The organism is Streptomyces sp. NPDC030165 (assembly GCF_055573595.1).
Map to the genome: position 1 here is coordinate 1 of NZ_JBVIBD010000021.1, position 171566 is coordinate 171566.

Consider the following 171566-nt stretch of genomic DNA (forward strand, 5'->3'; position numbering starts at 1 on the left):
CCTCCCCCCCCCATGCGCAACCCCTCTTCCCCTTACCTTTTCTCTCACCTTCCCCGCCCCGTCCCCCCCCCCCCCCCCCCCCCCCCAAACCCCCCCCCCCCCCCCCCCCGGGACGGCGCGGAAGGCCGGGTCCTTCCGGGACCCGGCCTTCCGCGGAGCGGTACGCCGTGCTACTTGCTTCCGCGCTTCTTGGCGGGCATCAGCGGCTTGGGCTCCGCGCGCGGCCCGCAGAACGTGTCCCTGGCCGGGGTCCGCCCGGTCAGCAGGTACCGCTCCACATGCTGGTTCGCGCAGGTGTTCGTCCCGAACGAGACGCCGTGCGTCCCCGCGCCGCGCTCGGTCACCAGCGCCGAGCCGGGCAGCCGGCGCCGCAGCTCTACCGCGCCGGAGTGCGGCGTCGCGCCGTCCCGCTCCGCGGCCAGCAGCAGCACCGGCGGCAGCGCGCCCGGCGCGGTCCGCACGTCGACCGGTCGGTGCGGCGCGCCCGCCTGCGGAAGGGCCGCGTCGGTCACGTCCTGCGAGTAGCGCATCGGGTCCTGGACGGCGCCCCGCGGCGTGTAGCGGGGCCAGAATGCGCACGGCAGGTTCATCCAGGCGTTGTCCCACGTCTCGAAGGGCGCGATGCGTGCGCTCGCGGTGTTGTCCCGGTCCCAGACCCGCAGGTCACGCGGCCACAGCCCGTCGTTGCACTCCACGGCCGTGTAGACCGCGTTGCCGTTCTCGTCCGCCTTCTCGCCGCCCGGCTGCGGCGTCGCCTGCTTGAGCAGCAGCCTGGGATCGCCCTTGACGTACGTGGCGAGCGCCGCGGCCCGTCCCGGCCAGTACGCGTCGTTGTAGCCCGTTTTGAGGAAGGCCGCCTGCAGCTGGGCCGATCCGACCTTGCCGCCCAGGGGCCGGTGGCTGAGCCGTTCCCGCACGGTGTCGTACGTGCGCAGCACCGTCTGCGGTGTCGTCCCCAGGCGGTACACCTTGTGGTGCTTGGCCACCCAGCGGCCCCAGTCCTGCCAGCGGCGCTCGAAGCCGATGTTCTGGTCGAGGTTGTTGCGGTACCAGATCTGCCGGGGGTCGGGGTTGACGACGCTGTCGAAGACCATCCGGCGCACGTGACCGGGGAAGAGCGTCGCGTACACGGCCCCGAAGTAGGTGCCGTACGAGGCGCCCATGTACGTGAGCTTCTTCTCGCCCAGTGCGGCGCGCAGCATGTCCAGGTCACGGGCGTTGTTGGCGGACGTGTAGTGGCGCAGCGCGGGCCCGGCGTTGCGTGCGCAGCCCTGCGCGTACGCCTTCGCCTCGGCGAACTTCTTGCGCTTGAACGCCTCCGAGGGGTGCCGCGGGCTCGCACTCGGGATCTTCGCGAACTCGGCCGGGTCCTGGCAGGTCAGCGGCGCCGAGCGCCCGACACCGCGCGGCGCGTAGCCGACGAAGTCGTACGCCCGCGCCGTCTTCCGCCAGCGCTCCACCTTCGCGTACAGCGGGAAGTTCATGCTGGACGCCCCGGGGCCGCCCGGGTTGAAGACGAGCGCGCCCTGCCGCTCCTTGGGGGAGCCGGTGGCGCGGGCCCGGCTCACCGTGAGGTTGATCTTCTTGTCGCCGGGGCGGGCGTAGTCCAGCGGGACGGCGAGCCGGCCGCACTCCACACCGGCCGGCAGGTGCTCCTCGGGGGCGCAGCGGCCGAAGGCGATACGGGGCGGCGCGGGCGCCGGGGCCTCGGCCGTGTCCGGCTGGGCCCCGCCTGCGGGGACGGCGACGAGTGCGGTCAGGACCAGCGACCCGAGGGTGCCGTACAGCGCTACTGCTTTCACAAGCCGTCCCTTCGTATGGAGGCGCCCGGTGCGCGGACAACCGGTGCGCATACAAAAGGGATAGTTGAGACGAGGGTTGGGCTTGTAAAGCACCGCGCTCCGGTGTCGGGAGCTATGCCCCCAACGAGTGGAGCGCGGTGCGGGCGTCACGGCCGTTCGGCTCGTACAGCCTTGCGTGGATGCGGTCCCGTGTTCCTCACCGGCAGCGGCGGCCGGAGTTGATGCACTGCACCGCACGCTCCATCAGGCCGCGCGGCATGAAGTTGGCGAAGTCGGCGTGGTCGGTCACCGGCTTGCGCAGCTGTTCGGGGAAGCTGTCGAGGGCGAAGGCGCGCGCCCGGGGCGGCACGGCGTAGGTCAGCCGCATCTGGAGCTGCGGCACGGCCTTGGTGCCGGTGGGGCAGCGGCCGGAGGCCCGGTCGGGGAAGACGAGGTGGGTGCGGTGGTCGGCGCTGTCCTTGTTCGCCCCGTCCCAGCAGCTCGGGAAGTCCAGGAGCCGTACGGCCTGGCTGCCCCCGGGGCACAGCGGGTACTTGTCGGTCAGGCGCCGGTTCTCGAAGCCGGTGCAGGTCCACTGCGCCCGCGCGTTGGCGGTGCCGTTGGTGAACGCCTTGGCGTCGCCGGTGATGGCGCGCAGGCCCTCGGGCATGGCGGCGACCTTGCCCGCCGGGCTGCCGCGGAAGGTCAGCGAGACCGAGCGGGGCGTCAGGACCTGGCCGACGTTCCCGTCCGCCGGATCCTGCCCGTTGCCGCTGCTCGGGCCGTCCTGCCCGCTCAGGCGGCGCAGTACGGGCCAGAAGTACGTCGACTTGTCGCCACGGTCGCAGGTGGTGCCGGCTGCACGGAGCGAGTCGTCGGTGGAGAAGGCGTCGGTGGAGCGGTTGCCCACGTAGTCGTGGAGGTGGTGGGCGCCGTTGGCGACACCCGGAGTGACGATGAAGTTGTCCGGGTTGTGGTGCCGCTCTTCGTTGCGGCCGCAGTTGCTGGTGAAGGTGCCGGTGGACGCGTCGCGTCCGTTGCTCGGGGGCTGCGGGCCGGGGCGTACGGAGCGGATGTCGGCGAAGTCACCGGCCGCCGGGACGCTTTGGCCGGTGCCGGAGGGGTCGCCGGAGCCGGCGGACGTGCCGGTGTCGGTGGGGCCTGCGGGTCCGTCGGGAGCGTCGGCGGGGGCGTTCGACGGCCCGGCGGAGCCCGTGGCGGGGGCGCTCGCGGAGGCGTTGTCAGTGGGCTGTGTCACGCTGGGTGACGACGGTGAAGATGACGAACCAGCGGGCGCGGACCCGGACGGGGGAGTGGCGTTGTGAGCCGAGGCATTTCCGGTCACGGAGACGAAGGTGCCGGCCGAGCCGAGCACGGCGAGCAGGGCGATCAGCACGAGGTGCTTGGTGCCGAGCCGGCGCCGGTGCCGCGGGGGCTGCGGGGAGGGCGGCGACGGCCGCGGCGGCGGAGAAGGGCGGGGTGGCTTCGGGGGCTCGGGCTGTCCGGAGCGACGGTGGTCGGGCATGGGCGATCACTTCTTCCCGTTCTCTCAGGGGTGTTGACGCCGGTCGCCGGAGGACTCGGAGGGATCCGGGGCCCTGGTGGCGCCGCCGGTGGCGGTGGCGGGTGGCGTCGCGGGCGGAGGCAGCGAATACGTCGCTGACGGTGTGACCGGCGCCGGCGAGGTGGCGGGCGCCGCGTCGAGGGACGGTGGCGGGGCCGAGGGGCTCGGCGGTGGAGAGGAGGTGGCCGCGTCCTCGGCGATCGCGTCGAAGTCGACGAAGCCGGTGCGCTCCAGCATGGAGATGTGGTCCAGGACCGTGCGGTTGGCGTCGTCGGCCAGAGCGCGCACGAGCGAGTTGCGGGTGGTCGCGCGGACCTGCGCGACGACGGTGAAGACCTTGCCGTGCGCCAGCCGCAGGATGTTCGCGAACCTGCGGTCGTACGCGGCCCCGCGCGCGGCGCTCAGTTCCGACAGCCACTGCCGTTGCTGGGCGTTGGGCCGGTCGGGCAGCGCCAGACCGAGCTGCGCGGCCACCTCGCGCACGTGCCGGTCGAGTGAGGCGTGGCCGTCGACGAGGTGGTCACCCGCCTCCCGTACGGCAGGCACGGTCCCGCGCTGCTGGGCCTGCTGGCCCGCGGGCAGCTCCCACAGGCCCGCCAGCCGTACGCGGTTGACGAAGTCCCGGTCGAGTGCGGACAGCGGGCCGAACGAGGTGGCGACGGTCTGGGTGTTGACGTCCCCGCCCGCGCCCGGTCTGTCGGCGAACGACCAGATCGGGAAGAGCAGCGCCGCGAGCGTCGCGGCGAGCGCGGCGACGACGAGGCCGGTGCCGGTTACGGATCGCATGGTGCCTCCTGGTGCGGCACCGCACGCTAGTGCGCCCTGCGCTGATCCCGTCCCCCGTTCGGGGAAGCCCCGTCAACGGCCCCTGGCCGCTGGTACGTTGACCGGTTGCCCAGGGGCGCCAGGCGTATCAGGCGCCCCTGGGGCGAGGGGCGGCGGGCGGGGCGGGGACGCCGGCCTTGTCAGGGGCTCCGGGCGTCGCGGCGGTGTCGGGCACCGCCGGCGCTCCGCGGCTCAGCTGCCGCCGCAGCCGCCACCACCGCCGCAGGAAGAGGAGGAACTGCTGCCGCAGCTCGACCCGGAGCTGCTGCCGCACGACGAGCCCCCGCCGCAGGACGACCCTCCGCCGCCGGACGACGAACTGCCGCAGCCCGCCCCCGGCCCGCCGCCGCACGACGACCCGCACCAGGATGTGTGCGAGCTGTCGTCCGGCACGTTCCAGCCGCAGGCCGCGTTCGACGAAGCGGTCGACGAGGTGCCGAAGGAGCCGGAGCCGGAGTACGCCCCGGCGGAGGCGCCCGCCATCGAGCGCTGCGCCTCGAAGAGGTGGTCGCGCAGCGCGTCGTCCACCAGCAGCGCGGTGCTGCCGAGCGCCACGATCAGAGCGGCGGACTGGGTCGGGTCGCTCACCAGGCGCGCCGCGTTCGCCCTGCGGAACGTCCGCAGTGACGAGACACCGGCCCGGGTGACCCGCCGTCCCAGTACCTTCCGGCAGACCACGCCGGCCACGGTGCCGAGGAGGGCCGCGGGCAGGATCCGGATGACGAACGGGACGTCCGGCGCCGCGCCGGTGATGGCTCCCGTGAGGGTGAAGAGGAGGACGAGCAGGAAGCCCGCCGCACAGATGCCGGCCTGCCAGCCGGCGAAGAGGCGCCAGGGGCGGCCGGTGCGCGGATGCCGCATCAGACCGCGCTTCGCGAGCCGGTCGCCGATGGCCTGGACCACGGGGGCCCGCATGACATGGCGGCGCAGGGTGTCCAGCGCCCCGTCCGGGGTCCGCGCCAGCGAGTCCAGTACGGCGGTCTCGACCGGGTCGTACGCCACCGCCTGCCGTACGGACACCACACCGGGCCCGCCCACGGCTAGCCGGCCGTCCTGGTGCATCCCGGCTATCGCCGCGTCCGCGACCCGCGCCGGGCCGCCGGAGAGGAAGGCGGCCTCCCAGAGGTCGGGGTCGGGCGGACCGAAGACCTTGAGCCGGGGCGTCGCCAGGACGACGCGGACGGTACGGACGACGAGCAGCAGTGAGGAGGCGACGACCGCCAGCGTCACGAGAACAGCGGACATGTCCTTCACCTCCGGGGCAGAGAGCGTCGTACGGCACGGGCGAGGCGGTGCAGCGGACCGCCCGGCGGCCTGGGCCCGGCCCGGTCCCGCCACCACTGCGTCAGCCGGCGGCGGGCGTCCGGGCCGGCGGGCCGGCCCTCGGCCAGCAGGTGGACGGCGAAGTCCATGGCGTCCTGGCGGTAGCCGCCGCGCAGGGGCCGGTGATGCGCGTAAGCGAGGAAGCCGGGCCGGTAGTCCGCACCGAGGATCTCCGGCAGCTCCGGCGCGATCTTGGCGACGACGGAGGCCCGCTTGGCGGCCAGGGCCCGGCTCTGGACGAGCAGCCGCCGCCGGTCGAAGCCCTCCGGCGCCGGTGTCCCGGCGACCAGCGCGGAGAGCAGCGCGGTCTGCGCGACGGCCAGCCGCTGACGGGCGGCGTCGGTGGAGGCGGCGGTGGCCGTGGCGGATGCGGCGGTGGTGGCCGTGGCCGTGGTGGCGGTCGCGGCCGCGCCGCGCGGCACGGCCGCTCCGGGCACCCGGAGCGGTGCCGGGGGCGGGGCCTCCTTCAGGACGGTGCGGATCGCGTCGAGTTCGGCGGCGAGTTCGCCGGTCTCCGGGAAGTTCTCGTCGCGCTCCAGCAGGACGCCCGGCGGGGTGACGCGGGCGCAGAGTTCGGCCAGCACGTCCAGGACGGGCTGGGTCACCGGGTGGGCGTGGGTGTCGTGCCAGACCCCGTCCCGCTCGGTCCCGCCCGCCACGTGCACGTACGCGATGGCCTCGACCGGCAGCTCGTCCAGTGCCGTGGCCGGGTCCTCGTTCCGGTTCACATGATTGGTGTGGAGGTTGGCGACGTCGATGAGCAGCCGTACGCCGGTGCGCTCGACCAGTTCGGCGAGGAACTGGCCCTCGGTCATCTCCTCGCCGGGCCAGTTGACCAGCGCCGCGATGTTCTCCACGGCGAGCGGCACGGGCAGCGCGTCCTGCGCGATCCGGACGTTCTCGCAGAGCACGTCCAGGGCGTCGCGGGTACGCGGCACGGGCAGCAGGTGGCCCGCCTCCATCGCGGGGGAGGCGGTCAGCGGGCCCCCGGCCCGTACGAACGCGATGTGTTCGGTGACCAGCGGCGCGCCCAGCGCCTCGGCGCGTTCGGCGAGTGCGGCCAGCCGGCCGGGGTCCGGGCGCTCGGCGCCGCCGAGCCCCAGGGACACCCCGTGGGGCACCACGGTCGTGCCCCGTTCGCGCAGCGCGTGCAAGGCGGGTGGGAGATGACCGGGACAGATGTTCTCGGCGACGACCTCCACCCAGTCCACGCCGGGCAGGTCCGCGATCCCGCCGGCGATCTCGGGCCGCCAGCCAATGCCCGTTCCGAGCTGTTCCATGGTGGTTCCCCCTCCCACTCGTGCACCCCCGTGGTGTCGGGTACTCATCGCCGTCCAGGGGCCGGGCCAACCCCGGAGGGCGCGGGTTCAGAGCATGATTTGAGCTTGCGACGTGCCGCGCCCGGCGCCGGCCCGCGCCGGCCCGGCGATGACCCGCCCGGTCCCGACGGCGGCCTGCCGAGGCCCGGCGGCTCAGCGGGCGGTCTCGACGCCGACCGCGGCGCCCAGCGCTAGCAGGACTCCGCCGGTGGCCTGGTCCATGCGCCGGCGGACGCGGGGGCGCTGGAAGAAGGCGCGAGCCCGGTGCACCGCCAGGGCGATCCCGCCCAGCCAGACGACGCCCAGCGCGACGTGCACGGCGACCAGCAGCAGCGTCGTGGCCACGACCGGCGCGCCGTGCGGGACGAACTGCGGCAGCAAGGACATGTAGACGACCCCGACCTTGGGGTTCAGGACATTCGTCAGCAGCCCGGTACGGAACGCCTGGAGGGGCGACTGCCGGTCGGCCGGGCCGGCCGGACCGTCACCGGCGACGAAGCCGTGACCTCGGTCCTGGCTGGAGACACCCGCCGTGGCCGGATCCGAGGTTTCACGTGCCGCCTTCGCGGAGCGGTGGGCGCTGCGCAGTGCCTGGAAGCCCAGCCACATCAGGTACAGCGCGCCGGCGATGCGCAGCGCGTCGTACGCCGTCTGGGACGCCGAGAGCATGGCGGTCAGCCCGGCCGCCCCGGCCAGCCCCCACACGAAGCAGCCCGCCGAGATGCCGAGCGCGGCGCACAGTGCCGGGCGCCGCCCCGAACCGAGGGACGTGCGCAGGACCACGGCGAAGTCGGGCCCCGGCGAGACGGTCAGCAGGACGGCCACCGCGGTGAAACCAAGAAGGGAGGAGAACACAGGACGTAACCGTACGTCGTCCTCCGGCCAACGTTTCCCCGGCACCCCTTCGTACGCCCGCGCACTGCTGCGTACCTCTTGCCCGGGGGCCGGGCGCCTGCTCCCATGGCCATCGGGGGGTGATGGGTATGAGCGACATCCGTCCCGGGCCCGGAGCGGACGAGGGGAAGCAGGAGACGCGGTACGCGAGCGACCCGGACCGGCTGTTCCTGCCGCCGGACGACGACCTCGCCCCGAACCGTCCGGGGGAGGACCTGCGGGTCCGCCTCGCCGAGCGGCCGCGCGCCAGGGCGGCCCTGTGGTGCGCCCGCCTGCTCGGCCGGCGCCCGCCCCAGGACGCCTGGCACCGGCAGCTCCTCGGCGAACAGGCCGTCGGCACGGCCCTGGACCAGCTGACGGCGGGCGGCTGGTACGTGATCCACTCCGTTCCCCTGCCGCCCGCGACGGTCATCGGGCACCTGCTCATCGGGCCCGGCGGTGTGCTGTGCGTCGGCACCCACTACGTACGCGGGGACCGGGTGCGGGTGGGGGAGGACGCCGTGCACATCGGCCGCGGGCACGAGGCGCGGCCGTACGTCCGCGAGTGCCGGCAGGACGCCCGGCGCGCCGCGTACGTGCTGACCCGCGGCTGCCGGTTCCGCGTCGAGACGCGGCCGGTGCTGGCGTTCGTCGGCGCGGTGGACGTGGAGCTGGATCCGGCCCTGCGGGACGTACGGGTGATACGCGACGAACGGGACGTACCGCTGCTCGGGCGGCTCGGCGGGGTGCTCGCCCCGGACCGGGTCGAACGCGTCTACACGGTCGCCCGCAACCGCCGTACCTGGCTACGGGCCTGACGGAAGACCCGCGGCCTCCGCGGCTTCCGCAGCCTCCGCGGCCGCCCCCGCCGCATCAGCCGGTCGAGCCCCCGGCGCCCGAACGGCCCGGCGCACGGCGTCCCGGAGCCAGTGGTGGGCGCCGTCCGCGGCGTGGCGGGGGTGCCAGGCCATGCCGATGGTCACCGGCGGCAGGGGCAGGGGAATGTCGAGGAGGCGCAGGCCGAGCGCGGTGGCGGCGTCGGTGAAGGGCGAGGGGGCGGCGCCGGGCGGCGCGGTGGGGACGAGGCAGACGACGTCGCTGCGGGCGGTGAGGGACATCGCGGCCACATGACTGGGCAGGACGGCGGCGACCCGCCGGTGCAGGTTCCGCTCGGCCAGGGCGGTGTCCAGGGGGCCGGTGAACCGGCCGCGGCGGCTGACCGTGACGTGTTCGGCGGCCGCGAGCCGCGCCGGGGTCAGCTCCCCTTCGGTGAGGGGGTGGCCGGGCCGGACGGCCGCCGTCATCCGGAGGGTGACCAGATCCTCGACCCGGGTCTCGGGGTCGATGTGGTCGATGGCCCCGATCTCCAGGTCGATCCGGCCGTCGCGGAGGGCCGGTCCGGCTTCCAGCTCTTCGGCCCGGAAGCGCAGCGAGACCTCCGGCGCCTCCTGCCGGGCCAGCCGCAGCAGCCCGGGGGCCAGGGCCGCGGCGACCAGGTCGGCGGTCTGGAGGGTGAAGGTGGTGCGCAGGGTGGCGGGGTCGACGCCGGTGCCGGGGGTGAGCAGCGCTCCGAGGCGGCGCACCACGGTGGCGGCTTCGTCGCGCAGGGCCTGGGCGCGGGGGGTGGGGACCATGGTCTGTCCGGCCCGGACCAGCAGCGGGTCCTGGAGGACGCGGCGCAGCCGGGCGAGGGTGCGGCTCATGGCGGCGGGGGAGGTGTGCAGGCGCGCGGCGGCGCGGGTGACGCTCTGCTCGGTCAGCAGGGCGTTCAGCGCGACGGCGAGGTGGGCGTCGACGACCGGGTCCGGACTGTTCACCAGCGTAATTCCATTTCAGGCAATGATCCCTTGCTGACATTCCCATTGTGGCAACGCCTGGGCGTTCGCAGGATGGAGACGTACCGATCCGGTACGGCCCACGACGTCGTCACGACCGTCGTCATCCGGCCTTCACGACCGTCCTCAGCTGCCCTTTCGGAGGGACCCATCATGTCCGCACAGGAAACCGCCCCGGTGGTCACCGCCTTCATGCTCATCAAGACCACACCCGAGTGGCTGGCCATGACCCCGCACGAGCGGGTGGACGCCCTGAGCACCGAGGTGATGTCCGTGGTCAAGGCCAGGACCACCGGCGTCCGGTCGCGCTTCTACGACACGGAGTTCTACTCCACCCGCGTCACCGACGTCTGGGTCTGGGAGGCCGACGACCACGACGCGTACCAGCTCCTGATCGACGCGCTGCGGGAAACCCCGTTCTGGGACCGCTACTTCGAGATCGTCGATATCCTCGTCGGAACCGAGAACGGCTATGCCCGCACCTACGGCGTCGACCCCGTGGCGACCATAACCACCTGATACACCGCCCGCTCCGGGCGACCACCGGCGCCTCGCGGCCCCGAGCGGCCGGGGGCGCCGGCCCGTTCCCGGGCCGTGTCACCGCCCCGGCAGCGTTCTGCTCTCACCTGCACCACGTCAAGGCGACAGCTCTGCGGCCAGCGCCTCGATCCTCGTCCTGATCTCGTCGCGGACGGGGCGTACGGCCTCGACGCCCTGTCCGGCGGGGTCGGGCAACCGCCAGTCGAGGTACCGCTTACCGGGGAAGACGGGGCAGGCGTCACCGCAGCCCATCGTGATCACGACGTCGGATGCCTGCACGGCCTCGACGGTGAGCACCTTGGGCACCTCGGCAGAGACATCGACGCCCGCCTCGGCCATCGCCGCGACGACGGACGGATGCACCGCGTCGGCAGGGGCGGACCCGGCGGACCTCACCTGTACGCGGTCGCCCGCAAGGTGCGTGAGGAACGCGGCGGCCATCTGGGAGCGGCCGGCGTTGTGCACGCAGACGAACAGTACGGAGGGGAGGGCGGCGTCAGACATGGGCGGGGGCTTCCTCGGTCACGGGCGCGGAGGCGGGAAAGAAGCGGCGGGCGTACAGCGCGACGTGGACGAGGCCGATCAGCACCGGCACCTCGATGAGCGGCCCGACCACGCCGGCCAGCGCTTGCCCGGAAGCCGCGCCGAACGTGGCGATGGCCACCGCGATGGCCAGCTCGAAGTTGTTGCCCGCGGCGGTGAACGCGAGCGTCGTCGCGCGCGGGTGGCCGAGGCCGACGGCCCGGCCGGCCGCCATCGAGCCGGCCCACATGACAGCGAAGTACACGAGCAGCGGCAGCGCGATACGGGCGACGTCGAGCGGCTGCGAGGTGATCGCGTCACCTTGCAGCGCGAACAGGACGACGATGGTGAAGAGCAGCCCGTACAGGGCGAACGGCCCGATCCGCGGAATCAGCTTCGCCTCGTACCAGGCGCGGCCCTTGGCCTTCTCGCCGATCCGGCGCGTCAGGTAGCCGGCGACCAGCGGAATTCCCAGGAAGATCAGCACACTTCGGGCGATCTCCCACACGGACACGTCGAGGCCCGCCTGCTCCAGACCGAGCCACCCGGGCAGTACGGACAGGTAGAACCAGCCGAGGGCCGAGAACGCGATCACCTGGAACACCGAGTTCAGCGCGACCAGGACGGCGGCGGCCTCGCGGTCGCCGCAGGCCAGGTCGTTCCAGATGATCACCATGGCGATACAGCGCGCCAGCCCCACGATGATCAGGCCCGTACGGTACTCGGGCAGGTCGGGCAGGAACAGCCACGCCAGCGCGAACATGAGCGCCGGCCCGACGAGCCAGTTCAGCAGCAGCGAGGGCAGCAGCAGGCGGCGGTCGCGGGTGACGGTGTCGAGCCGGTCGTAACGCACCTTGGCGAGGACCGGGTACATCATCACGAGCAGGCCGAGCGCGATCGGCAGTGATACTCCGGTCACGGTGATCTTGGCGAGCGCGTCCCCGAGTCCGGGCGCGACGCGGCCGAGGCCGAGGCCGAGCGCCATCGCGGCGAGAATCCACACGGCGAGGTAGCGGTCGAGGAACGTCAGGCGGCCGGCGACCGCCTGCTCGGGTGCGGCGCTCACGAGGCCGCCCCGGCGGGCGCGGGCAGGGGCTCGCCGGCGGGGCGCGTCAGGATGCCCGCGAGGCGGTCGGTCATCTCGGGCAGCAGCCAGTAGTAGACCCACGTGCCGCGCCGCTCGCAGTCGATGAGGCCGGCCTGCCGAAGCAGTTTGAGGTGGTGCGAGATCGTCGGCTGGGACAGGTCGAAGGCGGGGGTCAGGTCGCAGACGCAGACCTCGCCGCCGGCGCGCGAGGCGATCATCGAGAGCAGGCGCAGCCGCACCGGGTCGCCCAGCGCCTTGAACACCTTCGCCAGCTCCACGGCCTGTCCCTCGTCGAGGGGTGCGGTCAGCAGCCCGGAGCAGCAGGCGTCGGCCCCGCTGCTCCGGTCGAGCACCACGAACTCTTGATTCGACATGCTTCTATGTTGACGCCCTTCGATCCAGGAAGCAACCTTGAATCGACAGACATCAATGCAAGCCGATCGGAGACGCACCATGTCCCGTGCACAGCTCGCCCTGCGCGTCAGTGACCTCGAAGCGTCGATCACCTTCTACGCGAAGCTGTTCGGCACCGAACCGGCCAAGCGCCGCGAGGGATACGCCAACTTCGCCATCGCCGAACCGCCGCTCAAGCTCGTGCTGATCGAGGGCGAGCCCGGACAGGAAACCCGCCTCGACCACCTCGGCGTAGAGGTCGGGTCCACGGACCAGGTGACGGCCGCGACCGACCGCCTCAAGGACGCCGGCCTCGCCACCTTCGAGGAGAACGACACCTCCTGCTGCTACGCCCTGCAGGACAAGGTGTGGGTGCACGGCCCCGGCAAGGAGCCGTGGGAGGTCTACGTCGTCAAGGCCGACGCCGACACCCTCGGCAAGAGCGCCGGCCCCGACGCTGCCGGTGACACCTGCTGCGCCGGCGAGCCGGCCGGCACCGCCCCCGCCGCGGTCTGCGCCTGCGGGAGCTGATGCGCCGGTCACGGCATGGGCCCCGCGCGTCGTCGCGAGCCCGCGGCGACGCGCGGAACGGCAGTCGGGTGCCGGCGCCCTACGGTCGTCGTTCGCTAGGGAGAGGGCACAAGCGACTGCCACCCTCGACCGCGACCGTTTTCCCGGGTGCGATCTCCGTGAACCCCGCGTCCCGCACCACGGGCAGGCCGCTCCGCGTCAGCTCGGGCCACCGGTGGGCCGGGGCAGGGCGCACCGACAGGGGGAAGCCGGCCTCGCGCCAGGCCGCGCGGGCGGCTTCGGGCAGGTCCCACCAGGCGAGCTGCGCGCCGTGACCCGCCTGGGCCATCGCCTTGCCCGCCGACATGTCCAGGTCCGGGTTGAGCCACAGCACCGGGGCATCGGTGGCGGGGGCGGCGGGCTCGTACGGGTCGTCGAGGTGGGTGCCGGAGACCTGGAGGCGGGCCAGGTCCTTGGGCCAGCCGTCCAGCGGCACCGGCGGGAAGACGCGGACCTCCGCGCTCCCGCCGCGCACCGTGATGCCCGGCAGCGCCTCCGCGCGCCGCCATTCCGCGCCGCGCGCCCGGCGCACGACCTTGCGGATACGGGCGTCCTCCCAGCCGCGTACGGCCGCGGCCCATGCGCCGTCGCCCGTCGCCCGCTCGTCCGAGAGCAGGACCAGCACGGCCCGTGCCGCGGTCTCCAACGCGTCCGTGAGGGCGGGCGGTCCGTCCCGCTCGATCCGTACGACGAGGGGGAGGGCGTACTCCGGGGCGGCGTCGCGGCCGGTCCCCGAGGGGCGGGGCGCGTCGGTCGCGGCGTCGGTCGGATCGCCGGGTCCGGCGAGATCGGTGCTGGTCACACGGACCAGTGTGCCAGCAGCCCGGAACGCCGCGGCGCGGGCCACCGCCTTGGCGGAGCGAAACGTTCCGGGTGATGATCCTCCCTATGCACAGTGACCTCTTCGCCTCCGAGAACGTGGTCACGCCGGCCTCCGCGCCCGGCATGACCCTGCAGAACGCCAAGTCGATCAAGTACGCCGTGGACGGTGAGTGCTTCGCACGCCAGGGCTCGATGGTCGCCTACCGCGGCGACCTGCAGTTCGAGAAGCAGGGGCAGGGCGTCGGCAAGTTCCTCAAGCGGGCCGTGACCGGCGAGGGCCTGGCGCTGATGGCCGTGCGCGGCCGTGGCGAGGTCTGGTTCGCGCACGAGGCCGCCAACTGCTTCGTCGTCGACCTCGCCCCCGGCGACGGCATCACGATCAACGGCCGCAACGTGCTGTGCTTCGACCCGTCCCTGTCCTACGAGATCTCCACCGTCAAGGGTGCGGGGATGACCGGCGGCGGCCTGTTCAACTCCGTCTTCACCGGTCACGGACGACTGGGCGTGGTCTGTGAGGGCAACCCCATCGTCATTCCCGTGTCGCCGCAGGCGCCGGTGTTCGTCGACACCGACGCGGTGGTCGGGTGGACCGCGTCGCTGAAGACCTCACTGCACCGTTCGCAGAGCCTCGGCTCGATGCTGCGCGGCGGATCCGGCGAGGCCGTGCAACTGCGGCTGGACGGCGAGGGCTTCGTGATCGTACGGCCCAGCGAGCTGCGCCCCGAGCGGACCGCCGGGAACTGACGGCGACGACCGCGGGCAGGGTGACGACCGTGGGCAGGACGGCGAGGACGAAGGCGACGGCGGGGAGCCGATGAGACTGGAAGGGGTCGGGCGGCGCTACGGGGCGCGGGGGCCGTGGGTGCTGCGCGACATCGACCTCCGTCTGCCGCGGCGGTCGCTGGTACGGATCGAAGGCCACAACGGCAGCGGCAAGTCGACGCTGCTGCGGATCGTGGCCGGTATCGACGTGCCCAGCGAGGGCCGCGTCACCGGGCGCCCGCGCAGCGCGTACGTACCCGAACGTTTCCCCGCCGTCCTCCCGTTCACCGCCGTCGGCTACCTCACCCACCTCGGGCGGGTGCACGGCCTGCGCGGCCCCGAGGCGGCCCGCCGCGCCACCGGCTGGCTCGAACGTTTCGGCGCCGGTGGTCAGGCCCGTACGCCGCTCGCCGAGCTGTCCAAGGGCACCAGCCAGAAGGTCGCGCTGACCCAGGCCCTGCTCGCCGAGCCGGAACTGCTCGTCCTCGACGAAGCCTGGACGGGCCTCGACCCGGCCGCCCGCGACGTCCTCGACCGGGCCGTGGCCGAGCGCGTCGCGGCGGGCGGCACGGTCGTCTTCGTCGACCACGACCCGCGCCGGCTGGAGGGCGCGGCCGACGCGCGGTACCGCGTCACGGCCGACGGCCTGGACCGGCTCCCGGCCGGGGCGGGGACGGACGCGGGCCCGTCGGGGGTCCACAAGGTGCGGCCGCCAGGCCCTCAGGTGGTCATCGAGGCCGGGGTCCCCGGCAGGGCCGGACGTCTCGCCGCACCTGACCTCGCCGTGCCCGACCCCACGACGCCCGTCCTCGCCGGCCTTCCGGGCAGTCCCCGCATCACCCTCGGCCCGGACGGTACGACGGCCCGTTTGACCGTCCCCGCCGCCCACTCCGACGCGCTGCTGCGCGCCCTGCTCACGGCGCACCCGCCCTGGCACATCGGCACGGTCACCCCGGCACCGCCGTCACCGGCAGCACCGCCATCACCCACGGCGCCGCCCCCGCCCGCCCCCGGCCCGAACGCACACGAAAACCGGTACCCGTGATCCCGCTCGTGCGCTACCAGTTCGCCCTGCTCCTGCGGTCGCACCGCTGGCTGCCGCCGGTCCTCCTGTACGCCGCCCTCCTCGCCGTGGGCGTGCAGGCCGGCGGGCCGATCCTCGACTCGTACGGCGTCGCCGCGTTCGGGCTGCTGCCCCTCGCCGCGTGGCTGTGCCGGATCTGCGTCACGAACGAGCCGCCGGCCGCCCGTACCTGCACGGCGGCGGCTGCCGGCCCCGGGAGGGCGCACCTCGCCGCCGTACTGACCGGGAGCCTGTCGGCGGTGTTCCTGGCCTGCGCGGGTACGGCGTACATCTCGCTCGTCGCCGACCCGCACGCCTCCGACCACCGGACCGCCGTCCCCGTGCTCGCCGCCGCCTGCGCCGGGCTGCCGGCCGGGCTGGTCTGCGTCCTGCTCGGCACCGCCGTCGGGGCGCTCTGCAACTGGCCGGTGCTGCGCAGCACCGGCTGGTCGGTCCTGTCCGGGCTGCTCGCCGCGTTCCTGCTGCTGATCACGGGTGCCTCGCCCGCGAACGCCGCCGTCACCGGCCTGGTCACCGGCTCCGCCCACGGAACGATCACCCTGCCCTGGCTCCCCCTGCTCTCCAGCGCGCTGATCGCGGCCGCCGCCACGGCCGTGGCCTGCCGCCTCAGTTCCCGCCGCGGCTGACGAGCCCGCCTGCGGCACGTCTGTCCGGACGCCCGCACACTCCGTACGCCCGTGTGTCCGCACACCTGCGCGTCCGTACGCCCGCGCCCCCGCCCGTAAAATCGGCTGTATGCCGGGCACCGAAGAAGAGCAGAGCAGCAGGACGGACGACGGGGCGGGCCGCACGGCCGACAAGACCGGCGGCCCGCCCTTCGCGGACTGTGTGCACTGCGGCGAGCCCACCGAACACCCCGCCGACCGGCCCGGTGCGCTGCTGTGTCCGCACTGCGAGTGGCTGGAGGCCCAGCGTTCGGCCTGCTCCGGCTAGGAGCGGGCCCGGTTCAGTCCTCCCAGGGCCCGGTGACCGCGAATGTCGTCCCCGGCGTGTAGCAGTTGACGTACATCGTGCGGTGGTCGGGGGAGAAGGCGACGCCCGCGAACTCGCCCCACTCGGGCTTCTCCGGTGTGCCGATGTTCTGCCGGCCGCGTGCCACCGGGTACACCGCGCCGTGCCGGGTCAGGCCGAAGACGTGCTGCGCCCCGTCGCCGTCCTCGCACACCATCAGCCTGCCGCCGGGGGCCAGGCAGATGTTGTCGGGGGACTCGCCGGGCAGCTGTACGTCGGTGTCCGGGCCGAAGACGACCACCAGCGTGAGGCGGCGCGCGGCCGGGTCGTACCGCCACACCTGGCCGTAGTGGTCGGCGGCCGAACCGTCGGCGCTCCGCGCGAAGCTGGAGACGAAGTAGACGCTGGAGCCGCCCCAGTAGCAGCCCTCCAGCTTCTGCGCATGGGTGATGCCGCGCGGCCCGAAGTCCTGGAAACGGATGGGGGTCTGCCGCGCGAGCGGGTCGGGGACGTCCACCCACTCCACGCGGTCGAAGCTGGTGCCGGTCTCCTGGACGGTGGAGAGGTCCTTCATGTCCGGTACGCGCAGCGCCTGGAGCCGTCCGCCGGCCCGCAGGGAGCCCCGGCCGCCCAGCGGCTTGGCGGGCCGGAACCGGTAGAAGAGACCGAACGGCTTGTCGAAGGCGTCCTCGGTCTCGTAGACCGTGCCGTTCCTCGGGTCGACGGCGACGGCCTCGTGCTGGAAGCGGCCCATCGCGGTCAGCGGTACGGCGCCGGTGCGGCGCGGATCGTACGGGTCGACCTCGAAGATGAAGCCGTGGTCCTTGGTGTGCCCGTCCTCGCCCGCCCGCACTTCGGTCTCCTCGCAGGTGAGCCAGGTGTGCCACGGGGTGGGCCCGCCCGCGCAGTTGGTGGAGGTACCGGCGATGGCGACGCGCTCGGACAGGACGCGGTGGTGCCGGTCCACCTCCAGCGCCGTACAGCCGCCTTCGCCCGCCGGGTCGTAGGTCAGGCCGTCGACGGCGGGGACGGGGACCCGCGACCTGGTGCGGTTCTCGTGGTTGCGTACGAGGTGGACGCGGCCGTGGCGGCCGGGGAAGGCCGCCATACCGTCGTGGTTGCCCGGTATTCGGCCCTCGCCGGAGGGCAGCGGGGCGCCCTCACGGGACAGCACCCGGTACCGGAATCCTTTCGGCAGGTCGAGCAGACCCGCCGGGTCGGGTATCAGAGGGCCGTAGCCGTGCCGGCCCGCGCTCTGTGCGGTGGCGGTGCCGGCGAACATCTCGGGAACGCTGCCGGCGAAGGCGATCGATACGCCCAGCGCACCGGTTCTTGCCAGGACCTGACGACGTGTCGCGGACATGGGCAACTCCCTGCTGGCGGACAGGTGATGTGACCCGCATGTGTGTACCACGCACGTCGGCCGCCGGGAACCGGCCGCGCGCGGCTACGGAATCCGCCGCACCGGCGGGGAGCCGCCGCTGTGTCCCGCCCCTCCGCCCGCACCACGGCCGCGGCGGGCCGCCCCCGCGTTCCCCCTCCGCCCGCTACCCCTTCACCAGCGGTTTGGCGTCGCGGGCCAGTGCCGTGAGCCGGGAGATGGCGCGGAAGTACTTCTTCCGGTAGCCGCCCTTGAGCATGTCCTCGCTGAACAGCGCGTCGAACGGCTTGCCCGCCGCCACCACCGGCACCTCGCGGTCGTACAGCCGGTCCGCGAGGACGACCAGCCGCAGTGCGGTGGACTGGTCCGGCACCGCCTGCACATCGGTCAGGCAGACGGCGTTGATGCCGTCGCACATCGCCCCGTACCGGCTGGGATGCACCCTCGAGAGGTGCTCCAGCAGGGCCGGGAAGTCGTCGAGCGAGGCGCCGGGGGTGCGGTGCGCGACGCGGGTGACGGTCGCGGCGTCGAACGGGGGCGGGGCCTCGGGCAGTCCGCGGTGGCGGTAGTCCTCGCCGTCGATGCGCAGCGGCCGGAAGTGGGCGCTCAGCCCCTGGATCTCGCGCAGGAAGTCCGCTGCCGCGAAGCGGCCCTCGCCCAGCTTGCCGGGCAGCGTGTTGGAGGTGGCGGCGAGCGCGACGCCCGCCTCGACCAGCCGGCTCAGCAGGCTGGAGACGAGCACGGTGTCACCGGGGTCGTCCAGTTCGAACTCGTCGATGCACAGCAGGCGGTGCCCGCCGAGCGTCTGCACGGTCTGCTGGAAACCGAGTGCGCCGACCAGGTTCGTCAGCTCCACGAAGGTGCCGAACGCCTTCAGCGCGGGCTCGGCGGGGGTGGCGTGCCAGAGGGAGGCCAGCAGGTGCGTCTTGCCGACGCCGTATCCGCCGTCGAGGTAGACGCCGCGCGGGCCCGAGGGGGCCGCCGCCTTCTTGGCGCTCCGGCCGAACCAGCGCCGCTTGCCGCCGCCGGACGGGCCCGTGCCGCCGATGCCCGCCGCGAAGCCGCTCAGGACCTCCACGGCCGCCGCCTGGCTGGGCTGGTTCGGGTCCGGGATGTACGTCTCGAAGCGCGCGCTCTGGAACCGCGGCGGCGGGACCATCTCCGCCACCAGGCGGTCGGCAGGGACGTGCGGCTCGCGCGCGGTGAGCGCGGCGGGGGCCGCTCCGGCCCCGCCGGCCGGCGGCCCGGCTATGGGGGAGGACTGGGATGACGAGGGCTGGGAAGGCGACACAGCCGTCCAGCCTAGTCGCTGTGCGGGAGGACTCCGCCGGGTGAGCGAGGCATGTCACACTGCCGCCTATGCGACGCCTGTTTCCCCTTCCCGCCCCGCCCGTTCCGTCCGGCGATTTCCCGGGCACCGCGGATGACGAGAATTCCGCCGCGGTCGCGTCCGCCCTCGCGGCGGAACCGGGGGCCATTGCCGGAACCGCGACGGGAACCGACGCCGGAGCCGATTCCGGTGCCGCTGATTCCGGAACTGCGGGTCCCGGTGATTCCCGCGCCGCCGGTGTTGTCGATTCCGCAACGGTGGGCCCGGTCGATTCCCGTACGGCCGGTGCCGCTGATCCCCGTACGGCCGGCTCCGCCGATTTCACCGGCCGCCGGTGGAGCGCGGACTTCACCGACCGCCGGTGGAGCCTGGACGAACTGGCCGACGCCTACGCGTATCCCCGCGTCGACGAGGGCGCGGGCTGGCTCCGCGCGAACATGGTCTCCTCGCTGGACGGCGCGGCCCACCACGAAGGCCGCTCGCAGCCGCTGTCCAGCGACGCGGACATGCGGATCTTCGGTGTGCTGCGCGGCCTCGCGGACGCGGTGGTCGTCGGCGCCGAGACCGTACGCAAGGAGGGTTACCGCCCGGCCCGCGCCCGCGAGGCGTTCGCAGCGCGCCGGGCCGCCGCCGGGCAGGCGCCCGCCCCTGTCATCGCGGTGGTCACCGCCAGCCTGGACCTGGACTTCGCGCAGCCGCTGTTCACCGAGCCGCTGGTGCCGACGGTCGTGGTGACCGGCTCCGGGGCGGACGAGGACCGGGTGCGGACCGCGCGCAAGGCCGGTGCCGAGGTCGTCTTCGCCGGTGAGGGGGCTGCCGTCGACCCGTCGCGGGTGGTCGGGGCGCTCGCCGGGCACGGTCTGACCAGGCTGCTGACGGAGGGCGGGCCCCGGCTCCTGGGTCAGTTCGTCACAAGCGGGGCACTCGACGAGTTGTGCCTCTCGCTGGCACCGCTGGTGGTCGCCGGCGACGCGTCGCGCATCACGAACGCGCCGGTGACGACCGTTCCGGAAACATTCGTACTCGCGTCCGTACTGGAGGAGGCCGGCTTCCTGTTCACCCGTTACCGTCGGTCCTGAACAAAAGGCGGAATTATTCGTTCCGCTTAGCCTCCGCTGGGCACACTAAAGGCCAACAGGTCCCGTGTGGCGACGGGGCAGGATGGTTTCTGTCGGTCCGCTCCCCGGACGGGCCGCGAGAGATGAGAAGAAGGGCGCCCGCCGTGTTCACGAGCGTATTGATGATCGAGAAGCCCCTGACGCCCGCCGACGTGGAGTTCGTCACCACGCTGCACGGCGACGACCAGGTCTCCTTCGTCGTCCTCATGCAGCCGCGCGGCAATCAGGACCGCCTGCTCAGGGCCATCGACGACGTCGCGCTGGGCGAGTTCGAGGAGGCCGTACGGGAAGGCGACGAGCCGGAGGGCGCACAGGCGGAGCCGCCCGCCGAGCGCGCCCTGTCCTACACCCTGCACGCCCTGCGGACCGCGGGCGCCGAGGCCATCGGGCAGGTCGTCGAGGACCACCCGCTGGAGCTGCTGCGGTCGGTCGTCGACGAGACCGGCGCCGACGAGGTGATCGTGCTGACCGCCCCGCACTTCGTCGAGGAGTTCTTCCACCGCGACTGGGCCTCCCGCGCCCGGCACAAGGTCGGCGTACCGGTGCTCAAGCTCTTCTCGCACGCGGCCGACGACCCGGCCCAGGACGTGGCGCACAACCCGGCCAAGGGCCCGGCTAACGGCTCCGGAGGGGATCCGGCCGGCGGCTGAGCCGCCCGTCCAGCATCTCCGCGACCGCGTCCACCGCGTCCAGGTGGGCGCGGTCGTGCGTGACCAGGACCGTCGCGGTGGCGCGCTGGTGGGTGAGCGTGGTGAGCAGGTCCAGGACCGCGGCGCCGCGCTCGTGGTCCAGCGCGCTGGTCGGCTCGTCGACCAGCAGGACGGCCGGCTCGTTCATCAGCGCCCTGGCGATGTTGACCCGCTGCCGCTGGCCGCCCGAGAGCTGGTGCGGACGGCGTGCCGCCTGGTCGGCCAGACCGACCGCGTCGAGCAGTTCCAGGGCCCGGGGCCGGGCCGCGCGCGGCGCACGGCCGTCCAGGTGCGCCATCACCTGCACCTGCTCCGCCGCCGTCAGGGAAGGCAGCAGGTTGGGCTGCTGGAAGACCATGCCGACCCTGGTGCGGCGCAGCGCGGTCAGCTCGGCCCGGCTCATCCCGCTGGTGTCCGTACCGTCGATCACCACCCGTCCGCCGTCCGGGCCGATCAGCGTCGCGGCCACCGCCAGCAGGCTGGACTTGCCGGAGCCCGAGGGCCCGACCACGGCGGCCACGGACCCCGGCGGCACGGTCAGGCTCACGTCGTCGAGGGCGGTGAGGCGGCCGGTGCCGTCCGGGTAGGTGAGGGTGACACCGCTCAGGGCGAGACCGGCGGGCGGTGGGGTTCCGGTGCCGGGGCTGGTGCGGGTCCGGATATCGGAGGAGTTCGCATTCATGGGGTCCGTCGCTGAGTAGAGGGATCGGGTGGTGTGCGGGGCACGTGAGCGCTGTACGGCCCGGGCTTTCGGACCCGCGAAATGCGCACGGAGTCGTACGGGACCGGAACCGAAGCCGGTCGGAACCGGAACGGAAACCGGAATTCCAGGGGCCGGGCCGGAATGGTGCGGGCTGCGCGCTCGACTGCTCGGGAATTTGCTCACGGAATAGTCCGCGGGAGGCGGACCGGAATGGTCCGCAAGGGGACCGGGACAGGAGCGCCTTCACGGATACCGTTCGGGCGGAGAACCTTCCGGGCGCTCACCGTGCGCTCCCCAGCGCCGTCAGCGGATCGACAGCGGTGATACGGCGGATGGACAGCGCCGCGCCCACGGCCCCCAGCGCGATCATGACCAGGGCCGGGACCAGGACCGTGGCCGGATCCAGGACGAACGGCACGGTGCCCGAGACGGCCGCGCCGGCCGCCGCCGCGAGCGCGGTGCCCACGCCCGTACCGGTCACCAGCAGGACGACCGCCTGGCCGAGCGCGTCCCGCAGCAGGTAGCGGGTGGGCGCGCCGAGCGCCTTGAGCACGGCGACGTCGCCGCTGCGCTGGATCGTCCAGACCGTGAAGAACGCGCCGATGACCAGCGCCGATATGGCGAAGAGGAAGCCGCGCATCAGTTGCAGCGAGCCGTTCTCGGCGGTGTACGAGCCGATGGCGCGCAGGGCGTCGCCGGTCGTGACGGTACGGGTGCCCAGCTGGCGGTCGGCGGCGGCCAGACCGGCGTCCGAGGAGGTGGTGAGGGCGACGACGGTGGCCGTCCGTGCCCGGGCAGTACCGGAATCACCGTCCCCGGCCCCGGCCCCTCCGGCCCGCGCTCCGCCCGACACCGCCGCCCAGTCGTCCAGTGACGTCCAGACCACCGGCGTGTGGCTGTACATCGCCTCGCCCGCCACCGCCGCGGCCGTCAGCGTCCGCCCGTTCAGCGTGAACCGGCCGCCGGCCCGTACGCCCAGTTCGTCGGCGGCCTTCGCGGAGAGCACCGCCGAGCCGTCCGCGATCCGCCCGGCCTCGGGCGCCAGGTGCGAGCCGGGCCGTACCCCGAAGGCGGACAGCGCGGCCGTCCGCTCGCCCGCGTCGTCGCCCGCGCTCTCGCCCGCCGTGGCCCTGGCCGTACCGATCCCCAGCGGCTCCGCCGACCGGACGCCCGGCACCCGGGCCAAGGCGTCCCAGGTCCGCTGCGTGACGTGCGAGTCGGTGAACGAGACGTTGTCACCGCCGCCGCCGTCGGCGGGAGCGGTGAAGGCGAGGCGGTCGGCGGGCAGCGAGGTGATCGCCGAGGTGTTCTCCCGGCCCAGGCCCGCCGTCAGCCCGGACAGCAGCCCCACCAGCACAGTGATCAGCACGACGACGGTGCCCATCAGGGCGAACCGGCCCTTGGCGAATCTCAGGTCTCTCCAGGCGACGAACACGGGGTCTGGGCCGTCCTTCCGGCGGATGCCGGGCCCGGTGCCCGGCGGCTGCCCCCACCGTCGCCGGGGGAGGGTGCGCCGGGCATCGCGCCCGGGAGTGGTTCGCCGGTATCGAAAGGACAGGTCCGCGATCCACCTTTTGATTGATGCCGGTACGGGTCCGGGCGCCTAGCCTGGGAGGGCTGTGACTCCCCACTCCCTGACCCCCGCCCTGCGGGTGCTGCGCGTCTGCCTGCACCTGATGGTGGCCGCTCTGCTGGCGCTCGCCGCCGTACGGGCCGTGGCCGACCACAGTCCGGACGCCCCGGCCGTCGCAGGCGCCGCCGTCCTGCTGCTCGCCGTGTACGCCGTCGGCCCCACGCTGCCGCCGGTCCGCACCTCGACGGCGGCCGCGGCGCTCTGGCTCGCCGCCGTCATGGCGGTGTGGGCCGTCCTGCTCGCCCTCACGCCCCTCGGGGTGTGGCTCGCGTTCCCGCTCTTCTTCGTCCAGCTCCACCTGCTGCCGCTGCGCTGGGCGCTGCCCGCGGTCCTGGTCACCACCGCCGTCGCGGTCGGCGGGTTCGGCTGGCACACCCGTACGCTCACTGTCGGTACGGTCGTCGGCCCCGCGCTGGGCGCGGCGGTCGCGGTCGCCGTCGTCCTCGGCTACCAGGCCCTGTACCGGGAGAGCGAACAGCGCCGCCGCCTCATCGAGCAGCTGACCGCCGCCCGCAGCGACCTGGCGGCCGCCGAGCACGCCGCCGGGATGCTCGCCGAGCGGGAACGGCTCGCCCGCGAGATCCACGACACCCTCGCGCAGGGGCTCTCCAGCATCCAGCTGCTGCTCCGGGCCGCGGAACGGGGGATTCCGCTGCGGTCGGACACCGCCGCCGCCCTCGGCCACGTCCAGCAGGCCCGGCAGGCCGCCGTCGAGAACCTCGCCGAGGCCCGCCGTTTCGTACGGGCCCTGAGCCCGCCCGACCTGGAGGCCGGGTCGCTGCCCGCCGCCCTGGAACGGCTGTGCGCCACCACCGCCCGCTCCGCCGGCCTGGCCGTGCACTGCCAGGTCTCCGGGGCGCCCGTCGAGCTGCCCACCCCGCACGAGGTCGCGCTGCTGCGCATCGCACAGTCCGCACTGGCCAACACCGTCCGGCACGCACACGCCGGCCGGGCCGAGCTGACCCTCTCCTACATGGACACCGAGGTCGCCCTCGACATCGTCGACGACGGCACCGGCTTCGCGCCCGACGCGGTGCCGTCCCCGGGCTCCGGCGCCGCCGCGGGCACCGGCTTCGGGCTGGCCGCGATGCGCGCCCGCGCCCGCGCGCTGCACGGCACGCTGGCCGTGGAGTCCGCGCCCGGCGAGGGCACGGCGGTCGCCGTCACCCTCCCGTACCCGGAACCGGCCGCTCCGCAGCCCACCTCCCTCACGCCCACCTCCGACCCGCCTCCCGAACAGGCCACCGCGTGATGCACCGCCCCGAGACCGCCACCGACCCCGGCCCCGACCCCGGCCGCGCCGCCATCGGCCTCCTCCTGGCCGACGACCACCCCGTCGTACGGGCCGGGCTGCGCGCCGTCCTGGAGACCGAGCCGGACTTCGAGGTCGTCGCGGACGTCCCCACGGCCGAGGAGGCCGTCGAACGGGCCGCCCGGCCGGACGTCGACGTCGTCCTGATGGACCTCCAGTTCGGCGGCCGGATGCTCGGCTCGCAGGCCACCGCCGCCATCACCGCACGCGACGGCGGGCCCCGCGTCCTCGTGCTGACCACGTACGACACCGACGCGGACATCCTCGCCGCCATCGAGGCCGGCGCCACCGGCTACCTCCTCAAGGACGCGCCGCCCGAGGAACTGGCCGCCGCTGTCCGTACCGCGGCGGCCGGCAAATCCGCCCTCGCGCCGACCATCGCCCTGCGCCTGATGGACCGGATGCGGGCGCCCGCCACAGCCCTCTCCCGGCGCGAGACCGAGGTCCTCCAGCTCGTCGCCGACGGCCTGTCCAACGCCTCGATCAGCAAGCGGCTCTTCCTCAGCCAGGCCACGGTCAAGTCCCACCTGGTGCACATCTACGCGAAGCTGGGCGTCGACTCCCGTACGTCGGCGGTCGCCGCGGCCACCGCACGCGGACTGATCCGCCGCTGACCGGGCACCGCGGGCCCGCCCGGCACGGACTGCCGGTGCCGGGTGCGAGAATCGTGCGCGTACGGACGTAGAGATCGACGAGCAGGAGACTGACGCATGGCACCGTCCCCGGGCATCCCCGACGCGATGGACCGACCGCACTTCATCGGCATCGGCGGCGCCGGGATGTCCGGCATTGCGAAGATCCTCGCCCGGCGCGGCGCCCGGGTCGCGGGCAGCGACGCCAAGGAGTCGGCGACCGTCCGCGCCCTGCGCGACTCCGGCGCCACGGTCCACCTCGGCCACGCCGCCGCCCACCTGGCCGAGGACGCCACCAGCGTCGTCGTCTCCTCCGCGATCCGCGACGACAACCCCGAGCTGGCCGCGGCCCGCGAGCGCGGCATCCCCGTCGTGCACCGCTCCGACGCGCTCGCCGCCCTCATGGACGGCCTGCGCCCGATCGCCGTGGCCGGCACGCACGGCAAGACGACCACCACCTCGATGCTGGCCGTCTCCCTCGCCTCCCTGGGCCTGTCCCCGTCGTACGCGATCGGCGGCGACCTGGACGCCCCCGGCTCCAACGCCGAGCACGGCAGCGGCGAGATCTTCGTGGCGGAGGCGGACGAGAGCGACCGCAGCTTCCACAAGTACGCGCCCGAGGTCGCCATCGTCCTCAACGTCGAGCTGGACCACCACGCCAACTACGCGTCGATGGACGAGATCTACGAGTCCTTCGAGACCTTCGCCGCCCGCATCCGCCCCGGCGGCACCCTCGTCGTCTCCGCCGACCACCCCGGCGCCCGCGAGCTGACCCCGCGCCTGTCCGGCCGCCTGGACATCGAGATCGTCACGTACGGCGAGGCCGAGGACGCCGACGTACGGGTCCTCAAGATCAACCAGCGCGGGCTGACCAGCGAGGTCACCGTCACCCTCGCGACCGGCAAGATCCTCACCTTCACCGTCTCCGTGCCCGGCCGGCACTACGCCCTCAACGCCGTCGCGGCCCTCGCCGCCGGCACCGCGATGGGCCTCCCGCCGCACAACCTGGCCTCCGCGCTCGGCACGTACACCGGCGTCAAGCGCCGCCTCCAGCTCCAGGGCGAGGCGGCCGGCGTCCAGGTCATCGACTCCTACGCGCACCACCCCACCGAGATGACCGCCGACCTGGAGGCCATCCGCGGCGCCGCCACCGGCTCCCGCGTCCTGGTCGTCTTCCAGCCGCACCTCTTCTCCCGCACCCAGGAGCTGGGCAAGGAGATGGGCGAGGCACTCACCCTCGCCGACGCCTCCGTCGTGCTGGACATCTACCCGGCCCGTGAGGACCCGATCCCCGGCATCACCAGCGAACTGATCATCGACGCCGCCCAGGCCAAGGGCGCCCGGGTGACCGCCGAGCACGACAAGACCGCGGTCCCCGAGCTGATCGCCGGAATGACGGAGCCCGGCGACCTTGTTCTCACCATGGGCGCGGGCGACGTGACCGAACTCGGCCCGCAGATCCTCGCGCGCCTGCAGAGCCGATAGGAAGCAGAGGTACTCATGCCGTACGAGATCGACAAGCCGGAAGAGCAGTGGCGCGCCGAGCTGACCCCGCAGGAGTACCAGGTCCTGCGCCAGGGCGGCACCGAACCCGCCTTCGTCGGTGAGTACACCGACACGAAGACGGCGGGCGTCTACTCCTGCCGCGCCTGCGGCGCCGAACTGTTCCGCTCGGAGACGAAGTTCGAGAGCCACTGCGGCTGGCCGTCCTTCTACGACCCCAAGGACACCGACGCCGTCGAACTCCTCCGGGACACCTCCCTCGGCATGGTCCGCACAGAGGTCCGCTGCGCCCGCTGCGGCTCCCACCTCGGCCACGTCTTCGAGGGTGAGGGCTACCCGACCCCGACCGACCAGCGCTACTGCATCAACTCCATCTCGGTGCGGCTGACGCCGGACGAGGGCTGACGGCGGGGCCGCCGGGCCCGGCGCGGAGCCGGCCCGGCGGCCGCACGGCTCGTGGCCCCGTCGGAACCGCCCGTCAGAACTGCGGCGCCCGAGCCACCGCTGGCAGGATCTGCACCAGCTGCCCCGGTGCCGCCTTGCGGCGCCGCCACTCCCGCGGATAGCCGAGGGACACCTCCTGGTGCGGGATGCCGTCCACCTCGATGGTGCGCGGGATGTGCAGGTGGCCGTAGACGACGGCGGCGGCGCGGAAGCGGCGGGGCCAGTCGGCGGTGGCCTCGGTGCCGCACCACAGGGCGAATTCGGGGTGCCACAGCGGCTCGGTGGGCTTGCGGACGATCGGCCAGTGGTTGACCAGCACCGTGGGCAGGTGCCCGGGAATCCCGGCGAGCCGCGCCTCGGTGGCCGCCACGCGGGCCCGGCACCATTCCTCCCTGGTCGGGTACGGGTCCGGGTGCAGGAAGAACTCGTCCGTGCAGACCACCCCGGCCTCCTCGGCGACCGCCAGCGCCGCCTCCTTGGTGTGGGTGCCGGGCGGGCGGAAGGTGTAGTCGTACAGGGCGAAGAGCGGGGCGATCACGGCCGGGCCGCCCTCGCCCTCCCAGACCGGGTAGGGGTCCTCGGGCGTCAGGACGCCCAACTCCCGGCAGATCTCCACCAGGTGCTCGTAGCGCCGGACGCCGCGGAGCTGGACGGGGTCGTTGGACGGGGTCCACAGCTCGTGGTTGCCGGGCACCCAGATCACCTTGGCGAAGCGGCGGCTGAGCACGGTCAGCGCCCAGCGGATGTCCGCGACGTACTCACCGATGTCCCCGGCCACCAGCAGCCAGTCGGCGTCCGAGGCGGGCCGCAGCCGGTCGACGATCGCGCGGTTCTCCTCGTAACGGATGTGCAGGTCGCTGATGGCCATCAGCCTGCCGGGCGCGACCCCTTCCCGGTCGGCCTCGGTGGTGCGGTCTCCTTCGGAGCATGGGATCTGCATGCCCTGACGGTAGGACAGGGGACGGGCGCGAGGACATGCCGGGGGTGAGGCGTTGGACACGTCGGGAGGTCACGACCCGCCCGTACCGCCCGGCGGGACGGCGCCGCCGCGCCGGATGCGGGTGGCCAGCCACAGGTCGAACCGGTCGTCGGGATCGTCGAGCCGGCGCCCGGTCAGGTCCATCGCCTTGTCGAGCCGGTTGCGTACGGTGTGCCGGTGCACGCCGAGACGGCGGCTGGTCGCGTCCCACGCGCCGCCGGTCTCCAGCCAGGCGGCGAGCGTGGTCAGCAACTCCTCGCCGTGGTCGGCCAGGTCGAGCGGGCCGAGTACGGCGTCGGCGTACCCGTGCAGCGTACGGCGGTCGCCGAGGTCCAGAAGCAGCCGGCTGGCCGCGCTCTGCCGGGCCTCCTCGGGCACCCCGCTCGCCCGGCTGACGCCCAGCAGCCCCGCCGCCTGCCGCAGCGAGACCCGTACGGCGTCCGGCGGGGCGAGCGGGCCGATCCCGGCGGGGCAGCGCGGCGCGAACCGGCCGAGCACGTCCCGTACGTCCAGGCCCGCGCCCACCACCGCTTCGACGAGCCCGCTCTGCGCGACCCGGACCAGGCCGCCGGGCACGGCCAGCGCCAGGTCGGCGGCGATGTCCTGCGGGCCGCTGTCCGCCGGGCCGGCGGCCGGGGGCTCGACCACGACGCCGCGTACCCGGTCGTCGTGCAGCCCGGCGGCGGCCAGGATGTCGTGGGCCCGGCCCGCCGGCCCCTCCTCGTCGGACAGCAGTTCCGCGAGCAGTGCCGACCGGCGGCGCCGCTCCGGCTCGTCCATCAGGTGGCGGCGCTCCAGCTCCAGCGAGAGCAGTGAGACCAGGCCGGGGACGACGGCGCGGGCCGCCGCGTCCGGGCTGCCGGTGAGCAGCAGCAGGCCGCGCAGCCGCCGGGCGCCGAGCGGCTGCACCTCCAGCTGACGGCCGCCGGCCGTGCTGGTCGCGCTGCCGCGCAGACCGCGTGCGGCGACCCGTTCGACGAGGTCATGTGCCGCGGCCGGTGGCACGGTCCGCTGCCCGCCGCCGGTGGCGAGCAGCCGCCCGAGCGGGTCGAGCACTGCCGCGCCGACGCCGGTGGCGGCGGTCCATTCCTCCAGCATCGGCTGCAGGCCGCTGTCCGTCGCTGCCGCGGTCAGCCGCCGTTGCGTCGCGAACGCCCGGTGCAGTACGGCGCGCTGTTCGTCGGCGCGTGCGTCGAACACGGCCTTGGTGACCGCGATGAACGGCACTTCGTCGGGCACCGTGAGCAGCGGCAGGCCCGCTTCGCGCGCCGCGTCGACCAGCGGTGCGGGGGCCGCCTGGTAGGGGAGCCCGGTGCCGAGTCCCAGCGCCAGGCAGGCCGCCCGGCCCTCGGTCACGTCGCGGACGTACGCGCGGCAGGCCGCCGGCTCCATCGGCAGCACCAGGCCGATCGTCATCAGCAGCTCGCCGCCTTGGAGCCACTTTCCCGGGTGCAGCAGGTCGGAGACGGTCGCGGCCTCGACGGTACGGTCCAGCAGCCCGGCCGGGACGTCGTAGGTCACCGACAGGTTCAGCTCGGGCCGGGCGAGGAGGTCGGCGATACGCAGGGGCATGGACACAGTGTCCGACAGGTGAAGCCGCGGTATACGGCCGGGCCGGAGAGGCGGCCTGCTCCGTTTGCGGGAGGACACATCCCGGTACCCGCTCTCCGAGGGGGGATCACCTCCCATTTGGCACGTTTTTGCCCGGTTGCGACCGGGGATGCGAAAAGAAGACCGCAGAGGGAACACCTCTTCGTACGCAAGACGAGCGCAAAGGATGAACGGCCATGCAGGTGGCGTTTCTCGTAGCACCCGAAGGCATCGAGCAGGTCGAGCTGACCGAACCGTGGCAGGCGGTGATCGACGCCGGCGGCACCCCGAAGCTCGTCTCCACCGAATCCGGCCGGGTCCAGGCGTTCCACCACCTGGACAAGGCGGACACCTTCCCTGTCGACCAGACCGTGGACCAGGCCCAGGTCGGCGACTTCGACGGCCTCGTGCTGCCCGGCGGTGTCGCCAACCCGGACGCGCTGCGGCTGAACGAGAAGGCCGTGGCGTTCGCCCGCGGCTTCTTCGACGCGGGCAAGCCGGTGGCGGCGATCTGCCACGCGCCCTGGACGCTGATCGAGGCGGACGTGGTGCGCGACCGCACGCTGACGTCCTGGCCGAGCCTGCGCACGGACGTCGAGAACGCCGGCGGCACCTGGGTGGACGAACAGGTCAAGGTCTGCACCGGCGGCCCCAACAAGCTCATCACCAGCCGCAAGCCGGACGACCTCAAGGCGTTCTGCGAGACGTTCGTCGCGGAGTTCAAGCGCTGATCCCCGTCCGGGGCACGGATTACTCCTGCTCCGTGAGCACCACGGCCGACTCGGGCGGCAGTCTCAGAACGCCGTCCGGGCCGGCCGCCGCCGCGTCCGCGTCCGGCCACGCCGCGAGCACCCGCGCCCGTACGCTCCCGCCTGGTACCTCCGCCGTACCGTCCCCGCCCAGATGCACCACCACCCGCACCGGGCCGCGCCGCAGGGACAGCCAGCGGGCCTCCTCGTCGTACGTGACCTCGGTACGTGTCAGGTCCGGATCGGTGAGCGACGGGTGGGCGGCACGCACCGCGAGCAGGGCGCGGTACCAGGCCAGCAGCGCGGCGTGCGGTTCGCGCTCCGGCTCCGACCAGTCCAGACAGGAGCGGTCCCGCGTCGCCGGGTCCTGCGGGTCGGGAATGTCCGACGCCCGCCAGCCGTGCTCGGCGAACTCGCGGCGGCGTCCGTCACGTACCGCCTCGGCCAGCTCCGGGTCGGTGTGGTCGGTGAAGAACTGCCAGGGCGTACGCGCCGCCCACTCCTCGCCCATGAACAGCATCGGCGTGAACGGGGAGCACAGCACCAGCGCGGCCCCGCAGGCGACGAGGCCGGGGGAGAGGCCGGCGGCCAGCCGGTCACCGAGCGCGCGGTTGCCGATCTGGTCGTGCGTCTGGGCGTAGGCCAGCAGGCGGTGGGCGCCGGTGGCGCGCCGGTCCAGCGGGCTGCCGTGCCGGCGGCCGCGGAAGCTGGAGTACGTACCGTCGTGGAAGAAGCCGCCGGTCAGCGTCTTGGCGAGGGCGGCGAGCGGCGCGCGGGCGAAGTCCGCGTAGTACCCCTGGGACTCGCCGGTGAGCGCGGTGTGCAGGCTGTGGTGGAAGTCGTCGTTCCACTGGGCGTGCAGGCCGTGGCCGCCGTCCGCGCGCGGCGCGGTGGTGCGCGGGTCGTTGAGGTCCGACTCGGCGATGAGGAACAGCGGACGGCGCAGGTGTGTGGCGAGCGCATCGACGGCGGCGGACAGGTCGGCCAGGAAATGGCGGGCGCGGGTGTCGATCAGAGCGTGTACGGCATCGAGGCGCAGGCCGTCGATCCGGTAGTCCCGCAGCCAGGCGAGCGCGCTGTCGGTGAGGTACGCGCGGACGTCGTCCGACCCGGGCGCGTCGAGGTTGACCGCGGCGCCCCACGGCGTCTGGTGGGTCTCTGTGAAGTACGGCCCGAAGGCGGGCAGATGGTTGCCGGACGGGCCGAGATGGTTGTGCACGACGTCGAGGACGACGCCCAGCCCGTACCCGTGAGCGGCGTCGACCAGGCGCTTGAGCCCGTCCGGGCCCCCGTACGGCTCGTGTACGGCCCAGGGGGCGACCCCCTCGTACCCCCAGCCGTGCCTCCCGGGGAACGGGCAGACCGGCATCAGCGCGAGATGGGTGATGCCCAGCCCGGCGAGGTGCGGCAGGCGCTCGACAGCGGCGTCGAAGGTGCCGGCGCCGGTGAACGTCCCCGTGTGCAGCTCGTAGAGGACCGCACCCGGCAGGGGACGGCCGGGCCAGTCGTGCCGCCAGCCGAACCGGTCGTGCTCGACGACCGCGCTCGGCCCGTCCGGCCCTTCGGGCTGCCGGGCCGAGCGCGGATCGGGCAGGAGCGGACCGTCGTCGAGGCGGAAGCCGTAGCGGTCACCGTGGCGGGCCGGGGCATCGGCCCGCCACCAGCCCGCACGGCCGGGGTCGCGCTCCATGGGGACGTGCTCGGCAGGCACCCGCCCCGAGGGCGCCTGCCGTGTCGCCGCGGCATGGCCCGTCGTCAGGGCGTACCCCTCATCCCCTTCCCGGTCCGCGGCGCGGCCCCGCGGCGAGACGAACTGGAGCGCGACCTGTCCGGCGTTCGGCGCCCACACCTCGAAGAGCACGGCAGTCCTCCTTCGTCCGGCGGGCGGACGGAGAAGGTGCTCCGCCCGCTCTCAGACGAAGAATGCACGCTCCTGCGTCATCGGGTAGCCCGCCTTGGCGAAAGCCGCCGCCATCGGGACGTTCGGCTGGTCCGTTTCGCCGATGATCCTTTCCGCGCCGTGTGCGGCGAGGTGCCGGGTGCAGTCGACGAGCAGGTCGTAGCCGTACCCCCGGCCACGGTGCTCCGGCACGATCCCGACGAACCCGATGACCGGCGCCTGGAGGTTACGGGCGGGCACGTGCACCCCCACGGCCTCGCCGCCCCGCCCGGGGTCGGCCGTCCAGGCGACCCGCCACCAGTCACGCGGTGACGGGCACCAGTTGAAGAAGTCCAGCTCTTCCTGGGCGGCCCGCTCGACACCGCCCTCGGCGATCGCCTGCCGCGCATGGGCGTCCAGCGAGCCGGTCTCGACGCGCCGCAGGATGTCCAGGAACACCCCGTCGTCGGGCTCGGGACGGAACACCAGCCGCCCCGGCGCCTCCGGGAGCCCGCACTCGGGCGTCCAGGTGTAGCGGAACCGTTCGACCAGCGGTACGAGACCGGCCGCGGCCGCCGCGTCCATCCGGGCGCGGGCGGCGTCCCGTACGGCCTCCTGGTCCCGCCAGCCGGGCGGCAGTTGCAGGACGTACTCGGCGTGCAGGGGCGCGGTGCGCAGCAGCCGGACGGCGGCGTCCGACGCGCCCGGCGCGAAGTCGAACCAGTCCAGGGCGACCGGCCGGGCGTCGTCCGGCCCGGCCCACCAGGCGGCGCGGGACACCACCACACCGTCGCGCAGCGCGACCCACGTCCACTCGGGGCGGTACCGGCCGCCCTGGGCGGACGTCGCGTAGCGGCGCCCGAAGGGCAGATGGCCGACGAGACCGGCGGTGGGGTCGTCCAGGGTGTCGAACAGATACGCGTCGCTCTCGGTGAGCGCGCGGATGACCAACTCGGTCATGGGGTCCTCTCGGAAGGCGGTCGAGCGCTCCCGATGGGCCGGAATCAGCCCAGGACGGCCCGGCGGGCGGGGCGGGAGCGCGGGAACGGGTGCTTCGGCACGGCTCTCGCCTCCTCTCCTCTTGCGGGGCCGGCGCAGAGCCTAGCCCGCACCACGGGCCCGGCGCCACGGATTTCCGGGCGGGTCCGCCTCGCCGTCCGCCGGGCTTCTCGCCGTCCGCCGGGCCCATCCCGGCATCCGCCGGGTCCGCCTCGCCGTCCGCCGGCACGGTCCGTCCGGCTGGACACCGGCGCGCGGGCACCGGACAATCTCCGCATGACATCGCTGGAGTTCCCGGCTCGACCGGCGCGCCCGTCGGAAGCCGACCGGGAGCGCGCCTTGGAACTGCTGCGCGAAGGCGCGGCGCAAGGCAGGCTGTCCCAGGACACCTTCCTGCGGCGGCTGGAGCTGGTGCTCAGCGCCCGCCGGCACGCCGAACTCGCCGCGGCCACCGCCGACCTGGCCTCCCGGGGCCGGGTCGAGGGCGCCGTGCTGCGCGCGGTGGGCAAGGTGTCGTCGTTCAACATCATGGTCCGCCGGGCCTGGCGCCGGGAGCGCCTGCCGAAGCTCCTCCTCCCCGTCCCGGGCCCGTTCCCCCTCCTCATAGGGCGCGCCCCCGGCTCCGGCCTGCGCCTGAACCACGACACCGTCTCCCGCGCCCACGCCGAACTGCGCAGCGCGGGCGGCGGCTGGCTCCTGCGCGACCTCGGCTCCACGAACGGCACGTGCGTCAACGGCCGCCGGGTGGTGGGAGAGGTACTGGTGCAGCCGGGCGACCATGTGGCGTTCGGCAGCGTGGGGTACGTCCTCACGGACGGGTAGCGCCCTCACGGGCAGGCGCCGACGTCCCGCACCCGCACGGGACACCGGACCAGCCGGCCAAGCCGAAGGGGGACCGCGCCTGAGGGCCGGCCCCCGGGCGGAGCGCCGATTCGGCGCCCCGCCCCTGAACCACCGCGTATCCCGGTACCCCGGCCGCTCACGACGGCGCCGCGGCGTACGGAGCCCCCTCCGGCACCGGCCGGTCGCTCGCCGGTCCCGACGGCTGGGACCACCAGGTGCCCTCGCCGTGCGTGAGCCCCGGCAGCCGCCGCTCGGCGTCGGGGGCCCGGCGGGCCGGGAGGGTACCGGTGAGGAGCCAGGTGCCGCCGGTGGCCGAGGTGTCGTCGAACTCCGCGCCCAGGGCCGCCAGATGTGCGGTCACCGGGGCGATCGTGTCGAGCGGCACCTCCGCCTCGAAGGAGTGGCACGGTTCGTACACCCGCGTCCCGGCCCGGCGCAGGGCACGTGCCAGGACGACCGGCGTGACCCCGCGGAAGTCACCGGCCGTACTGACCGGGCCCACGAAACCGGAACGGGTCAGTACGACGCGGCAGTCGGTGACCGCCCAGCCCCGCGGGCCGGTGCGCAGCGACGCGTACACCGTGTCCTCGACGGCCTGGTGGAAGCCGTGCGGCAGCGCGCCGAGTTCGGTCTCGTACGTGAAGCGCGGGCCGGAGCCCCGGGGGCCGGGCTCGACGCGCAGGCCGACCGTCGCCCACCAGCCGACGTGGTCGCGCCCGGTGATCTCCTCGTACGCCTCGCCGGTGCCCAGCGGCCGTTCCACGCACACCACCCGGCTCGGTTCGAAGTCCGCGGCGAGGCCGTGGTCCTGGAGGAGCGTCGCCGCGAGGATCTCCTTCTGGACCTCCCCGTAGAGGAGCACCGAGGTGGCGCCCGCGGGGGCGGGCCGGGCGTGGATGAGCGGGTCCTGTTCCGCCAGGCCCAGCAGCGCGGCGCGCAGGCGGGCGGCTTCCGCCGGGCGCCGGGCGCGCACCACGGTCTCCAGGGTCGGGCGGGCGAACAGCGCGCCGTCCCGCTCCTGTTGCGTGCCGGGTACTTCGCCGCCGAGCCGGTCGCCGACGCGGACGCCGGGCAGGCCGCGCAGCACCGCGATGTTGCCCGCCGTCAACGGCTCCCGGTCGCCCGGCGGCCGCCCCACGACCTCCAGTGCGGTGATCCGCCCCTCGACGCGGGCAGCTGTGCCGTCCGGCTCCCGGCGGTGCAGGGTGACCGTCCGGCGCGGCCGCAGCTCGCCCTCGTAGAGCCGCAGGTAGGCGCTCTTGCCGCCGCCGGGCTCACGCTGGACGGCGAAGACCGTGCCGCGCGGCGGGGCGCCGGCGGTGCCGGGCGCGGACGGCGGGATCAGCCGGGTCATGCCGTCGACGAGCGCGCCGGTGCCTTGCCCGCCGACCGCCGACCCGAAGTACAGCGGGTGCACCGAGCCGTCCGCGGTACGGGCGGTCAGCGCGGCCCGCAGCTCCTCCGGGGTGGGCGGCGGGCCGTCCACCGCGCGGGCGAGAATCCCCTCGTCGGCGTCGGCGAGCAGCTCGGTCAGCCGGGCCCGTACCGCGGGCTCTTCTGCGCGCAGCGGCGTCGTACGCGCGTCCGGGGTCCCCGCGTCGTGCACGGCGGCCATCGGGACGACGTGCGGCGCCAGGGTACGGCGGATGTCCGCCACGAGCGCGTCGGTCCGCGCGCCCGCCCGGTCGATCTTGTTGACGAACAGCAGGGTGGGCAGCCGCAGCCGCCGCAGCGTCTTCATCAGGACGCGCGTACGCGCCTGTACGCCTTCCACGGCGGACAGGAGCAGCACGGCACCGTCCAGTACGCCCAGGGCACGTTCGACCTCGGCGATGAAGTCGGAGTGCCCCGGCGTGTCGATCAGGTTGACCTGGACGTCCCCCGCCGTGAAGGAGGCGACCGCGGACCGGATCGTGATACCGCGCTCACGTTCGATGGCGCCGGTGTCGGTCCGGGTGTCCCCGGCGTCCACACTGCCGAGACGGCCGATGGCGCCGGTCGCGTACAGAAGCCGCTCGGTCAGGCTGGTCTTACCCGCGTCGACGTGGGCCAGGATGCCGATGTTCAGGGTGTGCATGGGTGGTCGAGACCTCGAGAACTGTCGTCCGGTCAGGGCGCTGAGTAGTTCCGAGGTTTCGGCGCATTTCCGTTGCTCCTGCTTGCGGCTCGGGGCGTATGGGGGAGGACGTACGCGGGGGTGCGTACGGGCCCGTACGCGAGGGGTGCGAGTCGTACGCGCCGATGGTGAACGTGCGGCGGGGGTGGCGCAACCCATTTTCGGCGGGCCGGCGCGCCCCCACGCCGCAGGCGCCTCAGTGCTGGTGCAGCCCCCGTCCCGCCAGCGTCAGGAACGTTTCGCCGATCGCTTCCGACAACGTGGGGTGTGCGTGGATGTGCTGGGCGACGTCGGACGGTTCGGCGTCCCAGGCGATCAGGAGCTGACTTTCGGCGATCATCTCCGAAACGTGCGGACCGACCAGATGGACACCGAGTACCGGCCCGGCGGCCGTGCCCTCCGCCGCTGCGACGACCTTCACCATGCCGCCCTGCCCGTGCACCATGCCCTTCGCGACCGCCGTCAGCGGCAGGGTGTTGACCCGGACGGCCAGGCCGCGGGCGCGTGCCTCGGCCTCGGTCAGCCCGACGGAGGCGGTCTGCGGCGAGGAGTACGTGACACGGGGCACGGTCGTGATGTCCAGCGGCCGGGACGGCACGCCGGCCAGAGTCTCGGCGACCAGCAGCCCTTCGGCGAAGGAGGCGTGCGCCAGGCCGGGGTACGGGGGCGGCAGCAGGTCGCCCACGACGTGGATGCCGGGCACGGCGGTCTCCAGCCGGGACGGGTCGGCGGGCGGTACGAAGCCGCGCGCGTCGGTGGCCAGTCCGGCTGCCGCGAGGTCCAGGCCGTCGGTCACCGGCACCCGGCCGACCGCGACCAGCAGCCGCTCGGCCTCGACGGTCTCCTCGCCCCGGGGCGTACGGACGGTGGCGCGTACCCCGTGGTCCGTCACCTCGGTCCCGGTCAGCGTCGAGTCCGTACGGACCGTGATGCCGCGCTTCTTCAGCCCGCGCGCCAGGTGGCGGCTCACCTCCTCGTCCTCCAGCGGCAGCAGCCGGCCGGCGGCCTCGACGAGCGTCACCCGGGCGCCCATCGACCGGTGGAAGGACGCGTACTCGACGCCGATCGCGCCACCGCCCAGCACCAGGACGGAGTCCGGCAGGCCGGGTGCGAACAGGGCGTCGTCGCTGGTGACGACGGTACGGCCGTCGGGTACGAGGCCGGGCAGCAGGCGCGGGCGTGACCCGGTGGCCAGGACGATGCCGCGCCGGGCGGTGAACTCCCCGCCGTCCGGGGCGTCGACGAAGACGGAGCGCGTGCCGGTCAGCCGCGCGCTGCCGCGCACCACACGCACCCCCGAGCGCTCCAAGTGCCCCTCGACGCCCCGGTGGTTGCGCGTCACGATGCCGTCGCGGGTGGCGGTCAGCGCGTCCCAGTCCACGGTGTCCAGCGTGGCCTTCACACCCCAGCGCTCCCGCGCCTCCGCGATGCCGTCCACCAGTTCCGCCGCGTGCAGCATGGCCTTGCTGGGGATGCAGCCGCGGTGCAGGCAGGTGCCGCCGACGAGGTCCCGTTCGGCGAGCACCACCCGCAGGCCGAGGGCGGCGGCCCGCAGGGCCGTGCTGTAACCGCCGGTACCGCCACCGATGACGATCACGTCGGCCTCGCCGCCGCTGCCGTGCTCCGTGTCTCTCATGTCTCCCATGCGGCCAGCCTCCGCCCGCCGTTCGCCATGAGTCCAAGGCATTATTTCCATGGAGGTCATGAGCAACGTTCATGGCCGGGGCGATGGCGGGGCATGGAGGAGCAGGGGAGAGCCATGAGTCTGCGACAGATGGAATACCTGGTCACGGTCGTCGAGGAACGGTCCTTCACGCGCGCGGCGGAGCTGCTGCACGTCACCCAGTCCGCGCTGTCCCACCAGATCAAGGCCCTGGAACGGGAGGTCGGCGGCCCGCTGCTGGAGCGGATGCCGCGCGGCGTCCGGCTGACGCCCATGGGCCGCGCCTACTTCCCGCACGCCGAACTCGCCGTACGCAGCGCCGGACAGGCCCGCCGGGCCGCGCTGGCGACGGCCGGGGCGCTGAGCGGCGAGCTGCATATCGCGACGGTGCACGCGCACGCCATCGGCGTGCTCCCGGAGGTCTGCGCGCGCTGGGGGCGCGAGTACGGCGGCGTGCGCCTCGTCCTGCACGAATACGCCACCACCGAGGACCTGTTCGCGCACATGGAACGCGGTGTCGCCGACCTGGCGGTCGGCCCGCGGCCCGAGGTCTGGCCGGGACCGGTCACGGTCGTGGGCGAGGAGCGGATGGTGATGGTGCTGCCGCCCGGCGACCCGCTCGCCGGACGTGCCGCCGTACGGATCGAGGAGGTCGCCGACCGGCCGTGGGTGCGCTGCGCGCTGGAGCCGGTCGTGGCGGGCCGGCGCTGGCTGGACGTGGAGTGCGAACGGGCCGGCTTCACACCCCGTACGGCCGTCCGTACGCAGCACACGTCGACGGCGGTACGGATGGCCGCGGCCGGCGTGGGCATCCTGATCACCGCCGCCCACGAGCTGACCGGCCTGGAGTGCACCGCCGTCCCCACCGACCCGCCGTGGAGCCGCGAGATCACCGCCTTCTCCCGCCTACCACCCACCGGCGCGGCCGCGCACTTCGTCACGCTCCTCCGCGAAACCCACCTGCCGCCCGACGGACGGTGAGCGCTTCCGGGGGACCGTACGCCTCGCCCTCTCCTCCGCCGCCTTCTCCCGCTGTCCCCCGCTGTCCCCCCGCTATCCCTCCGCGACCAGCAGCGCCACCGGATTCCGCCGCAGCAGCTCCCGCAGGCACACCACCGGCCCCGGCACCTCCCGCCCCGTGAGCAGCTCGCGCCAGCCTGTGCCCGTGCCCGTACTCGGAAGGGTCAGTTCCGTATCGCGCCAGCCGCCGTCCTCGGCCAGCCGGAGGGAGAGCCGGGTGGCCACCGTCACCGCGCGCCCGGCCCGGGCGAAGGCCAGGCAGTGACCGGCCGCCGTGCCGTCCGCGTGCAGCGGTGTGTACGTGCCCCGGGTGCCGAACCACTCGGGGCGGGTCCGCCGCAGGCGCAGGGCCGTCGCGGTCAGCAGTAGCTTCTCCGCGGCCAGGTCCTGCGGTTCGGTGCCGCCGTCGAGTTCGGCGAGCAGGTCGGCGCGCAGCCGGGGCGGGCGGCGGTTGTCCGGGTCGACCAGGGCGTAGTACTCGGTCTCGGTGCCCTGGTACAGGTCGGGCACGCCGGGCATGGTCAGGTGCAGCAGCGCCGCGCTGAGCACGTTGGCGCGGACGTACGGTGCGAGCCCGGCGGCCAGTTCGGTCAGCGAGGACGCCGCCGGTCCGCACGGCCCGGCGCGCAGGAAGTCGCCGACCGCCTCCTCGTACGCGGCGTCCTGGTCCGTCCAGGAGGTGCGCAGCCCGGCCTCGCGTACGGCCTTCAGCACCGACGGGATCAGCCGTTCGGCGGAGGGTTTGCCGAGGCCGAAGGCGGTCTGCCAGGCCACCCACGCCAGGTGCTGGTCCGGCGGCTGCGGCCCCTCGCGCCCGGCCGGCCCGGTGGACACCCGGTGCAGCAGCTCCCGCCACCGGTCCGGGCATTCGGTCAGGACGGCGATCCGCGCCCGGACGTCGGCGCTGCGCTTGGTGTCGTGGGTGGAGAGCACCGTCGAGGTCAGCGGCCAGTCGCGCTGGATGCGGGCGCAGTAGGCGTGGAAGGTGTCCACGCCCACCGTGGGCGCGCCCGGGTCGGCGCCGACCTCGCAGGCCGACAGCAGCGGTACGTACCGGTAGAAGGCGGTGTCCTCGACGGACTTGGCGCGCAGCGCGGACGACGTCTGGGCGAAGCGCGCGCAGAAGTCCGCGCAGTCCGCGCCGTCTCCGAGCAGGCCGAGCGCGAGGTCGCGCACCAGGTCGACCGCCAGCGCCTCCTCCGGCGCGCGGAAGGCCGTGCGCGCCCGGGCGGCGGCCTCGGCCAGCATTGCCGCGTCCAGCTCGTCGCGCTGTGCTGTGCGCGCCGCGGTGCCGTCGGTGGCGTACGGGCGGTAGACGGGCAGCCGGACCAGCAGTTCCCGTACGGCGGTGCGCAGCGCCCAGGGCGCGTGGTCGCCCTGGTGGGAGGCGCGGTCGCTGATCCGTCCGGCGGCGCGCACCAGCCGTTCGACCTCGGCCGCGAGGTCGTGGGTGACCACTTCGTAGGCGGCGCGGCGTACCGTTTCCTCCCAGTCGCCGCCCGCGTCCGCGAGCGGGGCGACGAAGTCGCGGTAGACGCTGAACAGGCGCCCGGAGCCGAGCGGGCAGACGAACAGGCCGTCGAGGTGCCGCAGCGCGTCGTAGCCGGTGGTGCCCGCGCACTTCCAGCCGCGTGGCAGGTGCTCCCGGCCGGTCAGGATCTTCTCGGCCACCGTCCAGCGGCCTCCGGTGGCGGTGTGCAGCCGGGCGAGGTAGTCGCCGGGGGCGGCCAGGCCGTCCGGGTGGTCGACGCGCAGCCCGTCGACGACCCCTTCGCGCAGCAGCCGCAGGACCGTGGCATGTGTCGCGTCGAAGACCTCCGGTTCCTCGACCCGTACTCCGATCAGCTCCGAAATGGTGAAGAACCGCCGGTAGTTGATTTCGCTGCGGGCCAGCCGCCACCAGGCGAGGCGGTACCACTGCGCGTCCAGGAGGCGGGGCAGCGGCAGGTGCTCCGTACCGGGCCGGACGGGGAAGGCGTGGTCGTGGTAGCGCAGTACGCCGCCGTCGACCCGGATGTCGCCCAGTTCGTCGCCCAGCCGCCCGCCCAGCACCGGCAGCAGTACCCGACCGCCGTGCCCGCCGCCCCAGTCGATGTCGAACCAGCGCGCGTACGGGGACGCGGGGCCGTCCCGCAGCACCGCCCACAGCGGGGCGTTGAGCGACTCCGGCGCCGGGACGGCCATGTGGTTGGGCACGGTGTCCACCACCAGCCGCAACCCGTGCGCCGCGGCCGTCGCCGCCAGCGCCCGCAGCCCCTCCTCGCCGCCCAGCTCGGCCCGTACGGCCGAGTGGTCCACCACGTCGTAGCCGTGCTGGGACCCGGGAGCCGCCTCCAGCACGGGGGAGAGGTGGAGGTGCGAGACGCCCAGCGCGGCGAGGTACGGCACGGCCTTCTCGGCCGCGGCGAAGGGCAGGTCCGGCTGGAGCTGGAGCCGGTACGTGGCGGTGGGGGGCGCAGTGGCGGTGGGTGGCGCACTGGATTCGGCCGTCATGGGAACACCTGTACCCGGCGGACGGCTTGTTGTTTCACCGAGGCGGCCTCGGACAGCACACCGGGCCGGACGCCGTCCGTGCCCGGCCCGGCCCTGACGGGTCCGGTCGCCGCCGTACGGACGCATGGCCCGGCCGGCCACCGCACGGCACGAGCGCACGGACTACGCCGTACGGCAGCCGGAGCCAGGCCGTACGTGACCGGCGGGATCCACCGCAATGGCGGAGCCGGGCGTACGGCCGGTGGCGTACCCGGACCGGACACGGAGGCCGCGCGCAGGCGATCCTCCGGCCCGGACGCCCGGCCGGGTACGCCCGGTCCCGGGTGAGCGGCCCCGCGGCTCCCGGTCTCGTACGCCCGGCCTGGGCCGCCCGGTCCTGTACATGTGACCCGTACGCCCGGCCCGTACCCGGCCCCGGGGCGCCTCAGGCGGGCCGCTGGAGCACCAGCATGCTGCGCCCGGGCAGGGTGATCTGATCGCCGGCCTGGGCCTTGAGGCCCCCGCCGCCGGCGACGGCCTCCGGGTGGGCGGTGTCCACCACCGCCTGCCACTGGCGGCCGTGGTCGATCGGCACGGTGAACTCGCGGTCGCCCTCGTGCGCGTTGAACATCAGCAGGAAGGAGTCGTCGGTGATCCGTTCGCCGCGCGGGCCCGGCTCGGTGATAGCGCTGCCGTTGAGGAAGACCGTCAGCGACTTGGCGTGCGCCGCCTGCCAGTCGCGCTGCCGCATCTCCTCGCCCTCCGCGGTGAACCAGGCGATGTCGGACAGCTCGTCGTGGGTGCCCTCCATGGGCCGGCCGTGGAAGAAGCGCCGCCGCCGGAAGACCGGGTGGTCGCGCCGCAGCCACACCGTCTGCCGGACGAAGGCGAGCATCTCCCGGTCCTCCTCGCGGATGGCCGCCTGCTCCTGGGCGGCCGTGCCGGAGCTGTCCGTGCCGGAGCCGTCGTCCGTGTCGGGGCCGTCCGCGAGGTCGGTGACGGTCTGCCCGGCGGTCTCGCCGGCGGCCTCCAGGCCGGACTCGGCCGTGGCACCGGACCCGCCCGGTCCGGATCCGGCCGTCGCGTCGGAGCCCGCTGTGCCGTGAGACACCTCTGGATCGCCCGCCCCCGGCCACCGCACCCAAGCCAGCTCGTTGTCCTGGCAGTACGCGTTGTTGTTGCCGTGCTGGGTGCGTCCGAACTCGTCGCCGTGGCTGAGCATCGGCACGCCCTGGGACAGCAGCAGCGTGGCGATGAAGTTGCGCATCTGGCGGGCGCGCAGTTCCTGTACGGCGGGGTCGTCCGTCGGCCCTTCGACCCCGCAGTTCCAGGACCGGTTGAAGCTCTCGCCGTCCTGGTTGTCCTCGCCGTTGGCCTCGTTGTGCTTGTTGTCGTAACTGACCAGGTCGCGCAGGGTGAAGCCGTCGTGGCAGGTGACGAAGTTGACGGAGGCCAGCGGGCGCCGCCCGTCGCCCTGGTAGAGATCGGAGGAGCCGGTCAGCCGGGACCCGAACTCGGCGAGGGTGCGCGGTTCGCCGCGCCACAGGTCCCGTACGGTGTCGCGGAACTTGCCGTTCCACTCGGTCCACAGCGGCGGGAAGTTTCCCACCTGGTAGCCGCCCTCGCCCACGTCCCACGGCTCGGCGATCAGTTTGACCTGGCTGACCACCGGGTCCTGCTGCACCAGGTCGAAGAACGAGGACAACCGGTCCACCTCGTGGAACTGGCGGGCCAGCGTCGCCGCCAGGTCGAAGCGGAACCCGTCCACCCGCATCTCCTGTACCCAGTAGCGCAGCGAGTCCATGATGAGCTGGAGGACGTGCGGGCTGCGCATCAGCAGCGAGTTGCCGGTGCCGGTGGTGTCCGTGTAGTAGCGGGGGTCGTCGGCCAGCCGGTAGTACGAGGCGTTGTCCAGGCCGCGGAAGGACAGCGTCGGGCCGAGGTGGTTGCCCTCCGCCGTGTGGTTGTAGACCACGTCGAGGATGACCTCGATGCCGGCCTCGTGCAGGGCCCGCACCGCCGACTTGAACTCCAGCACCTGCTGTCCGCGGTCGCCCCAGGACGCGTACGCGTTGTGCGGGGCGAAGAATCCGATGGTGTTGTAGCCCCAGTAGTTCGCCAGCCCCGCGTCCACCAGCCGGTGGTCGTGCACGAACTGGTGGACCGGCATCAGCTCCAGGGCCGTGACCCCCAGCTCGGTCAGGTGATCGATGACCGCGGGGTGCGCCAGCGCCGCGTACGTGCCGCGCAGGTCCTCCGGCAGGTCGGGGTGGAGCATGGTCAGGCCCTTGACGTGTGCCTCGTAGAGCACCGTCTCGTGGTAGTCGGTGCGGGGCGGGCGGTCGTCGCCCCAGTCGAAGTACGGATTGATCACCACCGACGCCATCGTGTGCGGCGCCGAGTCGAGGTCGTTGCGGCTGTCCGGCCTGCCGAAGTGGTAGCCGTACACCGCCTCGTCCCAGTCGATGGTGCCGCTGACCGCCTTCGCGTACGGGTCCAGCAGCAGCTTGGCGGAGTTGTGCCGGTCACCGCGCTCCGGCTTGTACGGGCCGTGCACGCGGAAGCCGTACCGCTGCCCCGGCATGATCCCGGGGAGGTAGGCGTGCCGTACGAACGCGTCGGTCTCCCGCAGTTCGACGGCGGTCTCCGAGCCGTCGTCGTGCAGCAGTGACAGCTCGATGCGTTCCGCCGTCTCGGAGTACACCGCGAAGTTGGTGCCCGCACCGTCGTACGTGGCACCCAGGGGATACATCTGTCCCGGCCAGACCTGCATACGTCGACTCTTCCACTTCCTCGATGGGCGGCGCGAAGCCTTCGGGCCTCACGTCGGTCATGCGTCGCCGTGTTCGTTTGCTGCCTACGGTGCTGCGCTCGGCTTGTGTTTCAACCTGCCCAATTCGGCTGGTTTTTCGCGCGATCTGCGCCGAAAGGCGGGCAACCCGCGGCGAAGTCGGATCGTCGTACAGGGCGACCGATATGTGCTGAGCACCATGAGGCAGCAGGGGGGAACAGTGCGCAACATGATGCACCGCCACCTGGGCAAGCTGGTGGCGGGCGCGGCCGTGGCGCTGGCGGGTACCGCCGCGCTGGCCGCAGTGACCCTGCCAGGGGACGCGGGGGCGGCCGGCGGGGGGAGCCGGGCCGCCGCGGCCGCGGGACCGGAGTCGCAAACGGGCCAGGCGCAGCAGGTACGGCCGGGAGCCGTGGAACGCGCCCCCGAGGAGAGGAGCGAAGGAGTCGGCCGGGACCCGCTCACGGACGACGAGAGCGCGCGAGCCCAGGAACTGGCCGCGCCCCGTACGTTCCGCGACGCGACCGAGAACGTCCGGGGCAGGCCCGGGCCGGAGCGGCTGACCACCGATCTGGCCGAGCTGGGGCCGGACGAGACCGGCCGCGCCGATCCGCCACGCCGGGCGAACGTGTCCTTCTACGACTACCGGTCCGACACGTACGTGACCAAGACCGTCAACCTCACCACCGGAAAGGTCGAGAAGAGCGACAGCCGGCACGGCGTGCAGCCGCCGCCCGACCGGGCCGAGAGCGAGACCGCGGCCGCGCTGCTGATCGCCGCGCCCGAGGGGGCAGGGTTGCGGGAGGACTACCGGCACGCCACCGGCAAGGATTTGACCGGGCCCGGTCAGCTGGCCGTGCGGGGCTTCGTCTACCGGGGGGAGGCGGAGGGTCCGGCTCCGGAACGGCTGCGCGCCTGCGGGGAGCACCGCTGCGTCCGGCTCTTCACCAAGGTGCGCGACGGCCAGTGGATCGACACCCGGCGCTATGTGGTCGACCTGAGCGCCCGCACGGTCGGCCGGCTGCCCTGAGCCGCCCGCGAGCGTACCCGTATGGCGGCCCGTCCTCGTACGGAGTCCCGTTCCCGTACGGAGACCCGTTCCCGTACGGAGACCCGTTCCCGTACGGAGACCCGTTTCCGTACGGAATCCCGTCCCGCCGAGGACCGGCAGCCGCCGGCCGGCAGGCACCGTGCGGCACCCCGCACCCGCGTACTCCGAAGCTTCCGTATCACTGTCGTACAGGAGCGTTTCCATGCACGAAAGACCCTTCCGCCGCGCCCGCGTCGGCCACGGCCGTGCCCGTGTCCCTGTCCGTACCCACGTCCGTACCCACCGTGCACGGGTCCGGCGCGCCGCACTGCTCGCCGCGCCGTTGCTGCTCGGTACGGCCGCGCTGACGACCGGACCGGCCGCCGCCCAGGCCGCGCCCCCGCCCGCACCCACCGCCGCAGGGTGCAGTACCCCGTACAGCATCACGCAGACCCTCGAAGGCGGCACCACTTGGCGCATGTGCTGGCACTACGAGGCGAACGCCGGGCTCGTCCTGGACAACGTCTCGTACCAGCCGAAGGGCGAGCCCCGCCCGATCCGGGTGCTGACCAGCGCGGGACTGGCGCAGATCCACGTGCCGTACGACGACGGCGGCCACGAGTACGACGACCTCACGGGACAGTCCTTCGCCCAGGGGCTGCAGACGCTGGACCCGGGCGAGTGTCCCGGCGGCACCATCAAATCGGTCAAGGTGCCGGACGCCTGGGACCCGGAACACCCGGACGTCAACGGACTGTGCGTCACCACGCGCGCCCGCGGCCACGCCTACCGGCTGGGCCGCTATCCCGGCGAGACCAGCAGGACCCAGCAGGTCCAGGGCAAGGACCTGCTCGTCTACACGGTCAACAAGACCGGCTGGTACGAATACATCGTCGAATGGCGCTTCTCCGCGGACGGCACGATGAACATGCAGGTCGGAGCGACCGGCACGCTCTCGCCCGCCGATTACGACGCGGGTGACGGCCGCGGCTGGCCGATCGGCAAGGGTGCCAAGGACTACGCCACCAGCCACAGCCACAACGTCTTCTGGCGGCTGAACTTCGGCCTGGACGGCTCGACGGCCAACCGGGTCGAGCAGTTCGACTCGACGACCACCCCGCAGAGCGGCGGGCTGACGCCGAAGACGAAGACGGTCCGCACGCCGGTGGCCAAGGAGCTGGCGGGGGATGCCGGGCCGACCCGCTGGTGGCGGGTGGTCAGCACCATCGGCAAAAACAAGGACGGTCATCCCCGGTCGTACGAGATCGTTCCCGGTCGTTCCAGCAAGTACACCGGACGGGCCTTCACCCGGCACGACGTGTACTTCACCGAGTACAACAAGTGCGAGCAGTTCGCCAGCAACAACCTCGCGAACTGCGGAGCCGGTGCGGGCACCAGCGTGGACACCTGGGTCAACGGACAGCCGCTCCGTCACCCCGTCGCCTGGGTCAACATCGGATACCACCACATCGCCCGGGACGAGGACCAGGAGCCCATGCCGGTCCACTGGCAGGGCTTCCAGCTCGCCCCGCGGGACGTCACCGCTATGAATCCGCTCACTCCGCCCGAGCTTTCCGGACACAACGGTCACGCCGGGTAAGGGGAGTTGACCGGGGACTCGATCCATCCTGCTGCACCGCCTCCCGGACCCGCAGTAGTCTGCCTTGATCGTTGGCACGGGGGTTCGGAAGGCGGTGTGCAGGTGAGCTCGGGCGGGCTGGAGTTGCCCCCTGGTGACGACGGCCATGACGGCCAGGACAGTCATGAGGGACACGAGGGCGGCTCCGTCGACGCCCCGCCCGGGGCGGTGTCCCTGGCCCGGCCGATGGAGATCGGCGCGGAGCTGGACTGGGGCGCCGAGGCCTGGAGCGAGGTACGCACCCGCGCCCGGCGGGCCGGGCGCGCCTACATCTGGCTGAACCTCGTCGAACAGCGGCTGCGCGCCGTCGTGGCGGCCGTGCTGTGCCCCGTCTACGAACCGGTGCACGGCGACGAATGGGTCATCGCCGCCGCCGGGCCCACCGGCCAGGAATGGGTACAGCGGGCGGTCGCGGTCCGCGAGGTCAGCCGCCGCAAGGGCTACCTGCTCGACCCCGCCGACGACAACATCCTCAGCTTCCTGACCCTGCCGCAGCTGCGCGAGCTGATGGTGCAGCACTGGCCCTGCTTCGAGCCGTACTTCGACGACCGGCGGGAGGTGGAGCTGGCCCTGGACGAACTGGAGGTGGCCCGCAACATCGTCTCCCGCAACCGCGCCCTGACCGGCACCGTCCTCGCCCAGGCGGAACGGGCCTCCGCCCGGCTGCTGGACATACTCGGCTCCGGCATCGGCACCCGCACCGCGGGACGGCTGCCCATCGACGCCGTCGAGGACCTCGTCGGAGACCGGTACGCGGACGTCGTCGGTGTCCACACCGACCGGGTACGCCTCCAGAGGCAACTGCCCGCCGAGGACCTCTTCGGCGGCGCCCGCCGCCTGGACGCCATCGGCATCGGCCTCAACCTCCTCGTACAGAACTACTCCGGCCGCCGCATGGTCCGCCTCGCGGAGTCCGGCTGCCGCGTCCGGCTGCTCTTCCTCAACCCCGCCAGCAGCGCGGTCCGCCGCCGCGAGCGGGAACTCGGCCTGAAGAAGGGCGAGATGAGCCGCTCCATCGAGATGAACATCCTGCACATGCGGCGGGTACGGGCCCGGCTGCACGACCCCGGCGCCTTCGAGATCCAGGTCTTCGACGAGACCCCCCGCTTCACCGCCTACCTGGTGGACGGCGACGGCCCGGACGGCGTGGCCGTCGTCCAGACGTACCTCCGCCGGAGCCGGGGCATGGAGTCACCGGTCCTCGTCCTGCGCGGCGGCGGGCGCGAGGTCCTGCGGCAGGAGGCGGACCGGGACGACGACCGGGGCCTCTTCGAGACGTACCGGGAGGAGTTCGAGAACGTCTGGGCGGATTCTCGAGCGGTGTCTTGAGGGGTCCTCCAGGGCGGCGGTGCGCAGTCGGAGCGGGGGCGAGGCCGGTGACCGGGATCGGCGGCGGGGCCGGTGGCGGGGGTCAGGATGCCGCGTCCTGCACGACGGTGCCCTGGTGGTACAGGACTCGCCAGTCCTCGCCGTCGCGCTGCCATACGGTGGCCCGCCGGGTCGTCCGGCCGTCGAGGACCAAGGTGTAGGACAGCAGGTAGACGTCCGTGGCCAGCTCACGGCAGTGGAAGCCGGACGTCTCCCACTCCTCGGCTTCCGTGGCCGCCGGGTCGCTGAACCGTTCCTCCAGGACGTCGAGGACGTACGTCCGGCCGTAGCGCCGCCCGGACGCGCCCACCTCCCAGAAGTCCGGTGCCGTCATGCGCTCGAAGTCGGCCCGGGTGGTGCCGAACTCGGGTCGGTGGAAGAGCGGCTCGCGGGCGGCGAGGGCTTCCAGCACGGGCGCGAGGCGTGCTTCCGTCGTGGGCCGGGGCCCGGTGTCGTCCATGGCACAAATCTGGCAGACGCGGCCGCCCGTTCCGTATGCGCGCAGGTGACGGCATGCGCACAGGTGGCGGCCGGTGCCGGCGGAGGGCCGGGTACCGTTGCGCCATGCGATTCGGCGTGCTCGGGCCGGTGGAAGTGCGGGCGGCGGACGGGCGGTCCGCACGGGTACCCGAACTGAAGGTGCGTGCCCTGCTGACCGCGCTGCTCGCGCACCGGGGGCGGCCCGTCGCCGCCGGCCGGCTCATCGACGGCCTGTGGGACGAGCGGCTGCCCGCCAGCCCCACCGGCGCACTCCAGGCCAAGGTCTCCCAGCTGCGCCGCGCCCTGGAGACCGCCGGGCCCGGCGGCCGCTCGCTGGTCGTCGCCCGCCCGCCGGGCCACCAGCCGGACACCCCCGCCGACGCGGTGGACGCGGACCGCGGACTGCGCGCCGCTGAGGAACTGGGCCTGTGGATACAGGCCTCGTACCGGCACTCCGGCCTCGGCCGTATCGCCCTGCTGACCGGCGGCCTGGAGGCGGCGCGGGAGCACCACGAGCGGGGGCTGCGGCTGGCCGCCGAGCAGTCGCACCGGCGCGGCGAGATGTTCGCCGAGACCGGACTGGGCATCGGCGCCCGGCGGGCCGGCCGGCTCGACGACGCCGAACGCCACCACGCGCGCCGGCTGGAGTGGTGCCGCAGCCGTGACGGCGAACCCGGTACGGCCCTGATCCTCGCCGAACTGGGCTTCACCGCCGAACTGCGGGGCGACGCGGCGACGGCCCGCCGCCTCCACCCGGACGGCTACGAGGCGGCACACGCCACCGGCGATCCGCGCGCGGTGGCACTCGCCCTGGAAGGCCTGGCCGGGGCAGAGGCCGCCGCCGGCCACCCCACCAGCGCCGCCCGCCTGCTCGGCCACGCGTCCGCAACCCGCGCTGCCCTGGGCACCCCCCTGCCACCCGCCGAACGCTGGGACGTGGACCGGATCACGGCACGGGCCCGCGAGGGGCTGGGGGATGCCGCGTTCGCCGCGGCTTTCGAGGAAGGTGCTACGGGAAGTACGTCTGATCTTGTGCGGGCGGTGGCCGCTGACGCCTGAGGCTCCGCTCGCGTCGGCTCGCGTCGGCTCGCGTCGGCACGTGTCGGCCCGTGTCGGGACGGCAAGGGCGGGTGGAAGCCGGGGCGTTGTCAGTGTCGCGTGGGAGAGTAGGGGAACACGGGGGAAGCAACACCGAAGGAGGCCGTCATGGGCTGGCATCAAGGGCTGCTCGTCAGCTTCGACTTGGAGACGACCGGCACGGACGTCGAGCAGGACCGCATCGTCACCGCCGCACTGATAAGGCTGGACGCGGTCGGCCGGGAGACCGGGCGGGAGAGCTGGCTGCTCGATCCCGGCGTGCCGGTCCCCGAGGAGGCGGCGGCCATACACGGCCTGACGACCGCTCATGTGCGGGCGCATGGCCGGGCGGCGGCCGAGGGGGTCGAGCAGATCACCACCGCGCTCGCCGCGGCGCTGGAGGCGGGCCTGCCGCTGGTGGTGATGAACGCGCGGTACGACCTCTCCCTGCTGGACCGCGAATGCCGCCGCCACGGCGTGCCGACGCTGCCCGAGCGGCTCGGCCGGCCACCAGCCCCGGTCATCGATCCGCTGGTGCTCGACAAGCACGTGGACCGTTACCGCAAGGGCAAGCGGACCCTCCAGGCCCTCTGCCGGCATTACGGCGTGCCGCTGGACGCGGCGCATGAAGCGGGCGCGGACGCGGTGGCCGCGGCCGGTGTGGCGCGCCGGATAGGCGAGCGGCATCCGGAGCTGGCCGGGACGCCGCTCGCCGCGCTGCACGCCCTCCAGGAGCAGGCGGCAGCCGAGCAGGCCGCCTCGTTCCAGCGGTATCTGCGCCGCTCCGGTGACCCGGCGGCGTTGGTCGAGGCGGCCTGGCCGCTCATTCCGTACCAGCGCACACGGGAGGTCCAGGAGGAGCTGGAACTGGACCTGCCGGGTCAGGCGTCGGCCGCGCGCGGCACCGCGTAGAGGGGGGGAGGGGAGTAGAGGGGGAGGAGAGGAACAGAGGGGCGGAGAGGGCGAGCGTCAGAAGGGGTACCAGCGCACGGTGGTGTCGCCCTCGCGCAGGGAGGCGATGCGGCGGCGGAACTCCTTGAGGGCGGCGGGGTTGCCGGGCGCGTGCTGGGAGACCCAGGCGCAACTGGCCGTCTCACGGGAGCCGCGCAGCACCGCACAGCCCTCCCAGTCCCGGACGTCCCAGCCGTAGATCCGCACGAACGTGTCGTACGCCTCGGCGGCCAGGCCGTAGCGGTCGCGGCTGAGCGCCATCACCACGAGATCGTGTTCCCGCAGATCGGAGGAGAAGGTTTCGAGATCGACGAGCACCGGGCCGTCGGGGCCCACATGGACATTACGGGTCAGCGCGTCACCGTGGACCGGACCGCGCGGCAGATGCGGTTCCAGCGCGGTGGCGGCAGCGGCGAACGCGTCGCGGCGGCCCCGCAGATACTCGGCGTCCCGCGCCGAGACCGCGTCGCCGGCCAGCCGCAGCCAGCGTTCGACACCTCCCAGCAGCTCGCGCCGGGGGAGGGCGAACGGCGGTTCCGGCAGCGCGTGCACCAGGCGCAGCAGGGCGGCCAGGTCGGCCGGTTCGGCGGGGCGTACGGGGTCGGGCAGCAGCTCCCAGAACGTCACCGGGTGCCCGTTCACCAGACGGGCCGCGGGCTCGGCCGCGCGGACGGCCGGCACGCCCTGATCCGCCAGCCACACGGCGACGCGCAGCTCTCGCTCGGCACGCTCCAGGAGTTCGGCGCTGCGTCCGACCCGTACGACCGGGCCGTTGCCGCCCGTGGCGAAGACCGCGTTCTCGCCGAGGGACAGCAGCCGGGCGTCGGCGGCGGCGTCGGGCCGGCCGGCCGCGGCCAGGACGTCCCGGGCGTGCGCCTCCGTGAACGGGGTGGTGCTCGGTGCGGTCATCGGGGCGCCTCCTGCGGTGCGTGATCCGTATCAGTCTTGCAGGTCCCCGCGTCGCCGGGTCGTGCGGATCCGGCCGGCGGGTGGACGGTGAGCGGATGCCGGGTGGGAGGCGGGCGGGAGGCCGGCCGGACTCCGGCGTGGCCCGGGGCGGGGCGGAGTGGGCGGATGCTTGACTGCGCCGACCGCCGTCACGACGATGACGGCGGCCGCCTGCCCCGTTCCGCCCGGGAACACGCGGCCCGTAGGTGGTGGTCGCAACCGTCCTGGGCGGAGACGTCCACGGTCGGCCGTGCCGTCCGGGGCGCACAGAAGCGGGGGAGTCGCGTTGGGTCGAGAGGGTCCCGGACGGGGACGGAGACAGGAACAAGGGCAGGGGAAGGGCCAGAGGCAGGGGCGTACGGGAACGAAGGGGGCGGAAGGGGCGCGACGGGGCGGGCCGGTGCCGGGGCGTGGTCACGGGACATGGTTCCTGGTCCTGCCCGCGCTGATCCCGATCCTGGTGCTGAGCGCCGGTCCGCTGCTGTACGGCATCGGGCTGGCGTTCACCGACGCGCAGTCGGGGCGTACCCAGGCCACCCGGTGGGTCGGCCTGCTCAACTTCTCCGACCTGCTCCAGGACACCCTCTTCTGGGACTCGTTCCGGGTCGGTCTGGTGTGGGCGCTGGGCGTCACGGTCCCGCAGTTCTTCCTCGCCCTCGGGCTGGCGCTGCTGCTCAGCCAGGACCTGCGGCTGCGCTGGCTGGCCCGCGCGCTGGCGATCGTCCCGTGGGCGATGCCCGAGGTCGTGGTGGGCATCATGTGGCGGCTGGTCTACCACCCGGACGCGGGCGTCCTGAACGAGACGCTGCGCAGCCTCGGGCTGGGGCCGGACGAGGGACGGGACTGGCTGAGCGGTACGGCCACCGCCCTGCTCGCCGTGATCGTCGTGGGCGTCTGGGCAGGCATGCCGCAGACCACCGTCACCCTCCTCGCCGGGCTCCAGAACGTGCCCCGTGAACTGCACGAGGCCGCCGCGATGGACGGCGCCGGGGCCTGGCGCCGGTTCCGTACGGTCACCTGGCCCGCGATCAAGCCGGTCGCCCTGGCCATCTCCGCGCTCAACTTCATCTGGAACTTCAACTCCTTCGCGCTGGTCTTCGTGCTGACCGACGGCGGTCCGGGCGGCCGTACGCGGCTGCCGATGCTGTTCGCGTACGAGGAGGCGTTCCGGTACGGGCAGTTCGGCTACGCGGCCGCGATGGGACTGGCGATGGTCGCGCTCATCGCGGTCCTGCTGGCCGTCTATCTCTCGCGGCGGCTGAGGGGGGACGAGGACCAGTGACCCACGACTCCCACGCCACCCACGGCCCCCAGAAACCCCACGACAGTCACAACACCCACAGCACCCACAGCACTCACAGCACTCACGGCTCTCCGTCGGCAGGGCACCTCCCGGTCAGCCGTCGCTCCCTCGGCCGTGCCGGCCAGTACCTGGCCCTCCTCTGCTACCTGGTCTTCCTCGCCTTCCCGTTCCTCTGGCTGGTCTCCACCGCCTTCAAGCCGCCGCGCGAGCTGGGCAGCATCCACCCCACCTGGGTCACCAGGGCGCCGACGCTGGACAACTTCCGTACGGCCTTCGACGAGCAGCCGCTGCTCCAGGCCGCCGCCAACAGCCTGCTCGCGGCCGCGGTCTCGGCGCTGGTCGCGATCGTCCTGGCGACGCCGATGGCGTACGTCCTCGCGCGCCGCCGTACCCGCTTCGCTCGGGCGGCGACCGGCTGGGTCGTGGTCAGCCAGGCGTTCCCGCTGGTCCTGGTGATCATCCCGCTGTTCCTCGTCCTGAAGAACCTTCATCTCGTGGACTCCCGGGCCGGGCTCGTCCTGGTGTACGTGGTGTGGTCGCTGCCGTTCGTGCTGTGGATGCTGACCGGTTACGTCCGGGCCGTACCGCCGGAGCTGGAGGAGGCCGCGGCGGTGGACGGCGCGGGCCGGCTGCGCATCCTGGTCTCGGTCACCGGGCCGCTGCTGGCGCCCGGCATCGTCGCCACGGGCCTGTTCGCCTTCATCACCGCATGGAACGAGTTCTTCTTCGCGCTCGTCCTGCTCAAATCACCGGAGAAGCAGACGATGCCGGTCGTGCTGACCCACTTCCTCGGGGCCGAGGGCGTCGCCGACCTCGGCCCGCTCGCCGCGGCAGCCCTGCTCGCCACGCTGCCCAGCCTGCTGCTCTTCGCGGTCATCCAGCGCCGCATCACCGGCGGCATGCTGGCCGGGGCGGTGAAGAACTGATGGCGGCGCCCGAGAACGGTCCCGCCCCCCGTCGCCGCGCCGTGCTCGCCGCCGTCGCGGCCGTGCCCGCCGCGGCTCTGCTGTCCGGCTGTTCGGGCGGCGGCGGGCGCCGGGGCGGTGACCGGGGTGTGCTCCGTTTCCAGTCGCTGGCCTGGCAGAAGGAGTCCGTGGACGCCAACGAGCAGCTCGTCGCGGAGTGGAACCGGCGGCATCCGGACATCCCCGTCCAGTACGTCCAGGGGGCCTGGCCCACCGTCCACGACCAGCTCCTCACCTCCTTCGAGGGCGGCGAGGCGCCGGACATCATCCACGACGCCTCCGACGACCTCGCCGACTTCGCCTACGGTGGCTACCTCGCCGATCTGACCGGCCTCGTCCCGCGGCGCCTGAAGGACGACATCCCGCGGCGCAGCTGGGAGTCGGGCACGTTCGGCGGCCGGGTGTACGGCATCCCCTTCCTCCAGGAGCCGCGTGTCCTGATCGCCGACCAGGTGAAACTGCGGCGCTCCGGGGTGCGCGTGCCGACCCCGCGCGAGCCGTGGACGTGGGAGGAGTTCGGGGAGGTGGCGAAGGAGCTGACGGGCGGCGGCGGGTACGGCGTCGCCTGGCCACTGAAGGAGCCGGTGTCCGCCACCCTCAACCTCGCCCTGTCCACCGGCGGCCGCATCTTCCGGCGCCGCCCGGACGGCAAGGCCGAGGTACGGTTCGACGCCGCCGACCAGGTGGTGCCGCGCGCCATCCACGACCAGGTCAACGTCGCCCGCAGCGCGGCCCGTACGACCCTCGGCATGGGGGGTTCCGACACGCTCCCCGGCTTCTTCGCCGGCCGGTACGCGATCCTGCCGCTCGGCTTCTCCTACCGGCAGCAGATCGTGCAGCAGGCCCCGAAGTCCTTCGAGTGGACGGTGCTGCCCGCCCCCGGCGGCACCGGCGGCGCGGCCCAGGGTGTCAGCCCGCAGACCCTGTCGATCGCGGCGGACTGCGCCCGCAAGGAGGAGGCGATGGCCTTCGTCGACTTCCTGCTGAGACCGCCGAACATGGTGCGTCTCGCCCTGGGCGACTGGATGCTGCCGACCGGCCGGGAGGCACTGAAGGCACCGGAACTCCACGCGGACCGCTACGGCTGGTCGACGGGCACAGCCCTGGCCGGCACCTTGCGGGCCGCGCCCGCGCAGTCGGTGCGGGGCTACCCCGAATGGAAGGACAAGATCGCGACCCCCGGCTTCCAGGAGTACTACAGCGGCGCGATCGACCTCGACGAGCTGCGGCACAGGCTGGTCCACGACGGGAACCTGGTGTTGGCGCGGTATCAGCGCTGATCCCTCCAGCCTCCTCCCGTACGGACGTTCCGGATGTTCCGGATGTTCCGCGACGTGGCATGACGTCACACGATGTGACATGACGTGCCGCGATGTGTCACCCGATGGCCGAGAAAGAAAGCCTTTCGTCGCACGACGCTTACGGAGGGCGCCGGTGGGCACGCGGAGGGGTGTCGAAGCGAACGATCGGAAGGAGAAGTCGTGTCGTTCCTGTGGGCCATCATCGCGGGGCTCGTCATCGGCCTGCTGGCCAAACTCGTCGTTCCCGGGCGGCAGCCGGTCCCCCTGTGGCTGACGATCGTCCTGGGCATGATCGGAGCCGTCGCGGGCAACGGGCTCGCCACTGCCTTCGGCGTACGCGACACCGGCGGCATCGACTGGATCCGGCACATCTTCCAGATCGGCATCGCCGCTGTGCTCCTTGCCGCTGTCACCCCGTGGTGGGTCCGGCGACACGCGTGAGGCCCTTGAGGTCAGTGGTTTCAGCTCCGCTGAGGCCAGTGGTTCCAGCCCTGTTGACACCAGTGGTTCCAGCTCCGTCGGGTTCCGGCCCGGCGGAGCTGTCGTGTGGCAGGGCTGTCGTGTGACAGGGCTTGCCGCGTGGCGGACCGGCTCGGCCGTGGTGTCCGGTCACCCGGGTGTCCGGTCCCCGGGCGGCTGCCCGGTACGCAGGAGCCGGCACCCGATGGCGTCCCGTCAGAGGGCGTTCTGTGAGGGAATATCGGCGCATTCCCAATAAGGGTGACGAGAAGTGGGCGAGGTGTGCGGTCGCCTCGTCGCGCGGTGTGCCGAAAGGAATGCGGTGTGTACAGGGCGGGTTCCGGCAGGGTTGATGCGGGGTGAGTGACGCCACCCCCGGGGGCGTCATGTCGTTGATTGAGGTGCGTTCCGGCCGGGGATTGTTGATCCGTGAAGAAGGGGGCGGTGAGGGTGAATGTCCACCTCTCCGCAATGGCAGCCGGTTGTCCTCTCTTTCGGGGCGTCACACTCCGTACCGCCGGTAACGTCTAGGGTCGCACCGTGGCTGACCTGCGTCATGTTGCCGCTGTGTGAACGGAGTTGACCCGGCGTCGGGTGGGTGCGGTGCGTTTTTGCCCCCTTCTGCGGAACTTTGCAATTACGCAAGGTTGTTGCCTATCTCACAACGCCCGGTCGGTCTTGAATTGGTCCCGTCAATCCGACAGGGTTTCGAGCCAGCCCGGCGGAGATCTTCTTGTCCGTCCGGGCTGTTGCGCAACGCTTTCCCCCCACACCCTGAACGAGGAGAACCCTCGAATGGCTCACGCTCACAAGCGTTCCAGCAAGAAGCGGCTCGTCACCGCGATAACCGCCGTGGTTGCCGCGACCGGTATCGCCACGGTCACCGCGGTCACCGCGGGCGCGTCGCCCGCCGAGGGCAAGATCTACGGTGCCGAGGCCAAGGGCGCCGTCAGCGGCAGCTACATCGTCATGCTGAAGAACTCGGTCCGCAGCGCCGGGGTCCAGGCCGAGCAGAGTAAGGACCTGGCCGGCAAGTACGGCGGCGAGGTCAAGCGGACGTACTCCTCCGCGCTGAACGGTTTCTCCGCCACCGGCCTCAGCGCCGAGGAGGCCCGCCGCCTGGCCGCCGACCCGGCCGTCGACAAGGTCGTGCAGAACAAGAAGTTCCACATCGACGGCGCTCAGGACAACCCGCCGTCGTGGGGCCTGGACCGCATCGACCAGGCCGACACCCAGGGCGACAAGAAGTACGCCTACCCCGACAGCGCGGGCGAGGGCGTCACCGCGTACGTCATCGACACCGGCGTACGTACCACGCACCAGGACTTCGAGGGCCGCGCGTCCTCCGGCTTCGACGCGATCGACGGCGACAACGACGCCACCGACGGCAACGGTCACGGCACCCACGTCGCGGGCACCATCGCCGGCAAGGCGCACGGCGTCGCCAAGAAGGCCAAGATCGTGGCCGTCCGCGTGCTGGACGACCAGGGCTCCGGCTCCACCGAGCAGGTCGTCGCCGGCATCGACTGGGTGACCAAGAACCACAAGGGCCCCTCGGTGGCGAACATGTCGCTGGGCGGCGGCGCCGACGAGGCGCTGGACGCGGCGGTGCAGAAGGCGGTCGCCTCCGGCGTCACCTTCGCCGTGGCGGCGGGCAACGAGTCCACCGACGCGGGCCAGGGCTCCCCGGCGCGGGTCAAGGAGGCCGTCACGGTCGCCTCCAGCACCAACACCGACGAGCAGTCCGACTTCTCCAACTACGGCAGCGCCGTGGACCTCTACGCGCCCGGTTCGGACATCACCTCGGCCTGGAACGACAGCGACCAGGGCACCAAGACCATCTCCGGTACGTCCATGGCCACCCCGCACGTCGCGGGCGCCGCCGCGGTCTACCTGAGCGCCCACCAGGACGCCAAGCCGGACGCGGTCGCCAAGGCGCTGACCGACGGCGCCACGCCCGACAAGATCAAGAACCCGGGCGAGGGCACACCCAACAAGCTGCTGAAGGTCGGCGAGTAACCTCACCGCCCGTTCGGCTCCGGACGCCGGCCGTCGCGCCCGCCCCCACGGGGCGCGACGGCCGGCGTCGCGCTGTCCGGGGCCGAAGGCGCGTACCGGCTCTCAGCCGCAGTAGCGGCGCGCCGTCGACTCCCGCTGCGGTGCCTCCAGCAGCCGCAGCCGGCTCTCCACCTCCCGCGGCAGCCGGCGCCGTTCCCGCAGCACCCACGGCAGCCCGCCGGCGGCCTCGGCGAACGCCCGTACCGACACCGCGTCCCGGGGCACCGTTGAGGCGAGCGCGCCGGTCCGGCGTACGGCGGCGGGCAGCGGTCTGCGCAGCCAGGTGAACCACAGGGTGTTGCGGATGCCCTGGCGCCGGCGCAGCGTCGCGTCGCGGTGCGGCGAGGCCCGGTGGTGGACGGTGAGCCGGTCCGCGTACGCCAGCCACCAGCCGTCGGCCGCGAGGTCGGCGGCGAGCAGCTCCTCCTCGCCGCCCAGGACCAGCCGGGGCGAGAAGCCGCCCGCGGCCCGGAAGGCGTCGGCCCGCAGCACCGTGGCCGCCGCGAGGAACGAGCCGAGCGCCGGGCCCGGCAGCCAGGAGGGGGCGGGCAGCGGGGAGTGCCGCAGCTCCTGGACGATCGGGTCCTCGACGGGCTCGCCGGGACCGGCTCCGGGCGCGGTGCCCGCCTCCGGGGCGTCCGGGTGCGGGTGCACCATGATGCGCGCGGTCACCGCGCCGAGCCGCCCGTACGCGTCCAGCAGGTCGGCGGCCCCGGCCAGGGCGCCCGGCTCCCACCACGAGTCGTCGTCGCAGAACGCCAGGTACGGCGTGGTCGCCACCCGCGCGGCCAGATTGCGGCCCACCGCCCCGGTGTTGTGCGCCAGCGGGATGAGCCGCGGCGCGAGGGGGTGGCGGCGGACGGCGGACGCGCTCCCGTCCGTAGACCCGTTGTCCACCACGACGACGGGCGGCTTCTCCGGCAGTTCGGCGAGCCGGTCGAGGGTGTGCAGCAGGTCGTCGCTGCGGTTGCGGGTGATGACGATGACGGTGGTGCGCGAATCGGTCACGGGAGGTTTCCTCGGGTCGGTGCGGACGCGCGGGTGTGGCGCGCGGGGGGCTCAGCCGGCGCGTCGGCGCGTCGGCGTGTTCCGGGGCGCGGCGCTGAGCGTGCGGGTGAGGGCCCCGGCCCCCGGTCACGCCTCCATCTCCAGCCTCCGCACCCGGCGTTCCACCAGCGCCGGCAGCGGTTCGCGGCGTGCCAGTGCGGCCGGTAGCCGCCGTGCCGCCTCGGTCAGCGCCAGGCGCGCTTCCGGGTCCGTACGGCTGTCGAGTGCCAGGCGGGCGGTGTGGGCGAGGGCGTGCCGGAGCGGGCGGCGCAGCCAGGCGGTGAGCAGGGCGTTGCGCCGTACGCGGGCGGTGCGGCCGGGGCGGGGGGCGCCGCCCGCGCCGTCGGGTTCGTGCCGGGCGACGAGGGCGGGGCAGTAGGCGACGCCCCAGCCGCGGGCGTCGAGGTCCATGGCCAGCAGGGTTTCCTCGGCGCCGAAGTGGAGTACGGGGTGGTAGCCGCCGGCCTCCAGGAAGGCGTCCCGGCGGGCGACGGCGGCGCAGCCGAGGAAGCCGAGCACGGACGGTCCCGGCAGGTCGGGTTCGTGGCCCAACGGGGAGGCGGCGAGGATCGCGTTGAGCGGGTCGGCGTCGGCGTCCGTGCCGACCAGGGTGCTGGCGGCGGCGAGTCCCAGTCGCGGGTGGGCCGCGAACACTTCGGCGGCCCGGGCCAGCGCGCCGGGTTCCCACCAGGAGTCGTCGTCGCTGAACGCGACGAGCGGTGTGCCGAGCGCGGCCGCACCGTACGTACGGCCGACGGCGCCGAGATTGCGGCCGGGGGTGAGGACCCGTACGGCGGGGAAGCGCGCGCGGACGGCGTCCGCGGTGCCGTCCGACGAGCCGTTGTCCACGACCACGACGGGCGGGTCCTCGGGCAGCCGCGTCACCCGCTCCAGCGTCGCGAGCAGGCGCTCGCGCCGGTCCCGGGTGATCATGACGACGCCCACCGGCGGTGCGGGCCGGGTGTCCGGTGCGGTCACGGTGCCCGGCAGCTCTGCCGTCCGCGCGGTCACGACCGGTACTCCGGACCCGGCGCGGCGGCGCGGGCCGCCCGCCGGGCCAGCGCGGTCGTCGACCTGCCGTCCAGGTAGGGCAGGACGAGCGCCTGGCCGCCCCACTCCAGGAGCGTTGCGGCCTCCGGCAGCGCGTCCACCGAGTAGTCGCCGCCCTTGACCCACACGTCGGGGCGCAGGCGGCGCAGCAGTTCGACGGGGGAGTCCTCGTCGAAGACGGCGACGGCGTCGACGCTGCCCAGGCCGGCCAGGACGCGGGTGCGGTCCGCCGCCCGGGTCAGCGGCCGTCCCGGTCCTTTGAGGCGGGTGACGGACGCGTCGGAGTTGACGCAGACGATGAGGCAGTCACCGATCCGCCGGGCGCTCTCCAGCAGTCCGACGTGCCCTGCGTGCAGCAGGTCGAAGCAGCCGCCGGTGGCGACCACCGTGCCGCCCCTGGCCTGTACGGAACGGGCCAGCTCGAACGGGCCGGCGGGCCGCTCCGGCGCCGGCCGGTCCGTCGGTGGCGCGGTGCGCCACAGGCCACGGTTGCCCGCGCCGCCCGCCGCGACGAACGCGGCGGCCTCGGCCACGGCCCGCTGTACGGCCTCCTCGGGCAGCGCGCCGTCGGCCAGCGCGGCGGCCGCTGTGGCGGCGAAGCAGTCGCCCGCCCCGCAGGGGTCGCCGTCGGCCCGGTACGGAGCGGGCACCAGCATCGGCGAGTCGCTGCCCGCCCTGGCCAGCAGCGCGCCGCGCACGCCGAGCGTCACCGCGACGGCCGCGGCCCGCCATTCGGCGGCCAGTTGGGCGCCCCGTACGGCGCAGGCGTGCAGTGACCGGTCCTCGCCGGAGGTCAGGGCGCGGGCCTCGGACGCGTTGGGGGTGACCAGCCGCGCGCCCGGTACGGGCGGGCCGCCCTTCGGGTGCGGGTCCCACAGCAGCGGGACGCGGCGCGCCACGCCGGCGAGCAGGTCGCGGACCGCCGTCGCGGTGCCGCGCCCGTAATCGGCGACGAGGACGGCACGGGCCGCGGCCAGCGCATCCCGTACGGCGGGGCCGGGCTCGCCCGGAGTGCCGCCGCCGCGGTCGAACCGCACGAGGGGGCGGCCGGACGCCATCACCCGCGTCTTCTCCGGGAGCCGGCCTTCCAGCGGGATCTCCACCAGGCGAACGACACCGTGCAGCGCACGCCGTACCGCCTCGCTCGCCGGGTCCTGTCCCAGCGCGGTCAGCAGGACCACCTCGCGTCCGGACCGTGCGGCGAGCGCGGCGGCGAGGCCGGCGCCGCCCGGCCGGCTGCGGTCGTCGGCGACGTCCACGACGGGGGCGGGCGCGTCGGGTGCCAGGCGCGAGGAGTCGCCGTCGATGTCCCGGTCGAGGAGGACGTCGCCCACGACCACCAGGGGCTGACGGGCAGTCACAGGCTCCTCCTGCGTCCGCGGGGACGGCGGGCGCTCACAGCGCACCGTCCCGGTCCGCCACCGCGGTCTCCAGCGGGACGCCCGCCGCGGTCCGCGCGGTCCGGGGTGTGGCGCTGACGGCGTCGAAGTGCTCGCACAGGATGTGCACCGCTATCAGGTGCGCCTCCTGGACCGTCGCGCTGCTGGGCGAGTCCACGCACACCGCTTCGTCGGCCGTGTCGGCCAGCGGGTTGGGCCGGGGGCCGGTCAGAGCCCAGACCCGCAGTTCGGCGTCGCGCGCGGTCTCGGCGGCGGCCAGCAGGTTGTCGCTGCGGCCCGAGGTGGACAGCAGCAGGAGCACGTCGCCGGGGCGGCCGTGCGCGGCGACCTGCCGGGCGAAGACCTGGTCGAACCCGTAGTCGTTGCCGATGGCGGTGACGCTGGAGGTCTCGGCGTGCAGCGAGATGGCCGAGTAGGCGGGGCGGTCCTGCTGGTAGCGGCCGACGAGTTCGGCCGTCAGGTGCTGGGCCTGGGCGGCGCTGCCGCCGTTGCCCGCGGCCAGCAGCCGGCCGCCGACGGGCAGGACGGCGCCGAGGTGGGTGCCCCACTCGGCGAGCCGGCGCAGGCTGTTCCGGCGCAGTGTGGTCACCGCGTCCTGGAGGGACTGGCAGTGGCGGTGTGCGGCGGCGTCAAGGGGTTGGCTCATGGTCGTCGGGCTCCCGGGGTGCGCCGGTGGCGCTGGGGCCCGCACCTCCTTCGTACGTCTGCGGCGGGGACAGGGCGTCGGACGGCGACGAGGGGACGCGACGGAGCAGGGCCGCGGCGGTGAGCGGCCGCGTGGCCCGGCGGTCAGGCCACCTCGGTGACGGCGGCGGGCCGCGGGCTCAGGACGCCCAGGTAGGCGGCTTCGGTGCCGGCCGCGACCTGGTCCCAGCCGTACCGGGCCAGTACGCGGCGGCGGCCGGCGGCGCCGCAGGCGGCCCGCAGTGCGCCGTCCAGGAGCAGTTCGCCGACGGCGTGGGCCAGTGCGGCCGGGTCGCGGGGCGGCACCAGCCGTCCGCACTCCGGGTCGGCCACGGTGTCCAGCTGCCCGCCGACGGCGGTGGCCACCACGGGTGTACCGCAGGCCATGGCCTCCAGCGGCACGATGCCGAACGGCTCGTAGTCCGCCGGGCACAGCACCACGTCGGCGGCGCGCAGCAGCTGCGGTACGTCCTCGCACCGCACGCCTCCGGTGAAGCTCACCCGGTCCGCGACCCCGGCGGCGCGGGCGAGTTCGCGCAGCCGCCGTACTTCGGGGTCCTGGTCGATGCGGTCCGCCGGCGGCCCGCCGGCGATGACGAGCCGGGCCTCGGGCAGCCGGACCAGCGCGGAGATGGAGACCTCCGCGCCCTTGCGGGGGACCAGCCGGCCGAGCTGGAGGAGCAGCGGACGGTGCGAACCGTGGTCGGCGGCCGGCCCATCGGGAGTGAAGCGGGCTGTGTCGACCCCGCACGGCACCACGTCGATCCGGCTCTCTGGGATGCCCATCCGGCCCAGTTCGGTGACCTCGTCCCGGCAGGTGGCGATCACCCGGTCGCAGCCCTCGCCCACCTCGATCTCGCTGGTGACGCGGGAGCGCGGGCTGGTGTCGGAGTCCCGCTGGTGGCGCCGCTTGACGGTGCCCAGCGCGTGGTAGGTGTGGGCCAGCGGCAGCCCCAGTTCGCGGGTCGCCCGGAGCGCCGCGAGGCCGGACATCCAGAAGTGGGAGTGGACCACGTCCGGCGCCCGTACCCGCCACTGTCCGGCGAGGAAGTCGCCGAACGCCGGCATGTACGGCAGCAGCGCGTCCTTGGGCACGTGCCGCGGCGGCCCGGCGGGGACGTGCCGCACCCGCACCCCGGGCCGCAGCGCGACCTCGTCGGGCGGTTCGGCGGCGTCCCGCCGGGTGTACACGGTCACCCGGTGCCCGCGGTCGGCCAGCGCACCCGCCAGGCGGGCGACATGGACGTTCTGGCCGCCCGCGTCGACGCCGCCGAGGACCGCCAGCGGACTGGCGTGCTCGGACACGAGGGCGACGGACAGCCGCGGTGTGTTGCCGAGAGGGGTCATGCTTGCACCTCCGTGATCAGGCGTTCCCAGTCGTGCAGGAAGCGCTTGAGCCCGTACCGGTCGAGCGCCGCCTGGCGGGCCCGCGCGCCGTCCTCGGCCGCCGCGTCCGGGTCCTCCAGGTACGTCCGGGCGGCCCGGGCCAGGGTCTCGGGCCGGTTGGAGAGCGTGCCGGTGCCGGGCAGCACCGCTTCGGCGGCCTCGGTGGTGGCCAGCGCCACCACCGGCATTCCCAGATGCATGGCCTCCAGGAGGGACAGGCCGAGCGAGGTCCAGCGCACCGGGTGCAGGTAGAACCGGCGCTGGGCCATCGCCGCGTGCAGTTCGCCCTGCGGGAGGTCGGCCGTGCGGCAGCGGTCCGGGGGCAGGCCCAGGTGTGCGGCGAGCCCGTCGGTGCGCATGCCGAAGACGTCCAGGGGCGCGGCGGCCGACAGGGCGGGCAGCAGGTCGGTGCCGACCGTACGGCCGCGGCGGACCGGTTCGTTGGTGACGACGGCGGCGCGTGCGAGCCGGCCGGTGTACTGGTGGCCGGGGTCGACGATGCCGTGCTCGATCACTTCCGTACGAGTGCCACCGTTGTCCCAGAACAGCCGGTTGAAGTGGGTGACGTGCACCAGGACCAGGTCGTCGCGGTCGGCGCACGGGTGGCGGGTGTGCGGCACGTCGCCGTCCGGCGCGTTGTGCTCAAGGTAGACGGCGGGCACGTCGCGGCCGGGGCGGCGCCCGCCCAGCCAGCGTTCGGCCAGCTCGGCCTCGTGCGGCCGTTGCAGGACGACGAGGTCGACGGGGGCGTGCCGCAGTTCCGCCGGGGTCTTCTCCACCACCGAGTCGGGCCAGGGGAAGGTACGGGCGCGGCCCAGCCCGTCGGGTCCGCGGTCCGGGGTGACCGGCACCAGGTAGGTGTGCGGCCCCTGGACGAACGCGGTGGTCCAGGATCCGTGGACGTGCCAGAGCAGGATGTTCATACAGTCGCACCTCGTTCGGTGTCGGTCGCGGTCCGGGCGGCTCCGGCCGCGGGCCGGACGCGGCCGTCCGGTGGGCGGGAGGCCCCGGGCGCGCCGCGGGCGGCGCCGGGGCCGGTCAGCCGGGACACGGCCGCGAGCAGCGCGGTGTCGCTGACCGTGTCGAGACAGGGGTGTCCTGGCACCGGGCAGCGCCGGGCGCGGCTGCCGGCGCACGGGGCCTCCTGGTCGCCGAGCAGGACGTGCGGCACGCCGTACGGCGCCCACAGCCGGGCGGGGACCACCGGCGCGAACAGGCAGACGACCGGGGTGCCCACGGCGGCGGCGAGGTGCGCGGGGCCGGTGTTGCCGACGACGACCGCTCGCGCGCGGGCCAGCACCCCGGCGAGCTGGTGGGCGTCGGTGCGCCCGCCGAGGTCCAGGGCGTGGCCGCCCGCGACGGCGGCGGTCAGTTCCCGTTCGCCGGGGCCGCCGGTGACGATGACGCGGTGCCCCGCGGCGCTCAGCGCGCCCGCCGCGCGTGCCGCCCGCGCCGCGCTCCAGGCGCGGGCCGGTACCGCGGCGCCCGGGTGCAGCACCACGTACGGGTCGCCGCCGGTCAGCGGTGTGGTGTCGGGCGGCGGGAGGACGCCCAGCGCCCCGTCGTCGCCCGGCGGCAGGGCGAATCCGGCGTCCCGCGCGAGGTCCAGTGCCGCCTCGGCCTCGTGCCGTTCCGGCTTGCGGTGGTGCCGCAGGTCCAGGAGGGCGCCGGGGTAGTCCACGCTGTCCGCCGCGATCCAGCCGATCCCGGCGAGCTTGAGCAGCAGCGCGGCGGGCAGCGGGCTCTGGTGGTACGACACGAGCACCAGCGCCCGGTCGAAGCGCCCGGCCGCCAGTGTGTCCACCAGTTCCTCGGTGACCCGCCGGTCCACCGGAGGGGGCCGCAGGCCCACCCATGGCGCGTCGTGCACGATCACCTCGTCCACACCGGGCAGCAGCCGCGCCGCGCGCTCGCCCAGCGGGCCGCACAGCAGTGCCGTGTGCGAGGAGCCCGCCGCCACGGCGCGTACCGCCGGACCGGCCAGCAGCACGTCGCCCGCGCTGTCCAGCCGGACGACGAGCGTGCGCGGGGCGGCGGTCATACGGCGTCCTCCCCGATGGCCGGAAGGGCGTGCCACTCGCCGGGGGCGCCGGGTGGCCGGCCGCCGTCCAGCAGCAGGCGTACGGCACCAGGCAGATCACGGGCGTACTCCCGCGCCGCCGCGATCTCCTCAGCGCGCGTCACCGGTGTCGGAACGAGCACCCCACGCGCCCCGGCAGCCCGCGCCGCGTCCACATCCGCGCCGATGTCGCCGATCACGGCGGTACGCGCGGGGCGGACGCCGAGGAAGGCGCAGGCGGCGAGGACCAGACCGGGAGCGGGCTTGCGGCAGTCGCAGCCGTCACCGGGCCCGTGCGGGCACACCGCCCAGACACCGAACGGCCCGAGCCGCGCCTCGACCTCCTCCCGTACGGCCGCGACCTGCGCGCCGCTCAGCAGACCGCGCGCGACACCGGACTGGTTGCTCACCACGCCCACCGCGAGGCCGCGCGCCCGTACGGCGTCCAGGGCCGCGCGCGCCCCGGGCACCGGCTCCACCAGCGACGGGTCGCCGTTGTAGGGCACGTCGGCCACCAGCGTCCCGTCCCGGTCGAAGAGCACCGCCTCCAGCGGTCCCGGGCCGCCGGGCGCCCGCGTGCCCGGGGGCACCGGCACCCTTGCCGGAGCACTCCGCCCCGGCGCGTACAGCCACAGGCGTCCGGGCTCCTCGCGGCCCGCCGCCGGGGTGGCGACCGCCGTGGCCCCCTGATCGCTGTCCACGGGCTACACCCGCTCCGGAACCGGCTGCGGCAGGGCCTCCGGCACCGCGGGCGCCGGCCGGATGCTCAGCGGCGCCACCCGGCGGTGCCGCACCAGTCCGCGCAGCCAGTGCCCGGCGGCGGCCGGCGGGATGACCGCGCTGGTCACGGCCATCGTGACGACCTCGTCCCGGGTACGGGGGCCGGGCGCGATCCGTGCCCACGCGAACTCGGCCGTCCCGCCCAGCCACAGCCCGGCCAGTGCCAGCGCCGCCCGCCGCCGCCCGGCCGCGGCGCAGACCAGCGAGGCCCCCGCCGCCGCTGTCACCGCCAGGTGCCACGGCAGCCGGCCGCGCGGCGCGTCCGCGTGGTGCCACCAGTCCGGGCCGTGCTTACGGGTCATCAGCACGTCGTCGGCGTTGCCCGCCTGGAGCCGTACGGAGATCCAGCGGTCGGCGGGCCGCACCGGATGGGTGGTGCGGCGGGTGCCGACCGCCAGCGTCCAGCCCGCCGCCAGGACCCGCAGCGCCAGGTCGGCGTCCTCCCGGAAGGCGCGCCGGAACCGTTCGTCGAAGCCGTCCACGGACTCCAGCGCGTCCCGCCGGTACGCCATGTCGGCAGTGATCCACTTGGCGGTGGCCAGCCCGGCCGTGTTGCGCTCCCAGTCCGTGGACCGGCGCTCGTGGGGGACCGGCACCGCGATCCGCGCGGTGATCCCGGCCGTGCGCGGTGACGCGGCGGCGAGGTCGGCGGCCAGGTCCGTACCCCACGTGGGGCCGGGGACCACGTCGTCGTCGAGGAAGACCACCCACGGCGTGGCGTCCGCCGCCCGCCAGCCGGTGTTGCGGGCCGCCGCCGGTCCCCGCGCGCAGCCCGGCACGGTCTTCGTACGGTCGCGCAGCTCGTCGGGGACCTCGGCGGGCAGCGGGGTGCAGTCGTCCAGTGCCCGGTCGTCGACCAGCACGATCTGGAGCGGCGGCGGGCCCTCGGCCGCGGCCAGCGCCCGCAGGCACGCCGTCAGGCTGGGCCGCCCGAGGGTGGGGATCACCACCGTGTAGTCGGCGGCGGTCGGCAGGGTCATCGGACCGCCTCCCCACCGCTGCCCACGACCGGTGCCTGCGCGGGCCGCGCCAGCTGGTCGTACGAGGCGGGCGCCAGCGTCTCCTCCAGGCCGGACGGGAAGGACAGCACGTCGGCACGGTGCGCCGACCGGTTGCCGGCGGCGAAGAACGCGTCCCGCCGTACCGCGAACGGGCCGATGGCCAGCAGGTCCACGGGTGTGGAGCCGAAGCACTCCAGCGCGTCCCGCGGATCGTCCACCATCGGGCGGCCCGCGGTGTTCAGGCTGGTGTTGACGACGACGGGCAGCCCGGTGAGCCGCTCGAACTCGGCCAGCATCCGGGCCACCAGCGGCTCGTCGTCCCGGTCCACCGTCTGGATGCGGGCGGTGCCGTCCACGTGCACCACCGCCGGGATGCGCTCCCGCCACTCCTTGGCCACGTCGTGCACGAACAGCATGTACGGGCTGGGCAGCTGCCCGTCGAAGATCCGGCCCGCCCGGTCGGCGAGCACCATCGGCGCGACCGGCCGGAACTGCTCGCGGCCCTTGACGTCGTTGAGCCGCTCCAGGTTCGCGGAGTGACCGGGGTGCGCCATCAGGGAGCGGTGGCCGAGCGCCCGCGGCCCGTACTCCGAACGCCCCTGGAACCAGGCGACGATCGCGTTCTCCGCGAGCGCCTCCGCGACGGTCGCGGCGATGTCCGCGGGCCGTTCGAAGGGCACGGCGGCGGTCCGCAGCCACGCCTCCAGCTCCGTGTCGGACCAGCCGCGGCCGAGGTCGGCGCCGGGCATCGGCGCGGGTTCCTCGCCGCCGTCGGCGCTGAGCAGCAGCGCGCCGCCGAGCGCGGTCCCGGCGTCACCGGCCGCGGGCTGCACCCACACCCGGTCGAATGGCCCCTCGCGCGCGATCCGCGCGTTGGCCACGCAGTTCAGCGCCACCCCGCCGGCCAGCGTCAGCACCCTGTCGTGCGTGCGGCCGTGCAGCCAGCGGGCCAGGTCCAGCAGCGTCTCCTCCAGGACGAGCTGGGCGCTGGCCGCGAGGTCGGCGTGCGCCTGGCTCCATGGCTCGTCCGGGTGGCGCGGTACGCACAGGTCGCTCCACGGCACGTGCGCGGCGTGGAAGCCGCCGTCGCCCGTCGGGTACACGTAGCGGCGCAGCTCGGGCAGCATCCGCGGGGTGCCGTACGAGGCCAGCGCCATCACCTTGAACTCGTCGCAGGAGCGCAGGAATCCCAGGTGCGCGGTCAGCTCCTCGTAGACCAGGCCGAGCGAGTGCGGCAGCTCCTGCCCGTGCAGCGGCTCCAGTTTGCCCTGTACGCGCTGCGCGGCCAGGTGCGAGGTGGCCTCACCGCGGCCGTCGAGCACGAGCACCGAGGAGCTGTCGGCGTCCGGCGCGGCGAACGCGGCGGACGCGGCGTGCGCCATGTGGTGCGCGACGTAGCGCACCCGCCGCGGGTCGAGCCCCGGCAGCGCGGTCCCGAGGAAGCCGGGGGCCTCGCGCGCGTAGGTCAGGCGCAGGTGGTCCCAGGGGTCGTCCAGGCCCATCTGGTCGGCGGGCCGGGCGAGCCGGGGGTCGAAGGAGTACGCCACCGCGTCCAGGTCCTCGGGGCGCAGTCCGGCCGTGGCCAGGCACCAGGCGGCGGCCTGTTCGGGCATCTCCCAGGCGGAGAAGGGCACAGGGCGTTTGCCGTGTTTGCGCCGCGAGAAGCGTTCCTCCTCGGCGGCGGCGACGGTCTGCCCGTCGACGACGAGGGCGGCGGCGGGGTCGTGGAAGAGCGCGTTGATGCCGAGAATGCGCATGGGGTTTCGCTGGCCTTTCGTCGGGATGGACGGCGCCCGGCCCGCCGCCCGGTCGGGGCGGCCGGGCGCCCGGTGCTCCGGCCCCGGCGGCTGCCGGGACCGGAGGCGGTGTCAGGCCTCTTGCCGAGCGCGGAACCACGCGACGGTGCGCGCCAGGCCGTCCCGCGGCGCCACTTCGGGCTCCCACTGGAGCTTGCCGCGGGCCATGGTGATGTCGGGGCAGCGGACCGCGGGGTCGTCCGTGGGCCGGTCGATGAAGCGGATCTGGGAGCGGGAGCCGGTCAGTTCGATGATCAGGTGGGCGAGTTCGAGCATGGTGATCTCGATCGGGTTGCCCAGGTTCACCGGTCCCCGCAGGTCGGAGGCGGCTGCCGCGAGGATGCCGCGGACGGTGTCGTCCACGTGGCACAGGGACCGGGTCTGCAGCCCGTCCCCGGTGACGGTGAGCGGCTCGCCGGCCAGCGCCTGCCGGATGAATGTCGGGACCGCGCGGCCGTCGTGGCCGCGCATCCGCGGTCCGTAGGTGTTGAAGAGCCGGACGATGCCGGTGTCGGTGCCGTGGGTGCCCGCCTCGGCGGTGGTCATCGCCTCGCCGAAACGTTTCGCCTCGTCGTACACGCTCCTCGGGCCGACGGGGTTGACGTTGCCCCAGTACGTCTCGCTCTGCGGGTGCTGCTGCGGATCGCCGTACACCTCGGAGGTCGACGCGAGGAGGAAACGCGCCCCGCGCGACCGCGCCACGGCGAGCGCGTTGCGCGTCCCGAGGCTGCCCGTGTCCAGCGTGTGCAGGGGCAGCCGCAGATAGTCGGCGGGGGAGGCGGGCGAGGCGAAGTGCAGGACGAGGTCCACCTCGCGTCCCACCTCGAACGGCTCGGTGACATCGGCTTCCACGAACCTGAAGCCGGGCATCCCCCGCAGCTGGGCGACGTTCTCCCGCCTCCCGGTGCTCAGGTCGTCGACGCAGGTGACGGAGGTGCCCTGGGCCAGCAGCGCAGTGCACAGATGGGAACCGACGAAACCCGCGCCGCCGGTCACCACGGCGTGTTTCCAGTTCCGGGAAAGGGCGTTCATGGGACTCCCTCGACTAGGGGGTTGCCCAGAATTGGGTGCCTCGCCTGGTTCGGTGGAAACGTCACGCTAGGCGACACTGCGCCCCGCCATGACATGCTTTACGCTGAAAAGTCGCTCCATGCCGGATTCCTGTCTCCCGACAGGCCGCCCACGGGCCGTCGCCCCCCCCGGCGCCCCAGGACATCGCGTACGGCACGGACCGCATCCCCGGCACGCCCGCCGACAACCGCCACTCCACAGTCACCCGTACGGCTGGGCCAGGCGCCGCAGCAGCCCGTCGAGCAGCCCGCCACCGGCCGGCCGCACCGTGTGCCGCGCGGCCCGCTCCCGCCCCTCCGCCGACAGGCACCAGGCGAACAGCCGGGCCAGTTCCGCCGCTTCCGCCTGCTCGCAGCGCAGTACGGCGGGCCAGCCCAGCGCCGCCGCCTGGGCACCGACCTTCGCGCCGCCCTCGACGGGGTCCACGGCGAGCGCCGGGACGCCCGCCCGCAGCGCCAGCACCATGCCGTGCAGCCGGGTGGTCACCACCACGTCCAGCCGGGCCAGTACGGCGTGCAGTTCGTCCGGCGTCGCGGGCAGCCGCCAGTCGCGCGAGTCCAGGCGGGTGTCCAACGGCAGGCGCGCCGCGTCCACACTGCCCAGCCAGCCGGTCAGGGCGTCGCCGGCCTCGGAGTGCCGGCGCCGGGCACCGTACTCGTGCTGCCCGCCGGTCAGCACGACGCCGACGAGCGGAAGGCCGGACGGCGCCGGGGCCCGCAGGCTCAGGTCCCGCACCCCGGCCGGCTGCCCGGCGACGTCCCGGGGCAGCACATCGTCGAAGCGGGTCACCGCCGGATCGTCCGGGTCGGGTACCGACACGCCGACGGCGACGCGGCGGCAGCCCGCGAACCGGTCGTGCAGCGCGAGCAGCGGACTCGGCCCGCCGTCCGGCGGAGGACGGGAGTGCACCGGGCCGCAGGCGAAGACGAGGTCGGTGTACCGGGCGGGGTCGGCGTCGTCCAGATGCAGCGCACCCGGCCGGAACACCGGCGACCAGGCCGTGTCGTACGCCATCCCCGCACCGCGCAGCGCCTCCTGCACCGCCTCGGCCGCGAGCGCGTCACCGGCCGTCACCTCGCCGTGCAGGAAGCTGAACCAGCCGGTGAGAAGGACCCGCGGCGGGCGGCCGCCGGACGCCCTCACGAAACCGGCGCCGCGACCGGCCGGTCCGGCCCCCGGACCGGCTCGGGAAGCCGCGCCACGGCCCTCAGCACCTCCGCCGCGGTGATGCGCAGCAGCCGCCCGTCCGGCTGCTCGCCGTGCGCGTCCCCGGGACGGGCCCGGTCCAGGTGGTCCGGGTGCCACAGCACCTGGTGCCGGGGCACCCGGGGCGGGCCCCACAGCCGGGGCGCCACCGGGCCGAAGAGCACGACGGACGGCGTGCCGAGGGCGCTGGCGAGGTGCGCGAGCCCGGTGTCGCCCACGATCACCGCGCGGGCCTGGGCGACCAGCGCCGACAGCTCCCCGAACGGCACGTCCGTCTCGCCGCCCAGGACGGCCGACGGCGGCAGCCCGGCCTGCGCGGCGACCTGCCGGGCGAGCGGCCCCTCACCGGCGCCCGCGGTGACGACGACCCGGCGCCCCGCGCGGTGCAGCGCGTGCGCCACGGCGGCGAACCGTTCCGGCGGCCAGCGACGCGCCCCGGCGTCCGCCCCCGGGTGCACCACGACCGCGCCGGGCGCGGGGGAGGGCTCCGAGGGCGCCCCGATCCGCAGGTCGTCCGGGTCCGCCGGGATGCCGTACCAGGTCAGCAGGCGGCACCAGCGGCTGCGCTCGTGCTCGTCCGCGCGCCAGACCGGCCCCGCGACCCGCGGCGTGGCCGGATGCGCGTACGCGAAGAGCCGCGCCGGGCGCAGCGCCAGCAGCGGCAGGTGGCTCGCGGGCCCGTTGCCGTGCAGGTCCACGGCGAGGGCAGGCGGCGGCCCGCTCCAGTCGAGCGCCCGCGGCACGTCACGGGCGGGCGCCGACGCGGGCAGCAACCGGTCGATCACCCCCGTCGCCGCGGCGGCCTCGGCGAGCCGGCGGGGCGCCGCCAGCACCAGTTCGTGCTGCGGATGGGCCGTCCTCAGGGCGCGCAGGGCGGGCACCGCCGCCAGCAGGTCCCCGAGGCCGAGCGCCCTGAGAACCAGAATGCGAGGCCGTTCGGCGGAGCGCAGCGCATCGCGCGGGCAGGAACGGGCCGGGGTCATACGGTTGCCTCCTCGACAATCCTGCGAGCCCCATGGACGCCGGGCCCCCGGCTCGGGGCAGTACGGGGCGACGCGGGCCCGCCTGCGCGGTACGCGCCGCTGTCCTCCAATGTGCGGGCGCCGGGGGCGGGCCGCGACCGGTGACGGCCGCCCGGGACCGGGCGCGGTCAGGCGCAGGCGTACGACGTGCCGCGCCACTGCCCCGCCCTCGGTGATCACGGTCTGTGAGCAACCCCACCCACCGCCCGGATCCCTTGGGCCACAAGGGATCCACGGAAGTCACACGGGCGCGCAGCACGACCGGCCCCCGGACAGGTGTTCCCCTGCCCGGGAGCCGTCTGTGAAGATATGGGATTGCTGCGCCTGAAAGGGTCCGTCGCCACGGACCGGGAGAGGCCGGCATTCCGACCGAATCGGCGCCCACGCCCCGCACACAGACGTGCCCCGTGCCCGCCGAGCCGCGCTCCGAGCCTGCTGGGCTCTTCACGAAGTCTCTGCCGCTGTGTCTTCTTCCGTCCGTTCCGCTGCCCGTGTCCCGGCGCAGGCGGAGTCTCACGAAACGATTCCCGCACCGGAAACCCCCGAAACAGTCGAAACCGAAAAAAATACGCGCCGGCGTGCCGGTGGCTTCCGCTACCTCCTGGGCCGTAAGGCCACGGGGGACGGCGGCGACCACGCGCCGTGGCGTTCCCTGCGGTACCGCAGCATGCGCTGGTGGTCGGTGGCCAACCTGGTGTCCAACGCGGGCACCTGGATGCAGCTCACCGTGCAGAACCTGCTGGTGCTACAGCTCACCGGATCCGCGGCGGCCACCGGCCTGTCACTGTCCGTGCAGGCCGGGCCGGGCCTGGTCATGGGGCTGTTCGGCGGAGCCGCCGTGGACCGCTGGCCGCGCAAGCTCACCGCCGGACTGAGCCAGGCCGTCCTCGGCCTGGTCGCCTTCACCACCGCGGCGCTGGTCGCGACCGGCCAGCTCAACTACGGGCTGCTGATGGCGCTGGCCGCCGTCACCGGCCTGGTCGCCACGGTGGACGGCCCCGCCACCGCCCTGCTCGGCAACGATCTCGTGCGCCGGGAGGACGTGCCCTCCGCCATCGCGGTCGGTTCGCTGGTGCACAGCGTGGGACGCCTCGGCGGTACGGCGCTGGCCGGTGTCGCCGTCGGATTCCTGGGCACCGGGGCCGCGTATGCGGCCAACGGCGTGTCCTTCCTGTTCGTCGCGGCCGTCATTCCCTTCCTGCGGCCGGTCGGCGAGGCATTGCGAGCACCGGCCAAGTCCTCGCCGGCCACCGAGAAGGCGGTGGAGGCCGTGGGTGCACCGGAGGAGGAGATCGGCGACCGGGCCCGGGACGGGCTGGCGTTCTTCATGCGCCGGCCGCGCCTGGTCGCGCTGGCCGCGATCACCGGGCTGAGCGCGATCTTCGGCCGCAACTACCAGCTGACGCTGGCGGTCCTGGTCACCGGCCCGCTGGCCGCGGGTGCCGGGGCGTTCGGCACCGTCTCGTCCGTACTGGCGGCGGGCGGCATCGTCGGCGCGATCCTCGCCGCCCGGTTGCGCAACCCGTCGGTCAAGCTGGTCGGTGCGCTCGCCGCCGCCGGTGCGCTGCTCCAGGTCTTCGCCGGGCTGTCCCCGTCGCTGATCGTCCTGCTCGTCCTGGTGCTGCCCATGTCGGTGGTCGAGTCGGTCTCCGACACGGCCGGTACGACGGTGCTCCAGACGGACCCGCCCGCGAACATGCGGGGCCGGGTGCTGGGCGTGTGGCGCAGCGCGAGCACGGTGTGGGGCCTGGTGGCACCGCCGCTGCTCGGCCTGCTGATGGAGGTGGCCGGGGCCCGGGGCGCCCTGGTGGCCGGCGGTCTGATCATCGCGGTGGCGATCGGCGCGGGCGCCCTGCTGCGCTCCCGTGAGCGGATCGCCTGGCCGGCGCCGGCGCCGGTCCCCGCCGTGGCGGCGGAGTACCGGTCGGTGGCCTGAGCGGACCCGGCGGGCCGAGCAGACTGCCGCTCGGTGGCCCGAGGGCCGCTCCGGGGGCCGGCGGGACCACGCGTCCCGCCGGCCCCCGGCGGCTTTCACCGGCCGTGCGGGGTGCCGCGCACCGGTCCTCGCCTCTCCGGTTCCCGCCTCACCGGTTCTTGAATACGGCCTTCTCCACCTCGGCGGGGTTCTCGTAGCTCTTGCCCGGGATGTGGGAGATCTTGTCCATCATCCGGCGGTCCGCGTGGTTGCCCTCGGCGCAGGAGACCAGGTCATCCTTGCTCGCCGGGTAGTTCGCGCCCTTGAGTGCCTTCTGCAGCTCGATGGGGTTGGTGTCGCTCATGGGGTCCTCCGGTTACAGGGGGGTGGGGGGCGTCCGGCGGGCTGCCGGGCGGCCGCCCCTCCGGTACCCGGGCATTAACGGACTAATCGGACAGGTGTCCTGTGCGGGATTCCGTGCGGGACCCGTACGCCCCAGAACCCCGCCTCCGTACCGCCCCGCCCCCTCCACCAGCCCCTCCACCAGCCCCTTTGCCGCCGCCCTGGCGGCTCCCCGAGGTTTGCCGGGACTCCGGCGGGTACTCGCGTGCCTCGCCGGACAGCGAGCGGCGAGGAGGATCCCCCGGTGAGCCAGAAGAACATCTTTGTCCTCGGCATGGAAGAGGCCAACCTGCCCGCCCTGCACGACGTGCCCGACGCGGACCGGTACCGCTTCCATCCGCTGCTCACCATCAAGGAACTCCAGGTGGGCGAGGTGTCCGTACCCGACCTCCTGGACAAGGCGCAGCAGGTGCTGGACTCCTTCGACGGCAGCATCGACGCCATCGTCGGGTACTGGGACTTCCCGGTGAGCACCCTCGTACCGATCCTCGGCGAGCGCTACGGCACCCGCAGCACCAGCCTGGAGTCGGTCGTCAAGTGCGAGCACAAGTACTGGAGCCGCCTGGAGCAGGAGAAGGCCGTCGACAGCCACCCCCGCTTCGGCCGCGTCGACCTGCATACGGACACCCCGCGCCCGCCCGAGGGCGTCGGCTTCCCCATGTGGCTCAAGCCCGCCCTCGCGTACTCCTCGGAGCTGGCCTTCGGCGTCAAGGACGAGACGGAGTTCCGCGCGGCCGTCGACAAGATCCGCGAGGGCATCGGCCGCGTCGGCCGGCCTTTCGAGTACATCCTCGACCGGCTCGACCTCCCCCCGGAGATGGCGGACGTCGGCGGACAGGTCTGCCTGGCGGAGGAGGCGCTGTCCGGCATCCAGGTCGCGGTCGAAGGGTACGTACACGACGGCGAGGTCACGGTCTACGGAATCCTGGACTCCATCGACTACCCCGGCAGCTCGTCCTTCCTGCGCCACCAGTACCCCTCGACGCTCCCCGAGCCCCTCCTGCGCCGGCTGCGCGAGACCTCCGCCCGCGTCATGCGGCAGATCGGGATGCGCGAGGCGACGTTCAGCATCGAGTACTTCTACGATCCGCACACCGACGTGATCAACGTGCTGGAGGTCAACCCCCGGCACTCCCAGTCGCACGCCGAACTCTTCCAGTACGTCGACGGCGCCCCCAACCACCACGCCATGCTGCGCCTCGCCCTCGGCGAGGACCCGGCCATGCCGCACCGCAAGGGCCGCTACAAGACGGCCGCCAAGTGGTACTACCGCTGGTTCGCCGACGGCGTCGCCTGCGCGGTCCCCTCCCACGAGGAGATCGGGCGCATCGAGCGCGAGATCCCGGGCACGCGGATCCACGTGATTCCCGAGCCGGGCCAGCACCTGTCGGACATGGAGCAGCAGGACAGCTACAGCTTCGAACTGGCCCATGTCTTCACCGGGGGCGACAGTGAGGAGGAGCTGCGCGAGAAGTACGACCACTGCGTGGCGGCCCTGCACCTGGCCTGTGAGAAGGCCGCACCCGCCGGCCGGGACAGCTGAACCGGCCCGGCCAGCCGGCCGGCCCGCCCGGCCGCGCCGACCGCACGACAGCAAGGAGAAGGTCGCCCCATGCGCTTCGTGAGCAATCTGCCCTGCGCGACGACGGAGGAGGACCATGTCACCATCCCCGTCTCCGACGGCACCCGCCTGTCGGCGCGCATCTGGCGCCCCACGGCGTCCGACGAGGAACCGGTGCCGGCGGTGCTGGAGTACATCCCGTACCGCAAAGGGGACCTGACCGCCGTCCGCGACTCGATCCACCACCCCTACATCGCCGGCCACGGCTACGCCTGCGTCCGCGTCGACCTGCGCGGCACCGGCGAGTCGGAGGGGGTCCTGAAGGACGAGTACCTGGAACGGGAGCAGACCGACGCCGAGGACGTCCTCGCCTGGCTGGCCGACCAGCCCTGGTGCGACGGCAACACCGGCATGATGGGCCTGTCCTGGGGCGCCTTCGCCGCCCTCCAGGTGGCCGCCCGGCAGCCCGAGAGCCTGCGCGCCATCGTCATCGCGTCCTTCACCGACGACCGGTACGCCGACGACATGCACTACATGGGCGGCCAGCTGCTCTCCGACAACCTCGCCGAGGCGGGCACCATGTTCGCCTACGCCACCTGCCCGCCCGATCCGGCCGTGGTCGGCGGCCGCTGGCGCGAGATGTGGCGCGAACGCCTGGAACACACCGCGCCGTGGGCCCTGAACTGGCTGCGCCACCAGCGCCGCGACGATTACTGGCGGCACGCCTCGGTCTGCGAGGACTACAGCTCCGTACGCTGCCCGGTGCTCGCCTCCAGCGGCTGGGCCGACGGGTACTCCAACGCCGTGACGCGGCTGCTGGGCAATCTCGGCGTACCGCGCAAGGGCCTGATCGGCCCCTGGTCGCACAAGTTCCCCCATCTGGGCGAACCCGGGCCCGCGATCGGCTACCTCCAGGAAGTCGTGCGCTGGTGGGACCACTGGCTCAAGGGCGTCGACAACGGCGTCATGGACGGGCCGATGCTCAGCGCCTGGATGCAGGACAGCGTGCCGCCGTCCACGTCCTACGAGACCCGGCCGGGCCGCTGGGTCGGTGAGCCGGAGTGGCCCTCCCCGCACATCCGCACCGCCGCCCGCCCGCTCTTCCGGCACCGCATCGGCGCCGACGGCGAGGAGTGCGGTGACCGCGGCTGCGGCGTGCTGACCGTGCAGTCGCCGCTGTCCGTCGGCCAGTTCGCCGGCAAGTGGGCCTCGTACAACGCGCCGCCGGACCTGCCGTACGACCAGCGAGAGGAGGACGGCGGCTCGATGGTCTTCGACAGCGACCGGCTCACCGAACGTGTGGAGATCCTCGGCTCGCCCACCGTCGAACTCGACCTGTCGGTCGACGAACCGGTCGCCATGGTCGCCGCCCGCCTCTCCGACGTGGCCCCCGACGGCCGGGCCACCCGCGTCACCTACGGGGTGCTCAACCTCGCCCACCACGAGACGGTCGGCGAGCCGGAGCCCCTGGAGCCCGGCCGGCGCTACCGGGCCACCATCCAGCTCAACGGCGTCGCCCAGGCGTTCCCGCCCGGCCACCGCATCCGGCTGTCGCTGTCCACCTCGTACTGGCCGCTGGCCTGGCCGCCGCCCCGGCCCGGCATGCTCAGCGTCCACGAGGGCAGCAGCACCCTGACCCTGCCGGTACGGCCGACGACCGAACCGGACCGGCTGCCCCCGCGCCCGTTCGGCGAGCCGGAGGGCACCCGGCCGCTCACCACCGCCCAGCTGACCCCGCCGGAGGAGCGCTGGGAGGTCAAGCGTGACCTGGTCGGCTACAACTCCGAGCTGGAGATCGTCAAGGACCGCGGGCTGACGCGGCTGGAGGACACCGGCATGGAGGTCGGCCGGCGCGCCTACGAGCGGTACGCCACCGTCGCCGACGACTTCACCTCCGCCACCGGCGAGACCCTGTGGACCATGCGCTTCCGGCGCGGCGACTGGGACGTACGGGTGGTCACCCACCAGAAACTGCGGTGCTCCGATAAGGAGTTCCACATCGACGCCACCCTGGACGGCTACGAGAACGACCGCCGCGTCTTCTCCCGCACCTGGAACGAGACGCTGCCGCGCGACTGCCTGTGAGAGGGGTTACGGTCGGCCCGTGCGCCTGCTGCTGATGTCCGACACCCACCTGCCCAAACGCGCCAAGACCCTGCCGCCGGAGCTGCTGGAGCAGGTGGCGCGCGCCGATGTCGTCGTGCACGCCGGGGACTGGGTGGACACCGCCACCCTCGACCTGCTGGAGGAACGCTCCCGCAGACTGCTCGGCGTGTACGGCAACAACGACGGCCCGGACCTGCGCGCCCGCCTGCCGGAGGTGGCGTACGCCGAACTCGGCGGCCTTCGCTGGGGCGTGGTCCACGAGACCGGCCCCAAACAGGGCCGCGAACGCCGCTGCGCCGCCCAGTACCCCGACCTCGACGTGCTCGTCTTCGGCCACAGCCACATCCCCTGGGACACCACGACGGACGACGGCCGCCTGCGCCTGCTCAACCCCGGCTCACCGACCGACCGCCGACGGCAGCCGTACTGCACGTACTTGACGGCGGGCGTCACTTCGGGCCGGCTCACGGACGTGGAACTGCACCGGCTGCCGCCGCGCGGCTGATGGGGCGCCCGGTTACGCCACCATCGCCGGCACACCCCGCCACCGTGCCTCCTCGTACCGCTCGGCCAGCAGCCGGGCCACCTCCGGCGCCGGTCCCAGGACGTCGGCGAGGACATCGGCACCGGCCTCCTCGGCGCCGTGTGCGATGCGGTCCGGGAGGCGGCCGGGGGCGATGACGTACGGGGCCACGGCCACCCGTTCGGCGCCCTCGGCCCGCAGGGCCCGTACGGCGTCGGCCGTGCGGGGGAGGGAGGCGGAGGCGAACGCAGGCCGCACGGCGTACCAACCGGTGGTACGCCGCCACTCCCGCGCGATTTCAGCGATCACTGCGATCGCCTCCGGGTCGGAGGAGCCCGCCGAGGCCAGGACGACCCCGGTCGAGCGCCGGTCGCCGGGCCGTAGCCCGGCCTCGGACAGCCGCCGTTCCAGGGCGGCGGTCAGCAGGGGAGCGGGGCCGAGGACATCGGCCTGGCGCACCGTGAGGCGGGGCAGCCGGGCGGCGGCCTCCCGCAGTACCGCCGGGATGTCCGTCTTGGCGTGGAACGCGCGGGTGAGCAGCAGCGGCAGGGCCACCACGTCCCGCACGCCGTCCGCCGCCAGCCGCTCCAGCGCCCGGGGCACACTCGGTGCGGTGAAGTCGAGGAAGGCGACCTCGACGCGCAGGCCGGGCCGCAGTGCCCGTACGCGCGCGCAGAGCGCGGTGACGGCCGCCGCGTGCCGTGCGTCGCGGCTGCCGTGGGCGATGACGAGGAGGGCGGGTCGGGCATCCACGGTTCAGCTCTTCACCAGCAGGCCGCGGCTGCGCAGCACCCGCCGCTCGATCGGCGCGAAGATCAGCAGCTCGATGCCGATGCCGACGATCAGGATGAGGAGGATGGCGGAGAGCACCCAGGACATGTCCTGGAGTTCGCGGCCCTGTTCGAGGAGCTGGCCGAGGCCGGTGCCCAGGTCGGCCGCGTTGACGATGAGTTCGGCGGCCATCAGGGAGCGCCAGGAGAACGCCCAGCCCTGCTTGAGTCCCGCGAGGTAGCCGGGCAGCGCGGCGGGCAGCAGGACGTGCCGTACGCCGGTCAGTCCGCGCGCGCCGATCGTGCGGCCCGCCCGGAGGTAGAGCGGCGAGATCTGGTCGACGCCGGCGACCAGGCCGTTGGCGATCGAGGGGACCGCGCCGAGCAGCACCACCGCGTAGATCGTGGCGTCGCTCAGCCCGAACCAGATGATGGCGGCGGGCACCCAGGCCACCGAGGGGAGTGACTGGAGGCCGCTGAGGATGGGCCCGATGGCGGCCCGTACCGGTTTGACCCGGGCGACGAGCAGGCCGAGCGGCGTACCGATCGCGACCGAGGCCAGGAAGCCGAGCGCGCCGCGCGACACGCTCGTCCAGACGTAGTCGAGCAGGGTGCCTTCGAGCCACTTGTCCTGGAGCGAGCGGGCCACGTCGACCGGGCTGGGCAGCAGGTAGTGGTCCTTCAGCTCGAAGTGGTAGGCGAGCTGCCACAGGCCGAGGACGAGGACGACGGCGACGACCGGCGGCACGGCCTTGGACGCCAGCGTCCGCAGCCAGGGCTGGCGGTCGGTGACGGTGGTGTCCAGGGCGTCCAGGCCGGCCTCCAGCCCGGCGAGGTCGGCTGCGCCGTCCGGCTTCGTGCCGGCGGGGGCGTCCTCGGCGGCGGAAGCCGGTGCCGCGTCGGCCGCGGGTCCGTCGGTGGTGCCGGCGGCCTCGGCGGCCGTCCCGGTCTCAGTGCTGGCCATGGCGGCGGATCTCCCCACGGAGCTGTTCGGTGATCTCTACGGAAAGGTCGGCGACCGCCGCGTCCTCGATGCGCCGAGGATGCGGGATGTCCACGGTCCACTCGCGGGCGATCCGGCCGGGCCGGGAGGACAGCAGCACCACCCGCTGGGCGAGCCGCACCGCCTCCCGGACGTTGTGGGTGACGAACAGGACGGACAGGCCGCCGCTGCCGGAGGCGCCGTCGTCGGCGTCCCGCCAGATGCGGGTCAGCTCGTCGTGCAGCACATCGCGTGTGATGGCGTCGAGTGCCGCGAACGGCTCGTCCATGAGAAGGAGTTGACTGTCCTGGGCGAGTGCGCGGGCCATCGCGACCCGCTGTCGCATGCCGCCCGACAGCTCGTGCACCCGCTTGCCGTACGCGCCTTTGAGCCGTACGAGTTCCAGCAGCCGCTCGGCCTCGCCCCGGCGTTCCGCGCGCGGCACCCCGCGCAGCCGCAGCGCCAGTTCGATGTTGCGGCCCGCGGTGAGCCACGGGAACAGCGCGTGCTCCTGGAACATCAGGGCGGGCCGGCCGCCGGGTGTCTCGATGCTGCCCGCGGAGGGTTCGTCGAGCCCGGCGACGAGGTTGAGCAGCGTCGACTTGCCGCAGCCCGACGCCCCCAGCAGGCAGACGAACTCGCCCGGCGCGACATCGATGCTGATGTCGTCCAGTACGTGCTGCTGCGCGCCGGGGCGGCCGAAGGACTTCGAGACGTGGTCGATGCGAGCGGCGTACGAGGCGGTCGCGCCGCCCGTGTCCGCCGGGGCGGACGGCCGGCTGCCGGGCTTGCTGAGCGTGGTGGTCGTCATCGGTGTCACCTCCTGGAGATGCGTGCGGCGGGACTATTCGCTGCCGAGTCCGGCGTCGTCGACCGCCGGCTTGCCCTCGGCCTTGAGCACCTTGTTGAGCAGCGTGAGGTCGTAGATGCCCTTGAGGGAGGGCTTCTTCAGCAGGCCGGCCCGGACGGCGTGGTCCGCCTCCAGCCGGAGGGTGGCGGCCAGCGGGTCGTCGGTGACGTCGGTGTTGCGGAACGCCGGATCGATGACGTCGGGCGGCAGCGCCTTGCCGGCCGTGGCGGCCAGCTTGTCGTTGAGCGCCTGCTTGGCCTCGGCCGGGTGGGTCCTGATGTAGGTGTTGGTCTTGACCGAGCCGCGCAGCACGGCCTCGACGGCCTTCGGGTGCTCCTTGAGGAACTTCTGCGAGACGATCACGTTCGTGATGACGAACTTGCCGTCCTTCCACAGCTTCTTCTCGTCCAGCAGCACCTTGCCGCCCTCGGCCACCAGCTTGGAGGCGGTCGGCTCGGGCACCCACGCGGCGTCGATGCTGCCCTGCCGGAAGGCGACCGGGGCGACCTTGTTCTCGGTGCGCTGGACGGTCACGTCGCCCTTGCCCGTCGTGGCATCGACCTGGTAGCCCTTCTCGGCCAGGTAGTTGAGCAGCGCCACGTCCTGGGTGTTGCCCAGCTGGGGGGTGGCGATCGTCTTGCCCCTGAGGTCGTCCAGGCTCTTGATCTTCTTCGGGTTGACCACGAGCGAGACGCCGCCGGACGCCGAACCGGAGATGATCTTCAGGCTCTTGCCCTGGGAGGTGGTCCAGCCGTTGATGGCGGGGGACGGGCCGATCCAGCCGATGTCGATGGCGCCGGAGTTCAGCGCCTCGATCTCGGCCGGGCCCGCGTTGAAAACCGACGGCGCGAACTTCGTGCCGCCCAGCTCCTTCTGGAAGAAGCCCTTCTTGTCCCCGACCAGAGCGGTGGCGTGCGTGGTGTTGGCGAAGTAACCGACCTTCACCTGGTCGAGGCCGTCGGTCTTCGGGCCCTTCGCCGCGACCGCGCCCTGGTCGTCCTGCTTGGCGCGGGAGCCGTACCCGCAGGCGCCCAGTACGCCGGTCAGCAGAGGGACGATGGCGAGGGCCGCCAGGAGGCGGTGGCGTACGGCAGGCACGGGAGGGGATCCTCTCGGAGGGCCGGGCGGCGACCGCCTACGGCGGGCCCGGCAGAGCGGTGGAATGTCGGACAAGGACAAGGGACGGGCGGCGGTGCGTCATCGGCGCACACATCGCCCGACGCTGCCCTGGCCGCTGTTCAGGGCGCCTCCCCCATACTTCGTACGGGGGGACCCCCAGCCGATCCGGCCGCCTTCCTTCGCGAAGGTCGAGAAGGCGTCAGCGAAGGTTGCGAGGGCGTCCGGGGCCAGGGGACCGGTCATCTCAGAAGTCCCATTCCGCGTCGTCTTCGGCGGCGACCGCCGCCACGGCCCCGGCCGCCTCGGCGAACGCGAACCCGGCCATCCCCGCGGTCAGCGTGGTGCCGTCCGCCGGGTCGATGAGCAGGAACGATCCGGTGCGCCTGGAGTCGGCGTAGGCGTCCAGCGCGAGCGGCTCGGCGGTGCGCAGCACGACCCGGCCGATGTCGTTGGCGGCCAGCTCGCCGGGCGCCGGGTGCTGGGAGAGGTCGTCCAGCGTCAGCCGGGAAGGGATGTCCTTGACGATCGCCTTGACCGTGCGCGTGGTGTGCTTGAGCAGCACCCGCTGGCCGGTCCTCAGCGGCCGGTCGGCGACGTGGCAGACGGTCGCCTCGACGTCGCGGGTGGTGACGGGCGGGGCCGCGGCCGGGGTGATCAGGTCGCCGCGCGAGATGTCCAGGTCGTCGGCGAGGCGTACGGTCACCGACTGCGGCGCCCAGGCCACGTCCACCGCCTCGCCCAGGACGTCCAGCGCCTCGATCGTGCTCGTACGGCCCGAGGGCAGCACGGTCACCGCCTCGCCGACGCGCAGCACGCCGGAGGCGATCTGGCCCGCGTAACCGCGGTAGTCGGGCAGTTCGGGGGTCTGCGGGCGGATGACGTACTGCACCGGGAAGCGCGCCGGGTCCTCGGACGGGTCGGCCACGACCGGGACGGTCTCCAGGTGCTCCAGCACGGTCGGGCCGCCGTACCAGTCCATGTTCGTGGACGGGGTCACGACGTTGTCGCCGGCCAGCGCCGAGATCGGGATCGCGGTGATCTCCGGTACGCCCAGCGAGGCGGCGTACGTCGTGAACTCCTCGGCGATCGCCGCGAATACCGGCTCCGCGTAGTCCACCAGGTCCATCTTGTTGACGGCCAGGACGACGTGCGGGACGCGCAGCAGCGCGGCGACGGCGGCGTGCCGGCGGGTCTGCTCCACGACACCGTTGCGGGCGTCGACCAGCACCACGGCCAGCTCGGCGGTGGACGCGCCGGTGACCATGTTGCGGGTGTACTGCACATGTCCCGGGGTGTCGGCGAGGATGAACCGCCGCCGGGGCGTGGCGAAGTAGCGGTAGGCCACGTCGATGGTGATGCCCTGCTCCCGCTCGGCCCGCAGGCCGTCGGTCAGCAGCGCCAGGTCCGGCGTCTCCTGCCCGCGGCCCAGCGAGGCCCGTTCGACCGCTTCGAGCTGGTCGGCCAGGACCGACTTGGAGTCGTGCAGCAGCCGCCCGACCAGGGTGGACTTGCCGTCGTCCACCGATCCCGCGGTGGCGAAACGCAGCAGCGAGGTGGCCGCCGTACCGGTCGCATCGACCGGGTCCACCGGATCGACAATCGTGCTCATGGTTAGAAGTACCCCTCGCGCTTACGGTCCTCCATGGCGGCCTCGGACAGCTTGTCGTCGGCCCGGGTGGCGCCCCGCTCGGTGAGCCGGGAGGCGGCGATCTCCGCGATGACGGCCTCGATGGAGGCCGCGTCGGAGTCGACGGCGCCGGTGCAGGACATGTCCCCGACGGTGCGGTAGCGCACCTGCCGCGTCTCGACGGTCTCGCCGTCCTTGGGGCCGCCCCACTCGCCGGGCGCCAGCCACATGCCGCCCCGGGCGAAGACCTCGCGCTCGTGGGCGTAGTAGATGGCGGGCAGTTCGATCTTCTCGCGGGCGATGTACTGCCACACGTCCAGCTCGGTCCAGTTCGACAGCGGGAAGACGCGCACGTGCTCACCGGGGGAGTGGCGGCCGTTGTAGAGCTGCCACAACTCGGGGCGCTGGCGGCGCGGGTCCCAGCCGCCGAACTCGTCGCGCAGCGAGAACACCCGCTCCTTGGCGCGCGCTTTCTCCTCGTCCCGGCGCCCGCCGCCGAACACCGCGTCGAAGCGGTTCGACTCGATGGCGTGCAGCAGCGGCACGGTCTGGAGGGGGTTGCGGGTGCCGTCGGGACGTTCGCGCAGTTCGCCGCGGTCGATGAAGTCCTGGACGGAGGCGACGTGCAGCCGCAGCCCGTGCCGGGCCACCGTACGGTCCCGGTAGTCGAGCACCTCGGGGAAATTGTGGCCGGTGTCGACGTGCAGCAGCGCGAACGGCACCGGTGCCGGCGCGAACGCCTTCAGCGCCAGGTGCAGCATGAGGATCGAGTCCTTGCCGCCGGAGAAGAGGATCACCGGCCGCTCGAACTCGCCCGCCACCTCGCGGAAGATGTGCACCGCCTCGGACTCCAGCGCGTCCAGGTGGCTGAGCGCGTACGGGTTGTCGGCGTCGCCGGTGTTCCCGGCGCTCGGGTTCACGGCAGCGGCGGTCGTCATGCCAGTCCCCTCTCGGTGAGCAGCGCGTGCAGCGCCGCCGCGGACTCCTGCACGGTCCGGTCGTGTGTCACCAGGCGCAGATCGGGTGATTCGGGGGCCTCGTACGGGTCGTCGACGCCGGTCAGCCCGGAGATCTCGCCCGCCGCCTGCTTGGCGTACAGGCCCTTCACGTCCCGCTCGGAGCACACCTCGACGGGCGTGGCCACGTGGATCTCCAGGTACGGCGTGCCCTCGCGCTGGTGGCGCTTGCGCACCGCCTCACGGGAGTCCGCGTACGGGGCGATCACCGGTACCAGCGCCTTGACGCCGTTGCTCGCCAGCAGTTCGGCGACGAAGCCGACGCGCTGCACGTTGGTGTGCCGGTCCTCGCGGCTGAACCCCAGTCCTGCCGAGAGGAACTCGCGGATCTCGTCGCCGTCCAGCACCTCGACGCGGTGGCCCTCGCCCCGCAGCCGCTCCGCCAGCGCGTACGCGACCGTGGTCTTGCCGGCACTGGGCAGTCCGGTCAGCCACACCGTGGCGCCCGTCATCTTTCGCTCCCGAAGGTCCGGTATCTCTGCGGTGTCCGGCTCCTGACGGCCGGACGCCCCGGGGCCGCTCATCCGTGCAGCCCGCATTCGGTCTTGTTGCTGCCGGCCCAGCGGCCGGCCCGCGCGTCCTCGCCCGCCAGCACCCGCCGGGTGCAGGGCGCGCAGCCCACCGAGGCGTAGCCGTCCAGCAGCAGCGGGTTGGTGAGCACGCCGTGCTCGGCGACGTACGCGTCCACGTCCTGCTGCGTCCAGCGCGCGATCGGCGAGACCTTCACCTTGCGGCGCCGCGTGTCCCAGCCCACCACGGGGGTGCCGGCGCGGGTCGGCGACTCGTCGCGGCGCAGCCCGGTCGCCCAGGCGTCGTAGTCGGTCAGGCCCTCTTCGAGGGGTTTGACCTTGCGCAGGGCGCAGCACAGGTCCGGGTCGCGGTCGTGCAGCTTCGGGCCGTGCTCGGCGTCCTGTTCGGCCACCGTCCGGCGCGGCGTGAGGGTGATGACGTTGACGTCCATCACCTCGGCCACCGCGTCCCGGGTGCCGATGGTCTCCGGGAAGTGGTAGCCGGTGTCCAGGAAGACCACGTCGACGCCGGGGAAGGCGCGCGAGGCCAGGTGCGCGACGACCGCGTCCTCCATGGAGGAGGTGACGCAGAAGCGCTTGCCGAAGGTCCCGGCGGCCCAGGTGAGGATCTCCAGCGGGGAGGCGTCCTCCAGGTCGCGGCCCGCCTGCTCGGCGAGTGCGGCCAGTTCGGGCTCGGTACGTTCCTGAGGTGTCGTCATGTACTGCTGCTCCCTTGGCGGTTGTCGTGCTGCCGGGCCGGGGCGGCGACACCCTTGGCCAGCAGTCCGAGGAACGAGAGCCGGAACGCGCGGTTGCACGCCCCGCATTCCCACGAGCCGTGTCCCTCCTCGGAGGGGCGCAGGTCCTCGTCCCCGCAGTACGGGCAGTAGAACGGCGCGGCCCGCCCGCTCACTTCAGCGCACCCTCTTCCGCGCGGGCGGCCCAGGTGGCGAACCGCTCGCCCTCTTCGCGCTGCTCCTGGAAACGGGTGAGCACCCGCTCGACGTAGTCGGGCAGTTCTTCGGCGGTGACCTTCAGGCCGCGGACCTTGCGGCCGAAGCCCGCCTGGAGGCCGAGGGCGCCGCCCAGGTGCACCTGGTAGCCCTCGACCTGGTTGCCGTCGGCGTCCAGCATCAGCTGGCCCTTGAGGCCGATGTCCGCGGTCTGGATGCGGGCGCAGGCGTTCGGGCAGCCGTTGATGTTGATGCTGACCGGCTCTTGGAAGTCCGGCATCCGGCGCTCCAGTTCGTCGATGAGCGAGGCGCCGCGCGCCTTGGTCTCGACGATCGCCAGTTTGCAGAACTCGATGCCGGTGCAGGCCATCGTGCCGCGCCGGAAGGGTGAGGGCCGGACCTGGAAGTCCAGCGCCTCCAGCCCCGCGATCAGCGGCTCGACCTGGTCCTCGGCCACGTCGAGAATGATCATCTTCTGTTCGACGGTGGTGTTCAGCCGGTCCGAGCCGTGCGCCGCGGCCAGTTCGGCGATCTTGACGAGGGTGGCGCCGTCCACCCGGCCGACGCGCGGCGCGAAGCCGACGTAGAACCGGCCGTCCTTCTGGCGGTGCACGCCCACGTGGTCGCGCCAGCGCGAGCTGGGCTCGGCGGGCGCCGGACCGTCGGCCAGCTTCCGCTTGAGGTACTCGTTCTCCAGCACCTCGCGGAACTTCTCCGGGCCCCAGTCCGCCATCAGGAACTTCAGTCGGGCGCGGTTGCGCAGCCGCCGGTAGCCGTAGTCGCGGAAGATCCCCACGACACCGGCCCAGGCATCGGGCACATCCGCCAACGGCACCCACGCGCCCAGCCGTTCACCGAGCCGCGGGTTGGTGGACAGGCCGCCGCCCACCCACACGTCGAAGCCGGGCCCGTACTCGGGATGTTCGACGCCCACGAACGCGACGTCGTTGATCTCGTGGACCACGTCCTGCACCGGCGAGCCGGAGATCGCCGTCTTGAACTTCCGCGGCAGGTTGGAGAATTCCTTGCTGCCGATGAAGCGCCGCTCGATCTCCGCGATCGCCGACGAGCCGTCGATGATCTCGTCGGCGGCGATGCCGGCGACCGGCGAGCCGATGATGACGCGCGGGCAGTCGCCGCACGCCTCGGTCGTCGACAGCCCCACGGACTCCAGCTTCTCCCAGATCGCAGGGACGTCCTCGATGCGAATCCAGTGCAGCTGGATGTTCTGCCGGTCGGTGATGTCCGCGGTGCCGCGCGCGTACTCCTGGGAAACCTCGCCGATGGCCCGCAGCTGCGCGACGCTCAGCCGTCCGCCGTCGACGCGGACCCGCAGCATGAAGTGCTTGTCGTCCAGCTCCTCCGGCTCCAGGACCGCGGTCTTGCCGCCGTCGATCCCGGGCTTGCGCTGGGTGTACAGGCCCCACCAGCGCATCCGGCCGCGCAGGTCGCTGGGGTCGATCGAGTCGAAACCGCGCTTGGCGTAGATCGTCTCAATGCGTGTCCGCACATTGAGACCGTCGTCGTCCTTCTTGAACTGCTCGTTGCCGTTCAGCGGAGTGAAGTGACCCACGGCCCACTGGCCCTCACCGCGGTGGCGTCCGGCCTTGCGGCGGGTCGTGGCGGAACCGGTTCGTTCGGGGGTGGCGGCCATGGCGGTATGTCCTTCTGGGCGGCTCGGTGAGGGCGGGGGCGGGCAGCGGCAACCCCACCGTGACCTGCGAGGACGCGCCTCGGCGCGGAGTGGCGCGAGGTGCTGGAATGAGGGTGTCCGGGGCAGGTCGGATCAGGGGTGCCCGCGCGTCCGCGACGATGGGGACGGCGAAAGAGATGACGTTGCTGAGACTGTCAGCCCGCCGGACAGATGGCGCTGGACATGCGGCCGAGGTCGACGTGCCGCCGACTCACCAAGGCAATTCCAGCTGTAGACATGACGGAAGCGTGTCATGGCGCTCTTGAGCCAGTCCACCGTCTTCCAGGATATGGACAGGACTGTCCCGCATACCGAGAAACTGTGGTGTCGGTCACGCCGCGGGAGGGTGGGGGCCGTGGTCCCCACCCTCCCGCTTTTCCGGCTTATCGGCAGAAACCGCCGCGTTCGGTCAGGCGCCCGGCCACGGACCCGGAGCCGCCACCTCCGCCTCTTCGGTCTCCTGTGTCGCGCACACCCGGAATCCGCGCCGCCGGTAGTTGTCCAGCGCGTGCGGACCGTCCTTGCTGCACGTGTGGACCCACACCCGGCGCGTCTTGTCCCGCTCCGGCCACCGCTCGGCCAGGTCCCACGCGCGGGCCGTCCCGTACGACAGCAGGTGCCCGCCTATGCGCCGCCCGCGGAACGCCGGCAGCAGGCCGAAGTAGCTGATCTCGACCACCCCTTCGGGCTGCGCGTCCAACTCCACGAACCCGGCCGGTGTGTCCCGCTCGTACGCCACCCACGTCTCCACGCCGGGCCGCCCGAGGAACTCCTCCCACTGCCCGTACGACCACCCCAGCCGGTCGGTCCAGGTGATGTCCCCGCCGACGGACGTGTACAGGAACCGGCTGAACTCCGGCGAGATCACCTCTGCCCGGGCGATCCGGACCCGCTGCTCCTCCGGGGGAGCGGCGGCGGTGGCGAGGTCGTCGGGCGCGGTCTGTTCGAGGTACCAGGTGGTCACGGTGAGCGTCATGGGGCCAGCACATCACAGGCCCCTCGCCTGCCGGGAGGCCGTCCCGGTACGGGGCCGGGCCGCCCGCCGCACAGCACCGCGTCCGCGATGCGGTCCACCTGGTCCGGGCCGGTGGCCCAGCAGTAGAGCATCACCTCGTCGGCGCCGACGGCGCGGAAGACGGCCACCGCGTCACGGACCCCGCGTTCCGTGGTGAGCAGGTTCCCGGCGACGTGGTCGGTGTGCCGGAAGTCGCCGTAGTACGCGCGAACCTCGCGCCGGGCCTCGTCGAGGACGGGCTCCGGGCCGAGCGCCACGTTCACCTGGGCCGCCAGCCGCGGCCGGCCGGGCCGGTCCGCCGCGTCCCGGGCCTCCTCCACGTCGCGGAACAGCCCGTCCATCATCGACGCGGACAGCGCGGCGCCGAGGAAGCCGCCGCCCCAGCGGGCCACCCGTCGGAACACGGCCTGCACGAAGCCGCCGAAGAGGACTTCCGGCCCGCCGGCACGGGCAGGTGCGGGGCCGACCGGGCCGGCACCCTCGCGGTACGGCTCACCGGCCCAGGCCGCCCGCAGCCGGGACATCCGGCCGTCCAGCCGGCGGCCGCGGGTGCTCATGTCCACACCCACTGCCGCGTAGTCGTCCGCCCGCCCAGCCCGATGCCGAGTGCGAAGCGCGCGTCGGAGAGCAGGCCGAGGGGGGCGGCCTGCTTGGCGAGCAGCGCGGTGCGGTGCTCGCGAAAGGTCGTGTCGCCTGCTCGCCCGGCCGCACGCGCGCCATGGCGTGGGCTGCTCCCGTTCTGCGACGTCCTCCTGGGGAGCTGATGTTCGAAGCGGTGCCAGGTCAGCCGAGGGGCTCGGGCGGCCGCACCGTATTCACGGGGCGGAGGCGGCGTACGGGGCGGGGCCCGCGCACCGAACGGCGTCCCCGCCCGCGCACCGTACGAGGTCCCGGGCCCGCGCCCCCGTCACGCGTGCCGCGCCGCCACCACCGCCGGCGCCGTCGAATGCGGCAGCAGGTCCACCGGGCGCGGCGGCAGGCGCAGTTCCACGTCCACCCCGTCGGCGAAGCGGTACGGGCGGTGCGCCAGCACGCTCGCCAGATGGCGGCGCAACCGGGACAGCTCGGCCCGTACCGTGACCGTACGGGCGCGGTCCCCGAAGAGATCCTGCGCCAGGTCGGCCGCGCTGCGCCCCTCCGGCCGGTGTGCCAGCACGAACAGCACCTCAGCGTGGCGCGGACTCAGCTCGTGCGTCCAGCTGCCCGCCGGGCCGGTGACCGTGACCGCCGGCCGGGTGCGGCTGCCGAGGTCCAACAGCACCCGGCTGGCCCGGGGCTCCTCACCCTGCGGCGCCCCGACGCGGATCAGCCAGCCGCCGGGCAGCGGCTCCAGCGTGCACATGCCGTACCGCGGCAGCCACAGCGGCCCGGCCCCGGGGGACTTGGGCAGCGCGACCCGGTCCGGCGGGGCCAGCCCGACGACCGCCGCCGTCCAGCCGTCCCTGTCGACGGCCAGCGCCTGCCCGCCGAGCCGGGCCAGGACGGGCGCGGCGCTCGCCCGCAGCCGGTCCAGCGACCCGTGGTGCCGTTCGCGCAGCTCGCTCTCCGCGAGCCGGGCCACCGCGGAGACCAGCGACAGGGTGCTCGGGTGGAAGGTGTGCGCCGGGCCGCTCACGTCCACGATGCCCAGCAGCCGCCCGTCGCGCGGATCGTGCAGCGGCGCCGCCGCGCAGGTCCACCGGTGGTGGGTGCGGACGAAGTGCTCGGCGGAGTGCACCAGGACAGGGCGGCGGGCCACCAGCGCCGTCCCGATGGCGTTGGTGCCGACGACCTCCTCGGTCCAGTCCGCGCCCTTGTCGAAACCGTGCCGGTCGGCCATCCGCCGGACCGGCGCGCAGCCCTCCCGCCACAGCACCCGGCCCTCGGCGTCCGTGATGACCATGATCTGCTGGGCGGCGTCCGCGGCCGGCAGCAGGCCGCTGTTGAACAGCGGCAGCAGCGACGCGAGCCGGGAGCTGTGCCGCCGGTGCTCCAGCTCCTCGACGGTCAGCGGCCGTTCCCTCCGGTCCCGGTCCGGATCGACGCCGCGGTCCAGCGCCCGGCGCCAGGACTCGCAGATCACGGCACGGGGCGCGGTGGCCGTCCGGCCGCCGCAGAGCGCGGCCTCACGGAGGGAGGCGAGCCGCCGCGTCGTCTCGTGTACCTCCTGGGCCGACCGGATACCCATGTCGCTCGGTCTGTCGCTCACGCTCTTCTCTCCGTCGTGCACTGTCCGTGGGTTGCCGCCCATGGTGCCGTCACCGGGACGGTCCGAACGCGGGATTGCGTCAATTGGTTGCAACCGGCTGCAACTGTTGTGGCGTATGACGGCGGCGAGGAAGGTGACCGGCAGGCCGAGAGGGGGCGACGTCACGGTGCGGCGTCCTCGCCGGATGCCGGCCGGACGCCACCCAGAAGGACGCCGACGGCACGGCGCCGCGACCATGGGTGGCGGAACAGACTTCGCGGGCCGGTCCCAAGGACCGGTCCGAGACCGGGGAGCGGCGCCGGGTCGGCGCGGCACCGCTCCCCGCCCACACGGTGGCGGGCCCCGGACCCCGCCCCCCCCTCTTGAGGGAACGGGGCCCGCCACCGCGTACCTCACCGCGCCACCGCGTACCTCACCGCGCCACCGCGTACCTCACGGTGCTGCCACCGGCCGTGCCCGCTCCACGATCGCGCGCAGGGCGAGCGTGTGCGGCAGGGTGCCGAAGGAGGCGCCGTGGTCGGTGCCCAGGCGCGAGGCGCAGAACGCGTCGGCGACCTCGGGCGGCGCGTACCGGACGAGCAGTGCGCCCTGCAGGACCAGCGCCATCCGCTCCGCCAGCCGCCGGGCGCGGGCCTCGATGCCCTCCAGGTCGGCCAGTTCGGTCAGCAGCCCCTTGATCGCGCCGTCCAGCCGGTGGTCGGCGCCCCGGGCCGTACCGATCTCCGTCAGGAACGCGTGCAGCGCCGGCGGTTCGCGGCGCAGCGCCCGCAGCACGTCCAGGGCCTGGATGCTGCCCGACCCCTCCCACACGGAGTTCAGCGGCGACTCGCGCAGCAGCCGCGGCATTCCGGACTCCTCCACGTACCCGTTGCCGCCCAGGCACTCCAGCGCCTCGGCGGCCACCGGGGTGCAGCGCTTGGTCACCCAGTACTTCGCCGCCGGGACCGCCAGCCGCAGGAAGTGGCGCTCCTGCTCGGTGTCCGCGTCGTACGCCGCCGCCAGCCGCAGCGCCAGCGCCGTGGCCGCCTCCGACTCCAGCGCCAGGTCGGCCAGGACGTTGCGCATCAGCGGCTGGCCGGCGAGCGGCTTGCCGAACGCGTGCCGGTACGCGGTGTGGTGCAGCGCCTGCGCCACCGCCTGCCGCATCACCGCCGCCGAGCCCGTCACGCAGTCCAGCCGGGTCGCCGCGACCATCTCGATGATCGTGGCGACCCCGCGCCCCTCCTCACCGACCCGCCGCACCCACGTCGCGCCGTCGAACTCCACCTCGGCCGACGCGTTCGCGCGGTTGCCGAGCTTGTCCTTGAGGCGCTGGATGCGGAAGGAGTTGCGGCTGCCGTCGGGCAGTACCCGGGGCAGCAGGAAGCAGGTGAGGCCGTCGTCGTCCGCGCGCCCCGCCGCGTCCCCGGACGGCGTCCGCGCCAGCACCAGGAACGCGTCCGACATCGGCGCCGAACAGAACCACTTGTGCCCCGTCAGCACGTACTCCCCGTCACCGGCCAGCGGCTCGGCAACGGTCGTCACCGCCCGTACGTCACTCCCGCCCTGCTTCTCCGTCATCGCCATCCCGGCCAGCGCGCCCGGCTTCTGCGCCACCGGCCGCAGCCCCGGCTCGTACACCCGCGAAGTCAGCAGCGGCTCCCACTCCGCCGCCAGCTCCGGGTCGGCCCGCAGCGCCGGCACCGCCGCGTGCGTCATCGACAGCGGACAGCCGTGGCCCGCCTCGGCCTGCGTCCACACCAGGAACCCCGCCGTACGCCGGACGTGCCCGGCCGGCCGCGACCAGGCGTCGGTGAGCCCGGACGAGACGGCGTGCCCCAGCAGCCGGTGCCACGCCGGATGGAACTCCACCTCGTCCACCCGGTGGCCGTAGCGGTCGTGGGTACGCAGGACGGGTGGATTGCCGTCGGCCAGCGCGCCCCAGCGCTGCGCGTGCGCGGAGCCCGCCGCGCGCCCCAGCTCGCCCAGCTCACCCCGCACCTCGTCCCGCAATCCGGGCGGGACATGCCGCGCGACGCCCTCGGTGAGCGCCGCGTCCGCCGCGAAGACGTCGTACCCGACCAGCGGCGGAGGCTGGTTCGTGACCGTATGAGTGGTGGCTGCCATGGCAGCTACGGTAAGGAGGTGCAGCCAGTGAAAGAAGCAGCGCAGCGGCCGTCCGGCCGTCTGCACAGGGCCCGCGTCCTGTACCGCAACGTCTCCAAACGCCGCCTCGCCTGGCTGCTGCTGAAGGACACCGTCAACTCCTGCATGGAGTACCGCGTCACCGGACTCGCCGCCGAGGCGGCGTTCTTCTGCCTGCTGTCGCTGCCGCCGCTGCTCCTCGGCTTCATCGGCCTGCTCGGCTACATGGAGCCCTGGATCGGCCAGGAGACCATCGACCACATCCGCGAGAACATCCTCAGCGCGTCCGACACGCTGCTGTCCAGCAAGGGTGTCAACGAGATCGCCCGGCCGCTGCTCGACGACATCTTCACCGGCCGCCGCCCGGACGTCATCTCCCTCGGCTTCGCGATCGCCCTGTGGTCCGGCTCCCGCGCGCTCAACGTCTTCGTCGACACCATCACGATCATGTACGGCCTGGACGGGCGGCGCGGCATCGTCCGGACCCGGCTGCTCGCCTTCGTGCTCTACCTGGCCGCGCTGGTGGTCGGCGCCGTGGCGATGCCGCTGATGGTGGTCGGCCCGGACACCGTCGTCAGCTGGATGCCGGCGAGCGAGACCGCCATCCGCATCCTGTACTGGCCGGTCGTCCTCATCCTCTCCGTCGCCTTCCTCACCACCCTCTACCACGTGTCCGTGCCCGTACGCTCACCCTGGCGCGAGGACATCCCCGGCGCGGTCGTCGCCCTCGCCATGTGGGTCCTGGGCAGCCTCCTGCTGCGCGTCTACCTCACCCAGACCGTGGAAGGCCCCACCATCTACGGCTCCCTCGCCGCACCCGTCGCCGTCCTCCTCTGGATCGGCGTCTCCGCCTTCGCGGTCCTGGTCGGCGCGGCCATGAACGCCGCCCTCGACCGCGTATGGCCCTCGGTCGCCACCGCGGCGGGCCGCGCCGAGAAGGAACGCCGGGCCCGCGAGGTGGCCGCGGCCCAGCGCTCCGCCCTCGCCGCTGTCGGCCTGACCGGCCGGGCCCCGGAGGAAGCCGCCCCCGAACCGGACGACGACGAGGACGAGGACACCGAGGACGACGACACACCGCCCCCGTCCGAATACCCCGAACGCTGGGCGGACTTCCTGCCGCCGGCCGACATCCGGATCCGGCTGCGCACGTACGCGAAGCGGCCCCGGCGGCGCTGAGGGGGCGGCGCCATGACCTGGCCGGGCCCCGTCCGGTCAGACGCGGGTCAGCCGCCCTTCGAACAGCGCCCGCAGCCGCTCGACGTCGGCGGTGCGGGCCGCACCGCGCTTGGGCAGGATCGTCATGTCCGTGACGTTCCGGTCCCCGCCCAGGAGCACGAACGCCCGCGGCGTCTCGGCATAGCGGTTCACCGCCTGCCAGGTGAGCACGCTGGACCGCTGCTGGTTCGTGACGGTGACGCCGTTCTCGTCCACCACCGCCCGGAAGTCCCCCATCGCCTCGGTACGCCGGTGGAACTGCCGGGCCAGCAGCCGGGGCATCCCCAGCCGCACCGCCAGCAGCACCGGCGCGAGAACCGCCAGGCGCACATCCACGGCCCCGTCGGCCACCCAGGTCCAGACCAGTACCACCAGCACCAGCGCAGCACCCCCGAGCATCAGCCACGATTGAAAGCGCGCAGCAGGCATGGCCCGCGTCCGCGCCCGCAGCCCCTCACGAAAGTCCTCGGCCGTCATCCGGTACGCAAGCTCGATGCCCGTTCCGGTCCGTGATTCGCCGGACATTTGTCCCCCTCGCATATGAAAAACCGGACGAAAGCTTATCGTCCGGATATAGGTGCGTCATTTGCCGGGGGTGGGCGGAGCTGAGCGATCACCCGTCCCGGATCACTCGCGCACGGTCGGAGACCACGCGCCGAAAAGCCCGCGGTGGGTCCGGCCGCTGTGGCGCAGTGCCCACTGCTCGGCGGAGTCCTGGTCCTCCTGGGGGCCGGACTCGATGACGACGCGCTGGTGACGCCGCACCTCGCCCGCCCGGTGGGACACGATTCGCCGCTGCTGCACCTGCGCAGGCAGGAGCGGGGTGGGATGTTCGACCGGTTTGTCGAGCACGCCGAGGAATTGTGGGGACGGGGGAGCGGCGTGGCCGTGCAGGGCGGGGCGGGGTGGCCTCCGTGTGGTGAATTCGGGTGATCGGGGGCGTGGGGCGGTGGTGATGGGCGGTGGGGCGGCGGGTGGGTGGCGCATGGTGTTTTCCGGGGGTGGGGAATTCGCTGCCTTTTGTCGGGAGAGTCGTGCATCCGATGCTGATTTCGTTGGCCGCACCGGGGGCCGTGGCGCTCATCGTGGTGGCGGTCGTGCTGGCGGCGGCGCGGGATCTGGAGAACGCCCGGCGGAGGCGGGAGCGGCTGCGCCAGCGTGGTGATCATGGATCGGCTCGTGCGGGGCAGGAGGTGAGCGAGCAGCCGTAACCGCCCCGCCGAAGCGAAGGAGCCCCGCCTGTGGCCGCATCCACGGGAGTTGACGAGCCGTCGGGCCGCCCGCGCGCCCGTACGTACCCGATGCGGCGGACGGTCTTCGTCCTGGCCGTGGTCGGCGCCCTCGTGTGCGGCGGTTTCCTCGCCGTCCGTGAGGTGGCCCGGTGGGCGGCGGAACACCCGGGGCCGGCCCTGCTCGTGGGCGGGGCCGCCCTGCCGTTCGTCCTGGCCCTGCTGGTCGTGGCGGTGCGCGGCATGCCTCGCCTGCGTGAATTGCGGCGGGCGGCCCGGGAGGGGAAGGCGGAGGCCGAGGCCGAGGTGGCGGCGGCCGCGGAGGGAGCCGCTCCGGCCGCCGTGGCGGACACCGAGCCGGTCGTCACGGCGGGCTCCGCCCCGGCTGTCGTGGCCGGCCCCGTGCCCACGGCCGTCGCGTGGAGCAGCGTCGAGGACTTCCTCGCCATGGACGCGGACGCCTTCGAGCAGGCGATAGCCCGCCTCTGCGAACGCGACGGCTGCCGGGACGTCCAAGTCGTCGGCGGTGCGGGGGACCTGGGCGCGGATGTCCTGGCCACCACGTCCGACGGCCGGCGGATCATCATCCAGTGCAAGCGTTACTGCCCGACGAACAAGGTCGGCTCCCAGGACATGCAGCGCTTCGGCGGCACCTGCTACACGGTGCACGGGGCCGAGATCGCGGCCGTCGTCACCACCAGTGCCTTCACCGAACCCGCCACCGAATACGCCGACACCTGCGGCATCCGCTGCTTCGACGGCGAACGGCTGGTGGCGTGGTCGAACGGCGGCGGCCCGACGCCTTGGGGGTGACGGCCGTGACGGTGCGGACGCCCGGCCCTCGCCGGGCGGCCCGGCCGGACGCGGGCCCGGAATTCCCTCGCCCCTGATCGCCGCACCCGGTACGGTCGCTTGGGCGTTCGCCCGGGGAGCCCATGGGATCCGCGCATCGAGATCGGGCCGCGCGAGGGGTTCGGCGGCCCGCAGCCGACGATCATCCTCAGCCGCAGCGACGAGCCGAAGAACGGGACGCCCCGGCTGCACATCGACGTCAGCGCCACCGACCGCGATCAGGACGCCGAACTCGAACGCCTCCTGAAGCTCGGCGCGTGCCCGGCCGACATCGGCCAGACGGGGGAGGAGTCGTGGCACGTCCTGGCCGACCCCGAGGGCACTGTGTTCTGCCTGCTCAAGGCGCGCATCGCCGCACTCTGACGGCCCCCCGCCGCACATGTCACGTTGCTGCGGCGCCCCGCAAAGACACTTTCAGGCGAGCGGTACCCGCAGGTACCGCCCCGCCGTGTGCAGATCCGCTTCGATGCGGGCGGCGGCCGTGCGCAGGGGTGGGAGGTAGGCGTCGCGGTCCTCCTCGGGGGAGCGGCGGCCCGCGTGGGTGGAGATGTTGACCGCGGCGACGACCCGGGAGTGCCGGTCGCGCACGGGGACGGCGATCGACCGCAGGCCCTCCTCCAACTCCTCGTCCACGAGGGCGTATCCGTTCTGTCGCGTCTGCTCCAGGAGGGCGGCGAGGCGCTCGGGTGAGGTGACGGTGTGCCGGGTGCGGGGGGTGAGGTCGGCGCGGGCGAGGTGGGCGGCGCGTTCGGCCGGTGGCAGGTCCGCGAGCAGGACCCGGCCCATGGAGGTCGGGCAGGCGGGGAAGCGGGTGCCCACGGTGATGTTGACGCTCATGATCCGTACGGTGGGGACCCGGGCCACGTACCGGATGTCCGTACCGGACAGCACCGCCATCGACGCGGAGTCGTGCACCCGCTCCACCAGCGCGGCCAGGTGCGGCTGGGCGATGTCGGGGAGCGTCAGGCCCGAGAGCGGGGCGAAGCCCAGTTCCAGCACCTTCGGGGTGGGGCGGTAGCGGCGGCCGTCCGAGGTGAGGTAGCCGAGGTGTTCGAGGGTGATCAGGGCGCGGCGCGCGGTGGCGCGGGCGAGGCCGGTGGCTTCCGCCACGGCGGTCAAAGGGAGCGCGGCCCGGCCGGTGCCGAACGCGGTGAGCGTGAGCAGGCCGCGGGCCAGGGACTCGACGAATTCCGGGCCCAGTTCCTGCTTGGAGGCGTGCATCCGGGAGGCGTGCCGGGTGGTGGGCGGCCCGGACGGGGCGGCGTTCGGGGGCGGGGCCGGGTCGGCCAGGGAGCGTTCCATCTCGGTGACGGTGTCGCGCAGTTGGGGGAGTACGGCTGCGGGGAGCTCGCCGGCGGACAGTCGGCTGGTGTGGCTGACGACGCTGACCGCGCACACCGGGCGGCCCTGGGGGCCGCGTACGGGCATGGCGACGGCGACCAGGCCCGGTTCGATGAGCTGGTCGTCCAGTGACCAGCCGGCGGCCCGGGCGGCTTCGACCCGGGCGGTGAAGTCCGTGGTGGTGAAGTCGGGGGTGGTGGAGCCGGCGGTCGTACCACCCTCCTCGTACCACCGTGGCGGTACGGCCGGGAATCCCGCGTCCGTGGGGTCCGCCGCGCGCCGTTGCCGCCAGCGCCGCCAGGCGTCCTCGCCCCAGTCGGCGGCGAACAGCGCGCCGACCGCGCCCCGTTCGGCGGGCAGCAGATCGCCGATGCGGAACGCGAGTGACATCGCCCGCCGCCGCGTCGCCTGGTGCACGAAGCGGACGCCGTCGCCGTCGGGTACGGCGAGCGAGACCGACTCGTCGAGCGCGTCGGCGAGCCGTTCGGCGGCCGGGGCGAGCCGGTCGGGCAGTTCGGAGGCGGCCAGGTAGGCGTTGCCGAGTTCCAGCAGGCCGGGGGCGAGTACCGCGTCCCGGCCCTCGACACGTACGTGTCCGAGGCGGGCCAGGGTGCTCAGGACGCGGTCGACGGTGGAGCGTGCCAGGCCGCTCGCGCGGACCAGGTCGCCGACGGCCTGCCGGCCACCGCCCGCGGAGAGCACGCGCAGCACGGACAGGGCGCGCACCAGCGGGCCCACCGCTTCCTTGGGCGGTGGTGACGGGGCGGCGTCGGAGGGGTGCGGCATGGGCTCTCCGTGGTGCGGGCATCTCGTCGGAACCGTACCCGTCGGCCCGTTGACAGGGCCGGGGGAGGGGTTCAAGCTCGGGGCACGCCGATTATGGACGAAAGTTCACCTGGCGAACAAGGCGTGCGGGGTGGCGTGGTGGGAGGCCCCGCCGGACACCGGCACACAGGACGACGCGAGGGCGAGGACATGGCCGACATCCGTTCCCTGCACGACGCGGTGCGGGACCTGGTCCACGACGGGGACACCGTCGCCCTGGAGGGCTTCACCCACCTGATCCCCTTCGCCGCGGCGCACGAGATCATCCGGCAGGGCATCACCGGCCTCACGCTGGCCCGGATGACCCCGGACGTGGTCCACGACCAGCTCATCGGCGCGGGCGCGGCCCGCAAACTGGTCTTCTCCTGGGGCGGCAACCCCGGCGTCGGCTCGCTGCACCGCTTCCGCGACGCGGTCGAGAACGGCTGGCCGCACCCGCTGGAACTGGACGAGCACAGCCATGCGGGCATGGCCAACCGCTATGTCGCGGGCGCCTCGAAGCTGCCGTTCGCGGTGCTGCGCGGCTACCGCGGCAGCGGCATCCCCGGCCGTACGGACACCGTCGCCACCGTCACCTGCCCCTTCACCGGCGAGGAACTGGCCGCCGTGGCCGCCCTCAACCCGGACGTCACGGTCATCCACGCCCAGCAGGCGGACCGGGACGGCAATGTGCAGCTGTGGGGCCTGACCGGGGTGCAGAAGGAGGCGGTGCTGGCCGCCGGGCGGGCGCTGGTCACGGTCGAGGAGATCGTCGAGGGCGCCCTGGAGCCCCGGCCGGGCGCGGTGGTGCTGCCCGGCTGGGTGATCGACGCCGTCGCGCACGTGCCCGGCGGCGCCCACCCCTCGTACGCGGCCGGCTACTCGGTCCGGGACAACGACTTCTACCAGCAGTGGGACGCCGTCTCCCGCGACCGGCACACCTTCCTGCGGTGGCTCGACGAGAACGTGCGCGGCAACACGGAGGGCGGGGCCCGATGAGCGGTACGGACGACGGCGCGCGCCGCGGCCGCGACGAGCTGATGGAAGTCAACGCGGCCCGCGCGCTGGCCGGCGCCCGGAGCTGTTTCGTCGGCATCGGGCTGCCCAGCACCGCCGCCAACCTGGCGCGCCGTACCGTCAACCCGGACCTGGTCCTGGTGTACGAGTCGGGCACCATCGGCTCCCGGCCGACGCGGCTGCCGCTGTCGATCGGCGACGGCGAACTGGCCGACACCGCGGACGCGGTGGTGTCCGTGCCGGAGATGTTCAACTACTGGCTTCAGGGCGGCCGGATCGATGTGGGCTTCCTCGGGGCCGCCCAGCTCGACCGGTTCGCCAACATCAACACCACGGTCGTGGACCGCGGCCCGGACCGGCCCGAAGCGCGGCTGCCCGGCGCGGGCGGAGCCCCCGAGATCGCCGCGAACTGCGGCGAGGTGCTGATCGTGCTGCGGCACACCCGCCGCAACCTGGTGCCCGCGCTCGACTTCGTCACCACCGTCGGGCACGGTACGGGTCCGGGCGACCGGGCCGCCCTCGGGATGCGCGGCGCCGGGCCCACCGCCGTCATCACCGACCTCGGCATCCTGCGCCCGGCCCCGGACACGGCCGAACTCGTGCTGACCGCGCTGCACCCCGGCGTGACGCCGGAGCAGGCGCGCGAGGCGACCGGCTGGGACCTGCGCACGGCACCGGACCTGACGGTCACCCAGGCGCCGACCGAGGCCGAGCTGTCCGCCCTGCGCGCCCTCAAAGCAGCCGGCGGGAGGGCATCATGAGCCCCATGGACGTCCGTGACGTGTATGGCGTGCATGGCGTGTATGCCGTCGATGCGGTCCGTACCCCTGTCGGCACGTACGGGGGCGCACTCGCCGGCGTACGTCCCGACGACCTCGCGGCGCACGTCGTCCGCGCCCTCGCCGACCGTACGCCGAAACTCGACCCGGACCTGGCCACCCCGTGCGGCGGCGCGCTCCCCCTCGGCCTCCCGCCCCGCGCGACCGGCGTCCGCATCGCCGGTGCCGTCGCCCGCCGGCCGGCCGCCGCGGGCTCCGGCACCGGACTCGCCGCGCGGCGCATCGGCGTGGGCCGGGGACCGGCGCTGGTACTGGGACGGTGACCGGCCGCGTCCCCACTCCCGCTACCCGTTCGGAGCAGGCCCGCAGTCACCACAGGCCCTACGTCTGGAGAACTCCCGATGACTCCACCCAGCGCATCCGCCGCCCCGGCATCCCGGGCACACCCGGCCACCACCGCACCCGCCGGGCCCGCGGCAGCACCGGCGACACGGTCCCAGGCCCCCGAACCGCAGTCCGTCATCGACCGTGAGATCACCGCCCTGCACACGGCCGCCGCCCGTGCCCGTACGGCCGGCGGACCCGTACCGGTGCACCCCGGCCGCGACTTCGCCCCGTACCGCAGCACCCGCCTGCGCCACCCCGTCCGGCCCCTGGCCGCGATCGACGCGTCGCGCGACCCGGAGTCCGTCGAACTGTCCGGGCCCGCCTTCGGTGTCACCGACGTCACCGCCCTGGACGCCGACCTCACCCGGCAGCACACCGGCGAGCCCCTCGGCGAGCGGATCACCGTCACCGGCCGGGTACGGGACCGGGCCGGGCACCCGGTGCGCGGCCAGCTCGTCGAGGTCTGGCAGGCCAACGCCGCCGGCCGGTACGCCCACCAGCGCGACCAGCACCCGGCGCCGCTCGACCCGAACTTCACCGGCGTCGGCCGCTGCCTGACGGACGACGAGGGCCGGTACGCGTTCACCACCGTCCGGCCCGGTGCCTACCCGTGGCGCAACCACCACAACGCCTGGCGCCCGGCCCACATCCACTTCTCGCTCTTCGGCACCGCCTTCACCCAGCGGCTGGTGACCCAGATGTACTTCCCCGGCGACCCGCTCTTCCCGTACGACCCGATCCTCGCCTCGTGCACCGACCCGCGGGCCCGCGAACGGCTGGTCTGCGCGTACGACCCGGACCTCGCCGGCGCGGAGTGGGCCCTCGGATACCGATGGGACATCGTGCTGGACGGGCCGTCCGCCACCTGGACCGAGGAGGACCGCTGATGTCCGGCATGCCGTACGAAGCCGCGCCGCACGAGGTCACGCCGCACGAGGTCACGCCGCACGAGGCCACGCCGTACGAGACCGCGTCGCACCAGGCCGCGACGAATGAGGCCGCATCACACCACGAGGGCGTACCGCCCCAGCCCGGGCCGGGGGCGCCCGAAGACCCGGAGACACCCGAAAAGCTCGCCCCCACCCCCTCCCAGACCATCGGCCCCTTCTTCGGCTACGCCCTGCCGTTCCCCGGTGGCGGGGAGATGGCACCCACCGGCCACCCTGACACCGTCACCCTGCACGGGCGGGTCCTGGACGGCGCGGGGGAGCCGGTGCCGGACGCGCTGCTGGAGTTCTGGCAGGCCGGCCCGGACGGGAGCCTGCGCGGCGCGCCCGGTTCGCTGCGCCGCGACCCGGCGACCGGCGCGGTCGTCGGCCGCGACGGCGTGGACTTCACCGGCTTCGGCCGGGTGCCCACCGGCGCCGACGGCCGCTACGTGCTGCGCACCCTGCCCGCCACGGCCCCGGCGGGCCGCCCGGACGCGGCGCCGTACATCGCGGTGTGCGTCTTCGCCCGCGGCCTGCTGCACCACCTGTTCACCCGCGTCTACTTCCCCGAGGACGCGACGGCGCACGCGGCCGACCCCCTGCTGTCCCGGCTCCCCGCGCACCGGGCGCGCACCCTGGTCGCGCGGGCCGAAGGCGAGCGGCGGTACCGGTTCGACATCCGCCTCCAGGCTGCCGCTGACGGCGGCACCGAAGCAGGCGGCGAGGCAGGCGAGGAGACGGTTTTCCTTGAGTTCCGCTGAACACCCCGCCGGGACGTGGCCGTGCCCCGAGGCCGCCGACACCGGCCTGCTCGCCCCGGGCCGGGCGGACTCGGCCGTCGAGGAAGCCACCGGCGACACCGCGTACGTACGTGCCCTGCTGGACGCGGAAGCGGCCCTGACCCGGGCGCAGGCGGCGATCGGGCTGGCACCGGCCGCAGCGGCCGCGGCCGTCACCGCCGCCGCGCGCGACACCGGCCGCTTCGACGCCCGCGACCTCGCGGTACGGGCCCGCGCCGGCGGCAACCCGGTCATCCCCCTCGTCGCCGCGCTCACCTCCGCCGTGGCCGGGCGGGACGCCGCGGCCGCCGCGTACGTCCACCGCGGCGCCACCAGCCAGGACATCCTCGACACGGCCACGATGCTGGTCTGTTCACGCGCTCTGGACGCCGTCCTCGCCGACCTGGACGACACCGCCGCGGCCCTGGGGCGGCTGGCTGCCGAGCACCGCGACACCCCGATGGCGGGCCGTACGCTCACCCAGCACGCGGTGCCGGTCACCTTCGGCCTCAAGGCCGCGGGCTGGCGCTGGCTGGTCCTGGACGCCCGCGCCCGGCTCGCCGCCGTACGGTCCGCGCTGCCCGCGCAGTTGGGCGGCGCGGCGGGCACTCTCGCCGCGTTCCACGCGTTCGCGGAGGCCGACGGCCGGGAGCCGGTTCCCGGGCCGGGCACGGACCTCGGGCTGCGGCTGCTCGCCGCGTACGCGGCCGAGACCGGCCTCGCCGAACCCGCACTGCCCTGGCACACACTGCGCACCCCCGTCGCCGACCTCGCCGGCGCGCTGGCCCACACCGCCGGCGCCCTCGGCAAGGTCGCCGCCGATGTGCTGGTCCTGTCCCGCACGGAGACCGCGGAGCTGGCCGAAGGCAGCGGCGGCGGCTCCTCCGCCATGCCGCACAAGTCCAACCCGGTACGGGCCACGCTGATCGCCGCCGCTGCCCGGCAGGTCCCGGCCCTGGCCGGGGTGCTGTACGGGTCGCTGGCCGCCGAGGACGAACGGCCCGCCGGAGCCTGGCACGCCGAGTGGCAGCCGCTGCGCGACGCCCTGCGCCTGGCGGGCGGCGCGGCCCGGGACGCCGCCGGACTGACCGGGGGCCTGCGGGTACACCCGGAGCGGATGCGCGCGAACCTCGCCGCGACCGGCGGACCGACCGTCACCGAGCGCCTGGCGGCCGTACTCGGCGCCCACCTTGGCCGGGACACGGCGAAACGGCTGCTCACCGAGGTGGCGCGCCGGGCGGCCGACGAGGGCACCGGCCTGGACGAGGCGCTGGACCGCGCCCTGCGCGCGGACCATCCCGCCGCGGCGGCGGCCTTCCCCGCGGCCAGGCTGCGGGAACTGGCCGACCCCGCCGCGTACACCGGCTCGGCCGGAGCGCTCGTGGACCGCGCCTTGCGCCGCCCCGGGACCCACCGCCCGGCACCGTCCCCGCAGGAGCACGGATGACGATGCCGAACGCCCGGCCCGGGAGCGCCCGCCCGCTCCCGCACCACCGCGAGGACGGCCCCGCCGACGGGCCCCCGCTCATCCTGGGCCCGTCCCTGGGCACCTCGCTGTCCGTATGGGAGCCCCAGGTGGAGGCGCTGGCGCGCCGGTTCCGCGTGGTGCGCTGGGACCTGCCGGGACACGGCGGGACACCCCACGACGTGCTCACGGGCAGGGGCACGGGCCGTACGGTCGGGTCCCGCACGGTCGCCGGCCTCGGCAGCCTCGTCCTCGCCCTCGCCGACTCCCTCGGCATCGGCCGGTTCGCGTACGCGGGGATCTCCCTGGGCGGCGCGGTCGGCGCCCGGCTCGCGGTCCACCACCCCGAACGGATCGCGTCCCTCGCCCTGGTCTGCTCCTCCGCCCGCTTCGGCGAGCCCGCGGTGTGGCACGAACGGGCCGCCCTCGTACGGGAACAGGGCATCGCGCCGGTCGCCGCCACGGCCGCCGGCCGCTGGTTCACTCCGGCCTTCGCCGGGTCACCGGCTGCGGACGGACTGCTGGCCGGGCTGCGGGCCGTGGCGCCCGAGGGGTACGCGGCCTGCTGCGACGCGCTCGCCACGTATGATCTGCGCGGCGAACTGGGCCGGATCGGCGCGCCCACCCTCGTCGTCGCGGGCCGCGACGACCCCGCGACACCACCCGCCCACGCCCGCGAACTCGCCGACGGCATCCCCGCCGCGAGCCTGACCGAGGTCGCCGGGGCCGCCCACCTGGCCAACGCCGAGCGGCCCGTACCCGTCCTCGCCGCGCTCCTCGGCCACCTCGCGGTGTACGCGGCGGCCGAGGACATCCAGGACGTGCTGCTCCAGTCGGCGGTTTCCCGCGGCGTGCCGGCGGCGGACTCCGCGTCCGCACCGGCCGACCGCGCCCTCGCCGAGCACCGCGAAGGAAAGTGACACCGATGCGTCCCACACCCCCGACGTCCCCCTCACCTCCTGTGTCCCCCACGCCCCGTACGCGTCCCACCGCCGCCGCCCCTGCTCCCGCCCCCGCCACGACCACCGTCGGTATCGTCGGCGGCGGCCCGGCAGGGCTGCTCCTGGCGCGGCTGCTGCACCGTTGCGGCATCGACAGCGTCGTCCTGGAGAGCCGCGACCGGGCCTACGTCGAACGGCGGCAGCGCGCCGGAGTCCTGGAACAGGGCACCGTCGACACACTGCGCGCCTGCGGCGCGGGGGAGCGCCTGGACCGGCAGGGGCTCGTCCACCACGGCATCCAGCTGCGGTACGGCCGGCGCGCGCACCGCATCGACCTCCAAGCCCTGACCGGCGGCCGCAGCGTGGTCGTCTACGCGCAGACCGAGGTGGTCAAGGACCTCATCGGTCTCCAGCTCGCGGACGGCGGACCACTGGTCTTCGGGGCGAGGGCGCTCACCGTGGCGGGCGCGGACACCGCACGGCCGGTGATCCGCTATCTGCACGAGGGCCGTGAACACAACTTGACCTGCGACTACGTCGTGGGTTGCGACGGCTTCCACGGCGTCACCCGGGAGGCGGTGCCGGCCGGCGTACGGCGCACGTACGAGCGCGGCCACCCGTACTCCTGGCTCGGCGTGCTCGCCGAAGTGCCGCCGTCCTGCGACGAGTTGGTGTACGCGCACTCCGAGCGCGGCTTCGCCCTGCTCAGCATGCGCTCGCCCACCGTCAGCCGCCTCTACCTCCAGGTGCCCAACGGCACCGACCCCGCCGACTGGCCCGACGGGCGGATCTGGGACGAACTCGACGCCCGCTCCGCCGTCGACGGCCCCTGGCAGCTCGCGCGCGGCCCGATCACCGCCAAGTCCGTCCTGCCGATGCGCAGCGTGGTCACCGAACCGATGCGGTACGGGCGGGTGCTGCTCGCCGGGGACGCGGCGCACATCGTCCCGCCGACCGGCGCGAAGGGGCTCAACCTCGCCGTCTCCGACGTCACCGCGCTGGCCCACGCCTTCGCCCACCTGAAGGACAGCGGTTCCGCCGAACTGCTGGACGGCTGGTCCGACGCCTGCCTGCGCCGCGTCTGGCGGGCCGAGCACTTCTCGTACTTCATGACGACGATGCTGCACACGGCCCCCGGCCAGAGCGCGTTCGACACCCGCCTGCAACTGTCCCAGCTCGACCGCATCGCCTCCTCCCCGCACGCCGCCGCCGAACTGGCCGAGAATTACACGGGACTCCCGCGGGTGCCCGGTCCCCGGTTCGGCGCCGCCGCCGGGGGTACCCGCCGCGGCTCCGGAACACTGTCGGCACCACCGCCGTGACGGAGGTACACGGACATGAGTGAACAGCCGGACGTCGTCGAACTGCTCAAACAGCAGCACCGGCAGATCCGCGAACTTTTCGACGAGGTCGGTGACTCCAAGGACACCGACCGCACGGACGCCTTCCACCGCCTGGTGCGCCTGCTCGCGGTGCACGAGACGGCCGAGGAGGAGGTCGTCCACCCGTACGCCCGTCGGCACATCGACGGAGGCGACCAGGTGGTCGATGAACGCATCGAGGAGGAGGAACGCGCCAAGCGGGTACTGAGCGAGCTGTCGTCGCTGGACACCGGGGCGCCGGAGTTCCACGACCGGTTCACCGCGCTGCGGCAGGACGTGCTCGCCCACGCCGACGCCGAGGAACGCATGGAGTTCGACCGGCTGAGGGACGTGACGGACCAGCGCGGTCTGGAGAGCCTGGCGCGCGCCGTCAAGGCCGCCGAGGCGCTGGCACCGACCCGGCCGCACCCCGGTACGGACACCGCGGCCAAGAACCTCGCGGCCGGACCCGTGGCCGCGGTGATCGACCGCACCCGGGACGCCGTACGCAAGGCGATGGGCAACTCCTGATCCGCCGAGGTCCCGAACCGGGTCACCGGCCGCCGGGCAGGGCGGCCGGCCGGGCGGCGGCCGGGGCGATCACCCCGGCCGCTGTGCGCCGCCCGGACGTTCCCGCACGACCTCCGACGCCTTCTTGTCGCACCACTGGCCCGCGCCCGGTCCGGGTCGGTGAGCTGTATCCGCTGCCGGAGGCGGGCGGAATCGGTGCGGCCCCGGTGGAAGGCGACGCTCTCGCCGTCCACGGCGAAGTCGGCGCGCGGCTGCTTCGCCAGCGCCTCGATGATCTCCGGACAGGTGTGGTTCAGGACGTTGCCGTTGCGGGAGAGCAGCCGTACGCGGTCGCCTTCCCGTACGGCCAGTACCCGGATGCCGTCCGGCTTGCGTGCGAAGACCCAGCCGGCGTCGAACTCCCGCCGGTCGCCGAGGACCGCGAGCATGGGGCGGGCGGCGAGTTCCTCGCCGGGCGGCGCGTCGGCCGGCAGGCCGCGCTGCGCCGCGGGCAACTCCGTCGAGCAGGGAACTCACGCGTGCTCTTTGCCCTTGGCGCCCTTGCCCTTGCCGGACTGCTTGCCGTCCCCGGCGGACCGCCCGCCGTCCTTGCCGGACTGCTTGCCGTCCGCGCCGGACTCCGCCGCCACGTCCGCGGCCACCTGCTTGAGCGTGTGCCCGCTCAGCGCCGAACGGGCTCGCTTCGGGTCGGGCGTGCCCTGCCCGTCCGCGTGCGCGTCGTCGGCCTTCACCAGCAGCCACGACTCCCGCTCGGCACTGTCCGGACCGCCGCGGAACCGGGTGAGGGCATATCCGCCGTGCAGCTTCCTGCCCTCCATCCAGAACGTCGCATGGCCCTTTTCCAGCGATTCGGCGAACGGTACGGGGCGGCCTTTCTTGTCGTGCGACATCGGGCGGTAATGGCCTTGGTCCCACACGATGACCGTACCGCCCCCGTACTCGCCCTGCGGAATGACGCCTTCAAAATCCCGGTAGTCCAGCGGATGGTCTTCGGTGGGCATCGCCAGCCGCTTGTCCTTCGGGTCCGTGGACGGCCCTTTCGGTACGGACCACGACTTGAGCACCCCGTCGACCTCCAGCCGGAAGTCGAAATGCATGGTGCTCGCGTCGTGAATCTGGACCACGAACCGCGGCTTATCGGAGGAGTCGGGGGAATCGCCGCCCTGCGGTTCCGATGTCCGGTCGAAATGCCGCTTGGACAGATAGGTCCGCAGCGGTTCCTTGCTCATGTCCGGCCGCCGGCTCAGCGGCCGAGCGCCTTGGCCAGCTGGTCCTTGTTCATGTTCGACCGGCCTTCCACACCGCGCTGCTTGGCCTCGTTGTAGAGCTGGTCGCGGGTGGGGCCCTTGGAGCCGGTGCGGTTGCCGGAGCGCTGGCCGCCGCGCTCGGGCGCCGACTTGCGGTCCTTGGTCGAGGACTTGCTGGCCGTCTTGGACTCGCCGGAGCGGGCGCGTTCCTTGTTGACGGTGCGGGCCGCGATCTCCTTGGCCCGGCCCTTGGACGTACCGCGCTTCTCGGCGCCTTCCTTGATGTGCTCGTACTGGCGCTCACGCTTGGCGTTCGATCCTGCGGGCATGGTGCTTCTCCTTCGTCTCGCACACGCCCCGGACACGTACGGCGTACCTGTCCCGGGCCTGCCGTATACCGTTTCTCGCAACTACGGTTACCCGTGAACACAAGGTCGTAACGAATGGCCTCCGGCGACTGCCCCGAGGGGCCGAACGCGGCGGTGCGCGCAGCGCGCCCGCCCGGTGTTTCACGCTCCGGACTTGCGGGCCCGGAGGCACCGGATGAATTCCTCCGCGTACGGCAGGGCGACGAAAGCCCCCACCCCCGCCGCGATACCGGCCAGGTATTTGCCGGGCAGCGGACGCTCCTTGGGCATCAGTTTCCACGCGTCCGGCTGCCGGCCGCCGTGCGCGAGGTCCCGTACGGACTCCCAGTGCAGGCAGGACGTGATGACCACGGCCGCCAGCGGCAGCACCTCCAGGAAGCTGTGGATGTGCTGCTCCACCGGTCGCACCTCACGGTCCTCGGTGGCCACCGTCACGTCCCAGATGGCGGTCGCGCTGTGTACGGCGGCGGCACCGCCCATCATCGACAGCACCAGCGGGTTGACGCGCGCGACCAGCCCGGCGAGCACCGGCACCCCGGCCTCCGCCATCATCAGCGCATGGATCGCCGACTCCTTGACGCCGGTGGTCCTCTCGATGTCGGTGCGCCGGTGCATCACCCAGTCGGCCACGGCGGGCACGAACCACATGGGCAGTACGCCGTACATCAGGACGCGCTGCGTCGCGTTCTCCACGTCGTCCGCGCCGGGGGCGGGCCGCAGTTCCCGCCCCCGCCGCCAGTGCCGCCAGTCCTTGAGCGCCGTCAACCTGGCCACGGGTCCTCCTTGCCAATCCATGTCAACTCGGTCGTGTCGGCCGGGGGCCGGGCCCGGCATCCGCCGCCGGGCCCGGCCCGCCGGTCAGTCCTGGCCCTCGCCGCGGCCCTTGCCGCCCGGCAGGAACTCCTGGATCTTCGCCTTGACGCCCTGCTTGAGCACCCCGGCCGTCTCCGGGTCGCCCTTGAGGATCGCGGTGGCCGCCGCCTCGATCTGGTCCAGCGTGGCGTGCGGCGGGATCGGCGGCACGTTGGGATCGGTACGGAAGTCGATGACGAACGGCCGGTCCGCGGCGAGCGCCTGCCGCCACGCGCTCTCCACCTCGTCGGGCCGCTCGACCCGGACGCCGCCGAGGCCGATGGAGCGCGCGAAGTCGGCGTAGGGCACGTCCGGGATGCGCTGCGACTCCTCGAACTGCGGCGCCCCCGACATGGCGCGCATCTCCCACGTCACCTGGTTGAGGTCCTCGTTGTTCAGCACCGCGACGATCATGCGCGGGTCGCTCCACTCCCGCCAGTACTTCGACGCGGTGATCAGCTCCGCCATGCCGTTCATCTGCATCGCCCCGTCACCGACGATCGCCAGCGCGGGCCGCTCCGGATGGGCGAATTTGGCGCCGATGACGTACGGCACGCCAGGACCCATGGTGGCCAGCGTCCCGGACAGCGAGCCGCGCATCGAGCCGCGCAGCCGCAGGTGGCGCGCGTACCAGTTGGCCGCCGAGCCGGAGTCCGCGGCCAGGATCACGTCGTCGGGCAGCAGCGCGTCGAGCGCGTGCACCACGTACTCCGGGTTGACCGGGTCGGCCTCCACGGCGGCGCGCCGCTCCATGACCTGCCACCAGCGCTTGACGTTCGATTCGACCTGCTCCCGCCACTTGCGGGCCTTCTTGTGCTTGAGCAGTGGCAGCAGCCGCTCCAGCGTCGCCGACGCGTCGCCGACGAGATTGACCTCGAAGGGGTAGCGCAGCCCGACCATGAACGGGTCGATGTCGATCTGCACGGCGCGGGCCTGCCCGTACTCGGGCAGGAACTGCGAGTACGGGAAGCTGGAGCCGATCACCAGGAGCGTGTCGCACTCCTGCATCAGCTCGTAGCTGGGCCGGGTGCCCAGCAGCCCGATGGCGCCGGTCACGTACGGCAGCTCGTCGGAGAGCGCGTCCTTGCCGAGCAGCGCCTTGGCCACCCCGGCACCGAGCAGTTCGGCGGCCTCCTCGACCCGCTCGCGGGCGCCCCGGGCGCCCTGCCCGACCAGGATCGCCACCTTCTCGCCCGCGTTGAGCACCTCGGCGGCGCGCCGCAGTTCCTCGTCGGCCGGCACCGGCGCGTACGGCGACACGCCCAGGCTGGACGGCACCATCTTGAACTCGTGTGTCGGCGCGCTGTACTCCAGCTCCTGCACGTCGCCGGGGACGATGATCGCGGTGACGGTCCGCTTGGCGTACGCGGTGCGCATCGCCCGGTCGATGACGTTCGGCAGCTGTTCGGGGACGGTCACCATCTCGCAGAACTCCGACGCGACGTCCTTGTACAGGGCCATCAGGTCGACTTCCTGCTGGTAGGAGCCGCCCATCGCGCTGCGCGCGGTCTGGCCGACGATGGCCACCACGGGCACGTGGTCCAGCTTGGCGTCGTAGAGCCCGTTCAGCAGGTGGATCGCGCCGGGCCCCGAGGTCGCCGCGCACACACCCACCTTGCCGGAGAACTTGGCGTACCCGACGGCCTCGAACGCGGCCATCTCCTCGTGCCGGGCCTGCACGAACTTCGGCCGGTTGGCCGCCCGGCCCCAGGCCGCGAGCAGGCCGTTGATGCCGTCCCCCGCGTAGGAGAAGACGTGGTCGACGTCCCATTCGCGCAGGCGCTGGAGGATGTGGTCGGAAACTTTGGTGGTCATGCGGTTCTTTCCTCTCACAAATCGCGACGGCGGGTGCCGGCCCGGTGTTCCGTGTGCCCGTCCCGGCTCCGCGGATGCACGGCCGACCGGACGGTTCTCAAACGGGCGTACTGGTTCCAAGCGGGCGTACGGTTCCCGGTCGGGGATCAGCGGCGCCGCCCGCGCACCAGCAAACGGGTGACGGCCGTCAGCGTGACCCCGGCCGCCACGGCCGTCGCGGCGGCCAGCAGGCGCCCGGAGCCGGCCGCGGGCGGCACGGGACGGTCGGCGGTCCGCTCCGGGTGGTCGGTGGGCAGCCGCCGGTCGAGTGCCAGGGCCAGCGCTTCGGCCAGGTGCACCGGCTGCCGCCCGGTGCCGCCCTGCTCGATCTGCGTACGGCAGCTGAAGCCGTCGGCCAGGACGAGCGCGCCGGGCGGCGTGTCCCGTACGGCAGGCAGTACACCCTGTTCCGCGATGGCCGTCGAGAGTCCGTGGTGCCCGCGCTCGAAGCCGAAGTTCCCGGCGAGCCCGCAGCACCCGGCGTCCAGCACGTCGGCGGCCACCCCGGCCCGGCGCATCAGCTCCCGGTCGGCGTCGAAGGCCAGTACCGCGTGCTGGTGGCAGTGCGTCTGCACGGTCGCCGACCGGCCCAGGGACGGCGGTCGCCAGCCCTCGGGGGCGTGGTTGACCAGCTGCTCGGAGAAGGTGCGGAACTGCCGCGCCAGGCGCTGCACGTCCTCGTCATCCGGCATCAGCTCCGGCGCGTCGGCCCGGAAGACGGCGGTGCAGGACGGCTCCAGCCCGACGACGGGGGTGCCGGCCTCGATCCACGGTCGCAGCACGTCCAGGGTCCGCCGCAGCACCCGCCCGGCGGTGTCCAGCTGGCCGGTGGAGATCCACGTCAGCCCGCAGCACACCGCCCGCTCCGGCACGGCGACCCGGAACCCGGCGTCCTCCAGCACCCGTACCGCCGCCTTCGCGACGCCCGGGTGGAAGTACGTACTGAACGTGTCCGGCCAGAGCACGACCGTCCGCGGGTCCGCCGGGTCCGGTTCGGGCGTGCCACGCGCCCGCCACCACTGTACAAACGATTCGGGCGCGAACACCGGCGCGTCCCGCTCGGCGGCCACCCCGGCCAGCCGCTTGCCGAGCCGGGCCAGCCCGGGCGCGTTCAGCGCGGCGTTGACCAGCCCCGGAGAGAGCCGGGAGAGGCGGGCCCACAGTGGCAGCCAGCCCATCGAGTAGTGCGCGGCGGGCCGCAGCCGCCCCGCGTAGTGGTGGGACAGGAACTCCGCCTTGTACGTCGCCATGTCGACACCGACCGGGCAGTCCGACTTGCAGCCCTTGCACGCCAGGCACAGGTCGAGCGCGTCCCGTACCTCGGTGGAGCGCCAGCCGTCGGTGACCGGGGAGTCCGCGTGTCCGCCCAGCATCTCGAACAGCAGCCGGGCCCGGCCGCGCGTGGAGTGCTCCTCCTCGCCCGTCGCCCGGTACGAGGGGCACATCACGCCGCCCTCCTGCGTACGGCAGTTGCCGACGCCGACACAGCGCATCACGGCCTGCGTGAAGCTGCGGTCGTCGTCCGGATAGGCGAAGTGGGTGTCCAGGCTCCGCGGCCGCCACCCGGCGCCCAGACGCAGGTGCTCGTCGACCCTGGCCGGATGCACGACCTTGCCCGGGTTCATCCGGTCCTCCGGGTCGAACACTCCCTTGAGCTCCCCGAACGCCGTCACCAGCCGCTCGCCGAACATCCGCGGCAGCAGCTCCCCGCGTGCCTGCCCGTCACCGTGCTCGCCGGACAGCGACCCGCCGTACGAGGCGACCAGGTCGGCGGCGCGGAAGAGGAACGTGCGGAAGTCCGCGACGCCGTCGGCGCTCTTGAGGTCGAACGGGATGCGGGTGTGCACACAGCCCTGCCCGAAGTGCCCGTACAGCGCCGCGTGGTCGTACCCGAACTCCGCGAAGAGCGCGTGCAGGTCCCGCAGGTAGTCACCGAGCCGGTCCGGCGGCACGGCGGAGTCCTCCCAGCCCTCCCAGGTCTCCCGGTCGTCCGGCGGCCGGGCGGTCACGCCGAGCCCCGCCTCCCGCGCTTTGAGCATCTTCTGCTCGCGGCCCGGATCGTCGGAGAAGGCCACCGACGCGTCGTCCTGGGACCGGCCGATGGCGTCGAGCAGCGCCTGGCACTGGGAGTCCGCCTCGTCCCGGCTGCCGCCGCTGAACTGGAGCAGCAGCCAGCTGTCGCCCTCGGGGAAGTTCTCCAGCGAATCCAGGTAGGCGCCTTCTTCCCGCATGAGCTGCGCCATCCGGCCGTCTATGGCCTCCAGCTGCGTCGGGTCGCCGTGCTTCAAGAGTCGCGGAACGTCGTCGGCGGCCGTGCAGATGTCCGGGTAGCCGAGGACGAGCATCGCCTCGGCAGGCTGTACGGGTACGAGCTCCAGTTCCGCCCGCAGGACGGTGACCAGCGTGCCTTCGCTGCCCACCAGCGCGCGGGCGAGGTTGAAGCCGTGCTCCGGCAGCAGCGCGTCCAGGTTGTAGCCGGAGACCCGCCGGGGGATGTCGGGAAAGCCGCGCCGGACGTCGGCCATGTAGCGCGTGGCTATGCTCCGCAGCCCCTCGTACAGCTGCCCCTTGCGCCCGCCCTCGGCGACCGCCTTCTCGTACGCGTCCTCCGACGTCGGCCCCACCCAGCAGCGCAGCCCGTCGTACGTCAGGATCTCCAGCCGCCGCACGTTGTCCGCGGTCTTGCCGTACGCCTGCGCGGACGCGCCGCACGAGTTGTTGCCGATCATGCCGCCCAGCGCACAGTGGCTGTGCGTCGACGGCTTCGGCCCGAACTTCAGCCGGTGCGGGGCCAGCAGCCGGTTCAGCTCGTCCAGCACGATGCCGGGCTTCACCACGCACGTACGGCGGCCGGCGTCCACGGACAGCAGCGCGTTGCAGTACTTGGTCCAGTCGATGACCACGGCGGTGTTGGTGCACTGGCCGCCCAGGCTCGTCCCGCCGCCCCGGGACAGCACCGGCGCGCCGAACTCCGCGCACACCGCGACGGCCGCCGCGCCCGCGTCGGTGGTCCGCGGCACGACCACGCCGATCGGCACCTGCCGGTAGTTCGACCCGTCGGTGGCGTACGCGCCCCGGCTGCCCGCGTCGAACCGCACCTCACCGTCCACCCGGGCGCGCAGCGCCGCCTCCAGCGCCGCGATGCGCTCCCGCGGCCACGGTGCCGGTGAACGCCCGCCGGCTTCCGCTGCCGTCCGGTGCGTCGTGGTCATGGACAACCTCCTTCCGTGCGGCCGGCCCGCCGGTGCGGCCGCCCTCGTGCCCGCCCGGCCGGGTGCCCGGCCAGATCGCCTTCACACGTGCGACGACGTGCTGGTACGTGCCGTACGGGACCGGGGCGGCCCGGTACGGCGGCCGGCCGCCCGGCACCCGTCCCGGAACGCCGGGGGACCGCCTGTCATCCGGCCCGCGTGCCCGGCTCCGCCAGGAGGCTGCCGTCCAGGCGCTCGACCAGGTCGGCCGGGCCCTCGTACACCTCGTGCGCGCCCGCCTCCCGCAGGTCGCGCTCCGGATAGCCGCCGCTGAGCACCGCCAGACACGGCACACCGGCGCGGTGGCCGGCCTGTACGTCCCAGACCGTGTCGCCGATGAACACCGCCGAGTCGGCGGCGACACCGCTGTGTTCCAGGGCGCTCTGCACCAGGTCGGGTGCCGGTTTGCTCGCCGACACGTCGTCGGAGCTGGTCACCGCGGCGATGGCGTCCTCCGCGTCCAGCGCGCGCCGCATCGCCTCCAGCTCCGGACCGTGCGCCGAACTGGCCAGCACCACCGTCCAGCCGCGCTTCGCGCACGCCCGCAGCAGCTCGGCGGCGCCGTCGAGCGGGGCCAGCCGCTCCCAGTACTGGGCGAAGAGCGTGCCGTGCGCCGTCCGGATGGTCTCGTCCTCGTCGGTGTCCCGGTCCGCCCCGAGCAGATGGCCGATCAGATGGTCGGACCCCATGCCGATGGTCCGGTGGATCTCCGCCATGGGCACCCGGTGGCCGGACTGCCGGAACGCCTCCCACCAGGTGACGGCGTGCAGGTAGGTGCTGTCGACCAGCGTTCCGTCGACGTCGAAGAGTGCGGCTCCGCGTGGGCTCACCCGTGTCTTCCTTCCGCGAGGGCCGGCCGGTGCCGGCCGCGCTGCCGGGCCGGGCGCTCGCGCTCCGGCCGTGTTCCGGGGCAGCCGGCCCATCGGCCGGCCACCCTCGGTACGGCCCGTACGAGGCCGTACCCGCCGCCATGTCAGCGGGAGGGCGGCGCCGCCCTCCCGCACTGGTTCAAGCGCCCGGCGGCCCGGTCGTTGAGAGCGCTGAACACCTTGCGCAGCCGTGAGGCGGGCGCGGGCCCGCCACGCTGCACCGCGATGCCCTCGGTCACGCCCGGCTCGCCCACCGCGTCCCGCGGCAGGACCCGCGCCAGGACCGACGAGAGGCGGGTGGTCGTGACGGGGGCCAGGCCGTGCGCCTTGGCGGCCAGGCGGGCGGCCGGGGTCAGGACGACGCGCGGGCGGCGCCGCTGCACCCCGGAGACGATGCGCTCGGCGGCGCACCCGGCGTCCATCGACAGGACGGGCGTGCCCGCCAGCGCCGAGAACCAGGCGAACTCCCGCGGCGCGTCCCCGCCGAACTGCGCGTGCAGATGCGAACCGGTCCGCATCAGCCCCGGATGCACCGCCGTCACCGACACGCCGTACGCGCTCTCCTCCGTGTGCAGCCCCTCGGCCAGCGCCGCGACGGCGAACTTGGCGCAGGAGTACGGCAGCAGATGCGGTACGGCCAGCAGGCCGCCGACCGAACCGATCAGCGCCAGCCGCCCGCCGGCCGGGCTGCGCCGCAGGTGGGGGAGGGCGGCCAGGGACGTGTTCAGCGCACCCTCGAAGATCGTCCGCATGGCGTCGTGGAACGCCTGATGGCCCAGCGACGCCGACGGACCCACTTGAATGACACCGGCGTTGGCCATGACGATGTCCAGCCCGCCCTCGCGCGCCGCGACCTCCTCGACCACCGCCTCGACCGCCGACCGGTCCCGGACGTCGCACACCGCCGTAGTGACCGGCGGCCCGCCGGGGCGGCGCAGCGACCGGGCGGCCTCGTCCAGTTCCTTCCCGTCGCGCGCCAGGATCGTCACCCGGCAGCCGCGCGCCAGCAGCTGGCGTGCCATCAGCAGCCCCAGGCCGCGCGACCCGCCCGTCACCAGGGCGGTCAGCCCCGCGATCGGCGGCGCGGCAGCGAAATGCGGCATGACCGGTCCTTTCACCTTGCCCCGTGGGTACTCCGTCGCGCCCCGTGCCGCCCCGTCACGGGGTGAACAGCACCTTGATCGCGCCGTCGGTCTTCTTCTGGAACATCTCGTACGCCTCGGGCGCGCGGTCCAGCGGCAGCCGGTGCGTGGCGAAGTCGTCCACGCCCAGCGGGTCCTCGTCGGTGAGCAGCGGAAGGATGTCGTCCGCCCAGCGCCGTACGTTGGCCTGCCCCATCCGGAACGTCAGCTGCTTGTCGAACATCACCAGCATCGGCATCGGGTCGCTCATCCCGCCGTACACGCCGCTGATGGAGATCGTGCCGCCGCGCCGGGCCATCGAGATGGCCAGGTGCAGGGCGCTCAGCCGGTCCACCCCCGCCTTGCTCATCAGCTTCTCGGCCCAGCGCGACGGCATCAGCCCGGCGGCCTGCTGCGCCAGCTTCCCGGCGGGGCTGCCGTGCGCCTCGGTGCCCACCGCGTCGACGACGGCGTCCGGGCCGCGGCCGCCGGTCACGTCCTTGACCGCGTCGAGCAGCCCGTCCTCGTCGTCGAACGCGTCCAGGTCGAAGACGGTCGCCCCGTCGCGGCGGGCGCGCGCCAGCCGTTCCGGCACGTGGTCGATGCCGATCACCTGCTCGGCGCCCAGGTGCCGGGCGACCCGGCAGGACATCGCGCCGATCGGCCCGAGGCCCAGGACGGCGACGCTGCTGCCCTTGGTGACACCGGCGTACTGCACGGCCTGCCAGGCGGTGGGCAGTACGTCCGACAGGTAGACGAAGCGGTCGTCGGCGGGGCCGTGCGGCACCTTGATCGGCCCGTACTGGGCCTGCGGCACCCGCAGGAACTCGGCCTGCGCTCCCGGCACCGAACCGTAGAGCTTGGTGTACCCGAACAGCGCGGCACCCGAGCCGTGCTCGCGGACCTGCGTGGTCTCGCACTGTGTCTGGAGCCCGTCACGGCACATCCGGCAGGTGCCGCAGGCGATCTGGAAGGGGATCACCACCCGGTCGCCCGGGCTGAGGTTCGTCACCTCGGGCCCGACTTCCTCCACCACCCCCATCGGCTCGTGCCCCAGGATGTCGCCGGGTGTCATGAACGGGGTGAGGACTTCGTACAGATGCAGGTCGGAGCCGCACAGACCGCTGGACGTGACCTTGATGACCGCGTCGGTCGGCTTCTCGATCCTCGGGTCGGGGACGTTCTCCACGCGGACGTCACGCTTGCCGTGCCAGACGTTCGCTCGCATCGCGGATCTCCTTGTTCTGGCGGCCGGCCCGCCGGACAGTCCCGGTCGGCAGTCATCACCCTCCGGCAGCCCAAAAGCCGCTTTTGAGTCTAAAGCGGTGTTCTCTGTCGTGGCAGCTCCAGTACCCGCATCACCCCGGCCGAATCGTTGGCGGACGCCGCCGGCACGGGCCCCGGCCACCGCCGCACGGGTTTTCCCGGCCGCGAAAAGGGTTACCCGGCGCAGCACCCACGGGGGCGATCCACCAGCCACCCACCCCGGCCCTCCGCGGGCCGTCGAGACCGCACGGAGCCCCGATGACCGACTACGGATACTTCCTCTCCTGCGAGGAGCACAGCCCGGCGGAACTGGTCGAACAGGCCCGCATGGCGGAGCAGGCCGGTTTCACCAAACTGTGGATCTCCGACCACTTCCACCCGTGGAACGACGCACAGGGCCAGAGCCCCTTCGTCTGGTCGGTGATCGGAGCGCTGTCACAGGTCACCTCACTGCCCGTGGAGACCGCGGTGACCTGCCCCATCATGCGGCTGCACCCCGTGATCACCGCCCAGGCCGCGGCCACCAGCGCGGTCCTCCTCGACGGCCGCTTCCGGCTCGGCGTCGGCACCGGCGAAGCCCTCAACGAGCACGTCCTCGGCGACCACTGGCCGCAGACCTCGGTACGCCTGGAGATGCTGGAGGAGGCCGTCCAGGTGATGCGGCAGCTCTTCGAGGGCGGCGAGGTCAGCCACCACGGCAAGCACTACACCGTGGAGAACGCCCGCCTCTACACCGTTCCCGCGGAACCGGTGCCCATCGACGTCTCCGCGTTCGGCCCCAACGCCACCGAACTGGCCGCCCGCGTCGGCGACGGCTTCGTGACCATGACCCCCGACGCGGACGCCGTCGAACGCTTCCGCCGGGGCGGCGGCGGCAACAAACCCGTCCTGGGCGGCGTCAAGGTCTGCTGGAACCAGGACCGCGACGAGGCCGTACGCACTGCGCACCGCCTGTGGGCCAACGAACAGCTCCCCGGCGAACTCCCGCAGGTCCTCCCCACACCCCGCCACTTCGAGCAGGTGTCCCAACTGGTCACCCCCGACCGCGTCTCCGAGGCGGTCACCTGTGGCGACGACGTGGACGCCCACGTGTCCGCACTCCGCGCGTACGGCGAGGCCGGCTTCGACACGGTCTACGTCAATCAGATCGGCCCGGAGCAGCGCGGCTTCTTCGACTTCTACCGCACGAAGGTCCTGCCGCAACTGGCCGATTGAGCGGCTGCCCCGACCGAGCGGCTGACGACGGGCCCGACACGCCGGCCGGCCCGCACAGAACGGACACGTCCGCCTTTCACGCCCTGCTGCCCGTGCTACCCGGACCTCCGCCGGCCGGTGGCTCCCGCGACCACCTCACGCGCAACGTCACACACCTTGATGTCCGTCCGCTGCGAGGTCTGCCGCAGGATGCCCCAGGCCTGCTCGGCGGTGCAGGACTCGGTGGCCACGAGAATGCCGCGGGCCTGGTCCATCACCGGCCGGCTGTCCAGCGCCCGCCGCAACTGCGCGTTCTCCGCCCGCAACCGGTCGACCACCGCGTCGTCCGGCCCGCCGGACGCCACCTGCCACTTCACGCGCCGCGCACCCGAAGCGGTGGCGAGCCGCAGCGCCGCCGGCGAACGCCGCCTCACCGCGGCTCCTGAACCGTCGTCGGCGTCGCGGCGCGGCCGAGAAACCTGCCTGGCCGCGGCGTGCCCGGCCACTTACGGGCCAGCTCCATCACACGCTGAGGCTGCCGCCGCAGATTCAGGGCCCGCACCGGGATACTCCGCCGCTGCCCGTAGGCCTCCAGGCGTCGCAGGAAGTGCAGTCCGGCCGAGTCCATGAACGTGACACCGGTCATCTCCAGCACCACACTCTCCAGGCCGGACGGCAACGCTTCGACGGCCTCGTCCAGCACCGGCACGGTGCCGTAGTCGATCTCGCCCCGTACGGTCAGCACGGCACAGGAACCGAACAGCCGGGTACGGACCCCCAGGGCATCCGGACCGGCCAGGGAAGACCGGTCTGTCTGTAGGGACATGGCCCCATCGTGGCAGGAGCCAAACCGGTCTGTCCACGCCCTCGGTGGGGCCGGCCCGAGGACGGCGCGTGCGGCCGCATCCGCGCACGTCGAAGCCCGGGCCAGTCATCACGGGGCGTGCTGAACTCCTCGACCGGCAGCGGATCCTGCTCCCCGCCGGGCCCGGTCGCAACCGTGCGGTCGGCCATCGCCTGGAGCCGTCGCGGAGCCGCCCATAAATCAGGTGCGCCACGTTGCGCGGGCGGGTTAGGGTGAGGCCGTTCCTCGCGGTGGCCGTCGGCCGCCGTGTCCGGCTGTGGAAGAACCAGGAGGTGTGACCCGATGGCTGTCAGTGCGCAGGGCGCTGCCCGCATTCAGAAGACCATCAGTTCCACTTCCGTGGCCTCCGGCTGACCTTTCCTCACTTTCCGTCGCGCGCTGGGCGCGTGGGGCCGGGGCCACCCTTGTGAAGGGTTTCCCTTGCAATCGTCTTCCGCTTCTTCCTCCGCTTCGCCGCGCCCGCTGACCGACTACGGCTGGGACGACGGCTTCGCGGAGAGCTTCGCTCCTCACTCCGGGCAGGGGTACGTGCCCGGCCGCGTCGTCCGAGTCGACCGCGGGCGGGTGGACGCCGTGGTGCCCGACGGGGACGGCGTACGGACCGTCCTGGCGGACACCGCGCTGGTGGCGACCAGCGATCCCCTGCGGGTGCCGTGCACCGGCGACTGGGCCGTGATCGACCTCGGGGAGGTCGGCGCGGGCCGGGACGGTGCGGTGCGGGCTCTGCTGCCGCGGCGTACCGCGTTCGTGCGGTCCACCTCCTCCAAGCGGTCCGAGGGGCAGGTGCTGGCGGCGAACGTGGACCACGCCGTGGTCGCGGTCCCGCTCGCCGTGGAGCTGGACCTCGGGCGCATCGAGCGCTTCGTCTCCCTGGCCTGGGAGAGCGGGGCGCAGCCGCTGCTCGCCCTGACCAAGGCCGACCTGGTCGGCGATCCGGCGGGGCTGGCGCACCTGGTCGCGGACGCGGAGACCGCCGCGCCCGGGGTGCAGGTGCTGGCCGTCAGTTCGGCCGCCGGTGAAGGGCTGGACGTCCTCGCCGCGGTGGTCGCGGGCGGTACGTCCGTACTGCTCGGGCAGTCCGGTGCGGGCAAGTCGACGCTCGCCAACGCCCTCCTGGGCGAGGACGTCCAGGACGTACGGGCCGCCCGCGACCGGGACGGCAAGGGCCGGCACACCACGACCACCCGGGACCTGCTGGTCCTGCCCGGCGGCGGGGTGCTCATCGACACCCCGGGACTGCGCGGCGTCGGCATGTGGGACGCCGACGCGGGTCTCGCGCGCGCCTTCTCCGACGTCGAGGAACTGGCCGCGCGCTGCCGCTTCCACGACTGCGCGCACGCTACGGAACCGGGCTGCGCGGTGCTGTCGGCCGTCGACAGTGGCGCACTGCCGCAGCGGCGGCTGGAGAGCTACCGCAAGCTGCTGCGGGAGAACCAACGCATCGTGGCCAAGACGGACGCCCGGCTGCGCGCGGAGATGCGCAGGGACTGGAAGCAGAAGCAGGCGCTGGGCCGCCACATGGGGGAGAGGAAACGGGGGGCCCGGGGGTGAGGTAGGTGCGAGCGAGGTAGGCGGGGCGGGCGGACGTCAGGTGTCTGCCTGCCTCAGCTCCGCGTCCGATTTCCGCCAGTGAGCGGCCGGGCTGTGGCGCACACTGGGTCGTGTGATGGATGACGAGACCAGGTACGAGGCGGTGTCCAGCCGGGACGCGCGCTTCGACGGGGAGTTCTTCTTCGCCGTCGTGACGACCGGGATCTACTGCCGCCCGAGTTGCCCGGCCGTCACCCCCAAGCGCGCGAACGTGCGGTTCTACGTGTCAGCGGCGGCCGCTCAGGGCGCCGGGTTCCGGGCCTGTCGCCGGTGTCGTCCGGACGCCGTACCGGGGTCGGCGGAGTGGAACGTCCGGGCGGACCTGGTCGGCCGGGCCATGCGCTTCATCGGCGACGGCGTGGTCGACCGGGAGGGCGTCGGCGGCCTCGCGCGACGGCTCGGTTACAGCGCACGGCAGGTGCAGCGGCAGCTCACTGCCGAGCTGGGTGCCGGGCCGGTGGCCCTGGCGCGGGCCCGGCGTGCGCACACCGCGCGGCTGCTGCTCCAGACCACCGGCCTGCCGGTCACCGACCTGGCCTTCGCCGCGGGGTTCGCCAGCATCCGGCAGTTCAACGACACGATGCGGGAGATCTACGCCAGTACGCCGAGTGAGCTGCGTGCGGCGGCGGGGGCCCGCGCGGGTACGGGGAAGGGCGGGTCCGGTGCCGTGCGGCACGCTGCGCCTGCCGGGGTGCCGCTGCGGCTGGCCTATCGGGGTCCGTACGCCGCCGCCGAGATCTTTGACTTTCTCCAGGCACGCGCGGTGCCCGGCGTGGAGGAGGTACGCCATGGCCGGGGCACCCGCACGTACCGCCGTACGCTGCGCCTGGCGCACGGCAGCGGCATCGCCGAGGTCGACGAGCACGCCGGGGCCCGGCAGCCGCGCCGGCCGCGCGCCGGACTGGTCTGCCCGGCCGCGCGGGGCACGGACGGCGGCTGGCTGGAGTGCCGCCTGCACCTGACCGACCTGCGGGACCTGTCCACGGCCGTCCAGCGGATGCGCCGCCTGTTCGATCTGGACGCCGATCCGTTCGCCGTCGCCGAGCGGCTGGGCGCGGATCCGCTGCTCGGCCCGCTCGTCGCCGCCCGCCCCGGACTGCGGTCGCCGGGTACCGCCGACCCCGAGGAACTGGCGGTACGGGCTGTCCTCGGCGGGCCGCCCGAGCGCGCCGCCGATCTTGTACGGGCGTACGGAAAGCCCCTGGACGCGGCGGACGGGGCGCTGACCCACCTCTTCCCCGAGCCCGGCGCGCTGACCGGCGACGGGGTGCCGGATGCGGTGCGCGCGCTGTGCGAAGCGCTCGCGGACGGCACAGTCACGCTGGACGCGGGCGCGGACCGGGAGGCCGCCGAACGGGCGTTGCGCGGTCTGCCCGGGGTGGGCCCGGCGGCTGCCGCGTACATCAGGATGCGGGCGCTGGGCGACCCGGACGTGGGGCCGGTGGGCGGCGCCGGCGGCGAGGCGTTCCCGGAGGCGTGGCGGCCGTGGCGGTCGTACGCCCTGCACCACCTGTGGCGGGAGGCGGGCACCGGCCCGCACGAGGATCAGCTCGCGATGACCGCGCCCGTCCAGGCGCCGACCACCAGCAGGCAGGCGAGCAGTTCGGTCAGCACGCCGAGCCCGATGGACCGCATGGCCGTACGGGTGGCGGCCCACGCGTCGCCGTGACTGCCGAGCCGCGACCGTTCCAGCAGGTAGAGCACGCCGACCGAGCTCAGGACGGCCCCCGCCACGGGCACGACGAAGAAGCCCGCGATGCCCGCGACGCCCGCCAGGAACAGCGTGCGGTACGGCGCGCCCGCCGCTGCCAGGTCGCGCGGGGGCAGCAGCCACTTGAGGGCCTGGTTGAGCAGCAGTACGGCGCTCGCGCCGAACAGGACGTACCAGGCCGGCGCGGTCTGCTCGGTCATCGCCCACCACAGCACGCCCGCCCAGACGATCGGCGGCCCCGGCACCCCGGGGATCAGCACGCCGAGCAGGCCGAACAGGAAGACGAGGCCGACCGCGAGCAACTGCCACAGGCCCATGGCCCCAGCGTGCCGGAAGCGGGGGCGGCGCGCCCCTCGGGCGCCACGGGCGGGTCCTGCCGGGCGGGCGGTCCCGCCCTGGCCTGAACCGGCCGGCCCCTCTGTGGCGCGTACCCGCGGGTCGTCCCGCGGCGGCCCTCCGTGCCCTGTTTCCGGGCCGCCGGCCGGTGGACAATACGCCGCATGAACCCACAGGGGGATCGGCGCCACCACGAGAACTCCTGGTGGCGGGAGTTGTACGAGGACGACAGCGAAGCGGCGCGGGACACCGGCCCCGCGGCGGCCCCGGACACGCTCGACGACCGTGTGGACTCCGCCTTCCGCGCGGTGGGCCAGGCGCCCGCGGTGCCCGACGCCCCCGGCCCCGCCCCCGAGCCGATGGCCCTGCCCGCCGCGGACCCGGCCGCGCTCGACGACCTCGTACCCGACACGGAGCTGGACGGCGCCGGGTACGGCCCGCTCACCTTGCGGGCGGCCTCACTGCGCGGCGAGGCCGCCCGCCACCGGGCCGAGCCGCGCGGGGACGCCCTGCTCACCGCCCGGTTCGGTACCGGGCAGCACGCGCTGATCCTGGTCGCCGTGGCCACCGCGGCGGGCGACGGCGGTACGTACGCGTACGGGGGCGCGCACCGTGCGGCCCGCGACGTGTGCCGCTGGATCGGCGGCGCCGTCGGCCGCAGCTGCACCCGGCTGGCCGAGGACGTCCGTACGGGCGACCGCTGCGCCCTGAAGTCCGGCCTGCACCGCCTCACCGACCGCAGCTACGGCAAGCTCCGCGCGTACGCGGGCGAGCATGGCATGGAGCCCGAGCAGTACACGGCCGCGCTGCGCTGCCTGCTGCTGCCCGCCGACCCGGCCTGCCGCACCCGGGTGTTCTTCGGCGTCGGCGCGGGCGGTTTCTTCCGGCTGCGCAACGGTGCCTGGCAGGACCTGGAGCCCCCGCCGCCCCAGGGGGACGCGGCAGGTGCGCCGGCTGCCGACGGGCAGCCGGGTGGGGGACCCGCCGGGAGTGACACACAGGAGCCACCCGGTGCCGCGCCGCCATGGCCGGTCCCCGGTGACCTCGCCACGGAGGCGCTCCGCCAGGGTGTCCCGCGGCCGCCCGACACCCGCCCCGGCCTCCGCCGGCCGCCCGACACCCTTCCCGACCTGCGCCTGCCCTCCGATGCCGGTCCCGGCCTCGCCCTGCCCACGCCGGCCCTGGGCGGCGCCCTGCCCGGCCTGCCCCGCGCCGCGTCCGGTCGGCAGTGGCATCCGCCGTACGAGCCCGTGCCGCGGGCGTGGCCGGAGCCGTTCCGCTTCCGGGCCTGCGTGACGCGGCCCAGCGACACCCTGCTGCTGTGCAGCGCGGGGTTCGCGGGTCCGCTGACCGAAGCGGCCGGTTTCGCGGGCCGGCTGGCGGACCGCTGGGCGGGCGCCGTGCCACCGGGGCTCGCGGCCTTCCTGACCGATGTCGGGCTGCGTGCGGAGGGGTACGGGCAGGACCGTACGGCCGTGGCGGTCTGGGAAGGGCGGGACGCGGCGGCCCCGGAGTGATGCGTCGGGTGTGGCGGCCCTGGGGTGACCCGGTGGGGCCCCGGAGCGCCGCGGCAGCCGTGGCGGCCCGGAATGACGCGACAGGCGTAGTCCCGCCGGACACCGGCCCGGGGGAGTGATAGAACCGAAGGAATGCCGCGAAACGGGCGGCACACCGGGCCATGGTCGGGCATGCGTCTGCTCCTCGGTCCAGCACCCGAGGAGCGAGGCGACATGGCGAAGCAGACCGTGGCCGGGCAGTTCGTCGACATTCTGGTGCGCGCCGGCGTGCAGCGGCTCTACGGGGTCGTCGGTGACAGCCTCAACCCCGTCGTGGACGCGATCCGCCGCAACGCCGCGATCGACTGGGTCCAGGTCCGCCACGAAGAGGTCGCCGCCTTCGCGGCGGGTGCCGAGGCACAGGTCACCGGCCGGCTGACGGCCTGCGCGGGCTCCTGCGGACCCGGCAACCTGCACCTGATCAACGGCCTCTTCGACGCCCACCGCTCGATGGCCCCGGTGCTCGCGCTCGCTTCGCACATCCCCTCCAGCGAGATCGGTACCGGCTTCTTCCAGGAGACCCACCCCGACCGGCTGTTCACCGAGTGCAGCCACTACAGCGAGATGATCTCCACCCGCGACCAGATGCCGCGGGTGCTGCAGACCGCCGTACAGAACGCCATCGGGCTCAGCGGCGTCGCGGTCGTCTCACTGCCCGGCGACATCGCCGACGAGGAGGCGCCCGAACGCTCCATCGAGACCGCGCTGGTCACCTCGCGCCCCTCCGTGCGCCCCGGCGACGCGGAGATCGACCAGCTGGTCCGGATGATCGAGGACGCCGGCAAGGTCACGCTGTTCTGCGGCAGCGGCACGGCGGGGGCGCACGCCGAGGTGATGGAGTTCGCCGGGCGGCTCAAGGCCCCGGTGGGTCACGCACTGCGCGGGAAGGAGTGGATTCAGTACGACAATCCATACGATGTCGGCATGAGTGGTCTGCTCGGGTACGGCGCGGCCTACGAAGCCACGCATGAGTGCGACCTGCTGATCCTGCTGGGCACTGACTTCCCGTACAACGCCTTCCTGCCGGACGACGTGAAGATCGTGCAGGTCGACGTGCGCCCGGAGCGGCTGGGCCGCCGCTCCAAGCTGGACCTCGCCGTCTGGGGCGACGTACGCGAGACGCTGCGCTGCCTCAACCCGCGCATCACGCCCAAGAAGAGCCGCAAGTTCCTCGACCGGATGCTCAAGAAGCACGCCGACGCGCTGGAAGGCGTCGTCAAGGCGTACACCCGCAAGGTCGACAAGCACACGCCGATCCACCCCGAGTACGTCGCGTCCGTGCTGGACGAGGAGGCGGCGGAGGACGCGATCTTCACTGTGGACACCGGTATGTGCAATGTCTGGGCGGCGCGCTACCTCAGTCCCAACGGCCGCCGCCGGGTGATCGGTTCCTTCACCCACGGATCGATGGCCAACGCGCTGCCGCAGGCGATCGGCGCGCAGTTCACCGACCGCCGCCGCCAGGTCGTCTCGATGTCCGGCGACGGCGGCTTCTCCATGCTGATGGGCGACTTCCTCACCCTCGTCCAGTACGACCTGCCGGTGAAGGTGATCCTCTTCAACAACTCCTCGCTGGGCATGGTCGAACTGGAGATGATGGTCGCCGGCCTGCCCGCGTACGGGACCGGCAACCACAACCCGGACTTCGCCGCCATCGCCCGGGCGGCCGGGGCGCACGGCGTACGGGTGGAGAAGCCCAAGGAACTGCGCGGCGCGCTGCGCGACGCCCTCAAGCACAAGGGCCCGGCCCTGGTCGACATCGTCACCGACCCCAACGCGCTGTCCATGCCGCCGAAGATCAGCAAAGACATGGTGCAGGGCTTCGCGCTCTCGGCCGGCAAGATCGTGCTGGACGGCGGCGTCGGCCGGATGCTCCAGATGGCGCGCTCCAACCTCCGCAACATCCCGCGCCCCTGAGGGCCGGTTCCTGAGGCGTTCCCCGAGGTGAGCCGCAGGCACATGCCCGCGGTCTGCCGTCGCGCCGTCTCGCGGGCCGAAGCATGGCGCCGGGGCGGATGGGCATGCATGACCGTGAAGCTGTTCGAGTCTACGGCACGGAAAGCGTACAGGGCGGGGAGGATGAAGCGTCAGTCTGTGCGGCGCGAGGACAGAGCCGGAGCGGTGGACGGACGCGGCGACGTCCGGTACGGAGCCCGGCTGCCGGGGAAGATGGAGCGCACACTGCGGCGAGCGGACCTGACGGCGGTGGCGGGCGTACGCGCCGAACTGCGTCAGCTGCTGCGCCAGTGGGGGGAGTCCCAGGACGCCGACATAGCGGAACTGCTCATCAGCGAGCTGGTCACCAACGCCCTCGTGCACACGAACGGGGGCGCCGTCGTGACGGCCACGGTCACCGACCGGCTGCGCGTGGAGGTACGGGACTTCGTCGGGCGGCGGCCCAGGCTGCGCCCGCCGACGACGGACGGCACCTCGGGGAGGGGGCTGATGCTGGTGCACTCCCTCGCGGACGCGTGGGGGGTCAAGGCGCACGGCGTGGGCAAGTGCGTCTGGTTCGAGCTGGGCGGCGGACCGGCCTGACGAAAAGGCCGGGGGTGCGGGCTCGGTCCGCCGGGGGTCAGCCGAACTGCTTCTCGATCTGGGCCAGTTTCTCCTCCAGGGAGTCCAGCCGGGGCAGGGCCTGGGTGTCGTCCTCGGCGGTCAGGTCCACGGTCCGCTGGTAGGGGCCCGCGGGATCGGCGCCGTGCACGGCCTTCAGGGCCGGGCGGGAAGCGACCGGATGCAGCGGGTCGGATCCTTGGGACAGCGGTCCGGACGGCAGGGTTTCCGGGTCGGCGGCTATCGCAGGTTCCGCGCCGGCCTGCTGCGCGGCGGTGGGGGTGCCGTGTGCGGTGGGGACGCCCGCCGTCAGCGGTACCTGCCGGCCGCCGCGGCCGCGGTTCCAGTGCCGGTGCTGGCGGTTGATCGCCTTGATGCGGGCGCGGTCCAGCTTGTCCCGCTCCCGCCTGCGGTGACGGTTCTGCTCCTTCTGCCGCCGGTCCTCGCGTACCTCTTCGACGGCCTCGTCCAGTGTCCGTACGCCTTCCAGCAGCATCAGCGACCAGGCGCCGAAGGTCTCCCGGGGGGCGCGCAGCCACCGTACGACGCGGATCTGCGGCAACGGGCGCGGTACGAGGCCCTGTTCGCGCAGGGCGGCCCGCCGGGTCTGCTTGAGCGCCCGGTCGAAGAGGACCGCCGCCGACAGCGACATCCCGGCGAAGAACTGCGGCGCGCCGTCGTGGCCGAAGCCCCTGGGCGCGTGCACCCAGTTGAACCAGGCGGCGGCGCCTGCGAACAGCCAGACGAGCAGGCGCGAGCCGAGTGCCGCGTCCCCGTGGCTGGCTTCGCGCACGGCGAGCACGGAGCAGAACATCGCCGCGCCGTCGAGCCCGAAGGGCACCAGGTACTCCCAGCCTCCGGAGAGGTTCAGGTTGGTCACGCCGAAGCCGACCAGTCCGTGGAAGGAGAGGGCCGCCGCCACCGCGGCGCAGCAGAACAGCAGCAGGTACGAGGCCGTGCCGTAGACGGCTTCCTTCCGGCGCCGGCGTTCCTCGGTGCGTTCCCAGGAGTCCTCGCCGCCCGCCGTCGCGTCGGCCGAGCGCTTGCCGCGCAGGACCACGAAGACGGCGGAAAGGATGCCGACGAGCAGCAGAACCCCCGGAACCAGCCAATTAAGCGATATATCGATAATTCTCACCCTGGGACCCCTTGCTTCGGCGAACGCGGTTTCGCGCGACATCCTGGCGGAATCCGTCCGTCGCGCCGGGGGTTTCAAAGCAAGAGGACCGCAAGGGAGGTGCGGGGGCCTACGGATAGGTGCGTTCGGCTCGAACTCCCGCTGCGGTGAGTGTGGTTGGGTTCGAATCCGGCGACTCGATCGGGTGGTGTGGGGGTCAGGTGGTTGCGGTGAGGCGCTTGATGCGATCCGCGTCGCACGTACGCGGGCAGGTCACACAGGTGTCCTCGGGGCGCAGCGTGTAGAACATGCAGCAGCTCGCCCGGTCCCGGGTGGGCAGCGCCGCGCCGTCCGGACCGGTCAGCTCGCGGAAGGCGGCGCCGCCCGGGTACGGGGCCGTGCCGCCCGGCAGCAGCCGCTTCAGCTCGGCCACCGCGCGCGGCTCCTCGCCCAGCAGGTGACCCAGGTACCACAGTCCCTCGGCGATCTCGTCCGACACCATGCCCCACAGGGCCCGGGGCCCGCGCCGCAGCCGGGGCCGGAACCCTTCCAGGACCGGTCCGAGGTGCTCGGCGACGGCCTCCCGCACCTCGGCGCGCAGCGCCTCCTCGTCCCGGACGACACGGGCGCCGGGCAGTCCGGCCGCCGGGTCGCCGGGCAGGCACGCGAACGAGCGGACGCGTACGGCCATCCGGCCCTGCTCGCGGTGGTGGGCGACGGCCTCGACGGGCAGCCGCGGCACCCGGCGGTGCAGGAACCAGGGGATGGTGATCAGCAGGCAGGCGGGCCAGGCGTAGCGGTGCAGGGCGAAGGCGGCGACGACGTCGGGGCGGGCGCGCTGCCCGTAGTCCCGTATCACCTGTGCGTCGTCCCAGGCCATGAAGGCGTCCAGGGCCGCGGGGTCGGTGGCCAGCCCGGCGGCCGTCACCCAGCCCTCGCCCTGCGGGGCCGCCGTCTCCCATTCGGACACCTTCAGTCCGGGGAACACCTCGGTCAGCCGGGCGTACGCCCCGGCGAGGGGCTCGATATGCGGCCGGGCGGCGAGCAGAGAGGCCATGCGGGACACCACCGATATCGCGGGCGTTGGCAGGTAAGGCTAACCTTACCCGATCTTCGGTGGTTTTGAGCCGGGTTTGAACTGCCACAGGGGGCGCCTAAGGTGCTGGAGAACGTGAGGAGGAACCCGCATGGAGCAGGGCAGAGCGGAACCGGCGCCGCGGCTGCGCGCACAGGTGCCCGCACAGGGCGACTCGCAGCCCGTGCGGGGCGGGCACACCAGGCACGACGCGCCCGCCGAGCGTCCCGCCGCGCACGCCGCCCCCGGCGTTCCGGACGCCGCGTACGAGCACCGTCCCGGCGTGCCCGACCCCGCCACGGCGTTCGTGCCCGCGCCCGTGTCCCCTTTTGCCGCCGCCCCCGGGCCGGCGGGGGGAGGCGCGGTGGCCGGGAGGGAGCCCGGCCCCGCTCCCGGCACCGCACCGCGCAAGCAGCCGCAGCGGCACTCCGTACGGGGCCAGGTGCTGGCCGCCCTCCGCGAGGCCCTCATATCCGGCGAACTGGCCCCCGGCGAGGTCTATTCGGCCCCCGCGCTCGCCGTCCGCTACGGAGTCTCCGCCACGCCCGTACGGGAAGCCATGCAGACCCTCGCCGGTGAAGGCGCGGTCGAAGTCGCCCCGAACCGCGGGTTCCGCGTCGCCGAGCGCACCCACCGCGACCTCGCGGAGCTGGCCGAGGTGCGCGCGATGCTGGAGGTGCCGGCGCTGCTGCGGCTGGCGCGGGCGCTGCCGGCCGAGCGGTGGGAGGCGCTGCGCCCGCTGGCCGCCGCCGGCGTCGCGGCCGCCGCCCGCGGCGACCGCGCCGGGTACGCGGAGGCCGACCACGCCTTCCACCACGCGCTGCTCGCGCTCACCGGCAACCGCCAGCTCCTCCTGGTCGCCGACGACCTGCACCGCCGTACGCAGTGGCCGGTGCCCGGCGCCCCCGCGCCCCGCACGGCCGACCTGCTCGCCGCCGCGTCCGAGCACACGGCGCTGCTGGACGCCCTGATGGCCCGGGAGTACGCGATCGTCGAGCGGATCGCCCGCGAACACCTGGCGGCGGCCCGCCGCTCGCACTGAGCGCGCGGCACCGGGCACGCCTGCCGCGCGCACCGAGTATGCGGGCACCCGGTGGGCCCGCCGCCCGCACGGAGCGGCGGGGCCCCTCAGGGGAGCAGCCGCTCCAGGGGCAGCGCCGCCACGTCCGCCGCGGGCCGGGAGAGGTGGAGGTCCGCGTGGTAGAAGCCGTCCGACTCCTTGCCGGCGGTGTCCAGACCCCGCGCCTGGAGCGCGGCGAAGGCGGCCCGGCGCTCCGCGAGGTCGGCGAACCGGCGCTGGCGGAAGGTGCGGGCGGGCAGCCGCTCGGTCACCAGGCCAGCGTCGGCCAGCAGCGCGGCGACCGGCGCGTATGACACGGTCCGCAGCACGAACGCGGCGACCCAGGGCGGGGTGGGCGTACAGGCGAGCAGCCGGCCGAAGGTGGTGGCGGAGATGTAGCCCACGCCGCCCGTCACGGTGATCAGGTCGGTGCCGGCCAGCGCCTCGCGCAGCCGCCCGGTGGGCTCCGCGGCCTCCAGGTTCTCGGCGAACCCGGCGTCCAGCAGGCCCACGCGTTCGGCGTAGCCGACCGCGTGCCGGGCCGCGTCGATGCCGATGGTCCGTACCGCTTCCGGCCGGCGCAGCTCGTCGAAGAACGCCCGGTCCTCGTCGGCCAGCCGGCCGGGCGCCAGACCGCCGGTCTCCTGCGCGTCGGTGTACCGGTCGTACAGGTCGGTGAGGCCCAGCTTGTGGTTGAGCAGTGCGGCGTTGACGCCGTAGGAACAGCACAGGTCGACGACCTGGAGGGGCGGACGCCCGGGGCGGTGCCGTTGCAGGGACTCGGTCAGGGCGCGGAAGACGGCCTGGCCGTGGTGCGGGATCTGGTAGTCGAGCGGGCGCAGCGTGCGGAAGTACGTACGGGGGTCGGGGCAGTCGTAGATGGCCTCGAAATCCGCCTTTCCCCAGTCCGGGCCGGCCGATGGGTGCGGTGCTCCTGCTGCCAAGGTGTGGCCTCCTAGAAGGCGCTGCCGTAGGTCGGAGTCGACCGCACCAGCATCCAGTGCCAAGTCACCTACGGACAGTGCGACTTGAGGCCAAATTCGGGGCCCGTGGGGCGCGCGGAGCCACATATGCCCCCGTCGCGCGCCCGGCCCCTGACGGCCCGCCGCCGGGCGACGGACCGTCAAGCGGGTGCGCGGGCGAGCGGCCTACGAAGGCGCGGGCGTCACCGGCACGTCGGCCAGGTGCTCGGCGAGCCAGGTCGGCACGCCGCCCATGAGGCGGAAGAGGCGGGCGGCCTCGGTACGCAGCGCCGCCGCCTCCTGTGGCGGCGCCGCGTCGGCAAGGGCGACCAGTGCCGGCGCCGTACCGACCAGGAAGCCCAGTTCCTCTCGGATCCGCAGCGACTCGCCGAAGCCGTGCCGGGCCTCCGCCGGCTCGCCGTCGCGCAGGGCCAGTCCGGCCAGGTGGCGCCAGGTGAAGGACAGCAGCAGGGCATCGCCGTGCGTGGTGGCGCCCGCGTGGGCGCGGCGGTAGGCGGCGCGGGCGGACTCCGGGCTGTCGGCGACGTGTTCGGCCATCAAGCCGCGCCGGAAGTCCAGCAGCGGGCGGCCGGGTGCCGCCGGTGCCAGCAGCGCCGCGGCCCGGCCGAGCGCGGAGCGGGCCTCGTCGGCGCGGTCGCGCACCCCGAGGACCGTGGCGGCGTACGCCAGCTGGCCGCGCTCGCAGGCCGCGGCGCCCCGCTCGTCGTTGTCGCCCGCCAGCGCCTCGGCGGCGCGCAGCGCGTCCTCGGCCGCGGCCCACCCGGTGGCGGTGAACATGCAGCGTTCCACGAGGAGCGCGGCGCGGCGGATCGCGTACGGGGCGAACCCCGCCGCGTGTGGTTCCAGCAGTGCCGCCGCGTCGTCCCAGCAGCCACGTGACCGCAGCCGCCATACGGCACGGTCCAGGGCGTCCGCCCCGGCCGCCGACCTGGCCGCCGGAATCCCCGGCACCGATTCCACGGGATCCGCGGTTCCCGCGGACTCCGCGGCTCCTGACATGGCGGTGTCCGCCACATTGCCCTCCCCGAGCGCACCGTTGAGCTGGACCTGAGAAGCAGTGGGCGCATCTCAGCACGGATTCCGGCGCCCGGCCAAGGGGGAAGGTGAATGATTTCACAATCTCTTGGACGCCTTGCGGGGCCGGCGGCGCGCCCGGGGAGCGGACAGGGCACGGCGCGCCGGGGGGAGAGGTGTGATGCGGGCCCTGCCCGGCGGGGTCGGCGGGAAACCTCCGAACGGGTGACGCCGCCTCGGCGATCACCGTTCTTGCTGACGCAGAGTCAACTGACGGGAAAGCGAGACCAGTTGCGTGTCGGCCACCGGACCGGCGGATACGAGCCATTCCGGCATGGCCGGATGTGCGCCCTGCCGCCCCGCGCCCGGCCGGGAGTGCGCACAGCCTGTCAGCTCATCCGGAGCGCCAGGAAGAAGTCCAGCTTGTCCTCCAGGCGCGCCAGGTCACGGCCCGTCAGCTGCTCGATGCGGCCGACCCGGTAGCGGAGGGTGTTGACGTGCAGGTGGAGCCGGGTGGCGCAACGGGTCCAGGAGCCGTCGCAGTCGAGGAACGCCTCCAGGGTGGGGATCAGTTCGGCACGGTGCCGGCGGTCGTAGTCACGCAGCGGGTCCAGGAGGCGGGCCGTGAAGGCGCGGCGTACGTCGTCCGGGACGAAGGGCAGCAGCAGGACGTGCGAGGCCAGCTCCTCGTGGCCCGCCGCACAGACCCGGCCGGGGCGGGCGGCGGCGACCCGGCGGGCGTGCCGGGCCTCCTCCAGGGCGCCGCGCAGGCCCTCCGCCGAGTGGACGGAGGCACTGACGCCGATGGTCAGGCGCCCGTCGTCGGCCAGGCCGCGGGTCAGCGGCTCCCGGACGACGGAGAGCAGGGCGTCGGCGTGGAGACCGGCGGCGGACGCGTCCCGGCCGTCCCGCGCGCCGCCGTCCTCCGGCACGGCCGGCAGCGGCACCAGGGCCACCGCCTCGTCGCCGATGTGCGCGACGGCGATCCGGTCGGACGGTTCGGGCCCGAACGTACCCGGGTCGACCAGCACCTCTTCCAGGAGAGTCTGGGCGACCGGCCCACCGGGCACGTCACCGCCCTCCCACTCGACGCGGGCGACGACGACCTGCCAGTGCGGGGCGGTGCCCAGCCCGGGCAGCAGCACCGGGGCGGCCACCCGCAGCCGGGCCGCGATCTCGGCGGGCGCGGCCCCCGTCTGGACCAGTTCGAGGACTTCCTGGGCGAGGCGCCTGCGCACCGTACGGGCCGCGTCGCGGCGGTCCCGTTCGACGGCGATCAGCTGGGTGACGCCGTGCAGCAGGTCCAGGCGCTCCTCGGCCCAGTCACCCGCGTCCGCCTCGACGGCCAGCAGCCAGTCGGACAGCACGGTCTCGCGCAGATCCCGACTGGTGCCGCGGATGGGGAAGAGGGAGTACGTGGTGCCGCCGAGCGGGAGCCGGTAGGGGCCGCGGCGGCCGGTGCGGGACGCGGCCAGGTGCTCGCCCGCCAGGCGCGCGCCCACCTCGGCGGGCAGCTCGGGGCCGGATCCGGCCAGCGTGGACCCGGCGATCTGCCGTCCGGTGGGGGACAGCACCCAGGCGCGCAGGTCCAGGTCGGAACCGAGCAGGTCCAGGACGACCTCGGGGCCCCCGCCGGCCGGTCCGGACGTCATCAGGCGGCGGTGCCGGTCCACCACGGCGGCCAGGTCGCCCGCCCGCTCGCCGGAGACCTGCCGTACGACGTACTCGGTGATCGACGCGAAGGAGACGGCCTCGACGACGGAGAACAGCGGCAGGCGGTGCCGGGCGCAGGCCGCCACCAGGTCGTCGGGGACCGAGCCCAGCTCGGCCTCGCCCGCGGCCAGCCCGGCGACCCCGGCCGCGGCCAGGATACGCACGAACCGCTCGGAGTCCTCCGGCTCGCGGCGCCAGGCCAGCCCGGTGAGCACCAGCTCGCCGCCGGACAGGTAGCGGCTGGGGTCGCGCAGGTCGGTGGTCATCACGCCGCGCACGGTACGGTCCAGTTCCTCCTCGCCGCCCAGCAGCCGCAGGCCGAGAGTGCCGGTGTCCAGGAGTGCGCGGAGCCGCATGGTCTCTCGCCCGCCGTTCTTTTCTGTCTGGTGTTGCCGGTGGAATGCCGCGAGGTTTCTGGGCCCCGCCTTTCGTTCGAATCTACAAGACATGCGCCGTGGCCAGCCAACCGCTTCATGGTTTCGGTGACTGCACCCGGTGGGTGCCGGGCGCGTTCACTGGGCCCAGCCGCGTAGACACGACATGAACAGCCCGGTGGAAACGAGAGCCGAAGGTCCTCTTCCCGGGCAGCGGACGACCCGATTTCGCGAGCGGAGCCGACGCCGGCCGGCCCGGCGCCGTGACGCACCGAAAAGACGAGGAAGAGAGCCCCCGTATGGACTTCCTTCGCCCCGCCAGCTGGGAGGAGGCGCTCGCTGCCAAGGCCGAGCACCCCACCGCTGTGCCGATCGCGGGCGGCACCGACGTGATGGTCGAGATCAACTTCGACCACCGCCGCCCGGAGTACCTGCTCGACCTGAACCGCATCGACGACCTGCGGGAGTGGGAGGTGGGCGAGGAGACCGTACGGCTGGGCGCGTCCGTGCCGTACACGCAGATCATGGAGAACCTGCGCACCGAGCTGCCGGGCCTCGCGCTCGCCTCGCACACCGTCGCCTCCCCGCAGATCCGCAACCGCGGCGGCGTCGGCGGCAACCTGGGCACCGCCTCCCCGGCCGGCGACGCGCACCCGGCGCTGCTCGCCTCCGGCGGCGAGGTCGAGGCCGAGTCGGTCCGCGGCCGCCGCCTGATCCCCATCGACGACTTCTACCTGGGCGTCAAGCGCAACGCCCTGGAACCGGACGAGCTGATCCGCGCCGTGCACCTGCCCAAGGCAGACGGCCCGCAGCAGTTCTCCAAGGTCGGCACGCGCAACGCCATGGTCATCGCGGTGTGCGCCTTCGGTCTCGCGCTGCACCCGCGCACCCGGACGGTACGGACCGGCATCGGCTCGGCCGCGCCCACGCCCGTACGGGCCAGGGCCGCCGAGGAGTTCCTGACGGCGGCGCTGGAGGAGGGCGGTTTCTGGGAGTCGGGGCGGGCCGTTCCGCCGTCCGTGGCGAAGCAGTTCGCCGAGCTGGCGGCCGGTGCCTGCAACCCGATCGACGACGTGCGCGGCAGCGCGAAGTACCGGCGCCACGCGGTAGGGATCATGGCGCGCCGCACCCTCGGCTGGACCTGGGAGTCATACCGCGGCAACGAGAGGAGCGCCCAGTGCGCGTGACATTCACCGTCAACGGCCGCGAGCAGCAGGCCGACGACGTATGGGAAGGCGAGAGCCTGCTGTACGTGCTGCGCGAGCGGATGGGTCTGCCCGGCTCGAAGAACGCCTGTGAGCAGGGCGAATGCGGCTCCTGCACGGTCCGCCTGGACGGTGTGCCGGTGTGCTCCTGCCTGGTCGCGGCCGGTCAGGCCGAGGGCCGCGAGGTCGTCACCGTCGAAGGTCTGGCGGACTTCGCCGAGCAGCGTGCGCAGCACGGCGGCTGCGCCACCGGGGCCTGCGGCACGGCGGCCGGTACGGACATGGATACGGCGCAGCGCCGGCAGGCCGAGCCGGCCGGCACCGACAGCCGGACGGGTGAACAGGTCAGGCTCGCGCCGATCCAGCAGGCGTTCATCGACGCGGGTGCCGTCCAGTGCGGCTTCTGCACGCCCGGCCTGCTGGTCGCCGCCGACGAGCTGCTGGAGCGCAACGCCCAGCCGTCCGACGCGGACATCCGCGAGGCGCTGTCCGGCAACCTGTGCCGCTGCACGGGCTACGAGAAGATCCTCGACGCGGTCCGGCTCGCCGCCGCCCGCGGCGACGCGCGGACCACCGGAACGGGGGCCTGACCATGAGCGGAGTCACCCGCACACCCACCCACCTGACCCAGGGCGGCAAGGCCGACGCGGGCATCGGCGCCTCCACGCTGCGCCCGGACGGCACCCTCAAGGTGACCGGCGAGTTCGCGTACTCCTCGGACCTGTGGCACGAGGACATGCTGTGGGGCTTCACCCTGCGCTCCACCGTCGCGCACGCCGAGATCGTCTCCATCGACACCTCCGAGGCGCTCGCCCAGTCCGGCGTGTACGCGGTCCTGACCTACGACGACCTGCCCACGGACGTGAAGAACTACGGTCTGGAGATCCAGGACACGCCCGTCCTCGCGCACGGCAAGGTCCGCCACCACGGCGAACCGGTGGCGCTGGTCGCCGCCGACCACCCGGAGACGGCCCGCCGCGCCGCCGCCAAGATCAGGATCGAGTACCGCGAACTGCCGCTGGTCACCGACGAGGCGTCCGCGCTGGCCGAGGACGCGCCGCTGGTCCACGAGCACCGCGACGACCACCACGCCGGGCACGTACCGCACCCGAACATCGTGCACCGCCAGCCCATCGTGCGCGGCGACGCCGCGGCGGCGGCCCGCCGGGCGGATGTGATCGTCTCCGGCGAGTACGTCTTCGGCATGCAGGACCAGGCGTTCCTCGGCCCGGAGTCGGGCCTCGCGGTGCCCGGTGAGGACGGTGGCGTCGACCTGTACGTCGCCACCCAGTGGCTCCACTCCGACCTGCGCCAGATCGCGCCGGTCCTGGGCCTGCCCGAGGACAAGATCCGCATGACGCTCTCCGGCGTCGGCGGCGCCTTCGGCGGCCGCGAGGACCTGTCGATGCAGATTCACGCCTGTCTGCTGGCGCTGCGCACCGGCAAGCCCGTCAAGATCGTCTACAACCGGTTCGAGTCGTTCTTCGGGCACGTCCACCGGCACCCCGCCAGGCTCTGGTACGAGCACGGCGCCACCAAGGACGGCAAACTCACGCACATGAAGTGCCGCATCGTGCTGGACGGCGGCGCGTACGCGTCCGCCTCCCCGGCCGTCGTCGGCAACGCCTCCTCCCTGTCCGTCGGCCCGTACGTCGTCGAGGACGTGGACATCGAGGCCATCGCCCTGTACTCGAACAACCCGCCCTGCGGCGCCATGCGCGGCTTCGGCGCCGTCCAGGCGTGCTTCGCGTACGAGGCGCAGATGGACAAGCTGGCCGAGAAGCTGGGCATGGACCCGGTCGCCTTCCGGCAGCTGAACGCCATGGAGCAGGGCACCCTGCTGCCGACCGGCCAGGAGGTCGACTCCCCGGCGCCGGTCGCCGAGCTGCTGCGCCGCGTCAAGGCGATGCCGCTGCCGCCGGAGAACCAGTGGGAGACCACCGAGGGCGCCGACGTCCGTGCGCTGCCCGGCGGGCTGTCCAACACCACGCACGGCGAGGACGTCGTACGCGGCATCGGCTACGCCGTCGGCATCAAGAACGTCGGTTTCTCCGAGGGCTTCGACGATTACTCCACCGCCCGCGTCCGCATGGAGGTCGTCGGCGGCATGCCGGTCGCGACCGTGCACACCGCGATGGCGGAGGTCGGCCAGGGCGGTGTCACCGTCCACGCGCAGATCGCCCGTACCGAACTGGGCGTCGAGCAGGTCACCATCCACCCGGCGGACACCCGGGTCGGTTCGGCGGGCTCCACCTCCGCCTCCCGGCAGACCTACGTCACCGGCGGCGCGGTGAAGAACACCTGCGAGCACGTGCGCGAGAAGGTCCTGGAGCTGGGACGGCGCAAGTTCGGCGCCCACCACCCGGCGTGGGCCACCGCCGAACTCCTGCTGGAGGGCGGCAAGGTCGTCACCGACGGCGGCGAGGTGCTCGCCGATCTCGTGGACGTCCTGGAGGGTGAGGCGGTCGACCTGGAGCTGGAGTGGCGGCACCGCCCCACCGAGGCGTTCGACCTGCGCACCGGCCAGGGCAATGGCCATGTCCAGTACTCCTTCGCCGCGCACCGCGCGGTCGTCGAGGTGGACACCGGCCTCGGCCTGGTCAAGGTCATCGAACTGGCCTGCGCCCAGGACGTCGGCAAGGCGCTCAACCCGCTCTCCGTCGTCGGCCAGATCCAGGGCGGTACGACGCAGGGCCTCGGCGTCGCGGTGATGGAGGAGATCATCGTCGACCCGAAGACCGCGAAGGTACGCAACCCCTCCTTCACGGACTACCTCATCCCCACGATCCTCGACACGCCGACCATCCCGGTCGACGTGCTCGAACTCGCCGACGAGCACGCCCCGTACGGGCTGCGCGGCATCGGCGAGGCACCCACCCTGTCGTCCACCCCGGCCGTCCTCGCGGCGATCCGGAACGCGACCGGGCTCGAACTGAACAAGACTCCGGTCCGTCCGGAGCACCTCACCGGCACATAACCGTCCCGGCGGTACGGCCGTACGCGGGCCCCACTCCCGTACGGCCGTTCCGCCGCCGGCACCTGGGCCGTCCCCCGGGTCGTGCGGCCGATGTTGAATCCCAAATCTCGCGGCGCGGTGCGCGCGTGACGCGAGGGCCCCTATGAACCTTGGGAGTAAGGCACCATGACCCAGCAGTCCCTGGAGCCGCAGACCACGGCGGACGACGCGGGTGCAGGCACCCGTCAGCCCGCCGGCCGGTCCTGGCTCGACCGGTACTTCCACATATCCGACAGAGGGTCGACGGTCGCGCGCGAGGTGCGCGGCGGCATCACCACCTTCATGGCGATGTGTTACATCCTCCTGCTCAACCCCCTCATCCTGGCCACACCGGACGTCGAGAAGGCCACTCTGTCCAGCGCCGGTGTGGTCACCGCCACGGCGCTCGGCGCGGCGGCCTGCACCCTGCTCATGGGCTTCGTCGGCAAGGTGCCGCTGGCCCTGGCGGCCGGGCTGAACGTCTCGGCGGCGCTGACCTCGCAGGTCGTGCCGTACATGACCTGGCCGCAGGCGATGGGCATGTGCGTGCTGTACGGCGTGGTCATCATGCTCCTGGTGGTCACCGGCCTCCGCGAAATGATCATGAACGCCATCCCGCTCGCCCTCAAGCACGCCATCACCATGGGCATCGGGATGTTCGTCGCCCTGCTCGGCCTGGTGAAGGCCGGCTTCGTCGGCAAGGGCACCGGCGGCCCCGTACAGCTCGGCCTGACCGGCGAACTCTCCGGCTGGCCGGTCCTCTTCTTCGCCGTCACCCTGCTGCTGATCTTCATGCTGCAGGCCCGCAACGTGCCCGGCGCCATCCTCATCGGCATCGTCATCGGCACCGTGCTGTCCGTGCTCGCCACCACCCTCGGCGGCCTCACCGACAAGGACTGGGGCGGCACCTCGCCGGAACTGCACGGCAGCGCCGTGGCCGCGCCCGACTTCGGACTCTTCGGACACGTGGAGTTCGGCGGCTGGGACCAGATCGGCGCGATCACCGTCGGCATGATCGTCTTCACCCTGGTGCTCGCCGGGTTCTTCGACGCCATGGCCACCATCATCGGCGTCGGTACGGAGGCCGGGCTCGCCGACGACAAGGGCCGGATGCCCGGTCTGTCCAAGGCGCTGTTCGTCGACGGCGCGGGCGGCGCGATCGGCGGTGTCGCCGGTGCGTCCGGCCAGACCGTCTTCATCGAGTCGGCCAGCGGCGTCGGCGAAGGCGCCCGTACCGGCCTGTCCTCGGTCGTCACCGGCCTGTTCTTCGCGGCCTGCCTCTTCTTCACCCCGCTCACCCAGCTCGTGCCCGCCCAGGTCGCCGCGGCCGCCCTCGTCGTCATCGGCTCGATGATGATGAGCGCCGCCAAGCACGTGGACTGGAGCGACCGATCGGTGTCGATCCCGGTGTTCCTCACCGTGGTGCTGATGCCCTTCACGTACAACATCACCGCGGGCGTCGGCGCGGGCGTCATCGCCTACACCGCCATCAAGACCGCCCAGGGCAAGTGGCGGGAGGTCGGCGCCTTCATGTGGGTACTCAGTCTGATCTTCCTCGTCTACTTCTCGCTGCACCCGATCGAGAACTGGCTGGGCGTCAAGTAACACCCGCCCCGCAACCATCCGTAAGGAGACCGACATGCTGGACATCGCCGACGAACTGCACCGGTGGGCCCGGCAGCGACGCCCCTTCGCGGTGGCCACCGTCGTGGCCACCAGCGGCAGCGCGCCCCGCAGGCCGGGCGCCGCACTGGCCGTCGACAGCGACGGCACGGCCATCGGGTCGGTCTCCGGCGGGTGCGTGGAAGGAGCGGTCTACGAGCTGTGCCAGGAAGCGCTCCGCACCGGCGAAACGGTTCTGGAGCGCTTCGGCTACAGCGACGAGGACGCCTTCGCGGTCGGCCTGACCTGCGGCGGCGTCATCGACATCCTCGTCACACCGGTACGCCCGCACGGCGCGTACGCACCGGAGGGCGGCGGAGCGGGTACGCAGGCCGGACCGGCGGAGACCGAACCGGACGCCGCCACCCCCGTCACCACCGCCCTGGCCGCCGCCGCCTCCGGCGAAGCGGCGGCCCTCACCCGGGTCGTCGGCGGCCCGGCCCGCCTGCTGGGCCGCGCCCTGCTCGTACGCCCCGACGGGAACGTCACCGGCACCCTCGGCGGCTCCCCGGACCTGGACCGCACCGCCGTCCACGAGACCCGCGCCCTGCTGGAGGCGGGCCGCACCGCCACCGTCGAGATCGGCGCGGACGGCTCCCGCTGCGGCGAACCCGTCCGCCTCCTCGTCGAGTCCTCCGTCCCCGCCCCCCGCATGATCGTCTTCGGTGCCATCGACTTCGCCGCCGCCCTCGTACGCGCCGGCAAGTTCCTCGGCCACCACGTCACCGTCTGCGACGCCCGCCCCGTCTTCGCCACCCGCGCCCGCTTCCCCGACGCGGACGAGATCGTCGTCGACTGGCCGCACCGCTACCTGGAGACCCAGGACCTCGACGCCCGCACGGCCCTCTGCGTCCTCACCCACGACGCCAAGTTCGACGTCCCCCTCCTGGAACGCGCCCTGCGCCTGCCCGTCGCCTACGTCGGCGCCATGGGCTCCCGCCGCACCCACCTGGACCGCCTCGCCCGCCTGCGCGACGCCGGCCTGACCGAACTGGAACTCAACCGGCTGCGCTCACCCATCGGCCTCGACCTCGGCGCCCGCACCCCCGAGGAGACCGCCCTGTCCATCGCCGCCGAAATCGTCGCCGACCGCCACGGCGGCACCGGCGCCCCCCTCACCGGGGCGCACACGCCCATCCATCACGACGGCCCCGCTCCGGTGGACCGCATCGGGCCGGCTTCGGTGGCGTGAACGGGCGCCGGAGCTCTCGGCGAGGGCGCGGTGCGCGGGGTCGGGGGCGGGGTCGGCGTACAGGAACGTCGGAGGCGCCCAGCGCGCGGGCGACGTCGCACACGTACAGGCCGATGCTGCCGCGGGTCACGACCAGGACCCTGGCGCCGGCGCAGATCGCCACGCTCGTCGTCGCGGCCGTCGAGGGCACCGTCGCCCTGTGCCACGCCGAACGCGGTACGGAGCCCCTCGACCGCACCGCCGCGCAGCTCCAGGCCCTGCTCGCCGCCACGGTCGGAGACTGAGCAAGCGCCGCCGGGCCATCAGCCTCAACGCGCCGCGCGCAGTTCCAGGTCGGCGACCAGCGCCCGGTGATCCGTGCCCGCCAGATCCAGGAAGCGCGCCGCCCGGGGACGCAGAGCGCCGCCGGCCAGGATGTGGTCGATCTGGGCGCCCAGTACGGGGGTGGTGCGGGCGGGCCAGGTCGGGGTGCGGGGGCTGCCGGTCGCGGGGGCGCTGTCACGGAGACCGGTGTGCAGGACGGACCGGAAGGCGGCGTGGTCCTGGGAGGAGTTGAAGTCGCCCGCGATGATGAGCGGTTCGCGGCCGCGGGCGGCCGCCAGGTCGCGGAGGCGGCCGAGTTCGGTGCGCCAGGTGGTCAGGGAGGCGGGCAGTGGCGGCATCGGATGGGCGACCTGGAAGCGCAGGCGGTGGCCGGAGACGGTGACGGCCGCGCGGGGCATGGCGAGTTCGCCCGCGACGCCGCCGTCCGGGCGCAGCGGGAACCGGCTCAGTACGGCGGAGCCCTCGGACGCGCCGTGCCCGGCGAGCAGGCGGAAGGGGTAGGCGGCGCGGACGGCCGCGGAGTCCAGGGCGGTGGCGCAGCGGTCCGGGTCGCACTCCTGGACCGCGACGAGGTCGGGGCGCTCGCGGCGCAGCGTGGCCAGCAGCGCGTCCGTGGCGCGGCCGAATTCGAGGTTCGCGGTGAGGACGCGGAGGCGGGCGAGGGGCGGGCCGTGCGGCGTGGGGGCGTCGTCGCCGTACGGCCGGACGAACGCGGTCAGGCCCAGCAGTACGGCGGCGGCCCAGCACAGGCCGGGCCGCCAGCGGGCCGCGAGGGACAGCGCCAGGCCCAGCCCGGCGGGCACCAGCAGCCAGGGCAGGAAGGCGAGCAGTTGCGGTACGGGCGTCACGCCGTCCGAGCCGGCGGCGCGGAAGAGCAGCGGGACGGTGGCGACGAGCAGGAGGGCGGCCGCGCCGGCCGCGGCCGTCCGCCTGCGCCGCCGTGGTGCCGCGCCGGCCGCAGCGGCCGATGAATTCCCCGTCGCCATAGGACGATGGTGCCGTACCGGCTGCCGTGCGTGAGGTGACTCACGAGGACGCTTGGGGAATTCTTGGCCGAATGGCGGAGGGGGCGGCGGGCCGGGTATGGCATGATTCTGTGGTGAGGATGCCGGAACGCACGGCATCCGGTTTGTGTCCGCGCGAGCGAGGAGGTGATCGGGATGAGTCCCGAAGGAAGTCCTTGCCGCAGCGTTGCGGTGCCGATCTGACGGCACCATTCACGGTGTTTCGACCGGCCGGAGCGGGCGGTCTCGGCATGTCCCGGTGTGCCCGTCGGCGTTGAGCGCCGGCCTGCCCCGGTCGACGTGCCCGGTCCGACCCGGTTCCGTCCGATGTGTACCGCTGTGTATCGGGCGTTCCATGCGGTCGGGGCCCGGTCAGGTCCGGTCCCGGTCGGTGTGCCCTGCGGTTCCCTCTTTCCGTGCGGCCTTTCCGCACGTCGTTCACCTGACCCCGGGCGCGTAAAAGCGCGCGGCCGCGACACGGTGCATTCCGGCGTGCGTGAATTTCCGCGCGTCCGGTAATTCCGTAATTCTCGTTCCGTCGCGATCGCTCTCGATCGCCGAATTCCCCGTGCCAGGCCGCGCGCCACCGGGGCATGCCGTCATGCCCCGGCACCGCCGTGTCCTCGTACGGACGGAGGTCTGTCATGACCAGCCTGCTCACCCCCGAGAAGCTCGCTCCGCCGGGCCGCCGCCCGCGCCGGGAGCGCCGGGCCGCCGAACTCGAAGCCCGTACCCGTGCCGTCGGCGAGAACCTGGCCGCGATCAGCGCGCGCCCGGCGGCCCGGGTGCTCCAGGACCTGCGCGCCGGCCGCGACGGTCTGCTCCAGGAGAACGCCGAGGCCCGCCTGGAGCGCGACGGCCACAACGTCATCGCGCACGAGCGGCCCCCGCGCTGGTACGTGCAGCTGGCCAAGGCGTTCTGGAACCCGTTCATCCTCGTGCTCACCGCGCTGGCCGCCGTCATGTCCGCGCAGTGGCTCCAGGTCGCCGACGAGGAGCCCTTCGACCCGAAGATCCCGATCCTCGGCGCGATGGTGCTGATCAGCGCGCTGCTGCGGTTCTGGCAGGAGTACCGCTCGGGCAGCTCGGCCGCCGCGTTGCGTGCCCTGGTCACCACGACCACCGCCGTACAGCGCAGGGCCGGCCGGACGCAGGCGCCGGCCACCGTGGAGGTGCCGGTGGCGGACGTCGCGCGCGGTGACATCGTCAAGCTGGCCGCGGGCGACCTCGTACCGGCCGATCTGCGGCTGCTGAACGCGAAAGACCTGATGATCGCCCAGGCCGCCCTCACCGGCGAGTCGCTGCCCGTCGCCAAGGCCGACACACGGGACCTGGACGGTGGCCGGCACGCGACCGCCGACCCGGTGGAGGCCGACAACCTGGTGCTGGCGGGCACATCCGTCACCTCAGGCACCGCGACCGGGGTGGTCGTGGCCACCGGCCCGGACACCTACTTCGGGTCGATGGCCGGCTCACTGACCGGCGAGCGTCCGGAGACCAGCTTCGACGCCGGAGTGAAGAAGGTCAGCTTCCTGCTGATCCGGTTCATGCTGGTGATGGTGCCGCTGGTGTTCGCCGTCAACGGCCTCACCAAGGGCGACTGGGCCGAAGCGGCCACCTTCGCGGTGGCCGTCGCGGTGGGCCTGACGCCCGAGATGCTGCCGATGGTGGTCACCACCAACCTGGCGCGCGGCGCGGTCGCCATGGCCCGGCGCAAGGTCGTCGTCAAGCGCCTGAACGCCATCCAGAACCTCGGCGCGATGGACGTGCTGTGCACGGACAAGACCGGCACCCTCACCGAGGACCGCGTCGTCCTGGACCGCTACCTCGACGTACGCGGCCGCGAGGACGGCGAGGGCCGCGAGGTGCTGGAGCTCGCCTACCTCAACAGCCACTTCCAGACGGGACTGCGCAACCTCCTGGACCAGGCCGTCGTCGACCGGATGCACGAGGCCGAGGAGGTGGTCGTCGACGCGCGGTTCACGCTGGTCGACGAGGTCCCCTTCGACTTCGCGCGGCGCCGGATGTCGGTGGTGCTGCGGCGCGACGGCCTCGAAGGCCCGGCCGACGGGCACATCATGGTCACCAAGGGTGCGGTCGAGGAGGTCCTCGCGCTGTGCACCCACGTCGTGGACGGCGGACAGCGCGTGGAGCTGACCGACGCGTTGCGCCGCCAGGCCGCGCTGACCGCCGAGAACCACAACCGGCAGGGCCTGCGGGTGCTGGCGGTGGCGACCCGTACGCTGCCCGCCACCCGCGACACGTACGGCGTCGCCGACGAGGCGGAGCTGACCCTGCGGGGCTTCCTGGCCTTCCTCGACCCGCCGAAGCAGGACGCCGCCGAGGCGCTGCGGGCGCTGGCCGGCAGCGGCATCGCCGTCAAGGTCGTCACCGGCGACAACGAGCTGGTCGCGGCGCGGGTGTGTGCCGACGTCGGCATCGAGGTGGGCACCGTCGTCACGGGGCCCTGCCTCGACCTCCTCGACGAGCCGGAGCTGGCCGCGCTGGTCCGTACGACCACCGTGTTCGCCAAGGTCAACCCGGTACAGAAGGCCCGCATCGTCCGCGCGCTCCAGGGCGCCGGGCACACCGTCGGCTTCCTCGGCGACGGCATCAACGACGCGGCCGCGCTGCGCGAGGCGGACGTCGGCATCTCGGTCGACACCGCCGTCGACATCGCCAAGGAGTCCGCGGACATCATCCTGCTGGAGAAGGACCTGACCGTCCTCGGACAGGGCGTCCTCCAGGGCCGCCGGACCTTCGGCAACACCATCAAGTACCTCAAGATGACGGCCTCCTCGAACTTCGGGAACGTCTTCTCGGTACTGGCCGCCTCCGCCTTCCTGCCGTTCCAGCCCATGCTGGCCACCCAGCTGCTCGTGCAGAACCTCTGCTACGACATCTCGCAGCTCGCCACGCCCTGGGACCGGATGGACGAGGAGTACCTGCGCAAGCCACGGACCTGGGACGCCCGGGGCATCGGACGCTTCATGCTGGTCCTGGGCCCGACCAGCTCGGTCTTCGACATCACCACGTTCCTGCTGATGTGGCACGTCTTCGGGGCGGACAGCGAGGCGCACCAGGCGCTGTTCCAGTCCGGCTGGTTCGTCGAGGGGCTGCTGACACAGACGCTCGTGGTGCACATGCTGCGCACCCGCAGGATCCCGTTCGTACGGTCCCGGGCCACCTGGCCGGTGCTGCTGATGACCGGCCTGGTCATGGCGTTCGGCATCGCCCTGCCGTTCTCGCCGCTGGCCCCGGCGCTCGGCCTGCAGGCCCTGCCGCTGAGCTACTTCCCGTGGCTGGCCGGGACGCTGCTGGCCTACTGCCTGCTGACCCAGGGCGTGAAGACCTGGTACATCCGCCGGTTCAACACCTGGCTGTGAACCGCCGAAGAGACAAGGGGGCCGCCCGCGGGCGGCCCCGCCCCGGCGCACGGATGAGGAGCGCGGATCATGGTGAACGAGTGGCAGCTGGCCGGCAACATCGCCGCCGGCCTGGGTTTCGGCGCGGTCATCGGCCTGGAACGGCAGTGGCGCGCCCGCATGGCGGGACTGCGCACCAACGCGCTGGTCGCCGCCGGTGCCGCGCTGTTCGTCCTGCTGTCGCAGTACGGCTTCGCGGCCGCGACCAGCACCACGGGCTACGACGGGTCGCGGGTCGCCGCGCAGATCGTCTCCGGCATCGGCTTCCTCGGTGCCGGCGTCATCATGCGCGACGGACTGAGCGTACGCGGCCTGAACACCGCGGCCACCCTGTGGTGCTCGGCCGCGGTCGGCGCCCTGGCGGGCACCGGCCTGTACGTGGTCGCGGCGCTCGGCACGGCCGGAGTGGTGGGCGCGAACCTGGTGCTGCGGCCGCTCGGCCGGCGGATGGACCGGGAACCCGGGGGCGGCGCGGAGGTCGCGACCGACTACTACTTCGAGGCGGTGTGCACCGAGCCCGAGGAGGCGCACATCAGGACCCTCGTCGTCCAGGCCGTCAGCCGCCCCGGCTTCCGGCTGCGGGCCGTGCACAGCCGCGACGACGGCGCGTCGCGGGACGACGGTACGCCGCCGAAGGTCACCGTCGCCGCCGAGCTGACCACCGAGCGGCGCGACGACAGTCTGCTCGAAGAGGCGGTCAGCAGGCTGTCGCTGGAGCCCGCGGTGTCAGCCGTGAGCTGGACCGTGCTGAACAACCCGGACGGCGGGGAGGCGGATTACGACGGGAACTACGATGACGGGTACCGCGGCCGGCGCCGCCACCGGGTGCGGGACTTCTTCACGGGGTCGGGTGGCCCCCGGCAGCGGTCCTGACGGGCCCGGCGGGCCGGGCAGCCCCGGCAGCGGGCCCGGCGGCCCGTCGCGTAAAACCGGGTGACGGCGCGCGGGCCCTGGAGCTAGCGTCCTTCACGTGAGCACCGACATACGGGACATCCCCGAAGCACATGTCGACCGGGCCCTCGATCTCGCCTACCTCGCCTTCCACGAGAAGACCGGCGACGCCACCCGCAAGCGCCACCGCGAAGCGTTGCTGCGCTGCGAGCGGGTGGGCGCGTACGACGACGAGGAGGTCGTCGGCTTCGCCGCGGCGCACCGCCTGGGCCTCTCCGTGCCGGGCGGCGAACTCCCTGCCGCCGAACTGGACTTCGTCTCCGTCGCGCCCACCCACCGGCGGCGCGGCGTGCTGACCGGCATGATGGGCGAACTGTGGCGCCGCTGCGCCGCCGACGACCGGCCGCTGGCCTGCCTGTGGGCGTCGGAGGACGCGATCTACGGCCGCTTCGGCTTCGGCCCGGCCACCGAGGCGTACAGCGTCGAGATCGACACCACCCGGCCCCTGCACCTGCGCATCACGCCCGACCCGCGCCCGCTGCGGCTGATCGCCCCGGCGGACGCCGTCGGCGTGCTCGCGCCGCTGTACGAAGCGGGCCGGGCGCGGCGCGGCGGACGGCTCTCCCGCGACGAGGCGTGGTGGCGGCGCGCGCTGCTCTCCGGCGACGAGGGCGGCGACGACGGCAAGGACGGCCCGTCGCGCATCGTCGTCCTCGGCGACAAGGGCGCGCCCGCCGCCGGATACGTCGTCTACCGGGTGGGGGAGAAGGGCACCGTCACCGTCGAGGAGATGGAGGCGCCCGACGCGCCGGCCGCCGCGGCGCTCTGGTCCTACCTCGCCTCCATCGACCTGACGCGCAAGGTACGGGCCTGGGCGATCGCTCCCGACGACCCACTGCTGCACTTCGCCGCCGACCGCGACCAGGTACGCGTCACCGGCCAGTTGCCCGCGCTGTGGCTCCGGCTGGTGGACGTGGCCCGGGCGCTGACCACCCGCTCCTGGGCCGCTTCCGCCGACCTGGTCCTGGAAGTGCGCGACGCCACGCTGCCCGCCAACGCCGGCCGCTTCCGGCTGACGACGGACCCGTCCGGCGCCGCGTACGGGCCCACGGGCGACCCGGCCGATCTGACCCTGGACGTACGGGACCTGGCGGCCTGCTACCTCGGCGGCGTCCCGCTGCGGCGGCTGGTGCGCGCCGGACTGGCCGAGGAGCATACGCCGGGTGCGGCCCGGTCGCTGGACGCCGCGCTGGAGACGGAACACCTGCCGTTCACCGGGGATGACTACTGAGCGGGCCGCCGAGAGGGACCTGCGCAGTGGCCGGAAGCGGCGCACCGTGCCGCACCCGCCGTTTGGGCGGGCCGCGGCCGGGCACCCGGCGCCGTGTTCCGAGTCCCGATCGTGCGAAGGAGCGTTCCATGAGCGACATCTGGGGCTACCCGGCCGCCGCCGGCCACACGGCCGGCATGGACCTCGCGGGATTCAAGGTCGAGGCCACGGACGGCAGCATCGGCAAGGTCGACAAGCACTCCGACGAAATGGGTTCCGCCTGGATCGTGGTCGACACCGGCGTCTGGATCTTCGGCAAACACGTCCTGCTGCCGGCCGGCGTCGTCGCGTCCGTCGACACCGCCGAGCGCAAGATCTACGTCTCCCGCACCAAGGAAGAAATCAAGAACTCCCCGGAGTTCGACAAGGAGAAGCACCTCGGCAACCCGGACTACCACCAGCAACTGGGGTCGTATTACCAGCCGCATCACAAGTGACAGGACTCCTCGCAGGCGGCCGCATGACGCGGGACGGCAGTCCTGTCGCGTGATGCGGCCCCTGAGCCAGGGTTCGCTGGTTTCGGGCGGGGCCCTCGGGCCCCGCCCCTTGTCATTTCGCGCTGTCCAGTGCGCGGCAGTGCCGTGCGTTTCTCCGGCGATACGCTGCCCACGACGATGCCGGGGCCGACGGGACCGGGCGAGCAGGTGCGCACCCTCGCGCTCGGTGTGTCGTCGCCGTCACAGACTTCGATACGGGCGACGGGCGACCACAGCCCGGAGATGGTTTCGAAGTCGCGCCCGCCCTGGCCGTGAGCGTCACACCCGCGCGCCCTTGCCCAGGTTCGCCGGACCGTCGTGGACCCTCCGGTACCAAGCGGCGACGGCTTGCTTGTAGCCGTCGGGCATGTTCAGTCCCGGCACCTGATCACTGGTGAACATGCCGAGTTGCCGGTGTTCGTGGCTGACGACCGGCGGCCGTCCGGGAGTCAGCAGAGTGCAGCCATAGGTCACGATCAACACGCGTCGCCCAGGGACGGGCTGGTAGATCCACGCGCCGCCGTCGATGAGCGGACCGGCTTCGACCTCCCAACCGGTCTCCTCCTGGATCTCGCGCTCCAGAGCCGCCTCCGGACTGCTGTCCGGCAGCTGGGCACCATCGGGACTGCCGATCTCCAGGCGGCCTCCGGGCAGCTCCCACTCGTCACGCTCGTTCCGCAACAGCAGCACGTGATGTCGCCCGTCGAGTGCGACGCCTTTCACGGAGACGGGCCGGAGCGGCGGCGTGTACGTCATTACCGTCCCCTTGTCACGCTGTGCGAGCCGGGCCTTCGGAACGTAGCAGGGTCTCATCAGCCCACCCACCCCAACCGGTATGCTCCGGTCGACAATCCGTCGCTTTACCCGGCGGCATACTCAGAAGCCGCAGACACCGCGCGCCCCTCACGGCAGCAGTCCCGCCCTGCGGGCCGCCACCACTGCGTGCAGCCGTGAGTGGACTCCCAGTTTGCGCATGGCGGAGCGCAGGTAGCTCTTGACCGTTTCCGGGCGCAGTCCCAGTCGTTCCGCGGCCGCTGCGTTGGTCGCGCCCGTGGCCACGCATGCCAGGACGTCCACCTCGCGCGGCGCCAGTACCGTGCCGTCCGTACGGACGCACCCGGGAGCGGAGGCCGCCGCCAGCCGTCCGCACGCCGTCAGTACCTCGTGGCGGAGCGCGGGGTCCGTGATGCGCTGTGCCAGGGCCCGCAGGTCGCCGTGGGCCTCCCGTACCTCTTCCCAGGCCGCGGGGCCGGCGGCCGCCGGCTGCCTGGTGACCGACAGCAGGCGCTGCGCCTCGTCCTGGAGGAGCAGGGCCTGTTCCAGTTCGCGGGCGGCCTGCATCGCGGCGGACAACGGGCGGTCGCCGAGTCGTACCGGGTGGCGCAGCGCACCGTAGAGGACCCCGCGTACCCGCCGACGGACGACGACCGGCACCGCGAGCACGGAGTACAGCCCTTCGGCCGCCACGGCGGCGTCGTACTCGTGGCTGATGACGGCGGACGAGTGGTAGTCGGTCACCGCGAAGGGCCGGGTCAGTACCGCCGCCTTGCCTCCCAGGCCGTTGCCGTGCCGGACGGCGAGTCCGTGCAGCGCGGCGGATCTGGCGCCCGTCAGCTCGCTGATGCGGTAGCGGCCGGTGTCGTACCGCAGCCCGCCGAACGCCACCGGCAGCCCGCTCGTCCGCCGCAGCCGCAGCAGCGCCGCCCGTACGTCGGCGGAACCGCCGCACTCTGATTCGACCCGCACGCCGAAACCTCCGCTTCCCCCCGTTCGGGGGTGGTGAGACCTGCGTCACCGATTACACGATGACGGTAGGCGGTGCGGCAATGAGGAGGACACATGGCGGACACGGATACGACAGGTGCGACGGGTGGTACGGACGGTATGGGGGAGGTTGCCCCTGTTGTGGAAGTGGCGGGAGGAGCGGTGAACGTGGTGGGAGCGGCGGATGCCGACCCGACTGGGCCGGGAGCCAGGACCGGAGCCAGGGCTGGAACGGGCACCGCGACCGGGCCCGGCACCGGTCCCGCGGCCACAGCCGCCGACCCGGCCGCGGAGTTCCGTGCGGCGCGGGACTTTCTCCTGCGCCATCGTGAGGACTACGACGGCGCCCGCGCGGGCTTCGTCTGGCCCCGCCCCGCGTACTTCAACTGGGCGCTGGACTGGTTCGACCGCATCGCCGACGGCAACGGCCGCACCGCTCTGCACATCGTCGAGGAGGACGGCGCCCACACCCGCCGCACCTTCGACGAGCTGCGCCGCGTATCGAACCGGGCCGCCAACTGGCTGGCCGCCCAGGGCGTACGCGCCGGTGACCGGATCGTGGTGATGCTCGGCAACCAGGCCGAGCTGTGGGAGACCGCCCTCGCGGCGATGAAGCTGCGCGCCGTCGTCATCCCCGCCACCCCGCTGCTCGGCCCGCTCGACCTCGCCGACCGTGTCGAGCGAGGCCGGGCCCGGCACGTGCTCGTACGGGCCGCGGACACCGGCAAGTTCGCGGATGTTCCCGGTGACTACACGCGGATCGCGGTCGGCGGCACCGAGGGGGCGGAGGGCTGGCTCGCCTACGAGGACGCGTACGCCGCCTCCGAGACGTACGAGCCCACGGGCCCCACCCGGGCCGACGACCCCTTGATGCTCTACTTCACCTCCGGCACCACGGCCCGCCCCAAGCTCGTCGAACACACCCACACCTCGTACCCCGTCGGCCACTTGGCGACGATGTACTGGATCGGCCTGCGGCCCGGCGACGTCCACCTGAACATCTCCTCGCCCGGCTGGGCCAAGCACGCCTGGTCCAACCTCTTCGCCCCCTGGAACGCCGAGGCCACCGTCTTCCTCCACAACTACACCCGCTTCGACGCGGCCCGGCTGATGGCGGAGATGGACCGGGCGGGCGTCACCAGCTTCTGCGCCCCGCCGACCGTGTGGCGGATGCTCATCCAGGCCGACCTGACGGCCCTGAAGAACCCGCCGCGGGAGATCGTCGCGGCCGGTGAACCGCTCAACCCGGAGATCATCGAACGGGTACGCGAGGCGTGGGGTGTCACCATCCGCGACGGCTTCGGGCAGACCGAGACGGCCGTCCAGGTGGCCAACACCCCTGGTCAGGCCCTCAAGCCGGGCTCGATGGGCCGCCCCACCCCCGGCTTCGAGGTCGTCCTGCTGGACCCGGTGACCGGCGAGCCGGCCGACGAGGGGGAGATCGCCCTCGACCTGTCGGTCCGGCCGGTGGGCCTGACGACCGGTTACCACGGCGACCCGGAGCGCACCGCCGAGGCGATGGCCGGCGGCTACTACCGCACCGGCGACATCGGCTCGCGCGACGGGGAGGGGTACATCACCTACGTCGGCCGGCGCGACGATGTGTTCAAATCCAGCGACTACAAGGTTTCACCCTTCGAGCTGGAGAGCGCACTGCTGGAGCACGAAGCCGTGGCCGAGGCCGCCGTGGTGCCCGCCCCCGATCCCGTACGGCTGGCCGTGCCCAAGGCGTACGTGGTGCTGGCGGCCGGCTGGGAGCCTGGACCGGAGACCGCGGCGGTGCTCTTCGCGCACTCGCGTTCGGTGCTCGCCCCGTACAAGCGTGTGCGGCGGCTGGAGTTCGCGGACCTGCCCAAGACGGTCTCGGGCAAGATCCGCCGTGTGGAACTGCGTGAGCGCACCGCCGCAGAGGGCGGCGGCTCCGCCGAGTACCGAGAGGAAGACCACCGATGACCGATATGAGCAGGTCACCGAGCCACCCACCGGGCCCCCGGGAGAGCGGCGCCGAGCACCTTCGGGAGGCGTACGCGCGCGGGGAGACCGACCGGCCGCTGCTCGACCGCACCATCGGCGCCGACCTGGAACGCGCCATCAGCCGGTTCGGCGACCGCGAGGCGCTGGTCGACGTGGCGGGCGGGCGCCGCTGGACGTACGCGCAGCTGGGCCGCGCGGTGGACGAGGTCGCGCTCGGCCTGCTCGCCAAGGGCGTGCGCAAGGGCGACCGGGTCGGCATCTGGGCGCCCAACTGCCCCGAGTGGGTGCTGGTGCAGTACGCCACCGCCCGCATCGGCGCCGTCATGGTCAACATCAATCCCGCGTACCGGGTGCACGAATTGGCGTACGTGCTCAAGCAGGCCGGGATGAGTGTGCTGGTCTCCGCCGTGGCCCACAAGAGCAGCGACTACCGGCGGATGATCGAGCAGGTACGGGCCGAGAGCCGGGCCCTGCGCGACGTGGTCTACATCGACGACCCGACCTGGGACGGCCTGCTGGCGGCCGGCGCCGGCGTGCCGCAGGCGAAGCTCGCCGCCTGCGCGAAGGAGCTCTCGCCGCACGACCCGGTCAACATCCAGTACACCTCCGGCACCACCGGCTTCCCCAAGGGCGCCACCCTCTCCCACCACAACATCCTCAACAACGGCTTCTGGGTGGGCGAGACGGTCGGCTACACCGAGCACGACCGGGTCTGCCTGCCGGTGCCGTTCTACCACTGCTTCGGCATGGTCATGGGCAACCTCGGCGCCACCTCGCACGGCGCCTGCATCGTCATCCCGGCGCCCGCCTTCGACGCGGCGGCCACCCTGCGGGCCGTCCAGGAGGAGCGCTGCACCTCCCTGTACGGCGTGCCGACGATGTTCATCGCCGAACTGGACCACCCCGACTTCGCCACGTACGACCTGTCGTCGCTGCGTACCGGGATCATGGCGGGCTCGCCGTGCCCGGAGGAGGTGATGCGGCGGGTCGTCTCCGAGATGCACATGGCCGAGGTCTCCATCTGCTACGGCATGACCGAGACGTCCCCGGTCTCCACCCAGACGCGGCGCGACGACGACCTGGCGCACCGCACCGGCACGGTGGGCCGGGTGCTGCCGCACATCGAGGTCAAGGTGGTGGACCCGGCGACCGGCGCGACCGTACGGCGCGGCGAGCCGGGCGAGCTGTGCACCCGCGGCTACAGCGTGATGCTGGGCTACTGGGAGGAGCCGGAGCGTACCGACGAGGCGATCGACGCGGAGCGCTGGATGCACACCGGCGACCTCGCGGTGATGAACGACGACGGCTACCTGCGGATCGTCGGCCGCATCAAAGACATGATCATCCGGGGTGGTGAGAACGTCTATCCGCGCGAGATCGAGGAATTCCTCTACACCCACCCCAAGATCGCGGACGTGCAGGTGGTCGGCGTCCCGGACGCCAAGTACGGCGAGGAGATCGCCGCCTGCGTCATCCTGCGCGACTCCGCGGACGGGCTCACCCGCGACGAACTGGCCCGCTTCTGCCGCTCGCGCCTGGCGCACTACAAGGTGCCGCGGTACGTCCACGTCCTCGACGCCTTCCCGATGACCGTCAGCGGCAAGGTCAGGAAGATCGAGCTGCGGGAGCGGCTGGCGGCGGAGGCGGAGCCGGTGCGGCCGGCGGACGCGGGCGCCGCGGGGCCGGTCGAGGCGGCTCAGGCATAGCGCCTTTCCGGAGCGGTACGGCCGGGCCGCGCGCCGTGGGATCAGGCGCGGCCCGGCCAGTCCAGCGCCAGCTGTTGCGCACGTGGCAGCCGCGCCACGATCAGGTCGTACGAGTCCTCGATCATGTCCAGGACCAGCCGGTCGTCCAGCGCGCCCGCCAGCGCGACGGTGTTCCAGTGCCGCTTGTTGAGGTGGTGGCCCGGCACGATCTCGGGATGCGCGGCCCGCAGCCGCTCCGCCAGATCGGGGTCGCACTTCAGGCTCACGCTCAGCGGCTCGGCGTCCAGGCTGCTCAGCGCGAAGATCTTCCCCCCGACCTTGAACGTGCACACCTCACGGTGCCCGGGGAACGGGAACTCCTCGGTCGCCCCGTTGAAGTCCAGGCAGACGGCCCGCAGCCGCTTCGCGTCGAACATACGGCCATTATCGCGCGACCGGAACACGCTGCCCCGGCCGTGCGCCGCACCCGCCGGCACGGGGCACCGCCGTCTCGCAGCGGCCGCCGTCACGGCGCGGGCGGCAGCGGTACGGCGGTCAGTACGGCGGAAACCAGCACCACCGCCGCAAGCGTCACCACCTCCGCACGCGCCGGCCCGGTCGCCGCCCCCGGCAGCGCCGCCTCCCGCCGCAGCCGCCTGCGGGCGGCCAGCGCCAGCCCGCTCACGACCAGCACGAGCACGAGCTTGGCCAGCAGGACACGGCCGTACGCCGTGCTGAACGTCTCCGCGAGCGGCAGCCGCCGCAGCGTGCTGCACACGCCGGTCACCGTGATCGCGGCGAACAGCAGCGCCGCCGGTCGCGCGTACCGCATCAGCAACTCCCGCCCCGCCGCCCCGTCGTGCCGCCAGTGCCGCCGCGTCCGCAGCACGTGCAGCAGGCCACCCGCCCACAGCGCGGTCGACGTCAGGTGGACGAGGGTGAGCGCGACGCCGGTCTCCGGCGTGCCGGTCTCGGGGTGGGCCCGCAGCGCCTCGCCGAAGACGACGGCGGCCAGCGGAACGCCGGCCCACCCCGGACGCCTCGAAGCGGCACACAGCGCGGCGAGCAGGAACGCGTTGGCCTCCAGGAGCGCCGGCAGACCGGACCGGGTGGCGTACGCGTCGACGAGTGCCGGCCCCGACAGCCCCGCCAGCGGCGAACCGCTCCCCGCCACCAGCAGCAACTGCCCCACGGCCGCGGCCACTCCCACCCACGCGGCCCGCACCGACCAGCCCCGGGGCAACCCCGCCGGCGCGCCCCGCACACCCCGCGCGAGCCGCGCCCCGGCCAACTCGCCGGCCTGCACACACAGCGCGGCCAGCAGGACCGCCCGCAGCAGAGCGGTGGCCCCGTCCCCGGGTAATCGGATCTCGTACGACTCGTCGACCACCAGCCCCGTACCGAGCAACGGCACGAGTACGACGACGCAGCCGGCCGCGGCGACGGCACAGACCCGCCGGGCGGGGGAGAGGCGCGGGAGCGTACGGCCCGTCGTCCCCTGCGCGCCGGACGGATCGCCCCCGCCGGTGCCGGTCACGAGGGAGCCAGGGGTGGGCCGCGAAGCCGGTTGACGTGGATTCATCCCGTGATGCATCCCGCGATCGTCCCCGGCAGCCGAAGCACCGGGCAAGCGGGGGACCTCCGCGGGTCACCCGACCAGGCCACCGGCGTGCGGCTGCCCGGGTTCAGCCGTCCCGCCGCATACACACCCGCTCCCACCGGTCCAGCCCCAGCTCCGCTTCCCGGCGGCGGATCGCGCGAAGGCCCTGGGTGATCTCCGCTTCGTCCAGGACCCGGAAGCCGATCCGGGCGTAGTACGGGGCGTTCCACGGCACGCCCGCGAAGGTGGTGAGCGTGACCGACGGCAGCCCGCTGTCCTGCCGGGCCCGCTCGATGAGCACACGGCCGAGCCCGCGCCGCGCGCCGTCCGGATGCACGGAGACCTGCTCGATGTGCGCGCTACCGTCGACCGGCTCCCACAGCAGATACGCGAGCGGCGCCTCATCCGGTGCCGCCCCGGCACAGGCGACCAGCGCCCGGCCTGCCCGCTGATAACGGGTCAACTCCGCCAAGGACGGCGGCTCGTCATCGGCGATCCGCCCCATGCCCACAGCACGGAACGCCTCTCCGGCCGCACGCTCGATGTCCCGCAGCACGGGAAGATCGCGCGGCACGGCCGCACGGATGACGGGGCAGGTCTCAGTTGCGTTCATGGAAGCACCGTCGCAGGCAGGCCGGCGCACCGCAGCCGATTTTCGGCTGCGGTGCGCCGGCCTGCGGTGGCTCGCACCTCGTACGGCGCCGGCTGTGCGAGCCGGAGCGCACCACGCCGATGACGTGCCGCCACCACGCCCACCGTGTCCGCGGCGTCGAGCGCGATGTCAACGCCGGCGGAGTTCACCAGCCGCGGAAGAACCCCGGCCCGGGCCCTCAGCCGCGGTCGTGCCCGTCGCCGGTTGGGTCAGATCGCGAACCAGACCCGCTCGATGCGCTCGGGACCCACTTCGTAGAGGGCCACGGCGGTGCGCTCCTCGTCACCCATGAAGCCGGTCACGCGCTCCTGATCGATGACGATGCGGCCGTGTGTGACGCGCGAGACGAGTTCGGCGTGCAGGTCGGGGCTGGCGGCGAAGAGCTTGGCGTAGCGCTCGCGGAAGGCGGGGCCCGACCGGTCGGTGAGGATCTCGCCCGAGGGAAAGGCGTACACGGGTATGTCCTCGGCGTAGTAGCTGAGGAATGTGCTGAGGTCGCCCGCGTTGTAGGCCGCGAGCTGGCCGTCGACGATCTCCTCGGGGGACATGGGAAGCTCCTTCCAGTACCCGGCCGGCACGTGCGTGCGGCGGGCGCGTGTGCGGTGGACGATCATACTGGCGCTGACCCGGCCGGTCCGGCGGCAGTCAGGGAACGTGGGGGCTGCCGGGCCCGGCAGCCCCGCGCGGGTTCAGTGCCGGACGAGGCGGTCCGCCGAGCGGGCCACGAAGAACAGCAGCCCGGCCGTGAGCAGTGCCGCCATGACGGCCACGTAGAGCGCCGACCGCGCGTCGGGGCCGTGTGCGAGGGCGGCGTTCAGTACGAGGGTGAGGCCGGTGACCGAGACCAGCGGGCCGGCGGCGTACCACGCGGCGAACAGGAACGGTCCGGGGCCGCCCATCGGCGTGGCGCCGCCGACGAACAGCAGGTCCGTGCGCGCCGGGCCGCGGCACGCGCCGAAGACCGCAGCCGCCGCGAACGGCACCGCGCACAGCGGCATCAGCAGGAGTGTCCACGCCGCGCCGGCCAGCGCGTACGGCACGGCCGCGAGCAGCCCCAGCGCCGCACCGAGCACCGCGGGCACGACCGCATGATGCAGCATCAGCGTCCGCAGCCGGAACGGTGACCAGGCCGCCCGCCGTACGTCGTCGGTCTCCAGGCGGGCCGGTTCGGCGAGGGCGCCGACCGCCGCGTACCCGCACAGCAGCCCGACGGCCAGGCCGAGTACGCGCTTCTCGCCCGCCGTCGCCGCGCCGAGACCCGCCGCCGCGGCGGCAGCGGCCGTCCAGGTGGCGGCGCGGCCCAGCCGGCCGGGCGAGCGCAGCAGGGCCAGCAGGTCGCGCCGGATGACGACCAGGTGCCGGTTCCGCGGCGGCGGCAGGCGGAACCGGCGCTTCGGCGGCTCGCCGCCGGCCTCCATGACGGCCAGTTTCGCGGCCCGCAGTTCCAGGGCGAACACCCCGGACGTGACAGCCGTGGCCGTCGCCGCACGGCTGCGCAGCTGGGCGTTGGGTACGTACGCGGCGTCCCGGTGGGCGTACACGACGGCCGCCGCGGTGACGGCCACGAGGAGAGCGGCCGCGGCGGGCCAGGCCGGTGCCGGTCCGCCTGTCGCGGCCACGACAGGCTGCGCTGCCCAGCCCCAGGGCCCGGACCACAGTTCGGCCAGTTCCAGAGGCGCCCAGCGGTGACCGGCGCCGGCCAGGGCAGCCTGGCCCGCGCTCAGCGCCAGCAGCAGGGTGACGGGCGCGGTCGATCGCCGTACGTACCGTGCGAGGTGCGGCCTGCGCTCCACCACCATGCCGAGCGATACGGCCAGCAGCGGCAGGCAGAGCGCTGTCGGGAGCAGGGCCGGGAGTCCGCCGCCGAACGACACCAGGCCGGTGACCTGGAGGACCACCGCGGCGGCCACCGCCACCAGCAGCCCAGCGGCCACGGCCAGCCCGGCCGAGAGCCGGAAGGCGGGCCGCAGCACCGCCCCGCGCCGTACGGGCTGGGCGAGGAGCCAGCCGGCGGCCGGCCCGGACACCACGACCGGCCCGCGCCACAGCGCGTCCCGCGCGGCGAGCAGGGCCAGTCCGAGGGTGACGGCGACGAAGGCGGCCGGCAGGGTGCGCTGGAGGTCGGCGCCGAGGCTGCCGTGGTCCGCGCCGAGCTTCAGTTCGCTCAGGAAGCGGTGGGCGTAGCCGCTGCCGTACCCGAGGGCCGCGAGGACGACGCAGTACACGAGAACGGCCTGGTCGCGGCGGCGCTGCCGGTGGTGGGCGCGGCGCTTGGCGCGCAGCCAGCGGAGTGTCTCGGGGGTGCGGTCGTCGTCGGCCTCGGTCCAGACGGCCTGCTCCTCGGTCTCGTACGGGGAGGTGGTCTCTTCCGCTGTCATGAGCGGACGCCCAGCTTCTCCAGCACCTGTGCCGGGCTGCCCTGCTCGACGACCTGACCGTCCTCCAGCGCGATCATGCGGTCGGCGACCTCCAGGGCCAGCTCCGCCTGGTGCGTGGCGAGCAGGACGGCCACCCCGTCCGCCTTCTCGGCGACCAGGAGGGCGGCCAGGCGCGCGCGGGCGTCGGGGTCGAGCCGCTGCTCGGGTTCGTCGAGGACGAGCAGGTCGCGCGGCCGTACCAGCGCGGCGGCCAGCAGCAGCGACTGCAACTGGCCGGAGGAGAGCGAGCCCGGCAGCGCGTGGGCGTGCCCGGCCAGCCGCCGGTCGGCGAGCACCTGGTCGATCCAGGCCTGGGCATCGTCCACGGCATGGGCGACGGTGACGAGCTCCAGGTGCTCGCGGACGGTGAGGTCGGGGTAGCAGGCGACACTGTCGCCGACCACCGCGACCCGCGCCCGTACCTCCGGGTCGTCCTCCGCGGCCTTGCGGCCCGCGAACCGCGCCGTGCCGGTGGTCGGCGCGTCCCGGCCGCAGGCGATGCGCAGCAGGGTGGACTTGCCGGACCCGTTGTGGCCGAACAGGGCCGTGCAGCTGCCGGCGGCCAGGTCGAGGTCGATCGGGTGCAGGGCCTGCCGGTCGCCGTAGCGACGGCTGACGCCGCGCAGTTGCAGCAGCGCGTTCGCGCTGGTCCTGGCCTTCATGGGGAGTGCTTTCCGTACGCTGGATGGGTCGCACCCGACCTTAAGGCCTGGGCTCGGGGCCCGGCCGGGTGCCCGTCCGGGTACGCGGAAGGCTCAGCGGCGCCGGGCCGCTGGGCCTGGACACGGTCAACTCCTGCCGCCAGCCGACCAGTTCGTGTTCGCGGTGGCGCGGAGCCGCGGTCTGCCCGGCCGGGGCCGTGCGGGAGAGCTTCGCGCCCTCGACGTCGGGGCCGGGCAGGAGCCGGTCGAACCGGCGGGGCAGCCACCAGGCGCCCTTGCCGAGCAGGGCGAACAGGGCGGGGACGATGGTCATGCGGACGATGACGGCGTTGAAGAGCACCGCGGCCGCGAGGCCGAAGCCGATCATCTTGACGAAGTCGCCGTCTCGGCCGCGTCCCGGCCCTCCACGGTGATCGTCAGCGGCGCGTCGAACCCGGCGCCGAACGACTCCGAGAGCAGGTCGTAGGCCTTGCGCCGGGCGGTGTCGGGGGGCCATCGTGCCCTCGCCTGGCAGACCGAGCTCCAGACTGGCGGCGGAGGACCCTTACCGGCGCGAAGCCGAGCAGCGCCGGCGTAGGCGGTCGAGCCGTCCTTGCTCACCGCCCGCGTCGCGTACGCGTCGCTGACCGGGGCCACCTGTGGGGACTGCTTCAACCGCGCGGCCAGCGCCGCGACGCGAGCCTTCCGCGCGGGCGCGGTGATCTCGCCGCCCTCGGGTGCGCGGACCACGATCCGGGCGCTCGCGCCGTCGGTGCTCGCGTCGGGGGACTCCTGTTGGTGGGCGGAGAAGGGCGAGAACGCGCGGGTCTGAGCGGGACATGGCAGTGGGGCGTGGAGCGGTCCCGGTGATGGTGCCAGTTCGGCAGTGCGGTGGCGCAGCGGTTCCTGGCTCAAGCGGCGTCACCTTGGCGTCACTGCGGCGCCACCACAACGCGCCTCGCGGATTGCGTGGCGTCAAGGGAAGCCAATTTCGCGAGAAAATCGCAGGTCGGAAGCGTGTGTGCCAAATAAACGCCAAACTGGCTCGCCAAGGCGTCACCGAAGTGCCATGATGACGCCATGGACCTGACGCCCTACGTCGAAGACCTCCGGCGCGAGCTGGCTGTCGCCGCGGACGCCGGCGGTGACGATGCCCGCGCCCTCGCCGAGCGGCTCACCGCACCCCTGGAGTCCGCCGCCCGCCTGACCCTCCTCGACGCGCTGTCCGCCGCCATGGGTGAGGTCACGCGGGAGCTGGCACCGGGCTCGGTCGACGTACGGCTGCGCGGGCTCGACCCGGAGTTCGTGGTGACCGCGCAGCCCGTCCCCGAGCCGTTCCGGGAGGCGCGGGAGCCGGTCGCGGAACCCGCCGCGGCCGCGCCCCCACCGCCGCACGCGGACGTCGGCGACGGCGCCATGGCCCGGATCAACTTCCGCCTCCCCGCCCACCTCAAGGCCCGCGCCGAGAACGCCGCGGCGGCGGAGGGGCTGTCGGTCAACGCCTGGCTGGTGCGGGCCGCGTCCACCGCCCTCGACGGCGGCGAGCGCGCGAGCCCGCCGGGCCGCGGCAAGGCCACGGACGGCCGGGGCTTCACCGGCTGGGCGCGCTGAGAGCTGACACCGAACTCCGGCCTGAGGGCGAGGAGTTCAACGGCACAGGCTCATCCGCGCTCACCGGCGGACCGCCGGTTCCGCCGACATCACTCATCACCCGCCTCACCGGCGGGGCCACTCACCCACACCAAGAGGACGACACAGCCATGCCTGTTTACGAGACCCCCGAACCGATCACCGCCACCCTTGAGCTGGAATGCGGCACCGCCCGCATCACCGCCGGCAAGCGCACCGACACGGTCGTGGAGGTGCTGCCGCTCAACGGGGCCGACGACAAGGACGTACAGGCCGTACGGCAGACCCAGGTCACCTGCTCGGGCGGCCGCCTCTCGGTCAAGACACCCAAGAAGCGGTCCCCGTTCGGCAAGCCGGGCGCCATCGAGGTGAGCGTCGAACTGCCCGCCGGGTCCGAGGTCCGGGCCACCACGGGCATGGGCAGCCTCTACTGCGAAGGCCGCTTCGGGGACGTCACGCTCAAGACCGGGCTCGGCGACCTCCAGGTCGACGAGGCGGCCGGCGCCGACCTCAGGACCGCCACCGGCGACATCCGCCTGGCCCGCTCGACCGGGGACATCGAGGTCGTCGGCGCGGGCCGCACCGAGATCGGCACCGTCGCCGGCACGGCGACCGTCAAGAACGGCAACGGCGCGACCACGATCGACGAGGTCACCGGCGCCCTGACGGCCAGCGCGGCCAACGGCGACATCTCCGTCGGCACCGCGCACGGCAGCGTCGGCGCCAAGTGCGCCAACGGCCGGATCGAGATCGGCGTCGCCCACGCCGGGGTCGAGGCCGCCTCCTCCAACGGCGGCATCCGCGTCGGCGACGTCACCCGCGGCCGCATCGACCTGCGCACCTCCGTCGGCGACCTCGAAGTGGGCATCCACCAGGGCACCGCCGCCTGGCTCGACACGCACACCAAGTTCGGCGCCGTACGCAACTCGCTCGGCTCCGCGGACGGCCCCGCCGACTCCGACGAGACCGTCGAGGTGCACGCCCGCACCGCGACCGGCGACATCATCATCCGCCGCGCCTGACCGGACGTACCCCGACCCACCGCACCCGAAAGGACAGCGGCATGACCGCCACCCGGACGTCCGCGCCGACCGTCGCACCCGCGACGACGCAGGCGATCACCGCCACCGGACTGCGCAAGTCCTACGGCGACAAACTCGTGCTCGACGGCATCGACCTGACCATCGCCGAAGGCACCGTCTTCGCGCTGCTCGGGCCCAACGGCGCCGGCAAGACCACCACCGTGGAAATTCTCTCCACGCTCATCGACGCCGACGCGGGCGAGGCCTGGGTAGCGGGCCGCCACCTGACCCGGGCCGCCGACGCGGTCCGCTCCGCGATCGGCGTCACCGGCCAGTTCTCGGCCGTCGACAACCTGCTGACCGCCGAGGAGAACCTGCTCCTGATGGCGGACCTGCACCACCTCGACCGGCGCGAGGGCAAGCGGCGGGCCAGGGACCTGCTGCGCCGCTTCGACCTGTCCAAGGTGGCGGGCAAGACCGCCGTCACCTTCTCCGGCGGGATGCGGCGCAAGCTCGACCTGGCGATGACCCTGGTCGGCGACCCGCGGATCATCTTCCTCGACGAGCCCACCACCGGACTCGACCCGCGCAGCCGCCGCACCATGTGGGAGATCATCCGGGGCCTGGTCGCCGACGACGGCGTGACCATCTTCCTGACCACCCAGTACCTCGAAGAGGCCGACCAGCTCGCCGACCGCATCGCCGTGCTGGACCACGGCAGACTGATCGCCGAGGGCACCGCCGACGAGCTGAAGCAGCGCATCCCCGGCGGCCACATACGGGTGCGGTTCGCCGACGCCGGGGCCCTGGGCACCGCGGCGGGCATCTTCGGCATCGCCACGCGCGACGAGGACTCCCTCACCCTGCAGATCCCCAGCGACGGCTCCATCCCCAACCTGCGGGCCGTCCTCGACACCCTGGAGACCACCGGTGTCAGGGCCGAGTCGCTCACCGTGCACACCCCCGACCTCGACGACGTCTTCCTGACCCTCACCGGTCAGCCCCACCCCGCCGGCACCGCCGCACCGACCGAGGAGAACGTCTGATGGCCACCCTGTCCTTCGCCGCCAAGGACTCCAGGACGATGCTGCGGCGCAACCTCAAGAAGGCCCTGCGTTACCCGTCCCTGACGCTCACCGTCGTGATCATGCCCATCGCGATGCTGCTGCTGTTCAACTACGTCTTCGGCAGCGCCCTGGGCACCGGCATCAGCGGCCTGCCCACCGGCAGCGGCGAGTACATCGACTACCTCGCGCCCGGCGTCATCCTGATGGCCGCCACGTCCGGCGCCCTGACCACCGCGATCAGCGTCTGCGTCGACAAGACCGAAGGCATCGTCAACCGCTTCCGTACGATGCCGGTCTCCCGTGCCTCGTTCCTGACCGGCCATGTCGCCGGCAGCGTGATCCAGACGCTGATCAGCATCGCGCTCGTCACCGGCGTCGCCCTCCTGGTGGGCTTCCGGCCCGACGCCACGCCCGTCGAATGGCTCGCCGCGATCGGCCTGCTGGCCCTCCTGACCCTGGCGCTGACCTGGATCTGCGCCGGTGTCGGCCTGGTTGCCAAGAACGTCGAGACGGCCAGCAACATCCCGATGCCGCTGACGTTCCTGCCGTTCCTCGGCAGCGCCGTCGTGCCGACCGAGTCGATGCCCGCCGGGCTGCGCTGGTTCGCCGAGTACCAGCCGTTCACGCCGGTCATCGAGACGCTGCGCGGCCTGTGGCTCGGCACGGAGATCGGCAGCAGCGGGGTCGTCGCCCTCGCCTGGTGCGCGGGCCTGAGCCTGGTCGGCTACGTGTGGGCGCGCCGCACCTTCAAGACCGGGGCCAAGCGGTGACGCAGCCCCCGCACCACCGGCTCTGAGCGGCGACCCGCCTCAGCCGTACGCACGTTCACCGGAAACGACGACCACTGGAGAACCCCATGGCGCACGACCCGACGGCCACCGAAACCCGCGCCGCCGACGCCACCGCCGAAGAGCCGCCCACCCTGCCCACCGACCGGCGCACCGGCTGCCCCTTCGACCCGCCCGCCGAACTCACCGCGCTGAGCGACCGGCCGCTGCGCCGCATGCGCTACGCCGACGGGCACACAGGCTGGCTGGCCACCGGGCACGCCGCGGCCCGCGCGGTGCTGTCCGACCCCCGTTTCAGCTCGCGCTACGAACTCCTGCACCTGCCGGTACCGATGCCGGGCATGGAGGGGCTGACGGAGATACCGCCGGCCCAGGCCGGTGACTTCCTCGGTCTCGACGCCCCCGAGCACACCCGCTTCCGACGGCTGCTCACCGGCAGGTTCACGGTCCGCCGGATGCGGCAGCTCGCCGAGCGCGTGGAGCAGTTCACGCACGAGTGCCTGGACGCCATGGAGCAGGCCGGCCCCACCGTCGACCTGGTGGAGGCGTTCGCGCGGCCGGTGCCCGCGCTCGTGATCTGCGAACTGCTCGGCGTGCCCTACGCCGACCGGGACCGCTTCCAGGGACATGTGGCGACTCTCTTCGACCAGGCTGCGGACGCGGAGGCGAGGGGCGAGGCGTTCACCGCCGTCGGCCGGTTCATCGGTGAACTGGTGGCCGCCAAGCGCGCCGAGCCCACCGACGACCTGCTCAGCGATCTGACCACCTCCGACCTCAGCGAGGAGGAGCTGATCGGAGTCGGCGGGGTGCTCCTGGCCGCGGGACTCGACACCACCGCGAACATGCTCGGTCTCGGCACCTTCGCCCTGCTCAGCAACCCCGACCAGCTGGACGCCCTGCGCGCCGACCCGGGCCTCGCCGAGCGGACGGTCGAGGAGCTGCTGCGCTACCTCAGCGTGGCCGACCCCATCCCGCGCGCCGCTCTGGAGGACGTCGAGATCGAGGGGCAGCTGGTCAGGGCAGGGGAGACGGTGACGGTGTCCGTCCAGGCCGCCAACCGCGACCCGCTGAAGTTCCCCGAACCCGACCGGCTCGACATCCACCGCAAGGCCACCGGGCATGTGTCCTTCGGCCACGGCCCCCACCAGTGCCTCGGCCAGCAGCTCGCCCGCGTCGAGATGACCGTCGCGTTCCCGGCGCTCTTCGCCCGCTTCCCCACCCTGCGCCTCGCGGTGCCGCCGCAGGAGGTGCCGCTGCGCGACCGCGCCAACATCTACGGCGTGATCAGCCTGCCCGTCACCTGGGACAAGGAGTAGCCCGATGCGCGAGGAGCCAGAACCGCTGCGGATCGGCGTCGACCGGGACCGCTGTGTCGGCGCCGGCATGTGCGCCCTGACGGCACCCGGGGTCTTCGACCAGGACGACGAGGAAGGCCTGGTGACGCTCCTGGACCCGGCGCCGGCCCCCGGGCACCGGGCCGCGGCCCGGATGGCCGCCGGCCTCTGCCCCGCCGGAGCCATCACCCTCGACTCCCAGGAAGCCACGGGCTCGTAGCGGCCGGTGGCGCTTCCCGGAAGCCACGGACGCGTGGCAGCCCCAGCGACGTTCCGGTACCCACGGACCGGTAGCGGCCGTGAGGCTTCCCGGACCGAGAACCCCGCACCGCGCACCGGTGGGGGGCTCTCGTGTGTGCGGACCCGCCCGGCGGCCTACCGCTCCGCCCCGTCCCTGATCAGCTCGTCGGCCGGGTCGTTGACCGGCTGCGGGGTGCCCGTGAGGTCCATGACGAACAGCGGGAGGTGCAGTGCGTCGGCGCGGGAGCGGGCGTCACGGGAGTAGCCCGCCAGGGAGAAGCAGACGGCGACCGCGGAGTCGTTGAGCGCGTTGAGCCACAGGCACTCGATCTCCCGCAGCTTGGTCGCCCGGGTCGTCGGATCGACCTGGGCCACCACACCGGTGCCGCGCAGGTCCACACCGGACGCGGTGCGCTCCGGCGCCCGCGCGATGTCGGTGAAGCCCAGCCATTTCAGGTACTGGGCCGCGGCGGTGACGCAGTCGTCGGCCGTACGGATGGTGACCGGGCGGAAGGCGGGACGCAGCACCGGCGGGCGGTGCGGCGGTCCGCCGGGTGGTGCCGCGGCGGGGCTGCCGGGGGCCGGCGGGTTGGGCGGCGGCGGGGTCGGTGCGGGTACGACGGGGACGCGTACCACCGTCCCGCACACGCAGCCGGACTCCGGCGCGGGCCATTCGTCGAGCCGTCCGCAGGTGTCGCAGCGGACCTCGACCCAGGAGCTCTGCCAGGTGCGGTGCACGATCTCCACGGGTATGCCGCCGCGCAGCACCGGCATGGTCAGCGGGGCACCGCACGCGCACGGGAAGGTGGGCGGGGTGAAGGCGTTCTCGCGGCGGCATGTCGGGCAGCGCACCGGCACGCTGTCGGCCATGGCGGCTCCTGGCAGGTAGGTCGGCAGGCTCTGCTGCCGTCCATGGTCCCTCCGACGGCTCGCCTTGGGGGGACATTCACAGTGAGAGGCCGACATTACCGCAGACATATGCGTGCGGACCCGGCTTTCCGGGACCGGGCCGGACGCCGGGTCCGTGTGCGGTGGTGCCGCCCGGCGGCACGGGAGATGGGCGCGACAGGACGATCGCACCGCCGGGCGGGGTTCAGGGGGAGGGGTGCACAGGAGGGAGGCGGGACGCGGGCTCCGTGGCGCTTCCGGGGAGACGGACCGTCCTTCCTGCGGACGGTCACGACCACCGCACTGGCGTCTCCCGGGAGGCCGGGCCGTAATGGCTGCCGGCCCCCGTGGCCGTGCGCCGCGGAGCCTCGCGCCGCCTTTCCGTGCCGGCCGGCCACCCCTCAGCGGACCGGCCGGCACGGACGCGCGAGGGGCCGGACCTCCCGTCGGGCCCCTCGCGCCGACCTGGGGTCAGTCCTCGCGCAGCGCGTGCACCGCGGCCTCGACGCGCTTGCCGTACTCCGGGTCGGCCGCGTGGAAGTGGGCGAGGTTCTTCTCGACCACGTCGTCGCGGGAGACCTGGGAGAGGCCCCCGGCGATGTTCGCCACCAGGCGGTTCTTCTCGTCCTCGGACATCAGTCGGTACAGCTCGCCGGCCTGGAAGAAGTCGTCGTCCTTGGTGTGCGCCGGGGCCGCGTGGGTGCCGGTGTGGCCGGTGAGCGCGAGCGGCGCGGACAGCGGCAGGTCCGACTGGGCCGGGCCGTCGTAGGAGTTGGGCTCGTAGTTCTTGGCGTGCCGGCCGTAGGCGTTGGATGCCATCAGGCCGTCCCTGCCGTAGTTGTTCGCCACCGTCGCCTTCGGCGCGTTGACCGGCAGCTGGGTGTGGTTGACGCCCAGGCGGTAGCGGTGCGCGTCGGCGTAGGCGAAGAGCCGGCCCTGGAGCATCTTGTCCGGGGACGGGCCGATGCCGGGCACGAAGTTGTTCGGCGAGAACGCGGACTGCTCGACCTCGGCGAAGACGTTGTCCGGGTTGCGGTCCAGGACGAGGCGGCCGACGCGCTGGAGCGGGTGGTCCGCGTGCGGCCACACCTTGGTCAGGTCGAACGGGTTGAAACGGTAGTCCGCCGCCTCGGCCGCCGGCATGACCTGCACGTACAGCGTCCAGGACGGGTAGACGCCGCGTTCGATGGACTGCAGCAGGTCGGTCTGGTGGCTGTTGGGGTCCTTGCCCGACAGTTCGGCGGCCTGGTCGCTGCTCAGGCAGCGGATGCCCTGGTTGGTCTTGAAGTGGTACTTGACGAAGAAGGCCTCGCCGGCGGCGTTCGTCCACTGGTACGTGTGCGAGCCGTACCCGTTCATGTGCCGGTACGAGGCCGGGATGCCGCGGTCGCCCATCAGCCAGGTGATCTGGTGGGTGGCCTCGGGGGAGTGGGCCCAGAAGTCCCAGACGTTGTCCGGCTCCTGCTTGCCGGTGAACGGGTCGCGCTTCTGCGAGTGGATGAAGTCCGGGAACTTCAGCGGGTCCTTGATGAAGAAGACCGGGGTGTTGTTGCCGACGAGGTCGTAATTGCCCTCCTCGGTGTAGAACTTGACCGCGAAGCCGCGCGGGTCGCGGGCGGCGTCCGGGCCGCCGAGGTTGTCGGCCACGGTCGAGAAGCGGATGAACAGGTCGGTGCGTTTGCCGACGGCGCTCAGGAAGTCGGCGCGGGTGAACCCGGTGACGTCGTCGGTCACCTCGAAGTACCCGTACGCGCCGGAACCGCGGGCGTGCACGACGCGCTCCGGGATGCGCTCGCGGTTGAAGCGTGCGAGCTTCTCCAGGAGGTGCTGGTCCTGGAGGAGCAGCGGGCCACCGACGCCGGCGGTGGCGGAGTTCTGGTTGTCGGCGATCGGGGCGCCGGCCTCCGTGGTGAGACGGCGCGTCGTCGTGGGCTTCGGCATGGTGACCTTCCGTACGAGAGCGCGGAAGTCGGCTTCCGCATGTTGGAGCGTATGGAGCACCCCCACCACCGTCAACACTTTGTTGAAAAGTTGCGGGGTGGTGCTCGGGAGGGGCCCGGGAGCGGCTTTCGGGTGCGCTCAGGGTGTTCCCGGCGGCGGCGCCTGGGCGCGACAGGACAGGTGTCGGCGCCGCCGCCGGGAAGTCTTGGAGAGGTCTCGGGCCTCAGGCTCGGGCCTCGGGTGAGGTGCGCGGGACACGGGCGGCGGCCAGCAGCAGGACCGGCCGTGCGGTCGTCACGGACTCCTTACGGGCCCAGGCGACCGCGGAGCGCAGGCCGCCGGCGTCGTCCACCCGGTGCCCCGAGCAGCCGTACGCCCGCATCAGTTCCAGGGCCTGTCCGCCGCCCCGTCCGCCGGTGCCGATCGCGGCCAGCACGAACGGCACCTCGTGCCGCACCGCGACGGCCACAGCCTCGGCTGCGTAAGGCAGTTGGTCCGCTCGGGTGAGTGCGACGACTGTGGTGTCCCGGTGCCCCGACGCTTCCAAGGCCACCCGTACGCCGATCGCGGTCGCCACCTGCCGGCCGGGCGGACCGTCCCGGCCGCACACCACATACCGGCGTGTGCGGCGCGGACGGCCGCCGCTCCGCGCGCTGTGCTGCTGGTCCGCCACGTCGAACAGGACGTCGTGGCCGGCCGTTCCGTACGGCAGGTCGATCAGTACGGGCCCCGGGCGCCCCTCGCGCGCGGTCCGAAAGGCCGCGCGAAGAGCCTGCGGTACCCGGGCCGGTTCCTCGACCTGTACGGCGTACTTGGTCACCGGCCGGGCCGACCGGACGAGCGCGGCGGCGGGCACCGCTGCCCCGTCCCGGCCGGGCGGTGCGGTCCGGCCGGTCACGCAGACCAGCGGGACCGCGTCCGCGTGGGCCGTGCGCAGCCCGGCGAGCAGGCTGGTGAGGCCCGCGCCGGACCGGCCCGCCGCTCCGGGGGCCGCGGCGACGACACCGGTCCTCCCGTTCGTACGGGCCCAGCCGACCGCCATGTGCAGCGCGTCAAGGTCTTGACGTGCCATCAGGTGCCGCGCGCCGTCTCCCTGTTCGCACGCCACGTACCACGGCAAGGACGTGGCGCCGAGGGTACTGAAGACCTGCACGGCCACGCTGTCAGCCGGTGGGGTGGCCGGAGAGGCGTTCGACGCCGCGCAGGAGGGCGGAGTGGTCCAGGTTGCCGTCGCCCTGGGCGCGCAGGGCGGCGACCAGGCCGGCGACGACGCCGCCGACGGGCAGGGCGGCGCCGACGGCGCGGGCGGCGTCGGTGACGATGCCCATGTCCTTGTGGTGCAGGTCGATGCGGAAGCCCGGCGCGAAGTTGCGGGTCAGGAAGTTGTCCTTCTTGCGGGTCAGCACGGTCGAGCCGGCCAGGCCGCCGTTCAGGACGTCCAGGGCGGCACCGAGGTCGACGCCGGACTTCTCCAGGAAGACGACGGCTTCGGCGCAGGCCTGGAGGTTGACGGCGACGATGAGCTGGTTGGCGGCCTTGACGGTCTGCCCGGCGCCGTGCGGGCCGCAGCGCACGATGGTGGTGCCCAGCGCCTCGAACAGCGGCCGCGCGGCGTCGAAGTCCTCCTGCCGGCCGCCGACCATGATGGACAGGACCGCCTCGACGGCGCCGGCCTCGCCGCCGGAGACCGGCGCGTCCAGCACCCGGATACCGCGCTCGGCGGCGGCGCGGGCCAGGTCGCGGGAGGTCTGGGGGGTGATGGAGGACATGTCGATGAGCAGGGCGCCGCGGCGGGCGTTTTCCAGGATGCCGCCGGGCCCGTAGGCGACGGCCTCGACCTGCGGGGAGGCGGGGACCATGGTGATGATGACGTCGGCGTCGCGCACCGCCTCGGCGATCGAGGCGGCCGGGGTGCCGCCGGCGGCGGCGAGCCGCTCGAGCTTGTCCGCCTCCAGGGTGTGGCCGGTGACCGGGTAGCCGGCCTTGAGCAGGTTTTCGGCCATGGGCGCGCCCATGATGCCCAGCCCGATCCAGGCGATCTTCGGAAGAGTGCTCATGTGAGGGTGCCTTTCGCGAAACGGGATTCAGTGGGCGGTGGCGCGCAGCGGGCGCGGCAGCCAGGTGAAGGCGTCGGTGCTGGGCCGGTCGCCGGGCTTGTACTCCAGGCCGGTCCAGCCGTCGTAGCCGTTCTTGCGCAGGTGGTCCAGGAGGTCTTCCAGGGGCAGGGTGCCGGTGCCGGGGGCGCCGCGGCCGGGGCTGTCGGCGATCTGGACGTGCCCGGTCTTGC

The 171566-nt window shown here is 73.5% G+C and carries 153 protein-coding genes and 5 pseudogenes; 69 read left to right on the forward strand and 89 right to left on the reverse strand.

What is annotated here, in order from left to right; all coding sequences use genetic code 11:
• Positions 1 to 170 precede the first annotated feature (170 nt).
• The 6 genes from ACZ4Z1_RS31820 to ACZ4Z1_RS31845 all read right to left on the reverse strand — a co-directional run bounded on the left by ACZ4Z1_RS31820 (position 171) and on the right by ACZ4Z1_RS31845 (position 7667).
• Positions 171 to 1802: an alpha/beta hydrolase gene (locus tag ACZ4Z1_RS31820; protein WP_468490123.1), complete on the reverse strand. Its 1632-nt coding sequence runs from the start codon at positions 1800 to 1802 to the stop codon at positions 171 to 173.
• Positions 1803 to 1998: 196 nt separating this feature from the next.
• Positions 1999 to 3306, reverse strand: coding sequence for a DUF1996 domain-containing protein (locus ACZ4Z1_RS31825; protein ID WP_468490124.1), 1308 nt, complete (start codon positions 3304 to 3306; stop codon positions 1999 to 2001).
• Between the two features lie 24 nt (positions 3307 to 3330).
• A complete protein-coding gene (locus ACZ4Z1_RS31830; protein WP_468490125.1) occupies positions 3331 to 4131 on the reverse strand; it encodes a DUF4142 domain-containing protein in 801 nt (266 codons plus the stop codon).
• Between the two features lie 231 nt (positions 4132 to 4362).
• The gene (locus ACZ4Z1_RS31835) at positions 4363 to 5415 is read right to left on the reverse strand and encodes a TIGR04222 domain-containing membrane protein (RefSeq protein ID WP_468490126.1); all 1053 of its coding nucleotides are present in this window, start codon (positions 5413 to 5415) and stop codon (positions 4363 to 4365) included.
• 5 nt (positions 5416 to 5420) lie between these two features.
• Positions 5421 to 6773: an MbnB/TglH/ChrH family RiPP precursor modification enzyme gene (locus tag ACZ4Z1_RS31840; RefSeq protein ID WP_468490127.1), complete on the reverse strand. Its 1353-nt coding sequence runs from the start codon at positions 6771 to 6773 to the stop codon at positions 5421 to 5423.
• Positions 6774 to 6965: 192 nt separating this feature from the next.
• Positions 6966 to 7667, reverse strand: coding sequence for a LysE family translocator (locus tag ACZ4Z1_RS31845; RefSeq protein ID WP_468490128.1), 702 nt, complete (start codon positions 7665 to 7667; stop codon positions 6966 to 6968).
• Positions 7668 to 7795: 128 nt separating this feature from the next.
• On the opposite strand from ACZ4Z1_RS31845, the gene ACZ4Z1_RS31850 reads away from it, so the two are divergent.
• Entirely contained in the window at positions 7796 to 8503 is a 708-nt protein-coding gene (locus ACZ4Z1_RS31850; RefSeq protein WP_468490129.1) for a nuclease-related domain-containing protein, read from the forward strand.
• On the opposite strand, the gene ACZ4Z1_RS31855 is transcribed toward ACZ4Z1_RS31850, so the two are convergent.
• Entirely contained in the window at positions 8492 to 9502 is a 1011-nt protein-coding gene (locus ACZ4Z1_RS31855; RefSeq protein ID WP_468490130.1) for a LysR family transcriptional regulator, read from the reverse strand. The genes ACZ4Z1_RS31850 and ACZ4Z1_RS31855 overlap by 12 nt on opposite strands.
• 171 nt (positions 9503 to 9673) lie before the next feature.
• Here ACZ4Z1_RS31855 and ACZ4Z1_RS31860 point away from each other — a divergent pair, with 171 nt between their 5' ends.
• Positions 9674 to 10039, forward strand: a complete 366-nt coding sequence (locus ACZ4Z1_RS31860; protein WP_468490131.1) for a darcynin family protein — start codon at positions 9674 to 9676, stop codon at positions 10037 to 10039.
• Positions 10040 to 10156: 117 nt separating this feature from the next.
• Here the strand turns inward: ACZ4Z1_RS31860 and ACZ4Z1_RS31865 are convergent, their stop codons facing one another.
• Genes ACZ4Z1_RS31865 through ACZ4Z1_RS31875 form a run of 3 tightly spaced genes read right to left on the reverse strand, consistent with a single transcriptional unit; the run spans position 10157 to position 12043 of the window.
• Entirely contained in the window at positions 10157 to 10564 is a 408-nt protein-coding gene (locus ACZ4Z1_RS31865) for an arsenate reductase ArsC (protein WP_468490132.1), read from the reverse strand.
• Positions 10557 to 11648 carry an ACR3 family arsenite efflux transporter gene (gene arsB / locus ACZ4Z1_RS31870; protein ID WP_468490133.1) on the reverse strand — a complete coding sequence of 364 codons (1092 nt, stop codon included), beginning with the start codon at positions 11646 to 11648 and terminating at the stop codon, positions 10557 to 10559. Before arsB ends, ACZ4Z1_RS31865 begins: the two co-directional genes overlap by 8 nt.
• On the reverse strand, positions 11645 to 12043 hold the full coding sequence (locus ACZ4Z1_RS31875; RefSeq protein ID WP_468490134.1) for an ArsR/SmtB family transcription factor: 399 nt from the start codon (positions 12041 to 12043) through the stop codon (positions 11645 to 11647). The genes arsB and ACZ4Z1_RS31875 overlap by 4 nt, the downstream gene beginning before the upstream one ends.
• A 79-nt stretch (positions 12044 to 12122) precedes the next feature.
• On the opposite strand from ACZ4Z1_RS31875, the gene ACZ4Z1_RS31880 reads away from it, so the two are divergent.
• The gene (locus ACZ4Z1_RS31880) at positions 12123 to 12593 is read left to right on the forward strand and encodes an ArsI/CadI family heavy metal resistance metalloenzyme (protein WP_468490135.1); all 471 of its coding nucleotides are present in this window, start codon (positions 12123 to 12125) and stop codon (positions 12591 to 12593) included.
• 79 nt (positions 12594 to 12672) lie between these two features.
• On the opposite strand, the gene ACZ4Z1_RS31885 is transcribed toward ACZ4Z1_RS31880, so the two are convergent.
• Positions 12673 to 13434, reverse strand: a complete 762-nt coding sequence (locus ACZ4Z1_RS31885) for a peptidyl-tRNA hydrolase (protein WP_468490136.1) — start codon at positions 13432 to 13434, stop codon at positions 12673 to 12675.
• Between the two features lie 86 nt (positions 13435 to 13520).
• On the opposite strand from ACZ4Z1_RS31885, the gene ACZ4Z1_RS31890 reads away from it, so the two are divergent.
• The 4 genes from ACZ4Z1_RS31890 (at position 13521) to ACZ4Z1_RS31905 (ending at position 16233) form a co-directional block, all read left to right on the forward strand.
• Positions 13521 to 14198, forward strand: a complete 678-nt coding sequence (locus ACZ4Z1_RS31890; RefSeq protein WP_468490137.1) for an AIM24 family protein — start codon at positions 13521 to 13523, stop codon at positions 14196 to 14198.
• A gap of 70 nt (positions 14199 to 14268) precedes the next feature.
• Complete coding sequence (locus ACZ4Z1_RS31895) at positions 14269 to 15261, forward strand: ABC transporter ATP-binding protein (RefSeq protein ID WP_468490138.1); 993 nt, start codon at positions 14269 to 14271, stop codon at positions 15259 to 15261.
• Positions 15258 to 15926 (forward strand): ABC transporter, encoded by a 669-nt coding sequence (locus ACZ4Z1_RS31900; RefSeq protein ID WP_468490139.1) that lies wholly within the window; start codon positions 15258 to 15260, stop codon positions 15924 to 15926. Before ACZ4Z1_RS31895 ends, ACZ4Z1_RS31900 begins: the two co-directional genes overlap by 4 nt.
• A gap of 109 nt (positions 15927 to 16035) precedes the next feature.
• Positions 16036 to 16233, forward strand: a complete 198-nt coding sequence (locus tag ACZ4Z1_RS31905) for a hypothetical protein (protein WP_468490140.1) — start codon at positions 16036 to 16038, stop codon at positions 16231 to 16233.
• Positions 16234 to 16246: 13 nt separating this feature from the next.
• Here the strand turns inward: ACZ4Z1_RS31905 and ACZ4Z1_RS31910 are convergent, their stop codons facing one another.
• Both ACZ4Z1_RS31910 and zapE read right to left on the reverse strand, forming a co-directional pair.
• Positions 16247 to 17614 (reverse strand): alkaline phosphatase PhoX, encoded by a 1368-nt coding sequence (locus tag ACZ4Z1_RS31910; protein ID WP_468490141.1) that lies wholly within the window; start codon positions 17612 to 17614, stop codon positions 16247 to 16249.
• A 184-nt stretch (positions 17615 to 17798) separates the two neighbouring features.
• Positions 17799 to 18884, reverse strand: coding sequence for a cell division protein ZapE (gene zapE / locus ACZ4Z1_RS31915; RefSeq protein ID WP_468490266.1), 1086 nt, complete (start codon positions 18882 to 18884; stop codon positions 17799 to 17801).
• Between the two features lie 335 nt (positions 18885 to 19219).
• Here zapE and ACZ4Z1_RS31920 point away from each other — a divergent pair, with 335 nt between their 5' ends.
• Together ACZ4Z1_RS31920 and ACZ4Z1_RS31925 are read left to right on the forward strand one after the other, a co-directional pair.
• A complete protein-coding gene (locus tag ACZ4Z1_RS31920; protein WP_468490142.1) occupies positions 19220 to 20041 on the forward strand; it encodes a pyrimidine reductase family protein in 822 nt (273 codons plus the stop codon).
• A gap of 161 nt (positions 20042 to 20202) precedes the next feature.
• On the forward strand, positions 20203 to 20730 hold the full coding sequence (locus tag ACZ4Z1_RS31925) for an indole-3-glycerol phosphate synthase (RefSeq protein ID WP_468490143.1): 528 nt from the start codon (positions 20203 to 20205) through the stop codon (positions 20728 to 20730).
• On the opposite strand, the gene ACZ4Z1_RS31930 is transcribed toward ACZ4Z1_RS31925, so the two are convergent.
• Positions 20696 to 21451, reverse strand: a complete 756-nt coding sequence (locus ACZ4Z1_RS31930) for an ABC transporter ATP-binding protein (protein WP_468490144.1) — start codon at positions 21449 to 21451, stop codon at positions 20696 to 20698. The genes ACZ4Z1_RS31925 and ACZ4Z1_RS31930 overlap by 35 nt on opposite strands.
• A gap of 301 nt (positions 21452 to 21752) precedes the next feature.
• On the reverse strand, positions 21753 to 22907 hold the full coding sequence (locus ACZ4Z1_RS31935) for an ABC transporter permease (protein ID WP_468490145.1): 1155 nt from the start codon (positions 22905 to 22907) through the stop codon (positions 21753 to 21755).
• Between the two features lie 241 nt (positions 22908 to 23148).
• Between ACZ4Z1_RS31935 and ACZ4Z1_RS31940 the strand changes: the two genes are divergently transcribed.
• The 4 genes from ACZ4Z1_RS31940 to msrB all read left to right on the forward strand — a co-directional run bounded on the left by ACZ4Z1_RS31940 (position 23149) and on the right by msrB (position 26957).
• Positions 23149 to 24357, forward strand: coding sequence for a sensor histidine kinase (locus ACZ4Z1_RS31940; protein WP_468490267.1), 1209 nt, complete (start codon positions 23149 to 23151; stop codon positions 24355 to 24357).
• On the forward strand, positions 24357 to 25031 hold the full coding sequence (locus tag ACZ4Z1_RS31945; protein ID WP_468490268.1) for a response regulator: 675 nt from the start codon (positions 24357 to 24359) through the stop codon (positions 25029 to 25031). The genes ACZ4Z1_RS31940 and ACZ4Z1_RS31945 overlap by 1 nt, the downstream gene beginning before the upstream one ends.
• A 96-nt stretch (positions 25032 to 25127) precedes the next feature.
• Entirely contained in the window at positions 25128 to 26534 is a 1407-nt protein-coding gene (gene murC / locus ACZ4Z1_RS31950; protein WP_468490146.1) for a UDP-N-acetylmuramate--L-alanine ligase, read from the forward strand.
• Between the two features lie 15 nt (positions 26535 to 26549).
• A complete protein-coding gene (gene msrB, locus ACZ4Z1_RS31955) occupies positions 26550 to 26957 on the forward strand; it encodes a peptide-methionine (R)-S-oxide reductase MsrB (RefSeq protein ID WP_468490147.1) in 408 nt (135 codons plus the stop codon).
• Positions 26958 to 27030: 73 nt separating this feature from the next.
• Here the strand turns inward: msrB and ACZ4Z1_RS31960 are convergent, their stop codons facing one another.
• Positions 27031 to 27864, reverse strand: coding sequence for a metallophosphoesterase family protein (locus tag ACZ4Z1_RS31960; RefSeq protein ID WP_468490269.1), 834 nt, complete (start codon positions 27862 to 27864; stop codon positions 27031 to 27033).
• Between the two features lie 141 nt (positions 27865 to 28005).
• A complete protein-coding gene (locus ACZ4Z1_RS31965; RefSeq protein ID WP_468490148.1) occupies positions 28006 to 29547 on the reverse strand; it encodes a PucR family transcriptional regulator in 1542 nt (513 codons plus the stop codon).
• 215 nt (positions 29548 to 29762) lie between these two features.
• Here ACZ4Z1_RS31965 and ACZ4Z1_RS31970 point away from each other — a divergent pair, with 215 nt between their 5' ends.
• Positions 29763 to 30296, forward strand: a complete 534-nt coding sequence (locus ACZ4Z1_RS31970) for a type 1 glutamine amidotransferase domain-containing protein (protein ID WP_468490149.1) — start codon at positions 29763 to 29765, stop codon at positions 30294 to 30296.
• A 19-nt stretch (positions 30297 to 30315) separates the two neighbouring features.
• On the opposite strand, the gene treZ is transcribed toward ACZ4Z1_RS31970, so the two are convergent.
• Together treZ and ACZ4Z1_RS31980 are read right to left on the reverse strand one after the other, a co-directional pair.
• Complete coding sequence (treZ, locus tag ACZ4Z1_RS31975; RefSeq protein ID WP_468490150.1) at positions 30316 to 32175, reverse strand: malto-oligosyltrehalose trehalohydrolase; 1860 nt, start codon at positions 32173 to 32175, stop codon at positions 30316 to 30318.
• A 51-nt stretch (positions 32176 to 32226) separates the two neighbouring features.
• Positions 32227 to 33153, reverse strand: coding sequence for a GNAT family N-acetyltransferase (locus tag ACZ4Z1_RS31980; protein ID WP_468490151.1), 927 nt, complete (start codon positions 33151 to 33153; stop codon positions 32227 to 32229).
• 315 nt (positions 33154 to 33468) lie between these two features.
• On the opposite strand from ACZ4Z1_RS31980, the gene ACZ4Z1_RS31985 reads away from it, so the two are divergent.
• Positions 33469 to 34014 (forward strand): FHA domain-containing protein, encoded by a 546-nt coding sequence (locus tag ACZ4Z1_RS31985; protein WP_468490152.1) that lies wholly within the window; start codon positions 33469 to 33471, stop codon positions 34012 to 34014.
• Positions 34015 to 34171: 157 nt separating this feature from the next.
• Here ACZ4Z1_RS31985 and otr(A) read toward each other — a convergent pair whose 3' ends face one another.
• Complete coding sequence (otr(A), locus tag ACZ4Z1_RS31990; protein WP_468490153.1) at positions 34172 to 36112, reverse strand: tetracycline resistance ribosomal protection protein Otr(A); 1941 nt, start codon at positions 36110 to 36112, stop codon at positions 34172 to 34174.
• A gap of 235 nt (positions 36113 to 36347) precedes the next feature.
• Positions 36348 to 37796 carry a dihydrolipoyl dehydrogenase gene (gene lpdA, locus ACZ4Z1_RS31995; RefSeq protein WP_468490154.1) on the reverse strand — a complete coding sequence of 483 codons (1449 nt, stop codon included), beginning with the start codon at positions 37794 to 37796 and terminating at the stop codon, positions 36348 to 36350.
• A gap of 114 nt (positions 37797 to 37910) precedes the next feature.
• On the opposite strand from lpdA, the gene ACZ4Z1_RS32000 reads away from it, so the two are divergent.
• Complete coding sequence (locus ACZ4Z1_RS32000) at positions 37911 to 38795, forward strand: LysR family transcriptional regulator (protein WP_468490155.1); 885 nt, start codon at positions 37911 to 37913, stop codon at positions 38793 to 38795.
• A 72-nt stretch (positions 38796 to 38867) separates the two neighbouring features.
• Here ACZ4Z1_RS32000 and treY read toward each other — a convergent pair whose 3' ends face one another.
• A complete protein-coding gene (gene treY, locus ACZ4Z1_RS32005; RefSeq protein ID WP_468490156.1) occupies positions 38868 to 41327 on the reverse strand; it encodes a malto-oligosyltrehalose synthase in 2460 nt (819 codons plus the stop codon).
• A gap of 424 nt (positions 41328 to 41751) precedes the next feature.
• Positions 41752 to 44079, reverse strand: coding sequence for a glycogen debranching protein GlgX (glgX, locus tag ACZ4Z1_RS32010; protein WP_468490157.1), 2328 nt, complete (start codon positions 44077 to 44079; stop codon positions 41752 to 41754).
• A gap of 247 nt (positions 44080 to 44326) precedes the next feature.
• Here glgX and ACZ4Z1_RS32015 point away from each other — a divergent pair, with 247 nt between their 5' ends.
• The 3 genes from ACZ4Z1_RS32015 (at position 44327) to ACZ4Z1_RS32025 (ending at position 48095) form a co-directional block, all read left to right on the forward strand.
• Positions 44327 to 45127, forward strand: a complete 801-nt coding sequence (locus ACZ4Z1_RS32015) for a Tat pathway signal sequence domain protein (RefSeq protein WP_468490158.1) — start codon at positions 44327 to 44329, stop codon at positions 45125 to 45127.
• Between the two features lie 223 nt (positions 45128 to 45350).
• On the forward strand, positions 45351 to 46727 hold the full coding sequence (locus tag ACZ4Z1_RS32020) for a copper amine oxidase (RefSeq protein WP_468490159.1): 1377 nt from the start codon (positions 45351 to 45353) through the stop codon (positions 46725 to 46727).
• A 102-nt stretch (positions 46728 to 46829) separates the two neighbouring features.
• The gene (locus ACZ4Z1_RS32025) at positions 46830 to 48095 is read left to right on the forward strand and encodes an SAV2148 family HEPN domain-containing protein (protein ID WP_468490270.1); all 1266 of its coding nucleotides are present in this window, start codon (positions 46830 to 46832) and stop codon (positions 48093 to 48095) included.
• A gap of 82 nt (positions 48096 to 48177) precedes the next feature.
• Here ACZ4Z1_RS32025 and ACZ4Z1_RS32030 read toward each other — a convergent pair whose 3' ends face one another.
• A complete protein-coding gene (locus tag ACZ4Z1_RS32030; RefSeq protein ID WP_468490160.1) occupies positions 48178 to 48594 on the reverse strand; it encodes a nuclear transport factor 2 family protein in 417 nt (138 codons plus the stop codon).
• 104 nt (positions 48595 to 48698) lie between these two features.
• On the opposite strand from ACZ4Z1_RS32030, the gene ACZ4Z1_RS32035 reads away from it, so the two are divergent.
• Together ACZ4Z1_RS32035 and ACZ4Z1_RS32040 are read left to right on the forward strand one after the other, a co-directional pair.
• The gene (locus tag ACZ4Z1_RS32035) at positions 48699 to 49673 is read left to right on the forward strand and encodes an AfsR/SARP family transcriptional regulator (protein ID WP_468490161.1); all 975 of its coding nucleotides are present in this window, start codon (positions 48699 to 48701) and stop codon (positions 49671 to 49673) included.
• Between the two features lie 147 nt (positions 49674 to 49820).
• Positions 49821 to 50603 (forward strand): exonuclease domain-containing protein, encoded by a 783-nt coding sequence (locus ACZ4Z1_RS32040; RefSeq protein ID WP_468490162.1) that lies wholly within the window; start codon positions 49821 to 49823, stop codon positions 50601 to 50603.
• Positions 50604 to 50660: 57 nt separating this feature from the next.
• Here ACZ4Z1_RS32040 and ACZ4Z1_RS32045 read toward each other — a convergent pair whose 3' ends face one another.
• Positions 50661 to 51551 carry an aminoglycoside phosphotransferase family protein gene (locus ACZ4Z1_RS32045; RefSeq protein ID WP_468490163.1) on the reverse strand — a complete coding sequence of 297 codons (891 nt, stop codon included), beginning with the start codon at positions 51549 to 51551 and terminating at the stop codon, positions 50661 to 50663.
• 439 nt (positions 51552 to 51990) lie between these two features.
• On the opposite strand from ACZ4Z1_RS32045, the gene ACZ4Z1_RS32050 reads away from it, so the two are divergent.
• The 5 genes from ACZ4Z1_RS32050 to ACZ4Z1_RS32070 all read left to right on the forward strand — a co-directional run bounded on the left by ACZ4Z1_RS32050 (position 51991) and on the right by ACZ4Z1_RS32070 (position 57637).
• A complete protein-coding gene (locus tag ACZ4Z1_RS32050; protein WP_468490164.1) occupies positions 51991 to 52872 on the forward strand; it encodes a carbohydrate ABC transporter permease in 882 nt (293 codons plus the stop codon).
• Positions 52873 to 53021: 149 nt separating this feature from the next.
• Positions 53022 to 53819, forward strand: a complete 798-nt coding sequence (locus tag ACZ4Z1_RS32055; RefSeq protein ID WP_468490271.1) for a carbohydrate ABC transporter permease — start codon at positions 53022 to 53024, stop codon at positions 53817 to 53819.
• Positions 53819 to 55138 carry an ABC transporter substrate-binding protein gene (locus tag ACZ4Z1_RS32060; protein ID WP_468490165.1) on the forward strand — a complete coding sequence of 440 codons (1320 nt, stop codon included), beginning with the start codon at positions 53819 to 53821 and terminating at the stop codon, positions 55136 to 55138. The genes ACZ4Z1_RS32055 and ACZ4Z1_RS32060 overlap by 1 nt, the downstream gene beginning before the upstream one ends.
• A 201-nt stretch (positions 55139 to 55339) precedes the next feature.
• Positions 55340 to 55600, forward strand: a complete 261-nt coding sequence (locus ACZ4Z1_RS32065; protein ID WP_468490166.1) for a GlsB/YeaQ/YmgE family stress response membrane protein — start codon at positions 55340 to 55342, stop codon at positions 55598 to 55600.
• 813 nt (positions 55601 to 56413) lie between these two features.
• Positions 56414 to 57637, forward strand: a complete 1224-nt coding sequence (locus ACZ4Z1_RS32070) for a S8 family peptidase (protein ID WP_468490167.1) — start codon at positions 56414 to 56416, stop codon at positions 57635 to 57637.
• Positions 57638 to 57739: 102 nt separating this feature from the next.
• Here the strand turns inward: ACZ4Z1_RS32070 and ACZ4Z1_RS32075 are convergent, their stop codons facing one another.
• The 13 genes from ACZ4Z1_RS32075 to ACZ4Z1_RS32135 all read right to left on the reverse strand — a co-directional run bounded on the left by ACZ4Z1_RS32075 (position 57740) and on the right by ACZ4Z1_RS32135 (position 72139).
• Positions 57740 to 58684, reverse strand: coding sequence for a glycosyltransferase family 2 protein (locus tag ACZ4Z1_RS32075; protein ID WP_468490168.1), 945 nt, complete (start codon positions 58682 to 58684; stop codon positions 57740 to 57742).
• Between the two features lie 126 nt (positions 58685 to 58810).
• Positions 58811 to 59734: a glycosyltransferase family 2 protein gene (locus tag ACZ4Z1_RS32080; RefSeq protein ID WP_468490169.1), complete on the reverse strand. Its 924-nt coding sequence runs from the start codon at positions 59732 to 59734 to the stop codon at positions 58811 to 58813.
• A complete protein-coding gene (gene rfaE2 / locus ACZ4Z1_RS32085; RefSeq protein ID WP_468490170.1) occupies positions 59731 to 61134 on the reverse strand; it encodes a D-glycero-beta-D-manno-heptose 1-phosphate adenylyltransferase in 1404 nt (467 codons plus the stop codon). Before rfaE2 ends, ACZ4Z1_RS32080 begins: the two co-directional genes overlap by 4 nt.
• 34 nt (positions 61135 to 61168) lie before the next feature.
• Complete coding sequence (locus ACZ4Z1_RS32090; RefSeq protein WP_468490171.1) at positions 61169 to 61819, reverse strand: D-sedoheptulose-7-phosphate isomerase; 651 nt, start codon at positions 61817 to 61819, stop codon at positions 61169 to 61171.
• A gap of 143 nt (positions 61820 to 61962) precedes the next feature.
• Entirely contained in the window at positions 61963 to 63204 is a 1242-nt protein-coding gene (locus tag ACZ4Z1_RS32095) for a glycosyltransferase (protein WP_468490172.1), read from the reverse strand.
• Positions 63201 to 64166, reverse strand: coding sequence for a glycosyltransferase (locus tag ACZ4Z1_RS32100; protein WP_468490173.1), 966 nt, complete (start codon positions 64164 to 64166; stop codon positions 63201 to 63203). Before ACZ4Z1_RS32100 ends, ACZ4Z1_RS32095 begins: the two co-directional genes overlap by 4 nt.
• Positions 64163 to 65284 (reverse strand): glycosyltransferase family 9 protein, encoded by a 1122-nt coding sequence (locus tag ACZ4Z1_RS32105; RefSeq protein WP_468490174.1) that lies wholly within the window; start codon positions 65282 to 65284, stop codon positions 64163 to 64165. The genes ACZ4Z1_RS32100 and ACZ4Z1_RS32105 overlap by 4 nt, the downstream gene beginning before the upstream one ends.
• Complete coding sequence (locus tag ACZ4Z1_RS32110; RefSeq protein ID WP_468490175.1) at positions 65281 to 66003, reverse strand: D-glycero-alpha-D-manno-heptose-1,7-bisphosphate 7-phosphatase; 723 nt, start codon at positions 66001 to 66003, stop codon at positions 65281 to 65283. The genes ACZ4Z1_RS32105 and ACZ4Z1_RS32110 overlap by 4 nt, the downstream gene beginning before the upstream one ends.
• Before the next feature lie 3 nt (positions 66004 to 66006).
• Entirely contained in the window at positions 66007 to 67062 is a 1056-nt protein-coding gene (locus ACZ4Z1_RS32115; protein WP_468490176.1) for a glycosyltransferase family 2 protein, read from the reverse strand.
• The gene (locus ACZ4Z1_RS32120) at positions 67059 to 68840 is read right to left on the reverse strand and encodes a carbamoyltransferase family protein (protein ID WP_468490177.1); all 1782 of its coding nucleotides are present in this window, start codon (positions 68838 to 68840) and stop codon (positions 67059 to 67061) included. The genes ACZ4Z1_RS32115 and ACZ4Z1_RS32120 overlap by 4 nt, the downstream gene beginning before the upstream one ends.
• A gap of 111 nt (positions 68841 to 68951) precedes the next feature.
• Positions 68952 to 69911, reverse strand: a complete 960-nt coding sequence (locus ACZ4Z1_RS32125) for a UDP-glucuronic acid decarboxylase family protein (protein WP_468490178.1) — start codon at positions 69909 to 69911, stop codon at positions 68952 to 68954.
• A 240-nt stretch (positions 69912 to 70151) separates the two neighbouring features.
• Complete coding sequence (locus tag ACZ4Z1_RS32130) at positions 70152 to 71093, reverse strand: polysaccharide pyruvyl transferase family protein (RefSeq protein ID WP_468490179.1); 942 nt, start codon at positions 71091 to 71093, stop codon at positions 70152 to 70154.
• Complete coding sequence (locus ACZ4Z1_RS32135; RefSeq protein ID WP_468490180.1) at positions 71090 to 72139, reverse strand: glycosyltransferase family 9 protein; 1050 nt, start codon at positions 72137 to 72139, stop codon at positions 71090 to 71092. Before ACZ4Z1_RS32135 ends, ACZ4Z1_RS32130 begins: the two co-directional genes overlap by 4 nt.
• Before the next feature lie 706 nt (positions 72140 to 72845).
• Between ACZ4Z1_RS32135 and ACZ4Z1_RS32140 the strand changes: the two genes are divergently transcribed.
• Positions 72846 to 74114 (forward strand): MFS transporter, encoded by a 1269-nt coding sequence (locus tag ACZ4Z1_RS32140; protein WP_468490181.1) that lies wholly within the window; start codon positions 72846 to 72848, stop codon positions 74112 to 74114.
• 148 nt (positions 74115 to 74262) lie between these two features.
• Here the strand turns inward: ACZ4Z1_RS32140 and ACZ4Z1_RS32145 are convergent, their stop codons facing one another.
• Positions 74263 to 74457, reverse strand: coding sequence for a DUF2795 domain-containing protein (locus ACZ4Z1_RS32145; RefSeq protein ID WP_468490182.1), 195 nt, complete (start codon positions 74455 to 74457; stop codon positions 74263 to 74265).
• 312 nt (positions 74458 to 74769) lie between these two features.
• Between ACZ4Z1_RS32145 and ACZ4Z1_RS32150 the strand changes: the two genes are divergently transcribed.
• The 3 genes from ACZ4Z1_RS32150 to ACZ4Z1_RS32160 all read left to right on the forward strand — a co-directional run bounded on the left by ACZ4Z1_RS32150 (position 74770) and on the right by ACZ4Z1_RS32160 (position 78667).
• Positions 74770 to 76038, forward strand: a complete 1269-nt coding sequence (locus tag ACZ4Z1_RS32150) for an ATP-grasp domain-containing protein (protein WP_468490272.1) — start codon at positions 74770 to 74772, stop codon at positions 76036 to 76038.
• A 69-nt stretch (positions 76039 to 76107) separates the two neighbouring features.
• Entirely contained in the window at positions 76108 to 78141 is a 2034-nt protein-coding gene (locus ACZ4Z1_RS32155; protein ID WP_468490183.1) for a CocE/NonD family hydrolase, read from the forward strand.
• A gap of 19 nt (positions 78142 to 78160) precedes the next feature.
• Complete coding sequence (locus ACZ4Z1_RS32160) at positions 78161 to 78667, forward strand: metallophosphoesterase family protein (protein WP_468490184.1); 507 nt, start codon at positions 78161 to 78163, stop codon at positions 78665 to 78667.
• A gap of 12 nt (positions 78668 to 78679) precedes the next feature.
• Here ACZ4Z1_RS32160 and ACZ4Z1_RS32165 read toward each other — a convergent pair whose 3' ends face one another.
• The 15 genes from ACZ4Z1_RS32165 to ACZ4Z1_RS32235 form a co-directional block, all read right to left on the reverse strand.
• A complete protein-coding gene (locus ACZ4Z1_RS32165) occupies positions 78680 to 79438 on the reverse strand; it encodes a sirohydrochlorin chelatase (protein WP_468490185.1) in 759 nt (252 codons plus the stop codon).
• 3 nt (positions 79439 to 79441) lie between these two features.
• On the reverse strand, positions 79442 to 80419 hold the full coding sequence (locus ACZ4Z1_RS32170) for an ABC transporter permease (protein ID WP_468490186.1): 978 nt from the start codon (positions 80417 to 80419) through the stop codon (positions 79442 to 79444).
• Positions 80406 to 81248, reverse strand: coding sequence for an ABC transporter ATP-binding protein (locus ACZ4Z1_RS32175; protein WP_468490187.1), 843 nt, complete (start codon positions 81246 to 81248; stop codon positions 80406 to 80408). The genes ACZ4Z1_RS32170 and ACZ4Z1_RS32175 overlap by 14 nt, the downstream gene beginning before the upstream one ends.
• A 33-nt stretch (positions 81249 to 81281) precedes the next feature.
• Positions 81282 to 82385 (reverse strand): ABC transporter substrate-binding protein, encoded by a 1104-nt coding sequence (locus ACZ4Z1_RS32180; RefSeq protein ID WP_468490188.1) that lies wholly within the window; start codon positions 82383 to 82385, stop codon positions 81282 to 81284.
• A gap of 265 nt (positions 82386 to 82650) precedes the next feature.
• Positions 82651 to 84015 carry a sulfate adenylyltransferase subunit 1 gene (locus ACZ4Z1_RS32185; RefSeq protein WP_468490189.1) on the reverse strand — a complete coding sequence of 455 codons (1365 nt, stop codon included), beginning with the start codon at positions 84013 to 84015 and terminating at the stop codon, positions 82651 to 82653.
• A 2-nt stretch (positions 84016 to 84017) separates the two neighbouring features.
• Positions 84018 to 84971: a sulfate adenylyltransferase subunit CysD gene (cysD, locus tag ACZ4Z1_RS32190; RefSeq protein WP_468490190.1), complete on the reverse strand. Its 954-nt coding sequence runs from the start codon at positions 84969 to 84971 to the stop codon at positions 84018 to 84020.
• On the reverse strand, positions 84968 to 85501 hold the full coding sequence (gene cysC / locus ACZ4Z1_RS32195; RefSeq protein WP_468490191.1) for an adenylyl-sulfate kinase: 534 nt from the start codon (positions 85499 to 85501) through the stop codon (positions 84968 to 84970). Before cysC ends, cysD begins: the two co-directional genes overlap by 4 nt.
• Positions 85502 to 85569: 68 nt before the next feature.
• Entirely contained in the window at positions 85570 to 86277 is a 708-nt protein-coding gene (locus ACZ4Z1_RS32200; protein WP_468490192.1) for a phosphoadenylyl-sulfate reductase, read from the reverse strand.
• Complete coding sequence (locus ACZ4Z1_RS32205) at positions 86274 to 86471, reverse strand: hypothetical protein (RefSeq protein WP_468490193.1); 198 nt, start codon at positions 86469 to 86471, stop codon at positions 86274 to 86276. Before ACZ4Z1_RS32205 ends, ACZ4Z1_RS32200 begins: the two co-directional genes overlap by 4 nt.
• Positions 86468 to 88165: a nitrite/sulfite reductase gene (locus tag ACZ4Z1_RS32210; protein ID WP_468490194.1), complete on the reverse strand. Its 1698-nt coding sequence runs from the start codon at positions 88163 to 88165 to the stop codon at positions 86468 to 86470. Before ACZ4Z1_RS32210 ends, ACZ4Z1_RS32205 begins: the two co-directional genes overlap by 4 nt.
• Positions 88166 to 88359: 194 nt before the next feature.
• Complete coding sequence (locus ACZ4Z1_RS32215) at positions 88360 to 88443, reverse strand: putative leader peptide (protein ID WP_312024626.1); 84 nt, start codon at positions 88441 to 88443, stop codon at positions 88360 to 88362.
• A gap of 170 nt (positions 88444 to 88613) precedes the next feature.
• Entirely contained in the window at positions 88614 to 89180 is a 567-nt protein-coding gene (locus tag ACZ4Z1_RS32220) for a GNAT family N-acetyltransferase (RefSeq protein ID WP_468490195.1), read from the reverse strand.
• Positions 89177 to 89776, reverse strand: a complete 600-nt coding sequence (locus tag ACZ4Z1_RS32225) for a hypothetical protein (RefSeq protein ID WP_468490196.1) — start codon at positions 89774 to 89776, stop codon at positions 89177 to 89179. Before ACZ4Z1_RS32225 ends, ACZ4Z1_RS32220 begins: the two co-directional genes overlap by 4 nt.
• A 350-nt stretch (positions 89777 to 90126) precedes the next feature.
• Positions 90127 to 91407, reverse strand: coding sequence for a GAF domain-containing protein (locus ACZ4Z1_RS32230; RefSeq protein ID WP_468490197.1), 1281 nt, complete (start codon positions 91405 to 91407; stop codon positions 90127 to 90129).
• A 432-nt stretch (positions 91408 to 91839) separates the two neighbouring features.
• On the reverse strand, positions 91840 to 93513 hold the full coding sequence (locus tag ACZ4Z1_RS32235) for an acyl-CoA dehydrogenase family protein (RefSeq protein ID WP_468490198.1): 1674 nt from the start codon (positions 93511 to 93513) through the stop codon (positions 91840 to 91842).
• Positions 93514 to 93531: 18 nt separating this feature from the next.
• On the opposite strand from ACZ4Z1_RS32235, the gene ACZ4Z1_RS32240 reads away from it, so the two are divergent.
• Positions 93532 to 94707, forward strand: coding sequence for a YihY/virulence factor BrkB family protein (locus ACZ4Z1_RS32240; protein ID WP_468490199.1), 1176 nt, complete (start codon positions 93532 to 93534; stop codon positions 94705 to 94707).
• A 36-nt stretch (positions 94708 to 94743) separates the two neighbouring features.
• On the opposite strand, the gene ACZ4Z1_RS32245 is transcribed toward ACZ4Z1_RS32240, so the two are convergent.
• Positions 94744 to 95145, reverse strand: a complete 402-nt coding sequence (locus ACZ4Z1_RS32245) for a YcxB family protein (protein WP_468490200.1) — start codon at positions 95143 to 95145, stop codon at positions 94744 to 94746.
• Between the two features lie 339 nt (positions 95146 to 95484).
• Here ACZ4Z1_RS32245 and ACZ4Z1_RS32250 point away from each other — a divergent pair.
• From ACZ4Z1_RS32250 to ACZ4Z1_RS32265, 4 genes and pseudogenes are all read left to right on the forward strand, one after another.
• Positions 95485 to 95679 (forward strand): annotated as a pseudogene (locus ACZ4Z1_RS32250) (hypothetical protein); the annotation flags it as partial.
• Positions 95680 to 95789: 110 nt separating this feature from the next.
• Entirely contained in the window at positions 95790 to 95957 is a 168-nt protein-coding gene (locus tag ACZ4Z1_RS32255) for a hypothetical protein (protein ID WP_468490201.1), read from the forward strand.
• Between the two features lie 30 nt (positions 95958 to 95987).
• Positions 95988 to 96788, forward strand: coding sequence for a restriction endonuclease (locus ACZ4Z1_RS32260; RefSeq protein WP_468490202.1), 801 nt, complete (start codon positions 95988 to 95990; stop codon positions 96786 to 96788).
• 99 nt (positions 96789 to 96887) lie between these two features.
• Complete coding sequence (locus ACZ4Z1_RS32265; RefSeq protein WP_468490203.1) at positions 96888 to 97190, forward strand: VOC family protein; 303 nt, start codon at positions 96888 to 96890, stop codon at positions 97188 to 97190.
• Positions 97191 to 97241: 51 nt separating this feature from the next.
• Here the strand turns inward: ACZ4Z1_RS32265 and ACZ4Z1_RS32270 are convergent, their stop codons facing one another.
• A complete protein-coding gene (locus tag ACZ4Z1_RS32270; RefSeq protein ID WP_468490204.1) occupies positions 97242 to 98954 on the reverse strand; it encodes an IclR family transcriptional regulator domain-containing protein in 1713 nt (570 codons plus the stop codon).
• A 189-nt stretch (positions 98955 to 99143) separates the two neighbouring features.
• On the opposite strand from ACZ4Z1_RS32270, the gene ACZ4Z1_RS32275 reads away from it, so the two are divergent.
• The 9 genes and pseudogenes from ACZ4Z1_RS32275 to ACZ4Z1_RS32315 all read left to right on the forward strand — a co-directional run bounded on the left by ACZ4Z1_RS32275 (position 99144) and on the right by ACZ4Z1_RS32315 (position 107161).
• The gene (locus ACZ4Z1_RS32275) at positions 99144 to 99971 is read left to right on the forward strand and encodes a CoA transferase subunit A (protein WP_468490205.1); all 828 of its coding nucleotides are present in this window, start codon (positions 99144 to 99146) and stop codon (positions 99969 to 99971) included.
• Positions 99968 to 100750 carry a CoA-transferase subunit beta gene (locus ACZ4Z1_RS32280; protein ID WP_468490206.1) on the forward strand — a complete coding sequence of 261 codons (783 nt, stop codon included), beginning with the start codon at positions 99968 to 99970 and terminating at the stop codon, positions 100748 to 100750. The genes ACZ4Z1_RS32275 and ACZ4Z1_RS32280 overlap by 4 nt, the downstream gene beginning before the upstream one ends.
• A pseudogene (locus ACZ4Z1_RS32285) lies at positions 100747 to 100917 on the forward strand (3-oxoadipyl-CoA thiolase); the annotation flags it as partial. The gene ACZ4Z1_RS32280 and the pseudogene ACZ4Z1_RS32285, both read left to right, overlap by 4 nt.
• A 252-nt stretch (positions 100918 to 101169) precedes the next feature.
• Complete coding sequence (gene pcaH, locus ACZ4Z1_RS32290) at positions 101170 to 102042, forward strand: protocatechuate 3,4-dioxygenase subunit beta (RefSeq protein WP_468490207.1); 873 nt, start codon at positions 101170 to 101172, stop codon at positions 102040 to 102042.
• The gene (pcaG, locus tag ACZ4Z1_RS32295) at positions 102042 to 102845 is read left to right on the forward strand and encodes a protocatechuate 3,4-dioxygenase subunit alpha (protein ID WP_468490208.1); all 804 of its coding nucleotides are present in this window, start codon (positions 102042 to 102044) and stop codon (positions 102843 to 102845) included. The genes pcaH and pcaG overlap by 1 nt, the downstream gene beginning before the upstream one ends.
• A complete protein-coding gene (gene pcaB, locus ACZ4Z1_RS32300) occupies positions 102832 to 104310 on the forward strand; it encodes a 3-carboxy-cis,cis-muconate cycloisomerase (RefSeq protein WP_468490209.1) in 1479 nt (492 codons plus the stop codon). Before pcaG ends, pcaB begins: the two co-directional genes overlap by 14 nt.
• The gene (locus ACZ4Z1_RS32305) at positions 104307 to 105248 is read left to right on the forward strand and encodes an alpha/beta fold hydrolase (RefSeq protein ID WP_468490210.1); all 942 of its coding nucleotides are present in this window, start codon (positions 104307 to 104309) and stop codon (positions 105246 to 105248) included. The genes pcaB and ACZ4Z1_RS32305 overlap by 4 nt, the downstream gene beginning before the upstream one ends.
• A 5-nt stretch (positions 105249 to 105253) precedes the next feature.
• On the forward strand, positions 105254 to 106591 hold the full coding sequence (locus tag ACZ4Z1_RS32310; RefSeq protein ID WP_468490211.1) for a 4-hydroxybenzoate 3-monooxygenase: 1338 nt from the start codon (positions 105254 to 105256) through the stop codon (positions 106589 to 106591).
• Positions 106592 to 106606: 15 nt separating this feature from the next.
• A complete protein-coding gene (locus tag ACZ4Z1_RS32315; RefSeq protein WP_468490212.1) occupies positions 106607 to 107161 on the forward strand; it encodes a hemerythrin domain-containing protein in 555 nt (184 codons plus the stop codon).
• Between the two features lie 257 nt (positions 107162 to 107418).
• Here the strand turns inward: ACZ4Z1_RS32315 and ACZ4Z1_RS32320 are convergent.
• The 9 genes and pseudogenes from ACZ4Z1_RS32320 to ACZ4Z1_RS32360 all read right to left on the reverse strand — a co-directional run.
• Positions 107419 to 107589: pseudogene (locus ACZ4Z1_RS32320) on the reverse strand (non-homologous end-joining DNA ligase); the annotation flags it as partial.
• An 84-nt stretch (positions 107590 to 107673) separates the two neighbouring features.
• Positions 107674 to 108390, reverse strand: a complete 717-nt coding sequence (locus ACZ4Z1_RS32325; protein ID WP_468490213.1) for a DNA polymerase ligase N-terminal domain-containing protein — start codon at positions 108388 to 108390, stop codon at positions 107674 to 107676.
• A gap of 14 nt (positions 108391 to 108404) precedes the next feature.
• Entirely contained in the window at positions 108405 to 108737 is a 333-nt protein-coding gene (locus ACZ4Z1_RS32330; protein ID WP_125053395.1) for a plasmid stabilization protein, read from the reverse strand.
• 180 nt (positions 108738 to 108917) lie between these two features.
• On the reverse strand, positions 108918 to 109550 hold the full coding sequence (locus tag ACZ4Z1_RS32335; RefSeq protein ID WP_468490214.1) for a diguanylate cyclase: 633 nt from the start codon (positions 109548 to 109550) through the stop codon (positions 108918 to 108920).
• Between the two features lie 84 nt (positions 109551 to 109634).
• Positions 109635 to 111443 (reverse strand): thiamine pyrophosphate-requiring protein, encoded by a 1809-nt coding sequence (locus ACZ4Z1_RS32340; RefSeq protein WP_468490215.1) that lies wholly within the window; start codon positions 111441 to 111443, stop codon positions 109635 to 109637.
• 146 nt (positions 111444 to 111589) lie between these two features.
• Positions 111590 to 114694 (reverse strand): FAD-binding and (Fe-S)-binding domain-containing protein, encoded by a 3105-nt coding sequence (locus tag ACZ4Z1_RS32345; protein WP_468490216.1) that lies wholly within the window; start codon positions 114692 to 114694, stop codon positions 111590 to 111592.
• Between the two features lie 185 nt (positions 114695 to 114879).
• Complete coding sequence (locus ACZ4Z1_RS32350; protein ID WP_468490217.1) at positions 114880 to 115563, reverse strand: HAD family hydrolase; 684 nt, start codon at positions 115561 to 115563, stop codon at positions 114880 to 114882.
• A gap of 143 nt (positions 115564 to 115706) precedes the next feature.
• Positions 115707 to 116705 (reverse strand): SDR family NAD(P)-dependent oxidoreductase, encoded by a 999-nt coding sequence (locus ACZ4Z1_RS32355; RefSeq protein ID WP_468490218.1) that lies wholly within the window; start codon positions 116703 to 116705, stop codon positions 115707 to 115709.
• A gap of 55 nt (positions 116706 to 116760) precedes the next feature.
• A complete protein-coding gene (locus tag ACZ4Z1_RS32360; protein ID WP_468490219.1) occupies positions 116761 to 117951 on the reverse strand; it encodes a zinc-dependent alcohol dehydrogenase in 1191 nt (396 codons plus the stop codon).
• Positions 117952 to 118247: 296 nt separating this feature from the next.
• Between ACZ4Z1_RS32360 and ACZ4Z1_RS32365 the strand changes: the two genes are divergently transcribed.
• The gene (locus ACZ4Z1_RS32365; RefSeq protein WP_468490220.1) at positions 118248 to 119204 is read left to right on the forward strand and encodes an LLM class F420-dependent oxidoreductase; all 957 of its coding nucleotides are present in this window, start codon (positions 118248 to 118250) and stop codon (positions 119202 to 119204) included.
• Between the two features lie 95 nt (positions 119205 to 119299).
• Here ACZ4Z1_RS32365 and ACZ4Z1_RS32370 read toward each other — a convergent pair whose 3' ends face one another.
• Positions 119300 to 119617 (reverse strand): ANTAR domain-containing protein, encoded by a 318-nt coding sequence (locus ACZ4Z1_RS32370; RefSeq protein WP_468490221.1) that lies wholly within the window; start codon positions 119615 to 119617, stop codon positions 119300 to 119302.
• Complete coding sequence (locus ACZ4Z1_RS32375) at positions 119614 to 120009, reverse strand: STAS domain-containing protein (protein WP_468490222.1); 396 nt, start codon at positions 120007 to 120009, stop codon at positions 119614 to 119616. The genes ACZ4Z1_RS32370 and ACZ4Z1_RS32375 overlap by 4 nt, the downstream gene beginning before the upstream one ends.
• Positions 120010 to 120468: 459 nt before the next feature.
• On the opposite strand from ACZ4Z1_RS32375, the gene rsgA reads away from it, so the two are divergent.
• Positions 120469 to 121599 carry a ribosome small subunit-dependent GTPase A gene (gene rsgA, locus ACZ4Z1_RS32380; protein WP_468490223.1) on the forward strand — a complete coding sequence of 377 codons (1131 nt, stop codon included), beginning with the start codon at positions 120469 to 120471 and terminating at the stop codon, positions 121597 to 121599.
• Between the two features lie 115 nt (positions 121600 to 121714).
• Complete coding sequence (locus tag ACZ4Z1_RS32385; RefSeq protein WP_468490224.1) at positions 121715 to 123307, forward strand: DNA-3-methyladenine glycosylase 2 family protein; 1593 nt, start codon at positions 121715 to 121717, stop codon at positions 123305 to 123307.
• Here ACZ4Z1_RS32385 and ACZ4Z1_RS32390 read toward each other — a convergent pair.
• Positions 123190 to 123666, reverse strand: a pseudogene (locus tag ACZ4Z1_RS32390) (DUF456 domain-containing protein); the annotation flags it as partial. The gene ACZ4Z1_RS32385 and the pseudogene ACZ4Z1_RS32390 overlap by 118 nt on opposite strands.
• 183 nt (positions 123667 to 123849) lie before the next feature.
• Between ACZ4Z1_RS32390 and ACZ4Z1_RS32395 the strand changes: the two are divergent.
• The 3 genes from ACZ4Z1_RS32395 (at position 123850) to ACZ4Z1_RS32405 (ending at position 127779) form a co-directional block, all read left to right on the forward strand.
• A complete protein-coding gene (locus ACZ4Z1_RS32395; RefSeq protein ID WP_468490225.1) occupies positions 123850 to 125202 on the forward strand; it encodes a protein phosphatase 2C domain-containing protein in 1353 nt (450 codons plus the stop codon).
• 213 nt (positions 125203 to 125415) lie between these two features.
• A complete protein-coding gene (locus ACZ4Z1_RS32400; RefSeq protein WP_468490226.1) occupies positions 125416 to 127158 on the forward strand; it encodes a pyruvate dehydrogenase in 1743 nt (580 codons plus the stop codon).
• A 162-nt stretch (positions 127159 to 127320) separates the two neighbouring features.
• Positions 127321 to 127779, forward strand: coding sequence for an ATP-binding protein (locus tag ACZ4Z1_RS32405; RefSeq protein ID WP_468490227.1), 459 nt, complete (start codon positions 127321 to 127323; stop codon positions 127777 to 127779).
• A 37-nt stretch (positions 127780 to 127816) separates the two neighbouring features.
• Here ACZ4Z1_RS32405 and ACZ4Z1_RS32410 read toward each other — a convergent pair whose 3' ends face one another.
• Positions 127817 to 128935 (reverse strand): DUF2637 domain-containing protein, encoded by a 1119-nt coding sequence (locus ACZ4Z1_RS32410; RefSeq protein ID WP_468490228.1) that lies wholly within the window; start codon positions 128933 to 128935, stop codon positions 127817 to 127819.
• A 196-nt stretch (positions 128936 to 129131) separates the two neighbouring features.
• Entirely contained in the window at positions 129132 to 129971 is an 840-nt protein-coding gene (locus ACZ4Z1_RS32415) for a (2Fe-2S)-binding protein (RefSeq protein WP_468490229.1), read from the reverse strand.
• 130 nt (positions 129972 to 130101) lie between these two features.
• Between ACZ4Z1_RS32415 and ACZ4Z1_RS32420 the strand changes: the two genes are divergently transcribed.
• Positions 130102 to 131031: a GntR family transcriptional regulator gene (locus tag ACZ4Z1_RS32420; RefSeq protein ID WP_468490230.1), complete on the forward strand. Its 930-nt coding sequence runs from the start codon at positions 130102 to 130104 to the stop codon at positions 131029 to 131031.
• Between the two features lie 86 nt (positions 131032 to 131117).
• Here ACZ4Z1_RS32420 and ACZ4Z1_RS32425 read toward each other — a convergent pair whose 3' ends face one another.
• From ACZ4Z1_RS32425 to ACZ4Z1_RS32435, 3 genes are all read right to left on the reverse strand, one after another.
• On the reverse strand, positions 131118 to 131993 hold the full coding sequence (locus tag ACZ4Z1_RS32425) for a hypothetical protein (protein WP_468490231.1): 876 nt from the start codon (positions 131991 to 131993) through the stop codon (positions 131118 to 131120).
• Positions 131994 to 132197: 204 nt separating this feature from the next.
• Positions 132198 to 133046 (reverse strand): hypothetical protein, encoded by an 849-nt coding sequence (locus tag ACZ4Z1_RS32430; protein WP_468490232.1) that lies wholly within the window; start codon positions 133044 to 133046, stop codon positions 132198 to 132200.
• Positions 133047 to 133435: 389 nt separating this feature from the next.
• On the reverse strand, positions 133436 to 135115 hold the full coding sequence (locus ACZ4Z1_RS32435; protein ID WP_468490233.1) for a PucR family transcriptional regulator: 1680 nt from the start codon (positions 135113 to 135115) through the stop codon (positions 133436 to 133438).
• Between the two features lie 317 nt (positions 135116 to 135432).
• On the opposite strand from ACZ4Z1_RS32435, the gene ACZ4Z1_RS32440 reads away from it, so the two are divergent.
• The 6 genes from ACZ4Z1_RS32440 to ACZ4Z1_RS32465 all read left to right on the forward strand — a co-directional run bounded on the left by ACZ4Z1_RS32440 (position 135433) and on the right by ACZ4Z1_RS32465 (position 142471).
• A complete protein-coding gene (locus ACZ4Z1_RS32440; RefSeq protein WP_468490234.1) occupies positions 135433 to 136320 on the forward strand; it encodes an FAD binding domain-containing protein in 888 nt (295 codons plus the stop codon).
• Complete coding sequence (locus ACZ4Z1_RS32445; RefSeq protein ID WP_468490235.1) at positions 136311 to 136928, forward strand: (2Fe-2S)-binding protein; 618 nt, start codon at positions 136311 to 136313, stop codon at positions 136926 to 136928. Before ACZ4Z1_RS32440 ends, ACZ4Z1_RS32445 begins: the two co-directional genes overlap by 10 nt.
• A 2-nt stretch (positions 136929 to 136930) precedes the next feature.
• Positions 136931 to 139315: a xanthine dehydrogenase family protein molybdopterin-binding subunit gene (locus tag ACZ4Z1_RS32450; RefSeq protein ID WP_468490236.1), complete on the forward strand. Its 2385-nt coding sequence runs from the start codon at positions 136931 to 136933 to the stop codon at positions 139313 to 139315.
• Positions 139316 to 139480: 165 nt separating this feature from the next.
• The gene (locus ACZ4Z1_RS32455; protein WP_468490237.1) at positions 139481 to 140938 is read left to right on the forward strand and encodes an NCS2 family permease; all 1458 of its coding nucleotides are present in this window, start codon (positions 139481 to 139483) and stop codon (positions 140936 to 140938) included.
• Positions 140939 to 140972: 34 nt separating this feature from the next.
• Entirely contained in the window at positions 140973 to 142187 is a 1215-nt protein-coding gene (locus ACZ4Z1_RS32460) for an XdhC family protein (RefSeq protein ID WP_468490238.1), read from the forward strand.
• Positions 142188 to 142300: 113 nt separating this feature from the next.
• Complete coding sequence (locus ACZ4Z1_RS32465) at positions 142301 to 142471, forward strand: LmrA/YxaF family transcription factor (RefSeq protein ID WP_468490239.1); 171 nt, start codon at positions 142301 to 142303, stop codon at positions 142469 to 142471.
• A gap of 24 nt (positions 142472 to 142495) precedes the next feature.
• Here the strand turns inward: ACZ4Z1_RS32465 and ACZ4Z1_RS32470 are convergent, their stop codons facing one another.
• Positions 142496 to 143497: an endonuclease/exonuclease/phosphatase family protein gene (locus tag ACZ4Z1_RS32470; protein WP_468490240.1), complete on the reverse strand. Its 1002-nt coding sequence runs from the start codon at positions 143495 to 143497 to the stop codon at positions 142496 to 142498.
• Between the two features lie 662 nt (positions 143498 to 144159).
• Between ACZ4Z1_RS32470 and mgtA the strand changes: the two genes are divergently transcribed.
• The 4 genes from mgtA to ACZ4Z1_RS32490 all read left to right on the forward strand — a co-directional run bounded on the left by mgtA (position 144160) and on the right by ACZ4Z1_RS32490 (position 149598).
• Positions 144160 to 146901, forward strand: a complete 2742-nt coding sequence (gene mgtA, locus ACZ4Z1_RS32475; protein ID WP_468490241.1) for a magnesium-translocating P-type ATPase — start codon at positions 144160 to 144162, stop codon at positions 146899 to 146901.
• A 69-nt stretch (positions 146902 to 146970) separates the two neighbouring features.
• Positions 146971 to 147813: an MgtC/SapB family protein gene (locus ACZ4Z1_RS32480; protein WP_468490242.1), complete on the forward strand. Its 843-nt coding sequence runs from the start codon at positions 146971 to 146973 to the stop codon at positions 147811 to 147813.
• A gap of 97 nt (positions 147814 to 147910) precedes the next feature.
• Positions 147911 to 149122, forward strand: a complete 1212-nt coding sequence (locus tag ACZ4Z1_RS32485; RefSeq protein WP_468490243.1) for a GNAT family N-acetyltransferase — start codon at positions 147911 to 147913, stop codon at positions 149120 to 149122.
• A gap of 128 nt (positions 149123 to 149250) precedes the next feature.
• Positions 149251 to 149598 (forward strand): PRC-barrel domain-containing protein, encoded by a 348-nt coding sequence (locus ACZ4Z1_RS32490; RefSeq protein WP_468490244.1) that lies wholly within the window; start codon positions 149251 to 149253, stop codon positions 149596 to 149598.
• A gap of 318 nt (positions 149599 to 149916) precedes the next feature.
• On the opposite strand, the gene ACZ4Z1_RS32495 is transcribed toward ACZ4Z1_RS32490, so the two are convergent.
• Together ACZ4Z1_RS32495 and ACZ4Z1_RS32500 are read right to left on the reverse strand one after the other, a co-directional pair.
• Complete coding sequence (locus tag ACZ4Z1_RS32495; protein ID WP_468490245.1) at positions 149917 to 150393, reverse strand: NUDIX hydrolase; 477 nt, start codon at positions 150391 to 150393, stop codon at positions 149917 to 149919.
• 147 nt (positions 150394 to 150540) lie between these two features.
• Positions 150541 to 151383, reverse strand: coding sequence for a LuxR C-terminal-related transcriptional regulator (locus ACZ4Z1_RS32500; RefSeq protein WP_468490246.1), 843 nt, complete (start codon positions 151381 to 151383; stop codon positions 150541 to 150543).
• A 336-nt stretch (positions 151384 to 151719) separates the two neighbouring features.
• Between ACZ4Z1_RS32500 and ACZ4Z1_RS32505 the strand changes: the two genes are divergently transcribed.
• Both ACZ4Z1_RS32505 and ACZ4Z1_RS32510 read left to right on the forward strand, forming a co-directional pair.
• Positions 151720 to 153354: an AMP-binding protein gene (locus tag ACZ4Z1_RS32505; RefSeq protein ID WP_468490273.1), complete on the forward strand. Its 1635-nt coding sequence runs from the start codon at positions 151720 to 151722 to the stop codon at positions 153352 to 153354.
• Positions 153351 to 155081: an AMP-binding protein gene (locus ACZ4Z1_RS32510; protein ID WP_468490247.1), complete on the forward strand. Its 1731-nt coding sequence runs from the start codon at positions 153351 to 153353 to the stop codon at positions 155079 to 155081. Before ACZ4Z1_RS32505 ends, ACZ4Z1_RS32510 begins: the two co-directional genes overlap by 4 nt.
• Before the next feature lie 41 nt (positions 155082 to 155122).
• Here ACZ4Z1_RS32510 and ACZ4Z1_RS32515 read toward each other — a convergent pair whose 3' ends face one another.
• From ACZ4Z1_RS32515 to ACZ4Z1_RS32550, 8 genes and pseudogenes are all read right to left on the reverse strand, one after another.
• Entirely contained in the window at positions 155123 to 155497 is a 375-nt protein-coding gene (locus ACZ4Z1_RS32515) for an MmcQ/YjbR family DNA-binding protein (protein WP_468490248.1), read from the reverse strand.
• Between the two features lie 89 nt (positions 155498 to 155586).
• On the reverse strand, positions 155587 to 156597 hold the full coding sequence (locus ACZ4Z1_RS32520) for a CopD family protein (RefSeq protein WP_468490249.1): 1011 nt from the start codon (positions 156595 to 156597) through the stop codon (positions 155587 to 155589).
• Between the two features lie 148 nt (positions 156598 to 156745).
• Entirely contained in the window at positions 156746 to 157273 is a 528-nt protein-coding gene (locus ACZ4Z1_RS32525; protein ID WP_468490250.1) for a GNAT family N-acetyltransferase, read from the reverse strand.
• Positions 157274 to 157521: 248 nt separating this feature from the next.
• Positions 157522 to 157860 (reverse strand): nuclear transport factor 2 family protein, encoded by a 339-nt coding sequence (locus ACZ4Z1_RS32530; RefSeq protein WP_468490251.1) that lies wholly within the window; start codon positions 157858 to 157860, stop codon positions 157522 to 157524.
• A gap of 141 nt (positions 157861 to 158001) precedes the next feature.
• Entirely contained in the window at positions 158002 to 159690 is a 1689-nt protein-coding gene (locus tag ACZ4Z1_RS32535; RefSeq protein ID WP_468490252.1) for a hypothetical protein, read from the reverse strand.
• Positions 159687 to 160391 carry an ABC transporter ATP-binding protein gene (locus ACZ4Z1_RS32540; RefSeq protein ID WP_468490253.1) on the reverse strand — a complete coding sequence of 235 codons (705 nt, stop codon included), beginning with the start codon at positions 160389 to 160391 and terminating at the stop codon, positions 159687 to 159689. The genes ACZ4Z1_RS32535 and ACZ4Z1_RS32540 overlap by 4 nt, the downstream gene beginning before the upstream one ends.
• Before the next feature lie 40 nt (positions 160392 to 160431).
• Positions 160432 to 160767 (reverse strand): annotated as a pseudogene (locus ACZ4Z1_RS32545) (hypothetical protein); the annotation flags it as partial.
• Complete coding sequence (locus ACZ4Z1_RS32550; RefSeq protein WP_468490254.1) at positions 160755 to 161285, reverse strand: MMPL family transporter; 531 nt, start codon at positions 161283 to 161285, stop codon at positions 160755 to 160757. The gene ACZ4Z1_RS32550 and the pseudogene ACZ4Z1_RS32545, both read right to left, overlap by 13 nt.
• Positions 161286 to 161450: 165 nt before the next feature.
• Here ACZ4Z1_RS32550 and ACZ4Z1_RS32555 point away from each other — a divergent pair, with 165 nt between their 5' ends.
• The 6 genes from ACZ4Z1_RS32555 (at position 161451) to ACZ4Z1_RS32580 (ending at position 166430) form a co-directional block, all read left to right on the forward strand.
• Positions 161451 to 161981 carry a hypothetical protein gene (locus tag ACZ4Z1_RS32555; protein WP_468490255.1) on the forward strand — a complete coding sequence of 177 codons (531 nt, stop codon included), beginning with the start codon at positions 161451 to 161453 and terminating at the stop codon, positions 161979 to 161981.
• Positions 161982 to 162130: 149 nt separating this feature from the next.
• Entirely contained in the window at positions 162131 to 163021 is an 891-nt protein-coding gene (locus tag ACZ4Z1_RS32560) for a DUF4097 family beta strand repeat-containing protein (protein WP_468490256.1), read from the forward strand.
• A gap of 41 nt (positions 163022 to 163062) precedes the next feature.
• Positions 163063 to 164067, forward strand: coding sequence for an ATP-binding cassette domain-containing protein (locus tag ACZ4Z1_RS32565; protein WP_468490257.1), 1005 nt, complete (start codon positions 163063 to 163065; stop codon positions 164065 to 164067).
• Positions 164067 to 164858, forward strand: a complete 792-nt coding sequence (locus ACZ4Z1_RS32570) for an ABC transporter permease (protein WP_468490258.1) — start codon at positions 164067 to 164069, stop codon at positions 164856 to 164858. Before ACZ4Z1_RS32565 ends, ACZ4Z1_RS32570 begins: the two co-directional genes overlap by 1 nt.
• 86 nt (positions 164859 to 164944) lie before the next feature.
• Positions 164945 to 166192 (forward strand): cytochrome P450, encoded by a 1248-nt coding sequence (locus ACZ4Z1_RS32575; protein ID WP_468490259.1) that lies wholly within the window; start codon positions 164945 to 164947, stop codon positions 166190 to 166192.
• A 4-nt stretch (positions 166193 to 166196) separates the two neighbouring features.
• Positions 166197 to 166430: a ferredoxin gene (locus ACZ4Z1_RS32580; protein ID WP_468490260.1), complete on the forward strand. Its 234-nt coding sequence runs from the start codon at positions 166197 to 166199 to the stop codon at positions 166428 to 166430.
• 155 nt (positions 166431 to 166585) lie between these two features.
• On the opposite strand, the gene ACZ4Z1_RS32585 is transcribed toward ACZ4Z1_RS32580, so the two are convergent.
• The 5 genes from ACZ4Z1_RS32585 to ACZ4Z1_RS32605 form a co-directional block, all read right to left on the reverse strand.
• Entirely contained in the window at positions 166586 to 167320 is a 735-nt protein-coding gene (locus tag ACZ4Z1_RS32585; RefSeq protein ID WP_468490261.1) for a hypothetical protein, read from the reverse strand.
• Positions 167321 to 167809: 489 nt separating this feature from the next.
• Positions 167810 to 169279 carry a catalase gene (locus ACZ4Z1_RS32590; protein WP_468490262.1) on the reverse strand — a complete coding sequence of 490 codons (1470 nt, stop codon included), beginning with the start codon at positions 169277 to 169279 and terminating at the stop codon, positions 167810 to 167812.
• A 223-nt stretch (positions 169280 to 169502) separates the two neighbouring features.
• Positions 169503 to 170432, reverse strand: coding sequence for a thiamine pyrophosphate-binding protein (locus tag ACZ4Z1_RS32595; RefSeq protein ID WP_468490263.1), 930 nt, complete (start codon positions 170430 to 170432; stop codon positions 169503 to 169505).
• A 10-nt stretch (positions 170433 to 170442) separates the two neighbouring features.
• Entirely contained in the window at positions 170443 to 171336 is an 894-nt protein-coding gene (locus ACZ4Z1_RS32600) for a 2-hydroxy-3-oxopropionate reductase (RefSeq protein ID WP_468490264.1), read from the reverse strand.
• 27 nt (positions 171337 to 171363) lie between these two features.
• A partial coding sequence (locus ACZ4Z1_RS32605; RefSeq protein ID WP_468490265.1) for a TIM barrel protein occupies positions 171364 to 171566 on the reverse strand: 203 nt, incomplete at its 5' end.

What these genes read in the sequence shown, in the direction of transcription:
- ACZ4Z1_RS31835 (WP_468490126.1), bottom strand. Translation starts at nt 5,415, where the DNA reads ATGTCCGCTGTTCTCGTGACGCTGGCGGTCGTCGCCTCCTCACTGCTG.
- ACZ4Z1_RS32315 (WP_468490212.1), top strand. Translation starts at nt 106,607, where the DNA reads ATGAGTGAACAGCCGGACGTCGTCGAACTGCTCAAACAGCAGCACCGG.
- ACZ4Z1_RS32385 (WP_468490224.1), top strand. Translation starts at nt 121,715, where the DNA reads ATGGATGACGAGACCAGGTACGAGGCGGTGTCCAGCCGGGACGCGCGC.
- ACZ4Z1_RS31840 (WP_468490127.1), bottom strand. Translation starts at nt 6,773, where the DNA reads ATGGAACAGCTCGGAACGGGCATTGGCTGGCGGCCCGAGATCGCCGGC.
- ACZ4Z1_RS32400 (WP_468490226.1), top strand. Translation starts at nt 125,416, where the DNA reads ATGGCGAAGCAGACCGTGGCCGGGCAGTTCGTCGACATTCTGGTGCGC.
- ACZ4Z1_RS32415 (WP_468490229.1), bottom strand. Translation starts at nt 129,971, where the DNA reads ATGGCCTCTCTGCTCGCCGCCCGGCCGCATATCGAGCCCCTCGCCGGG.
- ACZ4Z1_RS32070 (WP_468490167.1), top strand. Translation starts at nt 56,414, where the DNA reads ATGGCTCACGCTCACAAGCGTTCCAGCAAGAAGCGGCTCGTCACCGCG.
- ACZ4Z1_RS31970 (WP_468490149.1), top strand. Translation starts at nt 29,763, where the DNA reads ATGCAGGTGGCGTTTCTCGTAGCACCCGAAGGCATCGAGCAGGTCGAG.
- ACZ4Z1_RS32280 (WP_468490206.1), top strand. Translation starts at nt 99,968, where the DNA reads ATGAGCGGTACGGACGACGGCGCGCGCCGCGGCCGCGACGAGCTGATG.
- ACZ4Z1_RS32375 (WP_468490222.1), bottom strand. Translation starts at nt 120,009, where the DNA reads ATGTCCCTACAGACAGACCGGTCTTCCCTGGCCGGTCCGGATGCCCTG.
- ACZ4Z1_RS32125 (WP_468490178.1), bottom strand. Translation starts at nt 69,911, where the DNA reads ATGAACGCCCTTTCCCGGAACTGGAAACACGCCGTGGTGACCGGCGGC.
- ACZ4Z1_RS31830 (WP_468490125.1), bottom strand. Translation starts at nt 4,131, where the DNA reads ATGCGATCCGTAACCGGCACCGGCCTCGTCGTCGCCGCGCTCGCCGCG.
- ACZ4Z1_RS32455 (WP_468490237.1), top strand. Translation starts at nt 139,481, where the DNA reads ATGACCCAGCAGTCCCTGGAGCCGCAGACCACGGCGGACGACGCGGGT.
- ACZ4Z1_RS32585 (WP_468490261.1), bottom strand. Translation starts at nt 167,320, where the DNA reads ATGGCCGACAGCGTGCCGGTGCGCTGCCCGACATGCCGCCGCGAGAAC.
- ACZ4Z1_RS32440 (WP_468490234.1), top strand. Translation starts at nt 135,433, where the DNA reads ATGGACTTCCTTCGCCCCGCCAGCTGGGAGGAGGCGCTCGCTGCCAAG.
- ACZ4Z1_RS31905 (WP_468490140.1), top strand. Translation starts at nt 16,036, where the DNA reads ATGCCGGGCACCGAAGAAGAGCAGAGCAGCAGGACGGACGACGGGGCG.
- treY (WP_468490156.1), bottom strand. Translation starts at nt 41,327, where the DNA reads ATGACGGCCGAATCCAGTGCGCCACCCACCGCCACTGCGCCCCCCACC.
- ACZ4Z1_RS32150 (WP_468490272.1), top strand. Translation starts at nt 74,770, where the DNA reads ATGGAAGAGGCCAACCTGCCCGCCCTGCACGACGTGCCCGACGCGGAC.
- ACZ4Z1_RS32045 (WP_468490163.1), bottom strand. Translation starts at nt 51,551, where the DNA reads ATGACCGCACCGAGCACCACCCCGTTCACGGAGGCGCACGCCCGGGAC.
- ACZ4Z1_RS32105 (WP_468490174.1), bottom strand. Translation starts at nt 65,284, where the DNA reads ATGACCGCCGCCCCGCGCACGCTCGTCGTCCGGCTGGACAGCGCGGGC.
- ACZ4Z1_RS32095 (WP_468490172.1), bottom strand. Translation starts at nt 63,204, where the DNA reads ATGACCCCTCTCGGCAACACACCGCGGCTGTCCGTCGCCCTCGTGTCC.
- ACZ4Z1_RS32465 (WP_468490239.1), top strand. Translation starts at nt 142,301, where the DNA reads ATGCTGCCGCGGGTCACGACCAGGACCCTGGCGCCGGCGCAGATCGCC.
- ACZ4Z1_RS32420 (WP_468490230.1), top strand. Translation starts at nt 130,102, where the DNA reads ATGGAGCAGGGCAGAGCGGAACCGGCGCCGCGGCTGCGCGCACAGGTG.
- cysD (WP_468490190.1), bottom strand. Translation starts at nt 84,971, where the DNA reads ATGACGACCGCCGCTGCCGTGAACCCGAGCGCCGGGAACACCGGCGAC.
- ACZ4Z1_RS31940 (WP_468490267.1), top strand. Translation starts at nt 23,149, where the DNA reads ATGGTGGCCGCTCTGCTGGCGCTCGCCGCCGTACGGGCCGTGGCCGAC.
- ACZ4Z1_RS32185 (WP_468490189.1), bottom strand. Translation starts at nt 84,015, where the DNA reads ATGAGCACGATTGTCGATCCGGTGGACCCGGTCGATGCGACCGGTACG.
- ACZ4Z1_RS32040 (WP_468490162.1), top strand. Translation starts at nt 49,821, where the DNA reads ATGGGCTGGCATCAAGGGCTGCTCGTCAGCTTCGACTTGGAGACGACC.
- ACZ4Z1_RS32560 (WP_468490256.1), top strand. Translation starts at nt 162,131, where the DNA reads ATGCCTGTTTACGAGACCCCCGAACCGATCACCGCCACCCTTGAGCTG.
- pcaH (WP_468490207.1), top strand. Translation starts at nt 101,170, where the DNA reads ATGACTCCACCCAGCGCATCCGCCGCCCCGGCATCCCGGGCACACCCG.
- ACZ4Z1_RS32275 (WP_468490205.1), top strand. Translation starts at nt 99,144, where the DNA reads ATGGCCGACATCCGTTCCCTGCACGACGCGGTGCGGGACCTGGTCCAC.
- ACZ4Z1_RS31875 (WP_468490134.1), bottom strand. Translation starts at nt 12,043, where the DNA reads ATGTCGAATCAAGAGTTCGTGGTGCTCGACCGGAGCAGCGGGGCCGAC.
- ACZ4Z1_RS32030 (WP_468490160.1), bottom strand. Translation starts at nt 48,594, where the DNA reads ATGGACGACACCGGGCCCCGGCCCACGACGGAAGCACGCCTCGCGCCC.
- ACZ4Z1_RS31910 (WP_468490141.1), bottom strand. Translation starts at nt 17,614, where the DNA reads ATGTCCGCGACACGTCGTCAGGTCCTGGCAAGAACCGGTGCGCTGGGC.
- ACZ4Z1_RS32235 (WP_468490198.1), bottom strand. Translation starts at nt 93,513, where the DNA reads ATGGCAGCCACCACTCATACGGTCACGAACCAGCCTCCGCCGCTGGTC.
- ACZ4Z1_RS32435 (WP_468490233.1), bottom strand. Translation starts at nt 135,115, where the DNA reads ATGCGGCTCCGCGCACTCCTGGACACCGGCACTCTCGGCCTGCGGCTG.
- ACZ4Z1_RS32395 (WP_468490225.1), top strand. Translation starts at nt 123,850, where the DNA reads ATGAACCCACAGGGGGATCGGCGCCACCACGAGAACTCCTGGTGGCGG.
- glgX (WP_468490157.1), bottom strand. Translation starts at nt 44,079, where the DNA reads ATGCAGGTCTGGCCGGGACAGATGTATCCCCTGGGTGCCACGTACGAC.
- ACZ4Z1_RS32360 (WP_468490219.1), bottom strand. Translation starts at nt 117,951, where the DNA reads ATGCGAGCGAACGTCTGGCACGGCAAGCGTGACGTCCGCGTGGAGAAC.
- ACZ4Z1_RS32245 (WP_468490200.1), bottom strand. Translation starts at nt 95,145, where the DNA reads ATGCTCGGGGGTGCTGCGCTGGTGCTGGTGGTACTGGTCTGGACCTGG.
- ACZ4Z1_RS32015 (WP_468490158.1), top strand. Translation starts at nt 44,327, where the DNA reads ATGATGCACCGCCACCTGGGCAAGCTGGTGGCGGGCGCGGCCGTGGCG.
- ACZ4Z1_RS32405 (WP_468490227.1), top strand. Translation starts at nt 127,321, where the DNA reads ATGAAGCGTCAGTCTGTGCGGCGCGAGGACAGAGCCGGAGCGGTGGAC.
- ACZ4Z1_RS31825 (WP_468490124.1), bottom strand. Translation starts at nt 3,306, where the DNA reads ATGCCCGACCACCGTCGCTCCGGACAGCCCGAGCCCCCGAAGCCACCC.
- ACZ4Z1_RS31965 (WP_468490148.1), bottom strand. Translation starts at nt 29,547, where the DNA reads ATGCCCCTGCGTATCGCCGACCTCCTCGCCCGGCCCGAGCTGAACCTG.
- ACZ4Z1_RS32100 (WP_468490173.1), bottom strand. Translation starts at nt 64,166, where the DNA reads ATGAACATCCTGCTCTGGCACGTCCACGGATCCTGGACCACCGCGTTC.
- ACZ4Z1_RS32515 (WP_468490248.1), bottom strand. Translation starts at nt 155,497, where the DNA reads ATGTTCGACGCGAAGCGGCTGCGGGCCGTCTGCCTGGACTTCAACGGG.
- ACZ4Z1_RS31895 (WP_468490138.1), top strand. Translation starts at nt 14,269, where the DNA reads ATGAGACTGGAAGGGGTCGGGCGGCGCTACGGGGCGCGGGGGCCGTGG.
- ACZ4Z1_RS32565 (WP_468490257.1), top strand. Translation starts at nt 163,063, where the DNA reads ATGACCGCCACCCGGACGTCCGCGCCGACCGTCGCACCCGCGACGACG.
- ACZ4Z1_RS31945 (WP_468490268.1), top strand. Translation starts at nt 24,357, where the DNA reads ATGCACCGCCCCGAGACCGCCACCGACCCCGGCCCCGACCCCGGCCGC.
- ACZ4Z1_RS32120 (WP_468490177.1), bottom strand. Translation starts at nt 68,840, where the DNA reads ATGCGCATTCTCGGCATCAACGCGCTCTTCCACGACCCCGCCGCCGCC.
- msrB (WP_468490147.1), top strand. Translation starts at nt 26,550, where the DNA reads ATGCCGTACGAGATCGACAAGCCGGAAGAGCAGTGGCGCGCCGAGCTG.
- ACZ4Z1_RS32170 (WP_468490186.1), bottom strand. Translation starts at nt 80,419, where the DNA reads ATGGCCAGCACTGAGACCGGGACGGCCGCCGAGGCCGCCGGCACCACC.
- ACZ4Z1_RS32020 (WP_468490159.1), top strand. Translation starts at nt 45,351, where the DNA reads ATGCACGAAAGACCCTTCCGCCGCGCCCGCGTCGGCCACGGCCGTGCC.
- ACZ4Z1_RS32525 (WP_468490250.1), bottom strand. Translation starts at nt 157,273, where the DNA reads ATGAACGCAACTGAGACCTGCCCCGTCATCCGTGCGGCCGTGCCGCGC.
- ACZ4Z1_RS32555 (WP_468490255.1), top strand. Translation starts at nt 161,451, where the DNA reads ATGGACCTGACGCCCTACGTCGAAGACCTCCGGCGCGAGCTGGCTGTC.
- ACZ4Z1_RS32600 (WP_468490264.1), bottom strand. Translation starts at nt 171,336, where the DNA reads ATGAGCACTCTTCCGAAGATCGCCTGGATCGGGCTGGGCATCATGGGC.
- ACZ4Z1_RS32540 (WP_468490253.1), bottom strand. Translation starts at nt 160,391, where the DNA reads ATGAAGGCCAGGACCAGCGCGAACGCGCTGCTGCAACTGCGCGGCGTC.
- ACZ4Z1_RS32340 (WP_468490215.1), bottom strand. Translation starts at nt 111,443, where the DNA reads ATGACCACCAAAGTTTCCGACCACATCCTCCAGCGCCTGCGCGAATGG.
- ACZ4Z1_RS32145 (WP_468490182.1), bottom strand. Translation starts at nt 74,457, where the DNA reads ATGAGCGACACCAACCCCATCGAGCTGCAGAAGGCACTCAAGGGCGCG.
- ACZ4Z1_RS32000 (WP_468490155.1), top strand. Translation starts at nt 37,911, where the DNA reads ATGAGTCTGCGACAGATGGAATACCTGGTCACGGTCGTCGAGGAACGG.
- ACZ4Z1_RS32215 (WP_312024626.1), bottom strand. Translation starts at nt 88,443, where the DNA reads ATGTCTACAGCTGGAATTGCCTTGGTGAGTCGGCGGCACGTCGACCTC.
- ACZ4Z1_RS32570 (WP_468490258.1), top strand. Translation starts at nt 164,067, where the DNA reads ATGGCCACCCTGTCCTTCGCCGCCAAGGACTCCAGGACGATGCTGCGG.
- cysC (WP_468490191.1), bottom strand. Translation starts at nt 85,501, where the DNA reads ATGACGGGCGCCACGGTGTGGCTGACCGGACTGCCCAGTGCCGGCAAG.
- ACZ4Z1_RS32060 (WP_468490165.1), top strand. Translation starts at nt 53,819, where the DNA reads ATGGCGGCGCCCGAGAACGGTCCCGCCCCCCGTCGCCGCGCCGTGCTC.
- ACZ4Z1_RS32305 (WP_468490210.1), top strand. Translation starts at nt 104,307, where the DNA reads ATGACGATGCCGAACGCCCGGCCCGGGAGCGCCCGCCCGCTCCCGCAC.
- ACZ4Z1_RS32490 (WP_468490244.1), top strand. Translation starts at nt 149,251, where the DNA reads ATGAGCGACATCTGGGGCTACCCGGCCGCCGCCGGCCACACGGCCGGC.
- ACZ4Z1_RS31980 (WP_468490151.1), bottom strand. Translation starts at nt 33,153, where the DNA reads ATGACCGAGTTGGTCATCCGCGCGCTCACCGAGAGCGACGCGTATCTG.
- ACZ4Z1_RS32255 (WP_468490201.1), top strand. Translation starts at nt 95,790, where the DNA reads ATGCTGATTTCGTTGGCCGCACCGGGGGCCGTGGCGCTCATCGTGGTG.
- ACZ4Z1_RS32535 (WP_468490252.1), bottom strand. Translation starts at nt 159,690, where the DNA reads ATGACAGCGGAAGAGACCACCTCCCCGTACGAGACCGAGGAGCAGGCC.
- ACZ4Z1_RS32310 (WP_468490211.1), top strand. Translation starts at nt 105,254, where the DNA reads ATGCGTCCCACACCCCCGACGTCCCCCTCACCTCCTGTGTCCCCCACG.
- ACZ4Z1_RS32115 (WP_468490176.1), bottom strand. Translation starts at nt 67,062, where the DNA reads ATGACCCTGCCGACCGCCGCCGACTACACGGTGGTGATCCCCACCCTC.
- ACZ4Z1_RS32090 (WP_468490171.1), bottom strand. Translation starts at nt 61,819, where the DNA reads ATGAGCCAACCCCTTGACGCCGCCGCACACCGCCACTGCCAGTCCCTC.
- ACZ4Z1_RS32345 (WP_468490216.1), bottom strand. Translation starts at nt 114,694, where the DNA reads ATGACCACGACGCACCGGACGGCAGCGGAAGCCGGCGGGCGTTCACCG.
- ACZ4Z1_RS32210 (WP_468490194.1), bottom strand. Translation starts at nt 88,165, where the DNA reads ATGGCCGCCACCCCCGAACGAACCGGTTCCGCCACGACCCGCCGCAAG.
- lpdA (WP_468490154.1), bottom strand. Translation starts at nt 37,796, where the DNA reads ATGGGAGACATGAGAGACACGGAGCACGGCAGCGGCGGCGAGGCCGAC.
- murC (WP_468490146.1), top strand. Translation starts at nt 25,128, where the DNA reads ATGGCACCGTCCCCGGGCATCCCCGACGCGATGGACCGACCGCACTTC.
- ACZ4Z1_RS32330 (WP_125053395.1), bottom strand. Translation starts at nt 108,737, where the DNA reads ATGCCCGCAGGATCGAACGCCAAGCGTGAGCGCCAGTACGAGCACATC.
- ACZ4Z1_RS32530 (WP_468490251.1), bottom strand. Translation starts at nt 157,860, where the DNA reads ATGTCCCCCGAGGAGATCGTCGACGGCCAGCTCGCGGCCTACAACGCG.
- ACZ4Z1_RS32140 (WP_468490181.1), top strand. Translation starts at nt 72,846, where the DNA reads ATGCGCTGGTGGTCGGTGGCCAACCTGGTGTCCAACGCGGGCACCTGG.
- ACZ4Z1_RS32220 (WP_468490195.1), bottom strand. Translation starts at nt 89,180, where the DNA reads ATGACGCTCACCGTGACCACCTGGTACCTCGAACAGACCGCGCCCGAC.
- ACZ4Z1_RS31860 (WP_468490131.1), top strand. Translation starts at nt 9,674, where the DNA reads ATGTCCGCACAGGAAACCGCCCCGGTGGTCACCGCCTTCATGCTCATC.
- ACZ4Z1_RS32200 (WP_468490192.1), bottom strand. Translation starts at nt 86,277, where the DNA reads ATGACGACACCTCAGGAACGTACCGAGCCCGAACTGGCCGCACTCGCC.
- ACZ4Z1_RS32450 (WP_468490236.1), top strand. Translation starts at nt 136,931, where the DNA reads ATGAGCGGAGTCACCCGCACACCCACCCACCTGACCCAGGGCGGCAAG.
- ACZ4Z1_RS32355 (WP_468490218.1), bottom strand. Translation starts at nt 116,705, where the DNA reads ATGCCGCATTTCGCTGCCGCGCCGCCGATCGCGGGGCTGACCGCCCTG.
- ACZ4Z1_RS32580 (WP_468490260.1), top strand. Translation starts at nt 166,197, where the DNA reads ATGCGCGAGGAGCCAGAACCGCTGCGGATCGGCGTCGACCGGGACCGC.
- mgtA (WP_468490241.1), top strand. Translation starts at nt 144,160, where the DNA reads ATGACCAGCCTGCTCACCCCCGAGAAGCTCGCTCCGCCGGGCCGCCGC.
- ACZ4Z1_RS31890 (WP_468490137.1), top strand. Translation starts at nt 13,521, where the DNA reads ATGCACAGTGACCTCTTCGCCTCCGAGAACGTGGTCACGCCGGCCTCC.
- ACZ4Z1_RS32225 (WP_468490196.1), bottom strand. Translation starts at nt 89,776, where the DNA reads ATGAGCACCCGCGGCCGCCGGCTGGACGGCCGGATGTCCCGGCTGCGG.
- ACZ4Z1_RS32035 (WP_468490161.1), top strand. Translation starts at nt 48,699, where the DNA reads ATGCGATTCGGCGTGCTCGGGCCGGTGGAAGTGCGGGCGGCGGACGGG.
- ACZ4Z1_RS31880 (WP_468490135.1), top strand. Translation starts at nt 12,123, where the DNA reads ATGTCCCGTGCACAGCTCGCCCTGCGCGTCAGTGACCTCGAAGCGTCG.
- ACZ4Z1_RS32590 (WP_468490262.1), bottom strand. Translation starts at nt 169,279, where the DNA reads ATGCCGAAGCCCACGACGACGCGCCGTCTCACCACGGAGGCCGGCGCC.
- ACZ4Z1_RS32175 (WP_468490187.1), bottom strand. Translation starts at nt 81,248, where the DNA reads ATGACGACCACCACGCTCAGCAAGCCCGGCAGCCGGCCGTCCGCCCCG.
- ACZ4Z1_RS32135 (WP_468490180.1), bottom strand. Translation starts at nt 72,139, where the DNA reads ATGACCCCGGCCCGTTCCTGCCCGCGCGATGCGCTGCGCTCCGCCGAA.
- ACZ4Z1_RS31930 (WP_468490144.1), bottom strand. Translation starts at nt 21,451, where the DNA reads ATGAATGCGAACTCCTCCGATATCCGGACCCGCACCAGCCCCGGCACC.
- ACZ4Z1_RS32325 (WP_468490213.1), bottom strand. Translation starts at nt 108,390, where the DNA reads ATGAGCAAGGAACCGCTGCGGACCTATCTGTCCAAGCGGCATTTCGAC.
- ACZ4Z1_RS31865 (WP_468490132.1), bottom strand. Translation starts at nt 10,564, where the DNA reads ATGTCTGACGCCGCCCTCCCCTCCGTACTGTTCGTCTGCGTGCACAAC.
- ACZ4Z1_RS32365 (WP_468490220.1), top strand. Translation starts at nt 118,248, where the DNA reads ATGACCGACTACGGATACTTCCTCTCCTGCGAGGAGCACAGCCCGGCG.
- ACZ4Z1_RS31960 (WP_468490269.1), bottom strand. Translation starts at nt 27,864, where the DNA reads ATGGCCATCAGCGACCTGCACATCCGTTACGAGGAGAACCGCGCGATC.
- ACZ4Z1_RS32470 (WP_468490240.1), bottom strand. Translation starts at nt 143,497, where the DNA reads ATGGCGACGGGGAATTCATCGGCCGCTGCGGCCGGCGCGGCACCACGG.
- ACZ4Z1_RS32480 (WP_468490242.1), top strand. Translation starts at nt 146,971, where the DNA reads ATGGTGAACGAGTGGCAGCTGGCCGGCAACATCGCCGCCGGCCTGGGT.
- ACZ4Z1_RS31985 (WP_468490152.1), top strand. Translation starts at nt 33,469, where the DNA reads ATGACATCGCTGGAGTTCCCGGCTCGACCGGCGCGCCCGTCGGAAGCC.
- ACZ4Z1_RS32510 (WP_468490247.1), top strand. Translation starts at nt 153,351, where the DNA reads ATGACCGATATGAGCAGGTCACCGAGCCACCCACCGGGCCCCCGGGAG.
- ACZ4Z1_RS32575 (WP_468490259.1), top strand. Translation starts at nt 164,945, where the DNA reads ATGGCGCACGACCCGACGGCCACCGAAACCCGCGCCGCCGACGCCACC.
- ACZ4Z1_RS32270 (WP_468490204.1), bottom strand. Translation starts at nt 98,954, where the DNA reads ATGCCGCACCCCTCCGACGCCGCCCCGTCACCACCGCCCAAGGAAGCG.
- ACZ4Z1_RS31925 (WP_468490143.1), top strand. Translation starts at nt 20,203, where the DNA reads ATGATCGAGAAGCCCCTGACGCCCGCCGACGTGGAGTTCGTCACCACG.
- ACZ4Z1_RS32460 (WP_468490238.1), top strand. Translation starts at nt 140,973, where the DNA reads ATGCTGGACATCGCCGACGAACTGCACCGGTGGGCCCGGCAGCGACGC.
- ACZ4Z1_RS31850 (WP_468490129.1), top strand. Translation starts at nt 7,796, where the DNA reads ATGAGCGACATCCGTCCCGGGCCCGGAGCGGACGAGGGGAAGCAGGAG.
- ACZ4Z1_RS32495 (WP_468490245.1), bottom strand. Translation starts at nt 150,393, where the DNA reads ATGACGTACACGCCGCCGCTCCGGCCCGTCTCCGTGAAAGGCGTCGCA.
- ACZ4Z1_RS32155 (WP_468490183.1), top strand. Translation starts at nt 76,108, where the DNA reads ATGCGCTTCGTGAGCAATCTGCCCTGCGCGACGACGGAGGAGGACCAT.
- pcaG (WP_468490208.1), top strand. Translation starts at nt 102,042, where the DNA reads ATGTCCGGCATGCCGTACGAAGCCGCGCCGCACGAGGTCACGCCGCAC.